Here is a 230,686-nt window from a genome sequence, read left to right on the forward strand (position 1 = left end):
TGGCATGGAAATCGAGCCATCTCTTCGGGTCGTACTGGATGAACTGGTTCTTCTGTGCCTCCTGGGTGAGGATAAGAAAAGTCCTTATCTCTGTGAACTCTCTTCCCTCGAAGTATCTGAAATAACTCCTCGTCAGGAACTCCGCATCATCCGGCACGTCATGGTGATATGCCTGTTTGCACATAATATCCTGCTTCTGCAGCGCATATCCCTCACCGATGGTCTGAAGGATATTGGATAGCACGTCATGAAACAGCATGTACTGCTGCGCATCCGTACAAAGCTGCTGGACCGGATTGGTTATTTCGAAGATAACGGACGGCTCGCCTCTGGCCGAGAACAGCACGACATTGCCGTCCGTCTCCTCCAGCTGCGCATAGAGTCCGTCAAAAATTCTTTTCCTTTTGTGTGCCATACTGTATAAAGTGATTTACTGTTCTTTTCTCAGACTTCTGTAGATATAGATACCTCTTGCCCTTTTCTTGTTGTGGAGTCCTCCACGCTGCTTGATGTAGATGGTTATCAGTCCCACCAGTGCCATGACCATCATGGCTATGAACCCTGCAATCTTCCCTAAGGCGATTGAGAAACCGATGAAGCCTACGAATGATATGCCTATGGCTGCCGCTGCCAGAGTGAGGAAACGGCCGCGTATGCCCATAAACTCCAGCGGTTTCTGCAATCCCTTGAATACAGGGTATCCTTCCTGATTCATTGTCATGCCGGGAAAGGATTACTGGAAGAATAGCGGAAGAGCTTCCGAAAGTGCGATGAATGCGATACAGCCTCCGATTGTAAGCATGATGGTCTTCTTCACGTCCTGGTCTCCGTTCTGCATCTTGAAATAGACGTTAAAGGCACCGACCAGAACGATAACGGCAGCAATGGCCTTCATCAGGTTCGATACCGGAGTCTGGTAGGAACTGACTTCCTGGGTGGCTTTGGTAAAACCTGCTGCACCCTTGCTTCCAGCCATTACGTTTGATGTGGAAATTACGAGTGCAATGGCAGCCACCACACACTTCTGTCCAAAACTTGAACCGATGAAACGCTCCGTAAGATTCCGGGCACTTTTCTTTATTATCTGCATTTCTGAATAATGTTAAAGGATTTCATCGCCAAAGAAACAGATGTCACTAAAGGAACGGTATATATAATATCAGGCATTCTCACAGCTGAAGATAACGGCACCGAGATCACTGGTACCGGTCTCTGCCAGTCTGTTTATTTCCTGAATGATATTCTCTACCAGAATGCCGTCAGTCATGATGGCCTCCCGGTAAACGTGTCTGGAAGATTCTGATTTGGATGCAGATTTCTCTGTACCATCAGAATTATTGCTTTCATTATTTGATTCGGGATTCTCCGTATTACTCTGTTCTGAACTTTGTTCTTTGGATTCAGGTTCATCCCGGTTTATTTTTATCGGCCTGAAGTTTCGTGCCTCTTCCGATATGTCTATGTCCTCTTCTTTATGGCTGTCCTGCTCGGCATTCTGTGCGGCCTTTGCCCTCTGGAAGTCCATGAAAATCATTGCCGCATAGTAGAATACCATTGCCACGAAGAGAAGGAATACTATCTGTCCGTACTGCATGGCTGTTGTAATATAATGTTGGAAGAAAGGGTGGAACTGTCCTGCGGAAGCGGAAGGATATGCAGTCCCAGTCTGATACCCCGGCTTTCCAGACGTTCCCTGCGTTCCGTAGTGCCGGTATAATAAATCACGTTGTGTTCCTCACTGATGATGTATCCGTTTGACTTCATGTTGGAACGTATCCTTACCTTTGCCCTGTTGGAAATGACACGGATACCGGTTACAGGTTCCAGTCCGAAGACGATACGCCGCCTTTCCCTCTTTACCATCTGGATACGGATACGTGAGGAAATCCTGTGCTTCTCTTCACTGCTGCGTTTCAGTCCGAGTGCAGCAGCTATGCGTCCGACACTCATCCGGGTAATACCGAGAGCTTTCCCTATCTCAGAGAAGGAACACTCCTGAAAGTGGTTTCTTATATAGTCGGCACGCTCCATCCATCTGGATTTGGCCATTTTTACAAGTCCAAGTTCACGGGCTTTCAGCTTGACGGTCGATTCGCTCAGATTGAGAACGGCAGCTGTATAGGCTGTGGTCTCTATCGGATACAGCTCGACAAGAGCGGCCAGCATCCTGTCAGTCCAGTCTGTTTTTTTCATATCCTACAGATTATAGCTGTTAAACAAAGATTTCTTTTCCCTTCTGTATTCTGCCAGACGTGGCAGGTAGGACTTGAAGAATGCCCTTACAATGGCATTCACCAGGTCAGAGCGGCATCTGCCATGTATATCGCAGTCGTCCAATGAATCCGCAAGGTCACGGTCAAGCTTGCAGACAAGCCTTTCAGTCTTATCCGTTCCGAAACCGTCCGATTGCAGATAATCCATGAAGTCATCCCAGCATCCTGTATCCGAAAGGGAAACAGCAGTATCCTTTTTCAGTGTTTCATTATTATTTTCTTTTTGCTCAACCTGCGTTCCTGCGGTATCTTCCGTCAATATAAGTTCTGAATCATTGATACCTCTTGTCAGGTCATCTATTTCCGGTATATCCTTACTCATAGTGCTATGGTTATTGAAGTTTACTGATTATTCTGGTTCTTTATTCTGATTTTCGTTACTGTCCTGTGAAGCTTCATCAGACGGCTGTGCCTTCTTTTTCTTCTTAGGTTTGGGATTCAGATTTTCCGTCAGCTGTATGCCTTTGAGTTCTTTTTCCCTTATCGGTTGAAGTGTATCGAAGATACTCTGATAGACCTTGTCAAAGACTGGTGTAACGATAGTGGCCTGCATATCCAGTGCTGCCATGGTACTGAAACGTTCCATATCCGCACGTTTGGGAATCTTTGCTGTAACATACCCATAGTTGGAGAAGGTATCCCTTGCATTGTCCCAGATAAGCAGTTCGGAACGCTTGCCGATTCTTCCGTCATTCAAATTGGGAATGATGAAGAGTCTGGCTTTCATCCTTTCACCGACAGCCTTTTTCAGCCGGTCAACAAACATGAGGAAACTGGCCGTGGACGGAACGGTTACCAGATCATAATGAAATGGAACTATGATGATATCCGAGTTGACGAACATGGGTATCAGCCCTTCCGCTTTCAGACTGCCGGGAGAGTCCATAAGCACAACGTCAATTTCAGGATCGTTGTGCAGTTTCTCCATAAGGGAAGTCATCATCGCCTTATCGTTTGCTTCGTATGCCCATACCTCGTATGGCATTTCCTGTTCGCCATATTTTCTGATGTCGGCCTTTCGGCACTTCATGATGGAGTGCTGGAAATCGCAGTCAATCACCACAACCCTTACACCCTTTGTCACCAGATAGTTGGCAAAGGTGACGCAGAGGGTAGTCTTTCCTACACCTCCCTTCTGATTGGCAAATGTCACTATAACCGGAGTCTGTATCATTTCAAGTTTTGATTGATTTTGTGACAAATGTATCAACCAAGGTATTCAGATAAGAAATGCACAACACATTTGTGATTTAGGTTGTATAAACCGGAATATGTAGGATGTCAATTATCGGGTTATTATGATTTTTTTAGCTGAAAATGTTACAGTAAAAAGTCTATTGCCTTAGAAATCTCGTATTGAATTGATATTTATAAAAATATTATAGACAGAAAATCAGGAAATTTTGTACATTTGATGTATATACATTAAATTTTAAGGATTAGTATGGAAGAAAAAATATTAGTAGAACCGCTTAGAGACAGATTATATTATGCATGTGATTCCTGTCTTACCTATATCGACAGCAGAACTTTAATAATTAATTCTGAAGATATTCCTTTGGGAATGGAAAGTAAACCGGAGCTTATCAATACACACAAGTATTTTATCCTTGAATCCGGAGATTTGGTGCCATGCAATGATCTCTATAATGAAGAATGCAGACTTTTTAATGCAATCCGTTTTGAACATGATGAAGAAATCAGAAAATATGCAATGGAGTGCGTTGTCAGAGGACTGCTTGAAGATTATGGCAATGATAAAGAATCTGTTAATGAGGAATTCATTATCACAAAGGCTGTATGTTATATGGATGAAATTGGTCTTCACAACGCTGCCAGATATACAAATGAAATAAAAAACGTTTACCGGAATGAGGTGAAACGCTAATTAATAATGATATAATTGATGACACCAGTATTAAAATTAACAATAAGTCAAGAAGAAAATTCAGAATTGCCCGTAATCTGCAAACTGACAGAAGCAGCTTTTGCAGATATGCAGGAAAGCGATCATCAGGAGCATCATTTAGTGGACAAACTGCATAAGTCCGATACATATATTCCGGAACTGTCGCTGGTCGCAAAAACGGAAAAAGGAGAGTTAGTAGGATATATTTTGTTGACGAAAGTGGAAATCGTTTCAGAAAGTGAAGTCCATACATCTTTGGCTGTAGCTCCGCTTGCCGTTCTTCCTAAGTACCAGAACAGAGGCATAGGAGGAATGTTACTTAAAGAAGCACATAAAAGAGCAGCCGCACTTGGATATGGAACAGCTGTCCTGCTTGGGCATAAAGACTATTATCCACGCTTCGGTTACCGCAAAGCAGCTAACTATGGTGTCACGTTTCCGTTTGATGTGCCTTCTGAATATTGTCAGGTTATCGAACTGATACCTGATGCATTGAAAAGCATTAAGGGAATTGTACGTTACCCAGCTGTTTTCTTTGAATAAATAGATATTGGTTCAGTTTGTACATTCCAAACTTAACAGGGTATACAGAACTGAACCAATATATTTCATCGTACAGCTTTGTTATCCGAAAAGCAGGAAGCATTTATGCGGTATACCTTATGAGGCATTTCTTCTCCACGATAATGCTTGACAACAGAATCAATCGGTATCATACCATTCCTTATCGCAACTTTTTGTGATGCAATATTGTTGTCACGGATTATTGAATACATTGCATCGAAATGCAATGTACTGAATCCATAATCCCGACATGCCGTAGCAGCTTCTATAGCATATCCCTTGTGCCAATATTTGTAAGCCAAAAGATATCCGACTTCCGGAACCATCATATCGTTGTATTCCTGCATCGTTATTCCGCATTGTCCAATCATTTCGCCGCTCTCTTTCAGCACGACAGCCCAAAGGCCAAATCCGAAATCTTTGTAGCGTTGGAGTTGTTTTTGCATCCACACCATAGTTTCTTCATCATTAAAGGCTCCATTATAGGCGTACATTACTCTTTCATCCTGCAAAATAGAACGAAGAGAATCCATATCGGAAACGTTCATTTCACGCAACAGCAATCTCTTTGTTTCTAAAATCAGATGTTCCATATACAAACAGTTTCATTATAAATACAATTCTTCAATAAAATGGTTAGGATGCCCCTCCATATTTACCTTGATATATCCTATTGGAAAAATGAATAAACGAATCAAAAACATTTAAGATGTTATGCGTCCGGAATGGGAATCAAGGGAACGGCATCCCTATTTTGTACTTTCCTTTATAACATCCGTATCTATTTGATATACTTCTTCAATAAGAACATAGTTGTAACCTCTCAATATGCATTGCTCCAGATTATACCTGTTGGTTTTAATCATGTCATCGGCAACAATGTCCGTAGACAACCTTTTCTCTATCACACTTCCGTATTTTACAATGTCCGCAAAGTGCTGTCTTATATACTCTTCGCTGAATATCAGATAAATATATTTTATATCCCGCATATAATCATCCGCAAAGTCTTTTTCCCATCCGAATGGTATATAGCATCCTTCCACTATAAGGTTCTGTCTGTTTTCAATGCAGGTCTTTATGATTTCCCGCACAACAGGCCACAGAAAATCTGTCAAAACTGAATCCGGACTTTCAGGAGACAAATTTGTCTGCCCGCTCCTGATAAGCCCCATCTTCAGATGGTCTATTGACAGATATGAATATTTGTATTTCTCCGACAGTCTTTGTGCAAGCAAGGTTTTTCCCGTATGCGTGTCACCAGCAATCAAAATAATCATAACAAATTGGTCTACAACTTTTCAATAAAATGAATCGGATATTTATCCCAGTATTCTTTATACATCCAGTTTTCTTCTTTGGTAAAATTCAGCTGATACAATCGAAATTCAACTAAAAAATTCTTTGGTTGCCACAATTCCTCATACGTGTAGCAGTATTTTATGATAAAATCCGATATTAAAATAGGAATGGATTAGAAATAAGCTATTTATGAGCTTTTCTCAAAGGGTGAGGTAATGACTTGGCAACGGTCGCAAATTCTGCGATTTGCGGTGTATTTCCGTCAAACAACTCTTATTCGATGCAAATGTACACAAATAAAGCGGACGAAAAGAAGAATATGGCATTTTTCTTTCGTCCGCCTTACATTTAATCTATGATTTCAAAACGTACTTGCATGGAATAGCTCTTCTTGATGGTGCGGAAGTTGTCGAATGAGGCAGCATCGGATGACAAGACATTGCTTTGCGCAAACGGGAAAATATTACTGTTCCTTTCCTCCACAATACGTATCACATCACCCAATTTCTTACCCAATGCCTCTACCAAATAGGTCGCTTTCCTTTGGGCAGCTTTCAATGCCTCAATCTTTCCCATTTGGTGGTATGCAAACATATCTTTGTTTTCCAGTTCGCCGATGCGCATGGAATTGATACCTTTCGTATCGATGCGCTTGACGATTCCGTTTATCTGATTGAAGTCGGTCAATGTAATGTCAAATTTCTTGGAAACCAAGAAGTCCTGCCCTTGTTGCCGCCAATAGTCACCGATTTCTTGCGTGCGAATAGCATTTTGTGGAATGTCTGCGTTGGCAAGGGCTTCTCTCAGTCCTTGTTCTATCTCTGATAAAGGTACTTTGGTGCGATATTCTTCGGGTTTCGACTTCCCGTCAAACTCTTCCTTGAAGTATTCTCGGATTTCAATCAGATAATGAATTTTGTCGGGTACGATTTCTATTTCCGATGTGCCCGTCACTTCAATATAGCGTTCGTTGGTTTGCGCTTGTAGCGAAAGAACGGCCAGCAAGCAAATTACAGACAAAAAGATTTTATTTTTCATATTCTATCATTTTACTTCAAATTCCGTATCCATATAGATTGCCAATTGTAGGCCTATTTTATATTTTCCTGGCAACAATTTTCCAGACATGAATCGCTTTTTATAGTTCTTATCTGTAATTCGGTTTATGTCCCATGAGATAGGGATGGTGAACAACATCGCTTCTCCACCTTTTAAACGAGCACAGTTTCTCATATAATCGGCCTCACCACTCCAACCGGAACGGGCAAACGGATGCGCCATATACAATTCATCTGTACCTACACTTGGCAAGAAAACGGGTTGAACATCCAGATTCGTATGGTTCTCAAACAGAATGCGAATAGAGTCATTAGCTGATGGCAAAACCTTGAAAATAAAAGCCCCGTCCATTTCTGTCTCCTTTACAGGCATGATGTTTCCGTTTGTCAGCTCACAATAAGTGTATATGTTGGCTAACACATAAAAATTCACTTGATACTTATTCGGCTTTAATGGATATTTGAATTCGGACACGTGAATATATTCGGGTAACGTGTCACCTTTGGATAAATTCCTGCCTACGCCAGCAAAGCCGAGATTGTCTATAAAGGGGAAACTGACCCATTGTCCATTTTTCCATTGTTTCAGATGATGGTATGCCAGTTCTGCCGTTGGTCCGTTCACATTGATTACATCAACCACAATTCGTTTTGTCTGCGGTGAATAAACGGGTTGCTGTGTTTTAATTCGATAAGCATCAGCATGGGTGATATTAACATCGGAAAGTCGTTGTATACGAATGCGGCTTTCATACTTCTCTATTTCCGATTGCGATAAGGGGAAATCAATGTCTTGGGACTGTAATGGGAGGAAAGCCAGTAAACTAATAACTGACAGTAATACTTTCATTCTCATATTCTCATCTGTTTAGGGTGTTATTTCATTATGATTGACAGCCAATCACGGTTTATCTTGTCTACTGGAACATCTTTGTGCAATGTTACCCAGCCCCTGCCTTTTACATATTGCTTTTCAGTGAATAAAGGCGGTTGTTTAGAGGCTCTGAAAGTCTGGGTCAATACGGCTGTCTCAATAAAATGACCTTCAATAAACTCAAAGCGTTTGTAGCTGTAAGATGCAGCCGAGATACGCGATGAAGAAAACACACATCTCTTCTCGTTGTTTATTTGTGGATTTTCTATCTGCCTAAAACTTTCATCTTTACAATATTGCCCCTTAGTTTCATCCCACACAAAGCAATCATAATATTGTATCATTTGATTGCCATACTGACCAAGATTGACAAGTATATCGTCTTTACCATCAAAACTAACGTCTTGTAAGTTAACCCAAACATCGAGATTGTTGGCAAATTCAATGTCAGGAGGATATGAGTAGGATATTTCTTGGGAAATTTCTCTTTGCTTACCAAATATAGTGATTTGCAACCCTTTCAAACTCGTACCATTTCTGATGGCCACATATTTTATCATTTTATCGCCTTTGTGGTCAATAAGTTGCCATTCATCTGATTTCCAAAAAGAATGTTCTCCATCATTAATTGCGTCCCCGCTTGTTGTGGCTTGTGCTTTTCCGTTTTCAAATGATGTGGCAAATTTGAATTGAGGCTTAATAACCACATTGCCCAATGAATCGGCAAACCCTATCCATCCGTCCTCATCCATGATGCGGAAAAGTCCTTCACGGATATAGTCGGGGCCGTTATCGTATTTGTACACATAGAACAATTCTTTGCCCTGATTGTCTATACAAACGATTCGTGCATTTTGTCTGTTCTCATACACAAAACCTATGTGCCGTATGGTATCCGTTTGGCAGAACTTGTATTTGCCGTAGGGTATAATGGTATCGCCTTGTTCATTCAAATAGCATATAGGAACGCCGACTTCAAGGTGACTTTCAGCTGTATGCGCTATCAAGTTCCCGTTCCTTTTAAAAAAGATAGGTATAGTCCATACGGATTCCCGATATTCCCCCTTCCCATAATAATTGATGGTGGGTGTCCAGCGTGGCATTTTTCTGATGATTTCCAATACTTGGTTGTCCCAATCCTGTATGCCGCAACTTCGTAAGACTTTGGCTTCATACACTTCTCCATACGAGTTAATCCGCATCGTATAGATGCCTCTTGCTTGCTGTTTGTCACCCAATAACGTGGGGTCATACTTTAAATGTCGGGTGATGTAGTTTTGCGCAGACCACGGCTCTCCGTCTTGAAAAGAAGAGACTGCCTCCCATTCTACAAAACAGTGTTTCTGCTCTTCTTCCGCGATGCTGTCCGCTTTCACCCTGTTCCGGTAATGTTGTGGCAGGAAAGGCACATAAACCGCATAGTAACATTTCATCCACTTGCCGTCCTTGTCCCTGCATGGCAGGCAATGCGGCAACTCTTTTGTCAGCCGGATAACCTCTTTGTCGAACTCTTTATGTCTAGAAGTCAGTATATAAGTGTTATGTGGAAGCCCTAAAGTGTCGATAGAAAACATGACTACGGAATATCCTGCTTGGTTCTTCTTCAACAGCTCTTCGGGATATACCATTTGGGAAGTATAATACTTTTCTAAATCGTAATTCCATTTTGCCCAACGGGGTGGTTCAATGGTTGATAAGTCTTTAATTGGACTCCCCGACATATCCAAAACGCCTATGTTCCAACCTATCTCCGCACACCAGATGCTGTCCAAACGGTTTTCATTCTGCCGTTGTCCTTGCAGGCTGTTGTCAGTCATGCATCTGACCGGACCAACACCAATGGTCAGTGTGTCAGGCAGATACTGAAAAACCAATGTGCTGTCGGTCAGCTCTTGGATAATGTAATTTTTCCTCGATTCAAAGACTTTGATTGTATCTCCGCATAAAGAATAAGAATAAAAAGTTTCTTTCCTTTTGCCATCATACAAAAAGACGCTTCTCCACCCTGCATCACGAAATTCCATTTCCATAGCATATTGCTTGTTTTGGGGTAATTGCACTTTCCATACTTTGTTTTCCAGCAATGCGGACATATCTGCACATTTATTGTTTTGGGCAGAAAGTCCACCTATTACAACCCATGCAAGCCATATGAACAGAAGTTTCTTCATAACCTATCATCTTAATAGCACTCAAAGATAGCGAAAAGGAATAACCTAATCAATTATTAGACTATTCCTTCCCAGTTAGGTTTAAACAAATTAACTCTTATTGTCGAAGTCCTTTCCTATATTGAGGCGGTATGACATTTTTCCGAATGGATGAAAACAGCCTGTCAAACTGTTCTTTGAACCATTCGCCAATCAGTTGCCCGTTGATGGCAAGTGCAAGTTTCGATTTGTCCGCCGGGTCTTTCACCACTTGGAAGCCTGCTTCCTCGGTCGTGAACTTCCGCCTGTGCTCCTCCGAATAGAGTTCGCCCTCATAGAACAACGGCTTGCCGCTGATGAGCGTGGCGGTCTGCCGCTCGTTGAAGCCGACTTTAAGGCAGAATTTCTCCATGTACACCAACTCTTGGAACAGCGGAAACCATTTCTTGGCTTTTTGGATGATGGATTTCAGGAATGACACTTCCCTTTGGTGTTCCGCTTCCTTGTCCGCCATTTCTCTGCGGTGCTTGGCTTGCAGTTCCATCAGTTGACGGCTGTGTTCATCCTGCTGCCGCTGCATCTGTTGTTGCAACAACTCGATGCTTTCGTCACGGGCTGCAACCTCATTTTGCAGGGTGCGGTTGTCGGCTTCAAGTTCTTTCAGCTTGCCGCTTCCCAAAAGAGAACCGACCTTTGCCACAAGTGCCGTTTTCGCTTCGGTCTTGGCGGCTTCCAGCTTCTCCGACTTGATTTCCTTCCTGACTTCGGCAAGCAGCCGTTCCGCTTGTTTCTGTTCGGTCTGCAACTGCCTTACGTTGGTTTCAAGCTCTCCCGTCTGCCGTTTCAAGTCACGGTAGTATTGGGCTGTGGTGGTATGCCGTGCCTCTGACCCACGTATGCCACGATGCAAGCCGTACTTTGCCATCGCTTCAGCATAGCTATCGTGGTAGGCAACAAGCCGTTCACGGGTCAAGAGGTCATCTGCGCACAGGCGCACGGCGTTGGCTTTCTTGCGGTAGGTGCGTTTGCCCTCCGCTTGCTTCTTCCTCGCTTTCCTGCGCTCTCCCGTCACTATCGGAACGACCGTGGCATGGATATGTGGAGTGTGTTCGTCCATGTGCAGCACTGCCGAAACGGTGTTCTCCCTGCCGAACGTGCGGTGCAGCCATTGCAGGTTGTCATCGCACCATTCGGATAGTCTACCCTCGTCTTGTACTTTCACCATATCCTCATGCGTACCTGAAAGCACGATGCGGATTGCCCGTACTTGGTCGGACGTTATCTTACGCCTGATGCCAGCCGTGCGGATGCGGTGGCTTACCGCTTCGGTACGGTCTGCCACGCCATCGGGGAATTGCACCAGTTCACGGTTGAGATGGGTGCGTGTGGGGTCTGTGTTCTTGGGCGTGGTCTTGCGTTCTATGTGGTCGGATGCGCCCGTGTCAGCCGACCCTTTCGCCTTGTTGATTTGAATGCTTATGTATCCCATGTTCGTTTCTTGTTTTTGAGGTTCTACAAACTTGTTTGTCAATGTTCGTCCGCCTGCGGTCATGCCGCACAGGACAAACGGGGGTGTCCAGAGGGGTGCAACCCCATTGGCTCATTAGGGTGTTTTTAGCATGAGCGAAGCGGTGCGTGAAGAAAACGCCCTAATGAGCTATGGCTTTTTGTTTCCCAAAAGCCTGCGGTGGTGTCAGCGGTGATGTTGGCGGACATTGGTTGCTTTTTCTTTTCGCCAGCGACATCGGCTTTCCCTTGTCGGTCGGAAGGACGGAAGTCCGTCCGACCAGCCTACGGATGGCGATATTCACCTTTGTTGCTTTCCCGGCGGACTTGATGAGGGGTGAAAATCCGATGAATTGATGATTGGATAGTCTAATATACTGACAACTAATGCAATAACCTTTCATCAGCGTTTCATCAAACCGCTCGCCAAAAGAAAAGTGATGTGTGAGGCTGCATCCGCTTTCTCTTTTCATCAGCCAAATACTTTTGTTGAGGGTTTGATGAGCATGTAAGTCGCTGTTATTTTTTATGTTTACATATACTTTCATCATTTCATCAAAATATCAGAGTGTTTCCAACTGCACTTTGCTTACCGTATAGTAGCGTCCAATCCGTCTGACAGGTGAATAGTGACATTCGTGGTTGTAATCGTATTGGTAGGTGGTGTAAGAAAGCGAATTGGATACAGGAGCCAGCTTCCAGCATTCCTGCACCACTTTCCGAACCTGCGACTTCTCCACCTTGACTTGCGAGCAGACAAGCAACGGGATAATGTCATTGAGGCAAAAAGAAACAGAACTGACACCCGTGCTTGCCATGATGTCGAGCAGCAGTTCCGCCATCTCTATCTCCAAACGGTTGCGGTTGCTTCGGATAATCTTCCGCAAGGCATCTGTTTCCAGCTGCTTCGGGTTGAACCACATGCGGCTTTCTTTCTCGGTGGAGAGTTGCCTGTGTTGCAGGAAATGGAGAAAAGCTGGGATTTCCGCTTTCAGCTTTTGCAGGAAGTCTGTATCGTCATTCTTGAGCGGCACAATTTTCCGCACCCAATAGCGTGTCTCGCCAATGTCAATGATGACGGGCAGATGCTCGTTGTTGGAACACAACACGAACTTTGCGAAGAAGCCTATCTCGTCACGGTCTTTTCCTTTCGCCTCTACCTTGTAGGAAAGCGTGGTACTGAGATTCTTCAAACGCTCGCTGTCCTCACGGCGGTTGAGCAATACCTCGTCCACCATGATGAGCAGCTTGCCAGCCCAGTCGGAATTGAACTGGCTGCGGAAGTCCTCGTTGGTATTGAACGTCACGTTGTTTTGGAATACGGCTTTCAGGAAGTTCAGGAACGTACTTTTGCCCGTATTCCGTTCTTCGGACACGAGCAGGAGGATGGGGAGTTTCTGAACGGGATAGAGGTAGAGCAGCTGCAAGTAGTCCATGCCCAACTCGTACTGTTCGCCGAAGATGTGTTCCACCAACGAGCGGATGCAGGGAAAGTCGCCCTCCTGCGGCTGGTGGTTTATCGGCTCGTAGAGGTTGAGGAACTTGCCGACAACGGGCTGGTAGCCCACATGGTCGGGTACGGTGCAGAAGCCGTCATACTTCGGGACACTTGCCATGTAATCCTTGCCGTAGTCCTGCCGCAGGGTCTCGGAGTTCCATGCGATGCGCTTTCTCACATAGCCGCCGTCAATGCGGGGCTGGTCCACAATCTTGTAAAGCGTTGTGCCTACTCGGATGAATGTTTCTTTCTTTTCCATGTTTCAAATATAGGTTTTAGTGCCGCCGACACCCTGTCGGCAGGCGGATTAAACATGGCTGCAAAGCTACGGCATGACGGTTAAAACCTTGATACGTAAAACTATGCAGAACGGCGCAAAAGAAACCGACAAACAAGAAAATGCAGCGAAACGGGCAATGCCAGCCATCAAAAGGTGAAAAGAAAAAGCCCGAAGAAGCAAAACCGCACTTCTTCGGACTGATATGATAGTGGTATGGATGTGTAACCACACAGGCGTATTGACGAATGGATATATTGACGAATAATCGCACCCATTAACATTTACATGGCTGTCTGTCGCTTAACGAAAGCCACAGCATTTGTCTGTCTTTTCGCAAGCACATCCTTTCCAAAAGGGCATTGCGCACCCTTGCGGCATTGGGTGTGTTGATATGGAAGGCAAGTGCAACGACCATTGGCAGGGCATACGCTTCCGCATAATAGCCATTAGGCAGCCTGATACGCGTTTCCACCTCGCAAGATTTCAACACTCCGCTCTTATACACGGATCGGACGGTGGCACGGAGTGTAGGAACGATTACATTGAAAAGTTCCACCAGTTCCATTTCGCTCATCCATACGCTGGCGGCATCGGACGGTACAGCAACCCTGCCGTACTCGTCCATCGTGATTGTTGTCCGTTTCATACCCTGTGCGTTTATATGGCGAAACGTCCGCTTACCTTGCTCTCGAAATCGGATATGTCGTTTTCAAGTTTTTTGTTCGTCACTTTCGCGTAAATTTGCGTGGTGGTGATATTGGTATGTCCTAAAATCTTGCTCACGCTCTCTATCGGCATACCGTAATTCAATGCCAAAACAGCGAATGAATGGCGGGCCAGATGGAATGAAACCGTCTTTTCTATACCGCATCTTTTAGCTATTTTCTTGATGCGCTTGTTCACCATGTCAAGCGAGCCGATATTGAACAGCCGCTTGTCAGTCCTGAACGCTTCATGCCGCTTGATAATCTGCATCGGGATGTCCATCAACTTGATTTGGAACGGTACGCCCGTCTTTTGGCGTTTCGACACAATCCACGATGCACCATTCATTTCAATGATGTTGTCGGTGGTCAGGTTCTTGATGTCCGTGAACGAGATTCCCGTCCAACAACCGAACAGGAACAGGTCTCTTGCCAATGCAAAGTTGGGATTGTCCAGCTTGATTGCACTCAACGCCTGAATTTCATCCTCCGTGAGAAAGCCACGCTCCTTGTGGTCAGGGTCAAGATGGTACATCGCAAACGGGTTTCTCGCTATCTTCCCGTTATAGTGGGCTGCGGTGACGATGTGTTTCAACGGTATGGAGTATACACACACGGATGATTGTTCCAGCCCGACTTCGTTGCGCAGGTACAGGCAGTAGTCACGGATGAAGTCCTCGGTCAGTTCGTTCATCGCTATGTCCGTCCGCTTGTATTTCTTCTTGATAAACTCCGCAACATATCTCCTGACAATGACATATTTCAGATATGTGCGTTTGGAACGGTCTTTGCCCACCCGTTTGGCGAATGCCTCGTTCTCCTTATCAAAGGCACGCAACAATGTTTCATACTCCGTGCCTACACCTTGATAGGCATTGCGTACCATTTCTGCCGTGACAAACGCCTCACGGTCGGAAAGCCGCTGGTAGTGCTTCGTTATCTGCGCCTTGATGTTGTCAAGGGCATAATTGACCGCCACCGCCTCTCGGCTCTTGCCTTTCGCCCTGTTGCCTTTGGCATCCCAAAGTTCTTTTGAGATGCTCTGTTTGCAACTGAACTGTGCGATAGTCCCGTTGATTGTAACCCGTCCCATGATGGGGACAATTCCGTTCTTCTCTTTGCTTCCGTTTACATAAAAAACGGTCTTGAATGTACTCCTCATAATCCTTGCTTTTTGTTTGGTGCAAAATTAGTTTACGGGAGTTGTAAAGGCAGAATGTAAACCTATGCAGAACGCAGAAATAGAGACCGTTAGTGTTAAATGTGCATCCGGTGTCGGGTAATGGTTTGGAAGTGCATCTATTGCTGCAATTCGCCTAAATCCGTTTTTACGCCCTTGCGCCATTCTGTGCCACTCGAAGCCAAACTCTCTGACCGTCAGTGAGAATGCTCAAATTCGCTTTATTCTGCGTTTCATCCTATTATTTTATACCGCAAACCTGCATTACATTACCGCTTCTTGGATTGTTCCTGTCATGTGTGGCAGTAATGTACTTCTTTACTCGTTCGACAACAGCCTTGCCTGCCTCCGAAGCGATACCTCTGTGCCAAAATTCTTTACGGAGCCCATAGCTAAAATCATGGTGTTCTTCCATATCAACTTTAACATATCCTATTGGATAATTGTCGTCTTTCAGACAAATGGCATAAGCGTATGCTTGAGGTTGTTCATATTTGACTGCATACCTTTCCGCATAGAATTTCTTGGTTTCTTCAATATCTTTTAGAGGAAACCAAGGCAGGAATCTGTTGACTTCTTCATCTTTCAGAATAAGGAAAAGAGCCTCAATGTCGTTTTCTGTAAACTTCCTTAATATCAATCTGTCTGTTTCTAATGTAGGGGTATTCATATTATAAACTGCATTCAAATAAAAACATTTCACAACAATCATCTATAGCGATTTCCTTTTCAAAGGAAGAATAGGTTTTGATTTCCGCAAATCCAACTTCCCTCAAAAAGTCTTCCATTTCACCATATTTATAAAGATGGGTTTGAAAGTCCATAAATTCTTGCTGTAACAATTCTGTACCATTATACAGTTCGTAGACACCCGGTGAAAATTGGGTTTGGCTTTGCTCGTCATAGTGATTCTTGCTTTTCAGGATTAAGTCAAATCCTTCTTCCGTTTTTACGGAAACCGAAACTTTATAGTCTTCATCATCCACGCATCTGTTTGCGATTGTATCAACAGCAAAAACAAACTTCCCTTTCGGCCTCAGAATCTCTTTCATCTTCAGCAGAATATTCTTGCATTGACTAATGTCTGTAAACAATGATACCGAACCGGAAGTAATCAGAATATAGTCGAATTTCCCTTCAGGAGAATAGGTAGTTATGTCTGCCTGAAAGACTTGAGCGTTTGGGGATTTTTGCTTTAATTTATCTAGCATTTCAACAGAAAGGTCTATCCCGCTAATATCAAACCCTTTCTCCATAAAAGGAATAAGAAAACGACCGCTTCCACACAGCGGTTCTAAAATTTTTTGTTCTCTTTTGGCGTAAGAAAGGTAAAAATTCAATTCGTCCTGTGGTGCTTTTTTATGCAGGATTTCGTACATTCTGCTACATAAATTCCCGTAATAGTTCTTTTCAAGTATGCTCATATTGTTCTGTTTTTCTATTTATGTATCCGAGATGTTATATGGGTATATATGAATGATTTACTAATTCATTTATAAAAAAGCAAATTTAGGTAAAAACGGAGAGATTTTACACCGATAGATTAAAGAAATCGTTTTTCTTTAGAGAAACGATAACGTTTTATAATGAAAATCCTTTGTTTTATAGCTCTTATGATTCTAAAATTATAACTTTGTCCTATGATGAAAAAACAGCCTGACAATCATCTTTCTATTTTTGAGGGAAGAGAAATATCATTTATTCCATCTAAGACAATGCTATTGGAGGAAGGTAAGGTTGCGGATAGGTTATATTTTATCCGTAAAGGATGCTTGAGATTGTTTTTCTACAACGAAGGAAAAGATATAACCTTCCAGTTTTTCTTTGAAGGGGATTTCGTGGCTTCATTTGACAGCCTGTACAAGGGTACGCCGAGCCTGTTCTCTCTGGAAAGCATAGAACCATCCGAAGTTCTGTTTATAAAGAAAGAAGATTTCTACAAAAAAATGGAAAGCAATCCTTCATTGAGAATGCTATATGAAGAGAAAATTATAGAACGGTTCAGCTTTTACCAGCATCTGTTCCTGTCCCGTATCAAGAATACGCCACAGCAGAGGTATGAAGAACTGTTGAAGGAATATCCCAACATCATCCAGCGGGTTCCGCAACATTATATAGCTTCCTATCTTGGTATCACTCCCGTCTCGCTTTCCCGTATCAGAAATCGGCCCTAATCTCCATTTCTTTACAATTGTTATCGTCCGTTTCCGATAAAGTAGTGATCTTTGCACTATTAAATTTGGAAATGTATGAAAAGAATTTTTGTAATCGACTGGATTTTAATCGTTGTATTCATCGTGTCTGCCATTTCAGGAATTGGTCTGCATATAGCCGGACATGGGAACAGCCACGAAGTATGGCATAACTGGGCAGAGGTTCATGTCTTGGGCAGTATATTGTTCCTTGTTGCCATCATATTCCATGTGACAACACACTGGGGATGGTATAAGGGAATCATAAAAAACGGAATAGGCAGGAAAAGCAAGGTTACAGCAGTCCTGTCTATCATATTTTTATTGCTGTCCGTTACAGGTATCGTATTACTTGGAGTAAGCGGAGCAAACTCTCCACTTGGGTTATGGCATTATAAAATAGGCATCATAACGACTGTTATAGCTGTAGGGCATATTATAAAGCGACTTTCAGTTTTGAAAAAATCATTGAATTAGGAAACTGTGACCAGTTTATCGCGTCTGTCATCTTTTTATTGAATGTCCGTCATCAATATCATCATAGCTACCTTTCTGTCCAACTTCCCACTCACGTTTCTCGCCATGACTGCCACCACCTACATCACGCAGCTTGGTTTTGCCTGAGAAACGTGAAGTAGACTTTGTTTGTTGTTGGTATTTTTGTAGTTCAATATGTTTCACAGATTGTTTCTTTAGCCGGTCAAGATTGAAGTTTTCTTCAGTAAGATTTATAATGATATGCTGCTTGAAATTTATAGCATAAGTTACATCTTCTTCCTGACGGATAATGAAGCCTTCTTCATGCAGTCGGCTTCTGATAGAGGTTACTGTTTCATCATTGAATATCTCACGCAGACGGTTCACTGCATCAGTGTAGTAGTGTGTTCTTTCCGGAGATATATCTACTAAATCTTTCCGTGAGACTTTGAATATCTTACAAAGCAAATCCCGTTCAGCCTCAGTAGCCGGACTGAACACCTCAACCATAGCTATACGGTTGTTACGGTCAATAGCCTCTGCCATAAAAGGTTTCAACGGACGGCTTTGACCATCAAAATAGATGATGCCTTTCTTGATATAAGCACGCTGCTTCCTGATTTTACTGTATATTTCACTCTGGGTAATCTTAGGATTAAGTGTCAGTAATCGGTCAATATAGTCCTCAATTCGATTGAACCGTTCTTCAGGAGTAGCGAAGTCCAGAAGTTCCTCTACAGCCAGCACTCTTGCACCATGAATGACGGTCTTGTTTGAATGATCAACTAGCATATATCCGTATGGAGAATCCTTCTTGCCGAAGAACACAATGTCAATACCGAACTTCGTTTTCAGTTCCTTCTGCAGTTCCTCCTTGTTGGAACTTACATCACGGTACTTCTTTAATATACTTCTGAGCTGACGGCAACGAGCCCTTTCCCGATAACCGCTCTTGAAAAGACTTTCTATTTCAGTAAAAGGGATTTCCTTCTGAACCTTTCCACCATGCTTGACGAATACATTCCCATCTTTCTGATAGACTTCATATCCCATGGAAACCATTATTGCCTTGAACTGGGCAAATGAAGAGAACGTGTATAGCTTGGCCAAATTAATGTCATCTTCCGTTTTCTTCTTCCTGTCGTTACCAAGAATACGGTCTATTACCTCCTGAGAACGTCTGCGTTCATGGCTGTGCTGAATCTTTCTTCCATCAGGTGCCACTCTCGAAGTGATGATATGAAGATGGGTATTCTCCGTGTCATAATGAGAATAAACAAGCAACGGCTGACCGGATTCTCCGTATCCCATTTCCTTGAGATACTGGTGTGCAAAATCCAGCAACTCATCTTCCGACATTTCGTGTCCCTTACATGATATGGCCACATGAAACTGTGGTTTCCTGATTCTGCTGTTCTGTGAACTGTACTTCTGGAGATAACCAACCAGCTCACTCGGGGTAGGTTTGTGAAATGTTCCGAGTGAACCAAAATTCTGAATCTCGATAAGCCGTGCAACACCTTTCGATACTTTATGTTCATTGTAACCTACAGCATGGAAGTTCGTACTTCCCGGTAATATGGTTGCTATCATATTGAATCTTAATTTATCAAGGTTTTAGTGACTGAGTAACCGAAATACTTCAAGCTCATTAATCTATGGTTACACAATAATAATATCAGAAATGATTGAATACCATGTAACTAATAACTCAGATTCTGACAGCTTTCTGTGTCAGAGAATCAAGGTCTTTCTTTATTCGGTTCAATGTTTCCTGAGTTTCGAGGATAATTGGTAACAGAACCTCCTGGATATAGCCGGGTGCGAGTAATCCGGCTACCGCAAGCTCATTGGCACGTTTAACCGACTGATTAAGGTTTCCTCCAGCCCAGGAAAGTTCATTCTGATATTTACGATAAAACAAACCCAAATCATTCATCAGTTCGAGTTGCCTTTTGGTTCCGATATTTGAATACTCTGCCAGTGCTGAGCGTATATAATGACTCACAGATGAATAGGAGGCAGATTTCTCCTTAAATTGTTGTACTTCCTCCGGTGTCATTCTGACCTTGATGTACTTGGTTCTCTGATTCTTCATACTTGGATACATTGGTGGTTAGGTTCCCCGGACCATCTTTCGCCATGCGAAACAGCGGCCAGCCGCTCCGATGCACCAGCATTCGGCAAGTTACTTTTGTGAGTACGAAACGGAGTTTTGTGGCCACAAAAGTACAACTTGCTTGGAAAACTCTGCACGGCAGAAAGATACCTTCCGGGAATGATTATTACACCCAAATTTACCGGGGAAAGCCGTTGCAAACCGAAATCAACAACACAATTCTTTGGAGGCATATTCCAGCTTACCATGAACTGTAGCACCAGTTATATAAGAAACTCCATATAGCGTATTATTGTTATATAGAGTTTTTAAGACGTTTGAAACTAATTTACATGTATTCAGAAACAGAAGCTTCTGGTATTATTTAATCTTTGGATTATACTAATTTTGGTAATCAGAAAATAATATTTCGTATTCTTCGGTTGAATAAACCAAAGTTTCAAAAACACAAAAGATGTAGTTATATGGGATAGATGGCTATTGTTCTCATAAAACCTATATCCAATATAATATGTAGTCCCGATACAATGATAGCATGGTAAAAGTAACCTGCTTATCTAAGTTATTGGAATCTCAATAAAAGGGAAAATGAAATCTTGTAGCTGATTCAGCTGATGAAATGGCTATCGGGAAATCTTATTTTATCTGAACTGTATTGCAGAAACATTCAGGTAGAATAACCCTGTAATCAGAGTCTGGAGAGACCTCGTTATCATGGTGATATAACATTGATAATCAGTAAAAAATCTACTCGAACAACAAGAAAATAGTGTTGCGTAAATTTCTGTATCTCATTGATTTTTAGTATATTTATATAATTAATAAGCTCTTATACTCATAAATATTACACGTTATGTTTGAACTACTGTTTATTATATATCTACTGCCGGTACTTATTATCGGTATGCTACTCTTGAAACTGGTATTCTGGCTTTTAAGGATTGTCATACGTTTGGCTGTATGGCTGGTTAAGAAAACCTTTATACTTATATGGAAGCTCATCATACTTGTCTTTGCTATAATTATAGGCCGTGAAATTATGCTTTGGAATCAACCGGACAAATAGAAAGAACCGCACCAATATGATAATGGTACGGTTCTGATAAAGATAAGTAGAATCCTCCCTTTATGTTAATGGCTTGTTCTGTTTTGTCGATTACATGAAACCTTTTCCCTTGCTTCTTTCATATACAACTTCTTTCTTGGAATCACAATTCATAAGACGGAACTGAACCATACATCCGGTAGGAATATCCTTAGGTAACTGTTCAACCAGTCTGTCGATAACCTGGTCTACATTACTGAAACCAATGTCTGTTATTTCACCGATAACGTTACCTTTGAAATATGCACGTCCATAGATCATCATCTTTTTGGTGATACGGAACATCTTGTCTGCCGGTGTCTCGAAGTCACGTGCTTTGCCCTGTTTGCTCTTCTTGCTACTGAAGAAAATGAAGTCAATCACTTTGGCATTTAGTTCCCAGGCAGGAGTGAAGTCTATCTTAACATAGCCTCTTGTAATATTCAGTCCATGACTGTGGTTCATGCCGAAGGCAACCTCATACAGATTGGCATCACAGTCATTCTGTGCAATGGTAGCCCATGTATGACGAAAAGTATAATAACAGTAGTAATCCTCCTTCTTCATTCCCATATCGGCACATATCTTTCTGATTCCAATGTTTACGTTGGCATTGAAACTGTCCGGATTGCTGTAACGCTTATGGAACTTGAAAAGATATTCGTCATTCTCGTCTGAAAGATACTTATCAAATGTGGCCTGAATGAACGGTTCCACACGCATTTCAATATAGGCTTCGTCTTTCCGACTGTGCTTTGTCTTAGCTCTTTTATATCCGATAACTCCATCCTTATAGTTTTCTTTTTTAAGTTCAAAAATATCTACGGTGTTTATTCCGCCCAAACACAAGGATAGGAGTGCCACGTCTCTGCCCAGTTCCGGAAGAGAGGAAATCATTTTGGTTTCCGGTAGGGGGCGATTGAAGAATTCCCTACATGCCTCTGCACTGATGGCTCTTTGAACCGTACTGTCAGATTTAGGAATGGATACCTTTAACCAAGGATTGTATTTGATTCGCACGATACCACGTTCTTCATCGTTCAGTTCTATAAGTGCCCTTTTGAATATCTGTCTTAAACAGGTTGGGTACATTTCTTTCGCCCTGTTTGTCAACGAAAGGCTATTAATCCATCTTGTCAAAACAGAAGATGACAAGTGAGTAAACATAACTCTGGTTGTTCCCAAATATCTTTCGAGGTGGTTTACAGCCAGGCGATAATTCTTTGCATTACGTTCATGTCCTTCAGAGGCCATGCGGTTAATGAACCTTGTTGCATAGTCACTAAAGCATACTTCCATATCAGAGTTCATTAAGTATTCTATTAATTCTGTTACAGAGTATCCTGACACATCTTTACGATTTACAAGTTCTGTATAACGAAGTATTTCCTGTGCACAATATTTATTTATGACAGCATCCTTAATCTCTCCAGATTTGGATAACTGTTTGTCAGTAACGAATTTATCAGTCTTAATATACCCTGATTTTGAACGATGAAGTACTCGAATGTACACTTGGTAAAAGCCGTCAGCTCGCTTATACCTTACAATAGTCTTAAATGTTGCCATACCTTATTGATTTACAGTTGTTTTACTTTTGTAAGTTCTTTGTAAGCGTACCCTCTCAGTTTTGTAAGCTATTTGTAAGCAAGTACCGTTTATTTGGCTCATTTTTTGCGGACAAATGCACGAACCGCCTAAAAACAACTTAGGCTGTAATGTCTGAAAAACAGCCCATTACAGCCTAAATCAATGATTATCTTATACTATTTATGCTTCCTCTATTGCAGCCTGCGCCGCCGCTAATCTTGCTACCGGAACGCGGAACGGAGAGCAGGATACATAGTCAAGACCTACCTTATGGCAGAATTTTACGGATGAAGGTTCACCACCATGCTCACCGCAGATACCGCATTTCAGGTCGGGACGTACAGAACGTCCTTTTTCCACAGCCATCTGTACCAGTTGGCCTACACCGTTCTGGTCAAGTACTTGGAACGGGTCTACTTTCAGTATCTTCTTGTCCAGATATACGGGCAGGAAAGAGGCTATGTCATCACGTGAGTAGCCGAATGTCAGCTGGGTAAGGTCGTTTGTCCCGAATGAGAAATATTCGGCGCGTGAAGCTATGCGGTTGGCTGTCAGTGCGGCACGGGGCACTTCAATCATTGTTCCTATCTTGTAAGGTACTTCGATACCTTCTTCCTTGAACACTTCTTTGGCTGTAGCACGGATAATCTCTTCCTGGGCCTCGAATTCATACAGAATACCGATCAGCGGAACCATGATTTCCGGGTGCGGGTCGTATCCTTCTTTCTTCAGTTCGGCTGCGGCCCCCAGGATAGCCCGGGTCTGCATGGCCGTAATTTCCGGATAAGTATTACCCAGACGGCAGCCGCGGTGTCCCAGCATCGGGTTGTTTTCACTCAGACTTTCTACACGCTGGTGGATGTATTCTACGGTCACACCCATGGCATCTGCCATTTCCTGTTGTCCCTTCAGGTCGTGGGGTACGAATTCATGCAGAGGCGGGTCGAGCAGACGTACGTTCACCGGATAGCCGTCCATGGCGATGAATATGCCTTTGAAGTCGGCTTTCTGGTAGGGGAGCAGTTTGTCCAGTGCCTTTTTACGTCCTTCTTCGTCATTGGCCAGAATCATTTCACGCATGGCGATGATTTTCTGGTTGTCGAAGAACATATGTTCCGTACGGCACAGTCCGATACCTGTAGCGCCGAATGCGCGTGCCACTTCCGCGTCGTGGGGTGTGTCGGCATTGGTGCGTACCTGCATGCGGGTATACTTGTTGCAGAGGTCCATCAGTGTGGCGAAATCGCCCGAAACTTCTGCTGCGCGGGTAGCAATCTTTCCCTGGTAGACTTCACCCGTACTTCCGTTGATGGAGATGAAGTCGCCTTCCTTCAGGACAATACCGTCTATTTCCACGGTGCGGGCCTTGTAGTCTACATTGATGGCGCCTGCACCCGATACGCAGCACTTACCCATACCGCGTGCCACTACTGCTGCATGCGATGTCATGCCGCCGCGGGCTGTCAGGATACCTTCGGCTGCTGTCATGCCGGCCAGGTCTTCAGGAGAGGTCTCGATTCGTACCAGCACAACACGGTGACCGTCGGCACGCCAGCGGGCTGCATCTTCGGCGAAGAATACAATCTGTCCGCAGGCAGCTCCCGGAGAGGCGGGCAGACCACGGGTAAGCACTTTGGCTGTACGTAAAGCGTCCTTGTCGAAAACAGGGTGGAGAAGTTCGTCCAGCTTGTTCGGTTCACAGCGCAGGATAGCGGTCTTTTCGTCTATGAGACCTTGTTTCAGCATTTCCATGGCAATGCGTACCATGGCGGCACCTGTACGTTTGCCGTTACGTGTCTGGAGGAACCACAGCTTGCCTTCCTGCACGGTAAATTCCATATCCTGCATATCGTGGTAGTGGTTTTCCAGTTTGGTCTGCAAAGCGTCCAGTTCCTTGTAGATTTCGGGCATGGCTTCTTCCATGGACGGGAATCTGGATGCACGTTCCTCTTCGGATATACCCTGCAGCTTTGCCCAGCGCTGGGAACCGATTTTTGTGATCTGCTGCGGTGTACGGATGCCGGCAACCACGTCTTCACCCTGCGCATTGATCAGGTATTCACCGTTGAACAGGTCTTCTCCGGTTGCGGCGTCGCGTGAGAAGCATACTCCGGTAGCCGATGTGTTGCCCATGTTACCGAATACCATGGCTTGTACGTTTACGGCAGTTCCCCATTCGGCTGGGATGCCTTCCATCTTGCGGTAAAGTATGGCGCGTTCGTTCATCCATGAGTCGAATACGGCGCAGATGGCTCCCCAAAGTTGTTCGTAGGCATTGCTTGGGAAATCCTGGCCGGTCTGGGCCTTGACGGCAGCCTTGAAGCGGGTAACCAGTTCTTTCAGGTCGTCAACGTCCAGTTCGTTGTCAAGTTTTACACCTTTCTGTTTCTTTACATCTTCTATAATGGCTTCAAACGGATCGATATCTTCCTTGTTAGAGGGCTTCATGCCTAACACCACATCACCGTACATCTGCACGAAGCGGCGGTATGAATCCCATGCGAAGCGTTCGTTCCCGGTCTTTTTGGCCAGTCCCGCAACCACTTCGTCATTCAGTCCCAAGTTCAGAATCGTATCCATCATTCCAGGCATGGATGCTCTCGCTCCCGAACGTACGGAGACCAGCAGTGGATTTTCCACGTCGCCGAATTTGGATTTCATCAAGGCTTCTACACCGGCAATGGAACGTTCCACATCCTCTTTCAGAAGAGTGACCACATCTTCCTTGCCCTTTTCGAAATATTCGTTGCAGACTTCTGTCGTAATGGTGAATCCGGGAGGGACGGGGACACCTATCAGATTCATTTCAGCCAGATTGGCACCTTTTCCGCCCAATAGATTTCTCATATCGGCTTTACCTTCGGCATGACCGTTACCGAAAGTGTAAACACGTTTCTTTTCCATGGTTTTTCTTATTTTTAAGGTTATAAATGTTTTTCAAATAGTCTTTCAATCTCCTCAGGTTAACAGGTTCCCGTCTGTTTCCAGATAAGGAAATCCGGTTGTTCCGACGGCATAACAGAAGGAATGATGGCTGCAAATCTATTCATATTTTATTAATAAACAAATGAAACAAGAAAAATTTACACTATGTTTTGTAATATAGAGTTTGCAAATACAACTTCTTGGAAAATCATGGCAGATTGTCGGGAATAATTTGTAGATTTGCTCCCAAATTGGATTTATAGAAAACAGACGTGGCAAGAAAGAAAAAAGAACTGCCTTTATTGGAAAAGGTAACGATTACGGATGTAGCCGCAGAGGGTAAAGCGGTGGCGAAAGTGAATGACTTGGTGATTTTTGTCCCTTATGTAGTACCGGGCGACGTAGTAGACTTGCAGGTGAAACGCAAGAAGAATCATTATGCCGAAGCGGTGGCAGTAAAATTCTACGAAAAATCGCCGATGCGTACCGAACCTTTCTGTCAGCATTATGGAATATGCGGTGGCTGCAAGTGGCAATGCCTGGCATATGAAGACCAGATCCGTTACAAACAGAAACAGGTTTATGACAATCTGACCCGTATAGGTAAGGTGGAACTTCCCGAATTCAGACCGATACTGGGGTCTGAGAAGACCCGGTTCTATCGGAACAAGCTGGAATATACTTTTTCAAACAAGCGCTGGCTTACCGAGGAGGAGGTGAAGCAGGACGTGAAGTACGACCAGATGAATGCGGTGGGATTCCATATTCCGGGAGCTTTCGACAAGGTTCTGGCCATCGAAAAGTGTTGGCTGCAGGATGATATATCCAACCAGATACGCAATGCGATACGTGACTATGCCTATGAACATGACTATGAGTTCTTCGATTTGCGTAACCAGACGGGTATGTTGCGTAACATGATGGTACGTACCTCTTCTACTGGAGAGCTGATGGTACTGCTGCAGTGCAAGATCACCGATGAGGCCCAGATGGAAAAGATGAAGGAACTGCTGCAGTTCGTTGCCGACAAGTTCCCCCAGATAACTTCCCTGCTGTATGTAATCAATAATAAATGTAACGATACCATCGGCGACCTTGATGTGGAGGTATTCAAGGGAAATGACCATATATTCGAGGAAATGGAAGGGCTGCGTTTCAAGGTGGGACCGAAATCCTTCTATCAGACCAATTCGGAACAGGCTTATAATCTTTATAAGGTGGCGCGTGAATTTGCCGGGCTGACAGGGAAGGAGCTGGTGTACGACCTGTATACCGGGACCGGTACCATCGCCAATTTCGTTTCCCGCCAGGCCGCTAAGGTCATCGGCATTGAATATGTGCCCGAGGCTATCGAGGATGCGAAAGTCAATTCCGCAATAAACGGTATTACCAATACCTTGTTCTATGCCGGCGACATGAAGGATATCCTGACACAGGATTTCATTAACGAACACGGGCGTCCGGATGTAATCATTACCGATCCTCCGCGTGCGGGTATGCACAATGACGTGATAGATGTGATTCTGTTTGCGGAACCGCAGCGTATCGTATACGTAAGTTGTAATCCGGCTACCCAGGCGCGCGACCTCCAGCTGCTCGATGCCAAATATAAGGTGACGGCTGTACAGCCTGTGGATATGTTCCCGCATACGCATCATGTAGAGAATGTGGTATTACTGGAAAAGAGAAACAATTGATATGGAGAGAAACGTGTACAGAAAAAAAGGAACTTCAGTTGGACGTCCGGTAGGGCGTGCCGCAACGAAATGTACGGTATATAACGTGACGGAACCGGCCGGACTGATGGAATTCCTGATGAAGAAGATGGACGGAATCAGCCGTACCCGCGTAAAGGCATTGCTTGCCAACCGGGTGGTGATGGTCGACAACAATATACAGACCCAATATAATTATCCGCTGGAGCCGGGTATGAAGGTGCAGATTAGCAAGGAAAAGCATAACCATGAGTTTCATAACCCGATGTTGAAGATTCTGTATGAAGATGCCTATATCATTGTTGTAGAAAAGAAGGAAGGACTGCTTTCTGTTGCAACCGACCATCAGAAGGAGCGTACCGCACAGCATATCCTGAACGAATATGTAAAGCGTTCCCACCGCAACAACCGTATTTTTGTGGTCCATCGTCTGGACCGTGAAACCTCGGGTATCATGATGTATGCAAAGGATGAAAAGACCCAGCATACCTTGCGCGACAATTGGCACGACATCGTGCACGACCGCCGTTATGTGGCTGTTGTGACCGGTGAAATGGAGAAGGATCAGGGTACGGTACAGTCATGGCTTACCGACCGTAAGCTGTATGTAAGCTCCTCTCCGGTTGATGATGGGGGGAAGTTCTCGGTAACTCATTACCGCACCATCAAGCGTGCCAACGGTTATTCGCTGGTGGAGCTGCAACTGGAAACCGGACGCAAGAACCAGATCCGTGTGCACATGCAGTCGTTGGGACATCCGGTTGTAGGCGACGACCGTTACGGTTGTGAGACCGATCCGCTGGGACGTCTGGCGTTGCATGCCTTCAAGCTTTGCTTTTATCATCCGGTTACCGGTGAACTGATGGAATTTGAAACTCCGTATCCGGGACCGTTCAAGAATCTGATGTTAAAGAAATAATCTGTCACAAGCCATAAAGAAACAGATAGGGGCTGCTATCCGACAATCGGATGGCAGCCTTTTTTATATCTGTAAATTGTTCAAGTTATTTTTCTAAAAGAACTTGATTTTCTTTGTGGAAGAACTTGATATTTCAACTAAAACACCTTGACGTTTAAAAGAAATTGTCAAGGTGTTTTGTCTTATTTGTGAAGGTGTTTTGAAATGCACTGAAATTGGTTGACAGACCAATTGTCATGTACTGGATTTATTCGCCCAATTTCCCGGTACAGCGCAGGTATTCCGTTTCATAGATCTTGTATTGGGTCAGTGCTTCTATGCGGTTGCTTTCGGCCTGCCACCTGCTGTCGCAGTAATTTCAGTTCGGGCCGCAGCACGATACTTTCATCCAGTTGGGTAGGAGCAGTTATCCGGATAAGGGTGTCAACGGGAACCGGGTGTGTATCGAATGGTTCACCGAGCATGTGGCAAAGAGTCATCCGGCAAAGGTCGGCTCCGTTCCGTACCTTTTGCAGTTGGTAGCTGATTTCACTTCGCTTGACATTGAGTTCGTTTTCGATCCCCATACCGGTCTTTACAGCCGTTTCTACCTGTCTGTACAGGGTGTCCATCTTCCGTCGGCATACAGCGGCTGCATGACATTGATATCTGCCAGATATATACCATGCATCTGTAGTTCCATTCCCATCATGTCCATGTCGGGAAGCATATACGTGCCCGAAACCATACCGTCTAACTTCGGCAAGGCGATGTCTTTATCCAGTTTAGCCTGCTGTAGTTCCTTGTTGCGCTGCAGTGCCAGTTCCCGATATTCGGCCTGTGGAAGGAGCAGTTTTTTTGTGCGGCTTTTCTAGATGTCATACAAAGGAAAAAGGAAGAAACAAGGAGTGGAAAGAGGGCATAGGAGTAAAACATTGCGAGAGCCACTGGACTATGCAGATCGGAGGAAGCTGAAATCCCTGTCTTATTTCGGTATTTAATAAGCAGTCTATGTTTTGTTATTTGGAAGGTGGATTTTCATAGTATTTGTGAGGCCACAAATAGAATATAAGGATAGCCGCCTTTGATTCACGGCTATGCGTCACGTCGGTCGCAGTTAATCCCTGTAATCTTTCCTTTAATTCTAATCCGTTTGCCGCCGCATTCTTTTTCAGGTGAATTTTCATGGCGTCAGCCATAAAAAAAATTCTCCTGAAAAAAGGAATAAATGCGGCTGGCAAATCAGGATTGGGGTTTATCTTTGATGAAAGGGATAACTATTTATTTTAATAATTAATTGTTATTTTGATGAATATATTTTATCAATTTCATTAAATAGTATGACATTTCATCACATTGGCGGGTGGGCGTTCTGCCAGTAGTTCTTTTTTCATGAAATCCATGTAGGGAGCTACGTGGTCAAAGAACTGATAATAGCCTTTGCAGAGATAGTTTAGTCCCGGTTCACCGTCTTCTGTGGTCAGGAATCGGTTTTTAGGACATTCCCCGTTGCAGGCAAACAAGTATTTGCATTCCTTGCATTTGTTAGGTAAGGAATCTTTCTTTTGCTGGCCAAATTGAATCTGTTTTTCACTATACATCATTTCAATCAGCGATTTTTCGTAGATGTTTCCTAACTTGAATTCCGGAAACACAAAGTGGTCACAAGAGTATACGTCACCGTTAAATTCCATCACTCCTGCATGTCCGCAAGTGGGAGCCATGGTACACACTCCCGGTTGAGCTCCCATCCAGTTGGCCAGCGTAGAATCAAAAATCTGGATAAAGTATTCTCCCACGTCATTTTTTACCCATTCGTCGAATATGGTGCAGAGAAAATTTCCCCATTGTTCAGGACTTACCGAAAAGTCGGCCAGCTTTTCTTCTTTCTGCAGGACATGGGCCAGATGTCTTCCGTCGGCATGAGGATGGATTCTTTCTACAATTGGAGTAAACTGAATATAGTGACATTTCAGTTCTTTGAAAAAGTGATAAAATTCCAAAGGATAGTCGGCATTGTAATCGTTGACTACGGCCATGGCATTCCATTCCACTTGATGCTTGTTTAACAGGTGAATACTTTGCATGACCTTCATAAATGAAGGTTTGCCTTGTTTGTTCTTCCGGTATTCATCATGAAATTCTTGTGGTCCGTCTATCGAAATGCCTACCAGCCAGTGATTATCATGGAAAAACTCACACCATTCATCGTTTAATAAGGTACCATTCGTCTGGATGCAGTTATCAATCGTTCTTCCGTTTGCATACTTCTTCTGAAGTTCTACCACCTTTTGGTAGAAACTTAGCGGACGCATCAGCGTTTCTCCTCCATGCCATGTGAACAATACTTGCGGCATGGTTTGTGAATTGATATACTCGTAGATGAATTTTTCAAGCAAACTGTCGTTCATCACGAACTTGGAAGTGTTTTCTTTGTATAAGTTCGTTTTTTCCAGGTAGTAGCAGTATTTGCAAGCCAGATTGCATATGGCACCTACGGGTTTGGTCATGACATAGAGAGGCTTGGAGAAGGGTGATATTGTTTTTTCCATGATAATCGGCTTAAGTTATTTAGTGGAATCTTTTACTAACAATAAGACACCATGAGGAGCAATTGTGATTTCATCTTCCTTTTGAATCAGCTTGTGGTTCCATACATCCAGTGCAGGAAACTGGTTTTTAAGGAAATATGCTAATTTTTCCCCTTGGAGATTAGTTTCACCGATGTTGAACAAGGCAATGTAATGCTTGGAATCATTCTCATGGTCGGCAGCCCATACAATCAGCTCTTCATCAGCATAGATTTGCCGGTTGTTTTTGCTATGCTGATTTAGTTCGAGCGCTTCCTTGTTGGTAATCAGACTCAAGGTCGTTGCGTCTGTCTGTGGGAGGTCCCCTCCAAACATCAGTGGAGAACGGAAGATACACCAGAGACTCACGAGGGTGATTTGTTCATCGTATGTGAAGTTGGTATTTCTGGCTTCACCCACTTCTCCTCGGATACCGATTTTGCCCATGGGAAGCATGTCTGCATCCGGCCAGTGTCCGGCTACTTTTCGCTTGCTCCAGGCAGCACATCGGGGGAACTGTCTTTTCAGTGCTTCCCAGTTGTCCCAGAAGTCGCATGAAATTCGCCACATGTGTGCATGTCTGCTTAGGTGATAGGCATTTCCGATGTAGGCCGCACCGGGCGAAACGCTTAATACAATCTTGTTGCCAAACTTTTCGATAGACGCAGCCAGTGCTTCCAGCTCATCGGTGCGCAGAGGAGAGTTTAATCCGTCACCATCCCAGGTACCCATGTCGTCCGCTTTGATGAAATCCACATCCCACGAAGTATATAGTTCAATCAGTGAATCATAATACGCTTGGGCACCTTCTTTTGTACAATCTATTCCGTACATGCTGCCATACCAGAGACACTGGTCATTTTCTTCTGCCACCTGGTCGCAGGTAATATCTGTTCCCTTAATGACCTGTTTGTTTTCAGTTGCAATCCATGGCATACCTCTCATGATGTGGATACCGAATTTCAGTCCGAGAGAGTGTACGTAGTCGGCCAGTGGCTTGAACCCTTTTCCACCTGCCGAAGATGGGAATCTTTCTTCCACCGGAATCAAACGTCCGAATTCGTCCGTTATCATGGGAATGTTCTTTTTCTTGTAGTTGCTAGTGGTTACTCCCGGGGCATACCATCCCAAATCTACGACGATATATTCCCATCCAAATTCTTTTAAATGTGCTGCCATGTATCTGGCGTTTTCTTTTACCTCCGCTTCGCTTACATCCAGGCCAAAGCAGTCCCAGCTATTCCATCCCATCGGGGGAGTCATTGCGAGTTTCGGATTACATACTTGTTTCATGGTTATTTCTGTTAATGTGAATAATGATGTGACAAAAATACGCGTGATGGGAAGAAGATGTTTGTGCGCGTGTACGCATTTGTTTGCCTATCGTACGGCTGTCTTGATTGTCCGAAGATTTCTGGAGGATGTGTACAGAAAATATAATATGCTGTACAAAAGGAATAAAGTATACGCCTTATAATCACTTCTTTTGTAAAGTCGAAAATCAAACACTTTAAATATTAATCGTTATGGATAAAAAAGTATACTGCGGAGCAATGCTCTTGGCCTCAATCGTTTCTACCGGTTGCGTAGAGCAGAAAAAAGTAGAGGAAAAGAAACCTAATATCATCTATTTCTTAGTCGATGACATGGGGATGGGAGATTTAAGTCTTACTGGACAAAAGAAATATGAAACTCCTAATATCGACAAACTGGCGGCAGACGGTATGTTGTTTACCAATCATTATTGTGGAACAACCGTGTCAGGTCCGTCACGTGCATGTTTGATGACAGGAAAGCATACGGGACATACTTCTGTAAGAGGTAACCAGCCTGGACCGCAGCTTTTGGGCGATAACGAAGCTACTCTGGCCAGTGTGCTGAAAGGTGCCGGATACAAAACTGCCGTAATTGGGAAATGGGGTATTGGTCACCCGATTCCACTGGATGATCCGCAGCGCAAAGGATTCGACCTTTCTTACGGCTATCTGAACATGTGGCATGCACACAACTGCTTCCCTGAATTTTTGTATAGAAATGGAGTAAAGGAGGAACTTACCGGTAATAAGTTAGCTTTGGCAGAAGACGGTACAAACCCGTGGGCCGATATGCCGGAAGGTACCGGAGTGGCAAGAATGGATGCCCGTAAACAATATGCACCGGATCTGTTTGAAAAAGAAGCCTTGAAATTTATTTCAAACAATAAGAAGAACCTGTTCTTCATTTATTATGCACTGAATTTGCCTCATGCCAACAACGAGGCCGCTCCTAACGGATGTGAGGTTCCTTCACACAATGCGGATATTGCTGCTAAAGACTGGCCGGAAGTGGAAAAAGGCTTTGCACAAATGATGCAGATTATTGATAAACAAGTAGGTGATTTGGTGGCACACCTGGAAAAAGAAGGTCTGGCCGACAATACAATTATCATGTTCGCTTCCGATAACGGCCCTCACCAGGAAGGCGGGCACAAGGTTGATTTCTTTGACAGCAACGCAAATCTCAGAGGAAAGAAACGTGACATGTGGGACGGGGGTATCCGCACTCCGTTTATCGTAAAATGGCCGGGTAAGGTGAAAGCCGGTTCTACCAGCAACCATTTGTCGGCTTTCTGGGATGTGCTGCCTACTTTCTGTGACATCGCCAAAGTGGAAAAACCGGCTGGTATAGATGGTTTATCACTGTTGCCTACACTGCTGGGTGATACAGCCAAACAAGAGAAACATAAATATCTGTATTTCGAATTCTATGAAGAAGGAGGAAAACAGGCTGTAGTAGCTGATAACTGGAAGTACATCAAATTGAATGTACGTCAGGGAAAGGGTGCAAAACCGGTAGAAACTTCTCTGTACCGTTTGACGGACGATGTGTCTGAACAGAAGGATGTAAAAGAAGAACATCCTGAGATAGTAGAAATCATGGAAGGCTATATAAAAGGAGGTCATACTCCTTTCCCGGTAGTTTCATTGTTGCAAATGGACGGTAAGGAAACAGATATGTCTCATGATTGAAAAAGGAAAACGATATGAAGAAGAATTTGTTTAGTCTTGGAGTTATTGCTATGTGTATGGTTTCCTGTTCATCTGTAAAGGTGGACAGGAAACCTTTGGCGGAGAGAGTTGATTCGCGTGACTATCCGTCAGCTTTTATGGCATGGTATAATATTGACATGCCGGAATATCCGGTTGATACGGAAGGAAATCGAATCAAGGCTTGTGCCAAGCATGACCTGATGTGGGAAGAACCACTAAGCCAGCTGGGAGAAGGGGTAGATTTGATTTTAGGACTTACATGGGATCATAAATATCCCGGTTTTGCTACGGAGTTTACCAAGGAGAGTCTGTCACACGCATTGGAGAATCGCCGTCGGCTTCAGGAGTTGAATCCGAATATGGTGTGTCTGTTCGAAGTGAGATGGCGGGATGCACCGATGAGCTTCTTGCCGGAAGACAGTGACTGGTGGCTCCGTGATGAGAATGGGAACATCAAGAAGGGCTGGTTAGGAGGATGGGAGCCTTTTTATCTGCTTGACTATAAGAATGAAGGACTTCTTGACAATATAGCGCGCCAGGCTAAAATTGCCGTGGAATGTGGGGTTTACGATGGCATTATGCTCGACTGGAGCGGTAACCTGGAAGTCATTAAGCGGATTCGTAAGGCCATCGGAAGAGATAAGTTGATTATTGTCAATATACACGATGACATAGAAGACGGCATGAGGTATAAAGACTATATCAACGGGGCATTTATGGAGTTGAACCCGATAGATTCCCTCAGCATGCCGGTGGAAGAGCTTAAATTGTATTCCGAAGATGACATGAACAAGCGTAATTGGAGCAAGATAGAAGAGGCCCTGCAATATTATGAAGAGAATTTCTTGGAACCTCGGGTGAACTGCCTGGAAGTGTGGGGAAACCGGAAAGACTTGCGTAGAATGCGTGCCACTACGACTTTGGGTCTTACGATGAGTGACGGATATGTGCTGTATGGCGATCCGAATCCTCTTCCCACTCCAGACCATTATCATGACTGGTATTCATTCTATGACGTGAATTTAGGCAAGCCATTGGCAAAGGGACAGTGTCAGACGGACGGAAGCTGGAAAAGAGAATTTGAGGGAGGAACCGTGGTATATAATCCTTACGGAAATTCTGATGTGACAGTTTCTTTCGATAAAGAAATGAAGCGTGTGTCAGATAACTCTGTTGCATGCTCGTTCACTGTGCCACAGCGCGATGGTGATATTTTTGTACCTGTAAAATAATATAGTAATATGGATCTTCAATTACTTGATTTTGTATCCTTTTTTGGATATTTCTTTTTCTTGAGTTTTATTGGATGGTATGTAGGACGTAGTAAGAAGCAGGCTGCATCCGACTATTTTCTGGCCGGTAAGACTCTTCCGTGGTATGTGGTAGGGAGTTCCTATATTGCAGCCAATATCAGTACCGAACACTTTTTAGGAATGATTGGAGCTGCGGTATTGTATGGAATTGTGGTGGCCACGCCAGAGTGGAGTGCTGTCATCGCATTCTCTTTCCTTATCTGGCTGTTTATTCCTTTCTTGTTAGGCTCAAAGGTGTATACCACGCCTGAATTTCTGGAAAAACGTTTCAATAAAGAAATACGTCTCTTGTTTGCCTTTATCACGATATTGGCAAATGTAACGGCTTTCATGGCTCCTGTAATTTATGGAGGCGGACTGATTGTAGAAGAAGCCTTGGGTTTCAATAAACTCATGGGACTGGACATTGCTTCCATTACGGCTGGATATATTCCTAACTGGGGATTGTTCATCTCTATCTTCTTGATAGCCTTTGCTTCTGGTGTATGGGCGATATGGGGAGGACTGAAATCGGTGGCCTGGATGGATGTGCTTACCATTGTCATCATGGTTATGGGTGGACTCATGGTTACCTTCCTGGGCTTGTCGTACATTGGTGATGGAAGCATTGTAGACGGTTTTTCCCGAATGATTAATGTGAACCAATGCCGTGACGGATGGGCTTCTGAATGGCTGAATAAGAATGTGGTGAATATGCTGGCTGGTTCGGCGGAAGGTGATAGCTACAACCGCTTGTCGGTGTTGCAGCCGGTTAATCATACTACTACTCCGTGGACTCACTGGGTGTTCTCTTTCTTCTATATCGGCTTGTGGTATACAGTCATTAATCAACACATGATTCAGAAAGTGTTTGCTGCAAAGGACATCTACCATGCCAGAATGGGAATGGTATTTGCTTCCTTCCTGAAACTGCTGTTGCCGTTTATCGTGGTGGTTCCCGGTTTAATCTGGTTTGTGATGAAACCTGATTTCCTGTTCTCCAGCAACTGGTCGGTAATGAGTGAAGAGGCAAACAAGACTTATATCATGATGATTTCCAAGCTGGTTCCACCCTTTATGACCGGTTTGCTGCTGGCTGCCTTGTTTGGTGCTATTCAGAGTACTGTCAGCTCGGTGTTGAATTCTACTTCAACTATTTTTACCTTCGATTTTTATAAGCATTACGTGAACCGTCAGGCTACGGAAGTGCAGGAGGTAAGGGTAGGAAAATGGGCCGGTGCCATTATTCTTATTGTGTCTATCGCTTTGGCAGTATTGCTGGCCATGACGAAGATAAACATTTTTGTCTACATTCAGACCCTATACACTTTTATTGCTCCTCCGTTCTCGGCCATCTTCCTGATAGGTATGCTCTGGAAGAAAGTCAACGGACAGGATGCTTTGACTGCGGTAATCGTGTCTTTTGTGGTCGGTATTCTGTTGAAGTATCTGGAATTCGGTCCTTTGGCCGATTCGCATACGGCTTTTGCACAGTTTGTCAAACCTTTTGCCAACCAGGGACTGATTGTCTGGGCTGTGGCTGTGGTTACCTGTATGGTTTCCGCTCATTTCACTCCTAAGCCGAAAGCCGAGCAGGTTTCTTCTGGACTGGTACTGAATTTGAAAGACTTGACCAACCTGAAAGACGGACTGGGTGACAGATGGTATAAATCTGTAGGTTTTTGGTGGGGAGTCTCTTTTGTACTGATGGTTGTCCTTATCTTAAGTTTCAGCCTGATTTTCTAATTAGAATCAGGTTTCATGGCTGCCATGGTTACTGATAAAGTGGCTTTGGCAGCTATTCTTGTTTTATAGAACAGTGATATGAATGCACGATTGTTACACCTTTTTTAGGGCATGTCTGGTTCTTCAGTTACATGCCTTTACCACGTTCCGGAACCCGATTATTCCGGGATTTCATCCAGATACTTCCATTTGCTGGGTAGGTGAGGATTATTATCTGGTTACTTCTTCTTTTGAGTGGTATCCCGGACTACCCATTTATCACAGCAGGGATTTGATGCATTGGGGACAGATAGGATATGTGCTGATTTTGATTATTTTGAATATAAGGAAAGTGCTGCATACCCTCTTCTGGTAAGAAAACATTCGCTTCATGAAATTGCGGTGCGCGACCCTTATATTTTCCCAGATGAAAAGATGCAGACCTATTATTTGCATTGCGCTACCCGGCAGAAAGCAGGCCGCCCGAATGGAAAGCATGGCTTGAAGATGTATAAAGGTCGGGATTTGAAAATGTGGGAAGGTCCTTACATGGTATATGAGTCAGTGGATAGTGAGTGGGTGGATGCTTCTCATGGCATCTGAGCTCCAGAAATGCATGAATATAAAGGGAAGTATTATTTGTTTGCTACGTTCACCAATGAGAAGTCACCCTTTCCGCAACAAGTTCCCGGTCGTCCATTCTTACACCGGAGAGCAACTGCTATTTTAGTGGCAGATACGTCTGAAGAACATGCCATGTTGTTCAAGACTTTCGACGGACGTTTGATAATGACACTTCATTATCCCAATGGCGGAGCAAAGTCTCACGCACGTTTTTTGAGATGAAAGAGTCGGATGATACGCTTGAGATAGTGTGAGAGCTGGATTTATGATATTTCTGAACAAATGAATCAAAACTGTGAACGCGGCGTACAATAGTTGTATGGCTGCGTTTCTACTTTTGAAGGAGTTTAATAGACTTTCGATATGAAAAATACACTTTTGTTGACATCTGTGGCTGTTTGTACGGCAATAAACATGTATGGGAAGGAATGTACAGAGTTTGCTCGTACAGATGCTCGTCCCAATATTTTGTTTTGTCTGGCCGATGATGTGTCTTTTCCTTTCTGGGGAGCATACGGGTGCAAGTGGGTGCGGACTCCGCACATAGACCAGTTGGCTTCTCAAGGTACGCTGTTCATGAATGCCTATACTTGTAATGCCAAGAGTGGACCCAGCCGTTCGTGTATATTGACAGGGCGGAATTCCTGGCAGTTGGAAGCTGCCTGCAATCATTTTGCCTTTTGGCCGTTGCAGTTTAAAACATTTGCAGAGGTAATGCGCGAAAATGGCTATGTGGTAGCTAAAACGGGAAAAGGTTGGGCACCGGGCGATCCGGGACAAATAAATGGAAAAAAACGTGAACTGATTGGTCCGTCATTCGACCGTATCAAACTGACTCCGGTCACTCCGGAAATCTCGAATATTGACTATGCAGCCAACTTTGCGGAATTCATTGATACGAGAGATAAATCGCAGCCTTTCTTTTTCTGGTATGGGTCGCTGGAACCTCACCGGTTCTATGAATACGGAAGTGGGGTGAATAAAGGAAATTACCGGATTGTGGATATAAATCGGGTTCCACCTTATTGGCCCGATTGTGAAGAAACGCGGAATGACATGCTCGATTTTGCTTTCGAACTGGAGCATTTTGATGCCCATTTGGGAAAAATGGTAGAAAAGCTGAAGATAGAAGGCCTGCTGGATAATACCATTATCGTGGTGACGGCTGATAACGGTATGCCTTTCCCGCGTATAAAAGGACAAGCATATCATGCCTCCAATCATTTGCCGATGCTGGTGTACTGGCCTAAGGGGATTCCACAGAAAGGAGTGAAGAATTTTGATTTTGTCAATTTCATCGACCTGGCACCTACTTTTCTGGAAGTAGCAGAAATAGACGGTGAGGCAAAAGGTATGCAGCAGATAGAAGGCAGAAGTATGCTTTCGCTGATAAAATCAGGAAAAAGCAAATATGACTCATTCCGTAATCATGTGCTGATAGGGAAGGAGCGGCACGATATAGGTCGTCCTGATGATGCCGGCTATCCTATCCGGGGAATCGTAACCGAACGGTATCTCTATGTCTATAATTTTGAGCCAGACCGCTGGCCGGCTGGTAATCCGGAAACAGGTTATCTGAACTGTGACGGAGGGGTCATTAAGACAGAATTGATAAAAGACGGTAAAACAGAGATACATAAGTACTGGAGCCTGAATTTTGGAAAGCGTTCGCAAGAAGAACTTTATGACGTCGTAAAAGACCCTGACTGCATGCACAACCTGATTTCCTCAGGCGAAGGACGAAAAGTGGCCGATAAACTCCGAAAACAGATGTTTGAGGAATTGAAATCTCAGGGAGACCACCGCATGGAGAGTGATGCCGGTTATTATGAGCGCATGCCCTATTGCGACAAAAATCACCGGGATTATTATAACCGTTTGCAGAAAGGAGAGAAGCTGAGATTCCCGGGATGGATTTTTCAGTCGGATGTAGATACGTCACATTTAAATAAGTAACTAATTAAAAGTATTACAATGAACAAGAATTTGCTGATAGGAATTGCAGCCACGCTGATGCCGGCATGGATGCAAGCGCAGAGTGAAAAGCCGAAGAAAACTCGCAAGGGAAAAAGATTGACTTCATCGCTGGATATAATTGAACAGGAATGCATTGAATATAATAAATACTTAGGATTTGTAGTTTGGCTGGTAGTATGTTTGGGTGGAATTTCTTCCGCCCTTTATGCCGATACAGGAAAGCCTGTGGTATGGATTTATACTGATATGTCTGATAAGAGCATTCCTGGACCAAATAAAGAAGGTACGGTGAATGACCCGGACGACATTTCGGCCATGGCTGGGTATTTGTTACTGGCTGATTGTTTTGATACGCGAGGTATCGTGGTGGCAAGTACTCATCGGAAACAACATGCTACGTCCGGTAATCAGGCAGAGTGGGCACAGCATTATTTTGGCGAAGCCTATGCAACCGACGTGGTAAATCTTAAGAAAGTATATCCGGATTTCCCGGATTCCATCTCGTTTACCCAAAGTTGCATCAAAGAAAGTGCAGAGCGTTTTGATTACAAGAAGGATTATGCAAAAGTTTTAGACCACTATCCTACGGTCACTTCTCTTTTAGATTTGTTGCAGCATGAAAAAGACACGGTAAACGTGCTTTGCTGGGGTTCTTTGACTGAACCGGCCATCTTGGTCAATGCTTGTCTTCATTCCGGACGGGCTCATTTGCTGAAGAAAATCCGTTTTATTGCTCATTGGACGGATTCTTCTTTGCATCAGGGAAGTCCGGAACATCCGGAGGATGTAGCCAACTGCCGGGAAGATGCTGCGGCATGCAGCTATATGAAAGTGATGGCCGCACAAGGTAAGATTTGGTATTATGAGTTAGGTGCTATCGGACAGCACGGCATTGTGAGTGGTAGTCCACATGGAAAAGAATATTTCAATCAGTTCCACAAAAGTCACTTGGGTAAAATCTTTGCTACCGGGAAGTATGCACTTAATACGGTGGACGATTCCGATTGTGCTACTTACTATGTATTGCTGGGCTGGTGGGGAGTTTCACTCCAGGATGTGGCTTCTGATGGTACCAATGATCCGGAGGTGGAAAAAGCCAATGAAAAGAAATTTTTTCAGGAAGCTGCTGCCATCCGAGCAGAACTGCTGAAGCGTTCGGATGTGGCTGCCGGGAAAGGCTCGAAATGAATTCAGTTATCTTTTAAATACCATTTAAACATTAATCAATGAAAAAACGACTTTTATTCTTGTCCATGTGCATGGCCTTGGCTGGTTCTATGGACGCACAAGTAAAGAAGAATGTAAACACCGCCCCTTATCCTTACGGTAACCCGGTGATATGTCACATGTATACTGCCGATGCAGCTCCACATGTGATGCCCGACGGACGGGTGTGGATGATAACTTCCGTAGACCACGAGAATGGCGGTGGATATTCTACCATGCATTGCTATCATGCCTTTTCTTCGTCCGATATGGTGAACTGGACTGACCATGGAGAGATTTTTCACGTAAACGATATTCGTCCGAAAGATGCGTCGGCTTCAGACAAGTGGGCAGTATGGGCACCTGACTTTATCTATAAAGACGGCAAGTATTATCTGTATATTCCGATTCGCATTCAGCATGGAGCGGAGTCTTCACAGGAAAAACGCAAAGTAACAGCTTATCTGGCAGTTGCGGAAAGCAACTCGCTGACCGAACGTTTCAAGGTGCTGACTCCTCAAATAAAGGAAACAAGAGGAATCGACCCGGCGGTGTTCCGTGATACAGATGGCAAGATTTACCTGTACTGGGGCAGTCACATGGCAGCGCAGTTGAAAGATAACATGTATGAGTTTGTCGGAGAACCAGTAAAGCTGGAAATTGATACAGATCGTTTTATGGAAGCTATATGGATGAACAAGCACGACGGGAAGTACTATCTTTCGTATCACACAAAGTATGGTAATAAAATTGACAAGAATCATCCGGATGACCCGAACCGTAAGCCTTCTGAACTGGCCTATTCTGTAGGTGATTCTCCTATGGGACCCTTCAAATACGGAGGAGTGATGAATTACGAGTTGGGAGTAGGTGTGAAAAACGGTCCGAAATTGCCGGGATATGACTATGTGCCTTGGCGTTTGACGCAGTCGAACCACGGAGGTATTGTAGAATATCATGGTCAGGAATATTTGTTTTATCATACATCAGCTCTTTCTTCCTGGCGTCAGGATCACTTTCATGGACCAGGCACTTGGACACAGCGTTCTGTGTGTATAGATAAGCTTAATTATAATAAAAATGGAAGTATTATACCTATACAGCAAACATTGGAAGGTGTGGATCGAGTTGTAAATTTACAATCATATTCTATAACGTTACCAGTGTCCTGCCTTACGTTGAGAGATGGTGAATCGGTAAACATAAAGAATATAGATTTAGGAACCGGATATTATTATTTCAGTGCTATGGCTTCTGGAGTAAAAAAGCCATTAAAACTGGAAGTTAGGACAGGAAGTAAAGGGAACAAACTGATAGGGACTCTTCTTATAGAGAAGGATGGATATGTTGATACATCTCTCATTGATGCTAATGGGAAAAATGATGTTTATCTTAAAGTAATGGGTGGCAATATTTCTATTTCTGATTGCCGCTTTTTTGCTGGAAATGTAAAATAGAAATCAGTATAATGTAGATATGTCATGTACTTAATGAAAATCTATAAAATAATATTATGAAATCAATAAAAAATAAATTAATGACATTATACATGATGTCGTTAATTATCTCATGCAGTGATTCATTAGATGGTAATACTTTGTCAGTGGATAGTAATGGACCAAGCTCTGTTTCAGATAGTATAATTACGACTTATGAGTGGCCAATAGGACAAGGACAGGCAAAGTTGTCTGAGCATTATAAAGTTTATGTATCTGTTGATGGTGGAAAAGAGACAGAAATACAAGTTTTACAATCAGATCCTATAGTGATGAAAGAAAATTCTGATGGAAGTATAGGGGAAGATTATCAAGCGGAATATACAAAACAACGTTCTTTTTCTTTTGTCCCTGTAACATATAATCCAGATTACCATAAAAAATTAATTTTTAGGGTAGAGTCGATTGATGGTTATTCTACATCAAAAGTACAGATATCACCCAAAAGTTATAATATTTCATCTCAGAACAATGGCTCATCAATAACCTTTGCTGTCAATACAGCCAATAAATATATAGCTGTTAATTTTGATGATCCTAGGAATACATTAATATTACCTAAAGGGGAAGGTGGAGCTATTGAGCCTTATAATTGGATTAAAGATATGCTTTGTATTTACGTTGATCCTATAGAAGTATTGAAGCCAGATACTACAAAGCAAAAGGTGGTGTATTACACTAAGAATGTTTCTGAAATTGATTTATCCAGTGCAGATGTGATATATTTTAAAGCTGGTTATCATAATCTTAAAAAAGATGGACCACGTGGCTCAATTATAAATGAATATGGAGGCTTGACTTTGTCTAGCTGTCAGGAAATATATATTGAAGGTGGAGCATTTGTGGAAGGATATTTATTGAGAAATAATTATGGTGATACGAAGCAGGCCGTATATGGACGTGGAATCCTTTCTGGGAGGCAGTATGTTTGGCAACCTGGTAATTCTGACAGACTGATGGGACAATTGATACAGGCAGGCAATAATGCTGTGTTTGATGGTGTTATTGTTATGGAGTCGCCTTTTCATGGAATAGTACCGACAAATAATGCCACATTTAGGAATGTAAAGTTTTTAGGATGGCATTGTAATAATGACGGCTTTCGCCCAGGTTTGAATTCGAAAATCTACAATTGTTTTATAAGAGCATGTGATGACTTCTTTTATAACTATACATTGGATGTCAAGGATTGTGTTTTATGGCCTGCGTTCAATGGTAGTATTTTAACAAACGGGTGGCAATATTTTGATATCGGTGGTTCGATACTGGAGAATATCGATATTATTTTCCCAGAATGGTTAAGTATGGGAAATAATAAGGGACTGATTATGTCACAAAATGAATATAAATATAATCCTCCCACAGATGCTCCAACAACCATTCTCAGAAATATTAGGATTGAAGGTAAAATCCCAGGGTTTATTAATCTTAAACCGAATTCAAACTATGATAAATATAATGCCCAAACAAATACTAATCCAGAGGATCCTGACAAGATTCAGCTTATTTCCATATCTGAATTGGGATGGATGGGAAATATACTTTTGGAGAATATATCAATAGAAAAGCAGGTTGGAGATAATTCAAATGGAATGAAAACCAATCTTATTAAAGGGGCGGAGACTATTGGATACACCAGTGTACCAATTGTAAAAGATGATTCTTCAGCTATATGGTGGGTTAAGAATATAACATTTCGAAATGTTACAATAGGAGGAGAAAAGATTACTGATGAAAATAAAGATAATTGGTTTAGAATTGATGGCAATACCACAAGGAACATAGTTTTCAAATGAAAAATTGGTTTGTATTTTGTACAATTACTTCATATTTACGTATACAAACGCTAATAGAAATACTCTATCTTATATAAATTCGTGTATAGTCTTAAAATATAATTAGATAATATAAGTTAAACTTTTATGAAGAAATTTTTTTATTCTTTTACATTTTTCATGATGATCTTATCATTTGTCCATGCAGATACGGTTCATTCAACTTTTAAAAATCCAATTTTATCCGGTTTTCATCCGGATCCTTCCATATGTAGAGTCGGTAATGATTATTATATGGTGAATTCTTCTTTTGAATGGTTCCCTGGTATTCCTATATATAAAAGTAAGGATCTTGTAAATTGGAAACTTATTGGATATGGCATTACTCGGCCGGAACAGATGCTATTTGCCGATGGATTGCAAGATTCAAGAGGAATTTATGCCGTAACGATTCGCCATCACGATGGATTGTTCTACTTGATTACCACCTGTGTACAGTGTGGTGGAAACTTCTATATTACGGCCAAAGATCCTGCCGGACCATGGAGCGATCCGGTGTGGCTCCATTCTCAAGGAATAGACCCTTCTTTGTTCTGGGATGAAGACGGGAAGTGTTATTATGTGGGTCATGGAAACATGTCGAAAAAAAATGACTGGCCCGATCAAAATGGAGCATGGTTACAGGAACTGGATACTAAACAGGGCAAGCTGGTGGGCAAGCGTGTACAGCTTACGTATGGACATGCTTCCAATGCCCGCTGGACAGAAGGACCGCACATTTACAAGATTAACGGGAAATACATGTTGCTGGTGGCAGAAGGGGGTACCGGCTATTTTCACTCGGTTACAGTGTTCCATAGTGACAGCATCTGGGGACCTTATATTCCGGACCATGCCAATCCGGTGCTGACTCATCGTCATTTGGGTAAGGACAGCTACATTCACTCGGTAGGACACGCCGACCTGGTACAGACACAGAATGGTGACTGGTGGGCTGTGTCATTGGCTAAACGTCATTTTGACGGATATACCTACCTGGCTCGTGAAACTTTCCTTACTCCGGTGGAATTTCAGAAACTGGAAGGTATGAAATGGGAAACTCCTATCTTCAATCCGGGAAAAGGCGGTGTGCCCGAAGTGTGCAAACGTCCGAATCTGCCCTGGTCGCCGGTAGAGAAAACTCCTGTCAGAGATAACTTCGATACAGACAAGCTGGCACTGGAATGGAACTTCCTTCGCACACCGATGGAGAAATGGTATGAATTGAAAGACGGACATCTGGCATTGGAACTGCGTCCGCAGGTGGCCGACAGTCTGGTAAATCCTTCTCTTGTGGCACGCCGTATAGAACATATTGCTTTTACGGCGTCGGCCAAGATGAAATTCTCTTCCCGTAAATCTAACGAGCAGGCTGGTATGATTGTGTATCGTGTAAGCAACGGCCATGTACAGTTCATCAAGTGTGGAAATGAACTGGCATTGGTTGCTACTACCCGCGCAAGCAAGAAAGAGTTGGCACGTGTTCCTTACAAGAAAGCGGAAGTGGTGCTCCGGATTGTATCTGATGGAAAAGACATGCGTTTCTACTATGGAGAATCGGAGGATGCACTTACCGATATGGGAGTGGCACAACCGCTTTCCATTATCTCTGATGAGAAAGTGAGCGGCGGATTTAACGGACCGTATATAGGTATGTATGCCACTTCCAATGGAAAGTCTTCGAAGAGCAAGGTCTGGTTTGATTGGTTTGATTATGAAGGTAAATAAAATATCAATAGGTATGAAAACATATAATTTAACAAGAATGCTTCCGCTGGCATCTCTTTTTACTCCCTTGTTTGCTAACGGGCAGGAAGCACATAAGACAGAGAAACCCAATATCATCTTTGTACTGGCCGATGATATGAGTTACCGCGATTTGAGTTGTTATGGACAACAGCGATACAGGACTCCTCATCTGGACAGTCTGGCCATGCAGGGCGTACGTTTTAGTCAGGCATATGCAGCAGCGCCAGAGTCAGCTCCGTCTCGCTGCTGCATGCTTACAGGCCTGCACACCGGTCACTCTTCTGTCCGGATGAACTCCAGTGCACGTGGGCAGGATAACATCCTGGACAGTGATGTGACAGTGGCAGAGGTTCTGAAAGAAGCAGGTTATCACACAGCCTTTGTCGGCAAATGGGGAATCGGTCTGCAGGGAACCGAGGGAGTGCCTTACAAACAGGGGTTTGATTATTGTTTTGGTTTTTATGACCAGACTGAGGCACACACTTATATTCCAGATTATTTGTATGAAAACGACCGGAAAGTCATGTATCCGCAAAATAAGGGATTTGAAATGGCCCGGAGATATGATTATAAAGACAACAAGGCACAAAATACGTATGATAAAGACGGTCGTCTGTATATCAGCGAACTGAAAAATCCGTATGGCTATGCGTATTCAGAGAATGAGATGGAGAAAGCAGCCATGAATTTTCTGAAACGACAGACGGAAGCGAAGGATAAATCGCCCTTTTTCCTGTATTATGCCACGCAGTTGCCACATGGTCCGGTTATCGTGAATAAGCTGGGTGAAATGAAGGACCATCCGGAAGTGAACCAACTTTCTAGGGAATGGGCGGCCATGGTCATGAAACTGGACTTTTTTGTAGGAGAGCTGGTGTCGTATCTGAAGCAGACGGGACAATATGAAAATACCATTATCTTCTTTGCGTCTGACAACGGTTATTCCATGTGCGGTTATACCGAAAGAGGGAACGGACCTTCCTGGCCGGACGACCCTTGGCTGAAGAATAAAGGACCGTTTAGGGGAGGAAAATTTACGGCACAGGAAGGTGGTCTGCGTGTGCCCTTCTTCGTATCCTGTCCGTCGAAGTTCAAGCCGGAAGTCATCAGTACTCCGGTGTGGCTGCCCGACTTTTTCCCCACAGCCGCAGAAATTGCCGGACTTGATCCGCACGCCAGAAGAACCGATGGCATTTCCCTTCTTCCATTGCTGAAAGGAGAAAAAGAAAACTATACGGGGCATAAGTATCTGTATTTCTCCAGAGGTAAAGAACAAGGTGTTAGAATGGGAGCTTTCTCGGCATACAGAGCAGACAAGAATTCTCCGGTAGAGCTGTATCTGACGGAAGAAGATACTTACTGGGAAAGGGATTTGGCTTTCAATTATCCGGAGATTGTGAAAGAAGCCATTCGGATTATGGATTCTTCCTTTACTCCCCATCCTTGGTACTGGACGCCGGATGAGACTTTTGTAGACTATCAGAAGAAGGTGAAAAGAGCGAAAGAAACCGGAAATATCTTACCGGTTTACAGACCTAATGGCATAAAGTCTTTCCCTTGGGAGGAAAAATAGAATTATTTATTTTCTCATAAGGTGCTGATTCTTAATGTACTGCTTTGTTCGAATTGTACGGAATCACCTAATTGTACAAATAAGCTAATATTGTGTACAATACAAATAGTCGAATAGTCTTTTAACTGATAAGTTTGCATTAAGAATTTTTGAAGAATTGTTAATCAATAACTTAAAAACTAATATTTATGAAAACAAATTTATTGATTTCATTTTACCTCTTGGTATTTAATGATTCTTAGTTATTATTTTCCTTTCAATGAAATAGACTTTTTAACAACTTAAATTATGAAAAAACATGAAAAAATATTCTGTATTTTTACTTTTTAGTTTATTTAGCTTATTATCTTACGCTCAAGTAAAAGATATTTCAGGAGTCGTAGTTGATGATGAAACAGGTGAACCTCTTTTAGGTGTAACAATAATGATTAAGGGCACTAGTAAGGGAAGTATTACAGATTTGGACGGTAACTTCTCTTTAAAGGCATCCAAAAATGATGTTCTGGTTTTCTCATATATGGGATATAAAGACTATATAGAGAAAATAGGGGATAAAAATGTATTAAAGATTTCAATGAAACAGGATGCTGTTTTGATTGATGATGTTGTAGTAGTAGGATATGGTACACAAAGAAGAAGTGACATCTCGACAGCTGTAGCCTCAGTAAATATGAATGATGCAAAACGAAGTGGTGTTTCACAAGCACTGGAAGCTTTGCAAGGTAAAGTAAGTGGGGTTCAGATAATTTCTAATGACGGTTCTCCTTCGGGTGGTATGACTTTTAGGATTCGTGGTACAAATTCATTGACAGGTGGTACTCAACCTTTATTTGTTATAGATGGTGTCCCACAACCGATTTCAACAGACGAACAGACACAGGCTACTACTAATCCTTTGTCTTTTATGAATATGAATGACATTGAATCAATAGAGATTCTTAAAGATGCCTCGGCTGCTGCAATTTACGGTGCTGATGGATCTAACGGTGTTGTCTTGATTACAACTAAAAAAGGACAGGTAGGAAAGCCTAAATTCTCAATAGATGTAAAATATGGTTTTAATCAATGTCCCAATCCGCTGGTAGAGACTCTTTCTCCAAAAGAATATGCCGAAATGCAAGTCTATAGAGCTGAACAAGGAGTTAAGACTGACATTGAAAAATGGAAGGATGTTCTTGCTACCGGAAAGTATAATGATCCACAATATGCGCATAATTGGTTCGATGAGATTCTACAATCCTCTTACAGACAGGAAGTAAATGCTTCTATGAGTGGTGGTACTGATAAGCAGACTTATATGTTTTCTGTAGGATATATGAATAATGACGGATTGCTTAACAATTCTGGATTCAAAAGATTTACAACCCGACTAAATTTATCTCAGAAAGTTGGTAAAAAAATTAGAATTTCTACAAATCTTTCTTATGCAAATACAATAGAAGATAATCCTATTACTGATTGGTCTCAGAATGGTGTATTTATAAAAGCGATGAATACAAATCCTTATTTAGGATATATTTCTGCTGATGATACAGAATCGCAGGATTATTTATCATTAAGTCCTACTGTCTATGTAAACGAGAGAGAGCTTGTAAGAAATAATAATGAATTATCTGGAAAACTTGAATTTGAATACAAGATATTTAAAGATCTTACATTTACTACGAGCTATTCCATGCGTAAAGGAATAAATAAAAGTACAAGTTATTGGGGACCCAATACATGGTATGGCAAGTCAGAGCAGGGGCGTATAGAATTTAATTTTGATGATAATTTCAACTGGACATATGAAGCACGATTAAATTATAATAAGACAATAAAAAAACATAGTTTTGGGGCAATGTTTGCTTATGAAGCAAAGAGAATGAATGAGACAAAGTTTTACTCTAAAACAACCAACTTTGAAGATATATCATTAGGTATTTATGGCGTTTCTGGAGGTGTTGTAACTTTTGCTCCGACCTATACTTATGGAGACAATTCAACATTGTCTTACATAGCAAGAGCAAATTATACTTACGATAACAGATATGTATTTAGCGCCTCAGTACGTAGAGACGGTTCTTCTAAGTTCGGTAAAAATAATAAATATGCTAATTTCCCGGCAGTAAGTGCTGCTTGGAGAGTTGATCAGGAAAAATTCCTTAAAGATATTAAATGGATTTCTAGCCTGAAGGCAAGGGCAAGCTTTGGTGTAACCGGTAATAATCAGTTCCCATCATATCAGTCATTGGCTATGCTTTATACTTCTAAGGTCTCATTTGATGATAGTACAGTAGAGCTCGCTAAAGTTACAGGTAATATAGCAAATGATGACCTCAGATGGGAAAGTTCTAAACAATATAACTTTGGAATTGATTTTGCTGTTTTTGATTCCCGCTTGAGTCTAACAGCTGATTATTATTATAAGAAAATTACTGATATGCTTATGGAAGTAAATCTTCCGGCAACTTCTGGATTTGATAAGGCTTGGAAAAATGCTGGTTCAATGAAGAATGAAGGTGTGGAATTCGCTGTTAATGCTGTCATTTTTGATGGTGCGTTCCGTTGGCAATCTGATTTCAATATAGCTTTTAATAAGAATAAGATATTATCATTGGATGAAGGACAATATACAAGATATTTTACAAGAATGTTCTCAAACGATGTCTTGCTTCAAGTAGGACAACCTCTTGGTATATTTTATGGATATGTAAAAGATGGTATATATAATACAGAAGAAGAGATAATGAATAGTCCTGTCGATGCTTCGGCAAAACTTGGTGGTACAAAATTTGCGGATATCAATAAAGATGGTGTGATAGATCAGAATGACCGTACAATAATTGGGAATACCAATCCTATTCATACGGGAGGATGGGGTAATACTTTCTCATACAAAGGATTTGAACTCCATGCATTTTTCCGTTGGTCTTATGGTAATGACCAAATAAATGCAAACATGTTCCAACTTAATAGTATGATGGGATCTGGTGGATTAAATGTCTTGAAATCATCTTATTATAATGCTTGGACACCAGAACATCCAGAGAATAATTCTATTGGTTTTGTGTATAATGATCCAGGTTTAAGAAATATGACAAGTGAGGCTGTTGAAGATGGATCTTATTTGAGACTATCCACATTGTCATTATCGTATGACTTCCCTAAAAAAGTTATTACTAGATGGAATTTATCTTCTTTGAGAATAACACTGACAGGAACTAATTTATGGTTGTTGACACGTTATTCGGGTTTCGATCCTGAAGCAAATACCGGTTGGGGTACAGTTGCAAGATTGTCTCCAGGGTATGATCAAAGTCCGTATCCACGTCCACGTAGTTATATGATTTCTTTAAATTTAGGTTTTTAAATTAGTTTTGTTATGATTAAAAATAGAATAATAAATAAGGCAGCTTTATTATTATTGTCGGGATTATTTGTAGGATGTTCTGATTTCTTAGACGAAGAACCAAAATCATCTTTAAGTCCTGAAGTATATTACAATAATGATTCTGAAGCAAGGATAGGGGTCAATTCTTTATATAGTACACTGAAGAATAACTTTGTAACTGGTTATGATGTTAAGTATGTACCGACTGATTTGATACTAAAACCAGCTTGGAGTATGGAAGAAGGTTTGGGGGATTATACATTTAGTTCCAGTAATGACCGCTTGCTGAAAATGTGGAAGAACCATTATCTTGCAATAAAGGATTGTAATACAACTATAGATGCAATTGAAGCAAATAGAGATAAGATACCAAGTGCAGATAGGTTTATTGGTGAAGCAAGAGGTGTTCGTGCTTTCTTATACTTTGATCTTGTAAGATGGTATGGAGATATACCTTTGGTTTTGCATGCTGCTACATCTCCTAATGGTGATCATCTTAAAGTTCCTCGTGACAAAGTATCTGTAGTATTGCAACAGATTATTGATGATCTTACTTTCGCTTCGGAAAATTCCGTAAGTAAAAATGGAGATAATGGTTATCAGTATGGTCGTTTCTCAAGAGAGGCTGCATTAGGTCTTTTAGCTAAAGTTCATCTTTATATAGCAAGTATAACCGACAGAGATGGTGAGATTATATTGGAAGACGCAAAGACTCATTATAAAAAGGCAATGGATTATGCCAAAATGGTAATAGACAAGGGTGGGTACAAGTTGACAGACTATTACCCGGACATGTTTGATTATCAGACAGAAAATAAAGCACAAGAAGAATCTTTATTCAGCTCTGTTAGATTGACAGGTGATGGAACCGGTGGATGGGCTGGAATGGTATTTGGTATTTTGGGTGAGATTTCCATGGGTGGATCATGGGGAATGGCTAGTAGTACTGATTTTCATCGTTCCATTTATGAGGAAAGCGATTCAATACGAAGACTATGGAATTGTCCAAGAGTTAAGGTAATGCCTGATGGCTCTTTGCAAGGTTGGGATTATCCTTGTTATTATCAGGATCTGAAGCCAGAAAATGAAAAAACTGATGGTATGGTGTTCAGTATTGGTAAATTCAGAAGGTATCCATTAGTTGATCCTGCATCATATAACTACCAGAATTTTGGTATGGATGAACCTTTATTGAGATTTGCCGATATCTTATTGATATATGCAGAAGCTTATAATGAATATTATCAGGGACCGGGAGTATATACACCTTCTTCTTCTTTATCATTGGATGGTAAAAGCATACAGTCTGCTTATGATGCTGTGAATGTAGTTCGTAAAAGAGCGCGTATTGCAAATAAAGGTAATGTTCACGAGGATTTATTGCCAAGAGAGTATATTTATGATAATGTCAATAAAATCGATGAATGTGTACCAGACTGGAAGCCCGGATTCTACGGATATTATAGTAATGGAATGGAAACATATATCTATAGAGGGTATTCAAGCGATTACCAAGCTTTTAGAGAGGAAATCCTATGGGAAAGAGCACGTGAGTTTGTAGCAGAAACAACAGATAGATGGTGTGATTTGGTTCGCAGGGGAATTTTAGTAGAGAAACTTCGTGATGTCAGAACTACAGTAGTTCCTTATTTAGGTAAGGCTGAACGTTTTTTAAGTGCACCTAGCTATCCTGAAAATGTGAAGGAATATCATCAGTTGTTGCCGATACCCCAGTCGGAGATTGACTCAAATGATAAATTAATTCAGAATCCTGGTTATTAATTAAAAAACAATGATTATGAGAAATATAAAACTGAAAAATGCATTGTTGATTTTAATATCTAGCTTTGCTATTGTTGGTTGTGAAAAGTATAATGCAGAAGATGCGTTTTTGGAGGTTACTGCTGATAAGACAACGGTTGCAGTAGGAGAGGAAGTCAATTTTATAATAAATACAAATACGTCAAGTGCAATAGTTTATAATGGTACTGAAGGGCATAATTATGAAAAGTCCGCTGACTATATTTTAAATGGGTTAACGCAAGAAGAATTACAAGATAGTATTTATAGAATCCCTAATACTCTTGTAAAAAGATTTTTCATTAATTTGGCTGGAGCAGAATCTATACCAGAAACAATCGAATATCCTGATATGCAAATTGCCTATGATGATTCTTTGGCAACAAATGCTCTGCAGCTTACATTATTTCCTGATGATTGGAGTAAAGTTCTGAAAATATATCCTCGTGTAGCTGTTGCGGATAATAAGAATCTTACTATCAGATTAAGATTTAAAACAGATGATATATTTTATCAAAATGCAGGTGAATGGTTACCTGGCAGTACTAAAGCTAATTTCAGAATAGTAACTGAAGTTATTGGTAAAACATCTGACGGAATTGTTCAATGGGTTTTTGATCAAAATTCGCCAAATAGTTTATGGTATAATAATACAATAACTCCTTCAATGAAGTATTTCGATCATGTTATCAATATAGAAAAGTGGATAGAGAATTGGGAAGCCAAGAATGGTTTGACTCTTGAAACAGTGGAATGTATAACACTGAAATTTGTAGGCGATGCAAATGCTGCTTATAAAGGGAATATTTATATTTCTAGTATAGAATTGGGGGAAGATGGTTATTATGCTTTTGATACAGGTGAATGTATTACATCTCTAAATGGTTCGGGTAAAATGTCATATTCTTGTTCGTTTGATGAGCCCGGAACATATAATGTAACATTCTTGACCACTACAAGTAGCTCAAAGAATTATTCAGGTGACGGTTATCAATCAGATAGAAATGGTATATCAGCAAATGAATATAAGTATAATACAAAATATGTTACTATACCTATTGTCGTTGAGTGACGGCTAAATATAAAAGGATGGATTTAAATATATCTAAGTCCATCCTTTTGTCTATTTATAAAGGATACATTCAGTTAACTAAAAATTATTAATGTGTAATGGATATTTTTAAAAAGTCAATGCTTATTTCATTTATATTTATGTCTTTATTTATTATTTCGTGTTCCACTATAAAGAATAATAAAACCGAAGTTTCGATAGTGGGTGATGAGTTTTATGTTAATGGTAAACCTACATTCGAGGGAAAGACATGGAGAGGAATGAAAATACAAGGTTTGCTCCCCAATGCCCGTCTTGTGAACGGAATATTTGATGACAAGACAGATTCGACACGTTATAAATGGGCTTACCCTGATACTAAAGTGTGGGATGCTAACAGAAATACGAAAGAATTTGTAGAGAATATGTCATTATGGAAAGATAAGGGACTTCTTGCTTTTACTATAAATCTACAGGGTGGAAGTCCTGAAGGATATTCTGAACAGCAACCTTGGTATAATTCTGCAATATTACCTGATGGAAGTTTGGATACAGCATATATGGACAGATTGAAAATGATACTTGATAAAGCTGATGAATTGGAAATGGTTGTAATATTGGGATTATTCTATGTAGGTCAGGAAAAATTCATAAATGATGCAGCAGCTGTAAAAAATGGTATTAAGAATGCAATAGAATGGGTTTTGAGGAATGATTACAGGAATGTGTTGCTTGAGATAAATAATGAGTGTGATTTCTTTAAACTTGACGGATTAACTCCAGAAACAGTTCATAAATCAATAGAATATGCTAAAACCATAACTCATGATGGCAGACGATTGCTTGTAAGTACAAGTTATGCTGGCAAAATAGTTCCAAGTGATAAAGTAATCGCCGCATCTGATTATATATTGCTTCATGGTAATGGTATCTGGAGACCAGAAAATATAACTCTGCAGGTTGATTCTGTTAGAAAATCTCCGGCATATGTAACTCAGCCAATTGTGTATAATGAAGATGATCATTTCAATTTTGATAAAAAAGTTAATAATTTTGTTAAAGCTACAGAAGCATATGCTTCGTGGGGTTATTTTGATTTCAGGAAGAAGGAGGAATCGTTTGAACAAGGTTTTCAATGCCCTCCAGTCGATTGGGGAATAAATAGTGAAAGAAAAAAAGGCTTTTTTGATATCTTGACTGAATGGAAAAAAGGAATGTAATTTTATGTATATTTTCGAGATTGATTGATCAATAAAAAAGAAAAAATATTCTTTATTGATTTATCCAAATCTAATGTTAATATACTTCTCTGTTCTTCACTTGCCATGATAATATTCTGATTTTTTAATTAGTGAATTGATAAAGATATCATTGTACCATTATTTGCCATTAATAGGGAATACTCATTGTCTAAATCTTTTGTTGCAATGTGTTTTAATATGTTTCGATTCATGATTTGAGCTGTTTGAGTAAAAATAGATGAATTAATGGCTGATGATTTGATTTTTTATTGGTCCGATATTTAAAAATTGATTATAATAAGTTGAATATCAAAAGATCTTCCATAATGTCTACTTCAATAATTATCAGATATAATAACTTAAATTTAAAGTATATGAATAAGTTTTTTTCTATAAGTTTTTTGAAATTCCTATTGATATTATTTCTAGAATTGCAATTACAAGATATTATGTGTAAAAATTATGTAACGAAGAATGAATTTAAGAAAATATTGAAGGACCGTAACGAAGATATATCCTTAAATGATTCATTGAAGGTCTTTAATATTTCTCAGCTATATACAGTATATGTGGATAACGAAGAAATTGCCGTATATAATTATTATAAAAATAGAAATATAATAAAAAATGACTACATATGGGAAACTACGACAAACAATCACTGGATACAATTGTCATTAGGAAAGGATGAAGAGATGACTTTAAAAGTTTCGTGTAATGGAAATCAGCAAATATCAGAGTCTAATACGAAGATAATAGGGATGGATGGAATGCCAATATTGTTTATAGACAATAAAATGATTATTAAAGTAGAAGGAGGAACTACACGTCGTGGCATGGTTATAATAAATGATAATGAGAATGAGCCTCTTTTTGTTTTTATTGATAAACCAGTTGATTTTGTAAAAACAGATTCTACGGTAATTTTTGAAGGATATAATAAAGGAACTTACATAGTTCCGTCTTCAATTAATAAGATTCATATACCATTGGGATCATATTATAGAGGAAATATAATATCAAATCATGATATTGAAGTCTCAGGAATGGGGATTATTTCCCAAGAAGGAATAAAACATACTAGTTATAAAAACGAAGAAGATAATCCTATTAAATGTAATCTTTCTGTCAGAGGGGAAAAAACTAAGATGAAAGTGCAAGGAATAACTTCTATTGAGCCGGCAATGTATCATTTTTGGGTATGGCCTGGATATGGAACTATATATAAAAATGTAAAATCATTTTCTTTTCTGTATGAAACGGATGCTTATATAGGATCACATATTATTGATTGTTTTTCGAAGGTTAATGATGATCATATAAAACTTTATATTTCCAATATAAAAGTAGATGGGTTTTATACATATTTACAGGGGAATGGACATTCTTTTCAATTTGGATGGGGAGATTATGGCTCCCGGAAAAATATACGGGTAAAAGATGTTATAGTATATAGAGATTTAAATAATTTGAGCGAATGTAAATTTGTAAGAAGTTTTATAAATTGGCGAAAACCTGATGTGCCCAATATTATTGAGAATGTTTGTTTTGATAATATAAGATTCTATGGACCTGTAAGGTCTTTTTTGGTAATCGATAATGATGGGAATTCATGGAAATCCAAACCGGTGATAAGAGATTTTATTATTAAGAATGTTTTTTTTTCAAAAAAACCACATTGTAAGATGAAACTTGAAAATTCTTTTTTTCATATAAAAATAGAGAATTTCCATTGGATGAATGAAAAAATAACCGAAAAGAATCTTAAGAATTTTATATCTAAAAAATCTTTTAATAATTTTGAAATAAATTAGCAATTGAATATTTTGTTGAAATACATTGTTCAATATTGGGTATTGGATGAAGACCGAATTCTGTTTTTCATCCAATACCAGATTTTATAATTAATTTAAGTAGGAGGGAATTTAATGAGATTGTTGCTGTAAGAGTAGTTCTATTTCCTGAGCCTTTTGGGTTTCTTTTTTGAACAGATTGGATTTTTGTCCAATATCTTTACGGATATTGAAGAGTTCTTGCTCGAAGTTTTCTTTGGGAGTGACTCTGAGTCCTGTTTGCGGCAGATATATCCAGTCATTTTGTCTGATGCCTACAATCTTTCCATCTTTGACATACAGATAGCGGTCGCGAGGCTTTACATTGTCCGGATTGCTTATGAACTTGGTAAGTGTGATACCGTCAAGATCATATTTTGATTTGTCCATCTGGGCAAGTTCCAATAGAGTGGGGAAGATATCGATACTTGCAATGATGTGGTCGCTCACTTTTCCTGCCGGGATGTGGTTCTTCCATTTGATGATACAAGGAGTGCGGACACCCCCTTCGTATGCCGAGAATTTACCGTCTCTCAATGGAAGAGCAGATCCACCGTTTTCTTTCATTTCTAGCCATGGGCCATTGTCGGAAGTGAAAATGACCATTGTGTTTTCGCTGAGTCCTTCTTTCTCTAAGAAATCAAGCAGTCGACCTACGTTCCAGTCTATTTCTTCTACGGCATCTCCATACAATCCTCTCTTACTTTTTCCTTTAAACTGTGGGGAGACAAAAAGCGGCACATGGGGCATGGAAGGAGTCAGGTATACAAAGAACGGCTGGTTTTTGTTTTTCCCGATAAATTCCATTGCTTTATTGAAATATCGGTATGTGGTAGTAGCCTGGTCGCATGGATATTCTATGACTTCCTTGTTTTCGAATAAAGGAGAAGCATTGTTCAGTTCTTTTTTCAGTTGGGCTTTGTTTTTGGTTCTTTTTACCAGCTGCTGGTCTTGCAAGGCTTTATCAAGATTATACCCTTCGATAAACACACAGTTGGGAGAGAATTTATGTGTGTACCCTATATACATGTCGTTGCTATAAGGGATACCATAATAATAATCAAATCCACGATCGGTAGGAAGATATCCGTCAAGGTCGCCTAAATGCCATTTACCAAAGCATCCTGTAGCATACCCTTTTGTCTTTAGTGCGTTAGCTATCGTGATTTTATCTGTTGGGAGTCCTTTGGAATCTGGCCAGCCTACACCTTTCACTCCATTGCGTGTGTTTAACTGCCCGGTAAGCAGTCCAGCTCTCGAAGCACTCGATACAGAAGCGGATACGTAAAAATTGGTAAGCCGAAGTCCGTCTTCAGCCATTTTGTCAAGGTTGGGAGTTTCAATTAGTGGCGAACCATAGCACCCTATGTCTTGATACCCTTGGTCATCGGTAAGGATGATGATAAAGTTGGTTTGTGCATGACTTAACACAGGAAAAGCCAGCAACGTGGATAACATAAACTTCGTTTTCATTATAAAGGAATTTTAAAATTGAATGTATGCATTTTTTGTTTATTAAGTATCATTCATTGAAAATTATATTCCCCCAATACTTTCACAAGCACCGGGGGATTAACCTTAAATATGAGTTATTTAGCCTTAGTGGTTTGATTATTTAAATAGTTCGATTTTTGGAGGGTATAAGTCGGACCATTGCTATGGATATTTCCATCATGATCGAACCATATCGGGTCAATAACCAATGAGGGACTTTCGGGAGCGTCGTGTGTAATTCCGTGACAGGAAATCCAGTATCTTCCATCCGGACCGACAAAGATTTCATTGTGCCCCACTTGGTTGAACGGACTGTGTGGGTCACCTTTCCAAGTGAATCCGTTTCTGTTACATGCAGCTTTGCTTTGCGCTCCATAGAAGGGGTTTCCTTCATACTTTTTCCATGGTCCGGTAATTTTAGAAGCGGTGGCATAGCCGATTTCATATCCTCTGGTCCAGCTGGAATAAAAAAGGTAGTACTGTCCGTTTTCTTTGATGACGTAAGCTCCTTCTATTCCGATGGAATCCCAGGAGTAATACTTCTTTACTTTGGGGATGGGGCGTCCGTCGTATCCGGGTTCCTGTACTAATTTTCCTTCTTTATCGTATTCATAATCTACCTTCCCGGGCTGGATAGCCGTTTGAGGAGTAGTCAGAAATTTTCCGGTTCCTAAATCCAATTGCGCATATCCAATACCGAATTCGCGTCCTCTGTTCCAGAATGCCCATACTTTTCCGTCTTCATCTTCGAACAGTGTCAAGTCGTTTCCGTTGGCCAATGGCTTTTCTTCTGTAATCACCTTGTAGGGGCCTTCAATACTGTCGGACACGGCATAACCGATGTGTTGTCCGGGATACCCATGCTTGGGGTTGGAACAGTTGAAGGTAGCGTAGTATTTTCCCTTGATTCTATGGATTTCAGGAGCCCAGAAACGGTTGTAATACCATTTGCTGGAATCGGGTCTTTCTATGATGTATTTTACGAAAGTCCAGTCAGTCAGATTTGTGGATTTGTAGAGGGGAACTCCTTGATTCAGTTTTCCGTTCTGTTCCTGTCGTGCCCAATGGGGAAAAGCTGTGCCTGTGAGGTACCAGGTATTCTGGTCCTTCAGCACCTGACAGTCTCTTAATCCTTTGGGGTCTATACCTGAACGGATAGGGTTTTGATAGGCAAATGTTTCTTTTGTCTGAGAATAAGAAGTTTGGGTGTGCAGTACATGAAAAATAATAAATGTACTAATAAATAGAGTATTGATTTTTCCCATTAAACATTTATTTTTGAGAGGATACTTTTGTGAGTTTGAATACAGTAGCATCGTGTGCTCCTAACTGTGCAGAAAGTTTTCCTTCCACAATACCGATATTCTGTTTCTTCCACAAATCACGTGCCTGATACTTGCCGCGTAGAGATTCCAGTTCCATATTGAAAGTGACGGTAGCAGGTTTGTCTTGCAGATTGAACAGCGCAATATAGCGTTCGCCTGTTTCGGGAACAGTGGCAGTCCAGATGGCATAACTCTTGTTCTTGAATATCTGCCGGTTGTCTGTGGAGTGCTGGTCGATGGCAAGGATTTCATCGTTCTTGAAATATTTGTCGATGATTTCTTTGGGGGTAGAAAGCAAGTCGGCTCCAATCATCAGCGGAGAGCGTGCCATACAGAACAGAGTCATGAGCGTATTATATTCTTCTGGAGTGAAACGGCTCATGCGTTCTTTTCCTACCGGACGGTTTTGAAGTGCCAGTTTTCCAAACGGAATCATATCCGCATCCGGCCAACTGTCTTCGCCGATGTGAGAAGACCAGGCATTCAGTAAGTCAAAATTGTGATACAAATCTTCCCAATTGTCCCAGAAATCGGCTGAAACTCTCCACATGGTAGCATTCTTCTTGATGTGTTCTGCACGGCCTAGTGGAGCTTCACCACAAGATAAACTCAGTACCATCGGGCGACCGCAGTTTTCAATGGCTTTGCGCATCATTTCGATTTCTCCTTTGTGATAGGGAGGATACATGGTGTCGTCGGCTTTAATAAAGTCTACTCCCCATTCTGCATACAATTTGAAGATAGAGTTATAGTATTCCTGTGCGCCTTCTTTAGAAGCGTCCACTCCGTACATGTTGTTACACCAGTTACATGTGTCGAAAGGTTCAGCAATGTCGTAAGCTGTAGCCTTGCTTCCCATGATTTTTGATTTCTGGGAGTAAGCCTGGCGAGCTATACCACGCATGATGTGGATACCGAATTTCATACCCTTGCTGTGTACGTAGTCGGACAGCGGTTTGAATCCTTTTCCGTTTGCTGCAGAAGGGAATCTTTTCACAGACGGAATCAGACGGCTGTATTCGTCCATGCAAAGCACCTCGAGCGGTTTGCCGTCTTTATCCAATCGGATGTCCGGATGGCCATATCGTTTGCTGGGGTTATTCCAACCTCCAGGATTATCATTAAACCAGCAGTAATCGATAACTGCATATTCCCAGCCATGTTGTTTCAGGTTGGCAGCCATATAATCTACGATGGCTTTGAATTCCTGTTCGTTGATACGGCAGTCGTATGCATCGAAACTGTTCCATCCCATAGGAGGAGTGGGGGCCACCTTGCATTTACTTACTGTTTCTTCAGACGGCATCTGCGGAGTGATAGCCTGAGTCGTCTGGTTAAAGCCGGCCAGCATGAAGAAAGCAAGTGCGGCAGATAAGAATGTTTTATTTTTCATGATTTATAATTATTGGGTTATTGTCACAAAGTTAGGCGGACTAAAAAAGAACGGTTGGTTCCTGTGTCCGCATTCTTATTGAATTTGTACGTTCTCTTATTGAAGATTATTGGATATACTGTGCATCGGTCTGTCCTTTTACTTGCTCTTTCTCTGTATAGGTTGAGCGGTTGGTGTCAGATACTTTTTGTTTATCTAATTTCTCTACTTTACGGTCGTAGGTATAGAGCCCGTTCATTTCATTTTCCACATCAGTCCACTGGGTATATACAGCGGCACTAAGTCCGCGACGTATGTATTCGTTGATTTGCTGGATGAATTTTACGTACTCCTTTGTCGCATTCTCCTTGTTCTTATAGTTGTGGTGTACCCAAGGTCCGTCGGCATCCCAGATGTGGCCTTCAATTTTATAACCGATGGCACCATATTCTCCATTAACGGTAGCTCTTTTGCTGCTGATAAGCGGCACGTGAGGAGGCCGATAGGAATGGTTGTCCTTAATGTGTCCCACTTCATAGTCGATACTGGGCTTCCGGGTATCGATACCACTATTGCCTGTGACAAGTCTGCTCGGATCCAGCTTCATGACATTTTCTGTGATACGCTCACAATCGTATATTCCCCAATGTTCGTTGAACACAATCCAGTTGACGATGGAAGGGTGGTTCCAGTGGGTACGAATCATGCGTTGTAGTTCGGTTTCAAACTGTTCTTTTTCTTCTTCATTTCGTGTCTTGAAACAGTTGGGCATGTCTTGCCATACCAGTATGCCTAATTTGTCGCACCAGTAGTACCATCTCTGCGGTTCTACTTTGATGTGCTTTCGTATCATATTGAAGCCCCATTCTTTTATCTGCTGTACATCCCATTTCAAGGCTTCATCTGTGGGGGCAGTGTATATGCCGTCGGGCCAGTAACCCTGGTCCAATGGCCCCATCTGGAAAATAAATTTGTCATTAAGCGCCAGACGCTGTACACCGTTTTCGTTCTTTAATGAGATTTTGCGCATGCCCGCATAGCTTCTGATGCTGTCCACCGTTTCTCCTTTTTCGTTGGTCAGTGTGACTACCACATCATACAGATGAGGTGTGTCGGGGCTCCATGGGCGAATGCTTTGCAGGGGCAAGGTAATTTTGGTGTTAAGCACGCCTGAATGCTGGCTTTCTGTTTTCCCTTGCGACTGGATACAGATGTTTACCTTCAGATTCTGATTGCCGGAAGCATTAACTTCTACGTGGAATGCTTTCTTGTCAAAATCAGGAATCGTATGTATGGCTGTAACATAATCTTTGTTGACCGGTTCTATCCATACGGTTTGCCAAATACCGGAAGAGGGGGAGTAACTATAGCCTTTCGGTTCGGAAAAACGTGTATTGTTTTGCTTTCCATGAGGAATGGCCTTACTGTTTCCCGGGTCATAGACATTGACAATAAGTTCCTGCTCTTTGGCGGAGAAGTCTAGAAAAGATGTTATGTCGAAAGAGAACGGATCGTATCCTCCTTTGTGGGCGCCGACCAGTTTTCCGTTCACATAGATTTCTGATTCCCAGTCGATAGCTCCAAAATTTAGAATGATATTCTTGTCTTTCCATTCTTTGGGAAGAGTAAAAGTTCGTTTGTACCACGCCCGTTGGGTAGATAGTTGTCTTCTTACTCCAGAAAGAGCCGATTCCCATGGATAGGGAACGAGGATTTTTTCATGAAGTTTTCTTTTTGCAGGTAACCGGTCTCCTTCTGCACACATTTCAAATTCCCATATTCCATTAAGATTTTTCCAGTCTTCCCGTTGCATAAGTGGTCTGGGATATTCTGGAAGTACATGATGGATGTCGATGTTTTTGCTCCAGGGTGTCATTAAAGGAGCTTGCTTCATTTCCCACTTTTGTGCATAAGCGGAAAAACATACACCACAACATAATAAAAAGATAAATTTTCTCATAATGTATAAGTATTTTATACAAAAATAGCCTTGAAACAAGCTAACCACTGGTTTATGCGTCCTTGAAATTGTTGCCAGCGTACACACTGCGGTTTCTGTACGCTAGTGCAAATTATTTGTACACGAAGATAAACCTGGTAGTTTGTTTGCTTGTAATTTTGTCGCTGTAAGAACGAAGAGCGTATGAGGACGAAAGTATTATTCATTGTATGCTTGTGTATTCTATGGATGGATTCCATTTACGCAGGAAACAAAACAGCCACACTTGTGACATATCCGGAGGAGAATCTTCAGGTACAACAGTCTGAATTGTATCGTGTGTATCTGAATGATGACACGGATAATGACGTGACTATTTTCAAGAATGTCTGCAACACCTATTTCAAGGGGATGCTTGGAGAAAGGAAAAACGATGACAAGCCTTTGACTAAATTCAAAGGCAGAAGCATTCATTGGGGACATTTCTCGTTTCAGAGAAAGGTGAAAGTTACGGTACAGGTGAATAAGAATATAGAGGGAAAAGAAATTAAAGTGTATCCGTCCAGACACAATATAAAAGTGACTAAGCAGGATACCAATTGCTTTTCTTTTGTGCTCGACCGTCCGGGACAATTTTCTGTGGAAATTGGTGAAGATGGCTACAAGGAAGGATTGTTGATTTTTGCAGATCCGATGGAAACGGATGTTCCGGCCGATTTGCCAAAATGGAAAGTGATAGAAAAGGGTGATAAAACACTTCTCTCTACACTCTCTGTAAAAGATTCAGCCCTTTATTTTAAAAAAGGGGTACATGACATAGGAGTATATAAAGTTCCTTCAAATATAAAACGCATCTATCTGGAAGGAGGAGCTTGGGTATTTGGCTCTTTCATTATGGATGGAAAGGCTTGTTCCAATGTGAAGATTTACGGAAGAGGAATTTTGTCAGGAGCACGCTTACATCTGCGTGAATCGCACATGGTAGAAGCCAAAAATGGAGCCGACGGCATTATAGTGGATGGTATTGTAATTGCAGACTATTCTTTCTTTGCTGTAAGGTTGTTGGGAACGGATAATGAAGTGTCTTGGACGAAGATTGTGGGAGGATGGATTTATAATTGTGACGGTATTGCTGTTTATGCCAACTCTACAATCCGGAACTGTTTTATCTGGGCCAATGATGATAATATCAAGATATATAGAGATAATATTGTGGTAGAAGATGTGGTATGCTGGCAATTGGATAATGGAGCCATTTTCCAGTTGAACTGGAGTAATTCTGTAGCAAGAAACTGTCGTGTAAGCCGGGTGGATATAGTCCGGGCAGAGTGGGATTCGGACAGACTTAACAATGGTATTTTAAGTTGCCGGAACAGTGGAGGAGCAGATGAAGGATTTGTATTTGAAGATGTGCGTACGGATACTTCGGTGACACATATTTTCAGATTGTCTCCATTGGGTGATAAGGACCAGTTGATAAAGGACTTCCTGTTTAAAGATTGGAATGTGTTGGTAGATGTTTCAAGAGGTAAAAAGAATTATATGGAGGGAGTGAAAGGTAAGACTCCGTTGAGCGGACTCGTTTTTGAGAATTTCAGGATTAACGGAAAGGTGCTGACCGAAAAAAATATGCATGAGGTATTGAGATGGTCTATCTTAAATTGTGAAAAGATTGATTTCAGGTAATATCTGTACATTTGAAATAAGAGTCCGTACAATAAATCAAATACAACTGATTAATTGTTTTTTTCTTTGTGGAGATGTTTTCAATAGGGTTTTAATAATTTTAGTGACATGCTTGTATGAAGGATGTTACTCTTGGTTTTCATAAAGGTAATATTTTGTATAGGGTTAGTGAAAAAGAGGAGGGAAACTCCTCTTTTTTTATAGGCCGGTAATCATTAATGTGTTTATATATCTTATCTTTGTTGAAAATGTAATATTATATTATGATGTCCTTAAAAGAAAAAACAAGAATACTTTTTGGCTGTTTGCTAGTTTTTATCAGTCTGAGTTTGACGGCTGCAACTGCTCCTAAGTTCAGGACGTTGACAATGGAGAACGGGTTATTACATACAGATGTAACCTGTGTGACTCAGGATGTGAACGGACTTATCTGGATTGGGACCAATGGAGGATTGCAAAGTTTCGATGGCTATAACCTGCAATCGTATGACTATTATAAACCGACGGACAGAATCCGCTATCTCCACGACCGCATTACTTCGCTGGCTACAGATTCCTGCAACTTGTGGATTGGTACAGAAAGCGGTTTGTTAAGGTTTAATTATAATCAGGGAAATTATGCCAGTTTTGAACTGTCTGCCGACCTTCAGGTATTGTCTTCCACTTTGGTGGACAAAGTATATGCCACCGAAGAGGGAGTTTTGTGGGTGGTAACTTCTGATTCCATGTATGTGGTAAAGGTAGACCATAAAAAGAACTTACTTTCTTCTTATGGGAAAGAATCTGAGGTCTTGTCGGCGAAGAAAGATGTACATACGATTGTGAAAAATGGCGATTATACTTGGTTGTGTACTCCCGATGTACTTTTGCAGATGAAGCTGGCTCATGGCAAGGTGAAAATTGTGAACTCTTATAAATGCCGTGAAATTTCCCGAAGGAATGAGGCATCTTCCTCACTTTATATCCGAGACAATTTCCTGTATCTGAGAGTGTCCTCCGGTTGTGCCAGATTCCCATTGAATACAGATGGAAGTCTGAACTTGTCACGTTATGATTTTTATGACTTCCATAACTTGAATGCACAGATTCCTCAACATACTTCGGGAAAACTGATTGTGGACCGAAGCAATACTTTATGGTGTGCCTCGAATATTGGCTTGTTGCAGATTTCTACAAATTCAGGTAAGATTTACGCAGATATTCATGCCCGAAAATCTGCATATACTACTTCCATTTCATCCAATTTTATTTCTACGTTGTTCATAGACAGTTTTCATAATCTGTGGATTGGAACCTGGGGAAAGGGAGTGAATTATGTATCTCTGTCGATGCCTTTATTTGGTACGATATATGATAGTCCGTCGAATGAACATTCAATAAAAGGTGCTTTTGTCAAAGGAATTGAAAGAAGCTCTGACGGTACACTTTGGCTTCTGACCCAGAAACAAGGCTTGAATAAGTATCGTACGGATGAGGGCCTTCTGATGTTTACAGACTTTTCTCAATTTCTGGGAAAAGGAAATGTGTTTAAGGCTCTAAAGTTTAATAAGGATGAGCGTATTCTTTATGTGGGATTGATAAATGGACTGGTAGCATACGACGTGAAGGCCAATACGATATCGTATGTCATATCCAATAATGAGAAAGCATTGGTAAAGGCTGCTGTCGATGTGACCCGCATGGAATATGATGCGAACGGTTTTCTATGGGTAGGTACCTGGAAAAATGGTATTTACTGTTTTAAGGAAGAAAATGGAAAACTTACGTTTGTGAAACATTTAGGTATTGGCGATGGATTGAAATCGGAGTGCATACCCTATATGTTTTTTGATCAGGAAAAGAATGAAATGATGGTATGTACCCGAAAAGGGCTTTCTCGATTTATTTTGAAAGGAACTGAATTGGACATTAAAAAAGTGGTTTCTTATAGAGTTGATTTGAAGAACCCTCATTCCTTGTCGAATAACTTTCTGGCATGCATTGACAAGCAGAATGATTCAATTTACTGGGTCGGCACGTTGGGGGGAGGTCTGAACCGCTTGGTTATCCAAGGAGATACGGACAATGCTTATACCGCAACGTCCTATATGACGCAGGATGGTATGATGAGTAATGACGCGGAAATTGTGATGGTAGATAAGAGTGACAATGTGTGGATTGGTGGATATGGTATTATGAAGCTGGATACGCATACCGGTATCCTGTCTCGATTTGATTATCTGGACGGATTGCAAGGCAATTTCTTCAAATATGGAGCTGGCTACAAAGGAAAAGATGGAATGATGTACATGGGAGGGATAGACGGATTGAGCTATTTTTATCCTAATCATGTGCAGACTGGAAATGAAAAGTATCAGCTTTATTTGTCAAATTTATATGTTCATGGAAAGAGAATTCTAGTCGGTGAAAAGATAAATGGAGTGGTTGTGCTCCCTGAGATTTTAGATAAACTGGTGAAATTGACGCTGCACCATGACCAAAATGATTTTTCGATAGAGTTTTCGGCCTTAGGTTACCGCCTTTCGAACAGGATTATGTATCGGTATAAATTGGGAGGATATGATACAGAATGGCGGGAAGTACCAGTGAGTGAGAATAAAGTACTTTATTCAAATCTAGATTATTCCACTTACGACTTCGAACTGCAGTACTCTACGGATAATGGACAGACTTGGAATCCGGTAAGTAAAAAACTGCGGATTGAGATACTTCCCCCCTGGTGGCTTTCTCCTTGGGCCAAAATTACTTATCTGATATTTACCTTTTCACTGGTATTGTTTATTTTCTATCTGTATGTAAAGGAGCTGAATATGAGACACAAAATATCCTTACATGAGATGGAAAAACAAAAGGATGAGGAGAATCATCAGCTGAAACTGCAATTCTTCATGAATATTTCCCATGAATTCAAAACGCCTTTAACACTTATTCTATCGTCAGTGGAACGAATGGAAGATGAGTTTGGTCGGACAATAGGGCAGGTGCCACAAAAGATTCAGGAGTCATTCAACTCTGTATCCCGAAATGCCAACAGACTGCTGACCCTGATTACAGAGCTGGTAGATTTCAGAAAGAGTGACCTGAACATAGCCGATTTGAATCTGCAAGAAGACAGAATTGACAGGTACGTACAACAGATTGTGCAGGAGTTTTCTCCGTGGGCATTGCGTAAGAAAATAGAGTTTACCACCTCGGTGCAAGAAAACGTACTGATGAAATTCGATCCGGAGAAATTTTCTATGGTACTGATAAACCTGCTTTCCAATGCCATGAAATATACCTCCAATGGAGGATGCGTGGAAGTCTCTCTTACAACCGGTACAGATGTGAGTCCTTGTCCTAAATATGAGAACTCTTTCCAAGTAGGAGATACTATATGGGGCGAAGAAGTCTGTATCTTAAAAGTTTCTGATACGGGAGTTGGAATCTCATCGGAAACAATCGGCAAGATTTACGACCGCTTTTTTCAAATAAGAGACAATTCATCGGTACATTTAGGTTCGGGCATAGGACTTGCCATTGCAAAGAACATGGTGCTTCTGCATGGTGGAAACATCATAGTGAGCAGTGAACGGATGAAGGGTACGGAATTCATTGTGACATTGCCGATGAGATTGAAAGAAGAAGTGCAAGACGAAAACAATACGTTTGATGTACATGACTATTTGCAATCAGTTCACGTGGAATATAACTATGATATGGAGCCTCAGAGAACATCGGTAGATGAAGGTAAGGAAGCGACAGGTGACCCAGACAAGCAGACCCTGTTGCTGGTGGAGGACAACGTGGAATTGTTGTCCATGCTGAAAGAGCACTTCCAGGTGAAATACCATGTGATTACTGCCGAAAACGGAGAAGAAGGATTGAGAAAATGTACGGAATTCTATCCTGATTTGATTATCAGTGATGTGATGATGCCGTTAATGGACGGTATAGAGATGTGCAAGGCCATCCGAAATAACCTGTCAATCGCATATACTCCGATAATTCTCCTTACTGCAAAAAGTACGGTCGAAAATCAGATTGAGGGTTATGAATCGGGAGCTGATTTGTATCTTCCCAAACCTTTCTCCATGAAGATATTGGAACTTAATGTGGCCAGACTTATGACGCAGAAACTCCGTATGATGCAGGCTGGGTATACACAGGAAATATCCGTGGAAGCAAATCCGGGGGAACAGATGGAGGGACAGGAACCGATAAAACCAGAAGTAACTCGTAAATCCATAAAATCGGAAAAAGACAAGGAGTTTATAAAAAGCCTAAACGGATTCCTGGAAGATAATATATCGAATCCGGATCTTTCCGTTGATATGCTATGCAAGCATTTGGGGCTTGGTCGGACAAGACTTTATGCTATGGTGAAAGATATTTCCGGGCAGTCATTGGGTGATTTCATCCGGGATATGCGACTGAATAAGGCGGCCTACTTGTTGAAACATACAGATATGAATATCACGGAGATAATTTATGAGACGGGCTTTGGAAGCAACTCCCATTTCAGTAAGGTCTTTAAAAATAAGTTTGGTGTTACGCCATCTGATTTTGCCAAACAATAGTTTTTGTACAACAATGATAAAAAGGTGGACAATAAACATAAAATGCTTCATGTTAATTGTGAATATAGCAGCCTTACTATATGTCCTAAAAAATAAGAATTATGCATAAATAAATAACTAGAATGTGAGCAATATACTATAAATAACTTGTTGAAATTCTTTATTTAACTAAGAATTGATCTTTTAATTTCCTTTTTGAGTAGCCTATAATTAATAGTTTTATAGATACTTGTTCCTTTGCGTGTTAGGTGGAATGCATACCCAGGAAGCAAGGCTTCCAGTTCAATCTTTCTGGCAGAAGGTTCCTGATGACGAGACTCCGGACAACCGAAGATCTCATGCTATTGCTCATCGGAAAGAGAAAGAAGCTGCTCAATGCTTTTCTCGCTTGAAAGAAATAGGCAGACATATTTGCGGACCGTGTTACGGGAAGTACAAAACGTGGATACCGTTTCTTTAATTCCCATCCCGGCTACATAACATCTCAAAAAGCTTTTTTGATTCTTTTATTTATTTGTATAGATTTTATTATTACCCCGTTACATCAGGACTTGGGCTATCAAATCTACACAAAAAAATCTCAGATAATATAGTACTAAGTGATCAATGCTATTGGGACCAGAAGGATCTATCATATTGTGCCCAAAAGGGTCAAAGTTGTGCGGCTTTTCCAATCCCAGACTGATGTCGTGACTTTCACGTACTACCTCGAAAAAATGTTTTATACGTTCGGCATCGGAACGGACGGGAGTCGTGATCATGACGCTACGGATGAATGTCTCTATGGGTTTCTCGGTACACTTGTTTGTCTGGCAAAGGATGACTAGAAGCATAAGTAATTTTTTCATGTTGGTATTTTAGGAGGCTTATGGGCAAAGATTAGTTTTTTGCCTTCTCTTTCACGACTTTATCAACCTGAAAAATGTCCTAAAGTTCGGATTTATCTGTAGTTTTATAGGATATGATTCTGGATTTCTGCTTTAATGACTATCTATACACAACTTGTAAAGAATAGGGTTTATGAAAAAAGAAGATCTCTTTTTTAAGGTGTTGCATTTGTTGATGCTTCCCGATACGGAACATACGTTGACGTACGGGGATAACTGGATCTGATGGACAATATAAGTGTCAGTCCTGAAATAATTCTGTATCCAATTTTGTCTCCAGGTCTTATCCGTTCAAGCTGACGTTTGCATTGAATTCTTAAAATACAATTGGATTTTTCCGGATAAATGTTTACATTTGGTGTTGTTGTATTGTAATATTCGGATAAAACAGACATGAGATGCGACATTATAATATATTCATAAGCTATCGCCGCGCAGGAACTGCTGATAAGGCAGAACACCTTTTGTCTCTCCTGGAAAAGTCCGGTTATAAGGGACAGGTCAGTTTTGATCGGGAAAACTTTGACGGAACGTTCGATCTGGAAATTCTTCAACGGATTGACCGCTGCAAAGATTTTATTCTGATAGTGGGAGAGTCTACTTTTGCCCATGTGGGTATGGAAGGTGCGGAAGAATACCGGCGTTACGCAAGGTGCGGTATTACAGAGTTTGATGCTGTACAGCGTAAATTATTGTCGGAGGGAAGGAACATTGATTTTGTCCGTTTCGAGATTGCGCGTGCTATTGAAAAAAAGAAGAATATCATACCTGTGGTTCTTGCTCCGACGGAGAGGTTTGATTTTGACCGTCTTCAGCTTCCTGATGATATTGTCCAGATAAAGAGAATCCAAGCTGTATTCTACAATGATAGCAAGAATTTTCTGTTCAAGTCGGTGGTCCCGGATATTGTTCGTCGTCTGAAGACACCACGGCGGTTTCTCGTTAAAATGTCTGCTATCATTCTGGGTGTGCTTATGCTGGTGGCAGTAGGTTGGTGGGGAATGTGGTATTATACTTGTCTTGCCGGATTGGATGGTTGCCGGACTGCGTCCGATTATGAAGCGTTTCTGGAAAAAAGGTTGCCTGCTCCGGTCCGGAAGCAGGCTGTGAGGGCTTTGGAGCATCTGGATGTGTTAAGGTGGAATTATGTGTATACCGATAATCAGGTCTATGGGCATCGGATGTACGGTGAACCATATACAGATTCATTGATGGTGTTTTGGGCGGATAATCTGTCGTGTACTCAATTGGCTGTTATCCGGGATGTTTTCAATAATATGATGCATATTCCTGAAGGAACTTTCATGATGGGTACAGACGATTATCATGATATAGAGGGTCCCCGGCATGAAGTTACGCTGACAGATGATTTCTATATGTCCAAATATGAATTGACCGTTAAGGAATGGTATGCCGTGATGTCCGATTCGGTTGTTGCGTCCAAAGACAGTTGTTGTCCGGTCGTTTCGGTATCATGGAACCGGTGTCAGGAATTTGTAAAACGGCTCAATGAGGCTGTAAGGATGGATGAGTGGATGTTTTCACTGCCTACCGAAGCGCAGTGGGAATATGCAGCTAAGGGAGGATCGGATTATGTTTATGCCGGAAGTGATGATCTGGCAGCGGTAATGGATATGAATGTGAGCCATGCAGTGGAGGTAGGGCGTAAAGGTTGCAATGGTTTCGAACTGTATGATATGACCGGGAATGTCAAGGAATGGTGTCTGGATGGAGATTGGAGGATATACACCCGGGAATCTGTAACAGATCCTTTGGGGGATGTCCAGGCCGGGAAACATATTATTCGGGGAGGATCGTATTTGTCGAAGGATGATGTGGATTTTCTGAAAGTCTTTTACCGTGATACCTATTCGGCTGATGACGGTGCTGAAGATATCGGCATGAGATTGGTTCTTGTAAAGAAAAAATAATATGAAGACATTAGCTTTATGGGTCGTTTGCCTGAGTCTGCTGTTTTGTATACACGTCCGGGCACAAACGGATTTTGAGAAAATAGAGAAAGCCTGCCTGTTGGCCAGATCCGGTTTGAGTGAAAAAGGTAGTCCGAGCGAACTTCTGAATGCTTCCCGTATATTGAAATCGGTGAAATGGAGTGTCCTGAACCTGCAGAATGTAGACCGTAAGGCCGAGATTTCGGTAAACGGACGGCTGGTTTTTGTTCCAGAATTTATGGATAGCCTATATGTAAACCGTCTGGTATACAAGACAGCTTCCGACTATCTGTTGCGTGCTGAAAAGGAGAACCGGCGCAGCGTCAGTAATATGGTCAGACTTACTACAAAGGCTGTATCGCCAGGTGGAACGGTGGTGTATGGAATCCGGCTTTCCGGTAACCTGTCTGTCGATGTCTCTGCCGTTACGGACCCATACGGAGCTATCAATATGAAGGTTAAGGTTCTGGAAAAGTTGAACGGACCGGGCAATGTCTATTCAGATCATTATAGGGAGACAGAAGGATACAGTCACCGGAAATTGAGGGGGATAAAGTCGGAAGGAAACAAAATCATGTTAATTGAAATTACCAATTGTACAGACTATCCTGTAAACTACGCCTTGATCATGAATACTCAAAAACTATGAAAGATATGAAACGTTTATTATCGGCATGTATGTTTGTCCTGGCTTTGTGCCTGTCGGGGCATGCACAGAATGCGCTGGAGGCACAACGTGATACCGCCCGGCAGGACACTGCTGCGATTTTGTATAAGACAGGGCTTCAATTTGAACAGGCAGGTGATATGAAAAACGCGCTGGTTTCATACGGAAAGGCCCTGGGATATCTTGAAAAGTTTTCGGAATCTTATGGCGCCTTGCTTGAAAAGCTGGCTCTTGAATATTATGAGTTGAATGATGAGCAGCAGTTCCTGTACTATATGGGTCTGATTGATGAATATAACAAGCATGAACTAGAAAAAGAATGTAATGAACCGGGATGTATGTTGGAACGGGCCGGGTATTATGCTGTGACGAACAACCTTACGGAAGCGAAGAAATGTTACCTTGAAGCTATTTCCATGAGTCGGACACCGGAAGAAAAGGCTGCTTCAAGAGAAGGATATGCACAGTTCCTGTTCAGCAACAAGAATTACGGAGAGGCCAAGGAATACTTCGGCAGCCTGTGTACGGATTATGAACAGAGGCAGGTAAAGGATGATGCTTACATGACTGCTCTCCGTAACCTGGCTTATTCGGATTATTATCTGGGGAACTTCGATGAGGCTATTGCCGGATTCCAGAAATATCGGAATGTATGCGAGGAATCGGAAGCCGGTCGGTCCCGGGTGTATTACAACTCTTTGTCGGCTATGGGTTCGGTCTATTTTTTGAAAGGGGATTATCAGAATGCCTTGGAGGTATATGGTGAGATCAAGGATTATTATAGTTCGGATAAGGAGGGGGAAAATTATGCCGATGTACTCAGGAATATAGCCGATGTGCTGGTAAGGCTTGAACGTTATCAGGAGGCGGCAGACCAGTATAAGGAATCGGTGGACATTTATGAAAAACTGGGTGATGAGATGAAGAAGGGGTTGGCCATGTCGGCCTTGGATATCTGTTGTATGAAAGGAGGCATTGCTCAGGATGAGGCCGGTGTAGAGGCACAGAACAGGAAGGTTATCCGGAATTTGCTGGAAGAAAATCTGAAAAACCTTGATATCTATAAGAATCTGTTGGGTGAGGATGATCTCGGGTATGTGCAGATGTTGGGTAATATAGCTATGCAGTATCAGAATTTGGGAGAATATGCCGGAGCGATGGAATATTATGTCCGGTTTGTTCCGGCGGAACGGAAGGCGGTAAAGAATGCGTTCCGGACACTGGATGTAACAGACCGTGAACTGGTGTGGAAGGAATATGGAGAAGCTCTGGACTCGTTGATGGTCATGGCTCTTTTGCCAGCTGGAATGGAAGACGGCCGTATGGCCGGTCTCGCATACGACGCCCAGCTGTTGTCAAAGGGTATTTTGCTCAATTCAGCCATTGAATTCGAAAAAGTACTCCGTAGTACGGGCGATACGGAATTGATGAAAGTCTATAGACAGATCAGGGAGAATACGGAACGGATCTCGGCAATCGGGGAATCGGGTGGCCGGACGGATTCCATATTGGTGCTGAAACAGGCCAATGATGCTCTGGAAATAACTTTGCTGGAACGTTGTGCCGAATACAAGGATTATACGGATTATTTGTCGTATACCTGGAAAGATGTACAGAAAATGTTGGAAAAAACTGATGTGGCCATAGAGTTTGCCGAAGTGAAAAACGGATTGCTGGACAGGGATAATCTGATAGTGGCGTTACTGGTTACCAGGGATTGTGCTTCGCCATCTATCATTCCAATATGTAAACGTGGTTTGTTGAGTCAGACGACCGGTTTGTCAGGTATTTATGATAATACAGAATTGGGTACATTGGTATGGGGTAGGATAATACCGTATCTGGAAGGGAAGAAACGGGTATTCTTTTCGGCCGATGCTGAATTGAATGCTCTTGCCATCGAGTATCTGCCAGTTTCGGAGATTCCTATATTTGAACGGTATGACATGTACCGCTTGTCTTCTACTAAGGAACTGTGTAAGTTGCCGGTTTTGCCTGAAAAGAGGAGAGTGGTTCTTTGGGGAGGTGTGGACTATACCCAGGAACCGACATCTGATGTATCGGAAATCGAAGCGGTAAAAAACTTGTCGGTTTTGCAGGGAGATTCACTGCGGCGTTTTTATGATGGAACTTTTGATTTCGGTCTGTTGTCATATTCGTTAGAGGAGGTTCGTGATATCCGTAATCTGTTATCGGAAGAACCGGGGTTTGAAGTTGTCCGGTACGTAGTGGGGACCAATGCCGGTAAGGATAATTTTCTGGAGCTGGAATCTGAGGATGTGAATGTGTTGCACCTTTCTACCCATGGAGTATATCAGGTATCCGACAGAATGGAAAAGGAGGATCCTATGGAGCGCAGTTTTCTGGTTCTGGCTGGTGCGAATACATTGTCTGTTGATCCTGCTGATGCCGTGGTGACTGCAAATGAGATTGCCCGGATGAATTTCCGTGATTGTGAGCTGGCTGTACTTTCTGCCTGTGAAAGTGGGTTGGGAAAATTGGATAAGGATGGGGTTTTCGGTCTGCAACGTGGATTCAAGAACGCCGGTGTACATTCACTGATGATGAGTCTTAAAAGCATATACGACAAACAGTCGGCCGATATGATGATCCTATTCTATAAGAACTGGATTAAGGAAGGTTCCAAACATAAGGCTTTCGTACAGACACTTCAGGAACTTCGGAAGCAAGGATGGTCAAGCGAACATTGGGCCAGCTTTATATTGTTAGACGCTTTGGATTGATATCGGGTAAAACAGCCGTAATCACGGTTCATCAATGATTTTCCGTGCAATCCAGGCACATGCTTCCGCATCACACAAGGCATGATGATGTTGTGACAGGTCGTATCCGCAACGTAAAGCTACAGTCTGCAGTTGATGGTTGGGCAGTTCCTTCTTGAATGTTTTACGTGAGGCCCGGCAGGTACAATAGAATGTATAGTGGGGATATTCCATGTGGTATGCTTCGAAAACGGCTTTCAGGCATCCTTCATCGAACGGACTGTTATGTGCTACCAGCGGGAGTCTGGCAATCTGTGGAGCTATTTCGGCCCAGACTTCAGGAAAGGTATGTGCCCGGCAGGTATCCTGGTAGGTCAGTCCGTGGACTTGGGTGTTCCAATAGCTATAATAGTTGGGGTAGGGACGGATGAGCCTGTATATCTTTTGTTCAATGACTCCGTTCCTGACTATTACCACACCCACACTGCATACGCTGGAACGTTCTCTGTTGGCTGTTTCAAAATCAATGGCTGCGAAATTTTCCATAATTGGAGGATCAAATTGCTTCTGTGTGCGAAGTTACAAAGAAAATGCAGGAAAAAAGAAGAGTCCGGGAGCTTTATGGAAAGAATCTCTGGGATGGAATGTATGGAACTTATGTTCAGAATTGTACGGGGTGTCCGGAAACGGACACCCTTGTTTTTTGTCAGTCCATTGTACATTAGTGTGTTATGTATATGGCATGGTCTTTGTTTGAGAAACGGTGTCGCTAACAATAAACTTGATTATGGATAGAGAAATACCGAAAGAGGTGCGTTCGAGGGAACGTAATAAAAGGATTGTAAAATATGGAGGTATCGGTGGAGGATGTGTGGTACTCTGTATCGTGCTGATTTCATTGATGCGCAGCAGCGTGAAGGAAAAAGACCTGGTCTTTTCGGAAGTGAGCCAGGGTACTATCGAGGTGAGTGTCAGTGCATCGGGAAAGGTCGTTCCGGCATTTGAGGAAATCATCAACTCGCCCATCAATACCCGTATACTGGAAGTCTATAGAAAAGGAGGGGATAGTGTAGATGTGGGTACACCTATTCTGAAACTGGATCTGCAGAGTGCTGAAACCGAATACAAGAAGTTGCTGGATGAAGAACAGATGAAACGTTACCAGTTGGAACAGCTGGAAGTGAACAACAATACGTTTCTGAGTGATCTGGAGATGCAGGTGAAGGTGGCCGAGATGAAGGTGAACCGTATGGAAGTGGAACTCCGGAACGAACGTTATCTGGACAGTCTGGGTTCCGGTACGACAGACAGGGTACATCAGGCGGAACTGAACTTCAAAACCGGAAAGCTGGAACTGGAACAGTTGCATCAGCAACTGGCCAATGAACGGAAAGTAAAGGCCGCCGACCTGAAGGTGAAGCAACTGGAATATGAGATTTTTCTCAAGGGCCTGGCCGAGACCAAGCGTACACTGGATGATGCGCAGGTGCGTTCGCCACGGAAGGCTATCCTGACATATATCAATAACCAGATAGGAGCACAGGTGACCGAAGGTTCACAGATAGCGGTCATTTCCGATTTGAGTCATTTCAAGGTAGAAGGTGAGATAGCAGATACATATGGCGACCGTGTAGCTGCCGGTGGAAAAGCCATTGTTAAGATTGGCAGCGAGAAACTGGAAGGGCAGGTGAGCAGCGTGACACCTCTGTCGAAGAACGGGGTCATTTCCTTTACCGTGCAGTTGGCCGATGACAGTAACCGCCGTCTCCGTTCAGGATTAAAGACCGATGTCTATATAATGAATGCCGTCAAGGAAGATGTGTTGCGTATAGCCAACGCCAGTTATTACGTAGGCCGTGGTGAATATGAGCTTTTTGTAGCGGACGGCTCGGGTGAACTGGTGAAACGGAAAGTACAGTTGGGTGATTCCAATTTCGAGTATGTGGAAGTGGTCTCCGGACTTCAACCGGGCGACCGGGTAGTGGTGAGCGACATGAGCCAGTATAAGAACAAGAATAAACTGAAATTGAAAAAATAAGGTAATATCGGAGTCCCACATGTAAATGGCTCCTTGAAACGAAAAAGAAAATCGTATGTTGAAGAATTATTTCAAACAGGCTTGGACACTGATGCGGCAGAACCGCCTCTTTACAGGTATCTATGTGGTGGGCACAGGACTGTCCATAGCGTTGGTGATGACACTGTTCATTATCTTTTATGTCAAGTTTGCACCCATTTATCCCGAGTATAACCGCAACCGTACACTGGTGCTCAAACCGGTGAAGCGCTATCCTAAACAACAACCTGACAATTGGAATATCCATGGAGGTGTAGCCTATTATGTGGTAGACAAGATGTTGCCTGGACTGCCTCATGTGGAGCAGGTGGCAGGTAGCATGCCTGCTTTTTGGGTTACTTATCAAGCGTCGGTTGCCGATATGCAGCCTTTGAAAATAAATCCCCGTTTCGTTAATGGAGCCTTTTGGCAGGTATTCCCGTTCCGTTTCATCGAGGGCCATCCTTTTACACAGAAGGATGTGGAGGCCCGTGCCCTGGTGGCAGTGCTGAGTGAGTCGACTGCCCGCCGGCTTTTTGCTGCGGCAGATGGGGTGGTGGACAAGCATTTCACTTTTAATGGTAGAGACTACCGTGTGTGTGGGGTGGTGCATGATGTTTCCAATGCGACTCCCGAAACTGTGGCCGACCTGTGGGTACCGTTACTCAACACACAGGAGATCAGTGAAGAACTGGACGAACGGGGGCTGCTGGGTAATGTCTATACTTATTTGTTGGTTGACCGTGCAGAAAATCTGGAAGAGGTGCGTGACGAGGTGCAGGATGTGTTCCGCCGTTATTCCCAGCAGGATAAGGAGTATGAATATGATCTGATGGGACAACCCGACCCGTATTGGGTGAGTACCTTCCGTCAGGATGTGGACCGGGCTCCCGATATGACCGAACAGACGAAAAGCTTCCTATATATTCTCTTGGCCCTGCTTTTTATTCCGGCGTTGAATTTAAGCGGCATGATATCCTCTCGCATGGATAGTCGTATCTCCGAGTTGGGCATCCGCAAGGCCTATGGGGCCAATCGCTGGTGTTTGCTCAAGCAGGTGTTGACCGAGAATCTGCTTCTTACTTTCACCGGGGGGGATGCTTGGTTTGTTGTTTTCTTATGTGATAGTGTTGACGGCCAGTGACTGGATATTGACGTTGTTCGACAAAAATATCTATTCGGGTTCGGTAAATACTTCACTCACCGGCGAAATGCTGTTCAATCCCATGGTCTTTGGTTGCACTTTTGCCGTGTGTCTGTTGCTCAATGTAGTTTCGGCATTGATACCGGCCCTGTGGGCATTGAAGCATCCTATAGTAGCGTCATTGAATATGAAAAGATAAATATGTGTTATGTTACAGACTATTTTACATCAGCTTTGGAATCAGCGCCGTCAGAACGGCTGGATATTTATAGAATTGCTGGCCGTCAGCTTTTTCCTTTGGACGGCTATTGATCCCGTTTATGTTCTGACAGCCAATTATCATATTGACAAAGGATACAATCCCGAAGGTCTCTATGTAGTAAATATCGGCATTTATGATGAAACACACGGCAACTATGATCCGGCCATGGCAACCGATTCGATGACGAAGGAAGCTTATTGGCGTATAGCCCGTATTGTCCGTGACCAGCCCGAAGTGGACAGCTGGAGCATTTCTACCAGCTGGAGTTTCCCGAACAGCAATTCGTGGAACGGTACCCAGCTTTTTACCGATACGGCTTCATTGCACCGGGATAAAGGTTATGTGCATGCCCAGCAATATCATTTTGTGGCGGCCGAGGGTAGCAATATGTTTCATACTTACGGCATGAAGGATGCCCGTACAGGCGGTGAAATGGTGTTGTTGCCACAAACGGGAAATAAAGTATACATCTCGGCCAGGCTGGCACAACTGCTTTTCGGTACTACCGATGTGGTAGGAAAGAAAATCTATGAAAGCGAACAGGGCATTGAAGTGGCGGGCGTTTTCTGCAATTTCAAGCACCGGGATTATGAGCAGCCTTATCCACTTATTGTCCGCATGTATAGCGATATGCAAGGTGGCTCTTATATGCCGTGGATGTACAATTTTGTCATTCGCCTGAAACCGGGCGTGGATGCATCGGCTTTCAAGCAGCGTTTTCAGCAGGAGGTCGCACCGTTGCTTTCGGTGGGTAACTTCTATTTTAATGGTTTGCAGGATTTTTCCGATTTGAGTGATGCGTATGCCGTGCGAAGTGGGGTGACCAATAAGTTGCGTTTGCAATACGCCTTGACAGGATTCGCCTTGTTTTGCATCTTCCTGGGTATGGTAGGTACTTTCTGGATACGTAGCAATGCACGCCGCGAAGAGATAGGTGTGATGCGCAGCATGGGAGCCTCGCAGGCATGCATTGTACGGCAGTTTCTTATTGAAGCATGGCTGCTGGCAACGATTGCTTTTGCTGTAACCATTCCTTTCCTGTTTTATCACGCATATACCAACGGGATGTATACTTTAGAGATGAGTGAATATTTCGTGCCCGATCCAGCCTATGGACAGAACCGGTTTGGCTTTCACTTTACCGTGGTTTTGCTGTTCAGTTACCTGATATTGCTGTTGGTTGCGCTTATTGGTACCTATATTCCGGTACGTAGAGCGGCCCGTACGTTGCCGGCCGATGCGTTGCGCGATGAATGAAACGTACGATAAAAATGGATAGGATGTCCGGAAACGGACACTTTCTATCTTGATAATATTCAGATAATCAATGGGAAGCATTTCTGGCATGACTTTTGATTCTCTGATTATGAAATTTGAAAATGTATTACTTAATAATGATTAGATTATGAACATGATTGAATTGACTGGAATCAATAAGATTTACCGAACTAACGAAATAGAGACTCAGGCGTTGGAAAACGTGAATCTGAATGTGGAAAAAGGAGAATTCCTCAGTATTATGGGACCTTCCGGATGTGGAAAATCAACGTTGCTTAACATAATGGGATTATTGGATACGCCGACGAGCGGAACCATTCAGATAGCCGGTACGCGGGTAGAAGGCATGAAAGATAAGGAACTGGCCGCTTTCCGTAACAAGAATCTGGGATTCGTTTTTCAGTCGTTTCATCTGATTAATTCATTGAATGTGATAGATAATGTAGAACTTCCGCTTTTATACCGGAAAGTTTCGGCCAAAGAACGCCGGCATCTGGCCGAAGAGGTGCTGAAGAAAGTGGGTTTGAGCCACCGTATGCGGCATATGCCTACACAGCTTTCCGGTGGCCAGTGCCAGCGTGTAGCGATTGCCCGTGCCATTGTCGGAAATCCGGAAATCATTCTGGCCGACGAACCGACCGGTAACCTGGACTCCAAGATGGGTGCTGAAGTCATGGAGTTATTGCATCAGCTCAATCAGGAAGACGGGCGCACCATTGTAATGGTGACACACAATGAGGAGCAGGCCAAACAGACTTCACGTACGGTACGTTTCTTCGACGGGCGCCAGGTGGAATAACAGGTTTCAAATGAATCTGATTAGGATAAATAAGCTTGTGAAGAAGAAAAGATAATTAAATATGTTTAGACAATATATCAGACAAGCCTTCTGGCATTTGCGTGAAAATCCTGTCATCAGTTGGATTTCCATACTGGGTACCGCACTCTCCATCTGTATGATCATGGTTATCGTCATCACCCTGCGGGTGCGTACGGCCGATTGCGAGCCGGAGGTGAACCGCAGCCGTTCATTATACGTCCCCAATATGTCCTATCGTGCCAAAGGCGATATGAGCGGCAGTTCTGCCAATTCGAGAATGTCGGTGCAAACAGGCCGTGAATGTTTTAAGGCGTTGACAACAGCCGAAGCTGTTACCCTTGTGTCATCTCCCAGTAAGGTAAAGGCCTTATTACCGGCCGGTGCCAAGACGACTGTTGACATGGTGCAGACCGACGAAGACTTCTGGCAGGTGTTTCAATTCCGCTTTCTCGATGGCAAGCCCTTTACGGCAGCCGATTTGAACAGCGGTCTGCCTCGTGCCGTCATTGCCGCTTCGGTGGCCCGCCGCCTGTTCGGGCGGACGGATGTCAGCGGACAGCATATTGAATTGAATTACGTGGATTTCCAGGTGTGCGGCGTGGTGGCCGACGTTTCCATGCTGGCTACAGATTCCTATGCCCAGGTGTGGATACCCTACACGGCCGGTGATGCCGAGGCCAATTCGTGGGGCTACAACCTGATGGGGCCGATGCGTGCCGTTATCCTGGCTCATAGCAGGACGGATTTTCCGGCCATACGTCAGGAATGTGAACGCCTGCGGCAGAAATACAACGACGCACAAGACGGGGTAGAGGTGTTTTACCGCGGACAGCCTGATACACAGTTCACTCATCTTTACCGTACATGGAGCCAGGAGCCCGATATTCAAGGCGTAGTTCTACGTTATGTCGTCGTAATGCTCATTCTGCTTATTGTACCAGCCATCAACCTGAGCAGCATGACTCTTTCACGCATGCGGAAACGAATGGCGGAAATTGGGGTACGCAAAGCCTTTGGTGCTACGGCAAACGAGCTGATGCAGCAAGTATTCTGGGAGAATCTGCTCCTGACCTGTGTAGCGGGTCTGCTGGGGTTGCTCCTGAGTTATGCCGCGACTTATCTATTGAACGGTTTCCTTTTCGGTAACTCAACCAATGCTTATTTGTCGGGCGAGACCAGCTTGACGGCAAGTGCCCTGCTTAGCCCGTGGATATTTATGGCTGCCTTTATTTTTTGTCTGCTGATGAATCTGCTCAGTGCGGGTATTCCTGCATGGCGGGCATCAAGAATGAATATTGTGGAAGCGATTAACGGTAAGGTGCATTAAAAAGCAAAAAATATGATCAGAAAACTATTGATTCAAATACGAAACGAATGGCGGAGCAACTTTTTCCTTGCTCTGGAACTACTGGTGGTCTTTGTGGTGCTGTGGTACATTGTGGACTGGTGTTGCACGACGGCACGTGTCTATTTTGCACCGATGGGTTTTGATACCGAGCATTGTTACGAGGTGACGGTGAACCGTCTGACATCTAATTCTGCTTTGTATGACCCTAATCAGACCGTGGAAGACAACATGGATGCCTTGCTGGAGATAGCCGAACGTCTGCGTCATCGTCCCGGCGTGGAAGCGGTAGCCATTTCGCAGAACAGTGTTCCCTATAGTGACGGTAGTAATGGCATCGACACTTTTGTAGATACGGTGCCTGTTCATGCCATGCTTCGTTTGGTTCAGCCGGACTATATGCGCCTGTTCCACATTCAAGGAGTAGCCGTACAAGGAGCTGATGGGAAGACGGTGCGGACTACGAGTTCCGACTCGCTGGCTGCTGTGCTGGATCCTGGTACAATGATTCTGTCACGTAACGTGGCCGCCCGCTATGAGGCACTCGGCATGCCTGATGCCACTCCGTTGCTTGGCCGACAATTGCCCATGTGGACGATGGACAGCGACTCTCGTCCGCGTGTAGCCGGCATTGCCGAACCTATGCGCTGGAATCATTTCGAGACGTCCGACCAGTGGGGAGGCCCTTTCATTGCTATCGGTTTCTCTCGTTCGCATATGATAGAATATGAGAATCCGGCTTACCTGCAACTGAGCCTACGCGTGAAACCCGAAGCCGACCACGGATTCGTGGAGCAACTGATGGCTGATGCCGACCGTCTCTATCGTATAGGCAATATTTATATTCTTGACATCCAGCCTTTCACTCAATTGCAATATGTCAGTGAACTGGAGGATGTGAACGAGGTGCGGACACAGCTCTGTATTCTGTGCTTCCTGCTGCTCAATATCTTTTTGGGCGTTATCGGTACCTTCTGGTTCCGTACGCAGCATCGCCGTCAGGAAGTTGCTCTTCGCATGGCGATAGGCAGTACACGCCGGGGTGTCTTCGTACTTCTGATAACTGAAGGCCTGTTGCTTCTGATACTGGCCACCGTGCCTGCTGCCCTTATTGCGCTGAACATTGGTTTAGCTGAACTGGTGGATGTCGAGAAACTGCCTTTCGATGCTTTCCGTTTCTTCTCCTCCTTACTGCTTTCGTTTCTGCTTATGACATTGATGATTGTGTTGGGTGTCTGGTATCCTGCCAGTCGGGCCATGAAGGTACAGCCTGCCGAAGCCTTGCACGATGAATGATAAGAATGTGGAATCTTTAAAAAGACTCGGGTATGAGGTATTCTTTTGGACATAGTTTACGGTTACTCTTGAACCAGTTGAACCAGCACCGTTTCTATACGGCGGTGTGTGTAATAGGAACGGCGGTTACCATGGCCTTTGTGATGGTGGTGGTGATGGTTTATGATTTCCGTACGGCAGATGTAGCACCGGAGACACGTCGTAGTCAGGTACTTTACAACTATGGCACTCAGTGTATGCGTCCCGACGGTACAAATATGTGGGGATACCGGGGATTGGGACCGACTGCCTTCCATGCTTTTTTTGACGACCTGCCGGGGGTGGATGAACTGACCTTTCACGGAGGTCTGCAGAAGGCAGTGTGTGCCTTGCCTGCCTCGTCCGACCGTTATCCGGTATTGCTCCGCCCCGTAGCAGCCAACTGGTTTGATTTCTTTCGTTACGATTTCCTGGCTGGACGTCCGTTTACTCAGGCTGAGTATGATGCCGGACGGGCTGCTTTCGAAACGGCGGATGACGAGTGGCGGAGCGTCCGCAACCGGGATGACGGTGTGGTACGCCGGTTTGTCGTCATCAGTGAAAAACTGGCTGGTGAGTTGTTCGGAGGAACCGTCGAGGCGGTAGGCAAGCAATTCCTACTGGATTTCCAGGAAGTCCGTGTCGTAGGTGTGGTACGTAATGTCAGCTCCATTTTCCAGACAGCATATGCCGATGTATGGGAACCGTTTACGTTGACCTACGAAGAAAATGTGGATCCTTCTATCAGTACCGGCGGTCTGATAGGATTTCATTATACCGTCCTCCACTTGTCGCCAGATACTTCAGCGGAGGAAGTACGTGCTGAAGTGAATCGCCGGATGGAACAGCTAAACAAGCAGGGACTGGAGTATATCCTTCAGGATCCGCGTCTGTATACGCATACGGAGTATACCTTTTTCCGTGATGGAAGTATCAATGCGGGACTGGTTTATGGATTGTTGCTGGTGATTCTGCTGGTAGTGCCCGCCGTGGGCATATCAGGACTGGTTCACGCCCAGATGCAGAGCCGGTTGGGCGAGATAGCCATCTGTAAGGCGTATGGGGCTTCCAATGCCGATATTATCGGACGATTGTTTTTCGAGAGTCTGTCTACCACCTTGATAGGAGGCGTGTTGGGGTATGGATTGTCGTGTGCGTTGGTATTGGCAGGTGGTGCATGGTTGTTCGGTACAGGGGGTGTGGAACTGGAAGGTATCGTGTTGGGTAGCGACTTGTTGTTGCGTCCGTCGTTGTTCCTGACGGTACTGGCGGCTTGTCTGGTGTTCAATGCCTTATCCGTATTGTTGCCCGCATGGATAGCCGTACATAGAAGTATTTCATATACATTGACGGGAGGAGAATAAGTTATGTGGAAACAGATTTTCAATCAGATATGGAACCAGCGGCGTACCAACGCCTGGCTTTGGGCCGAATTATGTATCGTGACCGTATTGTTGTGGTATGGTATCGATGTAGTGTATAATTTCGAAGGGGCGGCCTGGAAATCCAAAGGATATGATACCTCGTGTGTGTTCGACCTGACGATGGGTACCAAACCGTTGGAGTTCATTAACGATACAGACAACCGGCGGGCCGGAGAAGATTTCACCTACTTGTATAACCTGATAAAGGATTATCCCGGGGTAGAAGAAGTTTGTGCCTATTACGGGAGTGTCCCTTATACGAATGAGGTAATGTCCGAAGGATATGCGCCACATACTGATTCTACGAATGTCGTAAATTGTTACATCAGATATGTGACATCTTCCTACTTCAAGGTATTCCGCCTGAATCCTTTGGCCGGGCAGTTGGATGAGAAGCACTGGTCACCGGCCGAAAATCCTGTTCCCGCACTGATGAGTGTTGACTTGGTGGATTCTCTGTTCCAATTGCCTCATGCGGGTGATGCGGTAGGCAGGACTTGCTTCAATCCCTATTGGTTGAGCACGAAAAATCCGGTGACCAATTACCGGGTGGCCGCCGTTCTGCCCCGACACAAGCTGGGTGACTATGAGCGATATGAACCTTTCATTTACTTGCCTGCCGATAAGGCCTTGTTCTGGCAGCATGTGGCGATACGGGTTTCGCCCGATCATGTAGCAGGATTTGCCGAGCGTTTCCGGCGTGACATGCAGCCGGTATTCGACCGCGGAATCTTCTATTTGGATAATATCCGCTCGTATGACGATATGAAGGAGGCTTATGACGTTCAGGAAGGAACGGTAAATTACCTCAATACAGTTTATGCCGTGGCAGCTTTCTTTTTGTTTAATGTCTTTCTGTGTGTCTTTGCTACCTTCTGGTACCGTACCCGAAAGCGTCGTTGTGAGATAGCTTTGCGTATGGCATTGGGAAGCAGCCGACGGGTGTTGATGCGGTATTTTCTGTTGGAAGGGCTTACTCTTCTGCTATTGGCGGTGATACCGGCCCTGGTGATTGCCTTCAATATCCAATGGGCCGATCTGACGGTGCATACGTTGCTCGATGTTTCTGTGATGCGTTTTGTGGAATGTTTCGGAGGAGCGTTCCTGCTCATGGCTCTGATGATTGTCCTGGGTATCTGGTATCCTGCCCGACGGGCCATGAAGGTGCAGCCTGCCGAGGCCTTACATGATGAATAATTTTTGTAGAATCCTATGATCCTGAAAATATGAAACGAACTTTTTTACTTATTTGTTCTTTACTCTCTCTTGACACGGTGTTTGCAACCGGAGAAACAGAAACTCCGGTGCGGCAACGTACCATTACGTTGGATGAAGCCATTACTTTGGCACGCGTACAGAGTGTGGATGCCGCCGTGGCTTTGAACGAGTTGAAGACTGCTTACTGGGAGTACCGCACTTTCCGTGCCGATTTGTTGCCCGAAGTGAATTTTACGGCTACCCTGCCTTCATACAACAAAAGTTACAATTCTAATCAGCAGGATGATGGTTCGTACACTTTCGTGCGGAACAACTACTTACAGATGAACGGACAACTTTCCATCGATCAGAATATCTGGTTTACAGGAGGTACCCTGTCATTGAATACGTCGCTTGATTTTCTTCGTCAGATGGACGGAACGGTGGGGAATCGCTTCATGTCCGTACCGGTTGCCCTGACTTTGAACCAGCCTATCTTTGGCGTGAATAACATCAAGTGGAACCGTCGTATCGAACCGGTACGCTATGCCGAGGCGAAAGCAGCCTTTCTGAGTGCGACCGAAGAGGTGACAATGACTACCATCAACCATTTCTTCAATCTCCTGCTGGCACGCGAGAATGTGGCCATTGCCCGCCAGAACCTGGCCAACGCCGAGAAGCTTTACGAAGTGGCGAAGGCAAAACGACGTATGGGGCAGATCAGTGAGAACGATTTGTTGCAACTGGAGCTGAATATGCTGGACGCTCGTTCTACACTGACTTCGGACGAAAGCTCTCTGAAGAGCAGTATGTTTACTCTCCGTTCTTTTCTTGCGTTGGGCGAAGACGAGGAACTGGAACCGGTAGTGCCCGATTCGGTGCCCGATGTACGTCTTGACTACGACGATGTGCTCCAGAAGGCACTGGCCAACAATTCTTTTGCCCACAACATCCGCCGGCGTCAGCTGGAGGCCGATTACGAGGTGGCCAAGGCGAAAGGAAACATGCGTGAAATCACCCTTTTTGCCCAAGTGGGTTTTACCGGTACGGATAACCGCTTCGACAGTGCTTACCGACGCCTGAAGGATAATCAGGTGGTAGAGGTCGGGTTCAAGATTCCGATACTGGACTGGGGAAAACGCCGCGGACAGGTAAAGGTGGCACAGAGCAACCGAGAAGTGACCGCAAGCAAGCTGCGTCAGGAGTCGATGAACTTCAATCAGGATATTTTCATTCTGGTGGAGCAGTTCAACAACCAGCAGACCCAGCTTCACCTGGCCGATGAAGCCGACCGTATCGCCCGGAAGCGTTATCACACCAATGTGGAGACTTTTCTTATCGGAAAGATTTCCACCCTCGATCTGAACGATTCTCAGAGTCAGAAGGATGAGGCACGCCGCAAGCACATCAACGAACTCTTCTACTACTGGTATTATTACTACCAGCTACGTAGCCTGACACTTTGGGATTTTGTTGCCAATACGGGCATTGATGCCGATTTTGAGAAAATAGTCAGAAGATAAAACCGCGGAATAGGCGATTTATATTTACTTTTGCCGATGTTATGATACTGATAATTGATGATGATAGTGCAATCCGTTCTTCGCTCAGCTTTATGCTCAAGCGGGCGAAGTACGAGGTTCTGGCAGTTTCCAACCCCAAGGAAGCTTTGGAAGCGGTACGTTCCGTTACACCCCAACTCATTCTGATGGATATGAATTTCAGCCTTTCCACCAATGGTGAAGAAGGGTTGGTATTGTTGAAACAGGTTAAGATATTCTGTCCCGATGTGCCGGTCATTCTGATGACGGCCTGGGGAAGCATTCCGTTGGCCGTACAGGGAATGCAGGCCGGGGCTTTCGATTTCATTACGAAGCCTTGGAACAATGCGGCCTTGATGCAACGCATTGAGACTGCTCTGGAACTGGCGGCGAAGGACGGTGCCGGAGAGTTGCCTGTGACTGATGACGACGGGTTTGACCGGAGTCATATCATCGGAAAGAGCAAAGCCCTGATGGATGTGCTGGCTACGGTGAAACGGGTGGCGCATACCGGAGCTCCGGTACTGGTGACGGGTGAAAGCGGAACGGGTAAGGAGCTGATAGCCGAAGCTGTCCACCTGAACAGTCCCCGCCGGAACAAACCGTTCGTGAAGGTCAATCTGGGCGGTATTTCGCAGACCCTGTTCGAGAGCGAGATGTTCGGCCATAAGAAGGGAGCCTTTACTGATGCTGTAGCCGACCGCAAGGGACGTTTCGAGCTGGCGGACAAGGGAACCATTTTTCTCGATGAGATAGGGGAGCTGGATCTGGCGTGTCAGGTGAAGCTGCTCCGGGTATTGCAGGAACAGACTTTCGAGCCTTTGGGCGAAAGCCGTCCGCGGAAAGTGGATGTACGGGTAGTGTGTGCTACGAATGCCAATCTGGAGCAGATGGTACACGAACATACCTTCCGTGAAGATTTATTTTATCGTATCAATCTCATTACGGTGCATCTGCCGGCCTTGCGCGAGCGGCGTGAAGACATTCCTCTGCTGGCACGTCATTTTGCCGATAGCCGTTGTAAGGCCGACGGTCTTTCTCCGGTAGAACTGACCGATGATGCCATGGATTTTTTGAGCAGCTTGCCTTATCCGGGAAATATCCGTGAGCTGAAAAACCTGGTGGAGCGTACTTTGCTGGTATGTGGGAAAGAACAACTGACAGCCAATGATTTCAAAGCCCAGTATCATCCGGCCGCTTATCCGATGGAGCATACCGACAGTCTGCAGGGGCTGACGCTCGAAGAGATGGAAAAACGTACCATTCTGCAGGCGCTTGAAGCACATGGTAACAATCTCTCACAAGCGGCTGTATCCTTAGGGATCAGCAGAGGCGCCTTGTATCGTCGGTTGGAAAAATACGGTATTTCATTCAACGATTAATAGGGTACATTTATGAAACTGAAGACATTGTTCTTTCTGCTGTTCCTGTTACTGGTTGTGGTGTGGGGCATCTTGTTGTCTTTTACCTTGAAGGAGGGAGGTACTCTGCTATATGTAAGCGAGGCGGTAATTATGCTCTGCCTGTTGGTGCTGGTCTATTTCTACCGGAAGGTAGTGACTCCGCTCAACAGTATAGCCAACGGTATGGATCTGCTTCGGGAACAGGATTTCAGCAGCCGTCTGGCGCCGGTAGGACAGGCTGAAGCCGACCGGATTGTGGCTATGTTCAACCGTATGATGGACCAGTTGAAGAATGAACGTCTGAGGCTTCGGGAGCAGAATCATTTTCTTGACCTTCTCATTAATGTTTCTCCCATGGGGGTGGTTATTCTGGATTTTGACGGGAAGATTTCCATGCTGAATGAGGCTGCTTTACGTTTTTTGGGATATATGGTGTCGGATGAACTGAGGGGGAAAGGTTTTCAGGAACTGGATACTCCGCTGGCTGAGGAAATAGCACGTCTTCCTAAAGATACGACCGATACGATCCGTCTGAGTGACGCGAAAATCTACCGATGTTCACGGTTGTCGTTTGTGGATCACGGCTTTGCGCATCCTTTTGTACTGATAGAAAGTCTCACTACCGAAGTAGTGAAAGCCGAAAAGAAAGCCTATGAGAAAGTGATCCGTATGATTGCTCATGAGGTGAACAATACGACGGCCGGCATTACTTCCACATTGGAGACGGTAGGGGATGCTCTGAAAGAGGTGGAAGATACGGAAGATTTGCGGGAAGTGATGAGGGTGTGCGTGGAACGCTGTTACGGGATGAGCAGCTTCATCACCAATTTTGCCAATGTGGTGAAGATTCCTGAGCCCTGTCTGGAACAGGTACACCTGAACGACCGGGTGATAGCCTGCCGGATGTTTATGGAAACGGTATGTCGTGACCGGCAGATTACCTTGCATAACGAGCTTTGTCCTGAGAATCCGATGGTGCGGATAGATACCGTTCTGTTTGAACAGGTACTGGTAAATATTATCAAAAATGCAGCCGAGAGTATCGGAGAAGGTGGTGACATCTACATCCGGACTACCGCTTCGCCGGTTATGCTGGAGATAGCCGATACCGGAAAGGGTATCAGCCGGGAGGTGGAGGCCAAACTTTTCAGCCCTTTCTTTTCTACCAAACCTAACGGACAGGGGATCGGTCTGATCTTTATCCGTGAAGTACTGACCAAGCATGGCTGTACTTTTTCTTTGCGTACCTATCCCGACGGGATGACCCGTTTCCGTATTTCTTTTCCTTCCGCATCTTGATGCCAATTGTCGGGATATTGTGTATTTTTGCTGTGGTGAACAAAAAGTTTGAATCATGATAAAGAATATAGTATTCGATTTGGGTGGAGTGATTGTTGATTTGAGCCGTGAGAACGCTGTCAAGGAATTTGTGGCTATCGGTCTGGCCGATGCTGACACAAGGCTTGACAAGTATCACCAGACCGGAATTTTCCAGGACCTGGAAGAAGGCAAGTTGGACGAGGAGGCATTCCGGAAAGAACTGGGACATCTTTGCGGACGTACGCTGGAAAAGGCCGAGGTGCAGAAGGCCTGGCTTGGCTTTATTCCCGGGGTGGATGTACGTAAACTTGACTGCCTGGAAAATCTGCGCAAGCAAGGTTATCGGTTGTATCTGCTAAGTAATACCAATCCTTATATTATAGGATGGGCATGCAGTGCAGGGTTTACCGGATACCATAAACCATTGGATGAATATATGGACAAGATGTATCTGTCGTATCAGATAGGATATACCAAACCTGATCCCCGGATATTTGAGTTCATGCTGGAAGATTCAGGCATGAATCCGGAAGAGACCCTTTTCGTAGATGACGGGAAAGCGAACATCGAGCGTGGAAAGGAACTGGGACTTCATGTATTGCTGGTAGAAAATGCTACCGATTGGCGTGAAGCGCTGATAAAAGCGCTGAAGGTTGTGAAATAGTGGGGCGTAACTGATTGATATGTCGCATGCTGTAAAGAATCGGTGGTGAGAGTTCTAAAAAAATGCCTGTAAAGTTTGCATATTAATGTCAAAAGCCATACCTTTGCATCGCTTTTGAAAAAACAAGCCTTGTGATTCGGGGTGTAGCGCAGTCCGGTTAGCGCACCTGCTTTGGGAGCAGGGGGTCGTGGGTTCGAATCCCGCTACCCCGACAGGCAGAAGGAAAACAAAAGCAATCCTTAATCTTTTTCGGGGTGTAGCGCAGTCCGGTTAGCGCACCTGCTTTGGGAGCAGGGGGTCGTGGGTTCGAATCCCGCTACCCCGACGGAAGAGATGGAAAAATACAGATTCGGGGTGTAGCGCAGTCCGGTTAGCGCACCTGCTTTGGGAGCAGGGGGTCGTGGGTTCGAATCCCGCTACCCCGACAGAAGGTAAGGAGCAACGATAACGTTCGTTGTTCCTTTTTTATTTGTCTTTTAAAGAAATATATCTTATTTTTACATTGTTATAAAACCGAAGGTTATGAAAAAGATCAGTATTCTGTCACTTGTCTGCCTGTTTCTTCTGGCAGGTTGTGGTAGCGTTCCTCTTACGGGGCGTAAACAATTGTTGTTGGTTTCCGATCAGGAAGTCCTTTCATCCAGTCTGACCCAATATAAGGAGTATATGCAGAATGCTCCGCGTTCTTCCAATACGGTACAGACGGCTATGGTTACCCGCGTAGGGAAAAAGTTGGCTGCTGCTACCGAACAGTATCTGCGTGAGAATGGGATGAGCAGTGAAATCAGTAATTTTTCATGGGAATTCAATCTGGTCAAAGAAGATGAAGTGAATGCATTCTGCATGCCGGGCGGTAAGATTGTCGTTTATGAAGGGATTATGAAACTGGTTTCTTCCGATGATGAACTGGCTGTGGTTTTGGGACATGAAATCGCCCATGCCGTTGCCAAACATAGCAATGAGCGTATGAGCCAGCAGGTGCTTGCCCAATATGGTGCACAGATCTTGAGTCAGAGCCTGTCTGAAAAGAGTACGGCATTACAGTCGATAGCAAATACGGTATATGGGGTAGGTGCCCAGTATGGAGTGGTGCTTCCATTTTCAAGAAAACACGAATCGGAAGCTGACTATATGGGGCTGGTCTTAATGACTATGGCCGGATACAATCCGGATGTTGCCGTTACTTTCTGGCAGAAGATGGCGGCTGGCGGACAGGCTGGTGTACCGGAATTTATGAGTACCCATCCGAGTGATTCCCGCCGTATCAGTGATATACAGAAGGAATTGCCGGCTATCAAAGCCAAATATGGGAAATAATAATGATTCAGGAAAAAAATTCCTTTTTTGTGTTACCAAACCCTATGTGTTGTCGTCTAATGGAATGTAACGACAATAAGGATAAGAACATAAAAAGGAATTTGAATCATGAGAATGTTATGTACTCTGATAGCTTTGTATGCCTGTTTGAACGGATTTGCGCAGCAGATCCAATTGAAGGGTACCATAAGAAACAGTGAAAATCACCCGATAGAATTTGCCAATATCGTGTTGCAGACTGCCGATTCGGCGATGGTGGCAGGCACAACCTCAGACCTGAAAGGGCGTTTTGAACTGGCAGGTATAACTTCGGGAACATATCGTTTGTCGGTTTCAAGCATGGGATACCGGACACAGGAAATATGGCTGGAGGCTCTGGACCGGTCACGTAATTTGGGTGAGATACTTTTGGAGGAAGAAGCGTTTTCTCTGGAAAATGTGACTGTTACAGCTTCTGCGCAACGGAATGAAGTGGATAAGAAAGTAATATATCCGTCCGAACGCCAGCAGGAAGCTTCTGCCAACGGTGTAGAACTTCTTCAGCAGTTGATGCTTCCGCGTATTCAGATCGATCCGGTGAACAATACGGTCAAGATTCCGGGTGACGGTGAAGTACAGATGCGTATCAATGGAGTGAAAGTGTCGGCTCAGGAGGTTCGTGCCCTGCGTCCGGATGAAGTGGTCAGAGTGGAATTCCATGATAATCCGGGTTTGCGTTACGGAAATGCAGAAATTGTTATTGACTATATAGTGCGACGTCCGGAAACGGGAGGAAATTTCGGTCTCGAAATCAAGCAGTCACCTCATGTCGCATGGGGGAACTATGAGGGTAATGTGAAGATCAATCATAAGAAATCAGAGTTTTCCACGAACTTCTGGGTCGGTCCACGTAATTTTTATGGAGGCTATCGTGATAATCAGGAAGATTTCAATCTGGGAAACGGATTTGAACTGCACCGTTATGAGCAGGGTATCCCTTCACAATGGAAGATCATGCAGGCATGGGTGAACATGGCTTATAATCTGCAGGATAATGACCGGTACCAGTTTAATGTCTCGCTCAATTATTCGGGAAACCGTATGATCGTTCAACAGTTTCGTGGAAGGTTGATCAACCGTGGGAACGAATCGGATTATGTGGATATGTTTGATGACAATCCGTCGAACCGGCAAATTCCCTCTTTGGATATCTATTATCAGCGGAATCTGAAGAAAGACCAGGTGATGATTTTCAATGTTGTAGGAACCTACAGCAAAGAGTTCTCAAACCGTATATATCAGGAAAGCCGTGGAAACGAGATCTTGACGGATGTACGTAACAAGGTATATGGAAACAAATATTCCGTTATCGGTGAGGGTATTTACGAGAAAAAGCTGTCGAACGGAAACCGGTGGGGAGCCGGGCTTCGCCATACCCATTCTTTTTCGGATAACAAATACATAAACGGGCATAATTATCATACCCGTATGCAGCAGGGGGCTACTTATCTGTATGGTGAATTCCGGGGGAAGGCGGAGAAACTGGATTATATGCTGGGAATAGGTGGAACCCGTTCATTCTATCGTCAGGAAGGTACTGTCGATCTGTATCAGTATTATACATTCAATCCACGCCTGACTTTGAAATATGCTTTCAATGACCGTACCTATTTGCGCCTGCGTTGGGCTGTCAACAATGAAATGCCTTCATTAGGAAATCTGAGCGCAATAGACCAGGTTATCGATTCTCTTCAGATACAGCGTGGAAATCCGAACCTTGATCCTTATCTACAGTATAGCACAACTTTTGACGGGGAATGGTCGAAAGGAATCTTCCATACGTATTTCAGGATAGATTATAATTATAAGCCGAACGTGATTATGGATGAAAAGTTTGTGGAAGGGAATAAGATTATCCAGACGTGGGACAACCAGAAGAGTTGGCAGCGTATCGCACCGATGGTGCAATTGCGTGTAGGTCCGATAGCGGATATTCTCCAGTTTTCGGTCAGCGGAGGATTAAGGCATTTTATCAGTCATGGCAATACCTATAAACACCGGTATTCCAATTGGTGGTTGGATGCTACCGTATCGGCCAACTGGAAGAATTTTTCTTTCATCTATCAGATTCAGACCAACCAGAATTCGTTCAGCGGTGAAACTTTGTCTGGAGGAGAGAATTTGCAGGTAATCATGTTGGGCTATAAATGGAAAGATTTGCATGTAGGTTGCGGTATGGTGAACCCGTTTACCGACGATTACAAGGTACAGGAAGAAAACTGGAACCGGTATGCTTCCAGCAGGAAGACAAACTACGTCAAGGAAAGTGCCCAGATGGCTTTCATTTCGTTGAGCTATAATTTCTCGTTCGGACGCCATTATGTATCGGGTAGCAAGAAACTTAATAACAAGGATTCGGAATCGGGTATTATGCAGACCGGAAAATAAGTCGGGGTGCATTATAAAATGAAACTTCGTTTGTTTTATTCTTCCGGGTTAAAGAAAAAGAGCTATCTTTGTCTTGGAACAATTGGATAAAAGGTATGGAATATGATCTGATTACGATACTTGGACCGACAGCTTCGGGAAAGACGCCTTTGGCTGCGGCTCTGGCTGCGCGGCTTGGTACGGAAATAATCAGCGGTGACAGCCGCCAGGTTTACCGCCGTATGGATTTAGGTACCGGAAAGGATCTGGTTGATTATATGGTAGACGGGAAACAGATACCTTATCATCTGATTGACATTGTAGAGCCGGGATATAAATACAATGTATTCGAGTTTCAACGTGATTTTCTGAAAGCCTATGAAGATATACGTTCCCGTGGTTTACTTCCTATATTGTGCGGAGGAACAGGGATGTATCTGGAATCGGTGCTGAAGGGATACCGTCTGCTTCCGGTGCCGGAGAATCCCGAATTACGGGACAGCCTGGCAGACAAATCATTGGAAGAATTGACTCAGATACTTTCGGGTTATAAGAAACTTCATAATTCTACAGATGTAGATACAGTAAAAAGGGCTATACGTGCCATTGAAATCGAGGAATATTACCTGCACCAGCCGGTGGATGCACGTGAGTTCCCTACATTGGACAGCCTGATTATAGGAGTAGACATTGAACGGGAACTGCGACGGGAAAAGATTTCCCGCCGTTTGAAGCAACGTCTGGATGAGGGAATGGTTGAAGAAGTACGTGCCCTGATTGAAGGTGGAATTTCTCCGGAGGACCTGATTTATTATGGATTGGAATACAAGTACCTGACCCTATATATAATAGGTGAACTGACTTATGATGAAATGTACCGGCAGCTGGAAATAGCAATCCATCAGTTTGCCAAACGACAGATGACCTGGTTCCGTGGAATGGAACGCCGTGGTTTTACTATCCATTGGATTGACGCGACACGACCGATGGAGGAAAAAGTGGATGAAATAATCGGATTATTAAAATAAAAATAAGAATATATGGCCGTAGAACCTGATCGTTGGGGGGTGGTATACAACCCTAAAGCCGGAAGTCGGAAAGCACAGAAGCGTTGGAAGGCAATACGTGATTATATGGACAGTCGTGGAGTACGGTATGACTATGTACATTCGGAGGGATTCGGTTCGGTTGAAAGACTTACCCGTACGATGGCAAATAACGGATACCGTACGATTGTTGTGGTAGGCGGAGACGGTGCAATCAATGATGCGTTGAACGGACTGATGACTTCGGATGTGGAAGATAAACATGAGATAGCCGTGGGAATTATTCCCAATGGCATTGGGAATGACTATGCCAAATACTGGGGGTTGGACTCGGATGACTATAAGGGTGCCGTTGAGGTATTGATTAACCGCCGTTTGAGAAAGGTGGATGTGGGTGTTTTCAGCTATTATGACGGAAAGACACATCAGACCCGTTATTTCCTCAATGCCTTATATATAGGGTTGGGGGCCCGCATTGTCCTTATTACCAATGAACCCCGCCGTTTTTGGGGAATTCCTTTGCTTTCATATCTTTCTTCCTTGTTCTTGGTAGCATTTGAACGGAAGTTGTACAGAATGCATCTGAAGGTTAATGACGAACATATCCGCGGACGTCTGATGGCTGTAGCTATCGGGAGCGGACGGGGATACGGGCTTACTCCTAGTGCCGTGCCTTACAACGGATGGCTGGATGTGTCATTGGTGTACCGGCCTCAGTTACGTGAATTGATTTCGGGATTATGGATGCTCCAGCAGGGACGTTTGCTGAACCACAAGACGGTAAAGCCTTACCGTACACGTCATGTGAAGATTCTGCGTGCCCAGAATGCGGAAATCAGTCTGGACGGACGTATCTGGTTCGACCGTCATTTCCCTATTGATATAACCATCGCTCCGGAAGCGTTGACTTTAATAATTCCTAATTGATAATATGATGATACAGACTATCTCTGATTTGAAACAAAGCGATAATTTTTTTCTGTTGGCCGGACCATGTGTGATTGAAGGTGAAGATATGGCTCTCCGGATTGCCGAAAAAGTGGTCAAGATTACCGACAGGTTGGATATACCTTATGTATTTAAGGGATCATACCGTAAAGCTAACCGCTCTCGGTTGGATTCGTTTACAGGCATCGGTGATGAAAAGGCTTTGAAAATCCTGGCAAAGGTGCGTGACACATTCGGGGTGCCTGTGGTAACCGATATACATTCGGCAGATGAAGCTGCCATGGCTGCCGAGTATGTAGATGTACTCCAGATACCGGCTTTTCTATGCCGGCAGACCGACTTGCTGGTGGCTGCTGCAAAAACAGGAAAGATGGTGAACATCAAGAAAGGACAGTTTCTTTCGCCGGGTGCCATGCGTTTTGCGGCCGATAAGGTGGTTGAAGCGGGAAATAGCCAGGTGATGCTTACCGAACGCGGTACGACATTCGGATATCAGGATCTGATAGTTGACTATCGGGGCATTCCGGAAATGCAGACATTCGGTCATCCGGTTATTCTAGATGTTACCCATTCCTTACAGAAACCCAATCAGACTTCGGGGGTGACCGGTGGAATGCCTCAGTTGATAGAGACTATTGCAAAAGCCGGTATTGCAGTAGGTGTGGACGGTTTGTTCTTGGAAACCCATGAGGATCCGTCGGTAGCTAAAAGTGACGGAGCCAATATGTTGAAACTTGATTTGCTGGAAGGCTTGTTGGAAAAGCTGGTCAGAATACGTCAAAGCATCCGTTAAGTAATATGAGAAGGACGGCATTTGATGAACATGGTTAAATCGGATGCCGTTTTGTTTTTAATATATGGTTTGTATACAGAAGAAAAAATGGGCGGTATTGACAATACTGCTGTTCTGGATATCGTTTGTATATGCGCAGAATGAGGCCTTGATCTCAGCTGATGAATCGGAAACCCTGTTGGAGAAGGTGACAGGAAAGAAACCGGAGATTGACTGGGCCCACATGAATGTACAGTTTGCTACGTCGGCCAATGTAGAATTTGAAAATAACTCGTTTGATGAAGCTGCCTTTAAGGTCAATCGGGTAAGGTGGGAAGTATTAGGGTCTTTCGGTAAAAGGTTTTCTTATCATTTCCGGCAGATATTGAATACGCATACAACGCCGGGGTATTCGCTGGATAATTTGTCGGGACAGGTGGAACTGGCTATGGTAGGCTGGCAGTTGGATGACAGGCTGTTACTTACTGTAGGCAAACAGGCCGTGCAATTCAGTGGATATGAATGTTGGGTCAATGCGATCAAGGTTCGTTACTATTCTGATTTCAATAACTATCTTCCCTGTTATCAGGCAGGTGTCAATTTAGGTTATACCTTGAACGACCGTCACGAACTGAACTTCCAGCTTGTGAACAACCGGAACGGAAGTACGGAAGAAATGTTCCGTTATGCATTGTCCGAAGGGATAGCGGAATCTAAGGTCCCGTTATTGGGGACTTTAAATTGGGCCGGACATTTTGTTGACAGGGCTTTACAGTTGCGCTATTCGTTGTCATACGGACAGCTGGCGAAGGGTAAGAATATTTTTTATTTTACTTGCGGTAATGCCTGGGACAAAAAACCTTTCCTGGCATATATTGACTTTATGTATTCACGGGAAGGTCTGGACACCAAAGGGCTGATCAGCGAGTTGACTTTCCGGAACGAAAGTCCGGGCTATACGGTTGGATACGTAGACTATTTCACAACCATAGCTAATGTAGACTATAGGTTGGGTAAGAACTGGAACATGTATCTGAAAGGTGTCTATGAAATAGGGAATGTATATAAGTCGCAGGAAGGATTGGCTGCAGGAAACTACCGTAAGACTTGGAATTCGCAAGTGTGTATCGAGTATTATCCGATGCAGAATAGTGAACTGCAGCTTTATCTGCATTTCCTATATAAACGGACTTGCCTGAGCCGGCGTGCACAGGCATTGGGGGCAGAAGATGTGAGCTGGCAGCGTATTTCGTTGGGGCTTGTCTATACTTTGCCTGTTTTCTGAATCCTGAAAATTTATAAACGGTTTACCTTGGTACATATTTAAATAAAAAACTATATCTTTGCACGCATAAAAGCAATGACATAGTTCCATTAAAGTAAAAAGATATGCTTACAATTAAACAAATTACTGAGGATACCGAAAAGGTGATCCGTGGATTGGAAAAGAAGCATTTTGCCAATGCGAAAGAGGCTATTGCGCAAGTGCTGGAATTAAATGACAGAAGACGTACAGCTCAAAACCAATTAGATAAGAACCTGGCAGAGGTTAATTCGACTTCGAAGACTATCGGTGCCCTGATGAAAGAGGGTAAGAAAGATGAAGCTGAAGCAGCAAAGGCGCGTGTAGCGGAAATCAAGGAAGCTAGCAAGGAACTTCAGGCTCAGATGGATCAGGCTGCCGAGGACTTGCAGAACCTGCTTTATACCATACCGAATGTACCTTATGAGGAAGTACCGGAAGGTGCGACGGCAGAAGACAACCTTGTTGTCAAGATGGGCGGTATGGAAACTGAACTTCCTAAGGATGCACTGCCGCATTGGGAGCTGGCAAAGAAATATAATCTGATTGATTTCGATTTGGGAGTAAAGATTACAGGAGCCGGTTTTCCGGTATACAGGGGACAAGGTGCCCGTCTTCAGCGTGCTTTGATCAATTTCTTCCTGGATGAAGCCCGTGCTGCAGGTTATGAAGAGATTATGCCGCCGACGGTGGTAAATGCCGCATCTGGCTATGGTACAGGACAGCTTCCTGATAAGGAAGGGCAGATGTATCATTGTAATCTGGACGACTTGTATTTGATTCCTACAGCTGAAGTTCCTGTAACTAATATTTATCGTGATGTAATCCTTGACGAAAAACAGCTCCCGATTAAGAATTGTGCATACACCCAATGTTTCCGCCGTGAGGCCGGTTCTTATGGTAAGGATGTACGTGGGTTGAATCGTCTGCATGAATTCTCAAAGATAGAACTGGTTCGGATTGACAAGCCTGAACATTCCAGACAATCTCATCAGGAAATGTTGGATCATGTGGAAGGTTTGTTGAAAAAGCTGGAACTTCCATATCGTATTCTTCGTCTGTGTGGTGGTGATATGAGTTTTACCGCTGCCATCTGTTATGATTTTGAAGTGTATTCAGAGGCACAGAAACGTTGGTTGGAGGTTTCTTCAGTATCCAACTTCGATACTTATCAGGCAAACCGTTTGAAGTGCCGTTACCGCAATGCCGATAAGAAGACCGAGTTGTGCCATACTTTGAATGGTTCAGCATTGGCTTTACCACGTATCGTTGCAGCTTTGCTTGAAAATAACCAGACTCCGGAAGGTATCCGTATACCGAAGGCATTGGTTCCATATTGTGGATTTGACATGATTAAGTAATAAATATCTATATATAGAAAAGAGAAGCTGTCTGGATTGGCCGGACAGCTTCTCTTTTTTTGTATGTTAATTTTATGTTGCTCGACATTTATTTGAAAAGTGATTTTGACAAAAAGCTAGTTTTACGTACAAAAATTCCAATTAAATTCAAAAAAAGGAGTTTTTAATTTTGCTTTCTCTATATAATTACTAATTTTGAGCTATAAAATAACATTTTATAGAACTACTAACAATAACCTTAATATAACAACTATGAGTTATTTACGATTTGACAAAACGCTAATGACGAATCTGGAAGAATCTCTTCCACGTGAAATTCTTCGTACGAATCGTTCGGGTGCGTACCATTGTTCTACTATTGTAGATTGTAATACTCGCAAATATCATGGTTTGTTAGTCATCCCTATTCCAGAGTTGGATGACGATAATCATGTATTGCTTTCGTCACTGGATGAAACTGTGATACAGCATGGAGCTGAATTCAATTTGGGCCTGCATAAATATCATGGCGACAATTTCAGTCCACGTGGTCATAAGTATATCCGCGAGTTTGAGTGTGAAAAAGTACCTACAACCGTTTATCGGGTAGGAGGGGTTGTTTTGAAAAAAGAGAAGGTATTTGTGCATCATGAGAACCGGATCTTAATCCGGTATACCTTGGTAGAAGCACATTCGAAGACTATTCTTCGGTTTCGGCCCTATCTTGCATTCCGCAGTGTACGACAGTATACACATGAAAACACTCAGGCAAGCCGTCATTATGATGAAGTGAAGAACGGCATCAAAACATGTATGTATCCGGGATATCCGGAACTTTATATGCAATTGAACAAGGAAAATGAATTCCATTTTCAGCCTGACTGGTATAGGGGAATTGAATATCCGAAAGAACAGGAACGTGGTTATGATTTCAATGAGGATCTTTATGTACCCGGATATTTTGAGGTTGAAATAACGAAGGACCAACCGATCGTTTTTTCGGGCAGTGTTTCTGATATTGGGGACATTGATCTGAATAACTTGTTTACTGAGGAAATGGAACGGCGTATACCGCGTAACAATTTTAAAAATTGTCTGATAAATGCCGCACACCAGTTCCTGAATAAACAAGGAGGAGAATCGTACGTATTGGCCGGTTATCCATGGTTCAAATGTCGTGCCCGTGATATGTTCATCTCTTTGCCGGGACTGATGCTTGCCATCAATGAGGTCGAGAAGTTCGAAATCGTCATGAATACTGCCATGAAGGCAATATATGCATTTATTAAAGGTGAAGAGTGTGATTTGAAGATTACAGAAATTGAACATCCTGATGTGTTATTGTGGTGTGTATGGACCATTCAGCAATATGCCAAGATGGTCTCAAGAGAACAGGCCCGTGCCAAATATGGTGTATTACTGAAAGATATCATGACTTTTCTTGTTGAGGGTAAACATCCCAACATGCAGATCCATGATAACGGTTTGATTTATTCGGCCGGTAAAGACAAAGCTGTCAGCTGGATGAATGCAACTGTCAACGGTCGTCCTGTTACTCCACGTTCAGGATATCTTGTAGAATTCAATGCGTTGTGGTATAATGCGCTGATGTTTGTGTCCGAACTGTTGGGTGAAGCCGGTGACGAAGAATTTGCACGACGTCTGGTCCAGATCGCTGAAAAGACCGGTCAGTCGTTTAAAGATACATTCCTGAATGAATATGGCTATTTGCTTGATTATGTAGATGGGGATATGATGGACTGGAGTGTCCGTCCTAATATGATTTTTGCTGCAGCTTTCGACTATTCTCCGTTGGATGCAAAGCAGAAAAAGGGAGTTATAGATATTGTAACGAAGGAGTTGCTTACTCCTAAGGGTATCCGTTCTTTGAGTCCGAAAAGTGGGGGATACAACCCTAATTATGTAGGTCCGCAAATTCAGCGTGATTATGCTTATCACCAGGGAACGGCATGGCCATGGCTTGAAGGGTTTTACCTGGAAGCATATATGCGTATCTATAAACGTAGTGCCATTTCATTTGCTAGGCGTCAGCTGATAAGTTATGAAGATCAGATGAGTTGTCATTGTTTGGGTTCTATCCCTGAACTATTTGATGGCAATCCACCGTTCCAGGGTCGTGGAGCCGTTTCATTTGCAATGAATGTGGCCGAATTATTGAGAACTTTAAATCTATTGGATAAATATGACAATCAATAAGTGGGAGGAAAGACTATGAAAGTTTTAATGTTTGGATGGGAATTTCCTCCTCATATTCTAGGAGGTTTGGGAACAGCAAGCTATGGCTTGACCAAGGGACTTGCCCAACAATCGGATATGGAGATAACTTTCTGTATTCCTAAACCGTGGGGAGACGAAGATCAGAGTTTTTTGAAAATCATAGGAATGAACAGCGTGCCTATTGTATGGCGTGATGTCCAGTGGGATTATGTCAAGAGCAGGGTAGGCAAGTATATGGATCCTCAGTTGTATTATGATTTGCGAGACCATATCTATGCCGATTTCAGCTATATGCATACCAATGATTTGGGATGTTTGGAATTTTCTGGGCGTTATCCTGATAATCTGCACGAAGAAATAAACAATTATTCCATTGTGGCTGGGGTCGTAGCACGTCAGCAGCAGTTTGATATTATCCATTCTCATGACTGGCTGACTTATCCTGCCGGTATTCATGCCAAGCAGGTATCAGGTAAACCGCTTGTAATCCATGTGCATGCTACTGATTTTGATCGTAGTCGCGGTAACGTCAATCCTACTGTCTATTCAATAGAGAAGAACGGTATGGATCATGCTGATTGTATTATGTGTGTAAGTGAACTGACACGTCAGACCGTCATAAATAAATATTACCAGGATCCTCGTAAGGTATTTACTATGCATAATGCGGTAGCACCGTTGTCGAAAGAAATCCAGGAAATAGTACCAAGGAAAAATCCGAAAGAAAAGATTGTCACTTTCTTGGGCCGTATTACAATGCAGAAAGGACCTGAATATTTTGTGGAAGCTGCGGCTATGGTCTTGAAACGTTGCCGTAACGTACGTTTTGTAATGGCCGGTAGCGGTGATATGATGAATGCAATGATTCGTTTGGCTGCAGAAAGAAGTATTGCCGATAGATTTCATTTCCCTGGATTTATGAAAGGTAAACAGGTTTATGAGGTATTGAAAGCAAGTGATGTCTATATTATGCCGTCGGTATCCGAACCTTTCGGAATATCTCCGTTGGAAGCAATGCAGTGTAGTGTGCCGACTATCATTTCCAAACAATCGGGATGTGCTGAAATTTTGGATAAATGCATCAAGATCGATTATTGGGATATTCATGCAATGGCAGATGCTATCCATTCTATATGTACGAATCCGGCACTTTATGAGTATCTGCGTGATGAAGGAAAGAAAGAAGTTGATGGTATTGTGTGGGAGAAAGTTGGCCTGAAGATACGTGCATTGTATGATCAGGTATTAAGAAATTATGGTAAATAAAAAAATTATACGCTATATATTATGAAAACAATCTGTCTTTATTTTGAAATACACCAGATCATTCACTTGAAACGTTATCGTTTCTTCGAAATAGGTACCGATCATTATTATTATGACGATTTTGCTAATGAACAGGGAATCAATGAAGTTGCGGAACGTTCTTATATTCCTGCTTTAAAGACCTTGATTGGAATGGCAAAGGAAAATGAAGGAGCATTTAAAGTCGCTCTTTCCATTTCGGGTGTTGCCTTGGAACAATTGGAGATTCATGCGCCAGCTGTTATTGAGTTGTTGCATGAATTGAATGCAACCGGATGCTGCGAATTCATTTGTGAACCGTATTCACATGGCTTGTCTTCTTTGGCTAATGAAGATTGTTTCAGGGAAGAAGTAAACCGGATGCGTCGTAAGATTAAAGATTATTTCGGGAAAGAGCCTAAGGTATTCCGTAATTCCAGCCTGATTTATGATAACGAAGTTGGTGGTATTGTAGCTGATATGGGATTCAAGGGTATGCTGATTGAGGGTGCAAAACATGTTTTGGGTTGGAAAAGTCCTCATTATCTGTATCATTGCGCAGAAAATCCTAATCTGAAATTGTTGATGCGTGACTTTAAGCTTTCAGATGATATCAGTCTACGTTTCTCCAACTCGGAATGGAGTGAATATCCTCTGTTTGCCGACAAGTATATCGGTTGGATTGATGCGTTGCCCGAAAATGAGCAGATTATCAATATTTTTATGGAATTGTCTGCTTTGGGTATGGCCCAGCCGTTATCGTCAAATATTCTTGAGTTCCTGAAAGCTTTGCCTATATGTGCAAAACAGAAAGGAATAACATTCTCTACTCCGACGGAGATTGTCACTAAGTTGAAATCTGTGGATATGGTGGATGTTCCTTATCCGATGTCATGGTCAGACGAGGAAAGGGATATCAGTCCATGGTTAGGTAACGTCATGCAGCGTGAGGCATTCAATAAATTGTATAGTGTTGCCGAACGTGTGTATCTGTGTGATGACAGTCGTATCAAGCAAGACTGGTATTATCTGCAGGCTAGTAACAATTTCCGTTTTATGACTACTAAGGATACGGGAGTTGGACTGAACCGTGGTATTTATGATTCTCCATACGATGCCTTCACCAATTATATGAATATTTTAGGTGATTTCCTGGGGCGTGTAGATGCTTTGTATCCGGTTGATATGGATAATGAAGAATTAAGCTCTTTGTTGACTACAATCAAGAACCAGGGAGAGGAATTAGCCCAAGTAACGGCAGAAAGGGATAAATTGCAGGAAGAGTTGAAAAAATATCAGGAAGCAGCAAAGAAAACCACGGCAAAAAAAACGACAGCTTCTAAAAAAGTGTCTTCCAAAAAAACGGCAACTAAAGAATGAATTTGATTCATAACTTTATAGAGATTTGATAAAAAGCTCATTTACTGTTTGATATGAAAACATGTAAATGAGCTTTTTATTAGATGGCGCTGCTTTGAATTTTAGCAACATGATGTGTCTTTGCAGCAACAATCGGTAGTTTCACATTCGATAGTACTATGATTGATTCCTTTATGGTGCAGTTCGGTTTTTAGTTGGTGCTTGATTTCTTCCATATGGCTGAGGTTATCAATTACAATATGAACTGTGGCTGCATTCTCAGTGGTGCTTACTGCCCATACATGGAGATGGTGCCAACTGATGATTCCCGGAGTTTGAGATATGGTTTGTTCTATTTCGTTTATGTCTATATTTTCAGGAACGGCATCCAATGTCAAGAACAGACTTTCTTTCAGTAGTTTCCAGGTTGATATCAGAATAATGAGAGCAATAACCAGGCTGATAACAGTATCAATGATGACAAAATCGGTAAATGTTATGATAATACCCGAGATGACAACTCCTATTGAGACGAGCGTATCCATTACCATATGAAGGAATGCACCGTGTATGTTAAGGTCATGTTTCTGGTCACGCATTAACAGCCATGCTGTTATTCCGTTGATGATGATACCGATTCCGGCTGTCCACGAAATAGCTTCTCCCGAAACAGGTACCGGATGTTTGAGTTTGTAAAAGCTTTCAATCAGGATTCCACCGACAGCAACCAATAGTATAATGGCATTTATCAGGGAGACTAGAATTGTACTTTTCTTGTATCCGTAAGTGAAATGGCGGTTTCCATGGTGCTTGGACATACGGAATGCAAAAAGTGAAAGAAGTAGGCTGAAGACGTCGCTTAAATTATGTCCGGCATCAGACAGCAGCCCGAGTGAATTGTAAAAAAAACCTACTCCGGCTTCAATGATGACGAAAGCCAGATTAATAAGGATACATACAATAAAAATCGTATTGAGCGAAGTAATTGTATGAATGTGTTCGTGTGAATGATGATGTTCCATAAAAAATATCTAATTAAAATTTGTCAGCAAAAATATAGCTTAAGAGTAACATTTTCAAGGGATATAGGTCCTCGTTATATTATTTGAGGTTAAGTTTGCAACTTGGTTGCAGTAATTGGCTAAAAAAACTATTAAAAAATGTAAAAAAGGAAGAGGCAAAAGTATCATATTGAGTTATTTGTATTTACTTTGATGATGTTTAAAATCAAATATTAAAACTATGGACGAATTAATTGCAAAAATCAAGGAATTGAGTGCGGCTTTACTTGCAGATGCGGAGTTGCAGTCGGCTAAAGGTAACAAGGCAGCAGGAACAAGAGCTCGTAAGTCTTCTTTGGAATTGGAAAAAGTGTTGAAAGAATTTAGAAAGGTTTCTCTGGAAGAATCTAAGAAATAATTGTTTTGCCACTTTGGTTGGAGAGGTTGTATCATATTTCTTGAGTAGGGATATGATATAGCCTCTTTTATTTTTGTCTTTTTCATTGGGGTTTATTTCTTGAACTTTGTATTTTTGTATTGTGTCCGTCCATTTATTGTGAAATATGAGAAAGATCTTTAATTATGTTCTTGCTGGCTGTCTTTGTATATGTTTATGCATTTCCTGTAAAGGACGTGCACAAAAGGAAATGTCGTATACAGAAGCGGATTCGATGAACAGATTATCCTATGAAATGCGATATAAAGATCTTGAGATATCGATGAAAGCAGCAATCCGGGCATATGAACTTTCATCAGAAAATACGACACAACGTGTTACAGCCTTGAATAATTGGGGTTTCTGTACTTTTATGAGGATGGATTTCGAAAAAGCTTCGGATCTTTTCCTGAAAGCCCGTGAGGAAGGAAACAATGAAATAGAATTGCTGGTATCGGATGTAGGTATGATGAAAATATGTCAACGTACTGCCATGAACAAAGAGTTTTACGATTACCGTAACAGTGCTTTGAGAAGGATGAAACGTATCAGTGAAGATGGGGCCGTCATTACAGATAAGAATGAGAAAAGGCGTTTGAATTATGCTGTTTCTGAATTTTATATTGTATCTAGCGTCTATTATTATTATCTGCAGCAGCATAAGGAGTCAGAAGAGGCTATAGACTCCGTTACGGACGATATGCTGGATGGAGATATGGCCCAATGGATTTATTACCGTTATATGAAGGGAGCTGCCGGGTTGTACGAAGCTCCTACCCGTGACCAGGCTGTTATCGGTGAATTGAAGCTTCTTGCAAACAGTCTGATGGCCAGTCGGTCGGGGGGATATATTTATTTTGAAGCGAATACGTTGCAGGCTATTGCCGAACTATTGAATTTCCGCCAGAACAGAGAATTGTTGGAAAAGGAACATTCCAGTGTATTGCATCTTATCAATGATGAAGACCTTCCGATGGATAGTTTGCCGTTGTATTGTGCCAGAAAAGCGTTGGGATTGTTCAAACAATACGGTGATTGGTATCAGATCTCGGGAGTATATCGTACCATTGCTACATATTATAATTATTCCGGTCAGTCGGAAAAGGCTTTGCCTAATTTGCAGAAGGCATTGAATTACGTGAATCTGCATCATGAGAAATATTATCATTGTTTGGATACGACCGATCGTCTACAGGTTTATATTCCTAATGCCGGACGTCCGATAGAATTGAAGTGGATTGTTGATGATAACATCAAGACAATTCCTGAATGGATATTGAGGTTGCGTGAACAGTTGAGCCGTACCTATTCTGCTTTGGGTATGAAACAGGAATCGGATTATAACCGTAACATTTATCTGGATCTGTTGGACTATACCCGTCAAGACAAAGCTTTGGAAAGCCGTTATGCTGCTTTAGAGTCGGAATCCAAACAACTGAATGTATTGCTTCTGCTGGTAATTGTGGGGTTTTTCATTCTGATGTTCCTAATCTTTATATTGAATAGGCTATGGCGGAGACATAATGTCCATTATTTGTCTGCATTGAAGAAAATCCAGGATCTGTGCCATAAGATAACTTCGGCTGTACCGGTTCATGCAACTGGAAACCAAGAGGCAGTGGAAGTTATCCTGGAAACAATTAAAGAGGATTTCCTGAAAATATTCGATGCGGCCGATATGCAGATAAATCTGGATGAGGAGATTTCTGATTCTCAAGAACTACGCTCCGAGTCTATATTGCCGCAGTCTGTCAGGTTTTATTATTATGATCTGATATCTCCCGGACGGTCGGAAAGGATTGGGAGGCTTGCATTGGCGCTATACCGCCCTTTAGGAAAAGAGAATGAAAGTCTGCTCCATCTGTTATTGCCGTATCTGGCATGGACGTTAGAGAACGGGCTGAATCTGGTTTCTTTGGACGATGAAAGAAGGCGTTTGGAGAAGGAGCAATATATTCATGAACAACATGTAATTGAAAACAAGCGTCAGAACGTAATAAAGAAGGCTTGTCTGTCTATTGTTACAGGAATATTGCCCTATATAGACCGTGTCATAAATGAAGTGCATAAACTGCGGTGTGCTTCATATACCCGTGAAGCGGAAGTAAAGAAAAGGAAATATGCATATATTGAGGAGCTTATTACCCGCATCAATGAGTATAATGATATTCTGGCCTTATGGATCAAGATGCGTCAGGGAGCCTTAAGCCTGAATATAGAGAATTTTGAGCTGAATGAACTGTTTTCTATGATAGCCAAAGGGCGTCGTTCTTTTGAGATGAAACGTCAGGAACTGGTTGTCAGACCGACAGATGCGGTTGTGAAGGCCGATAAGGCCTTGACTCTATTTATGATTAATACTTTGGCCGAAAATGCCCGGAAATATACGCAGGAAGAGGGACGGATTGAGATTTTTGCAATTGAATCAGAAAGGTATGTAGAGATATCGGTAAAGGACAACGGGCCGGGCCTGTCACATGAGGATGTACAGCGGATACTGGGGGAGAAGATTTATGATTCAGGGAGTATCGGAATTTCTACAGCTGCTGATGTTTCTGAACTTCAGAAACAGAAGGGGCATGGCTTTGGATTGATGAACTGTAAAGGAATTATTGAAAAGTACCGTAAAACTAATCCTATATTCGACGTATGTTGTTTTGAGATAGAAAGTGAGGTAGGTAAAGGCAGCCGTTTTTATTTCAGACTACCGAAAGGATTACGCAGGTTATTATCCGTCTGTGTGTTATGTGTTATGTCTGTTTTGGGTATAGGTTGTACTCATAATCGAATGGATACGGATGTAGAAGCAGGAAATATTGATGTAGGTTATGACAGTTTGCTGGTCATTGCGAACGATTTTGCTAATGCAGTCTATGATTGCAATGTAAACGGTCGGTATGAGGATGCTTTGTTTTATGCAGACAGTGTCCTTTATTATATGAATGCACATTATCTACGTTATTCAGGAAAGCAGACTCCTCTTCTTAAACTTTACGATGCAAGTCAGGAAGCTGCCGAGCAGGTTTGGTTAGAAAATAATTTCAATACCGATTACTATATATTGCTGGATGTACGTAATGAAGCGGCTGTCGCCGGATTGGCTGTCAAGGATTTCCGTATCTATTTCTATAACAATACAGCATATGCCGTATTATATAAGCAGATAAGTCAGGATCATTCTTTGGAATATTATTGCCGTCAGATGCAACAGTCGGCCAGTAATAAGATGATAGCTATAGCATTGTTTATTTTGCTGGTTATCGGTAGTCTGGTCGGATATTATCTGCTATATTTGCGTCATAGGTTGCATTACCGGTATAATATGGAACAGGTATTTACAATCAATAAGGCTGTTTTTTCAGCAGTCCAACCTATAGAACAGGAAAACTGGAATATTTCGGAAATTCTGTCAGGCCGTTTTTTCATTGAGTTGAATGAACTGATACCTATATCGGATATGGCTTTAGCGGTATATGATGAGGATACCTCCAAATTGATCTTTACATTCAGGAAAGAGCAGGAACATGATGATTTGTGTAATCAGATGCAGCGCTGTTTCGACAGGCGCCAGAAGATGTGGAAGGGAGCCGGTGAGTGGAGCTGTTTCCCTCTGAATGTAGAGGTTGGTAATGAAGAACATTGCACGGGCGTGCTGGCTATTCGGTCTGTATTGCCTCATACCAGAGAAGAGGATAAGGTGCTTGTCGAGTTGGTTATGAGTTATCTTGCCGTTATGTTATATAATACAGTTGTGCGTGTCCGCAGAAAATATGGTGATATAGAACTGGCCCAGGATGAGGCACGCCGGACCTCTTATGAGGAAAATATGTTGCATGTCCAGAATATGGTTTTGGATAATTGTTTGTCAACCATAAAGCACGAAACGATTTATTATCCGAACAGGATTAAACAGATTATTGATAAGTTGAACAGTCATGATGTGATTGATATTGAAGATGAACAGAAACAATTACAGACAATAGATGAACTGGTAAATTATTATAAAGATATTTTTTCTCTGTTAAGTTCTTGTGCGGCAAGGCAGTTGGAGGAAATAACATTTCGTCGTGCAGAAGTGAATGTAAAGGAACTGATGGATAATGCGATTAAATATTTGAAGAAAAGTACACGGAAACTGGATTATATATTAGATTTTCAGGTAGATGGTGCAGAAGATAGGTTGTTTGTGATAGGGGATAAGGTCTTGTTGTCCTTTTTACTTGAGAATCTGTTGGATGAAGCTGTCCGTTACCGCGTATCTGGGACCTTGTTGCTTTCTGCGGTTAAAGAAAAGGAATTTGTCCGTTTCAGTTTTACGGATACTCGTCGTACCTTTGGGCAGGAAGAGTTAAATGAGCTCTTTTATCCGTCATTGTCACGTATGAAGAAAGTGAATACAGGAAATGAACTTGAAGGAACAGAATATTTGGTGTGTAAGCAGATTATTCGTGATCATGATGAATATGCAGGGAAGAGGGGCTGTCGTATAAATGCTTGTCCGGCTGTGGACAATGGATTTACAGTCTGGTTTACGGTTCCTCTGGATAACAGAATATAAGAATAGAAATAGTATGGAAAAGTTTAAAGTTATCATTGTAGAAGATGTCAAACTGGAATTAAAGGGGACGGAAGAAATTTTCCGTCATGAGATACCGAATGCTGAAGTAATAGGTACAGCCATGACTGAGGCCGAATTTTGGACTTTATTGGAACAACAGACACCGGATTTGGTCTTGTTGGATCTCGGACTGGGAGGATCGACAACTATTGGTGTCGATATTTGCGCAAGATTGCATAAGGAACGTCCGGAATTGAAGGTGCTGATTTTTACAGGTGAAGTATTGAATGAGAAATTGTGGGTTGACGCTTTGGATGCAGGAGCTGACGGTATTATTCTGAAAACTGGTGAATTGTTGACAGCTACTGATGTAGAGGCTGTCATGGCTGGAAAGAAACTTGTTTTCAATTATCCAATATTGGAAAAAATTGTGGAGCGTTTTAAACAATCGGTAGCTGCCGAACAGCGTCGTCAGGAAGCCATTATCAATTATGATATAGATGAATACGACGAACGTCTGTTGCGTCATCTCGCTTTAGGATATACTAAGGAGATGATTACAAATTTGAAGGCTATGCCGTTTGGCGTGAAATCGATAGAAAAACGTCAGAATGAATTGGTAAACCGTCTGTTCCGTCCGGACGAAAGGAGTGGTGTAAATGCATGTCGTTTGGTTACCCGTGCATTCGAACTACGTATTTTGGATATAGACAATTTGGAACCCGATGATGAGTAGGCATGAATAAGCGTATTCTACATCCGGCTACTGTCTTTTTCCTCCTTACATTATGGGTGGCTGTCTTTTCATGGGTGGGAAGTATCTATGAATGGACTGATGTACGTAGTCTGTTAAGTTCTGAAGGTTTTAGGTGGCTATTACGCTCTTTGAACAGTAATTTTATTGACAATCCTTTTCTTGGAAACTTGTTGATCATATTCTTTGGCCTGGGACTTTGGATGCATTCGGGATTATGGGCGTTATTGAAACGGATACTTATCTACCGTAAGAAGCCTTCCCGTAAGGAGCAGAGGGCATTGGTATGCAGTATGTCTGTCGGAATATTCTGTTGCATCGTCTGTTGCACATTGGCATGGGGGCCATGGGGGATTGTGCGAAGTATCAGAGGTACATTATCTAATTCTCCCTTTATGGACGGGTTTTGGTGTCTGGTTTCTGCCAGTATGGGATTGATGTCAATAGTATATGCATATAGTATGGATTATTACCGGAGGGATAAGGATATAGTAGACGGTATGTCATATAGTTTTGTACGTTTGGGCAGTTATTTTGTCATTTTGTTTTTTGTCTCACAGTTCTTTGCATGTTTTCATTATACGCATTTGGATATCTGGGCTGGAATATCGGAACGGGTTTATAATGTTTCATTCCTGATATGTTGTATTTTATCTTTGCTATGGGTTGCCAATAAGTCAAAAAATCCTAATGAATAATATATTTTGCATTTGTTTTCTGGGATTTATATGTTAATGGATTATATTTGGACTTGTCTAATTTATTGTATAGAGTATATGAAAAAATTTATGTGGATGGCGGTGGCAGGAGTTTTGTCATTTGCTGCTTGCCAGGAAAAACCTGGTTACAGAATCAGTGGTACTATAGAGGGCGTAACCGATGGTGATACAGTCTATTTGCAAGATTTTGTAAATGGAAATTTGGTTAAGATAGATTCAGCTATCGTGAAAGACGGAAGTTTCGAATTTACCGGTAATCCGGATTCGGTTACAGTTAGTCGTTATGTTACCTATATGAAAGGTAATCAGCAGATGACGGCTATGGTATTCATAGAGAAAGGGGATATCAAGCTAAGTATGGCATCTCAGGCAAATATGGTGTCTGGAACAGAATGTAACGATGCTTATCAGCAGTTCATGGATAAATTCATTGCAATGAATAAGGAAATTTCAACGATTTATCAGCAGAGTCAGAATGATTCCCTTACTGATGAACAACGTCTGCAACTGGAAAACCAGCTCGCTGAGAAAGATAGTCTGGGAACGGAAATGGTATTTGAAACTATTTCGTCAAATATCGGGAATTTGGTAGGGGTACAGTTGCTGACATCTTATGCCGATGCGTTTGATCCTGTCAAAGTTGAAGGTTTGTTAGCTAAGATTCCGGCTGCATACAGCTCTAATCCCGATGTTGTTGCGTTGAAAAACCGTGTTACAACTCTTTCAAAAACAGCCGTAGGTCAGTCGTTTGTAGATTTCACGATGAATACTCCGGAAGGAAAGAGTGTGAAGTTGTCGGATTTTGTAGGACAGAACAAATATACTCTGGTAGATTTCTGGGCTAGTTGGTGTGGTCCTTGCCGCAGAGAAATGCCGAATGTAGTCGAAGCCTATAAAGCATTCAGCAAGAAAGGTTTCGGTATTGTAGGTGTTTCTTTGGATGAAAGTGCTGAAGATTGGAAGAAAGCAATCAAGGACTTGAACATTACATGGCCTCAGATGTCTGATCTGAAAGGATGGCAAAGTGAGGGAGCTGCGTTGTATGGTGTACGTGCCATCCCTGCTACTGTATTGATTGACCAACAGGGAAATATTGTGGCCCGTGATTTGCGTGGTGACCAGTTGATGTCAAAACTGGGTGAATTGATGAAGTGATGAGAATTTAAAATAGGCGGAGGGGCTTCCCCTGCAGAATTCACTGCTGTGGGGAAGCCCCTCCGGTTTATATGGGCGTTGTTATTTGTTATATTTTTGGATAAGGTTGGATGCTATCTCGTCACCCAGATCTTTGGCTTTCTGAAGATTGGCCATCCCTTCCTGTTTCTTGTTCTGCTGTATTTGTGTATAACCCAGCATGCGGTAAGCCGGTGCATTTTTCGGGTCGAGTTCTAAGGCTTTTCCTAAAGCTTCGGAAGCTTCTTTTAGCTGGTTGACGCGCAGGTGTACGCCCCCTTTTTCAACATAATAGATTGCATTTTTAGGATCGAGTTCGATAGCTTTGTCAATATCCTGGATTGCTTGCATATACATGCGTCCTTCCATTTCTGCGTTCATTCGTGTCAGATAAAATTCAGCTGAAACTTGTCCGAGCATGGCATCATAGAAGTCATTGTAGTCCATTACGGCTCCACGGAAATCTTTCATATCCGCTTTTACCCGTGCCCGTTCATACAGATAAGGAGCGGCATCTTTACCATATGGTTTGACATAAAAGGCAACCGCACTGTCCATTAAGGCCACAACTTCTTTCTTGTCCGTACCTTCCGAGAGTTCCTTGGCCTTTGCTGCAGCATAGTAGGAAGCGGCCGAAGCCATCTTACTCTTGTTTACTTCACAATATGCGTTAAATGCTTCCGGATATTTCTGCATGGCAAAATAGATATCACCTTGAGTCTGGTAATAAAGAGGTTCCTGAGTAATGCTGATTGCTTCATTGATTTCATTGAGAGCACGTTCCCACGTCCAGTCCTTGTAGGCCTGTTTCCCTTTTAATCCGAGCTGATAGGTATATAGAAGTTTAGCGATGTTGTAACATGCCTCCTCTTTTTTCTCAGCTTCTTTTTTCATTGTTTCCAAATCTTCTTCAGCCAATGCATAGTGAGCTTCGTCTCCCATATTCATATAGATGGAAGCACGTCGGAGGTATCCTTCGGTATTTTTGGGATAGGCGGCAATAAAATCATTCAGCAGCAACAAGTAATCGTTTTGGTTCAGTTGGGACGCTGCCATGATCACATAGACTTGTGCCTGGTCTTCGTTTTCCGGCAATGCTTTTTTTATGCCGATGGTATTTAACGCCATGTCATTGAGTGAAAGGGCATTTATACTCAAAGCCGAGACAAATTTTATTCCGATAGCGTAGCTTTCCTTACTTTCAGTATCTGCATTCTTTTGGATTAAGGCAAGGACTTCACCATCAGCATTCATTACAGGGCAGCTGATGGTCTTGTCGGTCGTCTGCATGTTGATGGTATAATAGTAGGAATCATTGGATATGGTATCTACTTTCGCTATGGTTCCGTTCTGGCCGGTTGTTGCTTTTTGGGTTGAATAGGGAAGGAGATACACGGTTTCACCTATTTTCACTTCCTTTGTGGCTGGCTGTAATGCGCCGGATTTCTTGTCTGCCTCCGTCCTGAATTTTACTACATCATAAATGTCATTTGCTCCCAGTATAGCGGTTACAGGAAGCTCCTTCCCGTCGGCCGTAACTATTACTGCATGATCGGCTCCTTTAAAAAGAGTATAGTCTGAAACTGCGGTTCCGTCGGTATTGATGTAGAATCCGTTTCCTGTATTTAGAATTTTATTGTCTTTGGAATAGGTAATGACTGAAAAAACCGCTTTTCTGGCTTTGTCTGCCCATTTGGGTAATTCTTGGGCCAAACCGGTCTGGAACAACATGCCACAAGCGAGTATAATGATTGCTTTTCTCATATATTAAAATTTAGTTTACTTTTGTTTTTCCGAAAAACCACGTTGTTTTATTGCTTCATAAATCAGAATGCCGGCAGCAACGGAAACATTCAATGACTCAATGGACCCGAATAGAGGTATCTTGATCCATTCATCACATAAAGCAAGGTGTTCATAGGGTACACCGGTATCTTCAGCTCCCATGATGATACATGTAGGATTATGATAGTCGGCTTTCGTATAATCATAGTCACCTTTTTCCGTAGCAGCTACAATCTTGAATCCGCTGTCTTTCAGGAATCTGATTGTGTTACTTAAATTGTTTTCACGGCATACCGGGATGGTATGTAATGCACCGGCCGATGTCTTGATGGCGTCGGCATTTACGCTGACGCTGTTTTTTGCCGGGATGATGATGGCGTCTACTCCTGCACATTCACAGGTACGTGCGATAGCACCGAAATTCCGTACATCTGTAAGTCCGTCAAGCATAATCAGCAAAGGATTTTTCCCTTGTTCAAACAGATACGGAACAATGTCTTCAGTATGTTGGTAAGTGATAGGGGAGATAAAGGCAACCACTCCCTGGTGATTTTTCTTGGTGATGCGGTTGATGCGTTCAACCGGAACACGCTGGACCGGGATAAATGTGTCTTTCAGAGCTGCAAACAGTTCTTTGGAGAGTTCGCTTTGGATATCTTTTTTTACTAAAACCTTGTCAATCTCTTTTCCGGCCTGAATCGCCTCGATGACGGCTCTGACTCCGAATATCATTTCGTTCTTTTCTATCATAATTTGTTTCTTGTAGTTTGTTGAATTATTGGTTCATTCCCAATAAGGAACGGGCATTGTTTATGGCTGCTTCTGTCAGGGTTGTGCCACTTAGCATATTGGCTATTTCCCGTACCCTTTCTTCTGCGGTAAGCAGACGGATGTGGCTGTTGGTACCGGAATCTGTATCTTCCTTGTATACTTTATAATGTGCTGTACCTCTGGCTGCGATTTGTGGCAGGTGGGTAATGCTGATGACTTGCCGGTTTTGACGTCCCATATCTTGCATGATGAGAGCCATCTTTTCGGCTATTGATCCGGAAACGCCGGTATCAATTTCGTCAAAAATGATTGTCGGGAGTTTGACAGCTCCGGCAATCATGGCTTTCAGAGACAACATTACGCGTGCTATTTCTCCGCCCGAAGCTATTGATGCCACATTCTGGAGGCTTCCGTTCTTATTGGCTGAGAACAGGAAGTTTACGCTGTCCATGCCTTTTGCATCGGGTTCCTTGCGTGGATTCAGTTCTACGGCAAAACGTACGTTCGGCATACCCAATGGGACCAACAACGATTTCATATGCTCTTCTATGTGTCTGGCTGCGACACTCCTTGTCTCTGTCAAAATTTTCGCTTGCTCCATCACTTGCCGGTAAAGAGTATCTTTTTTTCTGTTCAGCTCGGCAATATGTTCATCAAATGAAGTGATGGACTCCAACTCTTCTTCATATGTCTGCTGTAGTTTCAGCAAATCTTCGATGTTGTCCGTATGGTGTTTCTGCTGCAGGTTATATATCAGGTTCAGCCGTTCATTTACATAATCCAGTCGTGAAGGATTGAACTCAATCCCTTCTTCTGCATTCGACAGGTCATGTGCGATATCTTTCAGTTCAATGTAACAGCTTTGCAGACGTTCCACCCATTCGGCTGCCGGAGAATACACGTTGGATATGTTCTGCAATGTCTGGATACATTCTCTGGTTTGTAAGAGTGTACCTCCTTCATCATTGTCGACAAGCTGTTTGGCTTTATACAAGCTGGCTTTTATATCTTCAGCATGACTCAGAGTTTCGGCCTCTTGTTCCAATATCTTCTGTTCGTTTTCCTTGAGTCCGGCCTCCTTGAGCTGTTCCAGCTGGAAACGGATATAGTCTTCATCCTGACGGCTTTTTTCCGCTTGTCCGATAAAATCATCCAGTTCTTTACAAATCTGCTTGTAGTCGCTGTATATTTTATGGTAGTTGTCCAATTGTTTTCCGTCTTGGGCCAGAATATCCAATATGTTCAGTTGGAACCCTTCTTTATTCAGCAACAGGTTCTGGTGTTGGCTATGTATATCTATCAGTTTTTCACCCAGAACCTTCATCTGTGCCAGTGAAGCAGGGGTGTCATTGATGAATGCCCGGCTTTTTCCGTTTATACCGATTTCCCGCCTGATAATGCACTCTTCTGGATCATATTCGATGTCATTTTCGGCAAAAAAATCTTCCAGCCCATAAGTGGCAATTCTGAACTTCGCTTCAACTATACATTTTGAAGCTCCGTTCTTGATAGCCTTTACATCGGCGCGTTGTCCCAGCAACAGGCCTATCGCTCCCAGAATGATGGATTTGCCGGCACCTGTCTCGCCTGTAATGACTGAAAAACCGGATGTAAAACTGATGTCCAGTTTGTCTATCAACGCATAGTTCTGTATATAGAGGGACTGTAACATAGTACTCTAGTCATTTGGTCGGTTGAATAAGGAAACCAGTTTATCGACAATATCCTGAGCTACCTCCCGTTTGTCCTTCAATGGATAGGAAGTTGCTCCCTGACGGTCGATAATGGTTATTTTGTTTGTATCGCACCGGAAGCCGGCACCTTTGTCTCTTAGAGAATTCAATACGATATAGTCGAAGTTTTTGCGTGCCAGTTTGTCCTGTGCGTGAGCCACTTCGTCATCTGTCTCTAAAGCAAATCCTACCAGTTTCTGTCCTCTTCCTTTCAGCTTGCCTAATGATGCAGCTATATCTTCTGTAGGTTTCAGGTGCAGTACCAGATCATCTTTTCCCCGTTTGATTTTTTTGTCTGATGTCACTTCCGGAGTAAAGTCGGCTACTGCTGCGCATAAAATTCCTGCATCGGCATCCTTGTAGGCTTCTATGGCTGCCTTGCACATCTGGCCGGCACTTTCCACATCAATACGACGGATGTTCGGATGTCGGGTAGCCAGGTTTACCGGACCGCTTATCAATGTAACTTCCGCTCCGCGTCCGGCACATGCCTCTGCCAGTGCATATCCCATTTTCCCCGACGAATAGTTTCCTATGAAACGTACCGGATCAATCTTTTCATAGGTAGGACCGGCAGTTATCATTACTTTTTTGCCTTTCAGGTCTTCATTCCTGCTGAAGAATACCTCAAGGATATCCACTATCTTTTCGGGCTCTTCCATACGTCCTTTACCGATCAGGTGACTGGCCAGTTCTCCTGCCGCCGGTTCGATAATGTGGTTTCCGTATGAGCGGAGAATGTCCAGATTGTGTTGCGTCGACGGATGGGCGAACATATCCAGATCCATTGCCGGAGCTATGAAAACTGGAGCTTTCATAGACAAATACGTGGTGACCAGCATGTTGTCGGCTATGCCATGAGCCATTTTCCCTATTGTTGATGCCGTAGCGGGGGCAATTACCATAGCATCTGCCCATAGTCCCAAATCTACATGGCTGTGCCATGTCCCGTCTCTTTGTGAGAAGAATTCGCTGATGACCGGTTTGCTTGTCAAAGCCGACAAGGTAATGGGTGTAATGAATTCTTTTCCTGCAGGAGTGATGACAATCTGTACTTCTGCTCCTTTCTTGATCAGTGCACGGGTAAGTATGGCTGCCTTATAGGCCGCTATGCTTCCTGTAATGCCCAGAACTATTTTCTTTCCTTTCATCATATCATTTCATCAACCCGCTTTCACGCAGTTTGATTTTAGTCAAAACATTCTTTGTATTCAGGGTGAAGTCACCATTCAGTATCCATCCGTAGTACCCAGGGTCACGCTGTAGAACTTCAGCTACCGGTATTCCTTTGTATTTCCCGAAATTGAATATTTCTACGCCTTTGTCGTCATACACAATCCGTCCGGCAAAATCTACATTTTTGCTATAGGTAGAATATTCCGACAGAAAATCGATATCGTTTTCCAGAATTTCCGGATAGTGGTCGAGTTGGGCCTTCAATACTTCATAAGTTGCACGTGTATCCGCTTCTGCTGTATGTGCATCTTCCAGGTTCTTGCCACAATAGAATTTATAGGCGGCCGAAAGGGTACGCTGTTCCAGTTTGTGGTAAATAACCTGGACATCAATGAATTTACGTCTGGTCAGGTCTATATCAATCCCTGCGCGGAGAAATTCTTCGACCAGTACCGGAACATCAAAGCGGTTTGAGTTGAATCCGGCTATATCACAGCCTTCAATGTCTTTGGCAATGTCTTTTGCCACTTCCTTAAAGGTCGGACAGTCGGCAACATCTGCATCATAGATTCCGTGGATGGCACTTGAAGCTTCCGGAATATGCATTTCCGGATTGATGCGCATAGTCTTGCTCTCTTCATTCCCATTAGGGTAGACTTTCAGATAACAGATTTCTACGATACGGTCGGTATTTATATTGGTACCCGTAGTTTCCAGATCGAAGAAAACCAGCGGATTCTTTAAGTTCAGTTTCATATCTTGTGTCTAATAAATCATTTTTTTAATCGTTCAACATCATTGGCATCAGCAACATTAGCAGGTCTTCATTTTCTTCCTGCTCTTCCGGAACGATGACTCCTGCACGGGAAGGATCAGCCAGTTCGATGATTATATTCAGGGAAGATATGTTGTTCAGAATTTCAATCAGGAAAGATGATTTGAATCCTATGCTCATCGGATTACTGTCGTACTGGCAGGCTATGGTTTCCTCAGCTGAGGTTGAAAAATCGATGTCCTGTGCCGAAATCTTCATCTGATTTTCCGACAGGCTCAACTTGATCAGACTGCTTGCCTGTGAAGAGAATACGGAAACACGACGTAACGCGCTGATGAAGGAGGCACGGTCTATGATTGCCTTATGAGGGTTCTGAGGTATGACGGAATTATAGTTCGGATAACGTCCTTCAATCAGGCGGCATACCATACGGTAGTTCTCCATGGTAAAGGTGGCATTACGGTCGTCAAATTGTATCTGGACATCACCCTGTTCTTTCGGAAGAAGGTTTTTCAGCAGGGTAGCCGGTTTTTTAGGTAAGATAAATGCGGCCTTTTCGTCACTGTGTGCGGCATATGTCTTGCAACGTACCAGTTTATGGCCGTCGGATGCTACCAGGGTGATATCTTCTTGTGTAAGATCAAAATAAATACCGTTCATGACCGGACGGAGTTCATCATCGGCGGTAGCAAAGATGCTGCGGTTGATACCATTCATCAGGATATCTGCCCCCATCATAATCTGTACGGCATTATCGCCCAATTCTTGTACTTGCGGGTATTCGTCTGCATTTTGTCCCATCAGGTTGTATTTACCGTTCTGGTATCTGACGGTGATTTCCAGATTGTTCATGTTGATCTCGAAGCTCAACGGTTGTTCTGAAATCTCCTTCAAGGCCTCAAGTAATGTCTTTGAAGAAACGGCGAACCGGCCGTCTCCTTCATATTCATTGACTTCGATAGAAGTGCAGAGTGTGTTGTCATTATCGGAAGCTGTAATAGACAAAGTTCCGTCTTGAAGTTCCATAAGGAAACAATCCAGGATAGGTAAGGAATTCTTTGAATTGATGACGCGACTTATAGCCTGCAGATGAGAAAATAATGTGGTGCTAGAAATGATGAATTTCATATCTTTGTATTTATTTTTATATTATTTTGTTTTTTGTAAACATTGCTATTTAACTGCCAAAGTTAGAAAAAAGATTGGATAGGCATCATAAAAAAGAGATAAAAATTCGTTTACTATGATAGAAAAAAACGTAACTTCGTGACCAAATTAAAAAAATAGAATTATGGAATTAGCAGGAAAAGTAATAGCGGTTCTCGAACCGAGAGGAGGAGTTTCTAAAAACGGTAATAACTGGAAAGTGCAGGAGTATGTAATTGAGACGCACGACCAGTATCCGCGCCGTATGTGTTTTGATGTGTTCGGTGAAGACAAGATACAGCAGTTCAATATCCAGATAGGCGAAGAATTGAATGTTTCTTTCGATATCGATGCCCGTGAGTGGCAGGGGCGTTGGTTTAACAGTATCCGTGCCTGGAAGGTTGAACGCGTAGGTGCAAATCCTCAGATGCCTCCTATGGATGCTCCGTTCCCTCCGATGAATGCGGCTCCTGCGGCACCGGTCGATTTTGCTGCAACAGATGAGAAGGATGACCTTCCTTTCTGACAGGATATGGGAATACAGAATTGTAGGATATTAAAATAAAAGGATGCGTCTAAAGCGCATCCTTTTATTTTATTGGTTTGTCTATTCCAGTTTTCACGAGTTCATACTCATCAGGAATTCTTCGTTGTCTTTGGTCTTTTCGAGACGTTCCTTTACGAAGTCCATGGCCTCAATCGGATTCATATCTGCCAAGTATTTGCGTAATATCCACATGCGGTCGAGTGTTGTCTTGTCGAGTAACAGATCGTCACGGCGGGTACTTGATGCCGTGATATTGACAGCCGGGAATATACGTTTGTTGCTGAGGTTACGGTCAAGCTGGAGCTCCATGTTTCCTGTTCCTTTGAATTCCTCGAAAATGACTTCATCCATTTTGGAACCGGTATCGATCAGGGCGGTAGCGATGATTGTCAATGAACCGCCTCCTTCGATGTTACGTGCCGCACCGAAGAAACGTTTCGGCTTGTGCAGGGCGTTTGCGTCTACACCACCCGACAGTACTTTGCCGGATGCAGGGGATACTGTATTATATGCACGTGCTAAACGAGTGATGGAATCAAGGAAAATCACTACGTCATGACCACATTCTACCATACGTTTCGCTTTTTCAAGTACGATACCGGCAATCTTTACGTGGCGTTCGGCGGGCTCGTCGAATGTAGAAGCGATAACTTCCGCATTGACGCTTCGGGCCATATCCGTCACTTCTTCCGGCCGTTCGTCAATCAGCAGCATGATCATGTAGACTTCCGGGTGGTTGGCTGCAATGGCGTTGGCTATGTCTTTCATCAGGATGGTCTTACCTGTTTTAGGCTGTGCCACAATTAATGCGCGCTGGCCTTTGCCGATAGGGGCGAACAGGTCGACAACACGGGCCGACAGGTTATCATCATATCCTTTGCAGAGCTTGAATTTTTCATCCGGGAATAAGGGAGTCAGATGGTCGAACGGAACACGGTCGCGAACCAGGGCCGGATCCAGTCCGTTTATTTTAGATACTTTTACAAGTGGAAAATATTTTTCTCCTTCTTTGGGTGGACGGATTGTTCCTTCTACTACATCACCGGTTTTTAGGCCGAACAGCTTGATCTGCGACTGTGATACATAAATATCATCGGGTGAAGAAAGATAGTTGTAGTCGGAGGAACGCAGAAAACCGTAACCGTCGGGCATGATTTCCAGAACTCCTGTACCTTTCAGAATATCATCGAATTCATAGGGCTTTTCTGCAGGTTTCGGTTCTTCTGCAGGTGTAGGAACCGGTACAGGTAGAGTAGTTGGGGCGGTAGCTTGTGTCGTTGCCGGCTGGTTCTGTCCTTGGTTGGGATTCTGATAGTTTTGTTGGCGGTTGTTCCGGTTGTTATGCCGTTGCTGGCGCGACTGGAATTTCGTCTGTTTGCTATCCTTTTCAGAAGTTGTGGGTGTAACCGGGGCCATTTTGGTCGCTTCAAATTTGCCGATCAGTTCTGATGGAAGTTCAATCTTTTCAGAAGGAAGATCTTCTATCGGAATGAAGTCTTCTCCTCCGGTGATATTCAATGTAGGAAGATCCATTTCGTCTTCAACTGGTACCGGGGCTGGTTTCGGTTCTACGGTTGTTGGTTGGGGCTCTGCGTCTGTTTCGGCCTTTTGGAGCGATTTCTGTTCTTTTTCCAGGGTTGCCTTGTTTTTACTTCCCGGTTTACGTCCACGTTTGGCTTTCGGTTTTTCTTCGGTTTGCGGTGCAGTTGCTTGCGGAGCTTCTGCCGGAGCCGGTTCATCTTTAAAAAGCGGTGCCTGTGCAGGGAGTGGAGGAGTGTTGGCTTCCAGTTTTTGCGCTTTGTCTTTGGTGGCCGTGTAAACTTTGTCGCCTTCTTTCTTTACACTGATACGGGAACGTTTGCGTGGTTGCCCCTCCGGACGCTGTTCGTCACCGGCTTTTGCTGCCTTTTTGGTTGCACCGACAATGGCTTGTTCATCCAGAATGCGGTATACCAGCTCTTCTTTGCGTAATGCACTGGTTTTTTTCAGGCCCAACTCTTTGGCTATCTGCTGCAATTCGGACAAATCTTTGTCGTTTAATTGGATAATGTTATACATACAATTATAATAAGGGTATAAAATGAGTTTTTATAATGCCGTTGAAGTCTTTTCACATGAAATGTCATGAGCAACCCTGTTACTCTACAGCCACGTATACTTCACGGATTACAATATTAAACTTGATTTTTTGTTTTGATGTTATAAAAGGAAAGTAAGACAAGCAGCCTTTGTGATAAAGACCTGACCTATCTTTATGAAGACAAAAGTAGAAGTTTTTTACGATATAAACTAATAAATCTTGTTTTTTTTAATCGGGATGGTGTATTATTGGCGGAAAAGAGTTACTTTTACATTGAAAATGAATTAATAGATTAAAGAATTCTTATGAAAAAAGTGATTTTTACAGAAAAAGCTCCTGCTGCTATCGGTCCGTATAGCCAGGCTATCGAAGCTAATGGTATGATTTTTGTTTCCGGCCAGTTGCCAGTTGACCCTGCAACCGGTGTCTTTGCTCCTGGTGGTGTGGCCGAACAGACTGAACAGTCATTCAAGAATATTTCAAGCATTTTGGCTGAGGCTGGACTGACTACTGCCAATATCGTCAAGACTACCGTGTTTCTGGCCGATATGTCTCTGTTTGCCGAAATGAATGCCGTATATGCAAAATATTTCGACGGAAGTTTTCCGGCACGTTCGGCTGTAGCTGTAAAGGCTTTGCCTAAGGATGCCTTGGTAGAAATAGAGTGTATCGCCGTAAGGTAATGAATGACTGTAACTTTGGAGACATGTGTCTGCGGGTTGCAGTATACGAATGAAGAATTTGTAAATGTCCGGTTTGAAAGAGGAAGTTTATAGGTTCTTCATTTCGTTTTGTCGGGCATTTATTCATTTTGTTGATTTAGAAATATGAAACGAGTTTTTTTTCGTCTTGCCAATAAATGGAGATATGTTGTAGTGACCGTTATCATGGCTGTAGTTCTGCTGGCAGGAGGCTATATTTACCAGTATGAACCTTTTAATGACGGGTTTGAGATTACGGACGAGTTGGGAGGAAACATTTTCCCGGTCACCATCCTGTCGACAGCTACTACGGATGCCAATCTTATCGTCCCGGCAGATACAGGTTATATCGGCAATCCCAAATCGTGTATTGCGATCCGTGTGAAAAGCAGGGCAGCCAACAGTAAGTTGCGTGTGGAAGTGGCCGAGACGCCTTTTTTTGACCGGTCCGTTTCCGAATTCATTCTTCCCGAGAGCAATAGGGAATATCTTGTTTATCCGGATATCATATGGAATTACAATGCCTTGCGCGAGAATGAACAGGCTGCTCCGGTAACGGTTTCCATCCATGCCACATTGAACAAACGTGATTTGGGTAACAATATCCATACTTTTTCTATGCGTAGTATCAACGAATGTCTGCTAGGGTATATGGACAGCCGCATGAAGTTTCATGATACGGGCGATTTTTTTGCTGCATACGTGAATGAGGACAATCCCAATATCGACAAGATTTTACGTGAAGCTTTGAATACGCGTATCGTGAACCGTTTCTGGGGATATCAGAGCAAGAATCCGGAGCTGGTCGACAAACAGGTATATGCTATCTGGTATGTACTGCAGAAACGCGGATTCAAGTACAGTTCCATCAGTAACAGCAGTCTGTCATCGAACGTGGTATTTACGCAGCGTGTACGTACCTTCGATGATGCGTTGGAATCGGCACAGATCAATTGTGTGGATGGCAGTGTCTTGTTTGCTTCATTGTTGAAGGCCATCAATATTAATCCGGTGCTGGTACGTATTCCGGGGCATATGTTTGTGGGATATCACACTGATCTGGCACATACTGATATCCATTTTCTGGAGACGACCATGATAGGTGATGTGGATTTGAATGATTTCTTCCCTTCTGAAAATCTGGATTCGACCATGGTCGGAAAGTCGCAGGAGAAAGCCTCCAGCTTCCTATTCGGAAAATCAAAGGAATATGCAACCGATATGTACCGGAAGAATGAAAAGCTGATTCATTCGGGAAAGGTCAATTATATGTTTCTGGAAATAGATAAGGCGACCAGAGCATATATCCAGCCTATCGGAAAATGATTAATAATGTCTTGTATATGAGATTGGTTTATCTTTATCATAGCGGATTTGTCCTGCTGGGTGAAGACTATACGGTCGTAATGGATTATGAGGAGGATTCCGTTTCATTGTCGGAGGGGGTGCTGCATGATAAGATATTGGAACGTCCCGGAAAGCTGTATGTACTTTCCACTCATTTTCATGCCGATCATTTCAATAAGGATGTGTTGTCGTGGAAGGAAATCCGTCCCGACATTATATACGTCTTTTCGAAGGATATCTGGCGTCGGCGGCGGGCTGCCCGTGAAATCGATGCTGTGTGGTTGAAGAAAGGAGAGAAGTATGAAGACGACCGTATCTGTATCCGTGCGTTCGGATCGACCGATTCAGGCGTTTCTTTTCTGCTTGAAGTTGACGGAAAGAAAATTTTCCATGCGGGCGATTTGAACAATTGGCATTGGATGGATGAATGCGAGGAGTCGGAATGGAAAGGATATGAGAAAAATTATTTTCACGAACTGGACTTTATCGGACAGTACACTACGCAGATGGATCTGGTGATGTTTCCCGTTGATCCCCGTTTGGGAAAGGAATATATGCGTGGTCCGCGGCAGTTCATCGAGAAAATAAAGACATCAGTCTTTGTACCGATGCATTTCGACGAGTGTTATGCCGAGGCTGCCGCCTTCGGGCCGGTTGCGGCAAAGTATGGAACGCTGATGTTGATGCCGGATGTACGGGGACGGGAGTTTGATCTGAATTTGTAACTAATTATTAAAATAACCTGGAATATGAAAGTAAAAGGAAGATTTGATCATTTCAATATCAATGTGACAAACCTGGAAAGGAGTATCCGGTTCTATGAAACGGCTTTGGGACTGCATGAATCCCATCGGAAGGAGGCCGCCGACGGATCCTTTATTCTGGTATATATGGCCGATGACCATTCCGCATTTCTGCTGGAACTGACTTGGTTGCGCGACCACACCGAGGCTTATGAACTGGGTGAGAATGAAAGTCATCTCTGCCTCCGTGTAGAAGGTGATTATGATGAAGTACGCAGGTTCCATAAGGAGATGGGTTGTGTGTGTTTCGAAAATGAAGCCATGGGACTTTATTTTATTCATGATCCGGACGACTATTGGATTGAGATTCTTCCCGTCAAATGATAATTTAACAGATAAAGCTTATGATGAAATATATATCACCGGGAGCGTGGTTCTCCTTGGAGTATCCTGATGACTGGCGTGAATTCGAGGATACGGAAGACAGTTTCCTGTTTTATAATCCGGATAAGTGGACGGGGAATTTCCGTATTTCCGCTTATCAGGGAGAGAATGCCGGTTATGCGGCCGAATGTATAGAATATGAGATACAGCAGAACCGTGGCGTGCGTCGGGTAAAGGTTGGCCAGTGGAACTGCGCCTATTCAACTGAGAGTTTTCAGGAGAACGGGGCCTGGTATACGTCTCACCTGTGGGTAACCGGTAAAGGGAATATTTCGATAGAGTGTTCGTTTACCGTTCCTAAAGGAGAGAGTGCCAAGGTGGCTGAAGATATCATAGCTACGTTACAGGTGCGTGGAAAAGGCGATAAGCCGCTGAAGGAAGTCATACCTGTACGTGTGCTTGAAATCAATGCCATCAATGAAGGGTATGACTGGGCCGTTTCTACCATAAAAAAACAATTGACAAAGGATTTTACAGCCTGTGCAGCCGATATAGACAGTATCCAGAAGGTTATGGACAGCGGGCGTTTCAACAGAAGTCAGCGCCAGGCATGGGAAAGTTTCGGCATCGCCTTCGGAGCAATTCTGGTAAATGAAATGGATGGCATGGACTGGGTGACTGTTATCGACGGGAAAAAGGAATTTCCGGCTTTGCGTTTCGGTCGTACCGGGGTGATGGTCTATCCTACCGAACTGATATGGAACCGGATCAAGGATGGAAAGTCGTGTAGCCTGAAAGGGGAATTTGAACGTATCCGTTCGGAAGTGGAAGAAGCTTTGTGACAGGCTGTATTATATAGAGTGGAACTGATGGGTATGAATTTAATTTTTTTGAGAAACAATGATTCCATATTTGCAAGTAGAGGGGCTGACAAAATCGTTCGGTGATCTGGTGTTGTTTCAAGGGATTTCTTTTGGAGTTGCTCAGGGACAGCGTATCGGACTGATTGCCAAGAATGGTAGCGGTAAGACCACTTTGTTGAATATTCTGGCGGGGAAGGAAGGATATGATGAAGGAAAAATAACATTCCGCCGTGATTTGCGTGTAGGGTATCTGGAACAAAGTCCGCAATATCCGGAGGAACTGACAGTGCTGGAAGCGTGTTTCTATCACGGGAACGGAACGGTCGAGTTGATCAAGGAGTATGAAAAATGCATGGAGACACCGGGAAATCCGGGACTGGAAGACCTGTTGGACCGTATGGAGCATGAGAAGGCCTGGGATTATGAACGGCGTGTCAAGCAGATCCTTTCACAGCTGAAGATAACAGACTTCAATCAACGTATCGGGTATTTGTCGGGTGGACAGTTGAAACGTGTGGCACTGGCTAACGTATTGATTTCCGAGCCTGATCTTCTGATCATGGACGAGCCGACCAACCATTTGGATCTGGATATGACCGAATGGCTTGAAGAATATCTGAGCCGGGGAACTCTGAGCTTATTGATGGTGACACACGACCGGTATTTTCTGGACCGTGTCTGCTCGGAAATCATTGAAATCGATAACCGCCAGCTTTATTCCTACAAAGGTAATTATAGCTATTATCTGGAAAAGCGTCAGGAACGTATCGATGCAGCTAATGCAGAGGTTGCCCGTGCCAATAATCTTTACCGTACGGAGCTGGAATGGATGCGTCGCATGCCACAGGCCCGCGGACATAAGGCCCGTTACCGTGAGGAGGCATTCTATGAATTGGAGAAAGTGGCCAAACGGCGTATGTATGATTCGAACGTGAAGCTTGATGTCAAGGCTTCCTATATCGGTTCCAAGATTTTTGAAGCCGACCATCTGTACAAGAGTTTCGGTGACCTGAAGATTCTGGATGACTTCTCTTACATTTTTGCCCGGTATGAGAAAATGGGTATTGTGGGCAATAACGGAACAGGAAAGTCGACATTCATAAAAATCCTGATGGGGATTGAAAAGCCCGACAGCGGTACATTGGATATCGGTGAGACTGTACGCTTCGGATATTACTCACAGGATGGCCTGAAGTTTGATGAGCAGATGAAGGTTATCGATGTGATTACCGACATTGCCGAAGTCATTGAACTGGATAACGGCAAACGTCTGACTGCCTCACAGTTCCTGCAGCATTTCCTTTTCACGCCCGAAACCCAACACAGTTATGTATATAAGTTGAGTGGGGGTGAACGCCGGCGTCTGTATCTATGTACCGTGCTGATGAAGAATCCGAATTTTCTGGTACTTGATGAGCCGACAAATGACCTGGATATTGTCACGTTACAGGTGTTGGAAGAATATTTGCAGAACTTCAAAGGCTGTGTGATAGTGGTGAGTCATGACCGCTATTTCATGGATAAGGTGGTTGACCACCTGCTGGTATTCAAAGGACAGGGTGATATACGTGATTTTCCGGGAAATTATTCCGATTACCGTGACTGGAAAGCAGCCAAGGCCGAACATGACAAGGAAAAGGAGAAGCCGAAGGAGGAGAAGGTCCAACGTGTGCGTCTGAATGACAGACGGCGGATGACTTTCAAGGAAAGGAAGGAGTTCGAGCAGCTTGAAAAGGATATTGCCGTTCTGGAGGCTGAAAAGAAAAACATTGAGGAAGCCCTTTGCAGCGGAACGCTCAGCGTGGACGAACTGACTGAAAAGTCGAAACGCCTGCCGAAGCTTGAAGAGGAACTCGATGAAAAGACTATGCGCTGGCTGGAATTGAGCGAGATAGAAGGGTAGTATTGAATTTTGCTAACAATAGGAATACCGTTTTATGAAGGTTTTCAGGCTTCATAAAACGGTTTCCTTTTTTATGAGACGGAAGAATTTATTTGTTTCCACCGATGGTTTTCCACACCAGGGCACTGAAGGCCGCTCCTATAAACGGGGCTACAATGAACAGCCACAGTTGACTCATGGCCTGTCCTCCTTCTATAATGGCCGGACCGATACTACGTGCCGGATTTACAGAAGTTCCTGTAATAGGAATACAGACAATGTGGATGAGTACCAGTGTCAGTCCGATGGCCAGACCTGCCAGGTTCCCGGCTCCTTTCTTTTCGTCGGTCGATCCCAGAACTACCAGTACAAAGATAAATGTAAACAAGGCTTCGGCTATGAATGCCTGTCCCATATCGCTAGGGATGAAAGTGTTCGAACCGGTCATGGTAGGTCCGTTATGCGCTCCTGTAGAAACCAGAAGATACAGGATCAGTGATCCGATAATGGCTCCGATAATCTGAAATACCATATACATACCGGCGTCTTTGGAATTCATGCGGCCCGACAGCCATACTCCCAGTGTGATAGCCGGATTGATGTGGCAACCTGAAATGCCGCCGATTGTGTAAGCCATGGCGATGACTGCAAGACCGAATGCGAATGCAACTCCTAAAGTGCCTACACCGGCACCGACTGTATCGGCTATATTACCGGCAAAGACAGCGCTTCCGCATCCCATCAGTACCAATACCATAGTTCCGATCATTTCTGCTAAATACTTTCTCATAGGGCTCTATTTTTTAGTTCAACATAAGTTTATGGAATCAATTGTATTGTGATAGAACTTCTTTTGTGTTGAAAATAGAATGTGGTTTTTCATAGGTCTGTCTCAAATTTAAAAAATAAATCCAAATAAAGCAAGCTAATCTGCATTAAATCGTCCGGGAGCGGATATAAGGGTGGTAAAACGCTATGGCCTTTTTCCAATAAATTCAAGTTCTTTCTGCAAAAAGAACTTGAATTTATTGGAAAAAGATCTTGATATCCGGGATGAAATGACCTGACGTTTCCATGTACAGGCCTTGGTATTTGAAAAAAGGCCTGTATGTGGTTGCATACAGGCCTCGTAAATATGATTTAATAAGATGTCCTTATTATTATTTGAGTGAGCGGTTTATTCCTTCTATGTAATCCAGAATTTCCTGCCTACCGGTCTTTTTTTCTGCCGAGGATATAAAGTAAGGAGGGAGTTCTTCCCATTGCTTCTTCAGCACTTCCATAAAGCGGTCCACATTTTGCTTTGTCTTTCCTATGCTTTGCTTGTCGGCTTTGGTAAAGATAATGGCGAAAGGAACTCCGTTTTCACCCAACCATTCTATAAATTCCAGGTCTATTTTCTGCGGTTCGAGGCGGCTGTCTATCAATACAAACAGGCAAGTCATCTGTTCCCGTTCCAGCACATAATATTCGATGAGTTTCTGGATCTTTTCCATCATCTTTTTTCCGCGCTGGGCATAGCCGTATCCCGGCAGATCCACCAGATACCATTCCTTGTTTACCAGAAAATGGTTGATTAGCAAGGTCTTTCCAGGAGTGGAAGAGGTCATAGCCAGTTTCGGATTCTTGGTCAGCATGTTGATCAGGCTAGACTTGCCGACATTGGAACGCCCGATGAATGCATATTCCGGATAATCGGTTTTCGGGCACATGTCGGCGCGTGAGTTACTTATAACAAATTCTGCGCTGGTTATTTCCATAATGATATTTTTGTTTGGTTTTTAGCGGGTTTGATTATGAATGGGTTGTTATTTTATTTTGCCGGTTTCAGCCATCTGTCGAGCCAGCTGAAGAAAGTGCGCTGCCATAAGATACCGTTCTGCGGTTTCAGTACCCAGTGGTTTTCATCGGGGAAAATCAGCAGTTCGGCAGGTATACCTCTCAGTTTGGCCGCATTGAATGCCGCCATGCCTTGTGAGGCGAGTATACGGTAATCTTTTTCTCCATGTATGCAGAGTATAGGAGTGTCCCATTTGTCTACAAAAAGGTGAGGTGAGTTGGCATAGCTGCGTTGTACGGCCGGATTCTGCTTGTCCCAGTACGGACCGCCCAGATCCCAGTTGGTAAACCAGAGCTCTTCTGTTTCCAGGTATTGCTGCTCCATGTTGAAGAATCCGTCGTGGGCGATGAATGCTTTAAAGCGTTTGTTGTGGTGACCGGCCAGCCAGTATACAGAGTATCCACCGAAGCTGGCTCCTACACAGCCCAGACGGTCCTTGTCTACATAAGGTTCTTTGGCTATGTCATCAATGGCAGTGAGGTAGTCGTCCATACAATGTCCGCCGTAATTGGTACTGATTTCTTCCAGCCATTCCATACCGAAGCCCGGAAGTCCGCGTCGGTTAGGTGCGATGATGATATAATCGTTGGCTGCCATGATCTGGAAATTCCAGCGGTAGCTCCAGAACTGGCTTACCGGACTTTGAGGGCCTCCTTCACAGAAGAGCAGGGTAGGATATTTCTTGTTCGGATCAAAGTTGATCGGGTAGATGACCCATGAGAGCATGTCCTTCCCGTCGACCGTCTTGGTCCAGCGTGCTTCTACTTTACCGGTTTTCAATTGGTTGAAAATGTGGTCATTTTCTTTTGTAATACGGGTTACTTCATTTTTCTTTTTCAGGTTGACGGTGAACAGTTCGTCGGCCTCACTGATAGAATGACGTTTGGTAAGCAGCTGCTTGTTGTCGAGCATTGTTACTGAAGCATAGTCGTACATACCGTCGGTAAGTTGTTTCACTTCACCTTTCAGGTTTGTGCTGTATATCATGCTGGTACCGTGCCATACCCCTACAAAGTACAACGTCTTGCTGTCGGGGTTCCAGCAGTAGTCGTCTACTCCCGACTGGAATGATTCGGTAACATAGGTCTTTTTCCCGTTCTGCAGGTCCATTACGCACAGGCGGTTACGGTCGCTTTCGTAGCCGTCACGTTCCATGCTCTGCCATGCTATACTTTTACCGTCGGGTGAGAATTTGGGATTTGTATCATAACCCATGTTCTTGTCGGTTGCGTCTTCCTTGCACAGGTTGCGGGTCTGTCTGGTAGCTACGTCATACAGGTAGATATCAGAGTCTGTCGATACAGCATAAGCCAGTCCGGTCTTTTTACGGCAAGTATAGGCAATCTGTTTTGAATCGGTACTCCATGCCAGCTGTTCGATACCTCCGAAAGGTTTCATCGGCGATTCATAAGGTTCTCCTTCCAACAGGTCGGTCGCTTCACCCACCTGATTGCCGTCGAATGATGCAACGAACGGATGCGGAACGGTTTCTACCCATTCATCCCAATGCTTGTACATGAGCTCATCTATTACTCTTCCCGATGCCTTGTCCAAGTCGGGATATTTGTCAACGGTACGTTCTCCGTATTTCACCTGTGAGATAAACAGAACCTTGCTTCCGTCGGGCGAGAAAGAGAATCCGTCTATACCGCCGGCATAGTCCGACAACTGCTTGCGGTCGGTGCCGTCGGGATTCATTTCCCATATCTGTCCGTTCGAAAGGAAAGCTATCTTGCTTCCTCCCTTGATCCATACCGGATCTCCTTCGCTGGCAGCTGTGGTAGTGAGCAGGGTATTGTTACTGCCGTCGGCGTCCATTACGTAAATGACCAGGTGTCCTTTGTTCTGTTTGACACTGTAATAAGAAACGGTGTAGGCGATATGTTTACCGTCGGGAGAAACACTTGATCCACCGATACGTCCCATTGCCCAAAGGGCTTCGGGTGTCATCCGTCCGTCCTTGATGGTGATTTCCTGCCGGCCGATAACCGGAACATTCTCTTCTGAAGGTCCGGCTGCTGCGGCTGGAGCCGCAGCCATGATCATGGCGGCAGTCATTGCCATTAAATCAGTTCTTTTCATAATTCTCTTGTTTTTTAGGTGGAACAAAGGTAGTAAAAAAGTGATAAATGGGAAAATACGGAGGCTGTTATTGGTCGGTTTGTCGGCTAGTGGTAGTCATGTATAACAATAAAAAAGCCCCGAAGATGTCTTCGGAGCTTTTTTGTGTTATGTCAAAAGATGTGTCTGTTTATCTTTTCCCGCCGTTCATACGTTCCTGGCGTTCTTTCTGCAAGCGTTCCTGTTCCTTTTGGAGGGCTTCCAGTTTTGCCATCAGTCCGCCCCGCTTCATCTGGGTCGGATTCTTCTTGTTGGCTTCAAGCTGGGCAAGCAGTTTCTTTTCGTCTGTCATCTTGCGCATTACCCACATGATGATAATGCTGATCAAGCTGGATATGAAATAATAATAACTCAATCCGGATGCATATTCATTGAAAATGAAGAAGAACATGACCGGCATGATGTACATCATCCATTTCATTGCCGCCATTTGAGGATTGGCTCCTGTATCCTGCTGTTTCATCATGATGACCTGGTTGACAATTGTAGCCAGACTGAACAACAGACAGAAGAGGCTCAAATGGTTGCCTAGCAACGGAATTTCCGTACTCCAGTGGATCAGGTCGTCATAGGCTGACAGGTCGTCGGCCCAAAGGAAACTCTGCTGACGGAGTTCAATGGCATTCGGTACAAAGAAGAAGAGTGCCATGAATACCGGGGTCTGGATCAGCATAGGCAGACACCCACCCATAGGACTTACTCCATACTGGCTGTAGAGTGCCATGGTTTCCTGCTGCTTCTTCAGAGCATCTTCCTTTTTCGGATATTTCTCATTGATTTTGTCAATGTATGGTTTCAAGGCCTTCATCTTGGCCGATGACATGAATGATTTGTAGGTTGTAGGCAATACCAGAATCTTAACAATCAATGTCATGAGCAGGATTACCACTCCCATACCGAGTCCCCAGCCCGACAGCCAGTCGAACAGGTTAATGGTGAACCAGCGGTTGATCCAACGTATGATAGGCCATCCCAGATAGACGAGGTCTTCCAGTTCCGGATCCTTATTGTCGAAGGTCAGCTTGTTGGTAGCCAGCAATGTCTTGTAATGGTTCGGCCCGAAATAGAATTGGAACCGGCTTGGTTTGGCTCCCGACGGATCGAATGACGTTGTCATGTCGGCCTGGTATCTTTTCATGTAGCCGCTTCCTTTCTGGTCCATTTTCGATTCGAGCGTTACGTTCTCGAAATTATTTTCTGCGATGAACACGCAAGAAAAATATTGGTTCTTGAACGCAATCCATTCCAATGCTTCCGGAACGGTTTCCTTTTCGTCCTTTGTTTCACTCAGGTAATCAAAGCTGTCGTTTACAGGTTTATAGGTGAGCGAGGTATAGCGCTGTTCAAAGGTATATCCTTTTTCCATCTGGCGGGCACGCTGGCTCCAGTCTATGTTCATGCTTTTGGCAGACGACGGGAAGAAGTTCTGCAGTCCGGTTGCCTGTACGGTGAAGTCCAATACATAAGAATCTGGCAGCAAGCGGTATGTAAAGTCCAGATAACCTCCATTGGCAGCATTGGCACGCATCGTTACGGTAGAATCTGTAACGTTTGTTGCCTGGAAATACATGTTGCCGCTTATCAGATTCTCCGTTTTTCCGTCGAACCCGATGTTCATGGCTGCATCCTTTTGGTCGAAAAGGACCAGAGGCTGTTTCTTCTGGTCGTTATACTCCTTCAGCATAGCCTTACATACACGGCCTCCTTTATTGGTGAAAGTAACCTGAAGCAGGTTGTTTTCCAATACGGTAAACTGTTCTGTACCTTGAGATGCCTGGAAGAACTGTGATGTAGAATCCAACCGGACGGTCTGCATCTTGGCGGCGGCAGCTTCCTGCTGCTTGTGCGCTTCTTCCTGTTTCTGCATGACATTCTGGATTGAATCCTGATAGTGCTGTGCACGCTCCATTTCCTCCTGACTGGGACGGTTATAAATGCCGAAGCCTATAATGACCGCACCGATCAGAGCAAATCCCACTAACGTGTTTTTATCCATTTCGTATAGTTTTCAAATTAGTTTTCTGTTATTTATCAATAGCAGCCTTGATGAACGACAAGAACAAGGGATGTGGTTTCAGTACGGTACTGCTGTATTCCGGATGGAACTGTGTACCGATATACCATTTGAGAGTAGGTATTTCGATTATTTCAACCAGGTTGGAGTCGGGGTTGATACCTACGCACTTCATACCGGCTTTTTCATATTCTTCCTTGTAATTGTTGTTGAATTCGTAACGGTGGCGGTGACGTTCCTGGATGTGTTCCGATTTATATGCCTGATAAACCTTGGAATTAGGGTCCAGTACACATTCATAGGCTCCCAGACGCATAGTTCCACCCATATTCGTAATGGATTTCTGTTCCTCCATAATGTCGATTACATTATGAGGTGTCGTTTCATCCATTTCGCGGCTGTTGGCATCGGCATAACCCAATACGTTACGGGCAAATTCGATGGCCATACACTGCATACCCAGACAGATACCGAAAGTGGGGACGTCGTGTGTACGGCAGTATTTCAATGCTACGAACTTGCCTTCGATACCACGCTGGCCGAATCCCGGACAGATGATGATTCCGTCCATATCCTTCAGCTTTTCCTCTACATTGGAGTCGTTGAGGTTTTCACTGTTGATGAAATGAATGTCAGCTTTGCGGTCATTGTATGTGGCAGCCTGTGAAAGGGCTTCCAGAATAGACTTGTAGGCATCCTGCAGGTCGTATTTTCCTACCAGGCCGATCTTTACCACTTCTGTGGCACGGTGACGGCGGTCCAGGAAGTCTTTCCATGATTTCAGGTCGGGAGCTTCACCTACCGGCAATCCCATTTTCTGGAGGATGGTTACATCCACGTTCTGTTCCTGCATGCGGAGAGGCACTTCGTAAATGGTCGGCATATCCATTGACTGGACCACTGCACTTTCGTCTACGTTACAGAATAAGGCTACCTTTTTTCTCAGGTTCATGTTCAGGGGATGTTCTGTACGTAATACCAGGATATCCGGCTGGATACCTACCGACTGGAGTTCCTTTACGGAATGTTGGGTCGGTTTGGTCTTCAGTTCGCCTGCGGCGGCCAGGTACGGAACGTATGTCAGGTGTACACAAAGTGCATTTCTGCCCAGCTCCCATTTCAGCTGGCGGATACTTTCCAGATAAGGTAATGATTCGATGTCGCCTACGGTTCCTCCGATTTCCGTAATGACAAAGTCGAACTTATATTTATTGCCCAGCAATTTTACATTACGCTTGATTTCGTCAGTGATGTGTGGTATTATCTGTATGGTTTTTCCCAGATAGTCACCACGACGTTCCTTGTCGATTACACTCTTGTAGATTCGTCCGGTAGTAATGTTGTTCGCTTTTGTTGTCTGGATGCCCAGGAAACGTTCATAGTGTCCTAAGTCAAGATCCGCTTCATGTCCGTCTACGGTTACATAACATTCTCCATGTTCATATGGATTCAATGTTCCCGGATCGATGTTGATATACGGGTCGAACTTCTGTATAGTTACGCTGTAGCCTCTGGCTTGCAGCAACTTACCGATTGATGATGAAATAATGCCTTTACCCAGTGAAGAGGCTACACCACCAGTTACGAAAATGTACTTTGTTTCTGCCACAATCTTTCTATTTTAAGATAAATTTTTGTCACACTATTTTTCTAAATTGCAAAATTATAAAAAAAAGCCGAATCCAAAGCATAATAAATTGCGAAAACATTGAAAAGATGACTGGAACGACATTGTGTCTGGCCGGATATGACTGCCCGTATTGTATATCCGGACGGTCAGGAACAGACTATTTTTCTATATTTAAGTATGATCTTTTACATGCCCTATTGAAAATAGTTTTAAATTTGCATGAAAATAGCTTTTATAAGAGAAATATGAAAAGATCAAGACTGTTATTATCAGTAGTTTTTTTAGCAGGTAATTTATTGCTGGCACATGCCGGAACGGATATGAAGAACCGTCAGTACGGACAGCAGGAGGTCAGGACTACGGCACCGGCTGCAGGAGTGAATCTGGCGACATATCCCGACAAGACCGTTTCAACCATCAGGCAATTCTATCGGATTCTGGAAAACTACCGTAATTATCGGGATGCGATGACCGAGCGCTGGGATGACATCTATATATACAGTGCTCCGGATAGAATCCGGTCGGACGCCGATTTCTATAAGCTGGCAATGCCGGCCACCTATTATTCGGCACCGATAGAACAGGCTATGTCCATTGAAGGATGGGAGCCTGTCATTCCTTTTATAAAGAAAGAGAATCCATTAAAGGATTCGTTGTTTCAGGTTCCGCGGCTGACCCATACTGCGGATGTGGATAGGGCCATAAACAAACAGTTGCTGAGCTTCTATTTGCAGTATCCCAATCTGGTGAAGAAGAATGAAACGAACTTCGAAGACATTGAACCTTTGGACGACAGGATGATTGTGACCCGGCCGAAGAAGGAGAAAGTCATGAATCTGCTCACGCCGGAAAGAGTACAGCAGGTAAGCGAAAAGGATCTGATGGTGTTGAAGCCTAATTTCTGGACTGTGGGAGGTAGCGGATATATCCAAGGCTCGCAGAATTATATATCTGACAACTGGTATAAAGGAGGTGAAAGTACTGTCGCATTGATTTCGGGTCTTACCTGGCAGTTCAATTATGATGACAAGCAGCGTATGCAGTTCGAGAATAAGATTGAATGGAAATTGGGGTTTGTTACGGCTCCTTCAGATACGGTTCATCAGTACAAGACCAATGATGATTTGTTCCGTATCAGTTCAAAGCTCGGTTATAGGGCGATAGCCAACTGGTACTATACCTTGTCGGGAGAATTCAAGACCCAGTTCTTTTCCAAGTATGATACGAACTCGGATAATCTGGTATCGTCATTGCTTTCTCCAGCCGAACTGAACCTCGGTCTTGGTATGGACTATAAGTATGTGAAGGATGGAGTCTGTAATTTGTCTGTGTTGCTGAATCCGTTGAACTATACTTTCTATAGTGTAATGAGCGACCGGGTGGATCCTACCAAGTTCAATGTGAAGGCAGGGCATAAGACACGGAGCCAGTTAGGTTCCCGTGTGGAGGCTACCGTCAAGTGGAGCATCTATTCCAATCTGATGTGGGAGTCCAGATTCTCGTATACGACGAATTATGAACAGGTACTTTCGGAATGGGAAAATACCTTTACTTTCGCCTTTAACAAATATTTCTCTACGAAACTGTTTGTACATGCGCGTTTTGATGATTCTGTAACCCGTGAAGAGGGCGACAGTTATTTCCAGTTGCAGGAGTTGTTGAGTCTCGGATTCAATTATGCATGGTGATTTCCTGATTCGTGAAAAATAAGGAATAAAGAACAAGAAGAAATATGATAATAATGCCGTCATTTGTCCAGATACTTGATTTTATTGGGACGTTCGCTTTCGCTATCAGTGGTATACGCTTGGCGTCGGCCAAGCGTTTCGACTGGTTCGGAGCCTATATTGTAGGCTTTGTAACGGCGATAGGAGGGGGAACAATACGGGATGTACTGCTCGATGTAACTCCCGTATGGATGACAGATCCGATTTATCTGATCTGTACAGCCTTTGCCATGTTTTTCGTGATTATTTTCCGCAAATATCTGATCAAGCTCAACAATACATTCTTTATCTTCGACACGATCGGACTGGCCTTGTTTACGGTTGTGGGGTGCAGTAAAAGTCTATCGTTAGGATATCCCTTCTGGGTTGCAATCATAATGGGGAGCATTACAGGAGCGGCCGGAGGTGTTATCCGGGATGTTTTCATCAATGAAATTCCGTTGATTTTCCGTAAGGAAATCTACGCAATGGCTTGTGTAGCCGGTGGCCTGGCCTATTGGCTTTGTCTTCGGGCTAAAATGGAGGCATTTGGTGCTCAGGTTGTAGGGGGAATTGTGGTTTTCCTGGTACGTATTATGGCTGTACAATACCATCTGACCCTTCCTATTCTGAAAGGAGATCCTGAAATTGAAGCCGGGGAAAAGGAATAGGATGTGTATCATGGTTGTTATCTGTCGGACAGATCTTTGTCCTTAGGTGGAAAAGCTGGGACAAGTCGCATCAGGCGCATGATCTGTTTCTGACGTTTGTACATGTAAGCGCTCGGTTTCCCCGAATTGAATCTGATGGGATTGGGCAGGCTGGCAGCTATCAAGGCACATTGGGAACGCGTCAGTTTTTTTGCGGATGTACCGAAGTGTTCTTCTGCAACGGCTTGGGCTCCATATATTCCGTTTCCCATTTCAATGGAATTCAGATATACTTCCATAATGCGTTCCTTGCTCCAGAAACATTCGATGAGGAGGGTAAAATAGACTTCCAGGCCTTTCCTTACCCATGACGATTGGGGCCAAAGAAATACGTTTTTGGCTGTCTGCTGGCTGATGGTACTTGCTCCTCTTGCTTTCTTCCGGGTCTTGTTTTCCTTGACTGCTTTCCTGATTTCAATAAAATCGAATCCCCAGTGTTCGGCAAACCGGTTGTCTTCAGAAGCAATGACAGCCATCGGAAGGTGTCTGGATATCTTTTCTTTAGGGACCCAATGGCGCTTCATTTTCAGCTTTTCACCTTGGCTTATCTGCTGGCCGCACCGGATTATCATAAGAGGGGTGACATAGACGGGTACAAACTTTAGTACAATGACCGACAGGATAGTTGATCCGAAAAATGCTATCAGAAGATAACGTAGGTATTTGAATATGTTTTTTACGTTCATAATTTTCTTATGATAAAGTCAAAAAGAAAGAAGGTAGAGGAAAGATGCTTTCCTGTACCTTCTTTCTTTTTGGAATGAAGTTTTATTTCAATGTGCCTGCTTCAGCCTGCTGGATCATTTCCTGGCTGGCATACATATACACTTCCACACGACGGTTTTCCTGACGTCCAGCTTCGGTATCATTGCTGGCTACAGGATTGCTTTCACCCTGGCCTTCTACCGTCTTGATCTGTGAAGATTCCGTTCCGCAACTTAACAGATAGGTAGCTACGCTTTGGGCCCGTTCCTGGGAAAGTGCCAGGTTTTTCTGGACACTCTGTTCCGCTGTACTGTTTTTCCACCCGGTGTTGTCTGTATATCCGTAGATGTTTACATCCATATCACGGTTTTGGTTCAGTACATTGTTGGCGAACTTGCTCAATGCCGATTTGGCTTCGGTACTTAGGCTTGCACTGCTTGTGTTAAACAGAATGCCTGAGTCGAAGGTAACCTTGACGGCCTGTAATCCGTTGTTGTCTGTTACCTGCTCCACTTGGGCTCCTTCAATTTCTGCAGCCTCCTGAGCAGCCTTGTCCATTTTTTTACCGATAAGTACACCGGCTCCTGTACCTACAGCGGTTCCGACTGCGGCACCGATGGCGGCACCTTTGCCATGACCGATCACACCACCGATCAGGCCTCCTAGAGCAGCTCCGCTACCGGCTCCTATAAGGCCGCCTTTCGCCGTGTTGCTCATTGATCCACATCCGCTAAATATCAAGCTTGTGCTCAATAATATAGCCATAAAACCAGTTTTTCTCATCATTCTTCCATTTTAGTTTGTCATAATCCCATCATGATGGAAAACCATCATGAATCAATATGCAAATATAGGATAATTTTTCATTGTATCATTAACTCTTGCACGGATTGATGCAATTACAGCTTCATCATTAACATTCGATAATACGGTTTCGATCATTCCTGCAATTTCGTACATCAGGTCTTCTTTGGCACCACGGGTTGTAATGGCCGGTGTACCTAACCGGATTCCTGAGGTCTGGAATGCCGAACGGGTGTCGAATGGAACCATGTTCTTGTTGACGGTGATGTTAGCTGCAACCAGTGCCTTTTCTGCCATCTTACCTGTCAGATCCGGATATTTGGAGCGCAAGTCGACGAGCATGGAGTGGTTGTCTGTACCTCCCGATACGATTGTAAATCCACGGTCCATCAAAGCCTGTGCCAAAACCTTTGCATTTTTCTGCACCTGTTTCTGATATTCCTTGTATTCGGGTTGCAGACATTCACCGAAAGCTACGGCCTTGGCTGCAATGACGTGTTCGAGCGGGCCTCCCTGGATTCCCGGGAATACAGCTGAATCAAGCAGCTGGGACATCATTTTGATTTCTCCCTTCGGTGTTTTCTTTCCCCATGGGTTCGGGAAATCTTTTCCCATCAGGATTACACCTCCACGAGGGCCACGGAGAGTCTTATGGGTGGTGGATGTTACGATATGGGCATATTTCAGCGGGTTGTCGAGTAAGCCTGCTGCAATCAGTCCTGCAGGATGAGCCATGTCGACCATAAAGATGGCGCCTACCTTATCGGCTATTTCGCGCATGCGTTTGTAGTCCCATTCACGAGAGTAGGCCGAACCGCCGCCAATGATCATTTTAGGATGTTCACGGAGTGCAATTTCTTCCATCTGGTCATAATCAACACGACCGGTTTCTTTGTTCAGGTTGTATTCGCAGGGAGTATAGATGATACCGGATGTGTTTACTGCAGAACCGTGTGACAGGTGTCCGCCATGAGCCAGGTTCAGTCCCATGAATTTATCGCCCGGATTAAGTACGGCCAGGAATACGGCTGCATTGGCCTGTGCTCCAGAGTGAGGCTGTACATTTGCCCATTCGGCTCCAAATATCTGCTTCAGGCGGTCTATTGCAATCTGTTCGCTTTGGTCTACGACTTCACATCCTCCGTAATAGCGTTTGCCGGGATAACCTTCTGCGTATTTGTTGGTAAGGCATGAGCCCATAGCTTGCATTACCTGGTCACTTACAAAGTTTTCAGAAGCAATCAATTCAATGCCTTTCAACTGGCGTTGATGTTCTTTTTCAATAATGTCGAAAATCAAATCGTCTCTTTTCATGATGTCTGTTGATTAAAATAAATAAATCTATATCTAAAATATAACTCCCAATGAGAAACTCAAGACATTCCTGGTCCGTTTCAGGCATATGTCGTATTCGTTATATGGGGCCTGAGTCAGTTCTTTGTCGTATACGATGGATTTGGTGATGTTATGGAATCCGGCTTCGTAGCGGAAGTCAAAAAAGATGTTCCCGACATTTACCGCCAAGCCGATGACCCCGCTGAAATAAAGGGGGTGAAGGCTTTCCGTTATGTTTTGCTGGTAGAAGCCATAATGTTCGTTTTTTGTATGCTTACTCCAGATGTAAGCTACCTTGGGACCTAGGAAGAATGACATGCCATAAGGATATGCGTCAACAAATTTATATCCGTATAGTATCGGCATATCGATGGAATGTATTCTTGTCTTGATCAGGGCGCCTCCTGTCAGGTATGACGTATTGTCGCCTGTGTGAGGAATGGCAATACTTCCGTTGGATATATTGTATGAAAATTCCGTCTGGATAAAATGATGCTTTTTAAGATTGAACTGGCAGAACAATGCTCCCAGATAGCCTATTTTATAGTTGTTCTGTATGTTGCTCATCTCTTTTCCGCCAATTGACAATTCGTCCAGGAAATACATGGACGAATTGAATCCAGCCTTTATTCCCACATTTATCTTCGGATCACGTGATGTGCTCCGGAAGTGCTCTTGTGCCTGTCCTTCTGTGAAGGCAAGTCCAAACATGCAGGATAAGATAAAGGCAGCGTATTTCATTGGCTCTATTTCTTTTTTTCAACCGACCATCCGAATTTCCCGATCTTGGGGCCGGTTTCATAGTAACCTCCGTGGAGATAAACCAGCAGGTTGGCCTGTGCGAGATTGAATCTACCTGTTTCGGAATCCAGGTATTTTTCATCGGCCTTTATGTTGACCACATCGGCGATGAACATGTCATGCGATCCCAATGAAACGATTTCCCTTACCCTACATTCTATGCAGAGGGGGGATTCTTCTATGATGGGGGCATTTACCACTGTAGCCTTGCCGGGGGTAAGCTTCATTTCTTTGAACTTGTTGAAGTCTTTTCCGGAACGCACGCCACACCAGTCGGTGGCAAAAGCCATGTCTTTTGTGGTAAGGTTGATGACAAATTCCATATTCTTTTTCAAGATAGGATAAGAATGACGTTCCGGCCTTACCGATATGTAACACATGGGTGGATTGGTACAGATTGTACCAACCCACGCTACTGTGATGATATTGTATTCCTCTTCGTTACTGCCGCAACTTACTAATGCTGCAGGTAGCGGGTAAATCATTGTGCCAGGCTTCCAGTCTTGTTTCATCCTAAACCAGTTTGATGTTATCTATCTGCTGTTCTTTTTCGCAGTAATGACATTTGATGAGACCTTTTTCCTTGTCAATCAAATCGAACCATGTATCCATCGGTTCATTGTTGGTGATGCATTTGGGATTGTTGCATTTTACGATGCCTTTCAGTTCGGTGGGCATCACAATCTTTTTCTTTTCAACCACTTCATAGTTGCGTATGATATTCAGTACGATATTGGGTGCAACTACCGACAGACGGTTGATTTCTTCCGGGGTGAAGAACTTGTCGGCAATCTTGATGATTCCCTTTTTCCCGAGTTTTTTGCTTTCGAAATTATTTCCGATAGTGATATTGGCGTCCAGATGCTGTAGATCCAATAAGGAAACTACGGTAAATAATTTGTCGGATGGTATATGGTCGAGTACAGTCCCGTTTTCAAGAGCGGCTACCTGTAATTCTTTCTTTTCATTCATATGGATAAGATTTTAGAAATTCTGGATTCATTTCAATGTGTCGGCTTTGACTTCATCAAGTGTAATGCCCAAAACGTCGCAAAGGATGGCTTCGCGGGCATACAGTCCGTTTTGTGCCTGCTGGATATAATAAGCTTTTTCATTGTTGTCTACATCGTAGGCAATTTCGTTTACACGGGGAAGCGGATGCAGGATACGCAGGTTCGGACGGGTCTTCTCAAGCATCTTGTTACGGAGAATGTATACATCCTTTACACGCTCGTATTCCATCAGATCGGTAAAACGTTCACGTTGTACACGGGTCATATACAAGATGTCGGCATCGGCAATCGTGTCTTCTGTGAAATCGGTATGTTCGATGTATTTGATGTTATGCTGGCGGCAGTAAAGTTTGTATTCTTCCGGCATTTTCAGCTCTTCGGGAGCGATAAAGTGGAATGTCGGATTGAAGTGGCGCATCGCCATCAGCAGGGAATGTACTGTACGGCCGTACTTCAGGTCGCCTACCAGATAAATATTCAGATTATCGAGTGTTCCTTGCGTCTTATATATGGAATAGAGATCCAACATGGTCTGTGACGGATGCTGGTTGGCACCGTCTCCTGCGTTTACTATCGGTACCGGTGCGATTTCACTGGCGTACCGTGCGGCACCCTCCAGATAATGCCGCATGACAATGATATCCGCATAATTGCTGACCATCAGGATTGTATCCTTCAAAGTCTCTCCTTTAGAAGAACTGGTTACTTTCGGATCTGTAAAGCCTATGACTTTAGCTCCTAGCCTGTTGGCCGCTGTTTCAAAGCTTAATCGGGTACGCGTTGACGGCTCAAAGAAAAGCGTGGCAACGATCTTTTCGTCCAACAAGTGACGGTTCGGTTTCTTTTCAAACTCTCTTGCCATTTCCAATAGATACAGGATACGTTCTTTCGAATGGTTGGCAATAGTAACTAAACTTCTATTTTCCATATTAACGGTTTTATGATGATTTTATAATACCGAAGCTCAAAGTTAGGGAAAAAAAATAAAACTGCCATCCTTTTGGGGATATTTCAATGAAGTTTTTATAAAGTGACATAGTATTACGAAGATTTTCTTTACTTTTGCATTTTAAGTTGGCGACAGCTTTTTGGGAAAAGAACAATATTAAAGAGTTATAGAAGAATCTTAGAATTGTCATGAGAAAGAAGTTTATATACGTTTTATGGACTTTGGTGGTCTTGTGCGTGTTGTCTGTAGCGGTTGTGTTTACTGCTATTGCAAAAGGATGGATAGGATATGTCCCTCCTGTTGAAGAACTTGAAAATCCGAATCTGAAATTTGCTACTCAGATTATATCCGATGACGGACAGTTGTTGGGAACGTGGTCATATAGCAAGGAGAACCGAGTTTATGTAGGTTACAATGATCTGTCGCCCAATCTGGTCCATGCGCTGATCGCTACGGAAGATGTCCGTTTCAGCGAACATTCGGGTATTGATGCGCGTGCATTCTTGCGTGCAGTGGTGAAAAGGGGAATCCTGATGCAGAAACATGCCGGAGGCGGCAGTACCATTACCCAGCAGCTGGCCAAGCAGTTCTATTCTCCTACGGCCGACAATGTGATGGAACGTCTTTTGCAGAAACCTATCGAATGGGTGATAGCCGTAAAGCTGGAACGTTATTATACTAAGGAAGAGATCCTTACGATGTACCTCAACAAATTTGATTTTCTAAACAATGCTGTCGGAATAAAGACGGCAGCTAAAACCTATTTTGCGAAAGATCCGAAAAACCTTTCAATCGAAGAGGCTGCTACGCTGATAGGTATGTGCAAGAATCCTTCATTGTATAATCCGCGCCGTTTCAACGAACGTTCCAGAGGACGTAGAAATACCGTATTGGACCAGATGCGTAAGGCCGGATACATTACACGTGAAGAGTGTGATTCATTGCAGGCTTTGCCGTTGGTGCTGAACTTTCATCCGGTAGACCATAAGGACGGTCTGGCTACTTATTTCAGAGAGTATCTACGTGGAATCATGACGGCTTCGGAGCCAAGGAAAAGTAATTACCGGGGCTGGCAGATGCAGCAGTATTATGAGGATTCCTTGGCATGGAAGACTAATCCATTGTATGGATGGTGTGCCAAAAATACTAAGAAAGACGGCTCACATTATAATATATATACCGACGGTCTGAAGATATATACGACAATCAATTCGAAAATGCAACAGTATGCCGAAGAAGCGGTGGCCGAACATATTGCGGGATATCTGCAGCCTCGTTTTTTCAAAGAGAAGAAAGGACGCAAGACAGCACCTTTTACCAGTGTGCTTACTCAGGAAGAGGTTGATGCGATACTGGACCGTTCTATGCGCCAGACGGAACGCTACCGCCTGATGAAGGAAAACGGCAGTTCGGAGGCGGAGATAAGAAAAGCCTTTAATACGAAATATGAAATGTCGGTCTTTTCCTATAATGGAGAGAAAGATACGCTGATGACTCCGATGGACTCTATCCGCTATTACAAGCATTTCCTGCGGGTAGGATTTATGTCAATGGACCCTATTACCGGATATGTGAAAGCATATGTAGGAGGTCCTAACTATAACTATTTCCAATATGATATGGCTATGGTAGGACGTCGTCAGGTGGGTTCTACCATCAAGCCGTATTTGTATACATTGGCTATGGAGAACGGTTTTTCTCCATGTGATAAGGTGCGGAATGTGGAACAGACCTTGTTTGATGAGAATGGTATCGCCTGGTCACCCCGGAACAGTTCAAAGGCACATTATGGTGAAGTGGTTACCCTGAAATGGGGACTGGCCAATTCGAACAACTGGATTTCAGCTTATCTGATGAGTCGTCTGAGTCCGTATGCTCTGGTACGTCTTATCCATTCGTTCGGGGTATTGAACAAGGATATCCAGCCTACGGTTTCCCTTTGCCTCGGCCCTTGTGAGATTTCGGTCGGAGAGATGGTCAGCGCCTATACGGCCTTTGCTAACCGTGGTATTCGTACCGCGCCTTTATTCGTGTCCCGTATCGAGGATAATGAAGGAAATGTAATCGCCAATTTCACTCCGCAGGTGGATGAAGTAATCAGTGAATCGAGTGCTTATAAGATGCTTGTCATGTTGCGCGCGGTAATCAATGAAGGCACAGGTAACCGTGTCCGCCGTCTGTATGGCATCACTGCCGATATGGGTGGTAAGACGGGTACAACGAACCGTAACGCCGACGGATGGTTTATGGGATTTACTCCATCGCTTGTATCCGGATGCTGGGTAGGAGGTGAGGACCGTGATATACATTTTGACACCATGCGCGACGGACAGGGAGCTTCAATGGCATTGCCTGTATGGGGCTTGTATATGCAGAAGGTTTATGCGGATAAATCTTTAGGGTATTCGCAAGATGAAGTATTTTCTATACCGGACGACTTTGATCCGTGTCAGGATAAGCTGACTGAAACTGAAAACCAGAACAATGATACATCTACAGAAAATAAAGCAAAGCTGGATGATGCGTTCTTTCAGTAACTGATTGCTTTGTCATTGACTTACACAATAGAAGGGCAGGTTGTTCGGATTCTAATTTTCCGGATATCTGCCCTGGCGTTTTTTATATTCGGTCTTATTCTTTGTTTTTTCGTTTCTTTTATATAAATTGCAAGAAAATGCAAGGAGGAACTTATGGACTGGAACAGTGCGTTGTATAGTTTGTCACCCGGAATGGCGGATAAGGTCTTCGGTCGTATAGATGAATTCAATCGGGGAAGGACTTCGGAGAACGGGACGTATGTTATCAGTATGGCCACTCCTTACCGTCCTTATTATGGATTCTGGCGGATTTTTTCCAAAAAAGAAAAGCCTTTGTATATCCGGACATTGGCCGTAACTTTTGAGTCTGCGGCCGAAAGGGCGTTTGTTCTTCTTCAGAACTGTAACGTGAAACTTGAGGTGGCCGACAATTCCGTATTCGAATCGTGTTATGGCCTGTCGGATGACATAATTCCATTTGGAAAATACCGCGGAAAGAGACTGGCTGAAGTGTATTATGTCGATCCGTCATATGTATTGTGGCTCGCTAATAAGTTTGAAGTACATACCAGACGTTATGACTCTGTGGTAAATTTGGCTAAGATGTTTGCATTGGTCCATTTTGAGCTGACAGTACAAAAAAGGCGTATTGCTTCTGTCAGCCATTTTATCGGGAAGGTGGGTGACAGGCTGAAGGATCAGTTCCTGACTGTATTGAATGTCCGTTTGCAGGTAGACCGGTACAAGCCGGATTTCTATGTTGACCAGAATGTCCTTGCAGCCGATAGGGACGGAAACCGGTTTATGTTTTTGGTCAAGGCGGCGGGACGTAGCCTGAGTCCTGAGATGTTGAGCTGCTACAGCCACAGAATCAAGACGCATGATGTGTTACATCTGCTTTCTGCCAGAATTATGTCCCAATATGAAAGTCATGGAGTGCATTATACCCGACTAGGCTATATAAGAATGGCCGGTGGATAATTCCAGGCTGGAGCGGGATTATTCAATGGATCTTTCCGTTTCCGTGAGGTAGGCTCTTCAATACCCGTTGTACATAGTTCTTGTTGAAATCAGCTGGTTTGATGATTACTCCGTCCACTTTGAGCAGATCAATGTCTATAGGGACAATACCGGCCTTTTTCCCTTCTTCTGTCCTTCCCAGCTGGCTTTCGATGGTCTTGAAGTCTTTTCTGATCTGATTCGGATTTTTGTCGGTCACCAGAATGGCTCCTCTGTTCAGGTAATTCCCTTTGTCTACCCCTCCTTCGGAGGGAGTTTCAATGACTTCCCCCCATTGGATAGCTGTAAATATTTTATCTAATATCTTACAAGCCTTTTCCATGTGGGCGGATGCTTCATAATTGGAGCCAAGGCATATTATACAATGATGTCGGTTAGTCATATTTGTAATGTTTAGAATGCAAAAATAGATTTTTTTTATAAATTTGCAGATAAATCTAAATAAGAATGCAATGAAATTTATTGGGATTATTCCGGCAAGATATGCTTCTACCCGTTTCCCGGCTAAACCATTGGCCATGTTAGGTGGAAAGACGGTGATACAGAGAGTCTATGAACAGGTAGTAGGAGTTTTGGACGAAGCTTATGTGGCAACAGACGATGAACGCATCGAGGCTGCTGTAAAATCTTTTGGAGGAAAAGTGGTGATGACTTCTGTCAACCATAAAAGTGGAACCGACCGGTGTTATGAAGCTTTCACGAAAGTAGGTGAAGGTTTTGACGTAGTTGTCAATATTCAGGGTGACGAACCCTTTATCCAACGTTCCCAACTGGAGGCGGTAAAGGCCTGTTTCGATGATGACAGAACTGAGATTGCCACTTTGGTAAAGCCTTTTTCTCCGGACGACGGGTTTGATGCTTTGGAAAACGTTAATTCGCCGAAAGTTGTGGTCGACAAGAATATGAACGCTTTGTATTTCAGCCGTTCCATTATACCTTATCAGCGGAATAAAGACAAGCGGGAATGGTTGGCCGGGCACACCTATTACAAGCATATCGGATTATATGCTTATCGTGCGTCTGTACTGAAAGAAATCACTTCTCTGCCTCAGTCTTCTCTTGAATTGGCTGAATCTCTGGAGCAGTTGCGCTGGTTGGAAAACGGATATACGGTCAAGGTCGGTATCAGTGAAGTAGAAACAATAGGAATTGATACTCCGCAGGATTTGGCCCGTGCCGAAGAATTTCTGTCGTGTCATAAAGGATAAATATGGTATTGGACAGGACAAAAGCTCCGGAAATCCGCAATATAGAGCATTTTTCTATTGTTGCTCCCGAAAAACGGATGATGGCAAATGGCATGCCGCTGAATATAATTCAGGTAGGAGATGAGGATGTGGTACGTTTCGACTTGTTGGTAAAAGGGGGACAATGGGCTCAGACCCAGCCTTTACAGGCTATCTTTACCAACCGTATGTTACGTGAAGGGACACGCCGGTTCACATCTTCCGAAATAGCAGAGAAACTGGATTATTACGGTGCAATCCTGGATGTGTCTTCATCATTCAGCCATGGATTCATTACACTTTATTCATTGGGAAAATATTTTCCTCAGACAATCGAATTGCTTGCTTCGATGGTGAAGGAACCTACCTTTCCTGAAAAAGAGTTGTCTCTGGTGGTCGACATGAACCGCCAGCAATTTCTGATCAATTCGGAAAGGGTAGAGGTGATTGCCCGCAAGCGATTGAACCGTGCCTTGTTCGGACAGACTCATCCGTTAGGACGTTATGCCGAACTGGAAGATTATGACAGAATCAACAGTGATGTGCTTAGGAACTTTTATCAGGATCATTACCGTTCGGAAAACTGTTCGGCCTATATCTCTGGAAAAGTGACTCCGGAAATTATCCGTTGTATAGAGCTGGCATTCGGTAACGACAGATGGGGAAGCGGACATGCTTCTGAAGCTGCAGATACATTTATCTGTACCACTGATGTCAGAAGAAAAATTTTTGTGGAAAAGGAAGATGCGCTACAAAGTTCATTGAAGATGGGAGGTTTCTGTGTGAACCGTACTCATCCCGATTATTTGAAGATGCGTGTGTTGGTAACCTTGTTCGGTGGTTATTTTGGAAGCCGCTTGATGTCGAATATCCGTGAAGACAAGGGATATACTTACGGTATCAATGCCGGATTGGTATGTTATCCTGGAATCGGGGTTCTGGGAATTAGCACGGAGGCTGCCAATGAATATATGGAGCCGGTCATTCAGGAAATATTCAACGAAATGGACACTCTTTGTTCTGAAAAGGTTCCAGAAGAAGAGCTCCAGATGGTCAGGAATTATATGTTGGGAGATATGTGCCGTTCCTATGAAAACGCTTTTTCCCTTTCGGATGCGTGGATTTTTATTGAAGTGGCCGGACTTGACATGGATTTCTTCGACCGTTCGCTGGAGGCTGTCCGTGAGACTACAACCGATGATCTTCTGGCTCTGGCTCAAAAATATTTTAGTAAAGAAAACTTAATAGCGGTAGTCGCAGGTAAAAAAGTGTAATGAAATGGCCGGAGATTAGGTGAAAAAGCTAATTTTGGACGTGAAAATGAAAAATAAGAAGAATAATGAATAAGAGATATGCATATTTGCTGTTTTCCCTGATAATGTTGGGGAGTACTTCTGTATCGGCCCAGTTGTCGGTGGGGTATTATAAGTTTAAAGACGGTTCAGAGTATACGGGAGAGTTGAAAGGACGACGTCCTAACGGTAAAGGTAAGACGGTCTTTAAGAACGGAGACGTTTATGAAGGGGAATATGTAAAAGGCAAACGTGAGGGGGAAGGTACATATACATTCAGCGACGGCGAGAAATATGTAGGGCACTGGTATCAGGACCAGCAGCATGGAATGGGTACTTACTATTTCATGAATAATAACCGTTATGAGGGTATGTGGTATACCGATTTTCAGGAAGGTGAAGGTAAAATGATTTACTATAACGGTGATATTTACGAGGGTTCCTGGCATCGCGATAAGCGTAGCGGAAAGGGAGTGTATATGTGGAAAGGTGGTGCCCGGTATGAAGGGGAATGGGCCAATGACCTGAAGAACGGGAAAGGCGTCATGGTTTGGGAAGACGGATCCAAATATGACGGCGAATGGAAGAACGGGGAACGTCAGGGAAAAGGTACCTTTTACTATACCAACGGCGACAAGTATGTGGGTGAGTGGAACAGTGATGTGCAACAGGGGAAAGGTATCTATTACTTCCAGAACGGGGAACGTTATGAAGGCGATTATGTGGATGGCGAACGTACGGGAGAGGGTGTGTATATCTATCCGAACGGTGACAAGTATGTAGGGCAGTTCAAGAACGGATTCCAGGACGGAAAAGGAAAGTTCATCTGGGCGAACGGTGCTGAATATGAAGGTGACTGGAGGAAGAATGTGCGTACCGGTCAAGGTCGTTATAAATGGGGAAACGGAGATGAATATGAAGGCGGATGGAAGAACAATATGTCTGAAGGTGAAGGAGTGCTCCGTATGAAAGACGGATCGGTCTATACCGGTAGCTTTGTCCGTGGCAAGGAAGACGGAAAAGGAACTATTGTCAATAAGGACGGAGTACGTTTCGAAGGATTCTTCAAGCAGGGTAAGAAGGACGGCCCGTTTGTAGAGACGGATGCCGACGGAAAAGTAATCCGTCAGGGTACATATCGTTACGGACGGTTGTTGGAGGAAAAGAAGTGATGGAAAATTTATCGGAACTGACAAGGAAAGTGTGTATGCTGGCCCGTGAGGTCGGTGTATTTATCCGGAATGAACGTAAAGGCTTTGACCGTGGACGGGTGGAAAAGAAACATGCCCATGACTATGTTTCTTACGTTGACAAGGAGTCGGAAAAGAAAATTGTAACCTGCTTGAAGGAATTGCTCCCTGAAGCAGGTTTTATTGCTGAAGAGGGTAGTGGAAGTCTGACCGGTGAAGAACTCTGCTGGTTGGTTGATCCGCTTGACGGTACGACAAATTTCATTCATGACAATGCACCTTATTGTGTGAGCATTGCCCTCCGGAACCGGAAGGAACTGTTATTGGGAGTGGTATATGAAATTTGCCGCGATGAGTGTTTCTGGACCTGTAAAGGCAGTCCTTCTTATCTGGACGGCAAGGAAATCCATGTGTCGGGGGTCGATGTGGCTGACGATGCCGTTATTGCATTAGGATTTCCCTACAATTTTCAGGCATATAAACCTATGGCCTGTCACCTGGTAGAACGTTTATATGGAAATGTGGGGGCGTTGCGTCTTCCAGGAGCTGCGGCAGCTGAAATGTGTTATGTAGCTGCCGGACGTTACGATGCACGTATCGAAGCTTATCTGGGACCTTGGGATATTGCTGCGGGGACTATTATCTTGCAGAACGCTGGCGGAAAGGTGACCGATTTCAAAGGAGGGGATGATTTTTATTCCGGTTTTCAGGTTTTGGCGTCCAACGGGAAAATCCACCGCTATCTGTTGGATATTATTGATGAATTGTAAAATCATCCTATTTTTATTCGTGCTATGAAATATATTTTGTATGTTTGTATTTGTAGAAAAATATAAATAAAGGATTTGTATGGAAATAGCGGGAATTCTGGATTTTTTGAAACGGCTTTCGAAAAACAACAATCGGGAGTGGTTTCATGAACACAAGCCCGAATACCAGGAAGTTCAAAAGACGTTTGAGGAGTTGTTGTCGGTTGTCATTATGAGGATTGCTCTGTTTGATGAAACGATAGCACATGTGCAACCTAAGGATTGTACTTTCCGGATTTACCGGGATATCCGTTTTTCTTCGGACAAGTCGCCGTTCAAGACATACATCAGCGGTTATATCAATGCCCACGGGAAGAAATCCTACCATTGTGGGTATTACTTGCATCTGGAGCCGGGAAATTGTATGCTGGCTGGGGGAGGTTGGTGTATGTTGCCCGGTATGTTGAAAGCTGTCCGCCAGTCGGTTTACGACAATATTGACGAGTTCCGTTCCATTGTAGAAGATCCGGACTTCAAGAAATATTTTCCGATAATCGGGGAGTCGCACCTGAAAACTCTTCCAAGAAATTTCCCGAAAGATTTCCTTTATCCGCAATATCTGAAATGCAAGGACTATTCGGTCGCTTACCACATACAGGATTCTTTTTATGACAATCCGAACTTTATGGATGAAATAGCGGCTGCTTTCAGGCAGTTAAAACGTTTTGCCGATTTTATCAATTATACGATAGATGATTTTGAATAAATGAAATAAGAACCTTTAATTTAATCTGTTATGATAGTAGACAAATTAGAGAACATTGAAAAATATGTTTCCTTGAATCCATTGTTTGTACAGGCTGTAGAATTTTTGAAGTCGACAGACTTGGATGCCCATGAAATCGGGAAGTTCGTTTTGAAAGAAAATGAACTGATGGTTAATTTTGCCCAGGCTCGTCCTAAGACTAAGGAGGAGGCAAAGCTGGAAACCCACAATGACTTTATTGATATCCAGATTCCTTTGTCGGGCGTAGAAGTGATGGGGTATACCCCCCGTGAGGAACTACCCGAAGAAGAATATAATGTTGAAAAGGACATTACGTTCTATAAGGGGCTGGCAAATGATTATTTGACTATCAAACCGGGAATGTTTGCTATTTTCTTTCCGCAAGACGGACATGCCCCAGGGATAACTCCTGAGGGCGTAAAGAAAGTTATTGTAAAAGTTCGTGTCTGATAAAAAAACTAATACTATGGAGGAAGTTTTGAACATCATTAAGAATGATCCGTGGCTGGAGCCTTTCTCCCAAGCCATTGAAGGTAGGCACCAGCATGCCATAGACAAGGAAAAGGAACTTGCCGGTAAGAAAACCCTTTCGGATTTCGCTTCCGGTTACTTGTATTTCGGATTGCATCATACCGATAAGGGATGGACATTCCGGGAATGGGCGCCTAACGCTACGGAAATATACCTGATAGGTGACTTCAACGGTTGGAAAGAAGATCCTAAATTCAAGCTGAAGCGGGTACGTAACAGTAACAATTGGGAAATCAACCTTCCCGGGAAAATGATGAAGCATGGTGACTTGTATAAACTGAAAGTTTATTGGAAGGGCGGATGCGGTGAACGTATTCCGGCATGGGCTACCCGTGTAGTCCAGGACGACCAGACAAAGATATTCAGCGCTCAGGTATGGCAGCCTGCAAAGCCTTATAAATTCAAGAAGAAGGTATTTGTACCCAATGTGTCCCCATTGATGATTTATGAGTGCCATATCGGTATGGGGCAGGATGCCGAAAAGGTAGGTACCTATAATGAGTTCCGTGAGAATGTTCTTCCACGTATTGTCAAGGATGGGTATAATTGTATCCAGATTATGGCAATCCAGGAACATCCGTATTATGGAAGTTTCGGATATCATGTTTCCAGCTTTTTCGCTCCGTCGTCTCGCTTCGGAACTCCTGATGAACTGAAGCAATTGATTGATACGGCACACCAGATGGGGCTTGCTGTGATTATGGATATTGTCCATTCACATGCAGTCAAGAATGAAGTGGAAGGTTTAGGGAATTTTGCGGGCGATCCTTGTCAGTATTTCTATCCGGGCGACCGCCGCGAGCATCCGGCATGGGATTCGCTATGTTTTGACTACGGGAAAAACGAAGTGCTGCATTTCCTCCTTTCGAACTGTAAGTACTGGCTGGATGAATTCCATTTTGATGGGTTCCGTTTTGATGGTGTTACTTCAATGTTGTATTATAGTCATGGACTGGGTGAGGCCTTCTGTAACTATAGTGACTATTTCAACGGGCATCAGGATGATAACGCAATCTGTTACTTGACTCTTGCAAACCGGCTTATCCACCAGGTGAACCCAAGAGCCATTACCATAGCGGAAGAGGTTTCCGGGATGCCGGGACTGGCTGCTCCGTTTAATGACGGTGGCTACGGGTTCGATTACCGTATGGCCATGAATATCCCTGATTATTGGATCAAAGTTATCAAGGAGCGCCGTGACGAGGACTGGAAACCTTCAAGCTTGTTCTGGGAAGTGACAAACCGTCGCAAAGATGAAAAGACCATATCCTATTGTGAAAGCCATGATCAGGCTTTGGTGGGTGACAAGACCATTATATTCCGTTTGATTGATGCCGATATGTATTGGCACTTCAAGATAGGTGATGAGAACGGAGTGGTTGAAAGAGGTATTGCCTTGCATAAGATGATACGTCTGCTTACGGCTTCCACTATAAACGGAGGCTATCTGAACTTCATGGGAAATGAGTTCGGACATCCGGAATGGATAGACTTTCCTCGTGAGGGAAATGGATGGTCGTATAAATATGCCCGCCGGCAGTGGCATCTGGTAGACGACAAGGATTTATGTTATCATTATCTGGGTGATTTTGACAGTGCTATGGTACATCTTATCCGTAGTGTCAAAAATATCCAGAAGACAGATGTGGTAGAGATATGGCATAATGACGGCGACCAGATACTTGCTTACCGCCGTAAGGATCTGGTATTTGTGTTTAATTTCAATCCTACCCGTTCGTTTACCGATTACGGATTCCTGGTTCCTAAAGGTGAATACAAGGTGGTGTTGAATACGGATAACAAAGCTTTCGGGGGATTCGGATTCTCTGATGATACCATATCCCATTTCACGTGTGCCGATCCTCTGTATGCCAAGGAAAAGAAGGAATGGCTTAAGTTATATATACCTGCCCGTTCGGCAGTAGTTTTGAAACGACAGAAATAAAGTCCGGATTCTCGTTGGGCTTCTTTTCTGCCAATTATGAAAATTATGAGTGAATACATGCATCCCAATTATAAGAAAGCCGCTCGCATGCAGACCGTTGTGTGCGGCTTTCTTTTTTCTGTTTTCAGCTTTGTATATCTGTATGTCTTTCAACGTGATGTGTTGGAGGCCTTGCACTTTTCTCTGGCCCATGGAAAAACGCTTTATGCACCGTTGGCTACAGCCTTGATCCTGACAGTGATTTTCGCTCTGTTACGGTGGGGGGTGAACAGTTTGCTGGGGTTGAAAGGTGAAGTGCGTGCCTGGGCCTATTTCCCTTCATGTCTGATTCTGGGTGCCTTGACCGATGTGGGGCATACGGTCTATATGGATAATTACCAGACCCGATGGGGATGGCTGTTGCCTTTGGTGCTGCTTGTTTATTTTCTGGTGACATACTGGTTGCGTCGGCTGTTCAGGGAGAAATTGAATGCAGAGGTTCCACCTGTTTCACTCATGAATGCCAATCTGCTTATCCTGTTCGTGTTATGTATGATGACAGTGCTGATAGGTAATTCAAACCGTAAATTCCATCATGAATTGGAAGCCGAACGTTATTTGCGTGAGCGCAATTATGAGAAGGTTTTGAAGGTTGGTGAACGCTCGTTGGAAGCTACCCGTACCTTGACGGCGCTACGTGCGCTTGCCATGTCGCATACGGCTTCAATGGGTGACAGACTTTTCATGTATCCCCAGTATTATGCTTCCGAAGGGCTTTTTTTTGATAATGACTCTACCCGGATTCTCCGCTATACCAACGATTCCGTATATTATCTGTTGGGGGTTCGTCCGTATGCCGGAGAAAGCCACAAGGAACTTTTGCGTAATATCTGCTATAAGGGTACGGGTAAATTTACTGCCCTTGATTATTATCTTTCGGCCTTATTGCTCGATAAGGAGCTTGATGAATTTGCCAGGGCGGTAGCCGATTTCTATGAACCTGATGAGGAATTGCCCCGGTATTACAGGGAAGCTCTCATTATGTACGCTGCCGGTCATTCCGGATTCCCTATGCAGGTGGCTGATACGCTTATGCTTGAGCGGTATGCCGGATATTGTGCTTTACAAAAAACATTCAAGTTGCCTCAGGAAGAGAAAAACAGGATGCGTAGAGAGTATGGAGATACCTATTGGTGGTATTTTGACTATCAGAATTAAATAAATTTTGGCTTTTTTGGTGGCTTTATCCGCCTTTTTTATATTTTTGCAACGCCAAAAAGCAAAAGAAGAAAAAAAATACACTAATTATGGCAAAAGAACTGAAAGAACTTACCAAAAGAAGTGAAAATTATTCACAATGGTATAATGATCTGGTGGTAAAGGCAGATCTGGCAGAGCAGTCTCCGGTGCGCGGATGTATGGTCATCAAGCCTTACGGATATGCCATCTGGGAAAAGATGCAGCGTCAGTTGGACGATATGTTCAAGGCTACAGGACATGTAAACGCTTATTTCCCTCTGCTGATTCCAAAATCATATTTAAGTCGTGAAGCGGAACACGTGGAAGGCTTTGCAAAAGAATGTGCTGTGGTGACACACTATCGTCTGAAGAATGCAGAAGACGGTTCAGGAGTCATTGTAGATCCTGCTGCAAAGCTGGAAGAGGAACTGATTATCCGTCCGACTTCAGAAACCATTATCTGGAGTACATATAAGAATTGGATCAATTCATATCGTGACCTGCCTATCCTGATCAATCAGTGGGCTAACGTTATGCGTTGGGAAATGCGTACACGTCTGTTCCTGCGTACAGCCGAATTCCTGTGGCAGGAAGGACATACCGCTCATGCTACTCGTGAGGAGGCTGAAGCTGAAGCACAGAAGATGTTGCGCGTATATGGAGAATTTGCTGAGAAATACATGGCTGTTCCGGTCATTAAGGGTGTGAAGTCGGCCAACGAACGTTTTGCCGGAGCTTTGGATACCTATACGATAGAAGGTCTTATGCAGGACGGTAAAGCCCTCCAATGCGGTACATCGCATTTCTTGGGTCAGAATTTTGCAAAGGCGTTCAATGTCCAGTTTGTTGACAAGAACAATAAGTTGGATTATGTGTGGGCAACTTCATGGGGTGTGTCAACCCGTCTGATGGGTGCATTGATTATGACACATTCTGATGATAACGGACTTGTGTTGCCGCCGCATCTGGCTCCTATTCAGGTAGTCATTATTCCTATTTATAAAAACGATGAGCAACTTAAACAGATTGATGCTAAAGTGGAAGGGATTGCTGCAAAATTGCGCGAAATGGGAATTTCGGTCAAATATGACAATGCCGACAACAAGCGTCCTGGATTCAAGTTTGCCGATTACGAACTGAAAGGTGTTCCTGTGCGTCTGGTTATGGGTGGCCGTGACTTGGAAAACAATACTATAGAAGTTATGCGCCGTGATACGTTGGAAAAAGAGACACGCAGTTGTGACGGTATTGAAGAATATGTAAAGAGTCTGTTGGAGGATATCCAAAGCAATATTTACCAGAAAGCACTGAAGTTCCGTAATGAACACATCTTTAAGGTAGATACTTATGATGAATTCAAGGAACAGATTGAAAAGGGTGGTTTTATCCTTGCTCACTGGGACGGTACTCCGGAAACGGAAGACCGTATAAAGGAGGAAACCAAGGCTACTATCCGTTGTCTTCCGTTCGAAGCAGATGAAGAGAGCTTGACTCCGGGTGTAGATATGCTTACTGGTAAGCCGTCGGCTCGTCGTGTATTGTTCGCGCGGGCATATTGATGCCGTACTTGTCAAGTTATTTTAGCCACGATACGTGAGATTGATTTATTTTAATACTTGTAGGGGAACATTCTTATAAAAAAGAAGTGTTCCCCTGTTTCTTTACATAGGATGATATATGGAAACAACAGATAATCATACGGAATTGATTATGTTAGGTACGGGAAATGCCGCCGTAACTCATTGTTATAATACGTGTTTTGCCATGTCACATGGTGGACATGTCCTGCTGGTGGATGCCGGTGGTGGAAATGGCATATTGGTACAGCTTGAGAAGTCAGGAATCAGTATCGGACAGATTCATGAGATGTTTGTTACACATGCACATACCGACCATGTATTGGGAGTGATCTGGATAATCCGGACCATTGCGCAACGCATGCAACAGGGGGTATATCAGGGGACGTTCAAGGTCTATACGCATGATAAGGTCATACAGGTAGTCGATTGGATCTGCCGGATGACGTTGCCGAAAAAAATTGTTGCCTTTCTGGGTAATGGGATAGAGCTTTGTGAAGTGAAAGACGGCGAGTGCTTTGATGCTGCCGACTTCAAACTACAATGTTTCGATATCAATTCTACCAAGGAAAAGCAATTTGGCTTTCTGGCGGTGTTGCCCGATGGCAAGAAGCTTGTCTGTTTGGGAGATGAACCTTATAATGAACAGAACAGGTGTTATGTGGAAGGGGCCGATTGGCTTTTGTCGGAAGCCTTCTGTCTATATGCTGACAGAGATCGTTTCAAGCCTTATGAAAAGCACCATAGTACTGCGCTTGACGCCGGACGTCTGGCTTCAACGTTGAATGTCAGTAATCTGTTACTCTATCATACTGAAGACAAAACACTGGAAACCCGGAAAGAAAGGTATACGGAAGAAGCCCGGAGTCAGTTCGATGGTCGTGTCTGGGTGCCCGATGATTTGGAGAAAATCAAATTGTAAGATCGGTATATTCGGTCTTAAATGATGAAAAATCAGAAAAATAGCCGGAATAGTTCGGGAATATGTTCCGAAAATTATTTATCTTTGCATGAAAATTTTCGCGAAACATGAAAATTAAGGAAATTGTAAGTGCCCTTGAGATGTTCGCGCCTCTGCCTTTGCAGGACGGATTCGACAATGCCGGATTGCAAATCGGATTGACAGACGCGGAAGCTACAGGGGCATTGTTGTGTCTGGATGTTACTGAAGCTGTGATCGATGAAGCAATAGAGAAAAGCTGTAATCTGGTTATTTCTCATCATCCGCTTGTGTTCAAAGGTTTCAAGTCGCTTACCGGGAGAGACTATGTCGAGCGTTGTGTGATGAAAGCTATCAAGCATGACATTGTGGTTTTTTCCATGCATACCAACTTGGATAACGCTCCTCAGGGAGTGAATTATAAGATTGCCGGGAAAATCGGAATGCAAAATCTCCAAATTCTGGAACCCAAGGAGGATGTTTTGCTGAAGCTGGTGACTTTTGTTCCACAGGAAAAGGCCGATGATGTACGCAAGGCTCTGTTTGATGCCGGATGCGGATGCATAGGCAATTACGATGCATGCAGCTATAATCTGGAAGGGAGGGGAACTTTCCGTGCCGGTGAGGGTACACACCCTTACTGCGGTACTAAGGGAGAATTTCATGTGGAGCCCGAAGTCAGGATTGAGACCATACTTCCAGCTTTCCGTAAAGAGCGTGTTGTGAAAGCTCTTGTGGCGGCACATCCGTACGAGGAACCGGCATATGATCTGTACCCGTTACGAAACTCATGGAATCAGGTGGGTTCGGGGGTGGTAGGTGAATTGCCAGAACCTGAAGACGAACGTAATTTCCTACTACGTGTGAAGGAACTTTTCAATGTGGGTTGTGTGAAACATTCTCGTTTCGGAGGACGTAAAATCCGGAAAGTGGCACTTTGTGGCGGGGCTGGAGCCTTTCTGCTACCGCGCGCGCTGGCCTGCGGAGCCGATGTGTTCATAACCGGTGAGGTGAAGTATCATGATTATTTCTTCTACGAAGACCGTATTCTGGTAGCGGAAATAGGCCATTATGAGAGTGAACAGTATACTCAGGAAATATTTTATTCAATCATAAAGGATTTGTTTCCGGTACTTAAGGTCGGTATGACCAGTGTCAATACAAATCCTATCAATTATTTGTAATATAGAACTATGGTTAAAGAAGCAAAGAAAGATCCCAATGAAATGAGCGTTGAAGAAAAACTGAAGGCGCTTTATCAGTTGCAGACCATGTTGTCTGAGATCGATAAGATCAAGACATTGAGAGGTGAACTGCCTCTTGAAGTGCAGGACTTGGAAGATGAAGTCACCGGCTTGAGCACACGTATTGAAAATATCAAGAATGAAATCGAGGAGTTGAAGTCGAACGTAGCTACCAAGAAAATTGAAATCGAAGCAGCCAAAACTTCTATTGAAAAGTATAAAGGGCAGCAGGATAATGTACGTAACAACCGTGAATATGATGTGCTGACTAAGGAAATAGAGTTTCAGAGTCTGGAAGTGGAGCTGTGCGAGAAACGTATCAAGGAATATACTGCTTCTATTAAAGCTAAGGAAGAAGAAATAGTTAAGAGTAACGAACTTCTGGAAGAGAGAAAGAAGGACTTGGAAGTGAAGAAGAATGAGCTGGATGAAATCATTTCCGAAACCAAACAGGAAGAGGAACGTCTTCGGGATAAGGCAAAGAATCTGGAAACTACCATTGAACCCCGTCTGTTGCAAGCTTTCAAACGTATCCGTAAGAATTCACGTAACGGATTGGCCATCACTTATGTTCAGCGTGATGCGTGTGGCGGTTGTTTCAACAAGATTCCGCCACAGAAGCAGTTGGATATCCGTATGCGTAAGAAAATTATCGTATGCGAATATTGTGGCCGTATCATGATCGATCCGGAGTTGGCTGGTGTAACCGAAGAAAAGCATCTTGAAACTAAAACCGGTAAATAAAGAGGCGGGAGAGACCGTTTGATGACGGAGGAATCCTGAGAACGGATTATGAATAAGGGTGACGGACAACGGATGCGTGTGAAAGCATGCATTCCTGTCCGCCACCCTTATCTTTTTTACAGGTCACCGTATGCGGGTACTTCGGGAAGGAAGCTGTATCTGTTCGTGCTGTAGTCAATCCGGCAACAATAGTGTTTTATGCCGTTGGTCACTATTAGGTAATCTACCTTCAGTACCATGTTATAGCGGGTAATCTGGTCGAATACGGCTTGACTTATTTCTATGTGTGGGGCCTTGTATTCTACAATCATCCGGGCGGTGAGGTCTTTCTTGTAAAGCACAGTATCGCATCGTTTGCGGGTACCGTTCAGGTTTATCTGTACCTCATTGGCCAATAACCCTGCGGGATAACCTTTCTGTTCCAGCAGAAAATGGGTAAAATGCTGGCGCACCCATTCTTCGGGAGTCAGTGCTACGTATTTTTTCCGGAGCGTGTCGAATATGAATCTTTTGCCTTCCCTGATGGTTATTTTATATGAGTAGGATGGTAAGTTTAACGGTAACATTTACTACTTTTGCAATTATAGGTTGTCAATTATCCGAAAACAAAATTACGAAAAGATTATGAAAACAAAAGCTGAAATTGTAGCAAACTGGTTGCCCCGCTATACGAAACGTGCGCTTGGTGACTTCGGTGAATATATACTGCTGACCAATTTTAATCGGTATGTGGAGCTTTTTGCCGACCGCTTCAATGTACCTGTATTAGGGCGTGACGCCAATATGACGTCGGCTCATGCGGAGGGTATCACTATTATTAATTTCGGTATGGGAAGTCCTAATGCAGCTATTATTATGGACCTGCTGAGTGCCATCCATCCTAAGGCCTGTCTGTTTCTTGGCAAGTGTGGAGGCATTGATAAGAAAAATCAGTTGGGCGACTTCATTCTGCCTATTGCGGCTATCCGGGGTGAAGGGACTTCGAACGACTATTACCCGCCTGAAGTGCCTGCGTTACCGGCGTTCATGTTGCAAAGGGCCGTATCATCGGCCATCCGTGACCATTCACGCGACTACTGGACGGGAACCATTTATACGACTAATCGCCGTATCTGGGAACATGATGAAGAGTTCAAGAAGTATCTGCTGAAGACCCGTGCTATGGGTGTTGATATGGAAACCGCTACGCTCTTCACTACGGGTTTTGCCAACCACATTCCAACAGGTGCACTTCTGCTGGTTTCCGATCAGCCGATGACCCCCGAGGGTGTCAAGACCGAGCAGAGTGACAATATGGTAACACATAATTTTGTACAGGAACATGTGGAGATCGGAATCGATGCCCTGCGCATGATCATAGAAGAGAAAAAGACAGTGAAACACTTGAAATTTGACTGGTAATTTTACTGCTGATGGCAAAGGATACTACATACGAAGAAATAGTACGCAACCTTAAAAACAGGGTGTATGCTCCGGTTTATTTTCTTATGGGAGAAGAAGACTACTATATTGACCGTATTTCGGAATATATCATGGACACGGTCCTTTCCGATACTGAAAAGGAGTTCAACCAGACAGTGGTCTATGGTGCTGATACCGATATCGCATCTGTTATCAATACGGCCCGTCGCTATCCGATGATGGCGGAATATCAGGTTGTGGTGGTAAAGGAGGCACAGAATCTCAAGAATCTGGACGGACTTGTTTATTACCTTCAGAAGCCGCTTAAATCTACTATCCTTGTGTTCTGCTATAAACATGGTACACTCGACCGCAGAAAAAAAGTGACGGCCGAAATTGAAAAGGCTGGTGTTTTGTTTGAGTCAAAACGTATTAAAGATGCACAGCTCCCCGGATTCATCTCGGCGTATTTGAAGCGTAAACAGGTAGAAATAGAACCTAAAGCTTCAGAAATGATGGCCGAATTTGTGGGGGCTGATCTGAACCGGATGGTAGGCGAATTGGAAAAATTAATTATCACCTTGCCAAAAGGGGTACGGCGTATCACACCCGAGCAGATCGAACGGAATATCGGGATAAGTAAAGACTTCAATAATTTTGAGTTGAGGAATGCATTAATAGCAAAAGATGTGTTTAAGGCAAATCAAATAGTAAAATATTTTGAAGAAAATCCTAAAAGTAACCCGTTGCAGCTTACTCTTTCGGTCTTGTTCAATTTCTTTGCCAATCTGATGCTGGCATACTATGCCCCCGAAAAATCAGATCAAGGAATAGCGGCCCAGCTCGGGTTTCGCTCTCCGTGGCAGGCAAAGGATTACGTTATCGCCATGCACCGTTATTCGGGTGTCAAAGTGATGCAGATTATCGGAGCTATCCGTACCTGCGACGTCAAATCAAAAGGTATGGGAAACGCATCGGCTACCGATGGGGACTTGCTGCGTGAACTGGTCTATATGATTCTTCATTGAATTGAATGGGATGTCTATATTATGAACGATACTGAACCGGCGTGATTCCTTGAATGAATTTTACGGTTTTTTATGGAGAAACCGGATTTCCTTTGGGAGGTCCGGCTTTTTTATACCCCTAGCTTTTTTATACCCCTATATGATCGATAAGTGAAACACGCCTATATGAATGCCTGATGGAAAAGATATTTTTTCCGTGTAGGGTGAAATCAAGTGAGTAATTCAATCTGTTTTTCTGAGGGTGTGAGATTTTAAAATTTGCGGGCAGGAATAAGTTCGCCTACAAATTTTAAAATCTCACCAAGTATTATTGGGAATAGGTTCATGTCCGAATATTACTTTACATTTGTATATACATATGTAAATTCATAATAGCATCTATAGCTATTTACAAATGTAATCGATGATAAATGTAAATGTATATCTTTGAAGATTTACTGATGTATAATCTGGTGTTTGACAGGAGATTACTTTGTTCTTTTACATATGTATTTGTACATTAAAATATATGCATTATGATTATTCATGAATATATATATTATAATCAGTAAATTATATATTATTTTTTAATGTTTGGCTTTAATTTATATACATAGGTAACTTGGAAATGGGAAAATAGAGATGTAAAATGCATATTATAATATATATATTACTGAATACCAATGTATTATTTCATGTCATTAAAGTTGATTCCATAGTATATGAGTCTTCGTTTACATCTGTATAAGTACATTTGTAATATATGGAAAGTCCTTTATTGTACAAATATATATAAACTTTTCTATATGTAAATTTGCAAATGAAAATCAAATGGATTACTTTTGTATCTATAGACAAAATGTAAATTTATCGTGGAAATGAAAGACCGGATTATACAGATCATGCAAATGGAAGGCTTGACCAATGCCGAGTTTGCCGAGAAGATTGGAATTTCCACATCTTCCTTGTCGCACATCTTTAACGGACGGAACAAACCCAGTCTGGAAGTTGTCATGCGGATACATAAAGCCTATCCTCATATCAATATCAACTGGTTGCTATATGGTGAAGGCGAAATGCTGGAGCCTGAGAATCGCGAAAATGTGGATATAGCTCCGGTCGGTTTCGATTTTCGCAGGGAAAATGGGTCAGAAGCGCCTCTTTATACCCCTAAAGAAGTTGTGCGTGAGGAAGTTAAGTATATAGAAAAGCCTCAACCGAAAATTACCGAAATAAGAGTATTCTTTGATAATGGTACCTACCAGGTATTTAAATCGGACAAATGAGTCCTGTATTCGGTAGGGTCATTGATTTAGTTATCGGGTAAATTCCTTATCTTTGCAGGTAAGAAACGAATTTACCCGATTTTTTATGAAAAAATACATTCTAGATTTGACGGTCACTGAGAACATCCGGTTACATTCAAACTATGTTCTTATCAAGTTGACCCAATCTGATCCGTTGCCGGAAATGCTTCCGGGTCAGTTTGCAGAGATTCGCGTAGACGGTTCGAACACCACTTTCCTGCGTCGTCCCATTTCCATTAATTATGTAGACAGAAAGGCGAACGAGGTATGGTTTCTGGTACAGCTGGTGGGCGACGGGACACGCAAGCTCGCTACCGTACAGAAAGGAGACATAGTTAACGTAGTACTGCCCTTGGGGCATGGCTTTACCATTCCCGCAACACCCGAAACGAAAGTGTTACTGGTTGGTGGCGGTGTAGGTACTGCCCCGATGCTTTATCTGGGTGAAGCCTTGTTGAAAACGGGATGCAAGCCTACGTTCCTGTTGGGCGCCCGTTCGGCAAACGATTTGCTTCAGCTTGAACAGTTTGGGGCTTTGGGAGATGTCTACACCACTACCGAAGATGGGAGCATGGGTGAAAAGGGTTATGTAACCATGCATAGCGTACTTCGTGAACGCAAGTTTGACATGATCTATACCTGTGGTCCGAAACCTATGATGATGGCTGTGGCCAAATATGCCAAAACTGCCGATATAGATTGTGAAGTGTCGCTCGAAAATACCATGGCATGTGGTGTAGGTGCCTGCTTGTGTTGTGTGGAAAAGACCGACGAGGGGCATGTGTGTGTATGTAAAGAAGGTCCGGTATTTAATATAAAGAAATTGTTATGGCAGATTTAAGTGTAAACATCGGTAAATTGGAAATGTCGAATCCGGTGATGACAGCATCGGGGACATTCGGCTATGGTCTGGAATTCCAGGATTTTGTAGATTTGGAAAAGATCGGCGGTATCATTGTAAAGGGTACTACTCTGCATCACCGTGAGGGAAATCCTTATCCGCGTATGGCAGAGACTCCGATGGGTATGCTTAATGCCGTAGGTCTGCAGAACAAGGGCGTACATTATTTTGTAGACCATATCTATCCGCAGATAAAGGATATCCGTACCAACATGATTGTGAACGTGTCCGGTTCGCAGGTGGAAGATTATGCTGAAACGGCCGGCATTATTAATGAACTGGAAAACATCCCCGCTATTGAACTGAACATATCATGTCCCAACGTGAAGCAGGGAGGAATGGCTTTCGGCGTAAGTGCCCGGGGAGCCGAGGAGGTGGTGAGCGCTGTGCGTAAGGTATACCACAAGACGCTTATCGTGAAGCTTTCGCCAAATGTAACAGATATTACAGAGATTGCCCGTGCGGCCGAGGCTGCTGGAGCCGATAGCGTTTCGCTCATCAATACGCTGTTGGGTATGGCTATCGATGCTGAGAAGCGCAAGCCTGTGCTCTCTACCATAACAGGAGGTATGAGTGGGGCTGCCGTCAAGCCTATCGCTCTGCGTATGGTATGGCAGGTGTCAAAAGCCGTGAAGATTCCGGTTGTAGGTTTGGGAGGTATCATGACTTGGAAGGATGCTGTAGAGTTTCTTCTGGCAGGTGCCACTGCCATTCAGATCGGTACGGCCAACTTTATTGATCCTGCTGTTACGGTTAAGGTGGCTCAGGGAATAAACGATTATCTCGACCGCCACGGATACGCTTCGGTTCGTGATATCATCGGTGCATTGGAGGTATAAAATATTTACATAATAGCCTTGGGTATTACTATATAGAAAAGGCGGAGAACCTATCGGGTATCGTCCCGGTGTGTTCTCCGCCTTTTGTTTGTCATGTATTGACGGGAAGAATCCCGTCATCAGCCGGAAATGTTGTTTATTCAGAAAACTCTATTTTTTGTCAGAATTATTTATCTTCCAGCAAGTCGGGGCGCAGGCGTTGGGTACGTTCCAGCGATTGTTGGAATTCCCATTCGCGTATTTTCGCTTCGTGTCCCGAGAGTAGGATATCGGGCACCTTCCATCCTTTGTATTCAGCCGGGCGTGTATATACAGGCGGTGCCAGTAAATTATCTTGAAACGAATCCGACAAAGCCGATTGCTCGTCGGAAATCACTCCTGGGATAATGCGCACAATTGCGTCTGCAATGACGGCGGCTGCCAGCTCTCCACCGGTAAGTACATAATCACCTATACTGATTTCCTTGGTAATGAAATGTTCCCTGATACGGTAGTCTATCCCTTTGAAGTGTCCGCACAGAATAATCAGGTTCTGCTTCAGTGAAAGGGCGTTCGCCATCGGCTGGTTGAACTGCTCCCCGTCGGGGGTAGTGAAGATTACCTCGTCGTAGTCACGTTCGGCCTTCAGGGCCGAGATGCATCGGTCTATCGGTTCAATTTTCATTACCATCCCTGCACAGCCTCCGAAGGGGTAGTCGTCCACCTTCCGGTAGCGGTCGTAAGCATAGTCGCGCAGGTTGTGGATATGAAATTCGGCGATGCCTTTCTTTTGGGCACGGCTCATGATGGAACAGTTGAAGAAGCCCTCAATCATCTCGGGCAGAACGGTTATAATATCTATTCTCATATGTTCATGTTATTTTCCGCAAAAGTACAAAGTTTCTGTTGTACCCACACCGCCTCTTGCACATTTTTCTTATTTTTGCACGAAACTTCATACCGGATATTATGACTGAAACAGATGAAATAAAAAGAATAGACCAGTTGCGTGAGGAACTGCATCTTCATAACTATAATTATTATGTATTGAACGCACCTGTCATTTCCGACCAGGAGTTCGACCGCATGATGCGCGAACTTCAGGATCTGGAGGCACGTCATCCTGAACATTTCGACGAGAATTCTCCCAGTGTGCGTGTGGGGAGCGACTTGAACAAGAATTTTACCCAGGTAGTGCACCGGTATCCTATGCTTTCGCTGGGAAATACCTATTCGCAGGCTGAGGTTACTGAGTTTTATGACCGTGTGAAGAAGTCGCTCAACGAGGATTTCGAAATCTGCTGTGAAATGAAATTCGATGGAACTTCCATTTCTCTTACCTATGAAGACGGTAAGCTGGTACGTGCCGTGACTCGAGGCGACGGAGTGAAGGGTGATGACGTGACCGACAATGTAAAGACCATCCGTTCCATTCCTCTGGTACTGCATGGAAGCGGATATCCGAAGAGCTTCGAGATGCGCGGCGAAATTCTGATGCCTTGGGATGTGTTCGAAGAACTGAACCGTGAGCGCGAATTGCGTGAGGAGCCTCTTTTCGCCAATCCGCGTAACGCCGCTTCGGGTACGCTCAAGTCGCAGAATTCGGCTGTGGTAGCATCCCGAAAGCTGGACGCTTACTTATATTATATGTTGGGGGAGGATCTTCCGCACGACGGGCATTATGAGAACCTGCAGGAGGCCGAGAAATGGGGGTTCAAGATATCGCATATAGCCCGCAAGGTGCGTACCCTTCAGGAAATCTTTGATTTTATCGATTACTGGGATGTGGAGCGCAAGAACCTTCCCGTAGCTACCGACGGTATCGTGCTGAAGGTGAACTCCCTCCGCCAGCAACGTAACCTGGGCTATACCGCCAAATCGCCCCGTTGGGCCATTGCCTACAAGTTCCAGGCCGAACGCGCGCTTACCCGTCTCTTGAAAGTGACTTATCAGGTGGGACGTACCGGGGCTATTACGCCGGTGGCCAACCTGGAGCCTGTGCAGCTCTCTGGAACAGTAGTGCGTCGGGCTTCTCTGCATAACGCCGATATTATTGCCTCGCTCGACCTTCACATAGGTGACATGGTTTATGTTGAGAAAGGTGGTGAGATTATTCCCAAAATTACAGGTGTAGACCTGGCTTCGCGTCCTGCGGGAAGTGAGAAGGTTATTTTTATTACCCATTGTCCGGAGTGCGGAAGCAAGCTGGTGCGTTATGAAGATGAGGCTGCACATTACTGTACCAATGAAACGGCTTGTCCGCCCCAGATTAAAGGACGCATCGAGCATTTCATTTCCCGTAGGGCGATGAATATCGAAGGTCTGGGTCCTGAAACGGTTGATCTCTTTTATCAGGAGGGCTTGATTCATGACGTGGCCGATCTGTACGATTTGAAGGCTGCCGATATCAGCCGTCTGGAACGTCTGGGCGAGAAATCGGCCGAAAACATTATCAGCGGTATAGCCCGTTCCAGGGAGGTGCCTTATGAGCGCGTGCTTTTTGCCTTGGGCATCCGTTTTGTGGGCGAGACCGTAGCCAAGAAGGTGGCCAAGGCGTTCCCTTCCATAGATGCATTGGCAGCCGCTACACTCGATGACCTGATACATGTTGACGAAATAGGCGGACGGATAGCCCAAAGCATCATTCAGTATTTTGCGAACGGAAAGAATCGGGAAATCATAGAACGCCTGCGTAAGGCCGGACTGAAGATGGAAGCCGACCCGTCACTCACGGCCGCCTATTCCGACAAGCTCCAAGGCAAGTCGGTAGTGATAAGCGGTGTGTTTACCCGCCATTCGCGCGATGAATACAAGGAACTGATAGAAAGGCACGGAGGCAAGAATGTAGGCAGTATTTCCCGGAAAACTTCCTTTATTTTGGCGGGTGACAATATGGGCCCCAGCAAACTGGAAAAGGCGAGGGCGCTGAACATTCCCATCATTGATGAAACCCGTTTTCTGGATATGATAAATGAAGAGTGAATTCTTTCAGACTTTAACTGATAAGGCAAAAAAACAAATAAAATAGTAGTTTGGATAGAAAATATTTGTAATTTTGTACTCCGATTTAGCGTTTATTATTGATTATGATACAAAGAAAGCTGAAAGGAATGGGGGTGGCGCTCGTTACTCCGTTCAATGAAGATGGAAGCGTAGATTATAATGCACTGGTAAGATTGGTTGAATACCAGGTGCAGAACGGTACGGACTTTCTCTGTGTATTGGGTACTACGGCAGAAACCCCTACATTGACTGCCGAAGAGAAGAAGCAGATAAAGAAGGTGGTGATAGAACGTGTAAACGGTCGTGTGCCCATCCTGTTGGGAGTGAGCAGCAACTGTACACAGACCGTTGTAGATACCTTGAAGAACGACGATATGAGGGGAGTGGATGCCGTATTGGTGGCTGTTCCTTACTACAATAAGCCTTCGCAGGAAGGGATCTACCAGCATTATAAAGCTATAGCCGAGGCTACCGATCTGCCTGTGGTCCTGTACAATGTACCGGGCCGTACTGGGGTGAACATGACGGCCGAGACTACCCTGCGTCTGGCACGCGATTTCAAGAACATCGTTGCCATCAAGGAAGCTTCCGGTAACATAACTCAGATGGATGATATCATCAAGAACAAACCCCAGGATTTCGATGTGATTTCAGGGGATGACGGAATTACTTTCCCGCTGATCACTTTGGGGGCGGTAGGTGTCATTTCGGTAATCGGAAACGCTTTTCCGCGGGAGTTCAGCCGTATGACCCGTCTGGCATTGGCTGGCGACTATAACAGTGCGCTTACTATCCACCATAAGTTTACAGAACTGTTCAAGCTGTTGTTTGTAGACGGGAATCCTGCCGGGGTCAAGGCTATGTTGAGCATGATGGGCATGATCAAGAACAGGCTTCGCTTGCCGTTGGTCCCTACTCGTATCACAACTTTCGAACAGATGAAGAAAATTCTGGATGAACTGAAAATAAAATGCTGATATCGCTTCTGTTTCCTGAACGGGTATTTAGGTTTTCCCGTTTAAGGAAATAAAGCAAAAAAGAGCGGAGTGAAATGGTCTTAGGCTGTTTTCTCCGCTCTTTTCATATGTTCCGGCGGATTCCGAAAGGCTTTGCAGAGGGAATTCTACCGTTTGTTATGGAACCTGTATCCGAAACCGAGCATCAGGTTGTTCGGATCCTTGAATTTCGAAAGCTGGTAACCCACGTGCAGGAAAAGGTTTTTCGTGACGGATGTCTTTAATGCCAGAATCTGATAGAAACCTTCCGTATCTTTTCCTTTGGATAGCAGGTTTCTTCCGATACCGAAATTGATCGAGAATATGGGCATGACAAATTCACACCGGAGTGAAAGGCCCATACTGAACTGTTCCTTGAAAGGCGGGCGGTAGAACTTGATGGCGTCTCCGGTCAATTCGGGGTCTATGATATGTTCCTGGATGTTGGCGCTTTCATCGTATTGTGCATCCAGCGATACGCCGGCCTTGAAATACTTGTTGAAATTGTACATCGGGTTGAAGTTGGCTCCTATGATACCGAACGAGCCCGGTACCAGTGTGCTGTGGTCGTCCCAGTTCAGACCTTTGATACGGGTAGCACCGTATACGATCACGTCATAGCTGATGTGTTTCCGGAACGTTGTGTGAGTTACGGGGAATGTATTGTCCTGTACAGTATTTCCAAAAGTACGTACCAGTCCTATTCTTCCTCCCAAGGTGTTCACGCCGGCGTTGGGATAATGGCTGTTGCCGTTCGAAAAATGGCTCAGGTCTACACCTGCATTCAGGCGCCAGTTGGGTGTGATCTGCCAGTTCAGCAGTACACCTATATTCATGTAGGCGTTGATATTCGAACCTGTCACATTGTTGTTGGGGGCATCCTTGTTTGTCTTCCACCCGAAAGAAGCCCCGAAGTTCCATTCGTAATCCAATGAGAGTCTGGACGATATCCGGGCTATACGCGATCCTTGGAACACATATACGGAAACGGGGGTTCCCAGTTCTTCCTTGTCGGAAAAGGAGCTGTATGCTACACCTATTCCTTGATAGGTATTCGGATACAGGCGTCCCAACTCCGAATGTGGACTGAAACGGAAGGCGTATTGCAAGTGTCCCGACAGGGCGGTACGTATGGGCTTGCCTTTTGCGTTGTTCCCGTCGAAAAAGCCATTGACAGGCGCAATGTATCCCGGGCGGAAGTTTATTCCCAGTTCGTGGACAAGACCTTTCCGGTTCTGTACCGTGTCGTTTCCGGCCGGGACGATTTTTTGTGCATACGAGGGCATCTGTATGGTCAGTGCTGCCAAGAGCAGGCAGGCGATGTGTATTCTTCTGTTCATGGTGTTCAATCAGGTTTTGTCTGTGTTTCGTAGTTCCTTGCGTTTTCGGGTATCGGGTATGTGTTTACTGTCATGCCCGACGTGTCCGGCACTTTGTAGGTCAGATGTCCCCCGAATCCTATCCGTTCGTCGGTTTTCGTGTTCCATATATAGATGGTATAGTCACAGTCCAGTACTTTGTATATGGTATACCAATTTATTTCGACATCGGTATAGGCGTCGATGGTTATTTCGGTTTGGTCGTCTGTCGTGACCGGCATCCTGTTCCTTTCCTTGAAGGGGACGGTTTCGGGAGAGAAGGTCAGCTCTCCGTCCTCACTTTCCGCTGCGGGGATTTCCACCATGGTTCCTTCCAGCAGCGAGTATATGTCGGAATTCCAGGTGTCGTTCGTGAAATAGAGTTCCTTATATTCGTCCGGAGCATCTACTATCCAAGGAAAGGATTGCGACGAATTGTTGTGAAGGGTTATTTTGTTATGGTCTTCTCTTACGGAACTGACGGATGGTGTCTGGAAGACAATGCTGTTGAATACATAAAGTTTGGAAGTCCGTATGTTCAGGATAATCTGCCGGTTGTCATACTCGTTTCCTACTTCAAGGTATATCTGCCGGTTGTCATTGGTGGCGTTTTCGGTCATTATTTTCAGGGTTTCCGGGCCGTCTTTCAGGAACGTGACTTTGAAAAGCCCTTCATTGTTCTGGTACACCACTTTTCCAAGTCCGCTCAAGAGTGGGGAAGAGTCTCCTGGTTCGATGGGGTTTCCTTCCTGGTCGTATGCCGAAATCTCGCAGCGTGTCATCGTTATAAATGTCTCGTAGACAGACAGAATATCCCAGTTGGCAGCGGTAAAGACTATTTCAATGCTGTCTCCGTTTCCTTCCATGTCAAGGCTGGAGGGAAAATGATCATAGTCATGGAAATTGTCTATAAATATGTCGCTGTTGCAGGAACTGAATGATGCCGCCGATATCAATGCCCACAAGATCAAGTAGTAAAAAGATGCTTTCATGTTGTTTTTCATCATTAAAGGGACTCTGTGTCAATTGCCATTTCTAAATGCCCGATCATTTTTTCGGATAGACGTTCAGTTCTGTACGGAGTCCGTTTCGGTCTTCCAGAACGAACGTCATCGGTTCGTCCTTATCCCACATCTGGACCTGGAGTACGTCATATTCCTGCTTGCCAGCCTTGGAAATCACCAGAATGAACGGACTGTTGTTATCCGGCCGACTGATGATTTTCCAGTTGCCCTCACCGTATTTCAGGGGGAAGTAGACCATTTCATTTTTTCCTGCTTGAAAAGATGTCGCTTCCGATCGGATGTCGCATCCTCTTGCCGTCACGGCTTCTACGTAAAAGATGCTGCCTCTTCTGTCCTTCAGTATATACCAGTCTCTTCCGTCGGGAGCAAGAGGAGTGAGCACATAACCATAACCTGCCCCCAAAGTCAGTTCGGTGGCATGCGAGCCTGTCTGCCGAATGATGGAATACCCTCCCACGCCTTGGTTGAAGCTGCTTTCCATGGGACATCCGTAATTCAGGTAAATGGAATGGTAAACAGGAATCAGGGATGAATCGGAACTTTCGATAAAGAATTTCTGGGAATATCCGTTTTTATCGGTAATGGTCAGGTAAGTTACGGGGTCTATAAGTTCCACCTTTACGTGGTTTCCGGTTATATCCGCACTACCTTGTGTGTATCCGTTGGTACATTCTACGTATGCCTGGTAGCCTCCGTTCCCCGAAACGATATCGAATTCACAGGATGTCTTGTCGGTCCGGATGGTGTCGCCTACCGAAAAGGACAGCATGGACGGAAGTTGGGGAGAGTCGTTGCTACAGGAACCGAACGTTAGGGTTGCCGTCAACAGGCATATCCGGAGCATGCCTGCAAGTGTTTTATCTGTCTTCATATCAGGTTTCTGTTTCTATTATTTGACAAAGGAATAAAATCCTGCTTATATATGCAACAAAACAAGATCCATTTTACCGATAAAATCCCGTCCTTCGGGTTTTACTGCACCGCAGCAATAAATTTCCTGTAAAAAACTTGCATTATTCCTTTAATCGATTTATCTTTGCATAAAAATTAAGTTTTTATGCAATTATCAATATGTACCGGACCAATTACTTCAATAACAGAATCGTGAATACACAGCTTTGCTGGGGTATCGTGATACTCATTGCCCATTGGTTCTCCGGTTTTATCCTATCTTAACCGACATTATTCCGTCTTGATAAGAGTAGTGGGAAGTTCTTGCAGGCCTTCCCGTCGTTGCAGTCTTTCCGCATGGATGGAAAAGAGCTTCGTGCTTGTACCATGCCTCGGAAATAACGTTTAACCAGTTATCATTATGTTGTATTTAAGTATATTGTTTGTCGGTTCCATTATAGGTTTTTTATTTCGTAAAGTACGTGTTTTCAAGAAACTGGATAAATCCATTTCATATACCATCTGGGTAATGCTGTTCGTTTTCGGGATTACCATCGGTTCGAACAAATCCTTGATGAGCAGTGTAGGAGATTTGGGTTTCCAGGCTTTTATCATGGCTGCCTGCGGGGTGCTGGGCAGTGTATTGGCTGCTCTGCTGGCATACAGGTTCCTGTTTAACCGGAAGAAAGGAGGAGAATATGAAAAGTAATCTGATGGTCATCGTGTCATTACTGGCAGGTATCCTGTGCGGATACTTCATCCAGTCGCCTTTGCTGGGACATTGCAATGAAATTTCACATTATATCCTGATGTTCCTGGTTCTCCAGGCGGGGCTGAATATAGGTGCCAATAGTGATTTCGGCTATATGAAGAACAATTTCCGTTTTTCATCGCTGATGTTTCCGGCCTTTACCGTAGCGGGTACCTTGCTGTTTTCGGCTATAGCCAGCGTTTTCCTTGCCATGAACTTGTCCGACGGGCTGGCTGTGGGGAGCGGTTTCGGATATTATTCCCTGTCGTCTATCATGATTGTGCAGTTCAAGGAAGCGTCGGTAGGAATGGAGCTGGCATCCAGGTTAGGTGCGGTAGCCTTGCTTACGAATGTGTTCCGTGAGCTGTTTGCGTTGATAGGAGCGCCTCTCTATGCCCGGAAATTCGGTAAGCTGGCTCCCATATCGGCTGCCGGTGTCACGTCGATCGATGTGTGCCTGCCTTCCATCAGCAAGTATTCGGGGCAGGAGTATGTTCCGGTGGCCATTATACAGGGGATTGCACTGGAAATTGTCATTCCTGTGCTCATCACTTTCTTCTGCAGCTAGAGTAGAAATTTCTGTGTCAAGCATGAAAATATGTTATAAAGCATAATTTTTCTTTGTTTTTTTAGGCCGTTAAGTAATAATTGCTTATCTTTGCAACAGATTTCCACAGAAATAGGTTCTGATATTCAGTCCTATAAAGTATGTTCCGGGTAGAAATCACTGTAAAGGACAGTCCCGGATAGTATTAACTAAAATCAAATTACATGATCAAAAATGTAAAGTGGTTTTTTGTTGTATTAGTATTCAGTTCCTTAATCTCCCTTTCATTTGACAAAGGGAGTGTACCGACAGAGAAACTGTTGCCGGGTGATAAGGCTCCGCAATTGTCACTCTGTGAAGGCGTACAGCCGCTCAACCTGCAGGCCGATCCGAAAGGATATACATTGTTGAGCTTCTGGGCAAGTTACGATGCAGTGTCCAGACAAAAAAACGCTGCATTGTCTCACCTGGCAGGCAAGTATGACCGGGTGAGGATGATTTCGGTTTCTTTCGACCGCTATGCATCGGTGTTCCGGGCATCGGTCAGACAGGACGGACTTTCGGACGCCGACTGTTTTGTAGAAACTATGGGTTCCGATTCGGAGGCTTATCAGGCTTTCGGTCTGGAAGAAGGTTTCCAGAACTACTTGCTTGACAGCCGTGGCGTAATTGTTGCCAAGAACATTACAGCTGCCGAATTGGCTTCTTATCTGGACTAGGCTGGGGCCAGGTCTGATGATGGGAAGAATGGGTTAGAACATTTGAATACAACAAAAAGCAGAAAGTTGCCTGTCCTTGCGTTTTGAGCAGGGCGGGCAACTTTATTTTTTCTGTACAGAAGGTAGAATAAAATAAAAACGTTACATTTGTGAAGTCCGCCATCTCCGGACAGCAGAGACATTACACAGACTGAATTTGTGACAACTAAATCTATGAGAAATGAAAAAGAATGTATTCTATAAGTTCGGGACGGTTCTGGTCCTTTTCCTGTCGGCCTGTGGCACGGTAACCCGCCTGGACTCTTTCAAGCAATGTGAAGTTTCGGTCGATTCCATCAACAGCATGAAATTATATGAAGCATATCTGGTGCCGGTAGACCGCCAGGGGAAATACGTGTATGAAGAATTTCTCCTGCCCGAAATGTACGACCATTGCGAGCTGGTTTCGAGCAATGCCATGACCCAGGCTTCTGTCATAATGCAGATTTACTTCGATGCGGAGGGAAGGGTAAGGAAGTGCATGAACCGCTGGGCCGACGGCGGGAGCCTCAACAGCATCGCTTATTACGGTGAAGACGGAGCCTTGATTTATTCGGCCTTTGCCAACGGATGCAAGGACTACGGGCGCGTATTTGCGCACGGCGGCAGGATGAGAGTGGAGCACACCTATTCCAAAGACTGGCTGAGGAATGATTTTCTTACAGCCGTTTATATGAGTACCGACGAGCTGGCCCATCATTTTGATATAGAGCTGAAGATGCCCGATAACTGCCGGGGAATTACGTTCAGTCCCATACAATGTGGCGAATGGGCGTTCATCAGTGCAGGAAACGTTTATGGAAGTCCGCACAGGAAGGCTGTACGGCAGTTTGACGAGAGTCTGGAGATCGGCTTCGGTCGGGAAGTGCGTATTGACAGCATAGCCAGACGCTGGTGCCGGATAAAGGTGCCGGCCATGGACAGCCTGACGCTGTATGTACCCATAGACAGCGTTGAGGTGAGCCAGGTAAACGAAGGCAAGATTTCGTTATAGATCAGGGCCTGTTCCGGAGCATTATAGGCTTGTTTCTCAGACACCTTGTCGTTTGAAGTGAAGGAACTTGTCATTCTGACCGAAAGATCAAGTTCTTTTTCCTTAAAGATGAAGTTCTTTTCTGAAAACATCTTGAAGAATTTCCTTAAAAAAAGATTTCTTAGGAATATCAGAAGTACAGAAATGAGCCTCTTTTAATCCTATAATCCTTTTATCATTCATATTTGAGTCAACCAACCGTATAAAAGAATCCCGATCTTCAAACTTTGCATACAATTCTGCTCGCCATTCATCGGGGGATTTTGAAAATAACTTTTGAAAATGCAGCACATCCCAATGCCTGATTTCTGTATCTATCTCTTTTTTTGCTTGATCCATTAACTTCATGTCACCTAAAAAAAGAGCCAAAGCAACTTTGAACTCAAAAATACGATACAGTTTAATCGGATTATGTTCCGGGATAAATGAAGAAGATAATTGATTGAGCCATTGCCATACATCACTGACTACAACTTCTGGATGGAAAAATAGCCCAAACTGTTTCTCGGCAAAGTCGGAAGCACTTTGAAACAGCCTGTCATGGGAAGCATAGTCTATATAAAACTGGGTTCTATTCTTACCCCAAAGCTCAGTGTGAAAAACGGGTATGTTTCTTTTCTGTATGGATTCTTCCCATAATGGCAGACATTCGAAGATGATACGATATTGTTTTGAAAAGATTTTATCAATCCTTAATCCCCACAATACGAGGTCTGCTTTCATGTATAAAGTTGAAGGTGTATAAGAAGACAAAATAGGAAATCTCTCTTGCCAATCATCAATTATCTCTTTTTTTACCATGATGATTTTTATTTGACTACATTTATTTAATAATACTAATACTACCAAAGAAAATTTGGCATTTGAATGCAAATATACGAACTTTGGGCATTTTCAATTGTATAATTGATGACTTTATAATAGTCATAGAGCAATTATCAAAATGAAGGAGAATCCATCAGCCATACACCGAAGATTCTCCCTTTTCTTTTATTCTTCAGAAAGCAGTAGATATTCCACCTTCCATCTTCGTTCGATACTTGGAACTACCTTATTTCAACAGCTATATGACAAATATCAGTATGACCCAACATTCTGTTTGATGTAATCTTTCTTTTTCCTTAACGGTTTTCTTAAAAGAAATATATACTTTTGTATCAAAAGGGGCAAGTATGAGAAATATACTATATATCATTATATTAGCAGTGGCGTTATGTGCATGTAACAATTCCACACAAAAAGAGAGGATTTTGGATACGGCAGAATCAATAGCCGTTGAGCATCCCGATTCTGCCCAAACAATACTGGAAACATTATATCCATATTCAAAATTGACCCAGCAACAAAGAGCACGATGCGGAATATTGCTTGCTATAGTAAAACTTCAACAAAACAAAGCCTTTGCTTCCGATAGCCTTTTGGACAACAGTGTATCATATTTCAAGCAGAATTGTGACAGTATAGAGCTATTCAAAGCCTATCAACTCAAAGCCTATCAGTCTATGTGGCGTGGACAACAGGATTCAATGTTCTATTATTTGCAGCAATCAATCAACATGATAGGTGAGGGAAATAAAACCCAGCTATATTCTTTGAATATGAAACTGGCAGATATTTATTGTGAACCGTCTGCTGAAAAAGATTACAATAAAGCAATAGTATATACAAGGAAAGCATTAACTTATGCGGAGACAGAACAACAAAAGGCCTATGCTCTGCATCAAATTGGAGCCTGTTATGGCTTTATCAATGAAAATGACTCCGCATTGGTTTATATCGCCCGTGCCATTGATTTTTCACAACAAAATAAAGGAGAATCTAATTATACAACCTATGTGCTGAATTATGCAAATACACCAGGCGTAAATTACGAAAAAGCCAAGAGTTATTTAACGGAATTACCTGAAAACAGTTTGGGAAGATTGATTACTTTAGGTTTTCTTAATCTAAACAACAGGCATACAGGCATTGCAAAATATTTATGCGACAAAGCTGATTCGTTATATAGTAGTGCCCCTGATAAGTATTCAATCAATACATATAACAGCCTCAAAATACTCAATGCATGTGTAAAATACACCTTGGGTGAAGAAGTTTCTGCAAGTGAAGGGATTACAAGGAACGATTCAATTTCACAAGTCATTTCAAGAAAAGAAGCTCTGAATAGTGAGATTTCAAGCAACAACTTACTTTTGCAGAAACACATTCATGAATCTCAACTAAGAACCCAAAGAAAGATTGTCATCATATTGTCAATCGTATTCTTTGGTATAATATTGTTCTTCCTATACGACAGAAATAACAAGAAACAATATATAAAAATAAGAAAAGAACTGGACCAGATTCGTGTCAATCAGATAGAATTACAATCTATCGATTCTGAAAATGACCAAGATTCTGAATTAACAAAGATTTGGAAAAAAAGAGCTGATATTTGCAGAGACAATTTCATTCGGAATGGATGGATGAAGAAACTTCAAATATTGGAAGGGAATGACAAGCATTCCAATGGTTCTTTTCTTCCGCCTGCAGAAAGGGATAGACTCAGGAAACAGTTATTTGAAGAATTCACAGACATGATAATCGATATAAAAGCAGCAGGCAATGGAGTCAATCTGGATGATCTGACACTATGTCTCTTTTGTCTTCTGAAAATAAATAATACAACGATTTCCAAGTGTATGGGGGCTTCGGAAAACGCTATCAGAACCCGAAAAAGCAGGCTTAAAGAAAAGCTTGACCCTCAGATGTATCAATTTATATTCGGTAGATAATAAGCTGATATACATTATAATATGCAGGAATTGAAACAAATGTGAAACACGGAAACCTTCATTGCAATAAATCTGCAATGCATAGTTTTAAGGCCCCTATAACTAAAATCATACTTTTGCATTGAGTCATAAAAATGCAAGCAAGTATGAAAAGAAATCTTTTATTTATTTTCGTTTTAATGATTGTGCCATTTATAGTCAAGGCGCAAATCAAAGGTGTGGTATGTGATGAGAATCAGAATCCCTTAGAGTTTGCAAATGTTATTTTGATGGGTACTGATTCCGTATATATCGCAGGAACAGTAACAGACGCAAGCGGTAAATTTGATTTTTTTACCGATTATGCAAAAGCAAAGTTTCTACAAATTTCCGCTCTCGGATACAAGACAATCATAAAAACGCTGGATGAGAAAAACGATATTGGAACACTTGTACTTGTTTCAGACAATATCCTGCTTGACGAAGTTACGGTAACGGCAAAACGACCTTCTCAACATTTGACAAAAGGGGGCATAATCACAACTGTGAACGGGTCTGTTTTGAGCCTGCTCGGGAATGCAATGGATGTGATTGGACAACTTCCGGGCGTGATGCGTGAAGATGACAAATTTACTGTTTTTGGCAAAGGGACACCCATAATATATGTGAATGGGAGAAAACTGACGGATAACAGCGAATTATATAGAATGTCATCAAAAGATATTGCAAGTGTGGAAGTAATCAGTAATCCCGGTGCAAAATATGGTGCGGAAGTAAAATCGGTGCTATTAGTCCGCACAATCAAGAAACAAGGAGACGGATTAAGCGGCTCAATACAAGGTGTCGTCCGGGCTGCTCACTCCTGGTCTGATTCGGACAACCTTTCACTCAATTTCAGGAAGAATAATCTTGACATATTCGGGACCTTTGCTTTTGACCACTCAAGACGGTATCAGCAGCAGAAAAATGTCACCCTGATAAATACCGGGCATAATCTGTATGAGCTGAATTCTGACATTATCATATTGCCTGTCAGCACAACTTATAATGCCAATTTAGGTTTCAACTGGCAAATTAACCCTAAGAATGTATTAGGAGCAAAATATGAATTTCGAGGTACACCTTACAATCATTCAGCCTGGACCACAAATGAAACAATCGAATTAAATGGTACCCTTGATGATAAAATAGATTACTATACATACTGGAAAAGAAAGGATATGCCGACAAACATATTGAACATGTATTATATAGGCGAATATGGTGATTGGACGCTTACTGTAAATAACGACTATTATTCAAGCCGCAATAAAGCTGAACAGGAAATAGATGAAGTCAGTTTATCGGAAGGAGAATCGACAATAAGCAGCCTGAATCACATCAACAGTTCAATGTTTGCCTCCAAATCCGTCCTGGATTACGACTTTGGCAAAAATACACTTGAGGCCGGTTATGAGTACACTTATACAAACAGAACTGACCGATATGATAACTATAATAATTTTTTGCCGGATGCGGATGACAATATCAAGGAACATAATATTGCCGGTTTCATAAGTGCCACTTTCCCCATAGGAATCTATGAACTTTCAGGGGGATTAAGGTATGAGCATACTATATCCGATTACTATGAGAATGGGCTCTTAATATCAGAGCAAAGCCGAAAATATGACCGTCTGTTTCCCAATATAGACTTTACGTTCCCCATTAAAAAAGCTAAGTTTACTCTATCATATACAGCCAAGACAAAGCGTCCGCTGTATAGTCAATTGAGCAGCAATATACAATATGACGACCGCTTTACCTATGAGACAGGAAATCCTCTATTGAAACCGGAAATGAATCACGATGTTTCTTTGGCTGGTATTTACAAATGGGTTTTCTTTTCAGCAAGCTATCAATATGTAAAAGATGCTATAGTCGGGATTGTGGAAGCATATAAGGAAGGAGAACCTGTAAATCTGATGACTTATATGAATTATGATCATATCTCAGAATATACAGCGATGGTATCTCTATCCCCTAAAATATCAATCTGGTCACCTCGTCTCCAATTTAATCTGATGGGACAAAAACTTAAAATACCATTTATGGGAACAGAACTGCGAATGAACAATCCATTGTTGTTTATCAATTTCTACAACAGCTTATCTGTCGGAAAAGGTTTCACCATTACAGGTAATATGCTATATCATACATCGGGAGATATGGATGTGGTTACACTAAAACCGTCTTGGCAAATAAATCTGGGTGTAACCAAAACGATTGGAAACTGGTTCTTCCAGCTTAGTGCAACAGATATATTCAAAACAGCCCGTAATTCAATGATAACCTATGGAACTCAAATGAAACTTGACAAATGGAACTATAGTGATTCACAGGCTGTTCGGCTCACCATACGTTATGCATTTAACTCTACGATGAGCAAATATAAAGGAAGGGGTGCCGGTCAAAGCGAAAAGAATCGTTTATAAGATTCAGATTAAGAGAATTACTCTACTAAAAAGGGAGAATCCGACGGCAATACACCGAAGATTCTCCTTTTCTCTTACTCTTCAAAGAGCAGCAGAAATACGATGACGACAGGCTGTTCCTTGCCGCCGGAGGTGTAATAAAGGCGGAACACCTCCCTGTCCAGGGGATAACGGTCGTTGGGCAGCAGTACCATTCCGTCGTCCATGCGCAGCTTGCCTTCGCCGTCCGGCTGGAAATAGGGATGGTATAGCGGGCATCGGTGAACCGTCCTTCCCGTTTCAGTTTACAACGGATTTCCACGGTATCGCCTTTCACGATACGCTTGGGCACCGGCATCGTCATTGTCCAGGTAGCACCGGATCTTCCCGTAATGGTCCAAGTAAGAGAATGAGCGTTCAAGCAGGGCTACCGAATTGAGGACCAGATAGTCCTCATCACGGCTGATGCCGAGTACCTTCCATGAAAGGAAGTCGATGAAACCCTTTTCGTTAAGCCAAAATGATGAAACTGTGTTCTTTACGGCTGGAACAGAAAGGATTTTCAAACAACTCCATGTAACAGGAATGGGCAACGGATAAGTAGCAATTTTTCTGTTTAACTATTCGAAAAACGGCTTCAAAGCATACTTTTACGAATGTGGAATAATGCTGCGTATATCCCTGAAAACCCAATAGTTTACATTATTTTTCCTGAATCCATTCGAAATCGGGTGAGTTTCACTATATTTGTAATATACGCTAAACAAGCAAATTTGTCGTCTATGAAACGGGTCATACAAGCCTGGATGATGGTTCTGACTATCCTGTACGGAAGTTGCGACCGTCCGGAAAATAGGTTGCAGGAGCCTCAGGTACTGCTGCAGGATACAAGTCTGGTGTTGCCGGAAACAGGGGAGTTGTCTTTCATTGAAAAACCTCTTGCCGGTGAGGATATTGTCCTGGCCAGGGAACTGCTCTACGACAAATATACCCTTGAAGACGTATACCCTTATAAGGATACCGTACGTTATGTGCAGTGGGACGTCATACGGAAATGCCTGGCTTTCATTGAAAACATGCAGGAGAGTGGCGGTATCTGGTGTGTATTCCGGAATTACAAGAACCGGAACGGTGAGTCTCCGCTGGTCCATACCTATACCCGCGATGCCTATCACCGTGTATCCGATACACTGGGGGTGGAGCGTTACCAGTCGGTGCCGCTTTATCTGTATCCCGACACCCTGGTACCCGTCCGCTACGGACGTGACGGGTCATTGGCCAAGATTTTGTCGGAAAAAGGTACATTCTATGAAGTGGCCCCGATTACTTTTGAAGAGATCTGGATGGTGCCGAAGAAATATGCCGGCATACTGCCCGACAGTACCGCTTTCCGGCATGTAGTCATTGTAGACCGCCATAACCAGAATACGGCTACGCTGGAGTGGAAGGAAAGGGGATCGTGGCTGATACGCAGCGTCAATCCCGCTACCACCGGACTGCACCGCCCTCCTTACGGGCAGGCTACTCCGCTGGGGATGTATCTGATTCAGGAGAAGAAGGTGCGGATGGTATTCCTGAAGGACGGATCGGCTGCCACCGGCGGATATGCACCTTATGCCAGCCGTTTCACCAACGGGGCGTATATACACGGGGTTCCGGTCAACGTGCCGAGAACGTCCATGATAGAATACAGTTGGTCGTTGGGAACCACACCACGGTCGCACATGTGTGTGCGCAATGCCACGTCGCATGCCAAGTTTGTATACGACTGGGCTCCGACAGGCCTGTCACTGGTAGTGGTCATCGAATAAAAACAGACCGGTTCCCTTTTTTAACATCCTGTTTATTAAATGATTCGGATTTTATCCGTAACTTTGCACCGTTTTTTTAGGACCGGATATATGCAAAGAATCATCATACTGCTGATTGCTGTATTCGTCCCTTCTTTCCTGGCTCTGAAAGGACGCTTCACCGACAACGTGACGTCCGGGCCGGCGGTAAGCACTCCGGCTATGGTCTGTTCTTCCCTTTATCGGGAGATGCGGCTGGAAGGAGTTGTCAATAAGGAGGCCTTCCGCCAGGCGGTGACCGGATACCTGAAGATTGAGGGACGGAAAAAGGATATACTCACACTGATTGACTTTTCGAAACCTTCTACCGAAAAGCGCCTTTATGTTTTTGACATGAAGAAGAAAACCATGCTTTTTTCTTCGGTCGTTTCCCACGGCAAGAACAGCGGCGGGAAATACGCCACGTCCTTTTCAAACGAAAACGGTTCGCTAAAAAGTTCGTTGGGATTCTATCTCACCGATACTCCTTATTCCGGCAGGAACGGTTATTCACTGATTCTGGACGGACTGGAGAAAGGTATCAACGACCGTGCTCGTGAAAGGGCTATTGTGGTACACGGCGCCGCCTACGCCGACCCGTCGGTGGCGCAGGCATCCGGCCGGTTGGGCCGCAGTTTCGGTTGTCCGGCAGTTCCCCGTAATCTCACCCGTCCTCTTATTGACACCATCAAAGGTGGCAGCGTGATTTTCATCTACGCCGAATCTCCCGAATATCTGGCTCATAGTTCCATCCTGAATGACGATCGGATAGGACGTGTGTACATCAATGGGAAACTGACAAGCGGGAAAGATACCAGCTCTTTGTTAAGTCGGGTCAGTTTGTGACTTTGGGACACATGGGCAGTGAAACTGGAGGTCGTACTGTCCCGGAAAGACTGCATCTGGAATCTATGAGTGGGAAGTGGAATAAAGAATATACGATGAAATTAAATTGTTTCTGGATTTTAGCAGCTGTCCTCTCTATGGGAGAGACAGCTATGTCACAAGGCACGGTTGAAGACTACAACCGTGCTTATAGCTTGCGCTCTCTGTATGGAGCGCAACAAGTTTATTACAGTGGAGTGAATCCTGTATGGATAGAGGACACCGGCAATTTTTGGTATGTGCGTCATACTCCGCAGGGTGATGAATATGTACGGGTCGATGCGGCCAGGCGGAAACGGAGTGCCTTGTTCGACCAGCGGAAAATGGCGGAAGCCCTCAGCCGGCAGACAGGAAAAAGTATCGGACCGATGGATTTGTTGCTGCAGCAGTGCCGGGTTACGGCCGGAATGGATACGCTGCGTTTTGTAGCCGAGGAGACAAACTGGTGTTATGACATCCGTCGGAACCGGTTGAGTCGTGAAGGGAAAGTCGTTCCTCCACCTCCTGTCCGGCACTGGATGGAAGTGGACGATGAAAGGGAGGGAGGACCGGTAGTCTCTCCGGACGGCAGGTATACGGCCTATATCAGGAATGACAATGTATATGTACGTGAGCAGGCTACAGGCAAGGAAAGACAATTGAGTCTGGACGGTACGTCAGGGAACTATTATTCGGTAGACATCCGGTGGTCGCCCGATTCCAGAAAAGTGGCGGTGTGCCGTATCCGGCCGGCAGAAAAACGTTATGTCTATTATGTGGAATCTTCTCCATCCGACCAGCTTCAACCCCGGCTTCATAAGCAGGAATACGCCAAGCCCGGTGATGAACTGAGGTTCAAGGTCCCTTGTATCTTCGATGTAGAGACAGGAAAGAACCTGATTCCTTCCACCGTTTTGTTTGACCGCCAATATGAATTGTATGGACCTGTATGGAATAAAGACAGTAAAGCCATTACATTCGAATATAATGAACGCGGACATAAAGTTTACAGGGTACTGGAAATGTCGGCCGTAGACGGCTCTGTCCGTCCGTTGATCGAGGAGAAGGAAGAGAAGTATGTCAATTATCCGCGTATCTACCGCAACTATCTGCAGGACGGGAAACGGATTATCTGGTCGAGCGAGCGCGACAATTACAATCACCTGTACATGTACGACCGCGCTACCGGAAAGCCTACTCATCAGATTACGTCGGGCAGCTGGTATGTGCGTGAAGTCCAGTATGTGGACGAGCGGGACGAACAGATCTATTTTTCTGCCAACGGCATGAATCCGGAAGAAGACTCTTATCTGATTCATTATTATCGAATCGGTTTCGATGGAAGAGGGCTGGTGGAACTGACTCCGGAAGAAGGTATGCATAAAGCATGGTATTCTCCGGACCATCGTTATCTGGTGGATGTCTATTCGAAGGTGGATCAGGCTCCTGTAACAGTATTGCGTGACGCACGTGACGGACGTGTGCTGATGCCGCTGGAAAAAGCGGACATTTCCCGCCTGCTGGCCAATGGATGGAAAGCTCCGGAAGTCTTTACGGCAAAGGGCCGTGACGGGAAGACAGATATGTGGGGTATCATTTACCGTCCTTCCAATTTTGATCCGTCAAGGAAGTATCCGGTCATTGAATATATCTATTCCGGACCGGGCGATCAGTATGTGCCGAAAACATTCTCTTCCTATAATTGGTGGATGACTTCACTGGCTGAGTTGGGTTTCATTGTTGTTCAGGTAGACGGCATGACTACTTCCTTCCGTTCCAAGGAATTTGAAGAAGTCTGCTACAAGAACCTGAAAGACGCCGGTCTGCCCGACCATATTGCCTGGATCAAGGCCGCCGCGCAGAAATATCCCTATATGGATATTGACCGGGTAGGAATTTTCGGTTGCTCGGCCGGCGGACAGGAATCTACGGCTGCAGTCCTGTTCCATCCCGAATTCTACAAGGCCGCTTATTCGGCTTGTGGATGTCACGACAACCGGATGGACAAAATCTGGTGGAATGAACTCTGGATGGGGTATCCGGTGGATGAGTCTTATAAAGCCTGTTCGAATGTGGAAAACGCCCACTTGCTGCAACGTCCTTTAATGCTGGTGGTAGGCGAAATGGATGACAACGTAGATCCGGCTTCTACCATGCAGGTAGCCAATGCTCTGATCAAGGCCAACAAGGACTTTGATCTGGTAGTCATTCCGGGGGCTCGCCATACAATGGGAGAAGATTTCGGCGAGCACAAACGCTATGATTTTTTTGTACGCCATCTATTGGGAGTGACCCCTCCAGCATGGGACAAGGTCAAGTTGCCTGAATGATGACAGAATAATAACAGGGGAGGAGGAGGTTTTCAGTCCAGCATGAAGTTCCAATGTTTCCCGGATTCGTCTGTGCCTGTGAAACGGAATCCTTCCCATTCGAACCCTTTCAGCTCTTCCGGATCTTCAATCCGGTTTTTCAGGATAAAACGGGTCATTTCTCCTCTGCACATCTTGGCGTAAACGACTATCGTGGCCGGTTTTCCGTTTTTCCACGTATAGAATTCCGGGGTGATGACCTGTACTTCCCTGTCAACCTTCTCCCAATCGAAGAGGTTCTTCATCTCTTCACTGGCCAGATCGACCAATATACCTTCCTCCTCCCGGATAGAGTTGATGAAATAGTCGGTCAATCTGGGTTTCCAATAATCGAAAATAGAAATGTTGCCGTATTCGGGCAGTTTTACATCTCCTTCCAGCCGGTAATTCTTTATCAGGTCGAGCGGACGCAACAGTCCGTACAGGAATGATGTAATGAACAGATGTTCTTGTGCATACCGGAAGTCCTCTTCGGTAAAATCCTTGGCGCAGATGTGTTTGAACACCATTCCGGTGTAGGAAAGCAGCGCCGGAAGACTTTCCGTTTCTGCCGACAGGAAATCCTGGTACCGCAGATAGTTGGCTGCTGCCAGCTTTGGGTTTACACGCAGCAGTTTCCCCAGTTCCTGTGAAGAATATCGGGAGAGTTCGATGGCATGCTGCCTGGCTTCTTCGCTGAAATGCGGGATACTTGAAAAAGGCACTCTTACAGAAGAGCGGGCGGCCATGGTCTTGGCACATGAGATATAGGTAATCATTTTCGCTTATTTCGGTGCTTTACGGTACAGGTAAATGGCAATGAACAGATAAAGTATATTCGGTATCCATACAGCTATTGCCGGAGGGACATTCCCGTTGACCGCAAAGGTCGAGGATATTGTCTGGAACAGGATATAAGAAAAGCTCAATCCCAGCCCGATACCGAGATGCAGTCCCATTCCCCCCTTTACTTTACGTGACGACAAGGAAAGTCCGATGGTAGTCAGGATAAAGGCCGCAAACGATGTAGCGATCCGTCGGTGGTACTCCACCTCAAACTCCTTGATGTTGGCAAATCCACGCTGTTTCTGCTTGCTGATGTATTCGCTCAACTGTGGACTGGTCATCGTTTCCTGCTGTCCCCGCTGTATGAGGAAATCCTGCGGTTCCATCTTGATGATGGAGTCCATATTGTCTCCGCGTGTAATATGTTCCCGCATACCTTTCATTTCGCGGATCATATAATCCTTGATGATCCAGCGGTGATAGGTTGTGGTGTCATAGGTTATCCGGCGGGCCGTGAGATGTGAGACCAACTTGTGATCCTTATCGAACTTGTCGAGTGAGAAACGGTATCCTGTCTTGTTGTAATCCTCGTAGCGCTCAATGTAGGCTATTACTCCGGTATCCACTTCCAGCTGGATATTGCCCGCATAATTGACTGTCTTCTTCTTTTTGTAGACATTCTCAAACTTCAAGCGGGTAACACTGCCTTTCGGAATAACCTCTGTACTTAAGACAAAAGTAAGCCCCGAAATGATAGCCGCCGAAATCATGTAGGGAACCATCAGCCGTTTGAAGCTCATCCCGGTAGAGAACATGGCTATGATTTCCGAATTTTCGGCCAGTTTGGATGTAAAGAAAATGACAGCAATGAAAACGAACAGAGGGCTGAACAGATTGGTGTAATAGGGGATGAAGTTCAGATAGTAGTCGAAGATGATTGCTTTGAGCGGTGCCTTGTTGTTGATGAACCGGTCAATGTTTTCATTGATATCAAAAACTACCGCAATCGAAATGATCAGAGCGATGGCAAAGAAGTAGGTTCCCAGAAATTTGACGATAATATACCGGTCCAGTCGCTTCAGCCATTTGGTATGGAAGATTTCCCGGTCGAAAATCTTCCTGAACATCCCTTTATTTAATTTGAATGATATCTTTTTCATTGCTGGATTAAATGTTACAATCGAGTAGAAATACGTTTCACCATAGCCGGTTTCCATGAAGAGAAATCGCCCGCAATGATGTGTTTGCGTGCTTCACCCACCAGCCACAGATAAAAGGCCAGGTTATGGATGGAAGCGATCTGCATGGCCAGCAGTTCCTGTGCGTGGAACAGATGGCGCAGGTAAGCGCGGCTGTACATTGTATCCACGTAGGAAGCGCCGTCGGCCTCAATTGGCGAATAGTCATTCTCCCATTTCTTGTTACGCATGTTCATGATACCGTCTTTGGTAAAAATCATTCCGTTCCTTCCGTTGCGGGTAGGCATGACGCAATCGAACATGTCCACGCCCCGTTCTATCCCTTCCAGAATGTTGACAGGAGTTCCTACTCCCATCAAATATCGAGGTCGGTCGGCAGGCAGGATTTCGTTCACCACTTCAATCATCTCATACATCTTTTCGGTCGGTTCACCTACAGCCAGACCTCCGATTGCATTGCCGTCAGCCCCCTTCGATGCGATGTATTCGGCCGAACGACGGCGCAGGTCAGGGTAAACACATCCCTGGACTATCGGGAAAAGTGACTGGTTATATCCGTATTTCGGTTCAGTCTCATTGAAGCGGGTTATGCAGCGGTCAAGCCAGCGGTGTGTCAGTTCCATGGATTTTTTTGCATAGTCATAATCGGATGTACCTGGTGCACATTCATCGAAAGCCATCATGATATCGGCTCCGATGGTACGTTCGATATCCATGACCCGTTCCGGAGTGAACATGTGCTTCGAACCGTCAATATGTGAACGGAATTCCACACCTTCTTCTTTCATTTTCCGGATACCGGATAAGGAAAATACCTGGAATCCTCCGCTGTCGGTCAGCATCGGCCGGTCGAAGCCGTTGAACTTATGCAGTCCGCCTGCACCTTCAATGATGTCAAGTCCCGGACGCAGATAAAGATGATAGGTATTCCCCAGAATAATCTGTGCCTTGATGTCATCTTTCAACTCATGAAGATGCACGCCTTTTACTGTGCCTAAGGTCCCTACCGGCATAAAGATAGGGGTTTCGATAGTTCCATGGTCGGTAGTGATCAGTCCGGCCCGTGCGTTGCTTCGTGGATCGGTATATTGTAATTCGAATTTCATGTATAAGAAACTGCAGTATGGTTCTGTATTTTTATTTTTTATCTTCCTTGTCCTTGTTGTCTTCCTCCTTTACAGTGAAGTCGATAGCGTCGGCTACTTTTTCGTCTGTGAGTGCCAGGGCCAGTACTTCCTTGATATCCTTTACATAATGGAAGTTGACACCCTTCAGATACATCGGCTGGATCTCCTCGATGTCCTTGCGGTTTTCTGCGCATAGGATAATGTCGGTAATTCCTGCACGTTTGGCTGCCAGAATCTTTTCACGGATTCCTCCTACCGGCAATACTTTACCCCGGAGCGTGATTTCACCGGTCATGGCCAGGTTGGCTTTTACTTTCCGTTGTGTGAGCGCCGAAGCCAGCGAAGTTACCATTGTTATACCGGCAGAAGGACCGTCCTTAGGTATGGCCCCTTCCGGTACGTGGATATGGATGTTCCAGTTATCGAAAATACCTTCCGGCAAGTCGAGCAGATGTGCATGGGCTTTCAGGTATTCCAAAGCCAGCATAGCCGATTCCTTCATTACGTCTCCCAGATTACCGGTAAGTGTCAGCCGGCCTCCTTTGCCTTTGCTCAGACTGGTTTCTACAAACAGGATTTCACCTCCTACAGCCGTCCATGCCAGTCCCGTAACCACGCCTGCGTATTCATTACCCTGGTATTTGTCACGTGAATATTCTTCGATACCCAGGTATTTCTTCACGTCGGCAACCTTTATTTCATGTAAGCCGGTAAATTTGTCACTGGCTATTTCCAAAGCGATTTTACGCATGATTTTGCTGATTTTCTTTTCCAGTTCGCGCACACCGCTCTCACGTGTATAGTTCTCGACAATGTATTCGATTGCCGGTTTGGTGAATTTTACGTATTCTTTGCTTAATCCGTTGTTTTCCAACTCTTTCGGAATCAGGTGCCGACGGGCGATCTCTATCTTTTCCTCCGTGATATAGCCGCTTACCTCTATCAGTTCCATACGGTCGAGCAACGGGGTAGGGATCGTTCCCAAATTATTTGCCGTAGCGATAAACATCACTTTCGACAAATCGTAATCCATATCGATATAATTGTCATGGAACGTATTGTTCTGTTCCGGATCAAGCACTTCCAGCATAGCCGAACTCGGATCGCCCTGGCGGTCGCTCGACAATTTGTCGATTTCGTCCAGAATAATGACCGGATTCGAAGTTTCTGCCTTTATCAGGCTTTTGATGATACGTCCCGGCATTGCACCGATATAGGTCTTGCGGTGACCGCGTATTTCGGCTTCATCATGTACGCCTCCCAATGACATCCGGACATATTTGCGTTTCAATGCAGATGCGATGGAACGTCCCAATGAAGTCTTGCCGACTCCCGGGGGGCCGTACAGGCAGATAATCGGTGACTTCAGGTCACCCTTCAACTTCAATACAGCCAGGTGTTCAAGAATACGTTCCTTGACCTTCTCCAATCCGTAATGGTCTTTATTCAGAATCTTTTCGGCATTCGGGATATCGAGTACATCGGTCGAACAGACATCCCAAGGCAGCGCCAGAAGTGTCTGAAGATAAGTAAGTTGTACATTATAGTCGGGCGACTGAGGATTGATACGTTCCAGTTTCTTCACTTCGCGCTCAAAGACCTCGGCCACTTCCTTCTTCCATTTTTTCTGTTCCCCCTTTTTCCTGAGTTCTTCTATCTCGTCATCCTGCCCGTTTCCGAGTTCATCCTGGATATTCTTGATCTGTTGCTGCAGGAAATATTCCTTCTGCTGGCGGTCGAGTTCCTCACGGGTCTTCATCTGGATACTTTTCTTCAAAGACGCCAGTTGGTTTTCTTTGTTGAGAAGTTGGATAAGAGTATAGAGTCTGTCCTTCAAGCTGTTCTGGCACAACAATTTATATTTTTCATCAAGAGCAAACGGGAAATTGGTACTGATAAAGTTTACCAGGACATCCTCCTTGTCAAGATTCTTCAAGGCCAGTTGCGCGTCCGGATTCATGACATCGGAATTCTCGATGAAACGGTTGCTTTCTTCACGACACATTTCCACCAACGCCTTGAACTCCTGGGTATCTTCTACAGCCATATTCTCTTCTACGAGGCTTACGTGTCCTTTCAGATAAGGACGTTTGCTGGTAATCTTGTCAAGGTGTACCTTCAGGTTGCTGGCCTGCAGGATTACAGTTGTATTTGATGAACCAGGGATATCAAAGATGCGGAGTACACGTCCGATTACGGCTATAGGATAAAGGTCGTCCAATATCGGATATTCCACTTCCGTACGAATCTGGGTGGCAACCACTATATGCTTGTTGTTCTTCAATGCAGCATTTACCAGACTTTGGGTAGCACGGCGGCCTACTGTAACCGGCATGACCACATTCGGGAACAGGAGCATGTTGCGCAGAGTCATTATCGGCAGTTCGTGATCCAGCTCTTCTGCAGAGAGGTTTGCTGCGGGAGTTTCAATTTCAGCTATCATCGACATATCATCTGTATCTAAATATTCAAATTCTTTGATTGCACTATTTTTCTTTTTCGCCATACTTTGGTTTTGTATTATAGCTTTATGTAAAGTCCAAAACGGGTACAAAGTTAATCATTCCGCTTTGAATATGGAAACAGTTTTCCAGCAAAAGCAACAAATACACAAGCTCATTTCTGACAAAATTGCTTGGTTTTTTCTATTTTTGACGAAAAATAAGAATTATAAAGTATGGCCAGACCTTTTTTCAGCTTCAAACAGTTTACGGTTTATCATGACAGATGTGCTATGAAAGTGGGAACGGACGGAGTCCTTCTGGGGGCTTGGACCGACATTGCCGGTGTCCGGCGTATTTTGGATATAGGTACAGGAACAGGACTGATAGCATTGATGCTTGCACAGCGTTCGGACCAAGCTACGGTCAAAGGGATTGATATTGATAAGGATTCGGTAGGACAGGCTGCCGAGAACGTGGCTGCCTCCCCGTGGAAAGAACGGGTTTCGATTGAGCTGGACGATGTCCGTGAATTCTGCAAACGGGAGGCCGGGAACTATGACTGCATCGTGTCAAATCCTCCTTATTTCCGGGAGAACGTACATTGCCCGGCGCAGGCACGGAATACGGCAAGGCATACATCCGGACTGTCGTTCGACGAGTTGCTTTCTGCTGTCGAACTGTTATTGTCCTTTGATGGCCGTCTGTCGGTAATTGTTCCGGCAGATGCCGCTTCCGATTTCATCAGTTGTGCCGTATCCCATTCTCTTTATCTTCAGCGGCAGACGTGGGTACATACCAAGCCGGGACTGGACCCCAAACGTGTCCTGATGACATTTTCAAGGCAAATGGGGGAGAATAGTGTCGACCATCTGACCATCGAGATGGAACGTCATGTCTATACGCCGGAGTTCATCGGACTGACCAGAGATTTCTATCTGGCTCTCTGAAGCTATGTCCGGTTTCAGTATTTCTTTTCAGGCACTTCCTTTTTCGCCATTCCGTCAGTTGCGCTTGGACAAACGGCGTAATATATTGTGGTTAAGCTTCAGCAGCTCCTTATGTTTCCTGATGATGGTTGTTGTAAGAGGCTTGCGTCCTACAAAATCGGCAAAATACTGGAATGGGTTGAACGGTTCCGGAACAAAACGTCCCTTTTCTGGGGCTATCACCTTAAGTCCGCCAGGGACGATTTCTACCTTGAGGTCCTTCCCTCCCATAATAGGGTCTCCATCGAAATGGAATACACCTTCCGAACTCCGATGGATGATTATCTTCTTGTCGCGCATAGTCTTGATACGGCTGTTCTGGTCGAGTGTCTTGTTGAACAACTGGAAGGAAAGTGCCGGAACATCCATTACCGTAAAAGGCTCAAGAATGGTTATGTCCAGCATACCGTCGGACAAAGATGCCTGGGGAGCTATATAGGCATTGTTCCCGTATTGGGAAGCATTGGCGCATGCTATCAGAAAGGCTTTATAACGTACCGTATCGGTCGAATTTTCAATTTCATACGTTTCCGGCCTGTAGGTAAGGCTTTCATGAAGCGTGTTCTCCAGGTAAGTGAGAAGTCCCCTTTTTCCGGAATCGGCAAACTTCAGGCTGACAAATGCATCGAAGCCTACGCCACAGGTACAGAAGAACGGATGGCTGTCGATGATTCCATAGTCCATGGTCCTTACATATCCCTGGTTCAATACATCTATTGCACCTTTGGGTTCCATCGGGATATGGAGATGACGTGCCAGTCCGTTGCCCGAACCGCACGGTATGATACCCATGGCCGTATCGGTATGTATCAGAGAACGGCCTATTTCATTGATTGTCCCGTCGCCGCCGATCGCTACGACGATATCTGTATTGTCTTCCACAGCCTTGCGGGCTATTTCACAGGCGTGTCCGGCATATTGGGTACGGCTGATTCTGTAATCATATTTTGTTCGGTCCAGACGTTCGACAATCAGCCGGAGAATCATTTCCTTATTGTGGGTGCCTGATATCGGATTGACAACAAACACGATTTGTTTTTTGAGACTCATCTTTTTCTTATCGGTATTGGTAAGATTTAGAACAAAAGTACGACTATTTTGTTTAAAATGGATATAATCAGATTATAAATACAGTTTTATGTGTTTTTTTTGTCATAACAGATAGTTTAGTTTATTAAAATTATTATCTTTGCACGTTCTTTTTAAAGATTGTGGTCGGATTTTTTCAGGCCTCATATTAATAATGTAAGCTCAGACTGCTTACCGTATCATAGAAAACATGGGATTATTACAAGACAAATTAAGCAAATTCAGAACGCCTCAGATGTATATGGAGCGGGGCGTTTATCCTTACTTCCGTGAAATTGACAGCGCTCAGGATACAGAGGTGATGATGGACGGGAAGAAGGTTTTGATGTTCGGATCAAACTCATATATGGGATTGACCTACGACAAACGAATCATTGAGGCAGCAATTGCCGCAACCCGTAAGTATGGTACCGGATGCGCAGGTTCCCGTTTCCTGAACGGAACATTAGACCTTCATGTACAGTTGGAACATGAATTGGCCGAATTCGTCGGTAAAGACGAAGCGCTGGTTTATTCTACCGGATTTTCCGTCAATGAAGGAGTGGTATCTTGCTTGACAGACCGTAATGACTATATCATTTGCGATGACCGTGACCACGCATCTATTGTAGACGGACGTCGTCTGTCTTTTTCAACTCAATTGAAGTACAAACATAACGACATGGCCGCATTGGAAAAAGAACTTGCCAAATGTAAGCCGGAGTCGGTTAAACTGATTGTAGTGGATGGAGTCTTCTCCATGGAAGGTGATTTGGCAAAGTTGCCTGAGATAGTCAAGCTGAGCGAAAAATACAATGGAAGTATCATGGTCGACGAAGCTCATGGTTTAGGGGTATTCGGAAGACAAGGACGTGGCGTATGCGATCATTTCGGATTGACCGACAAGGTTGACCTGATCATGGGCACGTTCTCGAAATCATTGGCTTCTATCGGTGGTTTCATCGCTTCCGATAAAGATACGATCAACTGGCTGCGCCACAATTCACGCTCCTATATATTCTCGGCAAGTAATACTCCAGCTGCCACTGCCGCCGCAATGGAAGCGTTACATATCATCAAGAGCGAGCCGGAACGTCAGGAAAATCTGTGGAAAATTACAAACTATGCATTGAAATGTTTCCGTGAAGTAGGTTTTGAAATCGGTGATACCGAAAGCCCGATCATACCTTTATATGTGCGTGATACAGACAAGACCTTCGAAGTTACCAAATTGGCCTTCGACGAAGGTGTGTTCATCAATCCGGTTATTCCGCCGGCATGTGCGCCACAGGATACACTGGTACGTTTCGCCCTGATGGCTACTCATACCAAAGCGCAGGTTGACTTCGCTATCGATAAGTTGACCAAATGCTTCAAGCAGTTGAATATCTTGAAATAATTTGAGATATATACAGACTTTATTAGGGAATTTTTATTAAAAGGAGGTTTTTACAATGGGAGCTGCCGGTAATAAAAAACCGAAAGGTATGCATAAAAAGCATGCCCCGGCTTATCAAGTAGAAGAGGCCATGCATGAAAATGACCTGAAAAAAGGAAAAAAGAAATAATTGATTGTTTCTTTTGCGAAAAGAGTTATATCAGTTTGACTTTAAAGGATTTTATAGTTGGACAGATATAGCTCTTTTCTTATTTTTGTCGATAACAATAACTTTAAATTCAAAAACAGAATATGATACTGAATGAAAGAGACAACAGACATGAGCAGGTTCTGCAGATAGCACAACAGATGATGGTTGCTGCACGTACAGCTCCCAAGGCCAAAGGAGTAGACATCATTGAAGTGGCGTTGGTTACGGAAAGCAATATACGTATACTTTCGGACACAATGAAACAGATGTATGAAGAGAACGGATTCAAGTTCTTTCTACGGGATGCCGACAATATACTGGATGCGGAGTGTATCGTACTGATAGGAACACATGAACATGCGCAGGGAATGAACTGCGGACATTGCGGATTCATGACGTGTGGAGACAGGCCGGACGGAGTTCCTTGCGCCATAAACAGTATAGATGTGGGAATTGCAATTGGTTCGGCAGTATCTGTAGCAGCCGATAACCGGGTGGATACACGCGTCATGTTTTCTGCAGGCTTGGCTGCCCAACAGCTCGATTGGCTGGACGGATGCACGCAGGTATATGCCATACCTGTCAGCGCATCATCCAAAAATCCGTTCTTTGACCGGAAGCCTAAGACAGAATGAATTTCTCTACGACATAAGCTACGCCGTCTTCATCATTCGTCAGGGTGATGAAGTCGGCATTTTCTTTTACCACCGGCTGTGCATTCTGCATGGCCACTCCCAATCCGGCATACTTGATCATGGAAAGGTCATTGAATCCGTCTCCTACAGCAATCATCTCTTCTTTTGTCATGTGGATTTCCTTCAGCAGTACAGCCAAAGACTGGGCTTTGTCAATCCCTTTCGGCACCAGTTCCAGAAAGTAAGGCTCTGAGCGGAAGACTCCCATTTTGTCTTTCAGATGGTTATACATTTTCTTTTCCAGTTCTGCTAGTCGGGTAGCTTCACCTACAATCAGGCATTTCGCTACCGGAAATTTGATCGCCTCAAGAAAATTGTCTACTTTTTTTATTGGCATAACATTCAGGATAGCCTCTTTCAGTACATATTCGTCATCGGGACGTTCGGTTATGACATATTCGTTCTCATAGGTAACAATGGCAAAGTCGTTTTCTTTCGCGCATCTGTAAAGATATGGGAGCATTTCCGGATCCAGCAGATTTTTATACATCAGTTTTCCTGTTTTCCAATCAATGATTTCACCTCCATTATAAGACAGGATATATCCTCCGAATTTGTCCAACTGCAACTTGTTTGCCAGCGGAGCAACGCCATAAGTAGGCCGTCCTGACGCCAATACGATTTTCAGACCTTTTTTCTGAGCTTCAATCAGGGTTTTATAGGTGTGCTCTGTAATTTCTTTTTGGGAGTTGGTTAACGTTCCGTCGAGGTCGAGTACTAAAATCTTATATTTCATAATTTATAACAATGTTTCATTTGCCCGGCAAAGATAAGTATTAAAAGTGAGATATAAACAAAAGAGAAAGGTTGATGAAAGGAATAGTTTTTCCGGACCGAAAATCCAAGGTTATTTTTTCTGGTCTTGCTTTTAGTTGAAGCAAGGATTTTTTCGTATATTCGAATAAAAATAATATCTGGATATAAAAGAATCGGATTATGGATAGTGCAGACTTATATTGGGACTTTGCCTTGCGTCTGTTTATAGCAGGGGTAATGGGAATTTTAATCGGACTGGAACGTGAATATCGTGCCAAGGAAGCCGGATACCGGACTCATTTTCTGGTGTCTTTGGGAAGTTCTTTATTAATGATTGTTTCACAATACGGATTTGAGGATGTGCTGAAAGCGGATCTGGTGAGACTGGATCCCAGTCGGATTGCTGCCCAGGTAGTCAGCGGTATCGGTTTCATCGGGGCTGGTACAATCATTTTGCAGAAACAGATTGTGAGAGGTTTGACAACCGCCGCCGGTATATGGGCTACTTCGGGTATCGGACTTGCAATCGGTGCAGGCATGTATGGAATCGGCGTAGTAGCAACAATATTGGTCCTTCTAGGTTTGGAAACATTGAGCTATTTCTTTAAAAGCCTGGGATTGAAGAATATGATGATTGAGTTTTCAGCATCCAGCAGGGAATCAATCAAAGAGGTTTCGGGCAAGTTCAATTCAAAAAACTACATTGTGGTTTCGTATGAAATGTCGGAAACGACAGATGGGAGAGAGACCATTTACCATGTCTCCATGGTCATCAAGGCTAAGAAAATGAATGAAGAAGGACTGTTGCTCATGTTCCTTCAGGATTTCCCGGATATAACAGTAAACAAGATCATATAAGACAAGATAAAAGTGAAGGTCATAACTTCCATTGCGGGTTATGACCTTTTATCTGTATCTATTATACACACAAATGGTATCATAGTAATCAGATATACACATTTACACTTAAAAATAACTTATCGCTGTTTGACGTGAAATCAAAGTCAATTTTATCTTCTCTTGCCAACCAGCCGATTGCCGCATTCAAATCCCGGTCTGATAATCCTGTGGCGGCTTTCAGGTCGTTGTATTCCCAATGATTGTTGTCTTTCAAGACATTCCAGACAATTCCTGCATTTGTCCCGATTTGATTTTTATTCATACACATTTTTGTTTAAAGGTTATAGATTCATTTTTAGTCATAACAAATATAAGTAATTTATCTAAAAGCTCATCACAATTTATTAATAAAATAATATCAGTTGCACTTGTTTTTAATATTGTTTTAAATATTATGAAATATTTATGCATCATTGCCATAATAACATATTTTTTTGCCAATTGCCCCTTTTTTCTATTTTTTCTGTTACCTTTGCATGATTTAAAATGAGAAATGATCATTATGAGGAGGAATAATATAAACTGGAGAGTACCAAAAGGAATGGAACTGACAGAATTGGACAAGAAGGTATTATACTATCAGAATAAGGGACATCTGGTTCCGACCCGCCAATTAATCAAGACTCCTGAACAGATTGAAGGCATCCGTAAAAGCGGTATAATCAATACCGGTGTGCTCGATCTGGTGGCTCAAGAGATTCATGCTGGTATGAGTACCGCCGAAATAGACAAGCTGGTTTATGACTATACCGTAAGCCATGGAGCTATTCCGGCTCCGTTAAATTATGAAGGTTTTCCTAAAAGTGTATGTACATCTATCAATGAGGTGGTTTGTCACGGGATTCCTTCCGAAGAAGAGATTCTGGAAGAGGGTGACATTATAAATGTAGATGTATCTACTATTTTGGACGGATATTATTCGGATGCTTCACGTATGTTCATCATCGGGAAGACTACTCCAGAAAAAGAAAAGCTGGTCCGTGTGGCAAAGGAATGTCTGGAAATAGGAATGGAAGCGGCAAAACCGTTCGGATTCGTAGGGGACATCGGGCATGCTATTGAAAAACATGCAAAAAGAAATGGCTTTTCAGTCGTACGTGACCTTTGCGGGCATGGAGTAGGGCTTGAATTTCACGAAGAACCGGATGTAGAACATTTCGGGAAAAAAGGTACAGGTATGCTGCTGGTTCCAGGCATGGTATTTACCATTGAACCTATGATCAATATGGGAACATGGGAAGTGTTTGTTGATGAAGAAGACGGATGGACGGTTGTTACCGAAGACGAGCTGCCTTCGGCACAATGGGAACATACGTTTGTTATGACCGAACATGGACTGGAAATCTTAACTTATTAATTGATTTTATATGGATACTATTATATTAGGTATTGAATCATCATGCGACGACACTTCGGCTGCCGTAATCAGAAACGGTGTTCTGTTGTCGAGTGTCATTGCAAGTCAGGCCGTACATGAGGCGTATGGAGGTGTGGTTCCGGAACTGGCATCACGTGCCCATCAGCAGAATATTGTTCCGGTTGTACACGAAGCTCTGAAACGTGCCGGGGTGACTAAAGAGCAGCTGAGCGCCATTGCCTTTACCCGCGGACCGGGCTTGATGGGGTCTTTGCTGGTGGGAGTTTCTTTTGCCAAAGGGATGGCGCGTGCACTAGGCATCCCTCTGGTTGATGTGAATCATTTGCAGGGGCATGTGCTGGCCCATTTCATCAAGGAATCGGAAGATGACCATAACCAGCCGGAATTTCCTTTTATCTGTCTGCTGGTATCTGGCGGAAATTCCCAGATAATCCGTGTAAATGCCTATAATGATATGGAGGTTCTGGGACAGACCATTGACGATGCAGCGGGGGAGGCTATTGACAAATGTTCGAAAGTTATGGGGTTAGGATATCCGGGAGGACCTATTATTGACAAGCTGGCCCGCCAGGGAAATCCGAAAGCGTATACATTTAGCAAACCTCATATTCCAGGATACGACTATAGCTTCAGTGGATTGAAGACTTCGTTCCTTTATTCATTGCGTGATTGGCTGAAAGAGGATCCGGAATTTATAGAACACCATAAAACCGACCTAGCTGCATCATTGGAAAAGACAATTGTGGATATTCTGATGGATAAACTCCGCAAGGTGGTAAAAGATACGGGAATCAATGAGGTGGCTGTTGCCGGAGGGGTTTCGGCCAATAATGGCTTGCGCAATGCATTTCATGAACATGCCGACAAATATGGGTGGAAAATATATATACCTAAATTCGGCTATACTACCGATAATGCAGCCATGATTGCCATTACCGGTTATTATAAGTTTTTGGACAAGGATTTTTGCACAATAGACAAACCCGCTTACTCACGGGTAACCATTAAGTAACACATTTACATTTATTAATTATGTCATCAGTAGAAACTAAAACACTCAGCAAGGAGATAAGTGAGATCTTCTGGAGAGAAGGCTTTACATTGGCTACAGCCGAAAGCTGCACGGCAGGAAATGTCGCAGCGAATATAACTGCTATCCCTGGTAGTTCACGTTTCTATAAAGGTGGTATCATCGCTTATGACAATGGGGTGAAGCAGAGCCTGCTCCATGTTAATGCAGAGACTCTGGAAACTTACGGGGCTGTAAGCGAAGAAACCGTAGTAGAAATGGTAAAGGGTGCTATCAAGGCCCTTGGTACTGATTATGGAGTGGCAACTTCGGGCATTGCCGGACCAGGCGGAGGAACTCCGGAAAAACCGGTAGGTACAATCTGGGTGGCTGCAGGTACTTGCGACAATATCATTACTGCAAAATTGACAGAAGATGAGGGACGTGAGAAAAATATCCAGGCTGCAACCGCAAAAGCATTGCAATTATTGCTTGAAATATGCCAAAATCAAGAAAACGAGCAAGAAAAACAGAATTAGTTGCTTAAAAACTTGTGTATATAAAATAAAATCACTTATTTTGCACTCCGTTTGAGAGAACCAAGGAATAAAACTATAAAAACTAGATAGAAATGTCAAAAATTTGTCAAATTACCGGAAAAAAAGCCATGATTGGCAACAATGTTTCACACTCAAAGAGAAGAACTAAAAGAACTTTCGATGTGAACTTGTTTACTAAAAAATTCTACTATGTAGAACAGGATTGCTGGATTAGCCTGAATATCTGTGCTAACGGCTTACGAGTTATTAACAAGAAAGGCCTGGACGCAGCGCTGAATGAAGCAGTTGCCAAAGGTTATTGTGATTGGAAAACTATCAAAATTATTGGTTAATTAAAAGGAGAAGAAGACTATGGCTAAGAAAGCTAAAGGTAATAGAGTACAGGTAATCCTTGAATGCACAGAAATGAAGGATAGCGGTATGCCGGGAACATCTCGTTACATTACCACTAAAAACAGAAAAAATACCGCTGAAAGATTGGAACTGAAAAAGTACAATCCTATTTTGAAAAGAGTAACAGTTCACAAAGAAATTAAATAATAGAAAACCATGGCAAAGAAAACAGTCGCAACACTTCAGACAGGTAAAGAAGGTCGTTCTTATACCAAGGTTATCAAAATGGTTAAGTCACCGAAAACCGGAGCTTACGTTTTTGATGAACAAATGGTTCCAAATGAAAAAGTTCAAGACTTCTTCAAGAAATAAATATAAAGAAACAACTTTTGTAAAAGGCCACCCAAAATTGATTTGGATGGCCTTTTTTATTTTATCAGGAATCTGGCTGCCGGAACAATAATTGAAAGAGATATATTGTTCTTTTTTTGTGAGTAAGAAAGTTTCATTATATCTTTGTATCATAAATAGATAAATAAAAACAAGCCGTATGGGATTTTTTAGTTTTTTTTCGAAGGAAAAGAAAGAAACCTTGGATAAAGGATTATCTAAAACAAAGGAAAGTGTCTTTGGGAAGATAGCCCGTGCCGTAGCCGGTAAATCAAAGGTAGATGATGAAGTACTGGATAATCTGGAAGAGGTGCTGATAACCTCGGATGTCGGTGTAGAAACTACGTTGAATATAATCAGACGTATAGAAAAACGTGTGGCAAAAGACAAATATGTAAACACTCAGGAACTCAATAACATTCTGCGTGAGGAAATTGCCGCTCTGCTGACAGAAAACAATACTGTCGATTCTGAGGAATTTACTGTTCCCGAAGGAAAGAAACCATATGTGATCATGGTGGTCGGTGTAAACGGAGTCGGAAAGACTACGACAATCGGAAAGCTGGCTTACCAGTTCAAGAAAGCAGGAAAATCGGTCTATCTGGGCGCTGCTGATACCTTCCGGGCCGCTGCGGTAGAGCAGTTGGTCATTTGGGGAGAACGGGTAGGAGTGCCTGTTGTCAAACAAAAGATGGGGGCAGATCCGGCATCTGTGGCATTCGATACACTTAGTTCTGCCGTAGCGAATAATGCGGATGTAGTGATCATAGATACGGCAGGACGTCTGCATAACAAGATCAACCTGATGAATGAGCTTACCAAGATAAAGAAGGTCATGCAGAAAGTTGTTCCCGATGCCCCGCACGAAGTCCTGCTGGTACTTGACGGTTCTACAGGGCAGAATGCATTCGAACAGGCTAAGCAGTTTACATTAGCAACCGAAGTTACCGCTATGGCTATCACGAAGCTGGACGGTACAGCCAAAGGTGGAGTAGTAATCGGCATTTCGGACCAGTTCAAGATACCGGTCAAATATATCGGTCTAGGTGAAGGGATTGAAGACCTGCAGATTTTTCGTCGTCGTGAATTTGTTGATTCATTATTTGGAGAAACCGATAATAAATGAGAAAAAATACAATCGATATAATTACATTAGGATGTTCCAAGAATCTGGTAGATTCTGAAAAGCTGATGAAACAGTTGGAAGCTAATGGATATAAGGTTACCCATGACAGTGAGAATCCTCAAGGGGAAATAGCCGTAATCAATACATGTGGCTTTATAGGTGATGCAAAGGAAGAATCCATCAATATGATATTGGAATTCTGTCAGGCAAAGGAAGAAGGCCGTTTGAAGAAACTATACGTAATGGGATGCTTGTCAGAGCGTTATCTGAAAGAACTGAAAATGGAAATCCCTCAGGTTGACAAGTTTTACGGCAAATTCAACTGGAATGAACTTTTGGCCGATTTGGGAAAGAACTATCATTCTGAATTCGCCATTGAACGCCATCTTACAACTCCCAAGCATTATGCTTATCTGAAAATTTCGGAGGGGTGCGACCGTAAATGTTCATATTGTGCCATTCCTATCATTACGGGACATCATGTTTCGCGCCCGATGGATGAGATTCTGGACGAGGTCCGCCTGTTGGTATCTAAAGGTGTAAAGGAATTTCAGGTGATTGCTCAGGAGCTTACTTATTATGGAGTTGATCTTTACAAGAAACAGATGCTTCCGGAATTGATTGAAAGAATAGCCGAAATTCCTGGAGTGAAATGGATACGCCTGCATTATGCTTATCCGGCGCATTTCCCGGAAGATCTGTTTCGCGTCATGCGTGAACATGAAAACGTATGTAAATACATGGATATCGCTCTACAACATATCAGTGACAATATGTTGAAGATGATGCGCCGACATGTAACCAAGGAAGAGACTTATGCACTGATAGAAAGATTCCGTAAGGAAGTACCCGGCATACATTTGCGGACGACATTGATGGTTGGGCATCCTGGAGAGACAGAAGCTGATTTTGAAGAATTGAAAGAATTTATACGATGGGCTCGATTTGAAAGGATGGGAGCTTTTGCCTACTCGGAAGAGGAAGGTACCTATTCTGCCAGACATTATAAGGATGAGATCCCCCAAGAAACGAAACAGCGTAGACTGGATGAACTGATGTCTTTGCAACAGGAAATATCCAATGAAATAACCCATTCTAAAATTGGCAAGGAGTTCAAAGTGATTATAGACCGTAAGGAAGGTGAATATTACATCGGCCGGACAGAATTCGATTCTCCGGAAGTGGATCCTGAGGTACTGATCAAGGATGAAGGTAAGCGGTTGAATATCGGTTCCTTCCATCGGGTGGAAGTTTATGATGCCGATGATTTTGACCTGTATGCCCGGTTAATATAAAACTAAAGCCTGGTTCAATGAATAACAAAGAATTGATAGGCGAACTTTCACGCCGTCTGGGATATACAAATAAAGATGCTACACAACTGGTGGCATCTGTTGTCAGTATTATGGGAGAAGAATTGCAAGAAGGTAAGATATTGAGCTTTTCAGGATTCGGGACTTTTGAAGTGAAGAAGAAAATGGAACGTATTACTGTCAATCCTGTCACCCGGCAACGTCTGTTGGTTCCTCCCAAGCTTATCTTGACGTACAAGCCCAGTACGACATTGAAAGAAAAGTTCAAAAATACCTTTGCCGATGAATGAAAAACTTACAATTCAAGAACTTATAAATTTACTGGCTCAGCGCCATGACATGGATCAGACAGATGCCGAAACATTTGTCAAGACTTTTTTTGCGCTGATAGAAGAAGCTCTTGAAAATGATAAGTATGTCAAGATAAAAGGATTAGGCACTTTTAAACTGGTAGAAGTTGATACCCGTGAAAGTATTGATGTCAATACGGGAGAACGCATCGAGATCATGGGGCACAACCGTATTACCTTTACACCCGATACAACCATGCGGGATCTGGTGAATAAACCGTTTTCTCATTTTGAGACAGTAGTTCTGAACGAAAACACCCGTTTTGATGACATGGATGAAAGCGGACGGGAGATAGGGGAGCCTGATGCAGACGACGAAGACGAGGCGGTTGAAACTGTAGAAAATCCGGACATGAATCCGAATCAGGGAGAAATGGAAAATGACAACATTCCGACTGAGGAAAAAACAGATGTGCATCCGGAAACAGATCCTGTAGAAGAGGAACAACAGCCTTCCGAGGAGACTGGCGGCAGCAAAGAAAGTTCTGCATCCAAACGGATATTCAGGCTTCCATGGTGTATGATTGCTACGGTACTGCTTATAGGAATATTAGTAGGTGGAGGAATCGTATGGGGAATTCTTTCCGGAAGAAGATATATTCCAGAATCTATTGTCCGGTCATTGATACAGGAAGAGCAGAAGCGACAACCGGTATCTGTCCAGAAAGATACGATTACGACAAAAGTCATTCCTGCTGTAAGGATAGTTCAAAAAAAAGATACGGATATATCTGCACCTATTCCCGTACAACAGTCTCAGAAGGGTAAAGATACAGCATTCTCAGTCCGTAGACAACCACAGGCAAATACAGTTTCCGCCAAGAAGGAAACCTTGGCCGACACGGTGGAATATACGATTACAGGTACTCAAGGTACCTACACCATACAACCGGGAGAAAGCCTGGTTAAGGTATCTCTCAAGTTTTATGGAAACAAGAAATTATGGCCGTATCTGGTCCGTCATAATAAGGATATAATTAAAGATGCCGATAACATTCCGAAAGGCATCACAATCCGTATTCCGGTGTTGACTCCGAAATCGGACAAAAAATAAGAAAAATGGACTGAAGATAATTTTTAAACTTCTTTAGTCCAATAAGAATTAAAACCTTGGAAGCAGCTAGTTTTTTTAATAAAAATTAGTTGCTTCTGTTAATATAATGCCGTACTTTTGGACTTTGATTAAAATAAAGTCGTGTTATACGACATAAAAAGCCGATTATAGAAAAAACATTTAAAATAAGAAAGAAATTATGGCTGAAGCTATTGACATTCGTGAATTGAACGAACGTATCGAGCGCCAGAGCTCATTCGTTACTAACTTGATGACAGGTATGGATCAGGTCATCGTCGGTCAGAAACATCTTGTGGAATCATTGTTGATTGGTCTGTTGTCTGACGGACATATTCTGCTAGAAGGTGTTCCTGGATTGGCTAAAACATTAGCAATCAAAACATTGGCATCACTAATTGATTCTAAATACAGCCGTGTACAGTTTACTCCCGATTTGCTCCCTGCCGATGTGATCGGTACTATGATATATAGCCAAAAGGACGAACAGTTCATAGCCAAAAAGGGTCCGATTTTTGCAAACTTTGTTTTGGCCGATGAAATAAACCGTGCTCCGGCAAAAGTTCAGAGTGCGTTGCTGGAAGCGATGCAGGAACGTCAGGTTACTTTAGGTAAAGAGACATTTCCATTACCGGAACCTTTCCTGGTAATGGCGACTCAGAATCCGATTGAACAGGAAGGTACTTATCCGTTGCCTGAAGCTCAGGTAGACCGTTTCATGCTGAAGGTTATCATTGATTATCCGAAAATCGAAGAAGAAAAGAAGATTATCCGTCAGAATATTTCCGGTGACAAGATTGAAATCCGTCCTATTCTGAAAGCAGAAGAAATCATGGAAGCCCGTAAAGTTGTCCGTCAGGTCTATATCGACGAAAAAATTGAACAATATATTGCAGATATTGTCTTTGCAACCCGTTATCCCGAGAAGTATGACCTCAAGGACTTGAAAGGCTTGATCGGTTTCGGTGGCTCTCCACGTGCTTCTATCAATCTGGCTCTTGCCGCACGTAGCTATGCCTTTATCAAGCGTCGTGGTTATGTTATTCCGGAAGACGTCCGTGCAGTAGCTCATGACGTATTGCGTCACCGTATCGGACTGACCTATGAAGCTGAAGCAACCAATGTCACTTCCGATGAAATTGTAAGTAAGATCCTGAATAAGGTTGAAGTGCCTTGATCGGGTTTTATATCATAGCCGGTTCACAGTGGTGGAACATCTTCATTTGGACAGATCGAGAAGAAGTCTGAAGGATACTTTCACCACAGTGGACCATAAGTATTCATGTCTGTCTTACAGGCATCTCTTTTCCGGGACATTTTAATAAGTCCTCATAGTTTAATTATCTAGAGAAGAATGGAAACAAGTGAACTACTAAAACGCGTCCGCCAGATTGAAATAAAGACACGTGGACTTTCAAGCAATATCTTTGCCGGCCAATACCATTCGGCATTTAAGGGTAGAGGTATGGCCTTTTCGGAAGTCCGTGAATATCAATACGGCGACGATGTCCGTGATATTGATTGGAATGTGACAGCTCGCTTCGACAAGCCATTCGTGAAGGTATTTGAAGAAGAACGTGAACTGACAGTCATGTTGTTGGTCGACGTTTCCAATAGTCTGGATTTCGGTACGGCCAAGATGATGAAAAAGGATATGGTAACGGAAATTGCAGCGACATTGGCTTTTTCCGCCATCCAGAATAACGATAAGATCGGAGTGATTTTCTTCTCCGACCATATTGAAAAGTTCATTCCTCCCAAGAAGGGACGTAAACACATTCTGTATATTATCCGTGAACTTCTCGACTTTCAGCCGGAAAGCAAGCGTACTGATATAAAATGTGCGGTTGAATACCTCACCAATATCCTGAAGAAACGCTGTACTGCATTCCTTTTAAGTGACTTTATTGACGAGCAGGACTTTCAGAGCGCATTGACCATAGCGAACCGCAAGCATGATGTTGTGGCCATACAGGTATACGACCGCCGCCTGGAAGAACTTCCGAATGTAGGTCTCATGAAAGTACGTGATGCGGAAACCGGTCACGAACAATGGATAGACACTTCATCAAGAGCATTGCGTAATGCGCATCATGCGTGGTGGCTCACGCGTCAGCAGAAGTTGAACGAAACCTTCACGCACAGCAATGTGGATTCCGTATCTGTCCGTACAGATCAGGATTATGTAAAAGCATTGCTTAACTTATTTGCTAACCTCAAATCCGCAACCGCCCTCATAAGATGACACAGAGGTCAAAAAGGTAGCGACACTGTGGCAAAAGAGGGTGCAACGCAGCAAAAATCGCCACAAAGACGCATTAAATCCCCTTACCCCACCATGCGACTTGAGGCAATACGCAAAATCACGACCATAAGTTGTCGGTGTCATCCAAAGTCATTCTGGAACACATCAGCATAAGCGTTGTTGCATGAATAGATATTCAGCACATACTGCCTTGATGTCCTGACCCATTTGGCTGGCACAGAGATGAACTTGAAGACAAACGCCTTGATGCGGCTTGTTGCTTTGAGTCCGAACCTCTTCACGTCAAGCCTCGCCATGATGAATTTATAGAAGTTGCGTATGAGTGCCGTAAGCAGAAGAAACACCGTGTTTTCTCCCATGAAGGATTTTGGAAGCCTGTTCCAGCCGAATCCGTTATTCATGTCATCGAAGATGCGTTCCTTCCCTCCACGGAGGTTATAGAATTCGACAATCTCTTTCTCGGAAGACTCGTAGTCATTTGTAAGGATGCAGCGGTAGGTGTATTCTCCTTCCCACAGGTCGAGTTCGCCGTCTATCCGCTTCTGTCTTTGAATCACAAGACGGTATGCCTTCCCTTTCCATTTCTCGATGAGAATGGAGGCCAGCTCAAACTCAATGCCGCCCAATTCCACTTTCTTCCAACCTCTGAGGGCAAAGATGTCATTGTAGAGCGAACTGCATCGGTTGGCACGGATATAGAAGGTCTTGCAGTGTTTAGCAATCTCTTCCACTATCTCTTCAGAACACGAGCCGCAATCAGCTCTGAAACGGTTGATCATAAGCTTGTTCTTTTCAAACCTTTCAAAGAACCTCTTCAGCGTGTCCTTCTGGTGGAAACGGACATTTGTGTTGCCGTCGCTGTTCTCAATGCCGACAATCAAGTCGCCAATAACCGCCACGCCAGGACGGTATCCGAGAAACTTCTTGTATGTGGGTTTCGCATCAAACTTCTCAGCCTCTATGAACTGGTGGTCGAAGTCAACGTCATACCCCTCGCCATCTTTCAGCTGCCCTGTGGACAATAGGCAATTGAGGAGCAGTGTATTCAGCATGTCTGCCGTGTTTAAGTCGTAGGTCTTGCCAGTGTCGGATGTGTAGGAAATGTTATCCTGGGTCAGTTCCTTTATGGCTCTGAGAATCGTGTCGGCACTGCATGTGCGAAGTGTCGGATGAAGCGAGAGGTGATACATCAGATGAGTGGTGACATCCTCTATGCATGAGCCGCCACAGAAATAAACGCTCATAAGCGAACGGATGATTTCGCTGTATTGATAACCATACAGCCTACATCTCATACCGAGGGTTGAGTCGATTACAGATGAGAGATTGGAGTCAAATTGCTCCATTATTGAAAAAATTCCTCCAAAAGGAGAGAGTTTCTCAGATTTTATTGCTACCTTTGCCATGTCTGTCGGGTTTGATACATATTTTGATTTGCAACACTAAGATAGGTGAAAAATCTGACATGGCAAAATCCTGAGCAACTTTTTGTTGCTCAGGTACTTATAAAATAAGTTAAACTAAAATGCTGCGGAATTTAGGGCTAAACGAAACTGAGAACGTTATGAAAAATACGTTATTTGATAGAAAATATCTGAAAGTGATAGGATGTGTTCTGCTTTTATTGGCAAGTATACCCGGCCTGAAAGCCCAGGTCACCGTTGATGCAACAATCGATTCGCTGCAGTTGCTCATCGGTGAACAGGCAAAAATCAAACTGCAGGTAAGTATGGATGCCAATCATAAACTGGTCCTTCCCCGGTTTAACAATGACACCATTGTTACAGGAGTAGAGGTAGTAGATGTGGCGAAGCCCGACACCCAGATGCTGAACGACAATAAACGATGGCTGATTACACAAGAGTACACTGTTACATCTTTCGATTCGGCATTGTATTATCTGCCTCCTCTCGAAGTTTTGGTTGATAACAAGGCATATCGCTCAAAGGCGCTGGCTCTTAAGGTCTATTCTATTCCGGTTGATACCCTGCATCCGGACCAGTTCTTCGGTCCGAAGGACATTCGTGAAGTGCCTCTTACATGGAGTGATATTGCTCCGCTGGTATATTCAGTCTTGTTGGTAATCCTGTTGGGTATCGTGACTGCATTCCTTATTATTCGCTTCTGTAACAATAAGCCTATTATCAAAATTATCAAAATCGAGCCGAAACTTCCTCCGCATCAGGCTGCCATGAAGAAGATAGAGGAGATCAAAGCCGATAAGAATATGTTGCGGGAAGATCCGAAACAGTACTATACAGAACTTACCGAGGCTATACGTACTTATATCAAAGACCGTTTCGGCTTCAATGCCATGGAAATGACTTCAGCCGAAATCATTGACCGCTTGCTGGAAGAAAAGGACAAGGAATCCATTGACGATTTGAAAGCTTTGTTTGAGACAGCCGATCTGGTCAAGTTTGCCAAGCATGCGCCACTCATGAATGAAAATGACATGAACCTGGTGAATGCCGTCGACTTTATTAATCAGACTAAAGTGGAGGAAGACCCGAATGCAAAGAAAGAGCCTACAGAAATCAGAGTAGAAGAGAAACGTTCGAAGGAAGGACGTATTATGCTTATCATCAGCATTGCCATTACCGGAATCGCTGCATTGGTGGCATTGTATGTTGCCGTTCGTACAGTTATCGACCTATTCTTTTAATTTTTAATGCATTGGAACCATGATTTTTGCTAATATCGAATATCTGTTCTTACTGATTCTCCTTATACCGTACATCGTATGGTATATTATGAGACACCGTAAGACAGAACCAACCTTGCAGGTGTCAACTACCCGCATGTATATGAATGCGCCCAAAAGCTGGAAGGTGTATCTGCTGCATGCTCCCTTCCTATTGCGCATCCTTTCATTTGTTATGATTATTTTGGTACTGGCCCGTCCTCAGACAACTGATAACTGGCAGAATTCCGAAATAGAAGGAATTGATATCATGATGGCTGTAGATGTATCTACCAGTATGTTGGCTGAAGACCTGAAGCCGAATCGTCTGGAGGCAGCCAAGAAAGTTGCAGCTGAATTTATAAACGGCCGTCCGAACGACAACATTGGTCTAACGATTTTTGCCGGCGAGGCATTTACCCAATGTCCGCTGACTGTTGACCATGCGGTATTGCTTAATTTGTTCAACAGTGTCAAAGGAGATATAGCACAGCGTGGCCTCATTGAAGACGGTACAGCTGTCGGTATGGGTCTGGCCAATGCTATCAGCCGCTTGAAAGACAGTAAGGCAAAGTCGAAAGTGATTATTCTGCTGACAGACGGAAGCAATAACCGGGGAGACATTTCTCCACTTACTGCTGCTGAAATAGCCAAACAATTCGGTATACGTATCTATACGATCGGGGTAGGTACCAATGGTACGGCTCCATATCCGATGCAGACATACGCGGGCGTACAATATGTAAATGTCCCTGTCGAAATAGACGAACAGACCCTTACACAGATTGCCGGAGCTACAAACGGGAATTATTTCCGTGCAACCAGCAATTCCAAACTAGAACAGGTCTACAAGGATATCGACAAGCTGGAAAAGACAAAATTAAATGTGAAGGAGTTCAGCAAACGTGAAGAAGCATTTGCCCTGTTTGGTATTATCGCTTTCCTGAGTATTTTGCTGGAACTCGTTTTACGGAACACCATATTAAAGAAAATACCTTAAAATAGAAAAGTTATGTTTCGATTTGGAGAACCGATATATTTGTATCTATTGATTGTACTGCCGTTCATCATAGGGCTACACATTTATTCCAATTATCGCCGCAAGAAGAAATTGCGCCAATATGGTGACCCGGAACTAATGGCACACCTGATGCCCGATGTATCCAGTTATCGTCCGGGAATCAAGTTCTGGCTGGTATTCGCAGCACTTGCCATGGCTATTTTCATGTTGGCGCGCCCACAGTTCGGTGCAAAGATGGAAACTGTAAAACGTCAGGGTATTGAAACGGTTGTAGCGCTGGATATTTCAAATTCGATGCTGGCCGAAGACGTGACACCAAGTCGTCTGGAAAAATCGAAGAAACTTATTTCACGCTTGGTTGAGACTTTCAATAATGATAAAGTAGCTATGATCGTATTTGCTGGAGAAGCATTCACACAGCTTCCCATTACCAGTGATTACATTTCGGCCAAGATGTTTCTGGAGAGTATCAGTCCGTCTTTGATATCTACCCAAGGAACAGATATCCGGGGCGCGATTGATCTGGCAATGAAAAGTTTTACTCCCAATCCGGAAGTAGGTCGTGCCATTGTATTGATAACCGATGGGGAAAACCATGAAGGAGGTGCAGTCGAAGCCGCAGCGGAAGCCGCTAAAAAGGGTGTTAGGGTATTTGTACTGGGAGTGGGTTCACCTGATGGTTCACCTATACCTGTAGAAGGTTCGAATGAATTCCGACGGGATAAAGACGGCAATGTCATAGTAACCCGTCTGAACGAACAGATGTGCCAGGAAATAGCAAAAGCCGGTAACGGAATCTATGTCCGGGTAGACAATACCAACAGTGCTGAACGAGCTCTGAATGCGGAAATCAACAAACTGGCCAAGGCAGATGTAGAAAGTAAGATTTATACGGAGTTCGATGAACAGTTCCAGGTCCTGGCCTGGTTGGCACTGATTCTGCTTTCGGTAGATCTGTTCCTGCTGGAACGCAAGAATCCGCTTTTCAAGAATGTGAAACTCTTTAAAAAAGACTGATTATGTTACGAATTCGAAAAGGATATATAGTATTGGGGATGATGATGCTATGTGCCGTGACTGTTTACGGACAACAACAGGACCGTAAATATCTGCGTAGCGGAAACAAGTTTTATAGAGACAGTACTTTTGTGAAGGCGGAAGTGGATTATCAGAAGGCACTCGACCAGAACCCTAATTCGGCCGATGCCATGTATAATCTAGGTAATGCCATGCTTATGCAACAGAAGGCACAGGATGCCATGAAACAATATGCTGCCGCTGCCAGAGTAGAGAAGGACAAGAAAAAACTGGCTGAGATATACCATAATATGGGAGTGATACTGCAATCGTCAAAACAATATCCACAGTGTATAGAGGCTTACAAAAAGGCATTACGGAACAATCCGAAAGATGATGAGACACGTTATAATCTGGCGCTGGCACAAAAAATGCTGAAAGACCAGCAGCAACAGCAACAGAATCAGGACAAACAGCAGAAACAGGATCAGAAACAGGATGACAAGCAGCAGAATAAAGACCAGCAGGACCAGAATAAGAAGGATCAGCAGAATCCTCAACAGAATCCTCAGCAAAAGAATCAGGATCAGATGTCGAAGGAGAATGCCGAGCAATTGTTGAAAGCTGCCATGCAAGATGAAAAGAATGTTCGGGACAAAGTTAAGAAAGCAGTCAAGATCCAAGGACGTAAGTTGGAAAAAGACTGGTAATATTTATTTAGCAATTAAAATGGAAACTATAATGAGAAAATTTATTTTTTTCCTTTTATTGACCGTATCTGCCATCAGAGTATATGCCGACGGAAAGGCTACATTTACCGCCGAAGCTCCCGATGTGGTTGTCAGTGGTGACCAGTTTCGTGTAGAATTTACGGTCAATACAACTGATGTATCTAATTTCCGTGCACCGTCAATTAAGGGATTCGATGTCTTGATGGGACCTGCCCGCTCACAACGAAGCAGTACGCAGATTATTAACGGGAAAGTATCTTCAAGCAGTTCGATTACCTATACATTTACCCTGATGGCCGACAAGGCTGGAACTTATACGATTCCGGCTGCCAGTATTGACGTAGACAATAAAAAGATATTCTCTAATTCTGTAACAATTAAAGTACTTCCTCCAGACCAGAATGGGGGTAATAACAGTAACAACGGTTCTTCATCCTCTTCACGTGCCCAAATTGCAGGAAGCAGAATAACAGACAAAGATTTGTTCATGACCGTGACTGCCAGTAAGACTACTGTCCATGAACAGGAAGCTATATTGCTGACATATAAGGTATATACACTGGTAAACTTGCGGCAGTTACCTTTCAAAATGCCTGATTTGAAAGGCTTTTTGACACAGGAAGTTGACCTTCCTCAGCAGAAGACATACACGATGGAACATTATAAAGGACGTAATTATAATACTATATTATGGAGTCAGTATCTGCTCTTTCCGCAAAAGACAGGCAAGCAGGAGATACCGTCCATTACATTCGATGCTATTGTAGCCCAGCAACAGGTTTCGGACGATCCTTTTGACGCATTCTTTAACGGGGGAGGATACATAGAGGTAAAGAAACGGATAGTAACTCCGAAGGTTGTCATCAATGTGTTGCCTCTTCCGGCAAAGCCTGCCGGATTCTCAGGAGGTGTAGGGGAGTTTAACATTTCTTCTGCCATCAATTCTACTGATGTGAAGACAAATGATGCCGTTACTATAAAGTTGACTATTTCCGGAGCAGGAAATATGAAATTGATCAAGACTCCAGAAGTGAAGTTTCCACAGGATTTCGAAATTTATGATCCTAAGGTAACCAATAATTTTAATATTTCTCAAGCCGGATTGACTGGAACACAGACTATCGAATATTTGGCAATACCACGTCATGCCGGTAATTTTACCATTCCTCCGGTAGAATTTACCTATTTCGATTTGAAGACAAATGCATACAAGACACTGAAAACCCAAGCATATGACTTAAAGGTAGCTAAAGGTACTGGTAGTGGAAATGCCGATCAGATAATCGCCGACTTTACCAACAAGGAAAGTGTTAAGGTTTTAGGAAAAGACATACGTTTCATCAAATTAGGGGATACAGTATTGACACCTAAGGGTGATTATTTCTTCGGTACAGTTGCATATACTCTCTGGTACATTATTCCTCTGATACTTTTCATTGTTTTGGTATTGTATTTCCGTCGCCAGGCTGTTGAGAATGCCAATGTTGCAAAAGTCAAGACCAAAAAGGCCAATAAAGTAGCTGCCAAGCGTATGAAACTTGCCGGTAAGCTACTTACCGAAAACAAGAAGAATGAATTCTATGATGAAGTATTGAAAGCTTTGTGGGGATATATCAGTGATAAACTGAATATTCCTGTGTCACAACTCTCAAAAGACAATATTGAAGCCGAACTGGTTAAATATGGAGTAGCCGATGAGCTGATTAAAGAATTCATCAGTGCCTTGAATGAATGTGAGTTTGCGCGTTATGCTCCAGGCAATGAAAGTGAAGCGATGGATAAAGTCTATTCAGCAGCTATCGATGTAATCAGCAAAATGGAAAACAGTATCAAACATTAAAAGATAGGAGACAAATATATGAAGAAACTATCTATTATCCTGGTGTTTCTGATGGGAACGGTGCAGTTGGCCTCTGCCGTAACAAAGGCAGAAGCCGATAAGGCATATCAGGAGAATAAGTTTACGGAAGCTATTCAGATGTACGAAGCAATTCTGAATTCGGAAGGTGAATCGGCCGATATCTATTATAATTTGGGAAACAGCTATTATAAAAATAAGGACATAGCTCGGGCTGTGTTGAATTATGAACGTGCCCTGTTATTGAATCCCGGTGATGCGGATATCCGCTTTAATCTTGAAATGGCCCAAAGCAAGACTGTAGATAATATTACGCCTGTAAGCGAAGTGTTTATTGTAACTTGGGTACATGCATTGATAAACTGTATGAGCGAAGGTGGATGGGCAAGAACTGCTATAGCTTCGTTTATCCTGTTGTTGCTGGGATTGTCTTTGTATATCTTCGGCAACCGTCTGGTACTCAAGAAAGCCGGATTTATAGCTGCAGTAGTATTTCTTGTTGTGACCGTATGTTCCAACATATTTGCATCACAGCAGAAAAATGAATTGGTGAAGCGTAACGGGGCCATTATTATGGCGCCTACAATAACGGTTAAAAGTACTCCGAACGAAAGCGGAACCGATCTGTTTGTAGTGCATGAAGGTACCAAGGTATATATTGATGACAACTCAATGAAAGAATGGAAGGAAGTCAGCCTTGAAGACGGTAAAAAAGGATGGCTCCCTGCTTCAGCCATTGAAGTTATCTGATTGACCGTAAAATTAGATGAAAATATATGGATATACAGCAGCTTATAGAGGCAGATAAGGAATTGTTGCTATTTTTGAATGGCAGCACTTCTCTGTTCTGGGATGGTTTCATGTGGACTGTAACCGATACCAAGACGTGGATACCGGCTGCTCTTATGCTGCTGTATGTCATTTTCAAAAATAACAAGATTTCTAAGGGATTACTTATCCTGGTTATGATAGCACTGGTCATTACATGTGCCGACCGGTTTGCTTCAGGGTTTTGTAAACCTTTGTTTGCACGCTTTCGTCCGGCACAGGATCCTGAAATCATGTATCTGGTAAATATTGTGAACGGATATAGGGGAGGGGCATACGGATTTATTTCCAGCCATGCAGCCAATACCTTTGGAGTAGCGATGTTCGTATCTCTGCTTATGAGAGACAAGTGGTTGACAGTCATGATGTTTATATGGGCGATAATCCCGTCTTATTCAAGAATCTATCTTGGAGTACATTATCCGGGAGACATTTTATGCGGTGCTATGGCAGGTTGTATAATTGCATGTCTTATATATGCATTCTATTATCGTATTCAGAAAAAGGTTTTTGAACAGGGAGAATTCATTTCCACACAATATACTTCAAGTGGTTTCGAAACCAAAGATATCAGATTGCTGCATACCATTCTATTATGCACTTACATATATGCCATTATCGCAGCAATGATTTTTTCAAAATTACTTTATCTTTAATTGATTCTTCTCTTTCGAAAAAAGATTGTATTCCGTTTGCTTTTTCATTTTCTTTTATTACATTTATATCGTGATTATAACAACAAACTGTCTAACTCTTAAAACTATTGATTACTATGAACAGAACAATAACTTTCAATGAACTTAGAAAAATCAAAGATTCATTACCTACCGGAAGCATGCATCGCATTGCCGACGAATTGAATATCAGCGTAGATACAGTCCGGAATTTCTTTGGAGGGCATAATTTTAAAGAAGGCAAAAGCGTAGGTATTCATCTTGAGCCGGGGCCTGACGGTGGATTGGTAATGCTGGACGATACAACAGTACTTGATAGAGCGCTTGCCATTCTTAAAGAAGAATCAGAATAAGAAAACGGAGGGTCCTGATAGACAAATTTTTGTCATCAGGACTTTTTTGATTAGGTCCTACATTAAAAATTAAATTGTTGAATTATGGAAGACAAATTAGTAACATTAGCTATTCTGACTTACTCTAAGGCACAGATTCTGAAGACTGTATTGGAGAATGAAGGTATCGAGGCTTATATCCATAATATAAATCTGATCCAACCTGTCATTTCTTCGGGAGTAAGAGTCCGTATCAAGGAAAGTGATCTGCCACATGCCCTGAACATCATTGAAAGTTCTTCCTGGCTTTCTTCTGAAGTTCTGGAGGGAGGAAATAGGGAGAAGAAGGAACAGGCACCTGTTGTCCTGGTTCCGATAGATTTCTCACCATATTCACTGAAAGCTTGTGATATGGGATTTGAAATAGCATCGCATCTCAATGCTACCGTTACCTTGCTGCATGTTTATTTCAGTCCGATATTTATACCCGAACTACACTATGATACAGATAGTTATCAGATTCCACCTGTTGAAAATGTAACTTCTATAAAAAATACATTGGAAAAGGTTCATAATCAGTTCAACGAGTTGACTAAAACAATAGATGAAAAAATCCAGATAGGAATTTATCCAAGTATCAAATATAATTGTATTTTACGTGAAGGAGTTCCAGAAGAAGAAATTTTACAACAAGCCAAGTCCATCAAGCCATTGATTATAGTTATGGGGACCCGTGGCGAAAATCAAGAAAATCTTGAACTGATAGGTAGTGTTACGGCAGAAGTGATAGAACGAAGTCCATGTTTTGTATATGCAATTCCAGAAAATGCACAATTTAAGAAATTTGAGAATATACATAAGGTTGCATTATTCACCAGTTTTGATCAGCGTGATCTGATTGCATTCGATTCATTGATAACAACATTCCAACATCATAATTTTGAAATTTCATTTATTCATATCAATTCGCATGAAGAAAAAAGGCAATGGAACGAAATAAAGCTGGTAGGAATCAAGGAATATTTCAAAAAACAATATCCACAACTAGAATTCAATTATTCAATAATTGATGAGGAAAATTTACTGGATAATCTGGATAAATTCATGAAAGAAAATTCAATAGATGTTATGTGCACAACCAACTATAGGAGAAATGTATTTGCACGGTTATTTAATCCTAGTATGGCAAAAAAAATGTTATTCCATACCAATACACCGTTATTGATCATTAAATAGGAAATTAGGGGTGGCAATTTGTTTAAGGATATTGCCACCTTTATTATTTTTGATTTTATAATTAAACATAATGCTGATTATATAAATATTTCTTATGAAATTTACAAAAGGTTTGGAATCCTTTCTTTATATAATAAATAAAAAAATGACACAAATGCTCTAAAAAAGAAAAGCCCGAAATTTCTTCGGGCTTTTTCCGCTATAAATAAAAATATCAATTATTTGATAATTCTTTTTCCAAAGCATCGTATTCAGCTTTGTTAAGTTTCCAATAAATATTCAGCAGATACTGACCCCACAATTGTCTGTTATCTGGTTTCAGTTCCTTTGCTTTTTCATAATTCGGAGCGGCTTTTTCATATAGTTCCTTAATCTTAGCTTCGTTTGCTGCATATTTAGGATCATCCATTGACAAGTTTCCATTTTCTTCTACCAGAACCTGGGCCGGGAAGAAATAACAATCACCGATCTTTGAATAGGCTTCAGCTACAAATTCACCGTTCTTGGCAATAATAGAGTTCAAAGTGGCAATTGCACCATCATAATCTTTCTTTTCATATTGAAGAACTCCTTTTACATACAAGAAATACGGAGTTTCGTTCTTTGCCAATACTTGGTCTATTTCTGTCAAACCTTCATCAATCTTACCTTTCTGGATATAATAATCCATCAAGTTACCGATAAAATATGGCTGAGTCGGGAATTTCTCTGTACCTTCTTTAATTGTAGCCAACCATTGTACTGAATCGGTTTGTTCACCTTTACCATAGGCTTCAGCCAGACACATCAATGCTCTGTAACCTTCTTCTTTATGTTCCTTACCGATATTACCATATTTGATAACGGCAGCTTTGTCTTGTAAAGAATTGGCAGCCAAAGCAGCATAGCAGGCAATCAGCGGAGTCAATGTATCGTTCTTGACAGCATCAATATCTGCAAACATCGGATTTCCTGCAGCATCTACATATAAGCCAAAGAATTTCAAAGCTTTCTGATAATCTCCAGCATTGTATGCATCAGAACCTCCGTTTGTCAAGTTCGGACGGACAGCAGCCAATGTCTTAGCCAATTTATTTCTCAACTTTGCCTTTTTCTGTTCTCCACTCTTTACCTTATTCTGTTCAGCTTCATCACATTTATAGTAATAGTCGAACATTTTAGCCAGGCTATTATACAATTTGGCGGTATCAGCCTTAGCACCCGGCAAGAACAATTTCATGTTCTCGTCATCATAGATTGATTTTTGAAGATCACCGGCCAATTTCCAAGTTTCCGGATCGGCGGAAGTTGTCGGATCAGACAATGCCGGCTCCAGAATCTGAGCTGCCTTAACAGGATCACTCTTCGCTGATTTAGCTTCTTTTACTACACTTTCCTGTGCGAACATTCCACATGCAGTAAAGAATAAAGCTGTTGTCAATAATACTTTTTTCATAACTGTTTAATTTTAATGAGACAAATATTCATTTAAATGTTTATAATAAATTCTGTTTGTTTATTGTTGTTCATTATCATCATTATTACTTACATCATTTACATCTTCAGAAGTATTTTCTTCTACAGGCAGGTCTCCTGCTTCCGGCTGAATGATTCCTTCCGTATCTTCTTCTGCCTCCGGTATATTGTTTTCTTCTGTTTCAGATGTAACTTTACAAACAGAGCCTATATGGTCATTACGCTTTTCAAGGTCAATCAAACGGACTCCCTGAGTAGCACGGCCCATGATACGGACATCGGCTACTTTCAGACGGATTGTAATACCCGACTTATTGATAATCATCAAATCGTTTTCGTCTGTTACTGATTTGATTGCCACCAGTTTTCCTGTCTTTTCGGTTATGTTCAACGTCTTGACACCTTTTCCTCCGCGGTTTGTCTTACGGTAGTCTTCAATGTCCGAACGTTTGCCGTATCCTTTTTCAGAAACAACCATAATCGTTTCTTTTTCAGGATTCTTTATGCAGATCATTCCGATGACTTCATCCTGTCCGTCATTATCTAATGTAATACCACGGACACCGGTAGCTGTACGGCCCATTTGGCGTACTGCACTTTCATGGAAACGGATAGCCCGACCGTTCCGGTTGGCGATTACAATTTCGTTGTTACCGTTTGTCATACGTACTTCTATTACACGGTCGTCTTCGCGGATTGTGATAGCATTCACACCATTCTGTCGCGGACGTGAATACTGCTCAAGACATGTTTTCTTGATCACTCCGTTTTTAGTACAGAACAATACGTAATGACTGTTGATAAATTCGGTATCATTCAAGTTTTTGACACGCAGATATGCCGTTACCATATCATCGGCATCTATGTTCAACAGGTTCTGGATAGCACGTCCTTTCGCTGTCTTGTTTCCTTCCGGTATTTCATACACTTTCAGCCAATAACACTTTCCTTTCTGGGTAAAGAACATCATCGTGTTATGCATGGTTGCCGGATAAATATGTTCAATGAAGTCTTCATCACGAGTTTCACTGCCCTTCGATCCTACTCCACCCCGGTTTTGTGCATGGAATTCCGACAATGGAGTACGTTTGATATATCCCAAATGGGAGATTGTAATCACCATCTGGTCGTCAGCATAGAAATCTTCCGGATTGAATTCTTCCGATGCATAAACGATTTCAGAACGACGCTTGTCGCCATATTTTTCTTTGACTTCGATCAGTTCATCCTTAATGACCTTCTTACACAATTCATCATTGGAAAGAATTTCTTCAAAGTAGGCGATCTGTTTCATCAGATCCTCGTATTCGGCATGGAGCTGATCCTGCATCAGTCCTGTCAACTGTCTCAGACGCATCTCGACGATGGCACGTGCCTGAATTTCACTCAAATTGAAACGGTCCATCAAATTGGCTATCGCTTCGTTCGGAGTCTTGGCCGCACGGATTATACGGATCACTTCATCAATATTGTCGGAAGCTATAATCAAGCCTTCCAGAATATGGGCACGTTCCTTAGCCTTACGCAAATCATAACGTGTACGGCGAATAACGACCTCATGACGGTGCTCTACAAACAGTTGAATCAGATCCTTCAGTGTCAGCAGTTTAGGTCGTCCATGCACCAATGCAATATTGTTCACGCCGAATGAAGTCTGGAGTGCCGTCATCTTGAACAACTTGTTCAGCACCACACTGGCATTTGCATCACGTTTTACATCAATCACGATGCGCATACCCTCACGGTCGGATTCATCATTTACATATGATATACCTTCAATCTTCTTTTCGTTGACTAAAGAAGCGATACTTTCAATCAGTTCCTTCTTATTTACGTTATAAGGAATCTCATTTACAATGATCTTGTCGTGTGTAGGATGCGATTCAATTTCTGTCTTGGCACGCATTACCACGCGTCCGCGTCCCGTTTCATATGCTTCACGCACACCACTGATGCCATAAATATATCCTCCGGTCGGAAAATCCGGAGCTTTGATATACTGCATCAAGCCATCGATATCAATATCATTATTGTCAATATATGCAATACAGGCGTCTATCACTTCCGACAAGTTGTGTGTCGGCATATTTGTCGCCATACCGACGGCAATACCCGAAGCACCGTTCACCAGCAGGTTCGGTATACGGGTAGGCATCACAGTAGGTTCCTGCAATGTATCATCGAAGTTATTGGTGAAATCAACAGTCTCCTTATAGAGGTCCTGCATCATGTCCTCACCTATTTTCTTCAGACGAGCTTCCGTATAACGCATTGCCGCAGGGCTGTCACCGTCAACAGAACCGAAGTTACCCTGCCCGTCTACCAGCGGATAACGCATTGCCCAATCCTGAGCCATACGTACCAATGCCCCGTATACGGAAAAGTCACCATGCGGATGATATTTACCCAAAACTTCACCTACGATTCTTGCTGCTTTTTTATATGGTTTGTCTGATGTATTTCCCAGTTCCATCATTCCATACAGGATACGGCGATGAACCGGCTTAAAACCATCTCTAACATCCGGAAGGGCGCGGGCAACGATTACCGACATGGAATAATCGATGTACGACTTTTTCATTTCCTCCTCGATGTTGATTTTTATAATTCTGTCCTGTTCTTGCATTTAAACAATTTTATTTTAATATTATATCTCTCAATGGTTCGCTAAAAACCATGCTAAAGTACGACTTTTTATTGAATTGGCAAAACAAATCACGTAAGTTTTCAGTAAGGGCCTGATAACCTGCAAGTATACTCCGGATACGGGTTTATACAATCCGGAACGCTTACAGCTATGGTTACATGTGTTTGTCCTAAGATTAACATTCTGGCGTAATCTGTTATTTTATCTTTACTGGTTCCGGTGTGGCATACATTTTGTTAAAACTCATCTACAGAAATCTGTAATTATAAATATATAATGTATATTTGCATTGATGTAATGATAAGGGAGGAATAAAGAAAAAAGACCTATGAACAGCCAATTTACACAAAGAGTTTCCGATGTGATCCAATATAGTAAGGAGGAAGCCAACCGGCTGAGAAACAGCTATATCGGCCCGGAGCATCTGTTGCTCGGGCTGATACGGGAAGGAGAAGGCAAGGCTATCCAAATCCTGCAAAGTCTATATGTAGACCTGAAGAAGGTCAAAAAGGCTTTGGAAGATGTATTGAGAGAGTCTTCCGACACAACCGGAATCTATATAGAAGAGATCACATTTAATGATAAAGCCTCTAAAATATTGAGAATGAGTATATTGGAGGCAAGACTATTAAAAAGCCCATTAACTGATACAGAACACATGTTATTAGCAATTATGAGAGAAGACCACAACAAGGCATCCGATATACTGGAGGAAAATGAAGTGACCTATCAGAAGGTGATGGACAAGCTGGTACCGAAAGCAGAACCGCAGAGCGGGCTTGATTTTGGTGAGGACGATGACGAAGAGGATGAAGGAATCCGCCGCCGCCCCTCTTCAGGGGGAAATGCCGGAAATGGAGATCCGCTTTCTTCTTCCGATGCACAGCAGACCCGTACACAGCAACAACAATATCCGAACAATGATACCCCGATTCTGGATTCTTTCGGGACTGATATGACGGAAGCGGCAGCCGAGGGCAAGCTCGATCCGGTAGTAGGACGTGAAAAGGAGATCGAACGGTTGGCTCAGATCTTAAGCCGGCGCAAGAAAAACAATCCGATCCTGATCGGTGAACCGGGTGTCGGTAAATCGGCTATCGTTGAAGGACTTGCGATACGTATTATTGAAAAGAAGGTATCCCGTATCCTGTTCGACAAGCGTGTAGTAGCCCTTGATATGACATCGGTTGTAGCCGGTACGAAATACCGCGGACAATTTGAGGAACGTATCCGTGCCATCCTGAACGAACTTAAGAAAAATCCGAACATCATCCTGTTTATCGATGAAATCCATAACATTGTGGGTGCCGGTTCGGCTGCGGGCTCCATGGACGCCGCAAATATGCTGAAGCCGGCTTTGGCACGTGGTGAAATCCAATGTATCGGTGCTACGACATTGGACGAATACCGTCAGAATATCGAAAAGGACGGTGCACTGGAACGCCGTTTCCAAAAAGTACTTGTGGAACCTACCACTCCAGACGAGACGTTGCAGATTCTGCGTAACATCAAAGACAAATACGAGGAACACCACAACGTGACATATACCGATGCTGCTCTGGAAGCTTGTGTCAAATTGACAGACCGGTATATTACCGACCGTAATTTCCCGGATAAGGCAATTGATGCACTTGATGAAGCCGGATCACGCGTACATCTCACCAACATTTCTGTACCGAAGGAAATTGAAGAGCAGGAAAGTATGATTGAAGAAGCGCGTAACCATAAGACAGAGGCTGTCCGCCTGCAGGATTTTGAGCTGGCGGCCAGTTTCCGGGACCGTGAGAAAAAACTGATGGATGAACTTGACGTCATGAAACGCAATTGGGAAGAAGGCCTGAAAGGGAACCGGGAAATTGTCGACGAATCTCAGATTGCAGATGTGGTTTCCATGATTTCGGGTATTCCCGTACAGCGGATGGCTCAGGCGGAAGGGATCCGACTGCGTGGCATGAAGGATGCATTGTTATCCAGAGTAATCGGTCAGGATAAAGCGGTAGAGACTCTGGTTAAGGCGATACAACGTAGCCGTGTAGGACTGAAAGACCCGAACAAACCTATCGGAACATTCTTGTTCCTCGGCCCTACGGGTGTCGGTAAGACGCATCTGGCCAAGCAGTTGGCAAAGGAAATGTTCGGCTCTGCCGATGCGCTGATCCGTATCGACATGAGTGAATACATGGAAAAATTTACCGTATCCCGTCTGGTAGGAGCTCCTCCCGGATATGTCGGTTATGAAGAGGGTGGCCAGCTGACAGAGAAAGTCCGTCGCAAGCCCTACTCCATCGTCTTGCTTGATGAAATAGAGAAGGCACATGCCGATGTATTCAACTTGTTGCTTCAGGTAATGGATGAAGGACGGCTGACCGACAGTTACGGCCGTACAGTCGACTTCAAGAATACCATTATTATCATGACTTCGAACATCGGGACACGGCAGCTGAAGGAATTCGGCAAGGGAATCGGTTTTGCAGCCCAGACCCGTACCGATGACAAAGAGTACTCGCGCAGCGTTATAACGAAAGCTTTGAACAAGTCATTCGCTCCCGAATTCATCAACCGTCTGGATGAGATCATCACATTCGATCAGTTGGATATCAATGCATTGACCAGAATTATTGACATTGAACTGAAAGGTTTGTATGAACGGATCGGAAACCTTGGATATAAACTGGTTATCGATGATGACGCGAAACGTTTTGTAGCCGAGAAAGGATATGACGTACAGTTCGGTGCCCGCCCGCTGAAACGCTCTATCCAGAATAACCTGGAAGACGGTATGGCCGAAGTGATCCTCAACGAAGAGTTGCACGAGGGCGATACCATCCATGTCCGACTGAATGAAACAAACGATGGATTGAAAATGGATGTTGAAAAAGGAATGGATGAATAAGAATCCTATTCCCGATACAGACAAAATGTCAGGCATTTCTTGCCTGGCATTTTTTTTGTGCCAGAATTCGTGTTAAATTTCAGAAAACTTAAAAATATAACAATATTATGCAGAAAGGTAATATAGGGGTTACTACAGAGAACATATTCCCTATCATCAAAAAGTTCTTATATAGCGATCATGAGATTTTTCTCCGTGAACTGGTTTCGAATGCAGTCGATGCAACCCAGAAATTGAAAACATATGCTTCTAAAGGCGATTTCAAGGGTGAGCTTGGTGATCTGACCATTCATGTAAAGGTCGACAAAGATAACGGCACCATTACCATTTCCGACCGTGGTATCGGTCTTACTGCCGAAGAAATAGAGAAATACATCAATCAGATTGCGTTTTCAGGAGCCAATGACTTCCTGGAAAAATACAAGGAAGATGCCAATGCCATTATCGGACATTTCGGTCTGGGATTCTATTCTGCCTTTATGGTTGCCAAAAAAGTGGAAATCGTTACAAAATCCTATAAGGAAGGGGCACAGGCTGTAAAATGGAGCTGTGACGGAAGTCCTGAGTTTACTTTGGAAGAGACTGAAAAGGCAGACCGCGGATCGGATATCATCCTGTATGTCGATGATGACTGCAAGGAATTTCTGGAAGAATCGCGTATTCATGGCTTGCTGACCAAATATTGCCGCTTCCTGCCTATTCCGGTTGCATTCGGCAAGAAAAAGGAATGGAAAGACGGCAAGCAGGTTGAAACGGAGGAGGACAACATTATCAATGATACCTGTCCTATCTGGACGAAGAAGCCCAGTGAGTTGAAGGATGAAGACTACAAGAAGTTCTACAGTGACCTGTATCCGATGTCCGACGAACCGTTGTTCTGGATTCATCTGAATGTGGATTATCCGTTCAATCTGACCGGAGTGCTTTACTTCCCGAAAATCAAGAGCAACATTGATCTGCAGAAAAACAAGATTCAGTTGTACTGCAACCAGGTATATGTAACCGATTCTGTAGAAGGTATTGTTCCCGATTTCCTGACGCTGCTTCACGGTGTGATCGATTCACCGGATATCCCGTTGAACGTTTCACGTTCTTATCTGCAGAGCGACTCCAACGTCAAGAAGATCTCCACTTACATCACCAAGAAGGTGGCCGATCGTCTGCAGTCCATATTCAAGAACGACCGTAAGGAATTTGAAGGCAAATGGGATGACCTGAAAATCTTCATCAACTACGGAATGTTGACTCAGGAAGATTTTTATGAGAAAGCCAGCAAATTCGCCTTGTTCAAGGATACCGACAGCAAATATTATACGTTCGAAGAATATCAGACATTGATAAAGGACAATCAGACCGACAAGGACGGTAATCTGATTTATCTGTATGCCAATAATCTGGATGAACAGTATACCTATATCGATGCCGCCAAGAACAAAGGTTACAATGTATTGTTGATGGACGGACAGCTGGATGTGCCGATGATCAACATGTTGGAACAGAAGTTTGAAAAGAGCCGTTTCACACGTGTCGACAGTGATGTGATAGACCGTCTGATTGTGAAAGAGGAACAGAAGGGTGAAGAGTTGACCGCCGACAAGCGTCAGGTACTGACCACCGTATTCAATGGCCAGATGCCTCAGATACAGAAGACCGAATTCCATGTCGATACACAGGCTATGGGTGAGACAGCTGCTCCTATCATCATCACGCAGTCGGAATACATGCGCCGTATGAAAGAAATGGCAAATATCCAGGCTGGAATGAGTTTCTACGGAGAAATGCCTACCATGTACAACCTGGTACTGAACAGTGATCACAAGCTTATCAAACAGGTGTTGAGTGATACCGAAAGTGCATGTGCCGAAAAATTGGTTCCGGTAGAAGGTGAAATTGCGACATTGAAAATGCGTCAGGCCGAATTACATAAGGCTCAGGAAGGCAAGAAGGACGAGGAAATCCCTACAGCCGAAAAAGACGAATTGAAAGATATTGACAAGAAGCTGGAGGAAGAGAACCGGCAGAAGACTGCAATCATCAATGAATATGCAGCCGGCAACAAGGTTGTCCATCAACTGATTGACCTGGCTCTCTTGCAGAACAACATGCTGAAAGGTGAAGCTTTGACTAATTTCGTAAAGCGCAGCATTGAGCTGATCTGAACGAAATTATGATAGAAATAAAAAAGCTATCCGGATTTGGTTCCGGATAGCTTTTTTTTATTTCATGGCCATATACTTATCGGATAACATTTCCATTATAATCCAGTGTCACAATAATATCGTTGGGTTCGTTCTCTATTTCAAGCAGATAATAGTCTGCATCGGTCGCATTATCTATGATTCTCAGGTCGTCCAATCTACGTCCACCCAACTGATTCTGAATAGTCTGTCTTAAGGCTGGCGGAATTACAGCTGTTTCATTCTGGTTCCACCAGTAGCCGTCTATATCGAATTCGGTACGGGTCCATGCTCCTGTTCCGGTAAAATAGGCTTCGGCCTGTACATTGCTCAACGGAATGTTCCATGAAGTACATGTACCGGTAAAGAAAAAGTCGGCTTCATAATATCCTCTGTCATAATCCCACTCCCATACCTGAGAACTCGGATACTGGGACGTGAAAGCATTTTGTATTTCATTAGAGGGAACAACCGGCTTGTCATCATCATCACAACTTTGTACCATGAACATACCAGCAGTAAGAGCGCATGCCATAAAAGCATATCTTTTCAAGAGATTATTTTTCTTCATAATAATATATAGTTTTTAATTGTTTATGTTTACACTGCAAAAGAATGGAGGAAATCTGAATTAAATCTGAAATCTTTCCAATAATAGAAAACAAAGATTATGACTGAATCCATTTTTTTGTATCTTTGATTGAAATCTTAATCGGAACTGGCGTCAGATGAAAAGAATAAGCACAATCATACTTGTCCTGATGACATTCATCGTTTCCCTACCGGCCCAGAAGGTGGGGCTGGTATTGAGTGGCGGAGGGGCTAAAGGAATGACACACATCGGGATTATCCGGGCTTTGGAAGAAAACAATATACCTATCGACTATATCGCAGGGACTTCCATGGGAGCTATCGTAGGTTCCCTCTATGCCATGGGATATTCGCCCGATGATATGGAAAAGCTGCTGAAATCGGACGATTTCAAACGCTGGTATACCGCCGGAATCGAAGAGAAATACATTTATTATTTCAAGAAGAACCCTCCTACCCCCGAATTTCTGAACATCCGGGTGTCGCTGAAGAATCCGTTGCACAAGGTCACTACCCAGTTCCTGCCGTCGAGCATTGTCGACCCCTTGCAGATGAACCTCGCCTTCCTGCAGCTGTTCAGCCAGGCCACCGCTTCATGCCGGAATGATTTCGACAGACTTTTCATCCCGTTCCGCTGTGTGGCGTCGGATGTATATAACAAAAAACCTATCATCTTCAGACAGGGTGACCTGGGTGATGCCGTACGTGCTTCCATGAGTTTTCCGGCCATGTTCAAGCCGATAGAAATAGATTCTATCCTGGCATACGACGGGGGGATATACAACAATTTCCCGGTCAATGTCATGATTGAGGACTTTCACCCCGACATCATCATCGGCAGCGTGGTGAGCTCCAATCCCGGGAAACCGAAGGAAGGGGATATCATGAGCCAGCTCGAAAATATGATCATGCAGAAG

195 protein-coding genes, 3 tRNA genes and 3 pseudogenes (2 of these 201 running past the window's edge) are annotated in these 230,686 nt (G+C 43.5%); 126 read left to right on the forward strand and 75 right to left on the reverse strand.

Annotated elements, in window-relative coordinates; all coding sequences use genetic code 11:
- The 7 genes from BQ7489_RS08965 to BQ7489_RS08995 all read right to left on the reverse strand — a co-directional run.
- Positions 1 to 415: the 5' portion of a TraG family conjugative transposon ATPase gene (locus BQ7489_RS08965; RefSeq protein ID WP_072530728.1), read on the reverse strand. 2,420 nt of this gene lie to the left of the window's left edge; the window shows 415 of its 2,835 coding nt (coding positions 1-415); its start codon is at positions 413 to 415; its stop codon lies off the left edge, out of view.
- Positions 416 to 430: 15 nt separating this feature from the next.
- Positions 431 to 721 carry a hypothetical protein gene (locus tag BQ7489_RS08970; protein WP_057249735.1) on the reverse strand — a complete coding sequence of 97 codons (291 nt, stop codon included), beginning with the start codon at positions 719 to 721 and terminating at the stop codon, positions 431 to 433.
- A gap of 12 nt (positions 722 to 733) precedes the next feature.
- On the reverse strand, positions 734 to 1,090 hold the full coding sequence (locus tag BQ7489_RS08975) for a DUF4134 domain-containing protein (RefSeq protein ID WP_057249733.1): 357 nt from the start codon (positions 1,088 to 1,090) through the stop codon (positions 734 to 736).
- 69 nt (positions 1,091 to 1,159) lie between these two features.
- A complete protein-coding gene (locus tag BQ7489_RS08980; protein WP_057249729.1) occupies positions 1,160 to 1,594 on the reverse strand; it encodes a hypothetical protein in 435 nt (144 codons plus the stop codon).
- Entirely contained in the window at positions 1,576 to 2,193 is a 618-nt protein-coding gene (locus BQ7489_RS08985; RefSeq protein WP_204352748.1) for a MarR family transcriptional regulator, read from the reverse strand. Before BQ7489_RS08985 ends, BQ7489_RS08980 begins: the two co-directional genes overlap by 19 nt.
- Positions 2,194 to 2,196: 3 nt before the next feature.
- Positions 2,197 to 2,595: a hypothetical protein gene (locus tag BQ7489_RS08990; RefSeq protein ID WP_057249728.1), complete on the reverse strand. Its 399-nt coding sequence runs from the start codon at positions 2,593 to 2,595 to the stop codon at positions 2,197 to 2,199.
- A 27-nt stretch (positions 2,596 to 2,622) separates the two neighbouring features.
- Positions 2,623 to 3,447 (reverse strand): ParA family protein, encoded by an 825-nt coding sequence (locus BQ7489_RS08995; protein WP_057249726.1) that lies wholly within the window; start codon positions 3,445 to 3,447, stop codon positions 2,623 to 2,625.
- A gap of 270 nt (positions 3,448 to 3,717) precedes the next feature.
- On the opposite strand from BQ7489_RS08995, the gene BQ7489_RS09000 reads away from it, so the two are divergent.
- Together BQ7489_RS09000 and BQ7489_RS09005 are read left to right on the forward strand one after the other, a co-directional pair.
- Positions 3,718 to 4,161, forward strand: a complete 444-nt coding sequence (locus tag BQ7489_RS09000; protein ID WP_057249724.1) for a hypothetical protein — start codon at positions 3,718 to 3,720, stop codon at positions 4,159 to 4,161.
- Positions 4,162 to 4,179: 18 nt separating this feature from the next.
- Positions 4,180 to 4,725 (forward strand): GNAT family N-acetyltransferase, encoded by a 546-nt coding sequence (locus BQ7489_RS09005; protein ID WP_057249723.1) that lies wholly within the window; start codon positions 4,180 to 4,182, stop codon positions 4,723 to 4,725.
- A gap of 65 nt (positions 4,726 to 4,790) precedes the next feature.
- On the opposite strand, the gene BQ7489_RS09010 is transcribed toward BQ7489_RS09005, so the two are convergent.
- The 13 genes and pseudogenes from BQ7489_RS09010 to BQ7489_RS09070 form a co-directional block, all read right to left on the reverse strand.
- Entirely contained in the window at positions 4,791 to 5,339 is a 549-nt protein-coding gene (locus tag BQ7489_RS09010) for a GNAT family N-acetyltransferase (protein ID WP_057249721.1), read from the reverse strand.
- Between the two features lie 156 nt (positions 5,340 to 5,495).
- The gene (locus BQ7489_RS09015) at positions 5,496 to 6,026 is read right to left on the reverse strand and encodes a P-loop NTPase family protein (RefSeq protein WP_057249719.1); all 531 of its coding nucleotides are present in this window, start codon (positions 6,024 to 6,026) and stop codon (positions 5,496 to 5,498) included.
- A gap of 11 nt (positions 6,027 to 6,037) precedes the next feature.
- Positions 6,038 to 6,190 (reverse strand): annotated as a pseudogene (locus tag BQ7489_RS17790) (GNAT family N-acetyltransferase); the annotation flags it as partial.
- A 206-nt stretch (positions 6,191 to 6,396) separates the two neighbouring features.
- On the reverse strand, positions 6,397 to 7,086 hold the full coding sequence (locus BQ7489_RS09025; protein ID WP_021964933.1) for an SIMPL domain-containing protein: 690 nt from the start codon (positions 7,084 to 7,086) through the stop codon (positions 6,397 to 6,399).
- 6 nt (positions 7,087 to 7,092) lie between these two features.
- A complete protein-coding gene (locus BQ7489_RS09030) occupies positions 7,093 to 7,962 on the reverse strand; it encodes a hypothetical protein (RefSeq protein WP_072530729.1) in 870 nt (289 codons plus the stop codon).
- 20 nt (positions 7,963 to 7,982) lie between these two features.
- Positions 7,983 to 10,151, reverse strand: a complete 2,169-nt coding sequence (locus BQ7489_RS09035; RefSeq protein ID WP_072530730.1) for an XAC2610-related protein — start codon at positions 10,149 to 10,151, stop codon at positions 7,983 to 7,985.
- Between the two features lie 97 nt (positions 10,152 to 10,248).
- Complete coding sequence (gene mobV / locus BQ7489_RS09040; protein WP_072532098.1) at positions 10,249 to 11,619, reverse strand: MobV family relaxase; 1,371 nt, start codon at positions 11,617 to 11,619, stop codon at positions 10,249 to 10,251.
- A gap of 160 nt (positions 11,620 to 11,779) precedes the next feature.
- On the reverse strand, positions 11,780 to 12,187 hold the full coding sequence (locus BQ7489_RS09045) for a hypothetical protein (protein ID WP_072530731.1): 408 nt from the start codon (positions 12,185 to 12,187) through the stop codon (positions 11,780 to 11,782).
- A gap of 12 nt (positions 12,188 to 12,199) precedes the next feature.
- On the reverse strand, positions 12,200 to 13,393 hold the full coding sequence (locus BQ7489_RS09050; protein WP_072530732.1) for a primase-helicase family protein: 1,194 nt from the start codon (positions 13,391 to 13,393) through the stop codon (positions 12,200 to 12,202).
- 295 nt (positions 13,394 to 13,688) lie between these two features.
- Positions 13,689 to 14,060 carry a hypothetical protein gene (locus BQ7489_RS09055; RefSeq protein ID WP_072530733.1) on the reverse strand — a complete coding sequence of 124 codons (372 nt, stop codon included), beginning with the start codon at positions 14,058 to 14,060 and terminating at the stop codon, positions 13,689 to 13,691.
- Positions 14,061 to 14,071: 11 nt separating this feature from the next.
- Positions 14,072 to 15,280 carry a site-specific integrase gene (locus BQ7489_RS09060; protein WP_083580521.1) on the reverse strand — a complete coding sequence of 403 codons (1,209 nt, stop codon included), beginning with the start codon at positions 15,278 to 15,280 and terminating at the stop codon, positions 14,072 to 14,074.
- Between the two features lie 259 nt (positions 15,281 to 15,539).
- A complete protein-coding gene (locus tag BQ7489_RS09065; protein ID WP_239496938.1) occupies positions 15,540 to 15,968 on the reverse strand; it encodes a GNAT family N-acetyltransferase in 429 nt (142 codons plus the stop codon).
- A gap of 1 nt (position 15,969) precedes the next feature.
- A complete protein-coding gene (locus BQ7489_RS09070) occupies positions 15,970 to 16,722 on the reverse strand; it encodes a class I SAM-dependent methyltransferase (protein WP_057249717.1) in 753 nt (250 codons plus the stop codon).
- Positions 16,723 to 16,941: 219 nt separating this feature from the next.
- Here BQ7489_RS09070 and BQ7489_RS09075 point away from each other — a divergent pair, with 219 nt between their 5' ends.
- A complete protein-coding gene (locus BQ7489_RS09075) occupies positions 16,942 to 17,472 on the forward strand; it encodes a Crp/Fnr family transcriptional regulator (RefSeq protein WP_072532099.1) in 531 nt (176 codons plus the stop codon).
- Positions 17,473 to 17,547: 75 nt separating this feature from the next.
- The gene (locus BQ7489_RS09080) at positions 17,548 to 17,967 is read left to right on the forward strand and encodes a DUF4405 domain-containing protein (RefSeq protein WP_057249715.1); all 420 of its coding nucleotides are present in this window, start codon (positions 17,548 to 17,550) and stop codon (positions 17,965 to 17,967) included.
- 27 nt (positions 17,968 to 17,994) lie between these two features.
- Here BQ7489_RS09080 and BQ7489_RS09085 read toward each other — a convergent pair whose 3' ends face one another.
- Together BQ7489_RS09085 and BQ7489_RS09090 are read right to left on the reverse strand one after the other, a co-directional pair.
- Complete coding sequence (locus BQ7489_RS09085; RefSeq protein ID WP_057249713.1) at positions 17,995 to 19,560, reverse strand: relaxase/mobilization nuclease domain-containing protein; 1,566 nt, start codon at positions 19,558 to 19,560, stop codon at positions 17,995 to 17,997.
- 118 nt (positions 19,561 to 19,678) lie between these two features.
- Positions 19,679 to 20,065, reverse strand: a complete 387-nt coding sequence (locus BQ7489_RS09090) for a plasmid mobilization protein (protein ID WP_057249873.1) — start codon at positions 20,063 to 20,065, stop codon at positions 19,679 to 19,681.
- 874 nt (positions 20,066 to 20,939) lie between these two features.
- Between BQ7489_RS09090 and BQ7489_RS17900 the strand changes: the two genes are divergently transcribed.
- The gene (locus tag BQ7489_RS17900) at positions 20,940 to 21,152 is read left to right on the forward strand and encodes a hypothetical protein (RefSeq protein ID WP_057249711.1); all 213 of its coding nucleotides are present in this window, start codon (positions 20,940 to 20,942) and stop codon (positions 21,150 to 21,152) included.
- Positions 21,153 to 21,242: 90 nt separating this feature from the next.
- Here the strand turns inward: BQ7489_RS17900 and BQ7489_RS09100 are convergent, their stop codons facing one another.
- Positions 21,243 to 22,739, reverse strand: coding sequence for a tyrosine-type recombinase/integrase (locus tag BQ7489_RS09100; RefSeq protein WP_057249709.1), 1,497 nt, complete (start codon positions 22,737 to 22,739; stop codon positions 21,243 to 21,245).
- Positions 22,740 to 22,940: 201 nt separating this feature from the next.
- Positions 22,941 to 25,664: a pyruvate, phosphate dikinase gene (gene ppdK, locus BQ7489_RS09105; protein ID WP_072530735.1), complete on the reverse strand. Its 2,724-nt coding sequence runs from the start codon at positions 25,662 to 25,664 to the stop codon at positions 22,941 to 22,943.
- A 293-nt stretch (positions 25,665 to 25,957) separates the two neighbouring features.
- Here ppdK and rlmD point away from each other — a divergent pair, with 293 nt between their 5' ends.
- Both rlmD and BQ7489_RS09115 read left to right on the forward strand, forming a co-directional pair.
- Positions 25,958 to 27,382 (forward strand): 23S rRNA (uracil(1939)-C(5))-methyltransferase RlmD, encoded by a 1,425-nt coding sequence (gene rlmD / locus BQ7489_RS09110; protein WP_072530736.1) that lies wholly within the window; start codon positions 25,958 to 25,960, stop codon positions 27,380 to 27,382.
- A gap of 1 nt (position 27,383) precedes the next feature.
- A complete protein-coding gene (locus BQ7489_RS09115; RefSeq protein WP_072530737.1) occupies positions 27,384 to 28,319 on the forward strand; it encodes an RluA family pseudouridine synthase in 936 nt (311 codons plus the stop codon).
- Between the two features lie 287 nt (positions 28,320 to 28,606).
- On the opposite strand, the gene BQ7489_RS09120 is transcribed toward BQ7489_RS09115, so the two are convergent.
- From BQ7489_RS09120 to BQ7489_RS09135, 4 genes are all read right to left on the reverse strand, one after another.
- On the reverse strand, positions 28,607 to 28,930 hold the full coding sequence (locus BQ7489_RS09120) for a TolC family protein (protein ID WP_162617789.1): 324 nt from the start codon (positions 28,928 to 28,930) through the stop codon (positions 28,607 to 28,609).
- Positions 28,906 to 29,064: a hypothetical protein gene (locus BQ7489_RS17575; protein ID WP_162617790.1), complete on the reverse strand. Its 159-nt coding sequence runs from the start codon at positions 29,062 to 29,064 to the stop codon at positions 28,906 to 28,908. The genes BQ7489_RS09120 and BQ7489_RS17575 overlap by 25 nt, the downstream gene beginning before the upstream one ends.
- Positions 29,065 to 29,629: 565 nt before the next feature.
- Complete coding sequence (locus BQ7489_RS09130) at positions 29,630 to 30,850, reverse strand: anaerobic sulfatase-maturation protein (RefSeq protein WP_072530740.1); 1,221 nt, start codon at positions 30,848 to 30,850, stop codon at positions 29,630 to 29,632.
- A gap of 15 nt (positions 30,851 to 30,865) precedes the next feature.
- The gene (locus BQ7489_RS09135) at positions 30,866 to 32,161 is read right to left on the reverse strand and encodes an alpha-galactosidase (protein WP_072530741.1); all 1,296 of its coding nucleotides are present in this window, start codon (positions 32,159 to 32,161) and stop codon (positions 30,866 to 30,868) included.
- A 233-nt stretch (positions 32,162 to 32,394) separates the two neighbouring features.
- On the opposite strand from BQ7489_RS09135, the gene BQ7489_RS09140 reads away from it, so the two are divergent.
- The 16 genes and pseudogenes from BQ7489_RS09140 (at position 32,395) to BQ7489_RS09215 (ending at position 56,632) form a co-directional block, all read left to right on the forward strand.
- Positions 32,395 to 33,876: an arylsulfatase gene (locus tag BQ7489_RS09140; protein ID WP_072530742.1), complete on the forward strand. Its 1,482-nt coding sequence runs from the start codon at positions 32,395 to 32,397 to the stop codon at positions 33,874 to 33,876.
- A gap of 14 nt (positions 33,877 to 33,890) precedes the next feature.
- A complete protein-coding gene (locus BQ7489_RS09145) occupies positions 33,891 to 35,129 on the forward strand; it encodes a hypothetical protein (RefSeq protein WP_162617791.1) in 1,239 nt (412 codons plus the stop codon).
- A gap of 9 nt (positions 35,130 to 35,138) precedes the next feature.
- A complete protein-coding gene (locus tag BQ7489_RS09150; protein ID WP_072530744.1) occupies positions 35,139 to 36,935 on the forward strand; it encodes an SLC5 family protein in 1,797 nt (598 codons plus the stop codon).
- An 82-nt stretch (positions 36,936 to 37,017) separates the two neighbouring features.
- Positions 37,018 to 37,239 (forward strand): annotated as a pseudogene (locus BQ7489_RS09155) (family 43 glycosylhydrolase); the annotation flags it as partial.
- Positions 37,170 to 37,517: a glycoside hydrolase family protein gene (locus BQ7489_RS17580; RefSeq protein ID WP_162617759.1), complete on the forward strand. Its 348-nt coding sequence runs from the start codon at positions 37,170 to 37,172 to the stop codon at positions 37,515 to 37,517. The pseudogene BQ7489_RS09155 and the gene BQ7489_RS17580, both read left to right, overlap by 70 nt.
- A 384-nt stretch (positions 37,518 to 37,901) precedes the next feature.
- The gene (locus BQ7489_RS09165; protein ID WP_072530746.1) at positions 37,902 to 39,494 is read left to right on the forward strand and encodes a sulfatase family protein; all 1,593 of its coding nucleotides are present in this window, start codon (positions 37,902 to 37,904) and stop codon (positions 39,492 to 39,494) included.
- 18 nt (positions 39,495 to 39,512) lie between these two features.
- The gene (locus tag BQ7489_RS09170) at positions 39,513 to 40,703 is read left to right on the forward strand and encodes a nucleoside hydrolase-like domain-containing protein (protein WP_072530747.1); all 1,191 of its coding nucleotides are present in this window, start codon (positions 39,513 to 39,515) and stop codon (positions 40,701 to 40,703) included.
- Positions 40,704 to 40,741: 38 nt separating this feature from the next.
- Complete coding sequence (locus tag BQ7489_RS09175) at positions 40,742 to 42,178, forward strand: family 43 glycosylhydrolase (RefSeq protein WP_083580527.1); 1,437 nt, start codon at positions 40,742 to 40,744, stop codon at positions 42,176 to 42,178.
- 56 nt (positions 42,179 to 42,234) lie between these two features.
- Positions 42,235 to 44,013, forward strand: a complete 1,779-nt coding sequence (locus tag BQ7489_RS09180) for a glycoside hydrolase family protein (protein ID WP_072530749.1) — start codon at positions 42,235 to 42,237, stop codon at positions 44,011 to 44,013.
- A gap of 162 nt (positions 44,014 to 44,175) precedes the next feature.
- Complete coding sequence (locus BQ7489_RS09185; RefSeq protein ID WP_113745287.1) at positions 44,176 to 45,759, forward strand: glycoside hydrolase family 43 protein; 1,584 nt, start codon at positions 44,176 to 44,178, stop codon at positions 45,757 to 45,759.
- A gap of 13 nt (positions 45,760 to 45,772) precedes the next feature.
- Complete coding sequence (locus BQ7489_RS09190) at positions 45,773 to 47,353, forward strand: arylsulfatase (RefSeq protein WP_162617792.1); 1,581 nt, start codon at positions 45,773 to 45,775, stop codon at positions 47,351 to 47,353.
- A 298-nt stretch (positions 47,354 to 47,651) separates the two neighbouring features.
- Positions 47,652 to 50,705, forward strand: a complete 3,054-nt coding sequence (locus tag BQ7489_RS09195) for a SusC/RagA family TonB-linked outer membrane protein (protein WP_072530752.1) — start codon at positions 47,652 to 47,654, stop codon at positions 50,703 to 50,705.
- A gap of 12 nt (positions 50,706 to 50,717) precedes the next feature.
- A complete protein-coding gene (locus tag BQ7489_RS09200; RefSeq protein WP_204352749.1) occupies positions 50,718 to 52,508 on the forward strand; it encodes a RagB/SusD family nutrient uptake outer membrane protein in 1,791 nt (596 codons plus the stop codon).
- Positions 52,509 to 52,524: 16 nt separating this feature from the next.
- Positions 52,525 to 53,598 carry a DUF5017 domain-containing protein gene (locus BQ7489_RS09205; protein WP_162617793.1) on the forward strand — a complete coding sequence of 358 codons (1,074 nt, stop codon included), beginning with the start codon at positions 52,525 to 52,527 and terminating at the stop codon, positions 53,596 to 53,598.
- A 98-nt stretch (positions 53,599 to 53,696) separates the two neighbouring features.
- A complete protein-coding gene (locus tag BQ7489_RS09210; protein ID WP_204352750.1) occupies positions 53,697 to 54,797 on the forward strand; it encodes a hypothetical protein in 1,101 nt (366 codons plus the stop codon).
- 395 nt (positions 54,798 to 55,192) lie between these two features.
- Complete coding sequence (locus BQ7489_RS09215; RefSeq protein ID WP_162617794.1) at positions 55,193 to 56,632, forward strand: hypothetical protein; 1,440 nt, start codon at positions 55,193 to 55,195, stop codon at positions 56,630 to 56,632.
- Between the two features lie 111 nt (positions 56,633 to 56,743).
- On the opposite strand, the gene BQ7489_RS09220 is transcribed toward BQ7489_RS09215, so the two are convergent.
- From BQ7489_RS09220 to BQ7489_RS09235, 4 genes are all read right to left on the reverse strand, one after another.
- Positions 56,744 to 58,123, reverse strand: coding sequence for a sulfatase family protein (locus BQ7489_RS09220; RefSeq protein WP_239496939.1), 1,380 nt, complete (start codon positions 58,121 to 58,123; stop codon positions 56,744 to 56,746).
- A gap of 116 nt (positions 58,124 to 58,239) precedes the next feature.
- A complete protein-coding gene (locus BQ7489_RS09225) occupies positions 58,240 to 59,409 on the reverse strand; it encodes a glycoside hydrolase family 43 protein (protein WP_072530756.1) in 1,170 nt (389 codons plus the stop codon).
- A 7-nt stretch (positions 59,410 to 59,416) separates the two neighbouring features.
- Positions 59,417 to 60,862, reverse strand: a complete 1,446-nt coding sequence (locus tag BQ7489_RS09230; protein WP_083580534.1) for a glycoside hydrolase family 27 protein — start codon at positions 60,860 to 60,862, stop codon at positions 59,417 to 59,419.
- A 106-nt stretch (positions 60,863 to 60,968) separates the two neighbouring features.
- Positions 60,969 to 62,801: a glycoside hydrolase family 2 protein gene (locus BQ7489_RS09235; RefSeq protein ID WP_072530757.1), complete on the reverse strand. Its 1,833-nt coding sequence runs from the start codon at positions 62,799 to 62,801 to the stop codon at positions 60,969 to 60,971.
- A 183-nt stretch (positions 62,802 to 62,984) separates the two neighbouring features.
- Here BQ7489_RS09235 and BQ7489_RS09240 point away from each other — a divergent pair, with 183 nt between their 5' ends.
- Together BQ7489_RS09240 and BQ7489_RS09245 are read left to right on the forward strand one after the other, a co-directional pair.
- Entirely contained in the window at positions 62,985 to 64,466 is a 1,482-nt protein-coding gene (locus BQ7489_RS09240; protein WP_083580538.1) for a glycoside hydrolase family protein, read from the forward strand.
- Positions 64,467 to 64,795: 329 nt separating this feature from the next.
- The gene (locus BQ7489_RS09245; RefSeq protein ID WP_162617795.1) at positions 64,796 to 69,025 is read left to right on the forward strand and encodes a hybrid sensor histidine kinase/response regulator transcription factor; all 4,230 of its coding nucleotides are present in this window, start codon (positions 64,796 to 64,798) and stop codon (positions 69,023 to 69,025) included.
- Between the two features lie 539 nt (positions 69,026 to 69,564).
- On the opposite strand, the gene BQ7489_RS09250 is transcribed toward BQ7489_RS09245, so the two are convergent.
- Positions 69,565 to 69,873 (reverse strand): hypothetical protein, encoded by a 309-nt coding sequence (locus BQ7489_RS09250; protein WP_162617796.1) that lies wholly within the window; start codon positions 69,871 to 69,873, stop codon positions 69,565 to 69,567.
- A 437-nt stretch (positions 69,874 to 70,310) separates the two neighbouring features.
- Here BQ7489_RS09250 and BQ7489_RS09255 point away from each other — a divergent pair, with 437 nt between their 5' ends.
- The 3 genes from BQ7489_RS09255 to BQ7489_RS09265 are packed head-to-tail and all read left to right on the forward strand — an operon-like array spanning position 70,311 to position 75,275.
- Positions 70,311 to 71,843: an SUMF1/EgtB/PvdO family nonheme iron enzyme gene (locus BQ7489_RS09255; protein ID WP_072530761.1), complete on the forward strand. Its 1,533-nt coding sequence runs from the start codon at positions 70,311 to 70,313 to the stop codon at positions 71,841 to 71,843.
- A 1-nt stretch (position 71,844) separates the two neighbouring features.
- Positions 71,845 to 72,513, forward strand: coding sequence for a hypothetical protein (locus BQ7489_RS09260; RefSeq protein ID WP_072530762.1), 669 nt, complete (start codon positions 71,845 to 71,847; stop codon positions 72,511 to 72,513).
- A 5-nt stretch (positions 72,514 to 72,518) separates the two neighbouring features.
- A complete protein-coding gene (locus BQ7489_RS09265) occupies positions 72,519 to 75,275 on the forward strand; it encodes a CHAT domain-containing protein (protein ID WP_162617797.1) in 2,757 nt (918 codons plus the stop codon).
- Between the two features lie 21 nt (positions 75,276 to 75,296).
- On the opposite strand, the gene BQ7489_RS09270 is transcribed toward BQ7489_RS09265, so the two are convergent.
- The gene (locus tag BQ7489_RS09270) at positions 75,297 to 75,800 is read right to left on the reverse strand and encodes a 3'-5' exonuclease (protein WP_083580543.1); all 504 of its coding nucleotides are present in this window, start codon (positions 75,798 to 75,800) and stop codon (positions 75,297 to 75,299) included.
- A 241-nt stretch (positions 75,801 to 76,041) separates the two neighbouring features.
- Between BQ7489_RS09270 and BQ7489_RS09275 the strand changes: the two genes are divergently transcribed.
- From BQ7489_RS09275 to BQ7489_RS09395, 26 genes are all read left to right on the forward strand, one after another.
- The gene (locus BQ7489_RS09275; RefSeq protein ID WP_072530765.1) at positions 76,042 to 77,292 is read left to right on the forward strand and encodes an efflux RND transporter periplasmic adaptor subunit; all 1,251 of its coding nucleotides are present in this window, start codon (positions 76,042 to 76,044) and stop codon (positions 77,290 to 77,292) included.
- Positions 77,293 to 77,347: 55 nt separating this feature from the next.
- A complete protein-coding gene (locus BQ7489_RS09280; protein ID WP_239496940.1) occupies positions 77,348 to 78,454 on the forward strand; it encodes an ABC transporter permease in 1,107 nt (368 codons plus the stop codon).
- Positions 78,432 to 78,653 carry a hypothetical protein gene (locus BQ7489_RS17795; protein ID WP_239496941.1) on the forward strand — a complete coding sequence of 74 codons (222 nt, stop codon included), beginning with the start codon at positions 78,432 to 78,434 and terminating at the stop codon, positions 78,651 to 78,653. Before BQ7489_RS09280 ends, BQ7489_RS17795 begins: the two co-directional genes overlap by 23 nt.
- A gap of 9 nt (positions 78,654 to 78,662) precedes the next feature.
- Positions 78,663 to 79,973, forward strand: coding sequence for an ABC transporter permease (locus tag BQ7489_RS09285; protein WP_072530766.1), 1,311 nt, complete (start codon positions 78,663 to 78,665; stop codon positions 79,971 to 79,973).
- Positions 79,974 to 80,127: 154 nt separating this feature from the next.
- A complete protein-coding gene (locus tag BQ7489_RS09290) occupies positions 80,128 to 80,793 on the forward strand; it encodes an ABC transporter ATP-binding protein (protein ID WP_072532103.1) in 666 nt (221 codons plus the stop codon).
- Between the two features lie 61 nt (positions 80,794 to 80,854).
- Positions 80,855 to 82,141 carry an ABC transporter permease gene (locus BQ7489_RS09295; RefSeq protein WP_072530767.1) on the forward strand — a complete coding sequence of 429 codons (1,287 nt, stop codon included), beginning with the start codon at positions 80,855 to 80,857 and terminating at the stop codon, positions 82,139 to 82,141.
- 12 nt (positions 82,142 to 82,153) lie between these two features.
- Positions 82,154 to 83,455 (forward strand): FtsX-like permease family protein, encoded by a 1,302-nt coding sequence (locus BQ7489_RS09300; RefSeq protein ID WP_394334068.1) that lies wholly within the window; start codon positions 82,154 to 82,156, stop codon positions 83,453 to 83,455.
- A gap of 32 nt (positions 83,456 to 83,487) precedes the next feature.
- A complete protein-coding gene (locus BQ7489_RS09305) occupies positions 83,488 to 84,837 on the forward strand; it encodes an ABC transporter permease (RefSeq protein ID WP_072530768.1) in 1,350 nt (449 codons plus the stop codon).
- Positions 84,838 to 84,840: 3 nt separating this feature from the next.
- On the forward strand, positions 84,841 to 86,094 hold the full coding sequence (locus tag BQ7489_RS09310) for an ABC transporter permease (protein ID WP_072530769.1): 1,254 nt from the start codon (positions 84,841 to 84,843) through the stop codon (positions 86,092 to 86,094).
- A 29-nt stretch (positions 86,095 to 86,123) separates the two neighbouring features.
- Positions 86,124 to 87,617: a TolC family protein gene (locus tag BQ7489_RS09315; RefSeq protein ID WP_072530770.1), complete on the forward strand. Its 1,494-nt coding sequence runs from the start codon at positions 86,124 to 86,126 to the stop codon at positions 87,615 to 87,617.
- A 41-nt stretch (positions 87,618 to 87,658) separates the two neighbouring features.
- The gene (locus tag BQ7489_RS09320; protein ID WP_072530771.1) at positions 87,659 to 89,017 is read left to right on the forward strand and encodes a sigma-54-dependent transcriptional regulator; all 1,359 of its coding nucleotides are present in this window, start codon (positions 87,659 to 87,661) and stop codon (positions 89,015 to 89,017) included.
- A 12-nt stretch (positions 89,018 to 89,029) separates the two neighbouring features.
- The gene (locus BQ7489_RS09325) at positions 89,030 to 90,337 is read left to right on the forward strand and encodes a sensor histidine kinase (RefSeq protein WP_072530772.1); all 1,308 of its coding nucleotides are present in this window, start codon (positions 89,030 to 89,032) and stop codon (positions 90,335 to 90,337) included.
- A gap of 55 nt (positions 90,338 to 90,392) precedes the next feature.
- Entirely contained in the window at positions 90,393 to 91,022 is a 630-nt protein-coding gene (locus BQ7489_RS09330; protein WP_072530773.1) for an HAD family hydrolase, read from the forward strand.
- A 137-nt stretch (positions 91,023 to 91,159) separates the two neighbouring features.
- Positions 91,160 to 91,234, forward strand: a tRNA-Pro gene (locus BQ7489_RS09335).
- Positions 91,235 to 91,272: 38 nt separating this feature from the next.
- A tRNA-Pro gene (locus BQ7489_RS09340) sits at positions 91,273 to 91,347 on the forward strand.
- Between the two features lie 25 nt (positions 91,348 to 91,372).
- Positions 91,373 to 91,447 (forward strand) — tRNA-Pro (locus BQ7489_RS09345).
- Positions 91,448 to 91,544: 97 nt separating this feature from the next.
- Entirely contained in the window at positions 91,545 to 92,339 is a 795-nt protein-coding gene (locus BQ7489_RS09350) for a M48 family metallopeptidase (RefSeq protein ID WP_072530774.1), read from the forward strand.
- Positions 92,340 to 92,447: 108 nt separating this feature from the next.
- Entirely contained in the window at positions 92,448 to 94,766 is a 2,319-nt protein-coding gene (locus BQ7489_RS09355; protein WP_072530775.1) for a TonB-dependent receptor, read from the forward strand.
- A gap of 95 nt (positions 94,767 to 94,861) precedes the next feature.
- Positions 94,862 to 95,773 carry a tRNA (adenosine(37)-N6)-dimethylallyltransferase MiaA gene (gene miaA, locus BQ7489_RS09360; RefSeq protein WP_072532105.1) on the forward strand — a complete coding sequence of 304 codons (912 nt, stop codon included), beginning with the start codon at positions 94,862 to 94,864 and terminating at the stop codon, positions 95,771 to 95,773.
- A gap of 12 nt (positions 95,774 to 95,785) precedes the next feature.
- Complete coding sequence (locus tag BQ7489_RS09365) at positions 95,786 to 96,718, forward strand: diacylglycerol/lipid kinase family protein (RefSeq protein WP_072530776.1); 933 nt, start codon at positions 95,786 to 95,788, stop codon at positions 96,716 to 96,718.
- 7 nt (positions 96,719 to 96,725) lie between these two features.
- Complete coding sequence (kdsA, locus tag BQ7489_RS09370; protein WP_072532106.1) at positions 96,726 to 97,532, forward strand: 3-deoxy-8-phosphooctulonate synthase; 807 nt, start codon at positions 96,726 to 96,728, stop codon at positions 97,530 to 97,532.
- Positions 97,533 to 97,596: 64 nt separating this feature from the next.
- Entirely contained in the window at positions 97,597 to 98,796 is a 1,200-nt protein-coding gene (locus tag BQ7489_RS09375) for a porin (RefSeq protein WP_072530777.1), read from the forward strand.
- A gap of 104 nt (positions 98,797 to 98,900) precedes the next feature.
- Positions 98,901 to 100,175: a serine--tRNA ligase gene (gene serS, locus BQ7489_RS09380; protein ID WP_072530778.1), complete on the forward strand. Its 1,275-nt coding sequence runs from the start codon at positions 98,901 to 98,903 to the stop codon at positions 100,173 to 100,175.
- 252 nt (positions 100,176 to 100,427) lie between these two features.
- Entirely contained in the window at positions 100,428 to 102,371 is a 1,944-nt protein-coding gene (locus BQ7489_RS09385; RefSeq protein WP_072530779.1) for a glycogen debranching enzyme N-terminal domain-containing protein, read from the forward strand.
- Between the two features lie 15 nt (positions 102,372 to 102,386).
- The gene (locus tag BQ7489_RS09390; protein ID WP_072530780.1) at positions 102,387 to 103,658 is read left to right on the forward strand and encodes a glycosyltransferase family 4 protein; all 1,272 of its coding nucleotides are present in this window, start codon (positions 102,387 to 102,389) and stop codon (positions 103,656 to 103,658) included.
- Positions 103,659 to 103,679: 21 nt separating this feature from the next.
- Positions 103,680 to 105,056, forward strand: a complete 1,377-nt coding sequence (locus BQ7489_RS09395) for a glycoside hydrolase family 57 protein (protein WP_072530781.1) — start codon at positions 103,680 to 103,682, stop codon at positions 105,054 to 105,056.
- A gap of 101 nt (positions 105,057 to 105,157) precedes the next feature.
- On the opposite strand, the gene BQ7489_RS09400 is transcribed toward BQ7489_RS09395, so the two are convergent.
- Complete coding sequence (locus BQ7489_RS09400) at positions 105,158 to 106,057, reverse strand: cation diffusion facilitator family transporter (RefSeq protein ID WP_072530782.1); 900 nt, start codon at positions 106,055 to 106,057, stop codon at positions 105,158 to 105,160.
- A 220-nt stretch (positions 106,058 to 106,277) separates the two neighbouring features.
- On the opposite strand from BQ7489_RS09400, the gene BQ7489_RS09405 reads away from it, so the two are divergent.
- The 5 genes from BQ7489_RS09405 (at position 106,278) to BQ7489_RS09425 (ending at position 113,658) form a co-directional block, all read left to right on the forward strand.
- Positions 106,278 to 106,454: a histone H1 gene (locus tag BQ7489_RS09405; RefSeq protein WP_072530783.1), complete on the forward strand. Its 177-nt coding sequence runs from the start codon at positions 106,278 to 106,280 to the stop codon at positions 106,452 to 106,454.
- 145 nt (positions 106,455 to 106,599) lie between these two features.
- Complete coding sequence (locus BQ7489_RS09410; RefSeq protein WP_072530784.1) at positions 106,600 to 111,030, forward strand: DUF5113 domain-containing protein; 4,431 nt, start codon at positions 106,600 to 106,602, stop codon at positions 111,028 to 111,030.
- Positions 111,031 to 111,043: 13 nt separating this feature from the next.
- Positions 111,044 to 111,766, forward strand: a complete 723-nt coding sequence (locus BQ7489_RS09415) for a DUF5932 domain-containing protein (RefSeq protein WP_072530785.1) — start codon at positions 111,044 to 111,046, stop codon at positions 111,764 to 111,766.
- 2 nt (positions 111,767 to 111,768) lie between these two features.
- Positions 111,769 to 112,482, forward strand: coding sequence for an AbgT family transporter (locus BQ7489_RS09420; RefSeq protein ID WP_072530786.1), 714 nt, complete (start codon positions 111,769 to 111,771; stop codon positions 112,480 to 112,482).
- Positions 112,483 to 112,560: 78 nt separating this feature from the next.
- Complete coding sequence (locus tag BQ7489_RS09425) at positions 112,561 to 113,658, forward strand: TlpA disulfide reductase family protein (protein ID WP_072530787.1); 1,098 nt, start codon at positions 112,561 to 112,563, stop codon at positions 113,656 to 113,658.
- 81 nt (positions 113,659 to 113,739) lie between these two features.
- On the opposite strand, the gene BQ7489_RS09430 is transcribed toward BQ7489_RS09425, so the two are convergent.
- The 6 genes from BQ7489_RS09430 to dnaN are packed head-to-tail and all read right to left on the reverse strand — an operon-like array spanning position 113,740 to position 121,044.
- Positions 113,740 to 115,440: a tetratricopeptide repeat-containing S1 family peptidase gene (locus tag BQ7489_RS09430; RefSeq protein WP_072530788.1), complete on the reverse strand. Its 1,701-nt coding sequence runs from the start codon at positions 115,438 to 115,440 to the stop codon at positions 113,740 to 113,742.
- Positions 115,441 to 115,455: 15 nt separating this feature from the next.
- Entirely contained in the window at positions 115,456 to 116,211 is a 756-nt protein-coding gene (gene rlmB, locus BQ7489_RS09435; protein ID WP_072530789.1) for a 23S rRNA (guanosine(2251)-2'-O)-methyltransferase RlmB, read from the reverse strand.
- Positions 116,212 to 116,236: 25 nt separating this feature from the next.
- The gene (gene recN, locus BQ7489_RS09440; RefSeq protein WP_072530790.1) at positions 116,237 to 117,904 is read right to left on the reverse strand and encodes a DNA repair protein RecN; all 1,668 of its coding nucleotides are present in this window, start codon (positions 117,902 to 117,904) and stop codon (positions 116,237 to 116,239) included.
- Positions 117,905 to 117,910: 6 nt separating this feature from the next.
- Positions 117,911 to 119,116 carry a bifunctional phosphopantothenoylcysteine decarboxylase/phosphopantothenate--cysteine ligase CoaBC gene (gene coaBC / locus BQ7489_RS09445; RefSeq protein WP_072532107.1) on the reverse strand — a complete coding sequence of 402 codons (1,206 nt, stop codon included), beginning with the start codon at positions 119,114 to 119,116 and terminating at the stop codon, positions 117,911 to 117,913.
- Positions 119,117 to 119,120: 4 nt separating this feature from the next.
- Entirely contained in the window at positions 119,121 to 119,897 is a 777-nt protein-coding gene (locus BQ7489_RS09450; RefSeq protein WP_072530791.1) for a 3'-5' exonuclease, read from the reverse strand.
- A gap of 25 nt (positions 119,898 to 119,922) precedes the next feature.
- Positions 119,923 to 121,044 (reverse strand): DNA polymerase III subunit beta, encoded by a 1,122-nt coding sequence (dnaN, locus tag BQ7489_RS09455; RefSeq protein ID WP_072530792.1) that lies wholly within the window; start codon positions 121,042 to 121,044, stop codon positions 119,923 to 119,925.
- Between the two features lie 163 nt (positions 121,045 to 121,207).
- On the opposite strand from dnaN, the gene BQ7489_RS09460 reads away from it, so the two are divergent.
- Positions 121,208 to 121,588: a DUF3127 domain-containing protein gene (locus BQ7489_RS09460; RefSeq protein WP_072530793.1), complete on the forward strand. Its 381-nt coding sequence runs from the start codon at positions 121,208 to 121,210 to the stop codon at positions 121,586 to 121,588.
- A 93-nt stretch (positions 121,589 to 121,681) separates the two neighbouring features.
- Here BQ7489_RS09460 and rho read toward each other — a convergent pair whose 3' ends face one another.
- Positions 121,682 to 123,667 carry a transcription termination factor Rho gene (rho, locus tag BQ7489_RS09465; RefSeq protein WP_072530794.1) on the reverse strand — a complete coding sequence of 662 codons (1,986 nt, stop codon included), beginning with the start codon at positions 123,665 to 123,667 and terminating at the stop codon, positions 121,682 to 121,684.
- Between the two features lie 327 nt (positions 123,668 to 123,994).
- Between rho and BQ7489_RS09470 the strand changes: the two genes are divergently transcribed.
- The 6 genes from BQ7489_RS09470 to abc-f all read left to right on the forward strand — a co-directional run bounded on the left by BQ7489_RS09470 (position 123,995) and on the right by abc-f (position 129,630).
- The gene (locus tag BQ7489_RS09470; protein WP_072530795.1) at positions 123,995 to 124,372 is read left to right on the forward strand and encodes a RidA family protein; all 378 of its coding nucleotides are present in this window, start codon (positions 123,995 to 123,997) and stop codon (positions 124,370 to 124,372) included.
- A 204-nt stretch (positions 124,373 to 124,576) separates the two neighbouring features.
- Positions 124,577 to 125,716, forward strand: a complete 1,140-nt coding sequence (locus BQ7489_RS09475; protein WP_374044759.1) for a hypothetical protein — start codon at positions 124,577 to 124,579, stop codon at positions 125,714 to 125,716.
- A gap of 17 nt (positions 125,717 to 125,733) precedes the next feature.
- Positions 125,734 to 126,462 (forward strand): MBL fold metallo-hydrolase, encoded by a 729-nt coding sequence (locus BQ7489_RS09480; protein ID WP_083580544.1) that lies wholly within the window; start codon positions 125,734 to 125,736, stop codon positions 126,460 to 126,462.
- Between the two features lie 24 nt (positions 126,463 to 126,486).
- Entirely contained in the window at positions 126,487 to 126,864 is a 378-nt protein-coding gene (locus BQ7489_RS09485) for a VOC family protein (protein WP_072530798.1), read from the forward strand.
- A gap of 23 nt (positions 126,865 to 126,887) precedes the next feature.
- Positions 126,888 to 127,706 carry a DUF3805 domain-containing protein gene (locus BQ7489_RS09490; RefSeq protein ID WP_072532108.1) on the forward strand — a complete coding sequence of 273 codons (819 nt, stop codon included), beginning with the start codon at positions 126,888 to 126,890 and terminating at the stop codon, positions 127,704 to 127,706.
- 58 nt (positions 127,707 to 127,764) lie between these two features.
- A complete protein-coding gene (gene abc-f, locus BQ7489_RS09495) occupies positions 127,765 to 129,630 on the forward strand; it encodes a ribosomal protection-like ABC-F family protein (RefSeq protein WP_072530799.1) in 1,866 nt (621 codons plus the stop codon).
- An 88-nt stretch (positions 129,631 to 129,718) separates the two neighbouring features.
- On the opposite strand, the gene BQ7489_RS09500 is transcribed toward abc-f, so the two are convergent.
- From BQ7489_RS09500 to BQ7489_RS09520, 5 genes are all read right to left on the reverse strand, one after another.
- On the reverse strand, positions 129,719 to 130,399 hold the full coding sequence (locus BQ7489_RS09500; protein ID WP_072530800.1) for an MIP family channel protein: 681 nt from the start codon (positions 130,397 to 130,399) through the stop codon (positions 129,719 to 129,721).
- Between the two features lie 370 nt (positions 130,400 to 130,769).
- Complete coding sequence (gene yihA, locus BQ7489_RS09505; protein ID WP_072530801.1) at positions 130,770 to 131,369, reverse strand: ribosome biogenesis GTP-binding protein YihA/YsxC; 600 nt, start codon at positions 131,367 to 131,369, stop codon at positions 130,770 to 130,772.
- Between the two features lie 53 nt (positions 131,370 to 131,422).
- On the reverse strand, positions 131,423 to 133,495 hold the full coding sequence (locus BQ7489_RS09510; protein WP_239496987.1) for a dipeptidyl-peptidase Dpp5: 2,073 nt from the start codon (positions 133,493 to 133,495) through the stop codon (positions 131,423 to 131,425).
- Between the two features lie 205 nt (positions 133,496 to 133,700).
- Entirely contained in the window at positions 133,701 to 135,566 is a 1,866-nt protein-coding gene (gene yidC, locus BQ7489_RS09515) for a membrane protein insertase YidC (protein WP_072530803.1), read from the reverse strand.
- Positions 135,567 to 135,594: 28 nt separating this feature from the next.
- Positions 135,595 to 137,193, reverse strand: a complete 1,599-nt coding sequence (locus BQ7489_RS09520; protein WP_072530804.1) for a CTP synthase — start codon at positions 137,191 to 137,193, stop codon at positions 135,595 to 135,597.
- Between the two features lie 266 nt (positions 137,194 to 137,459).
- Between BQ7489_RS09520 and BQ7489_RS09525 the strand changes: the two genes are divergently transcribed.
- Both BQ7489_RS09525 and BQ7489_RS09530 read left to right on the forward strand, forming a co-directional pair.
- On the forward strand, positions 137,460 to 138,902 hold the full coding sequence (locus tag BQ7489_RS09525) for a DUF3078 domain-containing protein (protein ID WP_083580697.1): 1,443 nt from the start codon (positions 137,460 to 137,462) through the stop codon (positions 138,900 to 138,902).
- Between the two features lie 53 nt (positions 138,903 to 138,955).
- The gene (locus BQ7489_RS09530; RefSeq protein WP_072530805.1) at positions 138,956 to 139,591 is read left to right on the forward strand and encodes a trimeric intracellular cation channel family protein; all 636 of its coding nucleotides are present in this window, start codon (positions 138,956 to 138,958) and stop codon (positions 139,589 to 139,591) included.
- Between the two features lie 17 nt (positions 139,592 to 139,608).
- Here BQ7489_RS09530 and mtgA read toward each other — a convergent pair whose 3' ends face one another.
- The 7 genes from mtgA to pyrB all read right to left on the reverse strand — a co-directional run bounded on the left by mtgA (position 139,609) and on the right by pyrB (position 145,216).
- Positions 139,609 to 140,316, reverse strand: coding sequence for a monofunctional biosynthetic peptidoglycan transglycosylase (gene mtgA, locus BQ7489_RS09535; RefSeq protein ID WP_072530806.1), 708 nt, complete (start codon positions 140,314 to 140,316; stop codon positions 139,609 to 139,611).
- 82 nt (positions 140,317 to 140,398) lie between these two features.
- Positions 140,399 to 141,118, reverse strand: coding sequence for a YiaD family glycine zipper/OmpA-like lipoprotein (locus BQ7489_RS09540; RefSeq protein ID WP_072530807.1), 720 nt, complete (start codon positions 141,116 to 141,118; stop codon positions 140,399 to 140,401).
- Positions 141,119 to 141,172: 54 nt separating this feature from the next.
- On the reverse strand, positions 141,173 to 142,453 hold the full coding sequence (gene glyA / locus BQ7489_RS09545) for a serine hydroxymethyltransferase (RefSeq protein WP_072530808.1): 1,281 nt from the start codon (positions 142,451 to 142,453) through the stop codon (positions 141,173 to 141,175).
- A gap of 33 nt (positions 142,454 to 142,486) precedes the next feature.
- Positions 142,487 to 143,185 carry a porin family protein gene (locus tag BQ7489_RS09550; protein WP_239496943.1) on the reverse strand — a complete coding sequence of 233 codons (699 nt, stop codon included), beginning with the start codon at positions 143,183 to 143,185 and terminating at the stop codon, positions 142,487 to 142,489.
- Between the two features lie 35 nt (positions 143,186 to 143,220).
- Positions 143,221 to 143,787 (reverse strand): flavin reductase family protein, encoded by a 567-nt coding sequence (locus BQ7489_RS09555; protein ID WP_072530810.1) that lies wholly within the window; start codon positions 143,785 to 143,787, stop codon positions 143,221 to 143,223.
- Between the two features lies 1 nt (position 143,788).
- A complete protein-coding gene (pyrI, locus tag BQ7489_RS09560; RefSeq protein WP_374044757.1) occupies positions 143,789 to 144,247 on the reverse strand; it encodes an aspartate carbamoyltransferase regulatory subunit in 459 nt (152 codons plus the stop codon).
- Between the two features lie 27 nt (positions 144,248 to 144,274).
- Positions 144,275 to 145,216 (reverse strand): aspartate carbamoyltransferase, encoded by a 942-nt coding sequence (gene pyrB, locus BQ7489_RS09565; protein ID WP_072530812.1) that lies wholly within the window; start codon positions 145,214 to 145,216, stop codon positions 144,275 to 144,277.
- Between the two features lie 209 nt (positions 145,217 to 145,425).
- On the opposite strand from pyrB, the gene BQ7489_RS09570 reads away from it, so the two are divergent.
- A complete protein-coding gene (locus BQ7489_RS09570) occupies positions 145,426 to 147,774 on the forward strand; it encodes a transglycosylase domain-containing protein (RefSeq protein ID WP_072530813.1) in 2,349 nt (782 codons plus the stop codon).
- Positions 147,775 to 147,927: 153 nt separating this feature from the next.
- Positions 147,928 to 148,755 (forward strand): exodeoxyribonuclease X C-terminal domain-containing protein, encoded by an 828-nt coding sequence (locus BQ7489_RS09575; RefSeq protein WP_072530814.1) that lies wholly within the window; start codon positions 147,928 to 147,930, stop codon positions 148,753 to 148,755.
- 22 nt (positions 148,756 to 148,777) lie between these two features.
- Here the strand turns inward: BQ7489_RS09575 and BQ7489_RS09580 are convergent, their stop codons facing one another.
- Entirely contained in the window at positions 148,778 to 149,176 is a 399-nt protein-coding gene (locus tag BQ7489_RS09580; protein WP_072530815.1) for a 2-amino-4-hydroxy-6-hydroxymethyldihydropteridine diphosphokinase, read from the reverse strand.
- Between the two features lie 70 nt (positions 149,177 to 149,246).
- Here BQ7489_RS09580 and kdsB point away from each other — a divergent pair, with 70 nt between their 5' ends.
- The 12 genes from kdsB to BQ7489_RS09640 all read left to right on the forward strand — a co-directional run bounded on the left by kdsB (position 149,247) and on the right by BQ7489_RS09640 (position 162,237).
- Positions 149,247 to 150,002 (forward strand): 3-deoxy-manno-octulosonate cytidylyltransferase, encoded by a 756-nt coding sequence (kdsB, locus tag BQ7489_RS09585; RefSeq protein WP_072532109.1) that lies wholly within the window; start codon positions 149,247 to 149,249, stop codon positions 150,000 to 150,002.
- 2 nt (positions 150,003 to 150,004) lie between these two features.
- Positions 150,005 to 151,294, forward strand: a complete 1,290-nt coding sequence (locus tag BQ7489_RS09590) for a M16 family metallopeptidase (protein ID WP_072530816.1) — start codon at positions 150,005 to 150,007, stop codon at positions 151,292 to 151,294.
- A gap of 104 nt (positions 151,295 to 151,398) precedes the next feature.
- Entirely contained in the window at positions 151,399 to 152,484 is a 1,086-nt protein-coding gene (locus tag BQ7489_RS09595) for an MORN repeat-containing protein (protein ID WP_239496988.1), read from the forward strand.
- Positions 152,484 to 153,272 carry an inositol monophosphatase family protein gene (locus BQ7489_RS09600; protein WP_072530818.1) on the forward strand — a complete coding sequence of 263 codons (789 nt, stop codon included), beginning with the start codon at positions 152,484 to 152,486 and terminating at the stop codon, positions 153,270 to 153,272. The genes BQ7489_RS09595 and BQ7489_RS09600 overlap by 1 nt, the downstream gene beginning before the upstream one ends.
- 79 nt (positions 153,273 to 153,351) lie before the next feature.
- Positions 153,352 to 154,017 (forward strand): DUF2461 domain-containing protein, encoded by a 666-nt coding sequence (locus tag BQ7489_RS09605; RefSeq protein ID WP_072530819.1) that lies wholly within the window; start codon positions 153,352 to 153,354, stop codon positions 154,015 to 154,017.
- A 30-nt stretch (positions 154,018 to 154,047) separates the two neighbouring features.
- Positions 154,048 to 154,488, forward strand: a complete 441-nt coding sequence (locus BQ7489_RS09610; protein WP_072530820.1) for a NanQ anomerase/TabA/YiaL family protein — start codon at positions 154,048 to 154,050, stop codon at positions 154,486 to 154,488.
- A 16-nt stretch (positions 154,489 to 154,504) separates the two neighbouring features.
- A complete protein-coding gene (locus BQ7489_RS09615) occupies positions 154,505 to 156,514 on the forward strand; it encodes an alpha amylase C-terminal domain-containing protein (protein WP_072530821.1) in 2,010 nt (669 codons plus the stop codon).
- Positions 156,515 to 156,559: 45 nt separating this feature from the next.
- The gene (locus BQ7489_RS09620) at positions 156,560 to 157,711 is read left to right on the forward strand and encodes a DUF6057 family protein (RefSeq protein WP_072530822.1); all 1,152 of its coding nucleotides are present in this window, start codon (positions 156,560 to 156,562) and stop codon (positions 157,709 to 157,711) included.
- 89 nt (positions 157,712 to 157,800) lie between these two features.
- Complete coding sequence (gene proS / locus BQ7489_RS09625) at positions 157,801 to 159,291, forward strand: proline--tRNA ligase (protein WP_072530823.1); 1,491 nt, start codon at positions 157,801 to 157,803, stop codon at positions 159,289 to 159,291.
- 118 nt (positions 159,292 to 159,409) lie between these two features.
- Entirely contained in the window at positions 159,410 to 160,231 is an 822-nt protein-coding gene (locus tag BQ7489_RS09630) for an MBL fold metallo-hydrolase (protein WP_072530824.1), read from the forward strand.
- Positions 160,232 to 160,338: 107 nt separating this feature from the next.
- Positions 160,339 to 161,433 (forward strand): Nif3-like dinuclear metal center hexameric protein, encoded by a 1,095-nt coding sequence (locus BQ7489_RS09635; protein ID WP_072530825.1) that lies wholly within the window; start codon positions 160,339 to 160,341, stop codon positions 161,431 to 161,433.
- 9 nt (positions 161,434 to 161,442) lie between these two features.
- Complete coding sequence (locus BQ7489_RS09640; protein ID WP_072530826.1) at positions 161,443 to 162,237, forward strand: zinc ribbon domain-containing protein; 795 nt, start codon at positions 161,443 to 161,445, stop codon at positions 162,235 to 162,237.
- A gap of 116 nt (positions 162,238 to 162,353) precedes the next feature.
- Here the strand turns inward: BQ7489_RS09640 and BQ7489_RS09645 are convergent, their stop codons facing one another.
- Positions 162,354 to 162,803 carry a type I restriction enzyme HsdR N-terminal domain-containing protein gene (locus BQ7489_RS09645; protein WP_072530827.1) on the reverse strand — a complete coding sequence of 150 codons (450 nt, stop codon included), beginning with the start codon at positions 162,801 to 162,803 and terminating at the stop codon, positions 162,354 to 162,356.
- Between the two features lie 58 nt (positions 162,804 to 162,861).
- Between BQ7489_RS09645 and BQ7489_RS09650 the strand changes: the two genes are divergently transcribed.
- The 5 genes from BQ7489_RS09650 to BQ7489_RS09670 all read left to right on the forward strand — a co-directional run bounded on the left by BQ7489_RS09650 (position 162,862) and on the right by BQ7489_RS09670 (position 167,692).
- A complete protein-coding gene (locus BQ7489_RS09650; RefSeq protein ID WP_072530828.1) occupies positions 162,862 to 163,638 on the forward strand; it encodes an AMP nucleosidase in 777 nt (258 codons plus the stop codon).
- An 11-nt stretch (positions 163,639 to 163,649) separates the two neighbouring features.
- Complete coding sequence (holA, locus tag BQ7489_RS09655; RefSeq protein ID WP_072530829.1) at positions 163,650 to 164,666, forward strand: DNA polymerase III subunit delta; 1,017 nt, start codon at positions 163,650 to 163,652, stop codon at positions 164,664 to 164,666.
- Between the two features lie 857 nt (positions 164,667 to 165,523).
- A complete protein-coding gene (locus BQ7489_RS09660; protein ID WP_072530830.1) occupies positions 165,524 to 165,931 on the forward strand; it encodes a helix-turn-helix domain-containing protein in 408 nt (135 codons plus the stop codon).
- A gap of 85 nt (positions 165,932 to 166,016) precedes the next feature.
- Positions 166,017 to 166,793 carry a dihydroorotate dehydrogenase electron transfer subunit gene (locus BQ7489_RS09665; RefSeq protein ID WP_072530831.1) on the forward strand — a complete coding sequence of 259 codons (777 nt, stop codon included), beginning with the start codon at positions 166,017 to 166,019 and terminating at the stop codon, positions 166,791 to 166,793.
- Positions 166,781 to 167,692 carry a dihydroorotate dehydrogenase gene (locus BQ7489_RS09670; protein ID WP_072530832.1) on the forward strand — a complete coding sequence of 304 codons (912 nt, stop codon included), beginning with the start codon at positions 166,781 to 166,783 and terminating at the stop codon, positions 167,690 to 167,692. The genes BQ7489_RS09665 and BQ7489_RS09670 overlap by 13 nt, the downstream gene beginning before the upstream one ends.
- A gap of 166 nt (positions 167,693 to 167,858) precedes the next feature.
- On the opposite strand, the gene trmD is transcribed toward BQ7489_RS09670, so the two are convergent.
- Positions 167,859 to 168,539 carry a tRNA (guanosine(37)-N1)-methyltransferase TrmD gene (trmD, locus tag BQ7489_RS09675; RefSeq protein ID WP_072530833.1) on the reverse strand — a complete coding sequence of 227 codons (681 nt, stop codon included), beginning with the start codon at positions 168,537 to 168,539 and terminating at the stop codon, positions 167,859 to 167,861.
- A 101-nt stretch (positions 168,540 to 168,640) separates the two neighbouring features.
- On the opposite strand from trmD, the gene ligA reads away from it, so the two are divergent.
- Both ligA and dapA read left to right on the forward strand, forming a co-directional pair.
- A complete protein-coding gene (gene ligA / locus BQ7489_RS09680) occupies positions 168,641 to 170,653 on the forward strand; it encodes an NAD-dependent DNA ligase LigA (RefSeq protein WP_072532110.1) in 2,013 nt (670 codons plus the stop codon).
- A 104-nt stretch (positions 170,654 to 170,757) separates the two neighbouring features.
- Positions 170,758 to 171,651: a 4-hydroxy-tetrahydrodipicolinate synthase gene (gene dapA / locus BQ7489_RS09685; protein ID WP_072532111.1), complete on the forward strand. Its 894-nt coding sequence runs from the start codon at positions 170,758 to 170,760 to the stop codon at positions 171,649 to 171,651.
- A 146-nt stretch (positions 171,652 to 171,797) separates the two neighbouring features.
- Here dapA and BQ7489_RS09690 read toward each other — a convergent pair whose 3' ends face one another.
- From BQ7489_RS09690 to BQ7489_RS09700, 3 genes are read right to left on the reverse strand one after another with little or no spacing between them, the layout of a single operon-like run.
- Entirely contained in the window at positions 171,798 to 173,009 is a 1,212-nt protein-coding gene (locus BQ7489_RS09690; RefSeq protein ID WP_072532112.1) for an acyloxyacyl hydrolase, read from the reverse strand.
- A 5-nt stretch (positions 173,010 to 173,014) separates the two neighbouring features.
- Positions 173,015 to 174,019, reverse strand: a complete 1,005-nt coding sequence (locus BQ7489_RS09695; protein WP_072530834.1) for a hypothetical protein — start codon at positions 174,017 to 174,019, stop codon at positions 173,015 to 173,017.
- A 55-nt stretch (positions 174,020 to 174,074) separates the two neighbouring features.
- A complete protein-coding gene (locus tag BQ7489_RS09700; protein WP_072530835.1) occupies positions 174,075 to 174,923 on the reverse strand; it encodes a hypothetical protein in 849 nt (282 codons plus the stop codon).
- 441 nt (positions 174,924 to 175,364) lie between these two features.
- Here BQ7489_RS09700 and BQ7489_RS09705 point away from each other — a divergent pair, with 441 nt between their 5' ends.
- The 4 genes from BQ7489_RS09705 (at position 175,365) to BQ7489_RS09720 (ending at position 177,993) form a co-directional block, all read left to right on the forward strand.
- The gene (locus BQ7489_RS09705; protein ID WP_072530836.1) at positions 175,365 to 175,652 is read left to right on the forward strand and encodes a LysO family transporter; all 288 of its coding nucleotides are present in this window, start codon (positions 175,365 to 175,367) and stop codon (positions 175,650 to 175,652) included.
- Complete coding sequence (locus BQ7489_RS09710; protein WP_072530837.1) at positions 175,642 to 176,262, forward strand: LysO family transporter; 621 nt, start codon at positions 175,642 to 175,644, stop codon at positions 176,260 to 176,262. The genes BQ7489_RS09705 and BQ7489_RS09710 overlap by 11 nt, the downstream gene beginning before the upstream one ends.
- A 203-nt stretch (positions 176,263 to 176,465) precedes the next feature.
- Entirely contained in the window at positions 176,466 to 176,960 is a 495-nt protein-coding gene (locus BQ7489_RS09715) for a thioredoxin family protein (protein ID WP_072530838.1), read from the forward strand.
- A 220-nt stretch (positions 176,961 to 177,180) separates the two neighbouring features.
- A complete protein-coding gene (locus BQ7489_RS09720; protein ID WP_072530839.1) occupies positions 177,181 to 177,993 on the forward strand; it encodes a hypothetical protein in 813 nt (270 codons plus the stop codon).
- Between the two features lie 102 nt (positions 177,994 to 178,095).
- Here BQ7489_RS09720 and BQ7489_RS09725 read toward each other — a convergent pair whose 3' ends face one another.
- On the reverse strand, positions 178,096 to 178,833 hold the full coding sequence (locus BQ7489_RS09725; protein WP_072530840.1) for a hypothetical protein: 738 nt from the start codon (positions 178,831 to 178,833) through the stop codon (positions 178,096 to 178,098).
- Positions 178,834 to 179,204: 371 nt separating this feature from the next.
- Here BQ7489_RS09725 and BQ7489_RS09730 point away from each other — a divergent pair, with 371 nt between their 5' ends.
- The gene (locus BQ7489_RS09730; protein ID WP_072530841.1) at positions 179,205 to 180,806 is read left to right on the forward strand and encodes a hypothetical protein; all 1,602 of its coding nucleotides are present in this window, start codon (positions 179,205 to 179,207) and stop codon (positions 180,804 to 180,806) included.
- A 146-nt stretch (positions 180,807 to 180,952) separates the two neighbouring features.
- Positions 180,953 to 183,259 (forward strand): outer membrane beta-barrel protein, encoded by a 2,307-nt coding sequence (locus BQ7489_RS09735; protein ID WP_162617798.1) that lies wholly within the window; start codon positions 180,953 to 180,955, stop codon positions 183,257 to 183,259.
- 95 nt (positions 183,260 to 183,354) lie between these two features.
- On the opposite strand, the pseudogene BQ7489_RS09740 reads toward BQ7489_RS09735, so the two are convergent.
- Both BQ7489_RS09740 and BQ7489_RS17430 read right to left on the reverse strand, forming a co-directional pair.
- Positions 183,355 to 183,599: pseudogene (locus BQ7489_RS09740) on the reverse strand (TraQ conjugal transfer family protein); the annotation flags it as partial.
- On the reverse strand, positions 183,544 to 183,831 hold the full coding sequence (locus BQ7489_RS17430; RefSeq protein WP_072530843.1) for a toprim domain-containing protein: 288 nt from the start codon (positions 183,829 to 183,831) through the stop codon (positions 183,544 to 183,546). The gene BQ7489_RS17430 and the pseudogene BQ7489_RS09740, both read right to left, overlap by 56 nt.
- Before the next feature lie 189 nt (positions 183,832 to 184,020).
- Between BQ7489_RS17430 and BQ7489_RS09750 the strand changes: the two genes are divergently transcribed.
- The 3 genes from BQ7489_RS09750 to BQ7489_RS09760 all read left to right on the forward strand — a co-directional run bounded on the left by BQ7489_RS09750 (position 184,021) and on the right by BQ7489_RS09760 (position 188,261).
- Positions 184,021 to 185,049, forward strand: a complete 1,029-nt coding sequence (locus BQ7489_RS09750; protein ID WP_072530844.1) for a L,D-transpeptidase — start codon at positions 184,021 to 184,023, stop codon at positions 185,047 to 185,049.
- A 201-nt stretch (positions 185,050 to 185,250) separates the two neighbouring features.
- A complete protein-coding gene (locus tag BQ7489_RS09755) occupies positions 185,251 to 185,913 on the forward strand; it encodes a murein L,D-transpeptidase catalytic domain family protein (RefSeq protein WP_374044785.1) in 663 nt (220 codons plus the stop codon).
- 95 nt (positions 185,914 to 186,008) lie between these two features.
- Entirely contained in the window at positions 186,009 to 188,261 is a 2,253-nt protein-coding gene (locus tag BQ7489_RS09760) for a S9 family peptidase (protein ID WP_072532113.1), read from the forward strand.
- A 32-nt stretch (positions 188,262 to 188,293) separates the two neighbouring features.
- On the opposite strand, the gene BQ7489_RS09765 is transcribed toward BQ7489_RS09760, so the two are convergent.
- From BQ7489_RS09765 to lon, 4 genes are read right to left on the reverse strand one after another with little or no spacing between them, the layout of a single operon-like run.
- Positions 188,294 to 189,058 carry a YaaA family protein gene (locus BQ7489_RS09765; RefSeq protein ID WP_072530845.1) on the reverse strand — a complete coding sequence of 255 codons (765 nt, stop codon included), beginning with the start codon at positions 189,056 to 189,058 and terminating at the stop codon, positions 188,294 to 188,296.
- 6 nt (positions 189,059 to 189,064) lie between these two features.
- Complete coding sequence (locus BQ7489_RS09770) at positions 189,065 to 190,192, reverse strand: LptF/LptG family permease (RefSeq protein WP_072530846.1); 1,128 nt, start codon at positions 190,190 to 190,192, stop codon at positions 189,065 to 189,067.
- Between the two features lie 47 nt (positions 190,193 to 190,239).
- Positions 190,240 to 191,370: a tRNA guanosine(34) transglycosylase Tgt gene (gene tgt / locus BQ7489_RS09775; protein WP_072530847.1), complete on the reverse strand. Its 1,131-nt coding sequence runs from the start codon at positions 191,368 to 191,370 to the stop codon at positions 190,240 to 190,242.
- A 31-nt stretch (positions 191,371 to 191,401) separates the two neighbouring features.
- The gene (gene lon / locus BQ7489_RS09780) at positions 191,402 to 193,897 is read right to left on the reverse strand and encodes an endopeptidase La (RefSeq protein ID WP_072530848.1); all 2,496 of its coding nucleotides are present in this window, start codon (positions 193,895 to 193,897) and stop codon (positions 191,402 to 191,404) included.
- A 171-nt stretch (positions 193,898 to 194,068) separates the two neighbouring features.
- Between lon and BQ7489_RS09785 the strand changes: the two genes are divergently transcribed.
- The gene (locus BQ7489_RS09785) at positions 194,069 to 194,782 is read left to right on the forward strand and encodes a tRNA1(Val) (adenine(37)-N6)-methyltransferase (protein ID WP_072530849.1); all 714 of its coding nucleotides are present in this window, start codon (positions 194,069 to 194,071) and stop codon (positions 194,780 to 194,782) included.
- Positions 194,783 to 194,836: 54 nt separating this feature from the next.
- Here BQ7489_RS09785 and BQ7489_RS09790 read toward each other — a convergent pair whose 3' ends face one another.
- Positions 194,837 to 195,871, reverse strand: coding sequence for a diacylglycerol/lipid kinase family protein (locus tag BQ7489_RS09790; protein ID WP_072530850.1), 1,035 nt, complete (start codon positions 195,869 to 195,871; stop codon positions 194,837 to 194,839).
- A 229-nt stretch (positions 195,872 to 196,100) separates the two neighbouring features.
- Here BQ7489_RS09790 and spt point away from each other — a divergent pair, with 229 nt between their 5' ends.
- The gene (gene spt / locus BQ7489_RS09795; protein WP_072530851.1) at positions 196,101 to 197,288 is read left to right on the forward strand and encodes a serine palmitoyltransferase; all 1,188 of its coding nucleotides are present in this window, start codon (positions 196,101 to 196,103) and stop codon (positions 197,286 to 197,288) included.
- Between the two features lie 291 nt (positions 197,289 to 197,579).
- On the forward strand, positions 197,580 to 198,113 hold the full coding sequence (locus BQ7489_RS09800) for a ferredoxin domain-containing protein (RefSeq protein WP_072530852.1): 534 nt from the start codon (positions 197,580 to 197,582) through the stop codon (positions 198,111 to 198,113).
- On the opposite strand, the gene BQ7489_RS09805 is transcribed toward BQ7489_RS09800, so the two are convergent.
- Positions 198,100 to 198,909 carry a Cof-type HAD-IIB family hydrolase gene (locus tag BQ7489_RS09805; RefSeq protein ID WP_072530853.1) on the reverse strand — a complete coding sequence of 270 codons (810 nt, stop codon included), beginning with the start codon at positions 198,907 to 198,909 and terminating at the stop codon, positions 198,100 to 198,102. The two genes, BQ7489_RS09800 and BQ7489_RS09805, sit on opposite strands and share 14 nt — an antisense overlap.
- A 200-nt stretch (positions 198,910 to 199,109) precedes the next feature.
- Here BQ7489_RS09805 and BQ7489_RS09810 point away from each other — a divergent pair, with 200 nt between their 5' ends.
- Complete coding sequence (locus tag BQ7489_RS09810; RefSeq protein ID WP_072530854.1) at positions 199,110 to 199,787, forward strand: MgtC/SapB family protein; 678 nt, start codon at positions 199,110 to 199,112, stop codon at positions 199,785 to 199,787.
- Between the two features lie 88 nt (positions 199,788 to 199,875).
- On the opposite strand, the gene BQ7489_RS09815 is transcribed toward BQ7489_RS09810, so the two are convergent.
- Positions 199,876 to 200,091 (reverse strand): winged helix-turn-helix domain-containing protein, encoded by a 216-nt coding sequence (locus BQ7489_RS09815; protein WP_072530855.1) that lies wholly within the window; start codon positions 200,089 to 200,091, stop codon positions 199,876 to 199,878.
- Positions 200,088 to 200,249, reverse strand: coding sequence for a hypothetical protein (locus tag BQ7489_RS09820; RefSeq protein ID WP_162617799.1), 162 nt, complete (start codon positions 200,247 to 200,249; stop codon positions 200,088 to 200,090). Before BQ7489_RS09820 ends, BQ7489_RS09815 begins: the two co-directional genes overlap by 4 nt.
- Positions 200,250 to 200,331: 82 nt before the next feature.
- On the opposite strand from BQ7489_RS09820, the gene map reads away from it, so the two are divergent.
- The 12 genes from map to BQ7489_RS09880 all read left to right on the forward strand — a co-directional run bounded on the left by map (position 200,332) and on the right by BQ7489_RS09880 (position 209,605).
- Positions 200,332 to 201,186 carry a type I methionyl aminopeptidase gene (gene map, locus BQ7489_RS09825; protein ID WP_072532114.1) on the forward strand — a complete coding sequence of 285 codons (855 nt, stop codon included), beginning with the start codon at positions 200,332 to 200,334 and terminating at the stop codon, positions 201,184 to 201,186.
- 10 nt (positions 201,187 to 201,196) lie between these two features.
- On the forward strand, positions 201,197 to 202,219 hold the full coding sequence (gene tsaD, locus BQ7489_RS09830) for a tRNA (adenosine(37)-N6)-threonylcarbamoyltransferase complex transferase subunit TsaD (RefSeq protein ID WP_072530857.1): 1,023 nt from the start codon (positions 201,197 to 201,199) through the stop codon (positions 202,217 to 202,219).
- A 20-nt stretch (positions 202,220 to 202,239) separates the two neighbouring features.
- Positions 202,240 to 202,755: a CinA family protein gene (locus BQ7489_RS09835; protein WP_072530858.1), complete on the forward strand. Its 516-nt coding sequence runs from the start codon at positions 202,240 to 202,242 to the stop codon at positions 202,753 to 202,755.
- A 92-nt stretch (positions 202,756 to 202,847) separates the two neighbouring features.
- Positions 202,848 to 203,108, forward strand: coding sequence for a 50S ribosomal protein L28 (gene rpmB, locus BQ7489_RS09840; RefSeq protein ID WP_007569552.1), 261 nt, complete (start codon positions 202,848 to 202,850; stop codon positions 203,106 to 203,108).
- Positions 203,109 to 203,127: 19 nt separating this feature from the next.
- Entirely contained in the window at positions 203,128 to 203,316 is a 189-nt protein-coding gene (rpmG, locus tag BQ7489_RS09845) for a 50S ribosomal protein L33 (protein ID WP_007569553.1), read from the forward strand.
- 9 nt (positions 203,317 to 203,325) lie between these two features.
- Positions 203,326 to 203,481, forward strand: a complete 156-nt coding sequence (locus BQ7489_RS09850) for a DUF4295 domain-containing protein (protein ID WP_007558249.1) — start codon at positions 203,326 to 203,328, stop codon at positions 203,479 to 203,481.
- Positions 203,482 to 203,659: 178 nt separating this feature from the next.
- Positions 203,660 to 204,625, forward strand: a complete 966-nt coding sequence (gene ftsY, locus BQ7489_RS09855; RefSeq protein WP_072530859.1) for a signal recognition particle-docking protein FtsY — start codon at positions 203,660 to 203,662, stop codon at positions 204,623 to 204,625.
- A complete protein-coding gene (gene rimO / locus BQ7489_RS09860; protein ID WP_072530860.1) occupies positions 204,622 to 205,920 on the forward strand; it encodes a 30S ribosomal protein S12 methylthiotransferase RimO in 1,299 nt (432 codons plus the stop codon). Before ftsY ends, rimO begins: the two co-directional genes overlap by 4 nt.
- Before the next feature lie 17 nt (positions 205,921 to 205,937).
- Entirely contained in the window at positions 205,938 to 206,228 is a 291-nt protein-coding gene (locus tag BQ7489_RS09865) for an HU family DNA-binding protein (RefSeq protein WP_072530861.1), read from the forward strand.
- A complete protein-coding gene (locus tag BQ7489_RS09870) occupies positions 206,221 to 207,342 on the forward strand; it encodes an HU family DNA-binding protein (RefSeq protein WP_072530862.1) in 1,122 nt (373 codons plus the stop codon). The genes BQ7489_RS09865 and BQ7489_RS09870 overlap by 8 nt, the downstream gene beginning before the upstream one ends.
- Before the next feature lie 199 nt (positions 207,343 to 207,541).
- On the forward strand, positions 207,542 to 208,537 hold the full coding sequence (locus BQ7489_RS09875) for an AAA family ATPase (RefSeq protein WP_072530863.1): 996 nt from the start codon (positions 207,542 to 207,544) through the stop codon (positions 208,535 to 208,537).
- A gap of 177 nt (positions 208,538 to 208,714) precedes the next feature.
- Complete coding sequence (locus BQ7489_RS09880) at positions 208,715 to 209,605, forward strand: DUF58 domain-containing protein (protein WP_072530864.1); 891 nt, start codon at positions 208,715 to 208,717, stop codon at positions 209,603 to 209,605.
- Positions 209,606 to 209,745: 140 nt separating this feature from the next.
- Here the strand turns inward: BQ7489_RS09880 and BQ7489_RS09885 are convergent, their stop codons facing one another.
- Positions 209,746 to 211,032 (reverse strand): IS1380 family transposase, encoded by a 1,287-nt coding sequence (locus tag BQ7489_RS09885; RefSeq protein WP_071147970.1) that lies wholly within the window; start codon positions 211,030 to 211,032, stop codon positions 209,746 to 209,748.
- A 158-nt stretch (positions 211,033 to 211,190) separates the two neighbouring features.
- On the opposite strand from BQ7489_RS09885, the gene BQ7489_RS09890 reads away from it, so the two are divergent.
- From BQ7489_RS09890 to BQ7489_RS09930, 9 genes are all read left to right on the forward strand, one after another.
- Complete coding sequence (locus BQ7489_RS09890; protein WP_072530865.1) at positions 211,191 to 212,291, forward strand: BatD family protein; 1,101 nt, start codon at positions 211,191 to 211,193, stop codon at positions 212,289 to 212,291.
- 19 nt (positions 212,292 to 212,310) lie between these two features.
- A complete protein-coding gene (locus tag BQ7489_RS09895) occupies positions 212,311 to 213,309 on the forward strand; it encodes a vWA domain-containing protein (RefSeq protein WP_072530866.1) in 999 nt (332 codons plus the stop codon).
- 12 nt (positions 213,310 to 213,321) lie between these two features.
- Positions 213,322 to 214,347: a vWA domain-containing protein gene (locus BQ7489_RS09900; RefSeq protein WP_072530867.1), complete on the forward strand. Its 1,026-nt coding sequence runs from the start codon at positions 213,322 to 213,324 to the stop codon at positions 214,345 to 214,347.
- A 2-nt stretch (positions 214,348 to 214,349) separates the two neighbouring features.
- Entirely contained in the window at positions 214,350 to 215,057 is a 708-nt protein-coding gene (locus tag BQ7489_RS09905) for a tetratricopeptide repeat protein (RefSeq protein ID WP_072530868.1), read from the forward strand.
- A gap of 31 nt (positions 215,058 to 215,088) precedes the next feature.
- On the forward strand, positions 215,089 to 216,918 hold the full coding sequence (locus tag BQ7489_RS09910; RefSeq protein ID WP_072532115.1) for a BatD family protein: 1,830 nt from the start codon (positions 215,089 to 215,091) through the stop codon (positions 216,916 to 216,918).
- 51 nt (positions 216,919 to 216,969) lie between these two features.
- Entirely contained in the window at positions 216,970 to 217,686 is a 717-nt protein-coding gene (locus BQ7489_RS09915; RefSeq protein ID WP_394334079.1) for a tetratricopeptide repeat protein, read from the forward strand.
- 26 nt (positions 217,687 to 217,712) lie between these two features.
- Entirely contained in the window at positions 217,713 to 218,420 is a 708-nt protein-coding gene (locus BQ7489_RS09920) for a phosphatase PAP2 family protein (RefSeq protein ID WP_072530870.1), read from the forward strand.
- 116 nt (positions 218,421 to 218,536) lie between these two features.
- On the forward strand, positions 218,537 to 218,791 hold the full coding sequence (locus BQ7489_RS09925; protein ID WP_072530871.1) for a DNA-binding protein: 255 nt from the start codon (positions 218,537 to 218,539) through the stop codon (positions 218,789 to 218,791).
- 84 nt (positions 218,792 to 218,875) lie between these two features.
- Entirely contained in the window at positions 218,876 to 220,006 is a 1,131-nt protein-coding gene (locus BQ7489_RS09930) for a universal stress protein (protein ID WP_072530872.1), read from the forward strand.
- Positions 220,007 to 220,220: 214 nt separating this feature from the next.
- Here the strand turns inward: BQ7489_RS09930 and BQ7489_RS09935 are convergent, their stop codons facing one another.
- Together BQ7489_RS09935 and gyrA are read right to left on the reverse strand one after the other, a co-directional pair.
- On the reverse strand, positions 220,221 to 221,441 hold the full coding sequence (locus tag BQ7489_RS09935) for a tetratricopeptide repeat protein (RefSeq protein ID WP_072530873.1): 1,221 nt from the start codon (positions 221,439 to 221,441) through the stop codon (positions 220,221 to 220,223).
- Positions 221,442 to 221,501: 60 nt separating this feature from the next.
- The gene (gene gyrA, locus BQ7489_RS09940; RefSeq protein WP_072530874.1) at positions 221,502 to 224,087 is read right to left on the reverse strand and encodes a DNA gyrase subunit A; all 2,586 of its coding nucleotides are present in this window, start codon (positions 224,085 to 224,087) and stop codon (positions 221,502 to 221,504) included.
- Positions 224,088 to 224,436: 349 nt separating this feature from the next.
- On the opposite strand from gyrA, the gene BQ7489_RS09945 reads away from it, so the two are divergent.
- Both BQ7489_RS09945 and htpG read left to right on the forward strand, forming a co-directional pair.
- Positions 224,437 to 227,001 (forward strand): ATP-dependent Clp protease ATP-binding subunit, encoded by a 2,565-nt coding sequence (locus BQ7489_RS09945; protein ID WP_072530875.1) that lies wholly within the window; start codon positions 224,437 to 224,439, stop codon positions 226,999 to 227,001.
- 107 nt (positions 227,002 to 227,108) lie between these two features.
- Positions 227,109 to 229,160 (forward strand): molecular chaperone HtpG, encoded by a 2,052-nt coding sequence (gene htpG / locus BQ7489_RS09950; protein ID WP_072530876.1) that lies wholly within the window; start codon positions 227,109 to 227,111, stop codon positions 229,158 to 229,160.
- A 76-nt stretch (positions 229,161 to 229,236) separates the two neighbouring features.
- On the opposite strand, the gene BQ7489_RS09955 is transcribed toward htpG, so the two are convergent.
- A complete protein-coding gene (locus BQ7489_RS09955; RefSeq protein ID WP_072530877.1) occupies positions 229,237 to 229,749 on the reverse strand; it encodes a PepSY-like domain-containing protein in 513 nt (170 codons plus the stop codon).
- A 157-nt stretch (positions 229,750 to 229,906) separates the two neighbouring features.
- Between BQ7489_RS09955 and BQ7489_RS09960 the strand changes: the two genes are divergently transcribed.
- Positions 229,907 to 230,686: the beginning of a patatin-like phospholipase family protein gene (locus tag BQ7489_RS09960; protein WP_072530878.1), read on the forward strand. 1,536 nt of this gene lie beyond the right edge of the window; the window shows 780 of its 2,316 coding nt (coding positions 1-780); its start codon is at positions 229,907 to 229,909; the stop codon falls past the right edge of the window.

This window comes from Bacteroides ilei, from assembly GCF_900128495.1.
Taxonomy (GTDB): domain Bacteria; phylum Bacteroidota; class Bacteroidia; order Bacteroidales; family Bacteroidaceae; genus Phocaeicola; species Phocaeicola ilei.

What these genes read in the sequence shown, in the direction of transcription:
- BQ7489_RS08970 (WP_057249735.1), bottom strand. Translation starts at nt 721, where the DNA reads ATGACAATGAATCAGGAAGGATACCCTGTATTCAAGGGATTGCAGAAA.
- BQ7489_RS08975 (WP_057249733.1), bottom strand. Translation starts at nt 1,090, where the DNA reads ATGCAGATAATAAAGAAAAGTGCCCGGAATCTTACGGAGCGTTTCATC.
- BQ7489_RS08980 (WP_057249729.1), bottom strand. Translation starts at nt 1,594, where the DNA reads ATGCAGTACGGACAGATAGTATTCCTTCTCTTCGTGGCAATGGTATTC.
- BQ7489_RS08985 (WP_204352748.1), bottom strand. Translation starts at nt 2,193, where the DNA reads ATGAAAAAAACAGACTGGACTGACAGGATGCTGGCCGCTCTTGTCGAG.
- BQ7489_RS08990 (WP_057249728.1), bottom strand. Translation starts at nt 2,595, where the DNA reads ATGAGTAAGGATATACCGGAAATAGATGACCTGACAAGAGGTATCAAT.
- BQ7489_RS08995 (WP_057249726.1), bottom strand. Translation starts at nt 3,447, where the DNA reads ATGATACAGACTCCGGTTATAGTGACATTTGCCAATCAGAAGGGAGGT.
- BQ7489_RS09000 (WP_057249724.1), top strand. Translation starts at nt 3,718, where the DNA reads ATGGAAGAAAAAATATTAGTAGAACCGCTTAGAGACAGATTATATTAT.
- BQ7489_RS09005 (WP_057249723.1), top strand. Translation starts at nt 4,180, where the DNA reads ATGACACCAGTATTAAAATTAACAATAAGTCAAGAAGAAAATTCAGAA.
- BQ7489_RS09010 (WP_057249721.1), bottom strand. Translation starts at nt 5,339, where the DNA reads ATGGAACATCTGATTTTAGAAACAAAGAGATTGCTGTTGCGTGAAATG.
- BQ7489_RS09015 (WP_057249719.1), bottom strand. Translation starts at nt 6,026, where the DNA reads ATGATTATTTTGATTGCTGGTGACACGCATACGGGAAAAACCTTGCTT.
- BQ7489_RS09025 (WP_021964933.1), bottom strand. Translation starts at nt 7,086, where the DNA reads ATGAAAAATAAAATCTTTTTGTCTGTAATTTGCTTGCTGGCCGTTCTT.
- BQ7489_RS09030 (WP_072530729.1), bottom strand. Translation starts at nt 7,962, where the DNA reads ATGAGAATGAAAGTATTACTGTCAGTTATTAGTTTACTGGCTTTCCTC.
- BQ7489_RS09035 (WP_072530730.1), bottom strand. Translation starts at nt 10,151, where the DNA reads ATGAAGAAACTTCTGTTCATATGGCTTGCATGGGTTGTAATAGGTGGA.
- mobV (WP_072532098.1), bottom strand. Translation starts at nt 11,619, where the DNA reads ATGGGATACATAAGCATTCAAATCAACAAGGCGAAAGGGTCGGCTGAC.
- BQ7489_RS09045 (WP_072530731.1), bottom strand. Translation starts at nt 12,187, where the DNA reads ATGATGAAAGTATATGTAAACATAAAAAATAACAGCGACTTACATGCT.
- BQ7489_RS09050 (WP_072530732.1), bottom strand. Translation starts at nt 13,393, where the DNA reads ATGGAAAAGAAAGAAACATTCATCCGAGTAGGCACAACGCTTTACAAG.
- BQ7489_RS09055 (WP_072530733.1), bottom strand. Translation starts at nt 14,060, where the DNA reads ATGAAACGGACAACAATCACGATGGACGAGTACGGCAGGGTTGCTGTA.
- BQ7489_RS09060 (WP_083580521.1), bottom strand. Translation starts at nt 15,280, where the DNA reads ATGAGGAGTACATTCAAGACCGTTTTTTATGTAAACGGAAGCAAAGAG.
- BQ7489_RS09065 (WP_239496938.1), bottom strand. Translation starts at nt 15,968, where the DNA reads ATGAATACCCCTACATTAGAAACAGACAGATTGATATTAAGGAAGTTT.
- BQ7489_RS09070 (WP_057249717.1), bottom strand. Translation starts at nt 16,722, where the DNA reads ATGAGCATACTTGAAAAGAACTATTACGGGAATTTATGTAGCAGAATG.
- BQ7489_RS09075 (WP_072532099.1), top strand. Translation starts at nt 16,942, where the DNA reads ATGAAAAAACAGCCTGACAATCATCTTTCTATTTTTGAGGGAAGAGAA.
- BQ7489_RS09080 (WP_057249715.1), top strand. Translation starts at nt 17,548, where the DNA reads ATGAAAAGAATTTTTGTAATCGACTGGATTTTAATCGTTGTATTCATC.
- BQ7489_RS09085 (WP_057249713.1), bottom strand. Translation starts at nt 19,560, where the DNA reads ATGATAGCAACCATATTACCGGGAAGTACGAACTTCCATGCTGTAGGT.
- BQ7489_RS09090 (WP_057249873.1), bottom strand. Translation starts at nt 20,065, where the DNA reads ATGAAGAATCAGAGAACCAAGTACATCAAGGTCAGAATGACACCGGAG.
- BQ7489_RS17900 (WP_057249711.1), top strand. Translation starts at nt 20,940, where the DNA reads ATGTTTGAACTACTGTTTATTATATATCTACTGCCGGTACTTATTATC.
- BQ7489_RS09100 (WP_057249709.1), bottom strand. Translation starts at nt 22,739, where the DNA reads ATGGCAACATTTAAGACTATTGTAAGGTATAAGCGAGCTGACGGCTTT.
- ppdK (WP_072530735.1), bottom strand. Translation starts at nt 25,664, where the DNA reads ATGGAAAAGAAACGTGTTTACACTTTCGGTAACGGTCATGCCGAAGGT.
- BQ7489_RS09115 (WP_072530737.1), top strand. Translation starts at nt 27,384, where the DNA reads ATGGAGAGAAACGTGTACAGAAAAAAAGGAACTTCAGTTGGACGTCCG.
- BQ7489_RS09120 (WP_162617789.1), bottom strand. Translation starts at nt 28,930, where the DNA reads ATGGACACCCTGTACAGACAGGTAGAAACGGCTGTAAAGACCGGTATG.
- BQ7489_RS09130 (WP_072530740.1), bottom strand. Translation starts at nt 30,850, where the DNA reads ATGGAAAAAACAATATCACCCTTCTCCAAGCCTCTCTATGTCATGACC.
- BQ7489_RS09135 (WP_072530741.1), bottom strand. Translation starts at nt 32,161, where the DNA reads ATGAAACAAGTATGTAATCCGAAACTCGCAATGACTCCCCCGATGGGA.
- BQ7489_RS09140 (WP_072530742.1), top strand. Translation starts at nt 32,395, where the DNA reads ATGGATAAAAAAGTATACTGCGGAGCAATGCTCTTGGCCTCAATCGTT.
- BQ7489_RS09145 (WP_162617791.1), top strand. Translation starts at nt 33,891, where the DNA reads ATGAAGAAGAATTTGTTTAGTCTTGGAGTTATTGCTATGTGTATGGTT.
- BQ7489_RS09150 (WP_072530744.1), top strand. Translation starts at nt 35,139, where the DNA reads ATGGATCTTCAATTACTTGATTTTGTATCCTTTTTTGGATATTTCTTT.
- BQ7489_RS09165 (WP_072530746.1), top strand. Translation starts at nt 37,902, where the DNA reads ATGAAAAATACACTTTTGTTGACATCTGTGGCTGTTTGTACGGCAATA.
- BQ7489_RS09170 (WP_072530747.1), top strand. Translation starts at nt 39,513, where the DNA reads ATGAACAAGAATTTGCTGATAGGAATTGCAGCCACGCTGATGCCGGCA.
- BQ7489_RS09175 (WP_083580527.1), top strand. Translation starts at nt 40,742, where the DNA reads ATGAAAAAACGACTTTTATTCTTGTCCATGTGCATGGCCTTGGCTGGT.
- BQ7489_RS09180 (WP_072530749.1), top strand. Translation starts at nt 42,235, where the DNA reads ATGAAATCAATAAAAAATAAATTAATGACATTATACATGATGTCGTTA.
- BQ7489_RS09185 (WP_113745287.1), top strand. Translation starts at nt 44,176, where the DNA reads ATGATCTTATCATTTGTCCATGCAGATACGGTTCATTCAACTTTTAAA.
- BQ7489_RS09190 (WP_162617792.1), top strand. Translation starts at nt 45,773, where the DNA reads ATGAAAACATATAATTTAACAAGAATGCTTCCGCTGGCATCTCTTTTT.
- BQ7489_RS09195 (WP_072530752.1), top strand. Translation starts at nt 47,652, where the DNA reads ATGAAAAAATATTCTGTATTTTTACTTTTTAGTTTATTTAGCTTATTA.
- BQ7489_RS09200 (WP_204352749.1), top strand. Translation starts at nt 50,718, where the DNA reads ATGATTAAAAATAGAATAATAAATAAGGCAGCTTTATTATTATTGTCG.
- BQ7489_RS09205 (WP_162617793.1), top strand. Translation starts at nt 52,525, where the DNA reads ATGAGAAATATAAAACTGAAAAATGCATTGTTGATTTTAATATCTAGC.
- BQ7489_RS09210 (WP_204352750.1), top strand. Translation starts at nt 53,697, where the DNA reads ATGGATATTTTTAAAAAGTCAATGCTTATTTCATTTATATTTATGTCT.
- BQ7489_RS09215 (WP_162617794.1), top strand. Translation starts at nt 55,193, where the DNA reads ATGAATAAGTTTTTTTCTATAAGTTTTTTGAAATTCCTATTGATATTA.
- BQ7489_RS09220 (WP_239496939.1), bottom strand. Translation starts at nt 58,123, where the DNA reads ATGAAAACGAAGTTTATGTTATCCACGTTGCTGGCTTTTCCTGTGTTA.
- BQ7489_RS09225 (WP_072530756.1), bottom strand. Translation starts at nt 59,409, where the DNA reads ATGGGAAAAATCAATACTCTATTTATTAGTACATTTATTATTTTTCAT.
- BQ7489_RS09230 (WP_083580534.1), bottom strand. Translation starts at nt 60,862, where the DNA reads ATGAAAAATAAAACATTCTTATCTGCCGCACTTGCTTTCTTCATGCTG.
- BQ7489_RS09235 (WP_072530757.1), bottom strand. Translation starts at nt 62,801, where the DNA reads ATGAGAAAATTTATCTTTTTATTATGTTGTGGTGTATGTTTTTCCGCT.
- BQ7489_RS09240 (WP_083580538.1), top strand. Translation starts at nt 62,985, where the DNA reads ATGAGGACGAAAGTATTATTCATTGTATGCTTGTGTATTCTATGGATG.
- BQ7489_RS09250 (WP_162617796.1), bottom strand. Translation starts at nt 69,873, where the DNA reads ATGAAAAAATTACTTATGCTTCTAGTCATCCTTTGCCAGACAAACAAG.
- BQ7489_RS09255 (WP_072530761.1), top strand. Translation starts at nt 70,311, where the DNA reads ATGCGACATTATAATATATTCATAAGCTATCGCCGCGCAGGAACTGCT.
- BQ7489_RS09260 (WP_072530762.1), top strand. Translation starts at nt 71,845, where the DNA reads ATGAAGACATTAGCTTTATGGGTCGTTTGCCTGAGTCTGCTGTTTTGT.
- BQ7489_RS09265 (WP_162617797.1), top strand. Translation starts at nt 72,519, where the DNA reads ATGAAACGTTTATTATCGGCATGTATGTTTGTCCTGGCTTTGTGCCTG.
- BQ7489_RS09270 (WP_083580543.1), bottom strand. Translation starts at nt 75,800, where the DNA reads ATGGAAAATTTCGCAGCCATTGATTTTGAAACAGCCAACAGAGAACGT.
- BQ7489_RS09275 (WP_072530765.1), top strand. Translation starts at nt 76,042, where the DNA reads ATGGATAGAGAAATACCGAAAGAGGTGCGTTCGAGGGAACGTAATAAA.
- BQ7489_RS09280 (WP_239496940.1), top strand. Translation starts at nt 77,348, where the DNA reads ATGTTGAAGAATTATTTCAAACAGGCTTGGACACTGATGCGGCAGAAC.
- BQ7489_RS09285 (WP_072530766.1), top strand. Translation starts at nt 78,663, where the DNA reads ATGTTACAGACTATTTTACATCAGCTTTGGAATCAGCGCCGTCAGAAC.
- BQ7489_RS09290 (WP_072532103.1), top strand. Translation starts at nt 80,128, where the DNA reads ATGATTGAATTGACTGGAATCAATAAGATTTACCGAACTAACGAAATA.
- BQ7489_RS09295 (WP_072530767.1), top strand. Translation starts at nt 80,855, where the DNA reads ATGTTTAGACAATATATCAGACAAGCCTTCTGGCATTTGCGTGAAAAT.
- BQ7489_RS09300 (WP_394334068.1), top strand. Translation starts at nt 82,154, where the DNA reads ATGATCAGAAAACTATTGATTCAAATACGAAACGAATGGCGGAGCAAC.
- BQ7489_RS09305 (WP_072530768.1), top strand. Translation starts at nt 83,488, where the DNA reads ATGAGGTATTCTTTTGGACATAGTTTACGGTTACTCTTGAACCAGTTG.
- BQ7489_RS09310 (WP_072530769.1), top strand. Translation starts at nt 84,841, where the DNA reads ATGTGGAAACAGATTTTCAATCAGATATGGAACCAGCGGCGTACCAAC.
- BQ7489_RS09315 (WP_072530770.1), top strand. Translation starts at nt 86,124, where the DNA reads ATGAAACGAACTTTTTTACTTATTTGTTCTTTACTCTCTCTTGACACG.
- BQ7489_RS09320 (WP_072530771.1), top strand. Translation starts at nt 87,659, where the DNA reads ATGATACTGATAATTGATGATGATAGTGCAATCCGTTCTTCGCTCAGC.
- BQ7489_RS09325 (WP_072530772.1), top strand. Translation starts at nt 89,030, where the DNA reads ATGAAACTGAAGACATTGTTCTTTCTGCTGTTCCTGTTACTGGTTGTG.
- BQ7489_RS09330 (WP_072530773.1), top strand. Translation starts at nt 90,393, where the DNA reads ATGATAAAGAATATAGTATTCGATTTGGGTGGAGTGATTGTTGATTTG.
- BQ7489_RS09350 (WP_072530774.1), top strand. Translation starts at nt 91,545, where the DNA reads ATGAAAAAGATCAGTATTCTGTCACTTGTCTGCCTGTTTCTTCTGGCA.
- BQ7489_RS09355 (WP_072530775.1), top strand. Translation starts at nt 92,448, where the DNA reads ATGAGAATGTTATGTACTCTGATAGCTTTGTATGCCTGTTTGAACGGA.
- miaA (WP_072532105.1), top strand. Translation starts at nt 94,862, where the DNA reads ATGGAATATGATCTGATTACGATACTTGGACCGACAGCTTCGGGAAAG.
- BQ7489_RS09365 (WP_072530776.1), top strand. Translation starts at nt 95,786, where the DNA reads ATGGCCGTAGAACCTGATCGTTGGGGGGTGGTATACAACCCTAAAGCC.
- kdsA (WP_072532106.1), top strand. Translation starts at nt 96,726, where the DNA reads ATGATACAGACTATCTCTGATTTGAAACAAAGCGATAATTTTTTTCTG.
- BQ7489_RS09375 (WP_072530777.1), top strand. Translation starts at nt 97,597, where the DNA reads ATGGTTTGTATACAGAAGAAAAAATGGGCGGTATTGACAATACTGCTG.
- serS (WP_072530778.1), top strand. Translation starts at nt 98,901, where the DNA reads ATGCTTACAATTAAACAAATTACTGAGGATACCGAAAAGGTGATCCGT.
- BQ7489_RS09385 (WP_072530779.1), top strand. Translation starts at nt 100,428, where the DNA reads ATGAGTTATTTACGATTTGACAAAACGCTAATGACGAATCTGGAAGAA.
- BQ7489_RS09390 (WP_072530780.1), top strand. Translation starts at nt 102,387, where the DNA reads ATGAAAGTTTTAATGTTTGGATGGGAATTTCCTCCTCATATTCTAGGA.
- BQ7489_RS09395 (WP_072530781.1), top strand. Translation starts at nt 103,680, where the DNA reads ATGAAAACAATCTGTCTTTATTTTGAAATACACCAGATCATTCACTTG.
- BQ7489_RS09400 (WP_072530782.1), bottom strand. Translation starts at nt 106,057, where the DNA reads ATGGAACATCATCATTCACACGAACACATTCATACAATTACTTCGCTC.
- BQ7489_RS09405 (WP_072530783.1), top strand. Translation starts at nt 106,278, where the DNA reads ATGGACGAATTAATTGCAAAAATCAAGGAATTGAGTGCGGCTTTACTT.
- BQ7489_RS09410 (WP_072530784.1), top strand. Translation starts at nt 106,600, where the DNA reads ATGAGAAAGATCTTTAATTATGTTCTTGCTGGCTGTCTTTGTATATGT.
- BQ7489_RS09415 (WP_072530785.1), top strand. Translation starts at nt 111,044, where the DNA reads ATGGAAAAGTTTAAAGTTATCATTGTAGAAGATGTCAAACTGGAATTA.
- BQ7489_RS09420 (WP_072530786.1), top strand. Translation starts at nt 111,769, where the DNA reads ATGAATAAGCGTATTCTACATCCGGCTACTGTCTTTTTCCTCCTTACA.
- BQ7489_RS09425 (WP_072530787.1), top strand. Translation starts at nt 112,561, where the DNA reads ATGAAAAAATTTATGTGGATGGCGGTGGCAGGAGTTTTGTCATTTGCT.
- BQ7489_RS09430 (WP_072530788.1), bottom strand. Translation starts at nt 115,440, where the DNA reads ATGAGAAAAGCAATCATTATACTCGCTTGTGGCATGTTGTTCCAGACC.
- rlmB (WP_072530789.1), bottom strand. Translation starts at nt 116,211, where the DNA reads ATGATAGAAAAGAACGAAATGATATTCGGAGTCAGAGCCGTCATCGAG.
- recN (WP_072530790.1), bottom strand. Translation starts at nt 117,904, where the DNA reads ATGTTACAGTCCCTCTATATACAGAACTATGCGTTGATAGACAAACTG.
- coaBC (WP_072532107.1), bottom strand. Translation starts at nt 119,116, where the DNA reads ATGAAAGGAAAGAAAATAGTTCTGGGCATTACAGGAAGCATAGCGGCC.
- BQ7489_RS09450 (WP_072530791.1), bottom strand. Translation starts at nt 119,897, where the DNA reads ATGAAACTGAACTTAAAGAATCCGCTGGTTTTCTTCGATCTGGAAACT.
- dnaN (WP_072530792.1), bottom strand. Translation starts at nt 121,044, where the DNA reads ATGAAATTCATCATTTCTAGCACCACATTATTTTCTCATCTGCAGGCT.
- BQ7489_RS09460 (WP_072530793.1), top strand. Translation starts at nt 121,208, where the DNA reads ATGGAATTAGCAGGAAAAGTAATAGCGGTTCTCGAACCGAGAGGAGGA.
- rho (WP_072530794.1), bottom strand. Translation starts at nt 123,667, where the DNA reads ATGTATAACATTATCCAATTAAACGACAAAGATTTGTCCGAATTGCAG.
- BQ7489_RS09470 (WP_072530795.1), top strand. Translation starts at nt 123,995, where the DNA reads ATGAAAAAAGTGATTTTTACAGAAAAAGCTCCTGCTGCTATCGGTCCG.
- BQ7489_RS09475 (WP_374044759.1), top strand. Translation starts at nt 124,577, where the DNA reads ATGGCTGTAGTTCTGCTGGCAGGAGGCTATATTTACCAGTATGAACCT.
- BQ7489_RS09480 (WP_083580544.1), top strand. Translation starts at nt 125,734, where the DNA reads ATGAGATTGGTTTATCTTTATCATAGCGGATTTGTCCTGCTGGGTGAA.
- BQ7489_RS09485 (WP_072530798.1), top strand. Translation starts at nt 126,487, where the DNA reads ATGAAAGTAAAAGGAAGATTTGATCATTTCAATATCAATGTGACAAAC.
- BQ7489_RS09490 (WP_072532108.1), top strand. Translation starts at nt 126,888, where the DNA reads ATGAAATATATATCACCGGGAGCGTGGTTCTCCTTGGAGTATCCTGAT.
- abc-f (WP_072530799.1), top strand. Translation starts at nt 127,765, where the DNA reads ATGATTCCATATTTGCAAGTAGAGGGGCTGACAAAATCGTTCGGTGAT.
- BQ7489_RS09500 (WP_072530800.1), bottom strand. Translation starts at nt 130,399, where the DNA reads ATGAGAAAGTATTTAGCAGAAATGATCGGAACTATGGTATTGGTACTG.
- yihA (WP_072530801.1), bottom strand. Translation starts at nt 131,369, where the DNA reads ATGGAAATAACCAGCGCAGAATTTGTTATAAGTAACTCACGCGCCGAC.
- BQ7489_RS09510 (WP_239496987.1), bottom strand. Translation starts at nt 133,495, where the DNA reads ATGATCATGGCTGCGGCTCCAGCCGCAGCAGCCGGACCTTCAGAAGAG.
- yidC (WP_072530803.1), bottom strand. Translation starts at nt 135,566, where the DNA reads ATGGATAAAAACACGTTAGTGGGATTTGCTCTGATCGGTGCGGTCATT.
- BQ7489_RS09525 (WP_083580697.1), top strand. Translation starts at nt 137,460, where the DNA reads ATGAAAAGATCAAGACTGTTATTATCAGTAGTTTTTTTAGCAGGTAAT.
- BQ7489_RS09530 (WP_072530805.1), top strand. Translation starts at nt 138,956, where the DNA reads ATGCCGTCATTTGTCCAGATACTTGATTTTATTGGGACGTTCGCTTTC.
- mtgA (WP_072530806.1), bottom strand. Translation starts at nt 140,316, where the DNA reads ATGAACGTAAAAAACATATTCAAATACCTACGTTATCTTCTGATAGCA.
- BQ7489_RS09540 (WP_072530807.1), bottom strand. Translation starts at nt 141,118, where the DNA reads ATGAGAAAAACTGGTTTTATGGCTATATTATTGAGCACAAGCTTGATA.
- glyA (WP_072530808.1), bottom strand. Translation starts at nt 142,453, where the DNA reads ATGAAAAGAGACGATTTGATTTTCGACATTATTGAAAAAGAACATCAA.
- BQ7489_RS09550 (WP_239496943.1), bottom strand. Translation starts at nt 143,185, where the DNA reads ATGTTTGGACTTGCCTTCACAGAAGGACAGGCACAAGAGCACTTCCGG.
- BQ7489_RS09555 (WP_072530810.1), bottom strand. Translation starts at nt 143,787, where the DNA reads ATGAAACAAGACTGGAAGCCTGGCACAATGATTTACCCGCTACCTGCA.
- pyrI (WP_374044757.1), bottom strand. Translation starts at nt 144,247, where the DNA reads ATGAATGAAAAGAAAGAATTACAGGTAGCCGCTCTTGAAAACGGGACT.
- pyrB (WP_072530812.1), bottom strand. Translation starts at nt 145,216, where the DNA reads ATGGAAAATAGAAGTTTAGTTACTATTGCCAACCATTCGAAAGAACGT.
- BQ7489_RS09570 (WP_072530813.1), top strand. Translation starts at nt 145,426, where the DNA reads ATGAGAAAGAAGTTTATATACGTTTTATGGACTTTGGTGGTCTTGTGC.
- BQ7489_RS09575 (WP_072530814.1), top strand. Translation starts at nt 147,928, where the DNA reads ATGGACTGGAACAGTGCGTTGTATAGTTTGTCACCCGGAATGGCGGAT.
- BQ7489_RS09580 (WP_072530815.1), bottom strand. Translation starts at nt 149,176, where the DNA reads ATGACTAACCGACATCATTGTATAATATGCCTTGGCTCCAATTATGAA.
- kdsB (WP_072532109.1), top strand. Translation starts at nt 149,247, where the DNA reads ATGAAATTTATTGGGATTATTCCGGCAAGATATGCTTCTACCCGTTTC.
- BQ7489_RS09590 (WP_072530816.1), top strand. Translation starts at nt 150,005, where the DNA reads ATGGTATTGGACAGGACAAAAGCTCCGGAAATCCGCAATATAGAGCAT.
- BQ7489_RS09595 (WP_239496988.1), top strand. Translation starts at nt 151,399, where the DNA reads ATGTTGGGGAGTACTTCTGTATCGGCCCAGTTGTCGGTGGGGTATTAT.
- BQ7489_RS09600 (WP_072530818.1), top strand. Translation starts at nt 152,484, where the DNA reads ATGGAAAATTTATCGGAACTGACAAGGAAAGTGTGTATGCTGGCCCGT.
- BQ7489_RS09605 (WP_072530819.1), top strand. Translation starts at nt 153,352, where the DNA reads ATGGAAATAGCGGGAATTCTGGATTTTTTGAAACGGCTTTCGAAAAAC.
- BQ7489_RS09610 (WP_072530820.1), top strand. Translation starts at nt 154,048, where the DNA reads ATGATAGTAGACAAATTAGAGAACATTGAAAAATATGTTTCCTTGAAT.
- BQ7489_RS09615 (WP_072530821.1), top strand. Translation starts at nt 154,505, where the DNA reads ATGGAGGAAGTTTTGAACATCATTAAGAATGATCCGTGGCTGGAGCCT.
- BQ7489_RS09620 (WP_072530822.1), top strand. Translation starts at nt 156,560, where the DNA reads ATGAGTGAATACATGCATCCCAATTATAAGAAAGCCGCTCGCATGCAG.
- proS (WP_072530823.1), top strand. Translation starts at nt 157,801, where the DNA reads ATGGCAAAAGAACTGAAAGAACTTACCAAAAGAAGTGAAAATTATTCA.
- BQ7489_RS09630 (WP_072530824.1), top strand. Translation starts at nt 159,410, where the DNA reads ATGGAAACAACAGATAATCATACGGAATTGATTATGTTAGGTACGGGA.
- BQ7489_RS09635 (WP_072530825.1), top strand. Translation starts at nt 160,339, where the DNA reads ATGAAAATTAAGGAAATTGTAAGTGCCCTTGAGATGTTCGCGCCTCTG.
- BQ7489_RS09640 (WP_072530826.1), top strand. Translation starts at nt 161,443, where the DNA reads ATGGTTAAAGAAGCAAAGAAAGATCCCAATGAAATGAGCGTTGAAGAA.
- BQ7489_RS09645 (WP_072530827.1), bottom strand. Translation starts at nt 162,803, where the DNA reads ATGTTACCGTTAAACTTACCATCCTACTCATATAAAATAACCATCAGG.
- BQ7489_RS09650 (WP_072530828.1), top strand. Translation starts at nt 162,862, where the DNA reads ATGAAAACAAAAGCTGAAATTGTAGCAAACTGGTTGCCCCGCTATACG.
- holA (WP_072530829.1), top strand. Translation starts at nt 163,650, where the DNA reads ATGGCAAAGGATACTACATACGAAGAAATAGTACGCAACCTTAAAAAC.
- BQ7489_RS09660 (WP_072530830.1), top strand. Translation starts at nt 165,524, where the DNA reads ATGAAAGACCGGATTATACAGATCATGCAAATGGAAGGCTTGACCAAT.
- BQ7489_RS09665 (WP_072530831.1), top strand. Translation starts at nt 166,017, where the DNA reads ATGAAAAAATACATTCTAGATTTGACGGTCACTGAGAACATCCGGTTA.
- BQ7489_RS09670 (WP_072530832.1), top strand. Translation starts at nt 166,781, where the DNA reads ATGGCAGATTTAAGTGTAAACATCGGTAAATTGGAAATGTCGAATCCG.
- trmD (WP_072530833.1), bottom strand. Translation starts at nt 168,539, where the DNA reads ATGAGAATAGATATTATAACCGTTCTGCCCGAGATGATTGAGGGCTTC.
- ligA (WP_072532110.1), top strand. Translation starts at nt 168,641, where the DNA reads ATGACTGAAACAGATGAAATAAAAAGAATAGACCAGTTGCGTGAGGAA.
- dapA (WP_072532111.1), top strand. Translation starts at nt 170,758, where the DNA reads ATGATACAAAGAAAGCTGAAAGGAATGGGGGTGGCGCTCGTTACTCCG.
- BQ7489_RS09690 (WP_072532112.1), bottom strand. Translation starts at nt 173,009, where the DNA reads ATGAACAGAAGAATACACATCGCCTGCCTGCTCTTGGCAGCACTGACC.
- BQ7489_RS09695 (WP_072530834.1), bottom strand. Translation starts at nt 174,019, where the DNA reads ATGAAAGCATCTTTTTACTACTTGATCTTGTGGGCATTGATATCGGCG.
- BQ7489_RS09700 (WP_072530835.1), bottom strand. Translation starts at nt 174,923, where the DNA reads ATGAAGACAGATAAAACACTTGCAGGCATGCTCCGGATATGCCTGTTG.
- BQ7489_RS09705 (WP_072530836.1), top strand. Translation starts at nt 175,365, where the DNA reads ATGTTGTATTTAAGTATATTGTTTGTCGGTTCCATTATAGGTTTTTTA.
- BQ7489_RS09710 (WP_072530837.1), top strand. Translation starts at nt 175,642, where the DNA reads ATGAAAAGTAATCTGATGGTCATCGTGTCATTACTGGCAGGTATCCTG.
- BQ7489_RS09715 (WP_072530838.1), top strand. Translation starts at nt 176,466, where the DNA reads ATGATCAAAAATGTAAAGTGGTTTTTTGTTGTATTAGTATTCAGTTCC.
- BQ7489_RS09720 (WP_072530839.1), top strand. Translation starts at nt 177,181, where the DNA reads ATGAAAAAGAATGTATTCTATAAGTTCGGGACGGTTCTGGTCCTTTTC.
- BQ7489_RS09725 (WP_072530840.1), bottom strand. Translation starts at nt 178,833, where the DNA reads ATGGTAAAAAAAGAGATAATTGATGATTGGCAAGAGAGATTTCCTATT.
- BQ7489_RS09730 (WP_072530841.1), top strand. Translation starts at nt 179,205, where the DNA reads ATGAGAAATATACTATATATCATTATATTAGCAGTGGCGTTATGTGCA.
- BQ7489_RS09735 (WP_162617798.1), top strand. Translation starts at nt 180,953, where the DNA reads ATGAAAAGAAATCTTTTATTTATTTTCGTTTTAATGATTGTGCCATTT.
- BQ7489_RS09750 (WP_072530844.1), top strand. Translation starts at nt 184,021, where the DNA reads ATGAAACGGGTCATACAAGCCTGGATGATGGTTCTGACTATCCTGTAC.
- BQ7489_RS09755 (WP_374044785.1), top strand. Translation starts at nt 185,251, where the DNA reads ATGGTCTGTTCTTCCCTTTATCGGGAGATGCGGCTGGAAGGAGTTGTC.
- BQ7489_RS09760 (WP_072532113.1), top strand. Translation starts at nt 186,009, where the DNA reads ATGAAATTAAATTGTTTCTGGATTTTAGCAGCTGTCCTCTCTATGGGA.
- BQ7489_RS09765 (WP_072530845.1), bottom strand. Translation starts at nt 189,058, where the DNA reads ATGATTACCTATATCTCATGTGCCAAGACCATGGCCGCCCGCTCTTCT.
- BQ7489_RS09770 (WP_072530846.1), bottom strand. Translation starts at nt 190,192, where the DNA reads ATGTTCAGGAAGATTTTCGACCGGGAAATCTTCCATACCAAATGGCTG.
- tgt (WP_072530847.1), bottom strand. Translation starts at nt 191,370, where the DNA reads ATGAAATTCGAATTACAATATACCGATCCACGAAGCAACGCACGGGCC.
- lon (WP_072530848.1), bottom strand. Translation starts at nt 193,897, where the DNA reads ATGGCGAAAAAGAAAAATAGTGCAATCAAAGAATTTGAATATTTAGAT.
- BQ7489_RS09785 (WP_072530849.1), top strand. Translation starts at nt 194,069, where the DNA reads ATGGCCAGACCTTTTTTCAGCTTCAAACAGTTTACGGTTTATCATGAC.
- BQ7489_RS09790 (WP_072530850.1), bottom strand. Translation starts at nt 195,871, where the DNA reads ATGAGTCTCAAAAAACAAATCGTGTTTGTTGTCAATCCGATATCAGGC.
- spt (WP_072530851.1), top strand. Translation starts at nt 196,101, where the DNA reads ATGGGATTATTACAAGACAAATTAAGCAAATTCAGAACGCCTCAGATG.
- BQ7489_RS09800 (WP_072530852.1), top strand. Translation starts at nt 197,580, where the DNA reads ATGATACTGAATGAAAGAGACAACAGACATGAGCAGGTTCTGCAGATA.
- BQ7489_RS09805 (WP_072530853.1), bottom strand. Translation starts at nt 198,909, where the DNA reads ATGAAATATAAGATTTTAGTACTCGACCTCGACGGAACGTTAACCAAC.
- BQ7489_RS09810 (WP_072530854.1), top strand. Translation starts at nt 199,110, where the DNA reads ATGGATAGTGCAGACTTATATTGGGACTTTGCCTTGCGTCTGTTTATA.
- BQ7489_RS09815 (WP_072530855.1), bottom strand. Translation starts at nt 200,091, where the DNA reads ATGAATAAAAATCAAATCGGGACAAATGCAGGAATTGTCTGGAATGTC.
- BQ7489_RS09820 (WP_162617799.1), bottom strand. Translation starts at nt 200,249, where the DNA reads ATGGCAATGATGCATAAATATTTCATAATATTTAAAACAATATTAAAA.
- map (WP_072532114.1), top strand. Translation starts at nt 200,332, where the DNA reads ATGAGGAGGAATAATATAAACTGGAGAGTACCAAAAGGAATGGAACTG.
- tsaD (WP_072530857.1), top strand. Translation starts at nt 201,197, where the DNA reads ATGGATACTATTATATTAGGTATTGAATCATCATGCGACGACACTTCG.
- BQ7489_RS09835 (WP_072530858.1), top strand. Translation starts at nt 202,240, where the DNA reads ATGTCATCAGTAGAAACTAAAACACTCAGCAAGGAGATAAGTGAGATC.
- rpmB (WP_007569552.1), top strand. Translation starts at nt 202,848, where the DNA reads ATGTCAAAAATTTGTCAAATTACCGGAAAAAAAGCCATGATTGGCAAC.
- rpmG (WP_007569553.1), top strand. Translation starts at nt 203,128, where the DNA reads ATGGCTAAGAAAGCTAAAGGTAATAGAGTACAGGTAATCCTTGAATGC.
- BQ7489_RS09850 (WP_007558249.1), top strand. Translation starts at nt 203,326, where the DNA reads ATGGCAAAGAAAACAGTCGCAACACTTCAGACAGGTAAAGAAGGTCGT.
- ftsY (WP_072530859.1), top strand. Translation starts at nt 203,660, where the DNA reads ATGGGATTTTTTAGTTTTTTTTCGAAGGAAAAGAAAGAAACCTTGGAT.
- rimO (WP_072530860.1), top strand. Translation starts at nt 204,622, where the DNA reads ATGAGAAAAAATACAATCGATATAATTACATTAGGATGTTCCAAGAAT.
- BQ7489_RS09865 (WP_072530861.1), top strand. Translation starts at nt 205,938, where the DNA reads ATGAATAACAAAGAATTGATAGGCGAACTTTCACGCCGTCTGGGATAT.
- BQ7489_RS09870 (WP_072530862.1), top strand. Translation starts at nt 206,221, where the DNA reads ATGAATGAAAAACTTACAATTCAAGAACTTATAAATTTACTGGCTCAG.
- BQ7489_RS09875 (WP_072530863.1), top strand. Translation starts at nt 207,542, where the DNA reads ATGGCTGAAGCTATTGACATTCGTGAATTGAACGAACGTATCGAGCGC.
- BQ7489_RS09880 (WP_072530864.1), top strand. Translation starts at nt 208,715, where the DNA reads ATGGAAACAAGTGAACTACTAAAACGCGTCCGCCAGATTGAAATAAAG.
- BQ7489_RS09885 (WP_071147970.1), bottom strand. Translation starts at nt 211,032, where the DNA reads ATGGCAAAGGTAGCAATAAAATCTGAGAAACTCTCTCCTTTTGGAGGA.
- BQ7489_RS09890 (WP_072530865.1), top strand. Translation starts at nt 211,191, where the DNA reads ATGAAAAATACGTTATTTGATAGAAAATATCTGAAAGTGATAGGATGT.
- BQ7489_RS09895 (WP_072530866.1), top strand. Translation starts at nt 212,311, where the DNA reads ATGATTTTTGCTAATATCGAATATCTGTTCTTACTGATTCTCCTTATA.
- BQ7489_RS09900 (WP_072530867.1), top strand. Translation starts at nt 213,322, where the DNA reads ATGTTTCGATTTGGAGAACCGATATATTTGTATCTATTGATTGTACTG.
- BQ7489_RS09905 (WP_072530868.1), top strand. Translation starts at nt 214,350, where the DNA reads ATGTTACGAATTCGAAAAGGATATATAGTATTGGGGATGATGATGCTA.
- BQ7489_RS09910 (WP_072532115.1), top strand. Translation starts at nt 215,089, where the DNA reads ATGAGAAAATTTATTTTTTTCCTTTTATTGACCGTATCTGCCATCAGA.
- BQ7489_RS09915 (WP_394334079.1), top strand. Translation starts at nt 216,970, where the DNA reads ATGGGAACGGTGCAGTTGGCCTCTGCCGTAACAAAGGCAGAAGCCGAT.
- BQ7489_RS09920 (WP_072530870.1), top strand. Translation starts at nt 217,713, where the DNA reads ATGGATATACAGCAGCTTATAGAGGCAGATAAGGAATTGTTGCTATTT.
- BQ7489_RS09925 (WP_072530871.1), top strand. Translation starts at nt 218,537, where the DNA reads ATGAACAGAACAATAACTTTCAATGAACTTAGAAAAATCAAAGATTCA.
- BQ7489_RS09930 (WP_072530872.1), top strand. Translation starts at nt 218,876, where the DNA reads ATGGAAGACAAATTAGTAACATTAGCTATTCTGACTTACTCTAAGGCA.
- BQ7489_RS09935 (WP_072530873.1), bottom strand. Translation starts at nt 221,441, where the DNA reads ATGAAAAAAGTATTATTGACAACAGCTTTATTCTTTACTGCATGTGGA.
- gyrA (WP_072530874.1), bottom strand. Translation starts at nt 224,087, where the DNA reads ATGCAAGAACAGGACAGAATTATAAAAATCAACATCGAGGAGGAAATG.
- BQ7489_RS09945 (WP_072530875.1), top strand. Translation starts at nt 224,437, where the DNA reads ATGAACAGCCAATTTACACAAAGAGTTTCCGATGTGATCCAATATAGT.
- htpG (WP_072530876.1), top strand. Translation starts at nt 227,109, where the DNA reads ATGCAGAAAGGTAATATAGGGGTTACTACAGAGAACATATTCCCTATC.
- BQ7489_RS09955 (WP_072530877.1), bottom strand. Translation starts at nt 229,749, where the DNA reads ATGAAGAAAAATAATCTCTTGAAAAGATATGCTTTTATGGCATGCGCT.